211 protein-coding genes, 2 tRNA genes and 1 pseudogene (2 of these 214 only partly in view) are annotated in these 226,817 nt (G+C 64.3%); 109 read left to right on the top strand and 105 right to left on the bottom strand.

Features of this window, described 5'->3' with window-relative positions:
- Nucleotides 1-495, bottom strand: partial view of a GntR family transcriptional regulator gene (locus ABIB90_RS08405; protein WP_354200642.1) — the 5' portion only. 222 nt of this gene lie to the left of the window's left edge; 495 of the gene's 717 nt are visible here — the first part of the coding sequence; its start codon is at nt 493-495; the stop codon falls past the left edge of the window.
- A 95-nt stretch (nt 496-590) separates the two neighbouring features.
- Here ABIB90_RS08405 and ABIB90_RS08400 point away from each other — a divergent pair, with 95 nt between their 5' ends.
- Genes ABIB90_RS08400 through ABIB90_RS08380 form a run of 5 tightly spaced genes read left to right on the top strand, consistent with a single transcriptional unit; the run spans nt 591 to nt 5,707 of the window.
- A complete protein-coding gene (locus ABIB90_RS08400) occupies nt 591-1,610 on the top strand; it encodes an ABC transporter substrate-binding protein (RefSeq protein WP_354200641.1) in 1,020 nt (339 codons plus the stop codon).
- On the top strand, nt 1,610-2,371 hold the full coding sequence (locus ABIB90_RS08395) for an ABC transporter ATP-binding protein (protein WP_354200640.1): 762 nt from the start codon (nt 1,610-1,612) through the stop codon (nt 2,369-2,371). The genes ABIB90_RS08400 and ABIB90_RS08395 overlap by 1 nt, the downstream gene beginning before the upstream one ends.
- Nucleotides 2,372-2,382: 11 nt before the next feature.
- Complete coding sequence (locus tag ABIB90_RS08390; RefSeq protein WP_354200639.1) at nt 2,383-3,240, top strand: ABC transporter permease; 858 nt, start codon at nt 2,383-2,385, stop codon at nt 3,238-3,240.
- Nucleotides 3,237-4,976 (top strand): L-arabinonate dehydratase, encoded by a 1,740-nt coding sequence (gene araD / locus ABIB90_RS08385; protein ID WP_354200638.1) that lies wholly within the window; start codon nt 3,237-3,239, stop codon nt 4,974-4,976. The genes ABIB90_RS08390 and araD overlap by 4 nt, the downstream gene beginning before the upstream one ends.
- An 11-nt stretch (nt 4,977-4,987) precedes the next feature.
- Nucleotides 4,988-5,707: a ribonuclease activity regulator RraA gene (locus ABIB90_RS08380; RefSeq protein ID WP_219683384.1), complete on the top strand. Its 720-nt coding sequence runs from the start codon at nt 4,988-4,990 to the stop codon at nt 5,705-5,707.
- A gap of 193 nt (nt 5,708-5,900) precedes the next feature.
- On the opposite strand, the pseudogene ABIB90_RS08375 reads toward ABIB90_RS08380, so the two are convergent.
- Nucleotides 5,901-8,004, bottom strand: a pseudogene (locus ABIB90_RS08375) (S9 family peptidase).
- A 334-nt stretch (nt 8,005-8,338) separates the two neighbouring features.
- Between ABIB90_RS08375 and ABIB90_RS08370 the strand changes: the two are divergent.
- Complete coding sequence (locus tag ABIB90_RS08370) at nt 8,339-9,775, top strand: MBOAT family O-acyltransferase (protein WP_219683382.1); 1,437 nt, start codon at nt 8,339-8,341, stop codon at nt 9,773-9,775.
- Entirely contained in the window at nt 9,775-10,887 is a 1,113-nt protein-coding gene (locus ABIB90_RS08365) for a hypothetical protein (RefSeq protein ID WP_354200637.1), read from the top strand. Before ABIB90_RS08370 ends, ABIB90_RS08365 begins: the two co-directional genes overlap by 1 nt.
- A gap of 108 nt (nt 10,888-10,995) precedes the next feature.
- Here ABIB90_RS08365 and ABIB90_RS08360 read toward each other — a convergent pair whose 3' ends face one another.
- The 3 genes from ABIB90_RS08360 to ABIB90_RS08350 all read right to left on the bottom strand — a co-directional run bounded on the left by ABIB90_RS08360 (nt 10,996) and on the right by ABIB90_RS08350 (nt 14,971).
- Nucleotides 10,996-12,183 carry a pyridoxal-phosphate-dependent aminotransferase family protein gene (locus tag ABIB90_RS08360; protein WP_354200636.1) on the bottom strand — a complete coding sequence of 396 codons (1,188 nt, stop codon included), beginning with the start codon at nt 12,181-12,183 and terminating at the stop codon, nt 10,996-10,998.
- A gap of 107 nt (nt 12,184-12,290) precedes the next feature.
- The gene (locus ABIB90_RS08355) at nt 12,291-13,031 is read right to left on the bottom strand and encodes a thermonuclease family protein (protein WP_354200655.1); all 741 of its coding nucleotides are present in this window, start codon (nt 13,029-13,031) and stop codon (nt 12,291-12,293) included.
- Nucleotides 13,032-13,243: 212 nt separating this feature from the next.
- Nucleotides 13,244-14,971: a hypothetical protein gene (locus ABIB90_RS08350; protein ID WP_219683379.1), complete on the bottom strand. Its 1,728-nt coding sequence runs from the start codon at nt 14,969-14,971 to the stop codon at nt 13,244-13,246.
- 426 nt (nt 14,972-15,397) lie between these two features.
- Here ABIB90_RS08350 and ABIB90_RS08345 point away from each other — a divergent pair, with 426 nt between their 5' ends.
- Nucleotides 15,398-16,246, top strand: a complete 849-nt coding sequence (locus ABIB90_RS08345) for a caspase family protein (protein ID WP_007598997.1) — start codon at nt 15,398-15,400, stop codon at nt 16,244-16,246.
- 252 nt (nt 16,247-16,498) lie between these two features.
- Here ABIB90_RS08345 and ABIB90_RS08340 read toward each other — a convergent pair whose 3' ends face one another.
- From ABIB90_RS08340 to ABIB90_RS08330, 3 genes are all read right to left on the bottom strand, one after another.
- Entirely contained in the window at nt 16,499-17,386 is an 888-nt protein-coding gene (locus ABIB90_RS08340) for an efflux RND transporter periplasmic adaptor subunit (RefSeq protein ID WP_354200635.1), read from the bottom strand.
- A 323-nt stretch (nt 17,387-17,709) separates the two neighbouring features.
- Nucleotides 17,710-18,834, bottom strand: coding sequence for a lactonase family protein (locus ABIB90_RS08335; protein WP_219683376.1), 1,125 nt, complete (start codon nt 18,832-18,834; stop codon nt 17,710-17,712).
- Nucleotides 18,835-18,955: 121 nt separating this feature from the next.
- Nucleotides 18,956-19,087, bottom strand: coding sequence for a hypothetical protein (locus tag ABIB90_RS08330; protein WP_354127119.1), 132 nt, complete (start codon nt 19,085-19,087; stop codon nt 18,956-18,958).
- Nucleotides 19,088-19,225: 138 nt separating this feature from the next.
- Between ABIB90_RS08330 and ABIB90_RS08325 the strand changes: the two genes are divergently transcribed.
- Both ABIB90_RS08325 and ABIB90_RS08320 read left to right on the top strand, forming a co-directional pair.
- On the top strand, nt 19,226-19,402 hold the full coding sequence (locus ABIB90_RS08325; protein ID WP_354200634.1) for a hypothetical protein: 177 nt from the start codon (nt 19,226-19,228) through the stop codon (nt 19,400-19,402).
- A 96-nt stretch (nt 19,403-19,498) separates the two neighbouring features.
- Entirely contained in the window at nt 19,499-19,621 is a 123-nt protein-coding gene (locus tag ABIB90_RS08320) for a hypothetical protein (protein ID WP_007599008.1), read from the top strand.
- 69 nt (nt 19,622-19,690) lie between these two features.
- Here the strand turns inward: ABIB90_RS08320 and ABIB90_RS08315 are convergent, their stop codons facing one another.
- The 10 genes from ABIB90_RS08315 to ABIB90_RS08270 form a co-directional block, all read right to left on the bottom strand.
- On the bottom strand, nt 19,691-20,050 hold the full coding sequence (locus ABIB90_RS08315; protein WP_007599010.1) for a hypothetical protein: 360 nt from the start codon (nt 20,048-20,050) through the stop codon (nt 19,691-19,693).
- A 201-nt stretch (nt 20,051-20,251) separates the two neighbouring features.
- A complete protein-coding gene (locus ABIB90_RS08310) occupies nt 20,252-21,169 on the bottom strand; it encodes an MBL fold metallo-hydrolase (RefSeq protein ID WP_354200633.1) in 918 nt (305 codons plus the stop codon).
- A 129-nt stretch (nt 21,170-21,298) separates the two neighbouring features.
- Nucleotides 21,299-22,081 (bottom strand): 3-hydroxybutyrate dehydrogenase, encoded by a 783-nt coding sequence (locus ABIB90_RS08305; RefSeq protein ID WP_219683374.1) that lies wholly within the window; start codon nt 22,079-22,081, stop codon nt 21,299-21,301.
- A gap of 34 nt (nt 22,082-22,115) precedes the next feature.
- On the bottom strand, nt 22,116-23,288 hold the full coding sequence (locus ABIB90_RS08300) for a patatin-like phospholipase family protein (protein WP_354200632.1): 1,173 nt from the start codon (nt 23,286-23,288) through the stop codon (nt 22,116-22,118).
- Between the two features lie 32 nt (nt 23,289-23,320).
- Entirely contained in the window at nt 23,321-24,118 is a 798-nt protein-coding gene (locus ABIB90_RS08295; RefSeq protein WP_007599014.1) for an acetoacetate decarboxylase, read from the bottom strand.
- Nucleotides 24,119-24,195: 77 nt separating this feature from the next.
- A complete protein-coding gene (locus ABIB90_RS08290; protein WP_354200631.1) occupies nt 24,196-25,401 on the bottom strand; it encodes an NAD(P)/FAD-dependent oxidoreductase in 1,206 nt (401 codons plus the stop codon).
- Nucleotides 25,402-25,505: 104 nt separating this feature from the next.
- Nucleotides 25,506-25,796: a hypothetical protein gene (locus tag ABIB90_RS08285; RefSeq protein WP_007599017.1), complete on the bottom strand. Its 291-nt coding sequence runs from the start codon at nt 25,794-25,796 to the stop codon at nt 25,506-25,508.
- A 98-nt stretch (nt 25,797-25,894) separates the two neighbouring features.
- Entirely contained in the window at nt 25,895-26,854 is a 960-nt protein-coding gene (locus ABIB90_RS08280) for a helix-turn-helix domain-containing protein (protein WP_219683371.1), read from the bottom strand.
- A gap of 260 nt (nt 26,855-27,114) precedes the next feature.
- Entirely contained in the window at nt 27,115-29,778 is a 2,664-nt protein-coding gene (locus tag ABIB90_RS08275; RefSeq protein WP_354200630.1) for a bifunctional diguanylate cyclase/phosphodiesterase, read from the bottom strand.
- A 139-nt stretch (nt 29,779-29,917) separates the two neighbouring features.
- A complete protein-coding gene (locus ABIB90_RS08270) occupies nt 29,918-30,619 on the bottom strand; it encodes a hypothetical protein (protein ID WP_354200629.1) in 702 nt (233 codons plus the stop codon).
- A gap of 183 nt (nt 30,620-30,802) precedes the next feature.
- Here ABIB90_RS08270 and ABIB90_RS08265 point away from each other — a divergent pair, with 183 nt between their 5' ends.
- Together ABIB90_RS08265 and ABIB90_RS08260 are read left to right on the top strand one after the other, a co-directional pair.
- Complete coding sequence (locus ABIB90_RS08265; protein WP_354200628.1) at nt 30,803-31,798, top strand: LysM peptidoglycan-binding domain-containing protein; 996 nt, start codon at nt 30,803-30,805, stop codon at nt 31,796-31,798.
- A gap of 316 nt (nt 31,799-32,114) precedes the next feature.
- Entirely contained in the window at nt 32,115-33,398 is a 1,284-nt protein-coding gene (locus ABIB90_RS08260) for a Spy/CpxP family protein refolding chaperone (RefSeq protein ID WP_354200627.1), read from the top strand.
- A gap of 102 nt (nt 33,399-33,500) precedes the next feature.
- Here ABIB90_RS08260 and ABIB90_RS08255 read toward each other — a convergent pair whose 3' ends face one another.
- Together ABIB90_RS08255 and ABIB90_RS08250 are read right to left on the bottom strand one after the other, a co-directional pair.
- Entirely contained in the window at nt 33,501-35,948 is a 2,448-nt protein-coding gene (locus ABIB90_RS08255) for an adenylate/guanylate cyclase domain-containing protein (RefSeq protein WP_354200626.1), read from the bottom strand.
- 286 nt (nt 35,949-36,234) lie between these two features.
- Nucleotides 36,235-38,313, bottom strand: coding sequence for an AsmA family protein (locus ABIB90_RS08250; RefSeq protein WP_354200625.1), 2,079 nt, complete (start codon nt 38,311-38,313; stop codon nt 36,235-36,237).
- A gap of 235 nt (nt 38,314-38,548) precedes the next feature.
- Between ABIB90_RS08250 and ABIB90_RS08245 the strand changes: the two genes are divergently transcribed.
- Nucleotides 38,549-39,223, top strand: coding sequence for a Crp/Fnr family transcriptional regulator (locus ABIB90_RS08245; protein ID WP_007599026.1), 675 nt, complete (start codon nt 38,549-38,551; stop codon nt 39,221-39,223).
- A 5-nt stretch (nt 39,224-39,228) separates the two neighbouring features.
- On the opposite strand, the gene ABIB90_RS08240 is transcribed toward ABIB90_RS08245, so the two are convergent.
- The 6 genes from ABIB90_RS08240 to ABIB90_RS08220 form a co-directional block, all read right to left on the bottom strand.
- The gene (locus ABIB90_RS08240; RefSeq protein ID WP_354200624.1) at nt 39,229-39,573 is read right to left on the bottom strand and encodes a type II toxin-antitoxin system RelE/ParE family toxin; all 345 of its coding nucleotides are present in this window, start codon (nt 39,571-39,573) and stop codon (nt 39,229-39,231) included.
- Nucleotides 39,510-39,797, bottom strand: coding sequence for a hypothetical protein (locus tag ABIB90_RS41615; RefSeq protein WP_219683390.1), 288 nt, complete (start codon nt 39,795-39,797; stop codon nt 39,510-39,512). Before ABIB90_RS41615 ends, ABIB90_RS08240 begins: the two co-directional genes overlap by 64 nt.
- A 56-nt stretch (nt 39,798-39,853) precedes the next feature.
- Nucleotides 39,854-43,003 (bottom strand): efflux RND transporter permease subunit, encoded by a 3,150-nt coding sequence (locus ABIB90_RS08235; RefSeq protein ID WP_219683364.1) that lies wholly within the window; start codon nt 43,001-43,003, stop codon nt 39,854-39,856.
- Entirely contained in the window at nt 43,003-43,932 is a 930-nt protein-coding gene (locus ABIB90_RS08230) for an efflux RND transporter periplasmic adaptor subunit (protein ID WP_007599035.1), read from the bottom strand. The genes ABIB90_RS08235 and ABIB90_RS08230 overlap by 1 nt, the downstream gene beginning before the upstream one ends.
- Before the next feature lie 158 nt (nt 43,933-44,090).
- Nucleotides 44,091-44,762, bottom strand: coding sequence for an OmpA family protein (locus ABIB90_RS08225; RefSeq protein WP_354200623.1), 672 nt, complete (start codon nt 44,760-44,762; stop codon nt 44,091-44,093).
- 145 nt (nt 44,763-44,907) lie between these two features.
- Nucleotides 44,908-46,422, bottom strand: coding sequence for a caspase family protein (locus tag ABIB90_RS08220; protein WP_354200622.1), 1,515 nt, complete (start codon nt 46,420-46,422; stop codon nt 44,908-44,910).
- Between the two features lie 373 nt (nt 46,423-46,795).
- Between ABIB90_RS08220 and ABIB90_RS08215 the strand changes: the two genes are divergently transcribed.
- A complete protein-coding gene (locus ABIB90_RS08215) occupies nt 46,796-47,602 on the top strand; it encodes an N-acyl homoserine lactonase family protein (RefSeq protein ID WP_354200621.1) in 807 nt (268 codons plus the stop codon).
- Here the strand turns inward: ABIB90_RS08215 and ABIB90_RS08210 are convergent, their stop codons facing one another.
- On the bottom strand, nt 47,603-48,145 hold the full coding sequence (locus ABIB90_RS08210) for a MarR family winged helix-turn-helix transcriptional regulator (RefSeq protein WP_354200620.1): 543 nt from the start codon (nt 48,143-48,145) through the stop codon (nt 47,603-47,605).
- Nucleotides 48,146-48,255: 110 nt separating this feature from the next.
- On the opposite strand from ABIB90_RS08210, the gene ABIB90_RS08205 reads away from it, so the two are divergent.
- From ABIB90_RS08205 to fahA, 5 genes are all read left to right on the top strand, one after another.
- Nucleotides 48,256-49,884, top strand: coding sequence for an FAD-dependent oxidoreductase (locus tag ABIB90_RS08205; RefSeq protein WP_354200619.1), 1,629 nt, complete (start codon nt 48,256-48,258; stop codon nt 49,882-49,884).
- Nucleotides 49,885-49,892: 8 nt separating this feature from the next.
- Nucleotides 49,893-50,126, top strand: a complete 234-nt coding sequence (locus ABIB90_RS08200; protein WP_354200618.1) for a DUF2783 domain-containing protein — start codon at nt 49,893-49,895, stop codon at nt 50,124-50,126.
- Nucleotides 50,127-50,151: 25 nt separating this feature from the next.
- Nucleotides 50,152-51,114 (top strand): MBL fold metallo-hydrolase, encoded by a 963-nt coding sequence (locus ABIB90_RS08195; protein WP_007599044.1) that lies wholly within the window; start codon nt 50,152-50,154, stop codon nt 51,112-51,114.
- A complete protein-coding gene (hmgA, locus tag ABIB90_RS08190) occupies nt 51,111-52,457 on the top strand; it encodes a homogentisate 1,2-dioxygenase (protein WP_354200617.1) in 1,347 nt (448 codons plus the stop codon). The genes ABIB90_RS08195 and hmgA overlap by 4 nt, the downstream gene beginning before the upstream one ends.
- Before the next feature lie 231 nt (nt 52,458-52,688).
- Nucleotides 52,689-53,963: a fumarylacetoacetase gene (gene fahA, locus ABIB90_RS08185; protein WP_219683358.1), complete on the top strand. Its 1,275-nt coding sequence runs from the start codon at nt 52,689-52,691 to the stop codon at nt 53,961-53,963.
- Between the two features lie 123 nt (nt 53,964-54,086).
- On the opposite strand, the gene ABIB90_RS08180 is transcribed toward fahA, so the two are convergent.
- Together ABIB90_RS08180 and ABIB90_RS08175 are read right to left on the bottom strand one after the other, a co-directional pair.
- Nucleotides 54,087-54,398: a DUF1272 domain-containing protein gene (locus tag ABIB90_RS08180; RefSeq protein ID WP_219683357.1), complete on the bottom strand. Its 312-nt coding sequence runs from the start codon at nt 54,396-54,398 to the stop codon at nt 54,087-54,089.
- Nucleotides 54,399-54,472: 74 nt separating this feature from the next.
- Nucleotides 54,473-54,952, bottom strand: coding sequence for an Lrp/AsnC family transcriptional regulator (locus ABIB90_RS08175; RefSeq protein WP_007604464.1), 480 nt, complete (start codon nt 54,950-54,952; stop codon nt 54,473-54,475).
- A 121-nt stretch (nt 54,953-55,073) separates the two neighbouring features.
- Between ABIB90_RS08175 and hppD the strand changes: the two genes are divergently transcribed.
- Nucleotides 55,074-56,189, top strand: coding sequence for a 4-hydroxyphenylpyruvate dioxygenase (hppD, locus tag ABIB90_RS08170; protein WP_219683356.1), 1,116 nt, complete (start codon nt 55,074-55,076; stop codon nt 56,187-56,189).
- A gap of 188 nt (nt 56,190-56,377) precedes the next feature.
- Here hppD and ABIB90_RS08165 read toward each other — a convergent pair whose 3' ends face one another.
- The 4 genes from ABIB90_RS08165 to ABIB90_RS08150 all read right to left on the bottom strand — a co-directional run bounded on the left by ABIB90_RS08165 (nt 56,378) and on the right by ABIB90_RS08150 (nt 61,421).
- The gene (locus ABIB90_RS08165) at nt 56,378-57,487 is read right to left on the bottom strand and encodes a CaiB/BaiF CoA transferase family protein (protein WP_219683355.1); all 1,110 of its coding nucleotides are present in this window, start codon (nt 57,485-57,487) and stop codon (nt 56,378-56,380) included.
- A gap of 207 nt (nt 57,488-57,694) precedes the next feature.
- Nucleotides 57,695-58,495, bottom strand: coding sequence for an FAD binding domain-containing protein (locus ABIB90_RS08160; RefSeq protein ID WP_354200616.1), 801 nt, complete (start codon nt 58,493-58,495; stop codon nt 57,695-57,697).
- A gap of 13 nt (nt 58,496-58,508) precedes the next feature.
- Nucleotides 58,509-60,851, bottom strand: coding sequence for a xanthine dehydrogenase family protein molybdopterin-binding subunit (locus tag ABIB90_RS08155; protein ID WP_354200615.1), 2,343 nt, complete (start codon nt 60,849-60,851; stop codon nt 58,509-58,511).
- A gap of 84 nt (nt 60,852-60,935) precedes the next feature.
- A complete protein-coding gene (locus ABIB90_RS08150; RefSeq protein ID WP_027515099.1) occupies nt 60,936-61,421 on the bottom strand; it encodes a (2Fe-2S)-binding protein in 486 nt (161 codons plus the stop codon).
- Between the two features lie 973 nt (nt 61,422-62,394).
- Here ABIB90_RS08150 and ABIB90_RS08145 point away from each other — a divergent pair.
- The 4 genes from ABIB90_RS08145 (at nt 62,395) to ABIB90_RS08130 (ending at nt 67,082) form a co-directional block, all read left to right on the top strand.
- Complete coding sequence (locus tag ABIB90_RS08145) at nt 62,395-64,110, top strand: PQQ-dependent methanol/ethanol family dehydrogenase (RefSeq protein WP_354200614.1); 1,716 nt, start codon at nt 62,395-62,397, stop codon at nt 64,108-64,110.
- Between the two features lie 139 nt (nt 64,111-64,249).
- Nucleotides 64,250-65,419 carry a c-type cytochrome gene (locus ABIB90_RS08140; protein WP_354200613.1) on the top strand — a complete coding sequence of 390 codons (1,170 nt, stop codon included), beginning with the start codon at nt 64,250-64,252 and terminating at the stop codon, nt 65,417-65,419.
- Nucleotides 65,420-65,557: 138 nt separating this feature from the next.
- Complete coding sequence (locus tag ABIB90_RS08135; protein WP_035995389.1) at nt 65,558-66,241, top strand: response regulator; 684 nt, start codon at nt 65,558-65,560, stop codon at nt 66,239-66,241.
- A 136-nt stretch (nt 66,242-66,377) separates the two neighbouring features.
- Nucleotides 66,378-67,082 (top strand): response regulator, encoded by a 705-nt coding sequence (locus ABIB90_RS08130; protein WP_007599066.1) that lies wholly within the window; start codon nt 66,378-66,380, stop codon nt 67,080-67,082.
- Here ABIB90_RS08130 and ABIB90_RS08125 read toward each other — a convergent pair.
- Nucleotides 67,079-68,437, bottom strand: a complete 1,359-nt coding sequence (locus ABIB90_RS08125; protein ID WP_354200612.1) for a hybrid sensor histidine kinase/response regulator — start codon at nt 68,435-68,437, stop codon at nt 67,079-67,081. The genes ABIB90_RS08130 and ABIB90_RS08125 overlap by 4 nt on opposite strands.
- Entirely contained in the window at nt 68,434-69,600 is a 1,167-nt protein-coding gene (locus ABIB90_RS08120; protein WP_354170337.1) for an FIST N-terminal domain-containing protein, read from the bottom strand. The genes ABIB90_RS08125 and ABIB90_RS08120 overlap by 4 nt, the downstream gene beginning before the upstream one ends.
- A gap of 282 nt (nt 69,601-69,882) precedes the next feature.
- On the opposite strand from ABIB90_RS08120, the gene ABIB90_RS08115 reads away from it, so the two are divergent.
- Together ABIB90_RS08115 and ABIB90_RS08110 are read left to right on the top strand one after the other, a co-directional pair.
- On the top strand, nt 69,883-71,922 hold the full coding sequence (locus ABIB90_RS08115) for a methyl-accepting chemotaxis protein (RefSeq protein WP_354200611.1): 2,040 nt from the start codon (nt 69,883-69,885) through the stop codon (nt 71,920-71,922).
- A gap of 234 nt (nt 71,923-72,156) precedes the next feature.
- Nucleotides 72,157-74,190, top strand: a complete 2,034-nt coding sequence (locus tag ABIB90_RS08110; RefSeq protein ID WP_354200610.1) for a methyl-accepting chemotaxis protein — start codon at nt 72,157-72,159, stop codon at nt 74,188-74,190.
- Nucleotides 74,191-74,356: 166 nt separating this feature from the next.
- Here the strand turns inward: ABIB90_RS08110 and ABIB90_RS08105 are convergent, their stop codons facing one another.
- Nucleotides 74,357-74,695 (bottom strand): DUF3175 domain-containing protein, encoded by a 339-nt coding sequence (locus tag ABIB90_RS08105; RefSeq protein ID WP_354170343.1) that lies wholly within the window; start codon nt 74,693-74,695, stop codon nt 74,357-74,359.
- A gap of 182 nt (nt 74,696-74,877) precedes the next feature.
- Here ABIB90_RS08105 and ABIB90_RS08100 point away from each other — a divergent pair, with 182 nt between their 5' ends.
- The 3 genes from ABIB90_RS08100 to ABIB90_RS08090 all read left to right on the top strand — a co-directional run bounded on the left by ABIB90_RS08100 (nt 74,878) and on the right by ABIB90_RS08090 (nt 78,904).
- Entirely contained in the window at nt 74,878-76,377 is a 1,500-nt protein-coding gene (locus tag ABIB90_RS08100) for an MFS transporter (RefSeq protein WP_354200609.1), read from the top strand.
- Nucleotides 76,378-76,380: 3 nt separating this feature from the next.
- Complete coding sequence (gene otsB, locus ABIB90_RS08095) at nt 76,381-77,202, top strand: trehalose-phosphatase (RefSeq protein WP_354200608.1); 822 nt, start codon at nt 76,381-76,383, stop codon at nt 77,200-77,202.
- A gap of 238 nt (nt 77,203-77,440) precedes the next feature.
- On the top strand, nt 77,441-78,904 hold the full coding sequence (locus tag ABIB90_RS08090; protein ID WP_007599076.1) for a trehalose-6-phosphate synthase: 1,464 nt from the start codon (nt 77,441-77,443) through the stop codon (nt 78,902-78,904).
- A gap of 47 nt (nt 78,905-78,951) precedes the next feature.
- Here ABIB90_RS08090 and ABIB90_RS08085 read toward each other — a convergent pair whose 3' ends face one another.
- Nucleotides 78,952-79,293, bottom strand: a complete 342-nt coding sequence (locus ABIB90_RS08085; protein WP_219679407.1) for a hypothetical protein — start codon at nt 79,291-79,293, stop codon at nt 78,952-78,954.
- Nucleotides 79,294-79,489: 196 nt separating this feature from the next.
- Between ABIB90_RS08085 and ABIB90_RS08080 the strand changes: the two genes are divergently transcribed.
- Nucleotides 79,490-79,579: transfer RNA gene (locus tag ABIB90_RS08080), tRNA-Ser, on the top strand.
- Nucleotides 79,580-80,002: 423 nt separating this feature from the next.
- On the opposite strand, the gene ABIB90_RS08075 is transcribed toward ABIB90_RS08080, so the two are convergent.
- From ABIB90_RS08075 to ABIB90_RS08065, 3 genes are all read right to left on the bottom strand, one after another.
- The gene (locus tag ABIB90_RS08075) at nt 80,003-80,158 is read right to left on the bottom strand and encodes a CoA transferase (protein WP_354200654.1); all 156 of its coding nucleotides are present in this window, start codon (nt 80,156-80,158) and stop codon (nt 80,003-80,005) included.
- A 20-nt stretch (nt 80,159-80,178) separates the two neighbouring features.
- Nucleotides 80,179-80,550: a PaaI family thioesterase gene (locus ABIB90_RS08070; protein ID WP_354200653.1), complete on the bottom strand. Its 372-nt coding sequence runs from the start codon at nt 80,548-80,550 to the stop codon at nt 80,179-80,181.
- 196 nt (nt 80,551-80,746) lie between these two features.
- Entirely contained in the window at nt 80,747-81,751 is a 1,005-nt protein-coding gene (locus tag ABIB90_RS08065) for a quinone oxidoreductase family protein (protein WP_007599127.1), read from the bottom strand.
- 79 nt (nt 81,752-81,830) lie between these two features.
- Here ABIB90_RS08065 and ABIB90_RS08060 point away from each other — a divergent pair, with 79 nt between their 5' ends.
- From ABIB90_RS08060 to recQ, 6 genes are all read left to right on the top strand, one after another.
- Nucleotides 81,831-82,394: a TetR/AcrR family transcriptional regulator gene (locus ABIB90_RS08060; protein ID WP_007599128.1), complete on the top strand. Its 564-nt coding sequence runs from the start codon at nt 81,831-81,833 to the stop codon at nt 82,392-82,394.
- Nucleotides 82,395-82,941: 547 nt separating this feature from the next.
- On the top strand, nt 82,942-84,522 hold the full coding sequence (locus tag ABIB90_RS08055; protein ID WP_354200607.1) for an amidase family protein: 1,581 nt from the start codon (nt 82,942-82,944) through the stop codon (nt 84,520-84,522).
- 259 nt (nt 84,523-84,781) lie between these two features.
- Nucleotides 84,782-86,083, top strand: a complete 1,302-nt coding sequence (locus tag ABIB90_RS08050; RefSeq protein WP_007599130.1) for an O-acetylhomoserine aminocarboxypropyltransferase/cysteine synthase family protein — start codon at nt 84,782-84,784, stop codon at nt 86,081-86,083.
- Nucleotides 86,084-86,095: 12 nt separating this feature from the next.
- Nucleotides 86,096-87,097, top strand: a complete 1,002-nt coding sequence (gene metA / locus ABIB90_RS08045; RefSeq protein WP_007599131.1) for a homoserine O-succinyltransferase MetA — start codon at nt 86,096-86,098, stop codon at nt 87,095-87,097.
- 104 nt (nt 87,098-87,201) lie between these two features.
- The gene (locus ABIB90_RS08040; RefSeq protein WP_088941380.1) at nt 87,202-87,945 is read left to right on the top strand and encodes a polysaccharide deacetylase family protein; all 744 of its coding nucleotides are present in this window, start codon (nt 87,202-87,204) and stop codon (nt 87,943-87,945) included.
- Nucleotides 87,946-88,069: 124 nt separating this feature from the next.
- Complete coding sequence (recQ, locus tag ABIB90_RS08035) at nt 88,070-89,935, top strand: DNA helicase RecQ (protein ID WP_354200606.1); 1,866 nt, start codon at nt 88,070-88,072, stop codon at nt 89,933-89,935.
- 199 nt (nt 89,936-90,134) lie between these two features.
- On the opposite strand, the gene ABIB90_RS08030 is transcribed toward recQ, so the two are convergent.
- Nucleotides 90,135-91,148, bottom strand: coding sequence for a 1-aminocyclopropane-1-carboxylate deaminase (locus ABIB90_RS08030; protein WP_007599136.1), 1,014 nt, complete (start codon nt 91,146-91,148; stop codon nt 90,135-90,137).
- Between the two features lie 164 nt (nt 91,149-91,312).
- Here ABIB90_RS08030 and ABIB90_RS08025 point away from each other — a divergent pair, with 164 nt between their 5' ends.
- Nucleotides 91,313-91,777 carry an Lrp/AsnC family transcriptional regulator gene (locus ABIB90_RS08025; protein WP_007599137.1) on the top strand — a complete coding sequence of 155 codons (465 nt, stop codon included), beginning with the start codon at nt 91,313-91,315 and terminating at the stop codon, nt 91,775-91,777.
- Nucleotides 91,778-91,783: 6 nt separating this feature from the next.
- Here ABIB90_RS08025 and ABIB90_RS08020 read toward each other — a convergent pair whose 3' ends face one another.
- The 3 genes from ABIB90_RS08020 to ABIB90_RS08010 are packed head-to-tail and all read right to left on the bottom strand — an operon-like array spanning nt 91,784 to nt 95,551.
- Nucleotides 91,784-93,088 carry a citrate-proton symporter gene (locus tag ABIB90_RS08020; RefSeq protein WP_007599138.1) on the bottom strand — a complete coding sequence of 435 codons (1,305 nt, stop codon included), beginning with the start codon at nt 93,086-93,088 and terminating at the stop codon, nt 91,784-91,786.
- Nucleotides 93,089-93,113: 25 nt separating this feature from the next.
- Nucleotides 93,114-94,574: an NAD(P)-binding domain-containing protein gene (locus ABIB90_RS08015; RefSeq protein WP_354200605.1), complete on the bottom strand. Its 1,461-nt coding sequence runs from the start codon at nt 94,572-94,574 to the stop codon at nt 93,114-93,116.
- Complete coding sequence (locus ABIB90_RS08010) at nt 94,571-95,551, bottom strand: LysR family transcriptional regulator (RefSeq protein WP_354200604.1); 981 nt, start codon at nt 95,549-95,551, stop codon at nt 94,571-94,573. The genes ABIB90_RS08015 and ABIB90_RS08010 overlap by 4 nt, the downstream gene beginning before the upstream one ends.
- An 86-nt stretch (nt 95,552-95,637) precedes the next feature.
- Between ABIB90_RS08010 and ABIB90_RS08005 the strand changes: the two genes are divergently transcribed.
- The 5 genes from ABIB90_RS08005 (at nt 95,638) to ABIB90_RS07985 (ending at nt 98,890) form a co-directional block, all read left to right on the top strand.
- Complete coding sequence (locus ABIB90_RS08005) at nt 95,638-96,795, top strand: PLP-dependent cysteine synthase family protein (protein WP_354200652.1); 1,158 nt, start codon at nt 95,638-95,640, stop codon at nt 96,793-96,795.
- Entirely contained in the window at nt 96,792-97,280 is a 489-nt protein-coding gene (locus ABIB90_RS08000) for a CMD domain-containing protein (protein WP_354159958.1), read from the top strand. The genes ABIB90_RS08005 and ABIB90_RS08000 overlap by 4 nt, the downstream gene beginning before the upstream one ends.
- Nucleotides 97,280-97,867 carry a peroxidase-related enzyme gene (locus tag ABIB90_RS07995; protein WP_354159956.1) on the top strand — a complete coding sequence of 196 codons (588 nt, stop codon included), beginning with the start codon at nt 97,280-97,282 and terminating at the stop codon, nt 97,865-97,867. The genes ABIB90_RS08000 and ABIB90_RS07995 overlap by 1 nt, the downstream gene beginning before the upstream one ends.
- Before the next feature lie 106 nt (nt 97,868-97,973).
- Entirely contained in the window at nt 97,974-98,534 is a 561-nt protein-coding gene (locus ABIB90_RS07990; protein ID WP_007599144.1) for a carboxymuconolactone decarboxylase family protein, read from the top strand.
- A 110-nt stretch (nt 98,535-98,644) separates the two neighbouring features.
- On the top strand, nt 98,645-98,890 hold the full coding sequence (locus tag ABIB90_RS07985) for a hypothetical protein (protein WP_354200603.1): 246 nt from the start codon (nt 98,645-98,647) through the stop codon (nt 98,888-98,890).
- A 48-nt stretch (nt 98,891-98,938) separates the two neighbouring features.
- Here the strand turns inward: ABIB90_RS07985 and ABIB90_RS07980 are convergent, their stop codons facing one another.
- On the bottom strand, nt 98,939-99,874 hold the full coding sequence (locus ABIB90_RS07980) for an alpha/beta hydrolase (RefSeq protein ID WP_354200602.1): 936 nt from the start codon (nt 99,872-99,874) through the stop codon (nt 98,939-98,941).
- A gap of 117 nt (nt 99,875-99,991) precedes the next feature.
- Between ABIB90_RS07980 and ABIB90_RS07975 the strand changes: the two genes are divergently transcribed.
- Nucleotides 99,992-100,879: a branched-chain amino acid aminotransferase gene (locus tag ABIB90_RS07975; RefSeq protein ID WP_354200601.1), complete on the top strand. Its 888-nt coding sequence runs from the start codon at nt 99,992-99,994 to the stop codon at nt 100,877-100,879.
- 11 nt (nt 100,880-100,890) lie between these two features.
- On the opposite strand, the gene ABIB90_RS07970 is transcribed toward ABIB90_RS07975, so the two are convergent.
- Nucleotides 100,891-101,508: a class I SAM-dependent methyltransferase gene (locus ABIB90_RS07970; protein WP_354200600.1), complete on the bottom strand. Its 618-nt coding sequence runs from the start codon at nt 101,506-101,508 to the stop codon at nt 100,891-100,893.
- A gap of 42 nt (nt 101,509-101,550) precedes the next feature.
- Nucleotides 101,551-102,147: a polyhydroxyalkanoate synthesis repressor PhaR gene (gene phaR / locus ABIB90_RS07965; protein WP_007599149.1), complete on the bottom strand. Its 597-nt coding sequence runs from the start codon at nt 102,145-102,147 to the stop codon at nt 101,551-101,553.
- Nucleotides 102,148-102,450: 303 nt separating this feature from the next.
- Here phaR and ABIB90_RS07960 point away from each other — a divergent pair, with 303 nt between their 5' ends.
- The 3 genes from ABIB90_RS07960 to yddG all read left to right on the top strand — a co-directional run bounded on the left by ABIB90_RS07960 (nt 102,451) and on the right by yddG (nt 105,606).
- Nucleotides 102,451-103,629, top strand: a complete 1,179-nt coding sequence (locus ABIB90_RS07960; protein WP_007599150.1) for an acetyl-CoA C-acetyltransferase — start codon at nt 102,451-102,453, stop codon at nt 103,627-103,629.
- A gap of 240 nt (nt 103,630-103,869) precedes the next feature.
- Nucleotides 103,870-104,595, top strand: a complete 726-nt coding sequence (gene phbB, locus ABIB90_RS07955) for an acetoacetyl-CoA reductase (protein WP_007599151.1) — start codon at nt 103,870-103,872, stop codon at nt 104,593-104,595.
- A 141-nt stretch (nt 104,596-104,736) separates the two neighbouring features.
- Nucleotides 104,737-105,606 (top strand): aromatic amino acid exporter YddG, encoded by an 870-nt coding sequence (yddG, locus tag ABIB90_RS07950; protein WP_007599152.1) that lies wholly within the window; start codon nt 104,737-104,739, stop codon nt 105,604-105,606.
- Between the two features lie 8 nt (nt 105,607-105,614).
- Here yddG and ABIB90_RS07945 read toward each other — a convergent pair whose 3' ends face one another.
- From ABIB90_RS07945 to gloB, 3 genes are all read right to left on the bottom strand, one after another.
- Complete coding sequence (locus ABIB90_RS07945; RefSeq protein WP_354200599.1) at nt 105,615-106,298, bottom strand: flavin reductase family protein; 684 nt, start codon at nt 106,296-106,298, stop codon at nt 105,615-105,617.
- Nucleotides 106,299-106,373: 75 nt separating this feature from the next.
- Complete coding sequence (locus tag ABIB90_RS07940) at nt 106,374-106,796, bottom strand: cupin domain-containing protein (protein ID WP_007599155.1); 423 nt, start codon at nt 106,794-106,796, stop codon at nt 106,374-106,376.
- A gap of 37 nt (nt 106,797-106,833) precedes the next feature.
- Nucleotides 106,834-107,601, bottom strand: a complete 768-nt coding sequence (gene gloB, locus ABIB90_RS07935) for a hydroxyacylglutathione hydrolase (protein ID WP_027515123.1) — start codon at nt 107,599-107,601, stop codon at nt 106,834-106,836.
- Between the two features lie 109 nt (nt 107,602-107,710).
- Between gloB and ABIB90_RS07930 the strand changes: the two genes are divergently transcribed.
- A complete protein-coding gene (locus ABIB90_RS07930) occupies nt 107,711-108,457 on the top strand; it encodes a class I SAM-dependent methyltransferase (protein WP_007599158.1) in 747 nt (248 codons plus the stop codon).
- A 73-nt stretch (nt 108,458-108,530) separates the two neighbouring features.
- Here the strand turns inward: ABIB90_RS07930 and ABIB90_RS07925 are convergent, their stop codons facing one another.
- Together ABIB90_RS07925 and prmC are read right to left on the bottom strand one after the other, a co-directional pair.
- Nucleotides 108,531-109,328: a DUF4167 domain-containing protein gene (locus ABIB90_RS07925; protein ID WP_007599159.1), complete on the bottom strand. Its 798-nt coding sequence runs from the start codon at nt 109,326-109,328 to the stop codon at nt 108,531-108,533.
- A gap of 462 nt (nt 109,329-109,790) precedes the next feature.
- Nucleotides 109,791-110,684 carry a peptide chain release factor N(5)-glutamine methyltransferase gene (gene prmC, locus ABIB90_RS07920; RefSeq protein ID WP_354200598.1) on the bottom strand — a complete coding sequence of 298 codons (894 nt, stop codon included), beginning with the start codon at nt 110,682-110,684 and terminating at the stop codon, nt 109,791-109,793.
- A gap of 89 nt (nt 110,685-110,773) precedes the next feature.
- On the opposite strand from prmC, the gene ABIB90_RS07915 reads away from it, so the two are divergent.
- The gene (locus ABIB90_RS07915; RefSeq protein ID WP_354200597.1) at nt 110,774-111,193 is read left to right on the top strand and encodes an HIT family protein; all 420 of its coding nucleotides are present in this window, start codon (nt 110,774-110,776) and stop codon (nt 111,191-111,193) included.
- On the opposite strand, the gene ABIB90_RS07910 is transcribed toward ABIB90_RS07915, so the two are convergent.
- The 4 genes from ABIB90_RS07910 to ABIB90_RS07895 form a co-directional block, all read right to left on the bottom strand.
- Nucleotides 111,190-111,888 carry an ABC transporter ATP-binding protein gene (locus tag ABIB90_RS07910; protein WP_354200596.1) on the bottom strand — a complete coding sequence of 233 codons (699 nt, stop codon included), beginning with the start codon at nt 111,886-111,888 and terminating at the stop codon, nt 111,190-111,192. The two genes, ABIB90_RS07915 and ABIB90_RS07910, sit on opposite strands and share 4 nt — an antisense overlap.
- The gene (locus tag ABIB90_RS07905) at nt 111,885-113,732 is read right to left on the bottom strand and encodes a branched-chain amino acid ABC transporter ATP-binding protein/permease (protein WP_354200595.1); all 1,848 of its coding nucleotides are present in this window, start codon (nt 113,730-113,732) and stop codon (nt 111,885-111,887) included. The genes ABIB90_RS07910 and ABIB90_RS07905 overlap by 4 nt, the downstream gene beginning before the upstream one ends.
- A gap of 11 nt (nt 113,733-113,743) precedes the next feature.
- Nucleotides 113,744-114,619 carry a branched-chain amino acid ABC transporter permease gene (locus ABIB90_RS07900; protein WP_007599169.1) on the bottom strand — a complete coding sequence of 292 codons (876 nt, stop codon included), beginning with the start codon at nt 114,617-114,619 and terminating at the stop codon, nt 113,744-113,746.
- A 100-nt stretch (nt 114,620-114,719) separates the two neighbouring features.
- Nucleotides 114,720-116,054, bottom strand: coding sequence for a substrate-binding protein (locus tag ABIB90_RS07895; protein ID WP_354200594.1), 1,335 nt, complete (start codon nt 116,052-116,054; stop codon nt 114,720-114,722).
- A 251-nt stretch (nt 116,055-116,305) separates the two neighbouring features.
- Between ABIB90_RS07895 and ABIB90_RS07890 the strand changes: the two genes are divergently transcribed.
- Together ABIB90_RS07890 and ABIB90_RS07885 are read left to right on the top strand one after the other, a co-directional pair.
- Nucleotides 116,306-116,923 carry a hypothetical protein gene (locus ABIB90_RS07890; protein ID WP_245285964.1) on the top strand — a complete coding sequence of 206 codons (618 nt, stop codon included), beginning with the start codon at nt 116,306-116,308 and terminating at the stop codon, nt 116,921-116,923.
- A 113-nt stretch (nt 116,924-117,036) separates the two neighbouring features.
- Nucleotides 117,037-117,519, top strand: coding sequence for a MarR family winged helix-turn-helix transcriptional regulator (locus tag ABIB90_RS07885; protein WP_007599174.1), 483 nt, complete (start codon nt 117,037-117,039; stop codon nt 117,517-117,519).
- A gap of 15 nt (nt 117,520-117,534) precedes the next feature.
- On the opposite strand, the gene prfA is transcribed toward ABIB90_RS07885, so the two are convergent.
- From prfA to ABIB90_RS07870, 3 genes are all read right to left on the bottom strand, one after another.
- Complete coding sequence (gene prfA, locus ABIB90_RS07880; protein WP_007599175.1) at nt 117,535-118,620, bottom strand: peptide chain release factor 1; 1,086 nt, start codon at nt 118,618-118,620, stop codon at nt 117,535-117,537.
- Nucleotides 118,621-118,677: 57 nt separating this feature from the next.
- Complete coding sequence (gene ptsP / locus ABIB90_RS07875) at nt 118,678-120,945, bottom strand: phosphoenolpyruvate--protein phosphotransferase (protein ID WP_007599176.1); 2,268 nt, start codon at nt 120,943-120,945, stop codon at nt 118,678-118,680.
- Between the two features lie 269 nt (nt 120,946-121,214).
- Nucleotides 121,215-122,471, bottom strand: coding sequence for an aspartate kinase (locus ABIB90_RS07870; protein WP_354200593.1), 1,257 nt, complete (start codon nt 122,469-122,471; stop codon nt 121,215-121,217).
- A gap of 149 nt (nt 122,472-122,620) precedes the next feature.
- On the opposite strand from ABIB90_RS07870, the gene ABIB90_RS07865 reads away from it, so the two are divergent.
- The 3 genes from ABIB90_RS07865 to ABIB90_RS07855 all read left to right on the top strand — a co-directional run bounded on the left by ABIB90_RS07865 (nt 122,621) and on the right by ABIB90_RS07855 (nt 125,040).
- Nucleotides 122,621-123,088: a PH domain-containing protein gene (locus tag ABIB90_RS07865; protein WP_007599178.1), complete on the top strand. Its 468-nt coding sequence runs from the start codon at nt 122,621-122,623 to the stop codon at nt 123,086-123,088.
- 15 nt (nt 123,089-123,103) lie between these two features.
- A complete protein-coding gene (ubiG, locus tag ABIB90_RS07860) occupies nt 123,104-123,877 on the top strand; it encodes a bifunctional 2-polyprenyl-6-hydroxyphenol methylase/3-demethylubiquinol 3-O-methyltransferase UbiG (protein ID WP_354200592.1) in 774 nt (257 codons plus the stop codon).
- Nucleotides 123,878-124,140: 263 nt separating this feature from the next.
- Nucleotides 124,141-125,040: an EamA family transporter gene (locus ABIB90_RS07855; protein ID WP_007599180.1), complete on the top strand. Its 900-nt coding sequence runs from the start codon at nt 124,141-124,143 to the stop codon at nt 125,038-125,040.
- Here the strand turns inward: ABIB90_RS07855 and ABIB90_RS07850 are convergent.
- The 5 genes from ABIB90_RS07850 to ABIB90_RS07830 form a co-directional block, all read right to left on the bottom strand.
- Complete coding sequence (locus ABIB90_RS07850) at nt 125,037-125,522, bottom strand: DUF1178 family protein (RefSeq protein ID WP_007599181.1); 486 nt, start codon at nt 125,520-125,522, stop codon at nt 125,037-125,039. The two genes, ABIB90_RS07855 and ABIB90_RS07850, sit on opposite strands and share 4 nt — an antisense overlap.
- A complete protein-coding gene (locus ABIB90_RS07845) occupies nt 125,519-126,397 on the bottom strand; it encodes a carbon-nitrogen hydrolase family protein (RefSeq protein WP_007599182.1) in 879 nt (292 codons plus the stop codon). The genes ABIB90_RS07850 and ABIB90_RS07845 overlap by 4 nt, the downstream gene beginning before the upstream one ends.
- Nucleotides 126,394-126,669: a glutaredoxin 3 gene (grxC, locus tag ABIB90_RS07840; RefSeq protein WP_035995401.1), complete on the bottom strand. Its 276-nt coding sequence runs from the start codon at nt 126,667-126,669 to the stop codon at nt 126,394-126,396. The genes ABIB90_RS07845 and grxC overlap by 4 nt, the downstream gene beginning before the upstream one ends.
- A 47-nt stretch (nt 126,670-126,716) precedes the next feature.
- A complete protein-coding gene (locus ABIB90_RS07835; protein WP_007599185.1) occupies nt 126,717-127,514 on the bottom strand; it encodes a ComF family protein in 798 nt (265 codons plus the stop codon).
- Between the two features lie 65 nt (nt 127,515-127,579).
- A complete protein-coding gene (locus tag ABIB90_RS07830) occupies nt 127,580-127,894 on the bottom strand; it encodes an NIPSNAP family protein (RefSeq protein ID WP_007599187.1) in 315 nt (104 codons plus the stop codon).
- Between the two features lie 118 nt (nt 127,895-128,012).
- On the opposite strand from ABIB90_RS07830, the gene ABIB90_RS07825 reads away from it, so the two are divergent.
- A complete protein-coding gene (locus tag ABIB90_RS07825; RefSeq protein WP_354200591.1) occupies nt 128,013-128,882 on the top strand; it encodes a methyltransferase domain-containing protein in 870 nt (289 codons plus the stop codon).
- A gap of 115 nt (nt 128,883-128,997) precedes the next feature.
- On the opposite strand, the gene ABIB90_RS07820 is transcribed toward ABIB90_RS07825, so the two are convergent.
- Nucleotides 128,998-129,408 carry a (deoxy)nucleoside triphosphate pyrophosphohydrolase gene (locus ABIB90_RS07820; protein WP_007599192.1) on the bottom strand — a complete coding sequence of 137 codons (411 nt, stop codon included), beginning with the start codon at nt 129,406-129,408 and terminating at the stop codon, nt 128,998-129,000.
- A gap of 140 nt (nt 129,409-129,548) precedes the next feature.
- Between ABIB90_RS07820 and ABIB90_RS07815 the strand changes: the two genes are divergently transcribed.
- Complete coding sequence (locus tag ABIB90_RS07815) at nt 129,549-131,105, top strand: TadE/TadG family type IV pilus assembly protein (RefSeq protein ID WP_007599194.1); 1,557 nt, start codon at nt 129,549-129,551, stop codon at nt 131,103-131,105.
- 16 nt (nt 131,106-131,121) lie between these two features.
- Here the strand turns inward: ABIB90_RS07815 and argJ are convergent, their stop codons facing one another.
- Nucleotides 131,122-132,363: a bifunctional glutamate N-acetyltransferase/amino-acid acetyltransferase ArgJ gene (gene argJ / locus ABIB90_RS07810; protein WP_007599195.1), complete on the bottom strand. Its 1,242-nt coding sequence runs from the start codon at nt 132,361-132,363 to the stop codon at nt 131,122-131,124.
- A gap of 103 nt (nt 132,364-132,466) precedes the next feature.
- Entirely contained in the window at nt 132,467-133,396 is a 930-nt protein-coding gene (locus ABIB90_RS07805; protein WP_219679449.1) for a peptidylprolyl isomerase, read from the bottom strand.
- Nucleotides 133,397-133,757: 361 nt separating this feature from the next.
- Between ABIB90_RS07805 and secA the strand changes: the two genes are divergently transcribed.
- Nucleotides 133,758-136,598 (top strand): preprotein translocase subunit SecA, encoded by a 2,841-nt coding sequence (gene secA / locus ABIB90_RS07800; RefSeq protein WP_007599197.1) that lies wholly within the window; start codon nt 133,758-133,760, stop codon nt 136,596-136,598.
- 211 nt (nt 136,599-136,809) lie between these two features.
- Here secA and ABIB90_RS07795 read toward each other — a convergent pair whose 3' ends face one another.
- Nucleotides 136,810-137,244: a MarR family winged helix-turn-helix transcriptional regulator gene (locus ABIB90_RS07795; RefSeq protein WP_007599198.1), complete on the bottom strand. Its 435-nt coding sequence runs from the start codon at nt 137,242-137,244 to the stop codon at nt 136,810-136,812.
- A gap of 178 nt (nt 137,245-137,422) precedes the next feature.
- On the opposite strand from ABIB90_RS07795, the gene ABIB90_RS07790 reads away from it, so the two are divergent.
- The 8 genes from ABIB90_RS07790 (at nt 137,423) to ABIB90_RS07755 (ending at nt 145,406) form a co-directional block, all read left to right on the top strand.
- Nucleotides 137,423-138,610, top strand: coding sequence for a substrate-binding domain-containing protein (locus tag ABIB90_RS07790; protein WP_007599200.1), 1,188 nt, complete (start codon nt 137,423-137,425; stop codon nt 138,608-138,610).
- A gap of 174 nt (nt 138,611-138,784) precedes the next feature.
- On the top strand, nt 138,785-140,299 hold the full coding sequence (locus ABIB90_RS07785; RefSeq protein ID WP_035993944.1) for an amidase: 1,515 nt from the start codon (nt 138,785-138,787) through the stop codon (nt 140,297-140,299).
- A 108-nt stretch (nt 140,300-140,407) separates the two neighbouring features.
- On the top strand, nt 140,408-141,265 hold the full coding sequence (locus ABIB90_RS07780; RefSeq protein ID WP_354200590.1) for a branched-chain amino acid ABC transporter permease: 858 nt from the start codon (nt 140,408-140,410) through the stop codon (nt 141,263-141,265).
- 4 nt (nt 141,266-141,269) lie between these two features.
- The gene (locus tag ABIB90_RS07775; RefSeq protein ID WP_007599205.1) at nt 141,270-142,487 is read left to right on the top strand and encodes a substrate-binding protein; all 1,218 of its coding nucleotides are present in this window, start codon (nt 141,270-141,272) and stop codon (nt 142,485-142,487) included.
- A 6-nt stretch (nt 142,488-142,493) separates the two neighbouring features.
- Complete coding sequence (locus ABIB90_RS07770; RefSeq protein WP_007599212.1) at nt 142,494-143,591, top strand: branched-chain amino acid ABC transporter permease; 1,098 nt, start codon at nt 142,494-142,496, stop codon at nt 143,589-143,591.
- Complete coding sequence (locus ABIB90_RS07765) at nt 143,578-144,312, top strand: ABC transporter ATP-binding protein (protein WP_354159892.1); 735 nt, start codon at nt 143,578-143,580, stop codon at nt 144,310-144,312. The genes ABIB90_RS07770 and ABIB90_RS07765 overlap by 14 nt, the downstream gene beginning before the upstream one ends.
- On the top strand, nt 144,305-145,000 hold the full coding sequence (locus ABIB90_RS07760; protein WP_007599215.1) for a branched-chain amino acid ABC transporter ATP-binding protein: 696 nt from the start codon (nt 144,305-144,307) through the stop codon (nt 144,998-145,000). The genes ABIB90_RS07765 and ABIB90_RS07760 overlap by 8 nt, the downstream gene beginning before the upstream one ends.
- Nucleotides 145,001-145,208: 208 nt before the next feature.
- Nucleotides 145,209-145,406 carry a hypothetical protein gene (locus ABIB90_RS07755; RefSeq protein WP_246648572.1) on the top strand — a complete coding sequence of 66 codons (198 nt, stop codon included), beginning with the start codon at nt 145,209-145,211 and terminating at the stop codon, nt 145,404-145,406.
- A gap of 28 nt (nt 145,407-145,434) precedes the next feature.
- On the opposite strand, the gene ABIB90_RS07750 is transcribed toward ABIB90_RS07755, so the two are convergent.
- From ABIB90_RS07750 to ABIB90_RS07730, 5 genes are all read right to left on the bottom strand, one after another.
- The gene (locus ABIB90_RS07750) at nt 145,435-145,665 is read right to left on the bottom strand and encodes an AbrB/MazE/SpoVT family DNA-binding domain-containing protein (RefSeq protein ID WP_007599216.1); all 231 of its coding nucleotides are present in this window, start codon (nt 145,663-145,665) and stop codon (nt 145,435-145,437) included.
- Nucleotides 145,666-145,742: 77 nt separating this feature from the next.
- Nucleotides 145,743-147,287, bottom strand: coding sequence for a L,D-transpeptidase family protein (locus ABIB90_RS07745; protein WP_245285965.1), 1,545 nt, complete (start codon nt 147,285-147,287; stop codon nt 145,743-145,745).
- Nucleotides 147,288-147,741: 454 nt separating this feature from the next.
- Nucleotides 147,742-148,704 carry an acetyl-CoA carboxylase carboxyltransferase subunit alpha gene (locus ABIB90_RS07740; protein WP_007599220.1) on the bottom strand — a complete coding sequence of 321 codons (963 nt, stop codon included), beginning with the start codon at nt 148,702-148,704 and terminating at the stop codon, nt 147,742-147,744.
- A gap of 285 nt (nt 148,705-148,989) precedes the next feature.
- Nucleotides 148,990-149,970 (bottom strand): site-specific tyrosine recombinase XerD, encoded by a 981-nt coding sequence (xerD, locus tag ABIB90_RS07735; protein WP_007599222.1) that lies wholly within the window; start codon nt 149,968-149,970, stop codon nt 148,990-148,992.
- 17 nt (nt 149,971-149,987) lie between these two features.
- Entirely contained in the window at nt 149,988-150,134 is a 147-nt protein-coding gene (locus ABIB90_RS07730) for a hypothetical protein (protein WP_035669499.1), read from the bottom strand.
- Between the two features lie 184 nt (nt 150,135-150,318).
- On the opposite strand from ABIB90_RS07730, the gene ABIB90_RS07725 reads away from it, so the two are divergent.
- The 3 genes from ABIB90_RS07725 (at nt 150,319) to ABIB90_RS07715 (ending at nt 153,484) form a co-directional block, all read left to right on the top strand.
- Nucleotides 150,319-150,942: a shikimate kinase gene (locus tag ABIB90_RS07725; protein WP_354200589.1), complete on the top strand. Its 624-nt coding sequence runs from the start codon at nt 150,319-150,321 to the stop codon at nt 150,940-150,942.
- Nucleotides 150,939-152,087, top strand: coding sequence for a 3-dehydroquinate synthase (gene aroB, locus ABIB90_RS07720; RefSeq protein WP_354200588.1), 1,149 nt, complete (start codon nt 150,939-150,941; stop codon nt 152,085-152,087). The genes ABIB90_RS07725 and aroB overlap by 4 nt, the downstream gene beginning before the upstream one ends.
- 92 nt (nt 152,088-152,179) lie before the next feature.
- Entirely contained in the window at nt 152,180-153,484 is a 1,305-nt protein-coding gene (locus tag ABIB90_RS07715; RefSeq protein WP_007599226.1) for an HlyC/CorC family transporter, read from the top strand.
- Nucleotides 153,485-153,651: 167 nt separating this feature from the next.
- Here the strand turns inward: ABIB90_RS07715 and ABIB90_RS07710 are convergent, their stop codons facing one another.
- Complete coding sequence (locus ABIB90_RS07710) at nt 153,652-153,927, bottom strand: BolA family protein (protein WP_026232423.1); 276 nt, start codon at nt 153,925-153,927, stop codon at nt 153,652-153,654.
- 152 nt (nt 153,928-154,079) lie between these two features.
- On the opposite strand from ABIB90_RS07710, the gene ABIB90_RS07705 reads away from it, so the two are divergent.
- Nucleotides 154,080-154,715: a J domain-containing protein gene (locus ABIB90_RS07705; protein WP_007599228.1), complete on the top strand. Its 636-nt coding sequence runs from the start codon at nt 154,080-154,082 to the stop codon at nt 154,713-154,715.
- 147 nt (nt 154,716-154,862) lie between these two features.
- Here the strand turns inward: ABIB90_RS07705 and ABIB90_RS07700 are convergent, their stop codons facing one another.
- Complete coding sequence (locus tag ABIB90_RS07700) at nt 154,863-155,957, bottom strand: citrate synthase/methylcitrate synthase (protein ID WP_219679458.1); 1,095 nt, start codon at nt 155,955-155,957, stop codon at nt 154,863-154,865.
- A gap of 75 nt (nt 155,958-156,032) precedes the next feature.
- Between ABIB90_RS07700 and ABIB90_RS07695 the strand changes: the two genes are divergently transcribed.
- Entirely contained in the window at nt 156,033-157,262 is a 1,230-nt protein-coding gene (locus tag ABIB90_RS07695) for a citrate/2-methylcitrate synthase (RefSeq protein WP_354200587.1), read from the top strand.
- Between the two features lie 137 nt (nt 157,263-157,399).
- Here the strand turns inward: ABIB90_RS07695 and ABIB90_RS07690 are convergent, their stop codons facing one another.
- Complete coding sequence (locus ABIB90_RS07690) at nt 157,400-158,059, bottom strand: DedA family protein (protein ID WP_354200586.1); 660 nt, start codon at nt 158,057-158,059, stop codon at nt 157,400-157,402.
- Nucleotides 158,060-158,379: 320 nt separating this feature from the next.
- Here ABIB90_RS07690 and cobS point away from each other — a divergent pair, with 320 nt between their 5' ends.
- From cobS to ABIB90_RS07665, 5 genes are all read left to right on the top strand, one after another.
- On the top strand, nt 158,380-159,378 hold the full coding sequence (gene cobS / locus ABIB90_RS07685; protein WP_007599232.1) for a cobaltochelatase subunit CobS: 999 nt from the start codon (nt 158,380-158,382) through the stop codon (nt 159,376-159,378).
- 145 nt (nt 159,379-159,523) lie between these two features.
- Nucleotides 159,524-161,428 carry a cobaltochelatase subunit CobT gene (gene cobT, locus ABIB90_RS07680; protein WP_007599234.1) on the top strand — a complete coding sequence of 635 codons (1,905 nt, stop codon included), beginning with the start codon at nt 159,524-159,526 and terminating at the stop codon, nt 161,426-161,428.
- Nucleotides 161,425-162,498 (top strand): esterase-like activity of phytase family protein, encoded by a 1,074-nt coding sequence (locus tag ABIB90_RS07675; RefSeq protein ID WP_354200585.1) that lies wholly within the window; start codon nt 161,425-161,427, stop codon nt 162,496-162,498. The genes cobT and ABIB90_RS07675 overlap by 4 nt, the downstream gene beginning before the upstream one ends.
- 266 nt (nt 162,499-162,764) lie before the next feature.
- Nucleotides 162,765-163,877 (top strand): NADH:flavin oxidoreductase/NADH oxidase, encoded by a 1,113-nt coding sequence (locus ABIB90_RS07670; RefSeq protein WP_354200584.1) that lies wholly within the window; start codon nt 162,765-162,767, stop codon nt 163,875-163,877.
- A 277-nt stretch (nt 163,878-164,154) separates the two neighbouring features.
- The gene (locus ABIB90_RS07665; RefSeq protein WP_007599237.1) at nt 164,155-164,565 is read left to right on the top strand and encodes a hypothetical protein; all 411 of its coding nucleotides are present in this window, start codon (nt 164,155-164,157) and stop codon (nt 164,563-164,565) included.
- 244 nt (nt 164,566-164,809) lie between these two features.
- On the opposite strand, the gene ABIB90_RS07660 is transcribed toward ABIB90_RS07665, so the two are convergent.
- The 3 genes from ABIB90_RS07660 to ABIB90_RS07650 all read right to left on the bottom strand — a co-directional run bounded on the left by ABIB90_RS07660 (nt 164,810) and on the right by ABIB90_RS07650 (nt 167,062).
- A complete protein-coding gene (locus ABIB90_RS07660; protein WP_007599245.1) occupies nt 164,810-165,055 on the bottom strand; it encodes a PilZ domain-containing protein in 246 nt (81 codons plus the stop codon).
- 247 nt (nt 165,056-165,302) lie between these two features.
- On the bottom strand, nt 165,303-166,640 hold the full coding sequence (locus ABIB90_RS07655) for a T6SS phospholipase effector Tle1-like catalytic domain-containing protein (protein ID WP_354200583.1): 1,338 nt from the start codon (nt 166,638-166,640) through the stop codon (nt 165,303-165,305).
- Between the two features lie 287 nt (nt 166,641-166,927).
- A complete protein-coding gene (locus ABIB90_RS07650) occupies nt 166,928-167,062 on the bottom strand; it encodes a hypothetical protein (RefSeq protein ID WP_279664826.1) in 135 nt (44 codons plus the stop codon).
- Between the two features lie 360 nt (nt 167,063-167,422).
- Here ABIB90_RS07650 and ABIB90_RS07645 point away from each other — a divergent pair, with 360 nt between their 5' ends.
- The 3 genes from ABIB90_RS07645 to ABIB90_RS07635 all read left to right on the top strand — a co-directional run bounded on the left by ABIB90_RS07645 (nt 167,423) and on the right by ABIB90_RS07635 (nt 168,421).
- Nucleotides 167,423-167,680, top strand: coding sequence for a hypothetical protein (locus ABIB90_RS07645; protein WP_027515171.1), 258 nt, complete (start codon nt 167,423-167,425; stop codon nt 167,678-167,680).
- Nucleotide 167,681: 1 nt separating this feature from the next.
- Complete coding sequence (locus tag ABIB90_RS07640) at nt 167,682-167,978, top strand: hypothetical protein (RefSeq protein WP_354200582.1); 297 nt, start codon at nt 167,682-167,684, stop codon at nt 167,976-167,978.
- Nucleotides 167,979-168,142: 164 nt separating this feature from the next.
- A complete protein-coding gene (locus ABIB90_RS07635) occupies nt 168,143-168,421 on the top strand; it encodes a DUF1488 family protein (protein WP_018452941.1) in 279 nt (92 codons plus the stop codon).
- Nucleotides 168,422-168,543: 122 nt separating this feature from the next.
- Here the strand turns inward: ABIB90_RS07635 and ABIB90_RS07630 are convergent, their stop codons facing one another.
- The 4 genes from ABIB90_RS07630 to ABIB90_RS07615 all read right to left on the bottom strand — a co-directional run bounded on the left by ABIB90_RS07630 (nt 168,544) and on the right by ABIB90_RS07615 (nt 171,423).
- The gene (locus tag ABIB90_RS07630) at nt 168,544-169,062 is read right to left on the bottom strand and encodes a uracil-DNA glycosylase (protein ID WP_354200651.1); all 519 of its coding nucleotides are present in this window, start codon (nt 169,060-169,062) and stop codon (nt 168,544-168,546) included.
- Between the two features lie 149 nt (nt 169,063-169,211).
- On the bottom strand, nt 169,212-170,339 hold the full coding sequence (locus ABIB90_RS07625) for a nucleoside triphosphate pyrophosphohydrolase family protein (RefSeq protein WP_354200581.1): 1,128 nt from the start codon (nt 170,337-170,339) through the stop codon (nt 169,212-169,214).
- Nucleotides 170,336-170,944: an Nmad2 family putative nucleotide modification protein gene (locus ABIB90_RS07620; protein ID WP_354200580.1), complete on the bottom strand. Its 609-nt coding sequence runs from the start codon at nt 170,942-170,944 to the stop codon at nt 170,336-170,338. Before ABIB90_RS07620 ends, ABIB90_RS07625 begins: the two co-directional genes overlap by 4 nt.
- A 2-nt stretch (nt 170,945-170,946) precedes the next feature.
- Complete coding sequence (locus ABIB90_RS07615; protein ID WP_354200579.1) at nt 170,947-171,423, bottom strand: TIR domain-containing protein; 477 nt, start codon at nt 171,421-171,423, stop codon at nt 170,947-170,949.
- Nucleotides 171,424-171,507: 84 nt separating this feature from the next.
- Between ABIB90_RS07615 and ABIB90_RS07610 the strand changes: the two genes are divergently transcribed.
- Together ABIB90_RS07610 and ABIB90_RS07605 are read left to right on the top strand one after the other, a co-directional pair.
- A complete protein-coding gene (locus ABIB90_RS07610; protein ID WP_354200578.1) occupies nt 171,508-172,746 on the top strand; it encodes a toll/interleukin-1 receptor domain-containing protein in 1,239 nt (412 codons plus the stop codon).
- Nucleotides 172,747-173,670 carry a hypothetical protein gene (locus ABIB90_RS07605; protein ID WP_354200577.1) on the top strand — a complete coding sequence of 308 codons (924 nt, stop codon included), beginning with the start codon at nt 172,747-172,749 and terminating at the stop codon, nt 173,668-173,670.
- A gap of 149 nt (nt 173,671-173,819) precedes the next feature.
- On the opposite strand, the gene rpmB is transcribed toward ABIB90_RS07605, so the two are convergent.
- Nucleotides 173,820-174,131, bottom strand: a complete 312-nt coding sequence (rpmB, locus tag ABIB90_RS07600; RefSeq protein ID WP_354159848.1) for a 50S ribosomal protein L28 — start codon at nt 174,129-174,131, stop codon at nt 173,820-173,822.
- A gap of 620 nt (nt 174,132-174,751) precedes the next feature.
- On the opposite strand from rpmB, the gene ABIB90_RS07595 reads away from it, so the two are divergent.
- The 5 genes from ABIB90_RS07595 to ABIB90_RS07575 all read left to right on the top strand — a co-directional run bounded on the left by ABIB90_RS07595 (nt 174,752) and on the right by ABIB90_RS07575 (nt 181,606).
- The gene (locus tag ABIB90_RS07595; protein WP_354200576.1) at nt 174,752-175,561 is read left to right on the top strand and encodes a DUF3108 domain-containing protein; all 810 of its coding nucleotides are present in this window, start codon (nt 174,752-174,754) and stop codon (nt 175,559-175,561) included.
- A gap of 592 nt (nt 175,562-176,153) precedes the next feature.
- Nucleotides 176,154-179,600: a helicase-related protein gene (locus ABIB90_RS07590; RefSeq protein WP_354200575.1), complete on the top strand. Its 3,447-nt coding sequence runs from the start codon at nt 176,154-176,156 to the stop codon at nt 179,598-179,600.
- Nucleotides 179,601-179,684: 84 nt separating this feature from the next.
- Nucleotides 179,685-179,954, top strand: coding sequence for an RNA-binding S4 domain-containing protein (locus ABIB90_RS07585; RefSeq protein WP_083869901.1), 270 nt, complete (start codon nt 179,685-179,687; stop codon nt 179,952-179,954).
- A 132-nt stretch (nt 179,955-180,086) separates the two neighbouring features.
- Nucleotides 180,087-180,425, top strand: coding sequence for a ferredoxin FdxA (gene fdxA, locus ABIB90_RS07580; protein WP_007599264.1), 339 nt, complete (start codon nt 180,087-180,089; stop codon nt 180,423-180,425).
- Between the two features lie 344 nt (nt 180,426-180,769).
- The gene (locus ABIB90_RS07575) at nt 180,770-181,606 is read left to right on the top strand and encodes a CarD family transcriptional regulator (RefSeq protein ID WP_007599265.1); all 837 of its coding nucleotides are present in this window, start codon (nt 180,770-180,772) and stop codon (nt 181,604-181,606) included.
- Between the two features lie 182 nt (nt 181,607-181,788).
- On the opposite strand, the gene ABIB90_RS07570 is transcribed toward ABIB90_RS07575, so the two are convergent.
- Genes ABIB90_RS07570 through cyoA form a run of 7 tightly spaced genes read right to left on the bottom strand, consistent with a single transcriptional unit; the run spans nt 181,789 to nt 188,702 of the window.
- Complete coding sequence (locus ABIB90_RS07570) at nt 181,789-182,322, bottom strand: response regulator transcription factor (protein ID WP_007599266.1); 534 nt, start codon at nt 182,320-182,322, stop codon at nt 181,789-181,791.
- Entirely contained in the window at nt 182,312-183,691 is a 1,380-nt protein-coding gene (locus tag ABIB90_RS07565) for an ATP-binding protein (RefSeq protein ID WP_007599267.1), read from the bottom strand. The genes ABIB90_RS07570 and ABIB90_RS07565 overlap by 11 nt, the downstream gene beginning before the upstream one ends.
- Entirely contained in the window at nt 183,663-184,523 is an 861-nt protein-coding gene (locus ABIB90_RS07560) for an SURF1 family protein (RefSeq protein ID WP_007599268.1), read from the bottom strand. The genes ABIB90_RS07565 and ABIB90_RS07560 overlap by 29 nt, the downstream gene beginning before the upstream one ends.
- Nucleotides 184,520-184,906: a cytochrome o ubiquinol oxidase subunit IV gene (cyoD, locus tag ABIB90_RS07555; protein WP_219684844.1), complete on the bottom strand. Its 387-nt coding sequence runs from the start codon at nt 184,904-184,906 to the stop codon at nt 184,520-184,522. The genes ABIB90_RS07560 and cyoD overlap by 4 nt, the downstream gene beginning before the upstream one ends.
- Nucleotides 184,903-185,532 (bottom strand): cytochrome o ubiquinol oxidase subunit III, encoded by a 630-nt coding sequence (cyoC, locus tag ABIB90_RS07550; RefSeq protein WP_354200574.1) that lies wholly within the window; start codon nt 185,530-185,532, stop codon nt 184,903-184,905. The genes cyoD and cyoC overlap by 4 nt, the downstream gene beginning before the upstream one ends.
- Nucleotides 185,533-187,530, bottom strand: coding sequence for a cytochrome o ubiquinol oxidase subunit I (cyoB, locus tag ABIB90_RS07545; RefSeq protein WP_007599271.1), 1,998 nt, complete (start codon nt 187,528-187,530; stop codon nt 185,533-185,535).
- An 11-nt stretch (nt 187,531-187,541) separates the two neighbouring features.
- A complete protein-coding gene (gene cyoA / locus ABIB90_RS07540; protein WP_354200573.1) occupies nt 187,542-188,702 on the bottom strand; it encodes a ubiquinol oxidase subunit II in 1,161 nt (386 codons plus the stop codon).
- A gap of 182 nt (nt 188,703-188,884) precedes the next feature.
- Between cyoA and ABIB90_RS07535 the strand changes: the two genes are divergently transcribed.
- Nucleotides 188,885-190,210 carry an MFS transporter gene (locus tag ABIB90_RS07535; protein WP_354159832.1) on the top strand — a complete coding sequence of 442 codons (1,326 nt, stop codon included), beginning with the start codon at nt 188,885-188,887 and terminating at the stop codon, nt 190,208-190,210.
- A gap of 122 nt (nt 190,211-190,332) precedes the next feature.
- Here ABIB90_RS07535 and ABIB90_RS07530 read toward each other — a convergent pair whose 3' ends face one another.
- A complete protein-coding gene (locus tag ABIB90_RS07530; RefSeq protein ID WP_354200650.1) occupies nt 190,333-191,724 on the bottom strand; it encodes a M48 family metalloprotease in 1,392 nt (463 codons plus the stop codon).
- A 131-nt stretch (nt 191,725-191,855) separates the two neighbouring features.
- Complete coding sequence (locus tag ABIB90_RS07525) at nt 191,856-192,650, bottom strand: thermonuclease family protein (protein ID WP_354200572.1); 795 nt, start codon at nt 192,648-192,650, stop codon at nt 191,856-191,858.
- A gap of 297 nt (nt 192,651-192,947) precedes the next feature.
- Between ABIB90_RS07525 and ABIB90_RS07520 the strand changes: the two genes are divergently transcribed.
- The 4 genes from ABIB90_RS07520 to ABIB90_RS07505 all read left to right on the top strand — a co-directional run bounded on the left by ABIB90_RS07520 (nt 192,948) and on the right by ABIB90_RS07505 (nt 198,115).
- Nucleotides 192,948-194,153: an ABC transporter substrate-binding protein gene (locus ABIB90_RS07520; RefSeq protein WP_219684841.1), complete on the top strand. Its 1,206-nt coding sequence runs from the start codon at nt 192,948-192,950 to the stop codon at nt 194,151-194,153.
- Between the two features lie 120 nt (nt 194,154-194,273).
- Nucleotides 194,274-195,062, top strand: coding sequence for an enoyl-CoA hydratase (locus tag ABIB90_RS07515; protein WP_007599286.1), 789 nt, complete (start codon nt 194,274-194,276; stop codon nt 195,060-195,062).
- 2 nt (nt 195,063-195,064) lie between these two features.
- Complete coding sequence (locus ABIB90_RS07510; RefSeq protein WP_219684840.1) at nt 195,065-195,814, top strand: VOC family protein; 750 nt, start codon at nt 195,065-195,067, stop codon at nt 195,812-195,814.
- Between the two features lie 186 nt (nt 195,815-196,000).
- A complete protein-coding gene (locus ABIB90_RS07505; RefSeq protein ID WP_354200571.1) occupies nt 196,001-198,115 on the top strand; it encodes an acetate--CoA ligase family protein in 2,115 nt (704 codons plus the stop codon).
- A gap of 161 nt (nt 198,116-198,276) precedes the next feature.
- On the opposite strand, the gene ABIB90_RS07500 is transcribed toward ABIB90_RS07505, so the two are convergent.
- From ABIB90_RS07500 to ABIB90_RS07490, 3 genes are read right to left on the bottom strand one after another with little or no spacing between them, the layout of a single operon-like run.
- Nucleotides 198,277-199,095: an enoyl-CoA hydratase/isomerase family protein gene (locus tag ABIB90_RS07500; RefSeq protein ID WP_354200570.1), complete on the bottom strand. Its 819-nt coding sequence runs from the start codon at nt 199,093-199,095 to the stop codon at nt 198,277-198,279.
- Between the two features lie 15 nt (nt 199,096-199,110).
- Complete coding sequence (locus ABIB90_RS07495; protein ID WP_008133127.1) at nt 199,111-200,271, bottom strand: acyl-CoA dehydrogenase family protein; 1,161 nt, start codon at nt 200,269-200,271, stop codon at nt 199,111-199,113.
- A gap of 18 nt (nt 200,272-200,289) precedes the next feature.
- A complete protein-coding gene (locus tag ABIB90_RS07490) occupies nt 200,290-201,354 on the bottom strand; it encodes an acyl-CoA dehydrogenase family protein (RefSeq protein ID WP_007599297.1) in 1,065 nt (354 codons plus the stop codon).
- Nucleotides 201,355-201,604: 250 nt separating this feature from the next.
- Here ABIB90_RS07490 and ABIB90_RS07485 point away from each other — a divergent pair, with 250 nt between their 5' ends.
- Nucleotides 201,605-202,390, top strand: coding sequence for an SDR family NAD(P)-dependent oxidoreductase (locus tag ABIB90_RS07485; RefSeq protein WP_007599300.1), 786 nt, complete (start codon nt 201,605-201,607; stop codon nt 202,388-202,390).
- A gap of 213 nt (nt 202,391-202,603) precedes the next feature.
- Here the strand turns inward: ABIB90_RS07485 and ABIB90_RS07480 are convergent, their stop codons facing one another.
- Together ABIB90_RS07480 and ABIB90_RS07475 are read right to left on the bottom strand one after the other, a co-directional pair.
- The gene (locus ABIB90_RS07480; RefSeq protein WP_196236584.1) at nt 202,604-202,876 is read right to left on the bottom strand and encodes a GlsB/YeaQ/YmgE family stress response membrane protein; all 273 of its coding nucleotides are present in this window, start codon (nt 202,874-202,876) and stop codon (nt 202,604-202,606) included.
- 31 nt (nt 202,877-202,907) lie between these two features.
- Nucleotides 202,908-203,489, bottom strand: coding sequence for a YidB family protein (locus tag ABIB90_RS07475; protein ID WP_354200569.1), 582 nt, complete (start codon nt 203,487-203,489; stop codon nt 202,908-202,910).
- 158 nt (nt 203,490-203,647) lie between these two features.
- Between ABIB90_RS07475 and ABIB90_RS07470 the strand changes: the two genes are divergently transcribed.
- On the top strand, nt 203,648-204,649 hold the full coding sequence (locus ABIB90_RS07470; RefSeq protein WP_354200568.1) for a 2-dehydropantoate 2-reductase: 1,002 nt from the start codon (nt 203,648-203,650) through the stop codon (nt 204,647-204,649).
- 36 nt (nt 204,650-204,685) lie between these two features.
- Nucleotides 204,686-204,901 carry a hypothetical protein gene (locus ABIB90_RS07465; RefSeq protein ID WP_354200567.1) on the top strand — a complete coding sequence of 72 codons (216 nt, stop codon included), beginning with the start codon at nt 204,686-204,688 and terminating at the stop codon, nt 204,899-204,901.
- 115 nt (nt 204,902-205,016) lie between these two features.
- Here the strand turns inward: ABIB90_RS07465 and ABIB90_RS07460 are convergent, their stop codons facing one another.
- Nucleotides 205,017-205,649: a hypothetical protein gene (locus tag ABIB90_RS07460; RefSeq protein ID WP_007599309.1), complete on the bottom strand. Its 633-nt coding sequence runs from the start codon at nt 205,647-205,649 to the stop codon at nt 205,017-205,019.
- 208 nt (nt 205,650-205,857) lie between these two features.
- Between ABIB90_RS07460 and ABIB90_RS07455 the strand changes: the two genes are divergently transcribed.
- From ABIB90_RS07455 to ABIB90_RS07420, 8 genes are all read left to right on the top strand, one after another.
- Nucleotides 205,858-207,375, top strand: a complete 1,518-nt coding sequence (locus tag ABIB90_RS07455; protein ID WP_354200565.1) for an AMP-binding protein — start codon at nt 205,858-205,860, stop codon at nt 207,373-207,375.
- Nucleotides 207,376-207,401: 26 nt separating this feature from the next.
- Nucleotides 207,402-208,040 (top strand): RraA family protein, encoded by a 639-nt coding sequence (locus ABIB90_RS07450; protein ID WP_007604635.1) that lies wholly within the window; start codon nt 207,402-207,404, stop codon nt 208,038-208,040.
- 136 nt (nt 208,041-208,176) lie between these two features.
- A complete protein-coding gene (locus tag ABIB90_RS07445; protein WP_354200564.1) occupies nt 208,177-209,100 on the top strand; it encodes a hypothetical protein in 924 nt (307 codons plus the stop codon).
- Between the two features lie 20 nt (nt 209,101-209,120).
- Entirely contained in the window at nt 209,121-209,492 is a 372-nt protein-coding gene (locus ABIB90_RS07440; protein WP_007599315.1) for a dimethylsulfonioproprionate lyase family protein, read from the top strand.
- Between the two features lie 46 nt (nt 209,493-209,538).
- Entirely contained in the window at nt 209,539-210,495 is a 957-nt protein-coding gene (locus tag ABIB90_RS07435; protein ID WP_354200563.1) for a tripartite tricarboxylate transporter substrate-binding protein, read from the top strand.
- Between the two features lie 97 nt (nt 210,496-210,592).
- Nucleotides 210,593-210,669: transfer RNA gene (locus ABIB90_RS07430), tRNA-Arg, on the top strand.
- Between the two features lie 117 nt (nt 210,670-210,786).
- On the top strand, nt 210,787-211,509 hold the full coding sequence (locus ABIB90_RS07425; protein WP_354200562.1) for a DUF2569 family protein: 723 nt from the start codon (nt 210,787-210,789) through the stop codon (nt 211,507-211,509).
- Nucleotides 211,510-211,771: 262 nt separating this feature from the next.
- Complete coding sequence (locus tag ABIB90_RS07420) at nt 211,772-212,911, top strand: amidohydrolase/deacetylase family metallohydrolase (protein WP_007599321.1); 1,140 nt, start codon at nt 211,772-211,774, stop codon at nt 212,909-212,911.
- A gap of 7 nt (nt 212,912-212,918) precedes the next feature.
- Here ABIB90_RS07420 and ABIB90_RS07415 read toward each other — a convergent pair whose 3' ends face one another.
- From ABIB90_RS07415 to ABIB90_RS07405, 3 genes are read right to left on the bottom strand one after another with little or no spacing between them, the layout of a single operon-like run.
- Nucleotides 212,919-213,515 carry a TlpA family protein disulfide reductase gene (locus ABIB90_RS07415; protein WP_035993963.1) on the bottom strand — a complete coding sequence of 199 codons (597 nt, stop codon included), beginning with the start codon at nt 213,513-213,515 and terminating at the stop codon, nt 212,919-212,921.
- Nucleotides 213,508-213,969 carry a DsrE family protein gene (locus tag ABIB90_RS07410; RefSeq protein ID WP_219684545.1) on the bottom strand — a complete coding sequence of 154 codons (462 nt, stop codon included), beginning with the start codon at nt 213,967-213,969 and terminating at the stop codon, nt 213,508-213,510. Before ABIB90_RS07410 ends, ABIB90_RS07415 begins: the two co-directional genes overlap by 8 nt.
- A gap of 19 nt (nt 213,970-213,988) precedes the next feature.
- On the bottom strand, nt 213,989-214,453 hold the full coding sequence (locus ABIB90_RS07405) for a DoxX family protein (protein WP_246649374.1): 465 nt from the start codon (nt 214,451-214,453) through the stop codon (nt 213,989-213,991).
- Nucleotides 214,454-214,523: 70 nt separating this feature from the next.
- Here ABIB90_RS07405 and ABIB90_RS07400 point away from each other — a divergent pair, with 70 nt between their 5' ends.
- Nucleotides 214,524-215,408: a LysR family transcriptional regulator gene (locus ABIB90_RS07400; protein WP_007599330.1), complete on the top strand. Its 885-nt coding sequence runs from the start codon at nt 214,524-214,526 to the stop codon at nt 215,406-215,408.
- A gap of 17 nt (nt 215,409-215,425) precedes the next feature.
- On the opposite strand, the gene ABIB90_RS07395 is transcribed toward ABIB90_RS07400, so the two are convergent.
- Entirely contained in the window at nt 215,426-216,571 is a 1,146-nt protein-coding gene (locus ABIB90_RS07395; protein ID WP_354200561.1) for an acyl-CoA dehydrogenase family protein, read from the bottom strand.
- Nucleotides 216,572-216,697: 126 nt separating this feature from the next.
- Here ABIB90_RS07395 and ABIB90_RS07390 point away from each other — a divergent pair, with 126 nt between their 5' ends.
- Nucleotides 216,698-217,375: an alpha/beta hydrolase family protein gene (locus ABIB90_RS07390; RefSeq protein WP_219684547.1), complete on the top strand. Its 678-nt coding sequence runs from the start codon at nt 216,698-216,700 to the stop codon at nt 217,373-217,375.
- A 4-nt stretch (nt 217,376-217,379) separates the two neighbouring features.
- On the opposite strand, the gene ABIB90_RS07385 is transcribed toward ABIB90_RS07390, so the two are convergent.
- Nucleotides 217,380-218,354 (bottom strand): ketopantoate reductase family protein, encoded by a 975-nt coding sequence (locus tag ABIB90_RS07385; protein WP_219684548.1) that lies wholly within the window; start codon nt 218,352-218,354, stop codon nt 217,380-217,382.
- Nucleotides 218,355-218,508: 154 nt separating this feature from the next.
- On the opposite strand from ABIB90_RS07385, the gene ABIB90_RS07380 reads away from it, so the two are divergent.
- The 3 genes from ABIB90_RS07380 (at nt 218,509) to ABIB90_RS07370 (ending at nt 222,511) form a co-directional block, all read left to right on the top strand.
- Nucleotides 218,509-219,312 (top strand): enoyl-CoA hydratase-related protein, encoded by an 804-nt coding sequence (locus tag ABIB90_RS07380; protein WP_219684549.1) that lies wholly within the window; start codon nt 218,509-218,511, stop codon nt 219,310-219,312.
- Nucleotides 219,313-219,474: 162 nt separating this feature from the next.
- Nucleotides 219,475-220,458, top strand: coding sequence for a TRAP transporter substrate-binding protein (locus ABIB90_RS07375; RefSeq protein ID WP_354200560.1), 984 nt, complete (start codon nt 219,475-219,477; stop codon nt 220,456-220,458).
- Nucleotides 220,459-220,474: 16 nt separating this feature from the next.
- Entirely contained in the window at nt 220,475-222,511 is a 2,037-nt protein-coding gene (locus ABIB90_RS07370) for a methyl-accepting chemotaxis protein (RefSeq protein ID WP_354200559.1), read from the top strand.
- A 45-nt stretch (nt 222,512-222,556) separates the two neighbouring features.
- Here ABIB90_RS07370 and ABIB90_RS07365 read toward each other — a convergent pair whose 3' ends face one another.
- On the bottom strand, nt 222,557-223,441 hold the full coding sequence (locus tag ABIB90_RS07365) for a LysR family transcriptional regulator (RefSeq protein ID WP_354200558.1): 885 nt from the start codon (nt 223,439-223,441) through the stop codon (nt 222,557-222,559).
- A 114-nt stretch (nt 223,442-223,555) separates the two neighbouring features.
- Between ABIB90_RS07365 and ABIB90_RS07360 the strand changes: the two genes are divergently transcribed.
- The 4 genes in view from ABIB90_RS07360 to ABIB90_RS07345 are tightly spaced (at most 41 nt apart) and all read left to right on the top strand, a layout consistent with a single transcriptional unit that may run on beyond the window.
- Nucleotides 223,556-224,920 carry an FAD-dependent oxidoreductase gene (locus ABIB90_RS07360; RefSeq protein WP_354200557.1) on the top strand — a complete coding sequence of 455 codons (1,365 nt, stop codon included), beginning with the start codon at nt 223,556-223,558 and terminating at the stop codon, nt 224,918-224,920.
- Nucleotides 224,921-224,961: 41 nt separating this feature from the next.
- On the top strand, nt 224,962-225,966 hold the full coding sequence (locus tag ABIB90_RS07355; RefSeq protein WP_354200556.1) for an ABC transporter substrate-binding protein: 1,005 nt from the start codon (nt 224,962-224,964) through the stop codon (nt 225,964-225,966).
- A 16-nt stretch (nt 225,967-225,982) separates the two neighbouring features.
- Nucleotides 225,983-226,756: an ABC transporter ATP-binding protein gene (locus tag ABIB90_RS07350; protein WP_219684553.1), complete on the top strand. Its 774-nt coding sequence runs from the start codon at nt 225,983-225,985 to the stop codon at nt 226,754-226,756.
- On the top strand, nt 226,749-226,817 hold the 5' portion of the coding sequence (locus tag ABIB90_RS07345; protein ID WP_007599348.1) for an ABC transporter permease. 756 nt of this gene lie beyond the right edge of the window; only the first 69 of its 825 coding nucleotides appear in the window; its start codon is at nt 226,749-226,751; its stop codon lies off the right edge, out of view. The genes ABIB90_RS07350 and ABIB90_RS07345 overlap by 8 nt, the downstream gene beginning before the upstream one ends.

Genomic DNA, 226,817 nt, shown 5'->3' with positions numbered 1-226,817 from the left:
CGTCCAGAGCTCCTGCTTGCCGGCCGCGGCATAAAGCAGCGCATGAAAATCATTGTCGCCCGCAATGAAGCTCTGGAAGTCTCCGGCCTTGGCGAATTGCTGCTGCAGCGCGATCGTGTGGTCGAGGCGTATGACCAGGGCTTCGCCGTGCTGCTGCGCGAGCAGGCGGACGATTTCGAGCTCCAGCGCCTGGCGCAGGAAATGGGCCTGCTCGGCCCGACCGACGTCGACCCGGCTGACGACGGTGGCGTGCTGCGGAAACACGTCGACCAGCCCTTCTTCCTCCAGCCGCATCAAGGCGTCGCGGATCGGCGTCGAGCTGACGCCGAATTGTGCGGCGAGATCCGTGCGCGACAGCGGCGAGCCCGGCGGCAGTTCGAGCGCGAGAATGGCGTTGCGCAGCCGCTCGAACACTTGCGGTGCGGCCTGCCGGGCCCGGTCGAGCCGCGCGCCGGGGCGGGCGGCCGCGCGGGGCGCGGGGTGGGCTGTTTCCATGCGAAGGGCTCCGGCCGGCCTTGCCTTTGATACACTAATGCATTAGTGCATCAGTAAGATCGCTCGTCAATGGCGGCCAGAGGAAACGAACAACAATGATCAAGCAATTGCAGTGTGGCCTCACGGCCGTCGCCCTGATCGCCGCATCGGCGCTGACGGTTTCGCCCGCGAACGCGCAGCAAAAATCCGAGATCTCGCTGTCGCGCCAGCCCGGCATTTTCTACATGCCGAGCCACATCATGGAAAAGCAGAAGCTGATCGAGAAGCACGCAGCTCAGCTCGGGGTCGCGGGTGTCACCACCAAATGGGTCACCTTCTCCGGCGGCGGTGCGCAGACCGATGCGCTGCTTGCGGGCGGCGTCGACATCCTCAACACCGGCACCGGCAATCTGCTGCTGCTGTGGGACCGCACCCGTGGCGGCGTCAAGGGCATCGTCGCGACCTCGGCACAGCCGATGACGCTGATCAGCCGTGACGCCAACATCAAGTCGATTAGGGATTTCGGCCCCGGCGACAAGATCGCGGTGCCGACCGTCAAAGTCTCGACCCAGGCGATCGTGCTTCAGATCGCCGCGGCCGAGGCCTTTGGTGCCGACCAATGGTCGAAGCTGGACGTCAACACGGTGCAGCTCGGTCATCCCGACGCCTATGCGGCGCTGTCCAACGCCAAGCACGAGGTGCATACCCATTTCTCAATTCCGCCGTTCACCTTCCTCGAGCTGAAGAACGTGCCGGGCGCGCATGTCGTGCTGTCGTCGCCTGACGTGATGGGCGGCCCGCTCAGCCAGGCGCAGTTCTTCACCACCACGAAATTCGCCGATGCCAACCCGAAAATCATCCAGGCCGTGCGCGACGCGACCAAGGAAGCGCAGGATCTGATCCGCAGCGACACCAGGCAGGCGGTCGAGATCTACAAGGAGATCACCGGCGACAAGACCTCGGTGGACGAGCTGCTCGATCTCTTGAAGGAACCCGGCATGATGGAGTGGAATCTCGAGCCGCAGGGCACGATGAAATTCGCCGCCCATCTGTTCAAGACCGGTACGCTGAAGACTCAGCCCAAGGCCTGGACCGACTACTATCTCCCCGTCGCGCACGATCTGAAGGGCAATTGATGGCGCTGCTCGACGTCAGTTCCGTGACGCTGCGCTACAAGACCTCCAGCGCCGTCGTCACCGCGACCGAAAGGGTGAGCTTCACCGTCGACAGGTCCGATCGCTTCGTGCTGCTCGGGCCGTCCGGCTGCGGCAAGTCGACCCTGCTCAAGGCCGTCGGCGGTTACATGGCGCCGAGCAAAGGCCGCATGACCATCAACGACCGCGAGATCCATGGTCCCGGCGCCGACCGCATGATGATCTTCCAGGAGTTCGACCAGCTGCTGCCCTGGAAGAGCGTGCTGGCCAACGTGATGTTTCCACTGCTGACCGCGCGAAAATTGTCGCGGAAGGACGCCGAAGCGCGGGCGCGGGCCTATATCGAGAAGGTCGGCCTGACACGCGTGGTCGATGCTTATCCGCACACGCTGTCCGGCGGCATGAAGCAGCGCGTCGCGATCGCGCGCGGCATGGCGATGGAGCCGGACATCCTGCTCATGGACGAGCCGTTCGCCGCGCTCGACGCGCTGACGCGGCGAACCTGCCAGGACGAGCTGCTCCAGCTCTGGAGCGAGACCAAATTCACCGTGCTGTTCGTAACCCATTCGATCGCGGAGGCGATCCGCATCGGCAACCGCATCCTGCTGCTGTCGCCGCATCCTGGCCGCGTCAAGGCCGAGGTGGTCGACGTCGACAAGGTCTCCAACGGCGACGGCAGTGCCGGCCGGCTCGAGAAGGAGATTCACGATCTCCTGTTCGCCTCCGAAGCAACGGCGCATTGAGGGAGCCTTACATGGGCGAAGCCAGGATCCTGCTACGTGAGGCGCCGGTCGTCGCCAGCGCAGCCGAAGTCGAGCGCAAGCTGAGCGTGCTCGAGCTGTTGTGGAACGATGGTTTTGTCCGCAAGACCGTCATCATCCTGTTCCTCGCGGCAATCTGGGAGGCCTACGGCCTCGCCCTCGACAATCCCCTGTTGTTTCCGACGCTGCACGACACCGTCATCACGATGTTCGAGCGTGTGAAGGACGGCACCATCCCGATGCGCGCCTGGGCTTCGCTCAAAGTGCTGTTCATGGGCTATTCGGCCGGCATTGTGCTGGCCGCGATCTTCACCGTGCTCGCGATCTCGACCCGTATCGGCACCGATTTCCTCGAGACGGTCACGGCGATGTTCAATCCGTTGCCGGCGATCGCGCTGTTGCCGCTCGCTTTGATCTGGTTCGGTCTCGGCAACGGCAGTCTGGTGTTTGTGCTGATCCATTCGGTGCTGTGGCCGGTCGCGCTCAACACCCATTCCGGCTTCAAGAGCGTGTCCAACACGTTGCGCATGGTCGGCCGCAATTACGGCCTGCGCGGGCTGCCCTATGTGGCGAAGATACTGATTCCCGCGGCCTTCGGCTCGATCCTCACCGGCCTCAAGATCGGCTGGGCCTTCGCCTGGCGCACGCTGATCGCGGCCGAGCTGGTGTTCGGCGTGTCGTCGGGGCAGGGCGGGCTCGGCTGGTTCATCTTCGAAAACCGCAACCTGCTCGACATACCTGCGGTCTTCGCCGGCCTCTTGACGGTGATCATCATCGGGCTTTTTGTCGAGAACCTGATCTTCCGCGCCATCGAGCGGAACACCGTGCAGAAATGGGGCACCCAATCATGACCAAGAAGAAACTAACGCCCGACCAGCTCCGCAGCGCGCGCTGGTTCGCACCCGACGATCTCCGCTCGTTCGGCCATCGCTCCCGCACCATGCAGATGGGCTACGCGCCGGAGGAGTGGAAGGACCGCCCGATCATCGCGATCCTCAACACCTGGTCGGACGCGCAACCTTGCCACATGCATTTCAAGTCGCGCGTCGATGACGTCAAGCGCGGCATCCTGATGGCCGGCGGTCTGCCGCTGGAGCTGCCGGCGCTGTCGCTGTCGGAATCGCTGCTCAAGCCGACCACGATGCTCTATCGCAATCTGCTGGCGATGGACGCCGAGGAGCTGCTGCGCAGCCATCCCGTCGACGGCGTGGTGCTGATGGGCGGCTGCGACAAGACCACTCCGGCGCTGCTGCTGGGCGCGACCTCGATGAACATCCCGGCGATCTATCTGCCGGCCGGCCCGATGCTGCGCGGCAATTGGAAGGGCAAGACGCTCGGCTCGGGCTCGGACGGCTGGAAATACTGGGACGAGCGCCGCGCCGGAAAAATCTCCGACAAGGACTGGCTCGATATCGAAGCCGGCATCGCCCGCAGCTACGGCACCTGCATGACGATGGGCACCGCCTCGACCATGACCGCGATTGCCGAGGCGATCGGCATGACGCTGCCGGGCGCCTCCTCGATTCCCGCCGCTGATGCCAACCATATCCGGATGGCCTCCGAATGCGGCCGCCGCATCGTCGAGATGGTCTGGGAAGATCTGACGCCGAAGGCGATCCAGACCCGCAAGGCGTTCGAGAACGCGATCGCAGTGGCGATGGCGATGGGCTGTTCGACCAATGCGATCATCCATCTGATCGCGCAGGCTCGCCGCGCCGGTCTCGACATCGGTCTCGACGATTTCGAGATTGCGAGCCGCAAGGTGCCTGTCATCGCCAATGTGCGGCCGAGCGGTGATACCTATCTGATGGAAGACTTCTTCTATGCCGGCGGCCTGCCGGCGCTGATGGGACAGATCAAGCCGCATCTGCATCTCGATTGCATCACCGTCACCGGCAAGACTCTCGGCGAGAACATCGCGCAGGCCGAGGTCCACAATGACGACGTGATCCGCTCGATCGACAATCCCATCTACAAGGAAGGCGCGCTCGCCGTGCTCAAGGGCAATCTCGCGCCCGACGGCTGCGTCATCAAGCCGAGCGCCTGCGCGCCGCGCTTCCTCAAGCACACTGGGCCTGCGCTGGTGTTCGACGATTATCCGTCGATGAAGAAGGCGATCGACGATCCCGATCTCGACGTCACCGAAGACCACATTCTCATCTTGCGCAATGCGGGGCCGCAGGGCGGACCGGGCATGCCGGAATGGGGCATGCTGCCGATCCCGACCAAGCTCGTGAAGCAGGGCGTGCGCGACATGGTGCGCATCTCGGATGCGCGGATGAGCGGCACCAGCTACGGCGCCTGCATTCTGCACGTAGCCCCCGAATCCTATGTCGGCGGACCGCTGGCGCTGGTGCGGAACGGCGACCGCATCACGCTCGATGTCGCCGCCCGCACCATCAATCTCGATGTGTCGGAAGCCGAGCTCGACAAGCGCCGCGCCGCCTGGAAGCAGCCCGAGCGCCGCTTCGAGCGCGGCTATGGCTGGATGTTCACCAAGCACATCAAGCAGGCCAATGACGGCTGCGATTTCGACTTCCTCGAGACCGATTTCGGCGCGCCGATCGGCGAGCCCTCGATTTACTAGAGAGCGTGAAAATGACGAAACTTACCGAAGCCACCCGCAACAAGCTCAAATCCGTCTCCACCGCCACCGTCGCCACAGCGCTGTTCAAGCGCGGCCTGCGCATCCAGATGATCCAGGATGTGCACCCGCTCGGCGCCAACCAGCCGACCATGGTCGGTGAAGCCTTCACGCTGCGCTATATGCCGGCGCGCGAGGATCTCAACACCATCGACGTTTTCAAGGACCGCTCCCATCCGCAGCGCAAGGCGGTCGAGGATTGCCCGCCAGGCAGCGTGCTGGTGATGGACAGCCGCAAGGACGCGCGCGCCGCTTCGGCCGGTGCGATCCTGGTCACGCGCCTGATGAAGCGCGGTGTCGCCGGTGTCGTCACCGATGGCGGTTTTCGCGACTCAGCCGAGATCGCCAAACTGGGGATCCCCGCCTACCACCACCGCCCGAGCGCACCGACCAATCTGACGCTGCATCACGCCATCGAGATTAATGTTCCGATCGGCTGCGGTGACGCGCCGGTGTTTCCCGGCGACGTCATTCTTGGCGACAGCGACGGCGTGATCGTGATTCCCGCGCATCTTGCTGACGAGATCGCCAACGAGACCTTCGAGATGACCGCGTTCGAGGACTTCGTCACCGAAGAAGTCAACAAGGGCCGCGGCATTTTCGGTCTCTATCCGGCGACGGACCCGCAGACGCTGACCGACTTCGCCGCATGGCGGAAGGCGAACGGAAGGTAAAGGCCGACAACTCGTCCCACAATCTCCGTCGTCGTCCTGGCGAAAGCCAGGACCCATTACCCCAGGGAGTAATTTGGCGAAGACTCGGACTTGTCGTGTTTTCGCGCGGTACTGACACCGACCTTCTTCGGATAGATCACGCGGTATGGGTCCTGGCTTTCGCCAGGACGACGATGGGGAGGCATATGAACGCCTACACCCCGGCCTCCGCCATCCCAGCCGCCCACAGCGCGAACGCATAGACGATCGCGACTTCATCGAGCCGGTTGAAGCGTCCCGAGGCGCCGCCGTGGCCGGCGCCCATGTTGGTGCGCAGCAACACCGGGCCGCCACCGCTCATCGTCGCGCGCAGGCGCGCGATCCATTTGGCGGGCTCCCAGTACGTGACGCGCGGATCGGTCAATCCGCCCATTGCCAGGATCGCGGGATAATCTTTCGCCGCGACATTGTCGTAGGGCGAATACGACAGGATGGTGCGGAAATCCTTTTCGCTCTCGATCGGGTTGCCCCATTCCGGCCATTCCGGCGGCGTCAGCGGCAGCGTGTCGTCAAGCATGGTGTTGAGCACGTCGACGAACGGCACTTCGGCGACGATGCCGGCGAACAACTCGCCGGCGCGGTTCGCCACCGCGCCCATCAGCATGCCACCGGCCGAACCGCCGTGGCCGACGATGCGCTTTGCGCTGGTGTACTTCGCATCAATCAGTGCGCGGGCGCTGGCCGAGAAATCGTCGAACGAATTGGTCTTCTTCTCGCGCTTGCCGTCGAGATACCAGCCCCAGCCCTTGTCGGCGCCGCCGCGGATATGGGCGATGGCGTAGACGAAGCCGCGATCGACCAGCGACAGGCGGTTGGCGCTGAACGAAGCCGGCATGGCCATGCCGTAGGAGCCGTAGCCGTAGAGCAGAAGCGGCGCCGCGCCATCGAGCGTGAGCCCGCGGCGATGGAGGATCGAGACCGGCACCTCGGCGCCGTCATGCGCCTTCGCCATGATGCGCGTCGTAACGTAGTCGCTCGCATTGTGGCCGGACGGAATCTCCTGGCGCTTGCGCAGGGTACGCGTCCGCTTGACCATGTCGTAGTCATAGACTTCCGACGGCGTCGTCATCGACGAATAGGCGAAACGCAAATTCGTTGTCTCGAATTCGTAGGAGCCCATCGTATCCAGCGAATAGGCCGCCTCGTCGAACGCGATGGCGTGCTCTTCCTTGGTCGCGAGGTCGCGGATCACGATCGACGGCAACGCATTGGCGCGCTCCAGCCGCACCATGTGGCCGGCATAGAGATCGAGATCGATGATGTAGATGCCCGGGCGATACGGGATCAGATCACGCCAGTTCTTGCGCTCGGGTGAGGCGAGCGGTGCGATGACGATCTTGAAATCGATGGCGTCGTCGGCGTTGGTGAGGATGAACAGTTCGTCGCCACGGTCGGCCAGCGAATATTGCACGCCTTCCTCGCGTGCCGCGACCAGGCGCGGCGGTGCGTCGGGATGGTCGAGGTCGATCAGCCGCTGCTCGGAGGTCTCGTGGTCGCCGCCCGCGATGACGCAGAAGCGCCCGCTGGTGCTCTCGTGCAGATGGGTGAACCAGCCGGAATCCTGCTCTTCGTAAACCAGCGTGTCGTCTGCCTGCCCAGTGCCGAGCTTGTGCCGCCACACCTGCATCGGGCGGTGATTGTCGTCGAGCTTCACGTAGAAGAACGACGTTGCGTCCTTGCTCCAGACCACGCCGCCGTCGGTCTCCTCGACGACGGTCGAGGTCCTTTCCGGTCGCCCAGTCGCGCACGCGGATGGAGAAATATTCCGAGCCTTTGGTGTCGGCGCTCCAGGCCTGCCGCCTGTGGTCGTTCGAGTGCCGGCTGCCGCCGAATTTGAAATATGTGTGGTCCTTGGCGAGCGCATCGCCGTCGAGCACGATGTGGCCCTCGCCGCCATCGCGTGGCATGCGGCCGAACAGCTCGTGCTGGCCGCCTTCGCGGAATTTGCGGAAATAGGCGAAGGGACCATCCGGCGACGGCACGCTGGAATCGTCCTCCTTGATCCGCCCCCGCATCTCGCGCACCAGCGTCTTTTGAAGCGATGAGGTGTGGCCGAGCAGGCTCTCGGTGTAGACATTCTCTTCGTCCAGATATTTGCGGATGTCGGGATCGAGCACCGCGGGGTCGCGCAGCACCTCCTGCCATTTCTCGTCCTTCAGCCAGGCATAGTCGTCGGTCACGGTGATCCCATGCCGCGTGAAGGAATGCGGCCGGCGCGGGGCGACGGGGGGCTGGGAAGGTGGTTTGGCTTGTGTCACTCGATCCTCATCATGTCACGTTCGCGCGCGGCTTCTTCTTCACCTCGCCCCGCTTGCGGGGAGAGGTCGGATTGCATCGAAGATGCAATCCGAGTGAGGGGGGCTCTCCGCGAGTCTCGCTGTCACCGTCCTCGTGGAGACTCCCCCTCACCCCAACCCTCTCCCCGCAGGCGGGGAGAGGGAGAAGATGCGTCCTGCCTTATATCGTCCCGATTCCACGAATTGCCAGCGCCACTGCGCCAAGGACTGCGCCAGAATAGCGTCAAGTCGCCGGGTTGTTGATCGGTCCCTTCTATGCTTTAGGCTTCCTAATCCCCGCCGCCGGTCCAGCCTGATGCTGTTCAATTCCTACCCGTTCATCCTGCTGTTCCTGCCGGCCGCGCTGGCTGGCTATTTCTGGCTGGGGCGGCGCAGCAATCTGGCCCCGGTGATCTGGTTGGCGGCGGCCTCGCTCACTTTTTATGCCATCGGCAATTGGCAGTTCGTGGCCCTGTTGCTGATATCGATCGCCTTCAACTATGGCATAGGCCATCTTCTCATCGTGGCGAAGCTCACTTCGTCGCAACGCAAGGCGGCCCTTGCCCTCGGCGTCGCCGGCGACCTCCTGGTGCTTGGCATCTTTAAATACGCCGGCTTTGTCACCGAGAACATCAATGCGCTGGCCGGCACGCACTTCGCGGTCCATATCCTGCTGCCGGTCGGCATCTCCTTCTACACCTTTACCCAGATCGCGTTCCTGGTCGATGCCTGGCGCGGGCAGGTCGCGGCCTACGCGCTGCCGCACTACGCGCTGTTCGTGACATACTTCCCGCATCTGATCGCCGGACCGATCCTTCACCACAAGGACATGATCCCGCAATTCGAGCGGGAGGAAACCAAGCATCCGCATGCGCATCTGATCCTGTGCGGCCTCATCATCTTCGCGATCGGCCTGTTCAAGAAGACGTGCCTCGCCGACGGAATCCAGCCGCTGGTCGCGCTCGCCTTCGATGCGCGCGCGCCGAGTTTTGATCAGGCCTGGCTTGGCTCGCTCGCCTACACCTTCCAGCTCTATTTCGACTTCTCGGGCTATTCGGACATGGCGATCGGGATATCGCTGATGTTCGGCATCTTCCTGCCGGTCAATTTCAACTCGCCCTACAAGGCCACCAGCATCGTCGAGTTCTGGCGACGCTGGCACATGACGCTGTCGCACTTCCTGCGCGACTATCTCTACATTCCGCTCGGGGGCAACCGTCGCGGCCGCGTGCTGCGCTACGTCAATTTGATGCTCACGATGCTGCTCGGCGGGCTCTGGCATGGCGCGGCCTGGACGTTTGTCATTTGGGGCGCGCTGCACGGCGCCTATCTCTGTATCAATCACGCCTTCAACGCGCTGGTGCCGAATGTTCCGAAATTGCTCGCGCGCCCAGCTCGCGTCGCCGGGGCCGTGCTGACCTTTCTCGCCGTCGTTGTCGCCTGGGTCTTCTTCCGGGCCGAGCGGGTCGATTGGGCCATGCGGATTCTGAATGCGATGGCCGATCCGGCGAATATCGTGTTCGGCCGCGAGGAGATTGCGGCGTCGGTGATGGTCGCAATTTATGCCGCGCTGGTGTGGCTGGCGCCGAACACGCAAGGAATCATGGGGTACGACCACGCCAATCGCAGGCTCGGCGACGGCCTGATGGCCGGACGGATGCGGCCGCTGGTCCTCTATGGTGCGTCGCTGGTGCTTGCGTTCGGGATTTTGGGTATCCAGAGCCACAGCGAATTCATCTATTTCCGGTTCTGATGCAAGGCGCGTTCACACATCCAGGGCGTCTTCTCCTCGCGAGCATCGCGTGCGTGCTGGGCGCGGCTGCGCTCACCTATGTCATCGATCCCTTGCAGCTGTTTCGCCCCTCGCGCCTCGTCGCGCCGTTCTATTCAGATGACACGCGCGTGCAGAATGCCGGGCTGATCCGCAGCCAGTTGTTCGACGCCGCCTTCATGGGCACCTCGCTCGCGATCCATTTCCGCCAGAGCGACATCGACCATGCGCTCGGCGTGCACTCGCTCAAGCTGGCGATGACCGGGTCCAATTCGCGCCAGCAGGGTTTTGTGCTCGAGCAGGCCATCGACCGCGGCGCAAAACGCGTGATCTGGGCGATGGACGATTTCATCTTTGTTGATGCGGCCGACATCGAGACCGATCCTTATCTCTCCGCCGATCTCTATCGCGGGACGGCAAAAGGCATCGCGTCCTACCTGTTCAGCGCGGCGATGGCGAAGGAATCCCTGTTCGCATTGCTGCGGTCGGTTCCGCCGCTGCGGGAGCCGCTGACCCGGGCGGCGCCTTTTCTGCCCGTCAAGTTTGCGCTTGAAGACGTCGACGATATCTATGCGCTGCCGCGCGATATCGACGTCGCGCGCGCCTATAATGCGAAAAGGACGCTCGCGGCCTTCGCCTATATCACCGATCCCGTGCGCAGCCACTTTCTCGGCGAAGGCTATCGCTACGACGCCATGGTGCGGCATTTCGAGCATGACGCCGTCGGCCTGATCGCGCGCCATCCGGACGTGACCTTCGACATCTACTTCCCGCCCTATTCGATCCTGCAATTCGTCGCGATGCGCGACGCTTCGCCTGCGACGCTGAAGATCGTTACCGACCTCACCGCCGTCATCGCGCAGCGCCTGACGCAGCTTCCCAATGTGCGCCTGTACGATTTCCGGGCGATCAAGGACGTGACGCATAACCTCGACAATTACGGCGACGTCATCCACCATTCGCCGATCGTCGATGCGAAGGTGCTGTCGTGGCTGGCGCGTGGGGAATATCGGGTGGATCCGAAGGCGCCGCTTGCCTCGCTGGAGGAACTGAAGGCGCAGGTCGAGGCGTATCGGATCCCGCCGCTGCCGTAGCCCGCATGAGCGAAGCGACATGCGGGGACTCACGCAAGAATCCCGGGTGTCGCTCCGCTCACCCGGGCTACAAGATTGCTCCCCCAAGGGGAGAAGGAAAAAAGACGCTTACGCCGCCACCTCTTCGCCGAGATACGCAACCGCCGCTTCGAGCCCGCCCTTGCCGTGCGGGATCTTCAGCGCGTTCAGCCCGACCTCGATCACCCCCAACGTGCCGAGCAGCATCGGGGCGTTGACGTGGCCCATATGGGCGATGCGGAAGGCTTGTCCCGAGAGATCGCCGATGCCGGTGCCGAGCACGACGCCGCACTTCTCCTTGCAATAGCGTTGCAGGATTGCGGGATCATGGCCGTTGCTCATGGTCACTGTGGTCACGGTGTTGGAGCGTTCGCTGGCTTCCGCGATGTTGAAGCCGAGCACCTGGCCTTCCGACCATGCGCCGACCGCGCGGCGCGCGGCTTCGCCGAGCAGGCTGTGGCGGCGGAAGGCGTTCTCCAGCCCTTCCTCGTGCAAGAGGTCGATCGCCTGGCGCAGCGCGAACAGCAGATGCACCGGCGCGGTGCCGGCATATTTGCGATAATGCTCGCTGCCTTCGCGCTCGCTCCAGCTCCAATAGGGTGTCGCCATATTGGCCTTCTTGTGGACCTCGAGCGCACGCGCATTGGCCGTGACGAAGCCGAGGCCGGGCGGCGTCATCAGGCCCTTCTGCGAGCCCGACATCGCAACGTCGATGCCCCATTTGTCCATCTCGAACGGCATGCAGCCGAGTGAGGCGACAGTGTCGACCATGTACAGCGCCGGATGACCGCTCGCCTTGATCGCCTTGCCGATCGCCTCGATGTCGTTCTGCACGCCTGAGGCGGTGTCGACCTGGACGACGACGACGGCCTTGATGGTGTGCTCCTTGTCGCGGCGCAGGCGCTCCTCGACTTCGTGCGGCCGCACCGCGCGGCGCCAGTCACCCTTGAGCACCTCCACCTCGGCACCCATCAGCGCCGCGGCATGGCCCCAGCCGATCGCGAACCGCCCGCTTTCGAGCACCAGCACCTTGTCGCCGCGCGACAGCACGTTGCTCAATGCTGCTTCCCAGGCGCCGTGACCGTTGGCGATGTAGATGTAGGACTTGCCCTCGGTGGCAAACAGTTTCGAGATGTCGCTGAGCAGGCTCTCGGTCAGATCGGTCATCTGCTTGGAGTAGATGTCGATCGCCGGACGATGCATCGCCCGCAGCACCTCGTCGGGCATATTGGTGGGCCCGGGGATGGCCAGAAATTCCCGGCCCGCGCGAACGGTCATTGCTGTTGGTCCTTGTTGCCTGAGAACAGGATGGTGGGTCGCTGATTCACACTTTTACGCGGCGCTGCGGTGCAAGAAAAGGCCGGAAAACGCAGGTCTGACGTGGGTTATCTCTTAGTCTCGCGGCAGCCCGCATCTTCGGCTTCCTCCACCGAGCAGAACCAGCGCGTGCCCTTGCTGATCTTCATCTTGATCTGCGCATACCAGCGGCTGGTCGGCCGGTGATAGATGCACTCGCCGGCGGTGTTGACGTTGCCCTTGATGGTGCAGTCCGGCGAGGGCGCGACGGGCCCCGAGGCCGAAGCGAGCAGGATCGCATGCGCGCCGTCGGGCGGCTTGGTGGCGCCGAGGATGGTGGTCTTCTTGTTGCGCACGCGCCAGTCCCAGGGCGCGATGAAGGCGCCCTGCCACATGCCGGCCTTGGCCTCCCGCGCGGCCTTCTCGTCCGCCTCATAGTCGTGCGACATGCGGGTGTAGGCCAGCGCCCAGCCTGCGCGCACCAGCCATTTCTGGATATCCTCGCCGCCGACATCGCAACGCGCCACGGTGCGGCCGCGCCGGTCGATCGACCTCGCATGGCAGACCCAATTCTTGCCGTCGACATATTTGGCGAGCTCGTCGCGGGCCGCGATGCCGCAGGTCCAGCGCTCGCCCTTGTTGTTGAGGCAGAGCTGGTCGACCGCGGGCGCGTCGATGCCGCCGAGCCTGATCCGTGTGTTGCCGATCATCACTGCGTCGCCGGCGCGAACCTTTGCGGTGCCGGTGAGGTCGGCGGCCTCAGCCGGCGACGCCAGGCCGGGCAAGGACAAGGCGAGCAATGACAGCGCAATCAGGAATTTTCGCAACATGCCGGTCCGCGTGTGATGAAAATTGCGATAGACCTCGCAATTGTGGTCGGCTTTTGTCCGCGCGGCCAGCATATGCCTGGCACTTGGGCTTTCAACTTCCCGTCATCGAGCGAAGTTTTGTAGGGTGGGTTAGCCGAAGGCGTAACCCACCTCTTTCGTCTCCACGGCGGCAGAAGTGGTGGGTTACGCTTCGCTAATCCACCCTACGAAACCTATCCCCGCGTCATCGCCCGCTTGGCCACCGCCAGCGCCATCAGCACGAACGCCGACGTCACCTCCGGACCGCCGACCAAAATCCGCGTCGGCGTCTTCATCTTGTTCCATTCATAGGCACGGAACGGGCCGCGGCGGCCGCCTTCGCCGAGGCTCGCGACGATCACGTTCAGCGCCGGCGCAAAGGCGCGCGGGTCCGCACCGAGATGGCCGAGCGCGATCAGCGCGAGCGCTGCGTCGAACACGTTCATCTCGGCGGCCATCAGCTCGCCCTTGACGTAAGACAGCACGCGGTGGCGGATGAAATCGAAATCGCCGTCGGGATCGATGATCGCCTGCGCCGCCAGCGGCAGCGCCAGGAAGGCGGCATAACAGCGGCCGAAATAGGCGCTGTAGAGCTCCGGCAGATAATAGATGTGCGAGCGCGGATTGGCGAAGGCGCCGCTCGCCGCCAGCCGCTTCTGGAAGCCGAGGATGCGATGGACGGTGGCAAGCCGCGCCGGCGTCTCCAATACTTGCCAGCGCACGAGGTTGCGGAAGCTGACCTCGAGAATGTCGAGATTGAGCGTCGGATCGAGATCATTGCCATAGGGCCGCTCGCCCTTGAGGTTGTCGATCCAGGTCGCAACCCCGCCCTCATAGTCGATATTGTCGTTGATCGGCACGGTCACGCGCGGCTCGTTGACGCCGGCGCGCACCTGATAGCCGGCATAGAAATCCAGCAGCGGCTGGTCGAGGATCGGATCGGTGCAGCCGGCCTGCGTCGCCGCGGAGATCGAGCACGCCGTGGTGTCGCAATCCGGCACGTAGACGCCGAAACCGAGGTCCTGCTTGATCTGGGCGAAATAGCGTGAGAAGCGCGGATGCGGCGCCGGCGCGAGCGCGGTGATGACGTTGAACCGCGCCCCGTCGATGCCCTCGACCTCTTCGCGGCTGATGTTGACGCAGAAATCGACCATGTCGGCAACCGCGCGCTTCGCCGCCGTCATCTCGGTAGGCGAGGCGAGACCGCTCTCGACATAGCCGAGCAGCGCCTCGATGAAGAACGCGTCGTAATAGGCCGAGCGGTGGCGGATCTGCACCGGCTCCCACATCGGTTCGGCAACCCCTCGCCAGGGCGGATTGACGACAGCGCGCGCCGGCGATCGCGCGATGAAGACACGGGCGAGGTTGAACAGCAGCGAGGAGTTCTTGTAGCCGCGCGCGTTGAGACCCGAGAGCGCGATGGTCAGCTCGCGGCCGCGGAAATCGGGGTCGCCGATCAGGTTGAACGCAGCGTAGGTCGGCAGAAAGCCATTCTTGCGGTACGAGCCCAGCAGATGCTGCGCGCAGTCGCGGATCACGCCGTCGATCTGCGATTGTTGCGGCATGGCGCCGGTGAACATGGCCGGCGGCGGCTTGGGATGATCCAGCGCGATGCTGTCGACGAGGTCGGCAACGGGCTGGCCGACCGCCGCCCAATCGGGCTCGGCCTCGTCGCGGGCGCGCACCAGCGCGTGGCGCAGCCGGGCCAGTTTGCCTTCATCGCGCAGTTCGGGCAGACCGGCCCGGCGGAGCAGCACCCGCAATGCGGGATTGCCGAGGGCGGTCTTGTAGAACTTGGCCAGATGCGGATCGCCGCTGGCCGCAACGGACAATACGGGATCGCAGACGTCGTAAAGCGAGGGGCCGTCCTTCCGCGCCGTCAGCGCCCGGCAGGTGGCGCCGGCAAAATATTGAAAGCTCATGAAATACCTGGTCGCGGGAATTTGGCCGAGGGCGCCGGCCGGCACGCTCCCAGCCGCGTGCCACCCCCTGCAAGTCGTTGAAAAAGCTACCCGGATTCGCAGGAAATACAAATGTGATGACAGTCACAGAAAAAGCCGGCACGAAGCCTGCATAATCAGGCTCCGGAAGGCTACGGGGACGCAAAAAAATCACACTTTTGGCGGTGCAAATTAGCGCGTACTTCCAGTGACTTAGCTCAAATTTTCGGCGATCTATTGCGGGGGAGGCGATATCCGGTTAAGGCTTTGTTTGGTGCGGCGCCGCAAATTGCGCGCAATTCGGGGGCACACCCCCGGCCAATCCCTCAAACCCAAAGACGCTATCGCGCTACTCAAACAGTGTGCGCGTGCTTGGCTGGTCTTTGGCAGTGACAGGAATGACGCGAGATGAATGTAACGCAGCTCGACATTTCCCGACGCACGATCGCGCTGGCCGCAGCCCTCATCGGCACGGTCTCGCTCGTGATCGGCGCCCATGCTGCCCTGAACATGCGGGCGCTCGATGCCGCCAAGGCCGTCTCGACCGACCAGGTCACCGGCTCGATCGGCCAGGCCTCGCGTCTCGCCCTCGTCATCGGCAATGGGCACTACCCCGACGCCAATGCGCCGCTGACGCAGTCGATCAACGACGCCCGCGCGCTGTCTTCGTCGCTGCGCAAGAACGGGTTTGACGTCGACATGGTGGAAGACGCGACCAAGGACGACATGGTCCGCGCCGTCAATCGCCTGAAGTCCCGGATCAAGCGCGACACCGTCGTCATGCTGTTCTTCGGCGGCTACGGCGTGCAGGCCGGCCGCGAGAGCTACATGCTGCCGGTCGATGCCGTGATCTGGAAGGAAAACGATGTCCGTCGTCAGGGCGTCTCCATCGAAGGCGTGCTCGACATGATGAAGGAGCAGGGCGCCAAGGCCAAGCTCGTCGTGGTCGACGCCTCCCGCCGCAATCCCTATGAGCGCCGCTTCCGCTCCTACAGCCACGGCCTCGCGCCGATCAGCGCGACGGACAATGCGCTGATCCTCTCCTCGGCTTCGCCCGGCAAGGTCGTCGACGACGGCAAGGGCGAGCACAGCGTGCTTGTCAGCGAGTTCCTCAACAACCTCAATGCGCAGGGCAGCGCCGAGAGCGTCTTCAACAAGACCCGCCTCGCCATCTCCCGCGCCAGCGAAGGCGACCAGGTCCCGTCCGTCTCCTCCTCGCTGCTTGAGGACGTCCATTTCGGCGAAGCCGGCGGCTAGTTTTTCTTAGGTCTTGTAGGGTGGGCAAAGGCGCAACGCGCCGTGCCCACCATCTCTCCAACATTTCGATAGAAGACGCGCTCTATAGAAGACGTGGGCACGCTTCGCTTTGCACACCCTACGATGTGCGTGTTTAACGCACATCTGCCTCTCCATCGTCATTGCGAGCGGAGCGAAGCAATCCAGAATCTTCCCGCGGAAAGATTCTGGATTGCTTCGTCGCTTTGCTTCTCGCAATGACGATTGTGGCGATTACTTCGCCGCTTCCGCAGCCATCACCGTGCGCACCGGATCGCCTTCGCGCAGCAGCGCGCCGGCGCGGGCCACGACGATATCGCCTTCGTTGAGGCCGTCGCGGATCTCGATATTGCCGCCCGACATCAGTCCGACCTCGACGCGCTTGGTCTCGACGCGGTTGCGGCGGATCACCTGCACGACGGTGCCGGCGGAGGAATACTGCACCGATGTCAGCGGCACCGCGACGTTGCAGCTCTGGCCCGACTTGATCAGCGCGCGGCCGCTCGCATTCAGCAACAGCCGCTTCTGCGAGGAAATGCCGATATAGACCATGCCTTGCTGGATGTTCGGCTCGACCGTCGGGCCGATGCGGCGCACCTTGCCGTCGATATCGCCCGCGCCGGCGATGCGCACGGTCGCCACCTGGTTGACCGCGAGCTTGCGCATATCGCTGGTCGCGACGAGGGCGACGAGATCGTACTCGCTGCGCGCCACGATCGTGAACAGCGCCTCGCCCTTGGCGGAGGCGAGGTTGCCGATCTGCGCGGTCGACGTCGCGATCACGCCTGCCACGGGGGCGGTGACCTGAAGTGTGCCGCCCTCGGGCAGCGCCAGCCGCGCCAGCACCTGGCCTGCGGTGATGGTGTCGCCGGCTTCCGCCAGCACCTCCGTCACCTTCAGGCCGGGCCGCTCCGGCCGCACCGAGCTTGCCTCGCGCGCGAGGATGGTGCCGGTGCCCTCGACGATGTCGGAGAAACAGGATTTTGCGACCTTCAGCACCGTGACCGCCGGCCCCTTGGGCGCGTCGTCATCGGCGGCGGCAGCGGGCTGGGCCGACAGCAACAGCAGTCCGGTGAGCGCAACGAGATGTCTGGAAACAGAACGCGCAGGCAATGAACGCATGGGTCATTCCGGTTGGGGCCTTGACGGCCTTATCGTTAGCAGAAGCGATCGCTGCGAGCCAAGGGCACATCAGGGCCGGCCGAATGAGAATGCCGCAGCAGCACGGGCGGCGCGATGCCGCCCGTGATTTAGTCTTCGGGACCGGCGCCAAGGTTCGCTGTCTTCCACTGTCCCTGCGGCCATCCTTCGAGACGCCCGCCTGCGGCGGGCCCTCAGGATGAGGTCATGCTTCGCGGCGGGATGTCAGACCCTCATGGTGAGGAGCCCGCCAAAGCGGGCGTCTCGCACCATGCAGGCCGAACTCATCCCGCAGCGGAGCAATCTCACGGCAGGCTCAAGAACTCCACCCAGTTCGGCTTCTTGCCGGTGGCATAGGACTTCAGCTTGGCGAGCGCGCCGCTGCTCTGGTCGATGGCATAGACCGTCATGCTGTCGGAGAGCTCGCCGACTGCGGCGAGGTAGCGCCCGCTGGGATCGATGTGAAAGCCGCGCGGCTGCTTCTCGGTCGGCACGCTGCCGATGGTGGTCAGCTTGCCGGTGGTTGCATCGACCTTGTAGGCGGTGAGCGTGCTGGTGGTACGCTCGGAGGCGTACAGGAAACGGCCGTCGGGGGTGATGTGGATGTCGGCGGCCCAGGGCTTTCCGGTAAATCCTTCCGGCAGCGCGCTGGTGCGCTGGATCTCGTCCCATGCGCCGCCCTTGGCCTCATAGGCGAACGCCGCGACGTCGCCGTTCAGCTCGTGGAGGAGATAGACGAACTTGCCGTTGGGGTGGAACACGAAATGCCGCGGCCCCGATTTCTCTGGCACCTTGTGAGCCGGCGGATCGCTCGGCGTGAGCGTGCCGGTCGTGGCGTCGAACGCGAAGGCAAGAATCTGGTCGGAGCCGAGATTGGTCGCGAACGCGAAGCGGTTGTCGGGCGAGGGCAGGAAGGCGTGCGCGTTCAGTCCGGTCGGGATCACCTGCTTCGGCTCGCCCGCGACGCGGTTGGCGAGCAGCGGATTCAGTGCGACCTTGTTGCCGCCATAGGAGGCGCTGAACAGGAATTTGCCGCCGCGGTCGATGGCGATATTGGCCATGCTGTCGGCGAGCGGGCCGTTGCCGATATGGCTGAGCTGGCCCGTCTTGGGATCGATCGCAAAGCTCACCGCAACGAACGGCTGCGAGCGGACACCGGCGATCAGCACGCGATGATCGGGCGTGATCGCGAGCGGCGTCGAGGAGCCGGGCTTTTCGACGCCGGTGAAGGCGGCCTTCTGCACGGGCGTCATCTCGCCGCTCTCGGCCATTTTGAACACGCTGATGTCGTTACTGTCGGCATTGCCGACATAGGCGAAGGTCTCGGCCATGCCGGCGCGGACTCCAGAAATGAGAGTGAGGAAAGCAAGCGTGGTGGCGATCGCGGCGCGGGGTACGCCGGATCTGATGCGTCGGGTCGGTCTCAGCATGGGGTCCCTCCTGGATGCCGGTGCGGCATTTGTCGTTTTGCCGGGAGGATAGCGGCAGCCGCCCCGCCGCACCAAATTCCAATTGGGATCGATTGATGCCGAAATGGTATCGGTGGGAGGCTTACCGTATCGCCGCTGTGCGGGAGGGCAGATGGGGCCCGGGCGGGGTGTGGGGCGGCCCGAGCACGGTCCACACGGTGACCGCGAGCAGCGCGCAGGTCAGGATCGTCCAGGCGACAAGTCGTTTCCGCATCAGGCCGAATCCGTCAGTCATATGAATGAGAATGCTCCCGGGGGTGGGCCTGGCGATCGTGCGCTGCAAATCGCGGCGATCCTATGAACTCGTTCACAGGCGAACCGAACCAATGCCGCGCGAGCGCATTGAACCGGCATGTCCCGTGAAAACGATCTCGAAGGTAAGCCCGACATGGGCGGCAAGCATGGCGGTCAGGCCGGCCAGCCCAAGTCGCCGCCGCGCCCGCGTCAGGCCGAGCACGATGAGGACGTCGTGGCAAAGCGCCACACCGGCCAAACCGATACCAACGCCGCGCCGACCAAACCAAAATAGCACCTCGCCCGCGCCGCTCGCGGACTGGGAACGGCAGCCTCGCCTTGCCGTTACCCTGATCCCGCGGGCGGAGCAGATCGAAACGGAGGCTGGCACGTGTTTTGGATTTATTGGGACACCGCCTGGTCGCTCATCATCAGTGGCATCATGTTCGCCACCATCGTCGCCCATCCCGACGCCGAGTTCGTCGAGATCCACGCGGCCAAGCAAATCAAGTGAGCCCGCGCGTCCGGTTCAAGGCGCATCGTTGCATGCTGCGCCGCGCCCGGGACATTAGAATTCAAAATCTCAAATCATGCTGCCGGGCATGAAGCAGCGGATCTTGGCGCGGCCGTTGACGTAATACGGCCAGACCATGGTGCGGCCGGCGCGGTTCGGCTCGGTGATCACGGTGTCGTCGGGCACCTCGATCCAGTCGCCCAGGAGTCTCACGCGATAATGTCCGTTGCTCGTGTCCCAGTCGACATCGTCCAGCGCCGTGCTGTCGGCGTCGGCACAGCAGGGACCTCCGCCTTTGCTGTGCAGGCTCTCGAACCAGCCCTTGAGGGGAGAGTTCGCGTAGCGACCGTCGTCGCGGGCCTGCACGGATGGGCCGATCATGGCAGCAACCGCTACGAGAGTGATCATCCTGAATGCCGCGATCGCCATATCTCCTCGCTCGATCTCGCGCGCGCAAGAGCGCAGACGAGGAGCCGCCTGCGCTGCACGTGACGCAATGCCGGCTGGCGCCCGCTGATCGGGTTCCAGCCGTCTCAGCAGGGCAACCGCGAGGATCGATGTTTGATCCTATTTTCAAGGGCGCGGACTTATCGAGTCCGCGCCCTGCTTCAGCTCTAACCCGGCAAGCGGTCAGTAGTCCCAGAACACCGGCACCCAACGGAAGGCCTCGCCGTCGGCTGCAACCCGACCCACGGACGGGAACGGCAGGTGCGTCGCCACCAGCATTTCGCCGGTCTCGGCAAGCTGTCGCAACAGACGGATGCGAACGCGCGCGGCCTCCTCGGGGTCGTGCTCGAAGCCGTTAAACCAGTCGGGTTGCTCGAACCCGACGGCAAACACGGCATCGCCGGCGAATGTCAGCGCGTCATCGCCGGACGCCATGCGAACCACGCTGTGTCCGGGGGTGTGACCGCCGGTGCGACGGGCGATGACGCCGGGCGCAATCTCGTGCTCGTCATCGAACAGCCGCAGCTGAGGGCCGTACTCCTTCAGGAACTGCTTGGCGGTCGATCGAAGCGCGTCCGGAAACCCTTCCGGCATGGCAGTGCGGGAGAAATCAGGCTTTTCCCAGAATTTGACCTCGGCGGCCGCGACATGGATACGCAGGTCCTTGCGCAGCTGCTCCTTCACGCCGTCGACCAGCAGGCCGCCAATGTGGTCCATGTGCAGATGGGTCAACACCAGATCGGTCACCGCCGAAAGATCGATGCCGGCGGCCGCCAGTCGCCTGATCAACTGTCCGGCGCGCGGCAAGTTCAGGTTCGGGTCCGAGCCCAGTCCGGCGTCGATGAGGATGGTCTTGCCGCCGCTGCGGACCATGACGGCGTTCAGCGCCCAGTCGAAAGCGTCCTGCGGCAGGAACATGTCGTGCAGCCAGGTCGCCCGCACCGCCGGGTCAGCGTTGTGCGCGAGCATCTTGGTCGGCAACGGCAGCACGCCGTCGCTGACCACCAGCACGTCGATCTCGCCGATCTTCAGCGCGTAGCGCGACGGAACGAGCTCTTCGGGTCCCGATGACACGGGATATGAGGTGTTGTGCAGATTCATGTTGGTCTCCTGTTTTGAAGGGTTGGGCGCTCGGTTGGTGTTGACTCTGGCTGGTCATGGTTGAGCAGGCCGCGCCGCCAGGGAGAGCGCGGCCGTCATCGCTTGGTGGATTAGAGGCTCGTCACGCGTTCATCGCGCGGTCCAGCCGCCATCGACGGAGATCGTCGTCCCGGTGATCTGGTCGGCCGCGGCCGAGCACAAGAAGGCGACGGTGCCACCGATCTGCTTCGGGGAGGCGAAGTCCAGCGACGGCTGTTTTTCGGCGAGAAGCTCTTCGGCTGCTTGCTTCTGGCTGATGCCTTTCTCCGCCGCGATGTCGCTAATCTGTTTCTCCACGAGCGGCGTGCGCACCCAGCCGGGACAGACCGCGTTGCAAGTGACGCCACTGCCGGCGGTTTCAAGGCCTACCACCTTGGTAAGGCCGACGAGGCCATGCTTGGCCGCGACATAGGCTGCCTTGTGGGTGGATGCGACGAGGCCATGCGTGGAGGCGATGTTGACGATGCGGCCCCATCGCTGCTTTTTCATCTGGGGCACGGCCGCAGCGATGCCGTGAAATGCCGCCGACAGATTGATGTCGAGAATGGTCTTCCACTTGGCGGGCGGAAACTCCTCGACTGGTGCGGTGAACTGGATGCCGGCATTATTGACGAGGATGTCGAGCCGTCCGAATTTTTCGATGGTCGCCTCGATCATTCCGCGCACGGCGTCGCCATCCGACATGTCGGTGCCGTCATACGCGACGCGCACGCCGTCCTCGCGTTCGATGCCGGCCCTGATGTTCTCGATCGCTCCCGGTTCGCCAAAGCCGTTCAGGACGATATCGGCGCCGAGGCTGGCCAGCTCTCTTGCGATCCCGAGGCCAATGCCGCTGGTCGATCCGGTGACGATCGCTACTTTGCCTTTCAACATGAAAAACTCCTTTCGATGATGGTTGCCGGCGACGTCAATCGCGGCGGTGAATGTCGTGGGTGACGATGCCGAGTTCGGAAGGCGGCGGCTCGAGGCGCCGTCCGTCGGCAAGCGTGCGGCGGATGTCGTCCCGCCCGCTTTGCCAGTGCGCGCGCATCGCCTTGGGTCCGAACTCGTAGTCCTTGGAGTGACCCTCATGGAGCTTGGACTGGTAGATCAGGTGGATGATGTTGTGGGAGCGGTGACGGGCGAGCTCGGCGATGGCGTGCATCTCCGGATCGTTTCTTGCGGCCTCCGGCAATCTGTCGATCGTCCGCTGCAGCGCCTGACGCATCTCCTGCATCCGCAGCGCCTGGTCGGTGACGGCGCGGGTGCGACTGGAATACTGAATGTCCTTCTGTCGGCTCGAAACCTCCATCATGTCGTGCGGCACGCGGCCCCGCGCCGACCAGAGATCGATCTGGAACGTCAGCGTGTCTTTCGCATCGCCCGACAGCACGCGGGAGAGAGGCGTGTTGGAGACCACGCCACCATCCCAGTAGTGCTCGGAGTCGATTTCGACGGCGGGAAATCCGGGCGGCAGCGCGCCCGAGGCCATGAAGTGTTTCGGACCGAGCCGCCGCTCGGCTGTGTCGAAATAGGTGAGATTGCCGGTGCGGACGTTGACCGCGCCGACGCTGACGCGCACTTCGCCCGAGTTCAGCCGGTCGAAATCGACCAGCTGTTCCAGCGTCCGCTGCAACGGCGCCGTGTCATAGAAGCTGGTCGACGCGTCGCCCGAGAAGGGCGACCACAAGGGCGAGGGGAAGCGCGGCCTGAAGAAGCCGGGCTGGCCCTGGAACAGCGCGCGCATCGCGGCAAGCGTGTTGTGCAGGGAGTTGAAGTCGAACGCGAAGGGTAGCGCGCCGGCCAGTCCCTCGCCGGCAGGCCATTCCACCGGGGTTGCGCAGATCGTCTCCCAGAACTCGCGCAGCCGCGCCACGCGCTCGTCTTCCGGGGAGCCCGCGATGATGGCGGCGTTGAGCGCGCCGATCGAGATGCCCGCCAGCCAGTTCGGCCGGATCCCGGCCTCGTGCAAGCCTTCGTAGACGCCCGCCTGGTAGGCGCCGAGCGCGCCGCCACCCTGCAGCACCAGCGCAACGACGTCGTAGGGCAGCGGATTGACCGGTCGTGCGGAATCGATTTGTTCGCGCGTCACGTTGAACATGGCGACTACTCCTTGCAATGCGACCCGTTCGGTCAGCCGGCCTGTGTTTCGGTCAGGATTTCAGCTTCGGCTCCACGCGATCGCGCCACCGCGGACCGCTCCAGATAGTCGTGCACCACGGTTCCTAATCCGAGCGTCAGGTCGGCAACGATATGCTTGGCCGAGAGCACCTGAAGAACCGGCAGCTCGGCGACCGGCGCGAGCGCGTGGGAGAAGAGATCGAGCGCGGCGGGCCCCGTCCATGCGCCCTTCACCGTCACGTCTTCGAGATGGAAGCGGACCAGCTCGCAAATGCGTGCGGTGCCGTCGACATGCGGAATGATCTTCAGCAGGAAATTGGGCGCGATGAGCTTCCGTGCTTCGGCGGAAAGATCGAGGGCGCGATGCTTGTAGCCCATGGTGCCGGTGGCGATGCGCACCGAACCGTAGTCCAGCGTACCGACCAGGGTATCGGTCTCGACGGCCAGCTTCGGCTGGGCCAGCTTCTTGGGAAAGCCCCACAGCTCGCGGCCACCGGCGATCGGCGGATGGTCGTTGAGGAACATCTGGTGGACGAAGCTGCCGGTCTGGCCGCGGAAGGACACCGGGATGATCTGGCCGCTTTCCGTGTAGTCGCCGAAGCCGGTGGAATCGGGCATGCGAATGAATTCGTAATTCACCACAGGCTCGGTCAGCTCCAGCGGCTCCGGCACGATCCGGCGCAATGCCTCCGGGTCGGTCCGGTACTGGATGATGAAATATTCGCGATTGATGAAGCGATACGGGCCGGGCGGGAAAGCCGGGTTCGTCAGCGGCATCGCGAACGCGAGGTTGCGGATCTGCTGGTTCATGCTGTGGGCTCCTGAATGATCGGTCTGCAGTGGCGGCCGCGAGCCCCGCGGGAGCGCGGCCATCATCACGTGGGCGTCTAGACTTCGGTCACCCGTTCCGGATCGGCCGACGCGAGCGCCAGGGCGCGCTCCGCCTTCGGCGGATAGATCCAGACGGTGTTGATCTCACGCTTGGTCTTCTTGGCGACGTCGCCGACCAGCTCGACCTTGCGCTCCCAGCCGCGTGTGAACAGCGCGCCGGCTTCGCCGAGGTCCAGGCAGGTGACGTAGGCCTTCTGGTGGTAAGGCCTGGTCGGAACGCCGAGCAATTCGGCCGCGGCATTGTTGCCGGCAAAGGCGCCCATCCGTGTGGCGTGCTGGCACGACATCAGTGCGTAATTGCCCTCGTCGTCGCAGGCGGCGCGTGCCGCGTCGCCGGCCGCGAAGACACCCTGAACGCCTGGCACCTGCAAGCAGCGATCGACCAGCAACCGTCCGAAATTGTCGCGCTCGGCGGGAATCTGCCCGGTCAGCGGCGCTGCACGCATGCCCGCCGCCCAGATCACCGTCTCGGTTTCGATGTGCTCACCGCTGGACAAGGTGACGCCGCTCTCGTCGAGCGCGGCGACGCTGGCGCCGAGCCGTGTCTCTACGCCAACCTTGCACAGGGCTTCCTCGATGACGGGGCGGGCGCCTGCACCCATGTCGGGTGCGATCGCAGTGTTGCGATCGACGATGACGACGCGCGTCCTGGCATTGGGGCCCAGGATTTCGCGCAGCCGCGCCGGTATTTCGGTGGCCGCCTCGATCCCGGTGAAGCCGCCGCCGGCGACGACGACCGTGTCGCGTCCGTTCACGGCAGGCCGCTTCGCGAGACCATGCAGATGCTTGTCGAGCGCAACGGCATCGTCGAGCGAATCGACGCTGAAACCATGCTCGGCGAGGCCCGGAATGTTCGGACGGAACAGCCGGCTGCCGGTGGTCACGACGAGGCGGTCGTAGGACAGCGTCTTTCGCGCGCCCTTCGCGGGCGTGATCTGCACCGTTCGGGCCTCGGTGTTGATCGTCTCGGCGCTGCCCTGGATGTAGTCGACGTCGATCGCCTCGAGGACGTCGAGCAGCGGGGCCGTCAGGGTTTCCGGCTTCGGCTCGTAGAGCCGCGGACGGACCACCAGCGTCGGCTCCGGTGAGACGAGCGCGATCTGCAGATCTTGCGGCGAGACGCCTCGGATGTCGCGCAGCCGGGCTGCGGAAAGGGCGGCGTACATGCCGGCGAAGCCGGCGCCGATGATGATGAGTCGCATGGATTCTCTCCTTGGTTGCTGTTCGAAAGACCGCGCGCGACCGCGCTGCTGCGTTGGGGGCAGCGTCCGGCGTCGGCGCGTGGAGGTGGGTTGGGTCGCTGGCCTTAGGGCGCGATGCAGCGTGCCTGCAGCGAATTCGGTGGCCGGCCGTAGCCTAGGACAACGGGCTGAAGCTCACTTCGACTCCAGTCCTGATAGGGAAGGCCGGGGCCATTTCGGATCATGATGGAAACGGGCGGCTGTGCCGGGTGCATGGTGTAAGCTGGAATTTCCACTTCCTCGCCCGTCGCCGAGGTGAAGCGAACGGCCAGCGAGAGTCCGTACAAGGTCGCGGTCGCAAGGCTTCGGCGGCGTGAGGCAATCAGCCGTCGGTTGACGAAGTTTTTCCAGGTCATCTTTGGTCTCCCTCGATTGGTCTGGACATGGAGATGATGTAGCTGACCCGATTTGCCGGTGCCCCAGCGCGATTGCCGTCGTTGTCGAGAGATTGCTGCTAACGCATGCGCCTGCGCCAATCGCTCGGCGTCTCGCCCGTCAGCTTCTTGAATGCCGCGGCGAAGGCGGTCTGCGAGGAGTAACCAAGCGCCGCGGCGACCGAGACGATCGATTCGTCGCTCTCCCGCAGCATGTTCATGGCCTGCTCGAGCCGGTGCTGGCGCAGCCAGGCATGCGGCGACAGCCCGGTGCTCTCCTTGAAGGACCGGCAGAAATGGAAGCGCGATAGCCCGGCATCGGACGCCAGCGCATCGAGCGAGACGTCCGTTTCGCTATCGGAGCGCAATCGTTCGATTGCACGGAGCAGGACCTTCGGCGCCAGTCCGCCCATGGTCGGCTGGAACGTGGTTGGCGAGCCTGCATGCGCAGCCAAAAGGCGCGTGGCCAGAAGATCCGTGAGCTGATGCCGGAACAGCGTATCAAGCACGCCATGGCTCTCCAGCGAATCCGCCGCGCTCAGGAGCAGTCGGGACGTGATCGTGTCGGGATGCGCCGTTCGCTCAATCAATTCGGCGGGCCCGGCGGTTCCGGCCTCGCCGGCGATGCGCTGCAGCGTTGCGTCGGGAAGGTAAAGCTGCACGACGTCGACGGGCTTCGGAATGTCCCATCGGGAGCTCGACCCTTCCGGAACGATGTTCACGACCCCCGGACGAAACGTGCCGATCGAGATCGATTTTCCCGAGCGCCGCTCCATGCGCTGCATCACGCCTTTATGCGCCATGACCACGTGGTGGCGCATGGGCTCGACCACGTCGTGCAGCGGATCATGCTTCCAGTGCGCGATACCGGCACCCGAGGAGTCCAGCGCCACGCGAAACGGCTCGGTCCTGAGCACACGCGCCATCTCCGCGTCGGCGGCACGCCGTTCGGACGTCGAGCGGTCGTCAGGCTGTGCGTCGGGTGCGGGCGGCAAGCCCTTGTGCGAGGGATTGCGCATGAGTGCAATGTTCCCGGTCATGGTGTGGCTCCTCCTGATCAGCTCGGGCTCTCGATCAGTCGTCCGCATTTGTACGGAACGGCGCGTGTTCTATGCGCCGCGATTGCGGTGCGTATTTCCTGAACCCGGCATGCTTTGTCCGATCCTGCTCCAAGCCGGCCCGCGCTTTCGCGAACGCACGGCGGGCGGGCGGGGAGGGGAAGTGCTTGTAAGAAAAGGGGGGCAGGCCGCCACACGGCCGTCACATCCTCCAAGCGGCGGGACCGGATGACGGGGCGCCGCTACGCCGCGGCCGCCTGTGCCGACAACAGCTGCTTCAGTTTCGCCGCCGGCACGGCAGGGCTGAACAGCCAGCCTTGCATCTGGCTGCATCCGAGCTGGAGCAGCACCGCGCGCTGCGCTTCGGTCTCGACGCCTTCGGCGGTCGTCGCCATGTGGCGGGCGGCGGCCATGTGCACCACCGCCTGCACGATCGGCGAGGAATCCTCGGGTTCGCCGATGTCGCTGATGAAGCTGCGGTCGATCTTGATCTTGTCGAACGGAAAACGATGCAAATAGCTCAGCGACGAATAGCCGGTGCCGAAATCGTCGAGCGCGATGCGCACCCCGAGTTCGCGCAACTGCTGCAGGATCGTCAGCGCCTCCTGGTCATCGCGGATCAGGACGGTCTCGGTGATCTCGAGCTCGAGCCGTCCGGGCGCGAGCCCCGACTCGGCGAGCGCGGCTGCCACCTTCAGCGCCAATGTCCGCGAGCGGAACTGCACCGGCGAGACGTTGACCGCGATGTCGATGTCGCCGGGCCAGCTGGCGGCCTCGAGGCAGGCCTGCCTCAGCACCCATTCGCCGATCTCGCTGATCAATCCGGTCTCTTCTGCAACCGGGATGAAATCGGCGGGCGAGACCATGCCGCGCTCCGGATGATGCCAGCGCAGCAGCGCTTCGCAGCCGGTGACAACGTTGGCCGCGAGATCGACCAGCGGCTGGTAGTGCACCTCGAACTCGCCGCGGGCCAGCGCCTGCCGCAGATCGAACTCGAGCTGGCGGCGCAGCCGCGCCTTGGCGTCGTATTCGGGCGCGAAGACACGGAAGGTACGGCGGCCCTCGGATTTTGCCGCATACATCGCGAGATCGGCGCGCTTGAGCAGATCGTCGGGATTGTCGCCGTGGTCGGGTGCGATCGCGATGCCGATGCTGGCATCGGTCGGGATGTCCTGGCCGTTGCAGTCCACGGGCGCGCGCAGCGCCTTCAGGATCTGCTCGGCGAGGGCCGTCAGCTCGGCGTCGTCGCGGGTGCCGGCCTTGACGATGGCGAATTCGTCACCGCCCAGCCGCGCGACCATGTCGTTGCCGCTGACGCAGGCGCGCAGGCGGTTCGCGACCTGGCGCAGCAACTCGTCGCCGACCTCGTGTCCCAGCGAATCGTTGACGCCCTTGAACTCGTCGACGTCGATATAGAGGATCGCGAACGGCTTGCCTTGGGCAAGCTCGGCGACGCGCCGCTCCAGATGGCCGCGCATCAGCACGCGGTTGGGCAGGTCGGTCAGCGCGTCGTAATGCGCCATATGCGCGATGCGCTCGTCGGCGCGGATGCGCTCGGTGACGTCGTCATGGGTCGCGAGCCAGCCGCCGGCGGCGCCGGGCTGGTTCTTGATCTCGATCAGGCGGCCATCGGAGGTCTCGACGATCGTGCTCTGCGTCTGCCCGGCATCGCCCAAAATGCGGTCGCAATAGGAATCGACGTCGCCGTGGAACGAGCCGGTGTCGTGGCGATGCCGGATCACCTGGCGGAAATATGCGCCGGGCTTCACCACATCGGCCGATAGCCCATACATCTCGATGTAGCGCCGGTTGCAGACGATCAGCCGCTCGTCCTGGTCGAACATCAGGAGACCCTGCGTCATCGTGTTCATCGCGGTGTCGAGCTGCTGCTTCTCCACGGCGAGCCGGCGGGTCATCTGGCGGAAGATGAAATAGAGCGTGAGTACGAGCAGGCCGATCGACAGCACGGCCACGGCCACGAAGAATTTCGTTTGCGTGTGCCATGTCGCCAGCGCCGCATCCAGCGACTTGGTCGCGACCACGACCAGCGGCTCGCCGGTCAGCAGGCGTGCGGCGACGATGCGATCCTTGCCGTCGATCGGGCTTGCGAGCTGCATCGTGACGAAGGTTCGCTCGAACACCGCCATCTGCTCGCGCGTGCCGTTGCGGAAATTCTGCCCGATCATCGCCTCCACATGCGGAACGCGCGCGAGCAACTGGCCGTTCTGGTGATGCATCGCGATCGAGGAATCCTCGCCGAGCCCGCTCGAGGCGAAGAAGGATTCGAGTTGCTCCGGCGCGATCGCGCGCGAGACCAGCCCGAGGAATTCGCCGTGGGGGCCGGAGACGCGGCGCGCGAATACGATGACCGGTCCGCTGCCCAACCGTCCGGGTACGACCTCGACCGCCTCCTGCGAAGCCGGATCGTTCTTGAGGCGATCGAAATAGCCGCGGTCGGCGACCGAAACATCGGCGACCGGCCAGCGCCGCGACGAGTTGATCAGCACGCCCTTGGCGTCGAACACGTTGGCACCGGCGACGTCGGACCAGCCGCTGGCTTTGGCGCGCAGCACCTCGTGCATGGCGAGCGTGCCCATCTCGCTGCGGAAGACGTCTGCGGATTCGATGCCATGGCTTTCGAGTTCCGCGATGATGCTCTTCTGCAGCACCGCAAAATCCTCGAACTCGCGGTCGAAATGGCGGGCGAGCAACCGGACCGCGCTCTCCACGCTGTCACGGCCGCTTTCAATTGCATTCTGCCGGAAGCGGTCGACGGTGAGCGCGGTGCCGATCGCCATTGCGGCCATCAGCACGAAGCCGCCTGCGATCAGCCATGTCAGCGGCGCTCCGCGCCAACGGCGCAGCAACGCGCGCATGCGCGCGCTCCATCGGATCGATGTGCCCATGCAGCCCTCCCGTGGGATGCAAGATGCGGCAAAACCGACAAGAGCGCGTTACCAGTGAGGGTTAGGAAAACATGAATCGGAATGGAATCAGAGGGTTGGTTCCATCGCTTGTCTGAAGGCGCGGTGGACCATGGTTCCCTCAGCGTCGGATTTCCCATCTCAACGCTTCCGTATTGGTCTTGGCGAACATCGATGGCACGTCGAAGGCCCCGGTCTTGAGGTCATAGCGGCAGCGCCAGTCGGCCAATCCCTTCACGGCGACGTTCTTCGGATGCTTGTCCATTTCGCCCGACAAGGAGATCACGAGGTAACGGTTGTCCGGCCAGTGCACGCCAAGGCCGCGATAGGCCTCTTCGGTGCCTTTCACGAGATTGGCCGAGATATGGTAGTCGAGCTTCATCTTCCCGGTGTCGGGCCGGCTGTGGAAATAGGCCCAGGCCAAGTCGCTGAACGAGGTCTTCGTCGCGCTGACGAAGGCACCCTTCTCGGCATGGTAGAGATAGAGGTCCTGCTCGCCGGAACCGGTCTTCTGCATCCGCACCAGCCATTGCGAGTCGGGGGTGAAGCGGAAGCCGGCCCCGTAGCCCTGCTCGGGCTTGAGCTCCGTCATCTGTTCGCCACGCCTCGTCCAGGCCTGCCATTTGACGTCGAAATCGCCGCCGTCCTTCACGTACTGCTCGATCCCCGTGGCGCCGTCGGGTGAGGTGAAGGCGAGATCGGCATTGTCGGTGAGGATGTAATCCGGCGGCGGGCCGGACGCGGCGAGCCCTGGAGTTGCGGCCATTGTCAGGGCAAGCACCAGCCCAACAGGCCATTGTGCGGGACGGCAAAATGCGTTCACGGGACAATTCCTCGAGAAAAATGCCGCGATGCGGCCTTGAGCATTTGACACCGGCGGGGGTGCGTCGGTTCATCTCCGTGCCGGCTCATCATCCTATCGACCGTCTTGCTGCCGTGACCAAAACGGCGCACCTTGCTGGGCCGATTGATTTGCAAAATTCTTCCTGATCAGGGTTCGTTTCCGATGTTGACCGCATCCAAGGCCTTCATTGCATTCTGTCTGCTCGCGGTGGGCGGCACCGTGCTGGTGATCGGCCCCACCGAGCTGCGTCGCCTGTTGCCGATGGGGGCGAAGACCGACATCGCCGCCAAGCCGGAACCCAAGGTCGAGCCCAAGCCGGAAGAGCCCAAGCTCGCCGCGGTCGCGCCGCCGGCGCCAGCTGCGTCTCCGGCACCGGCCCCCGAGCCGAAGGCGGGTGCGCTGGCCGAGACGCAAAAGCAGGTCACGGCCGCGCTTGCCGATCTTGCACCGGTCAAGCCGCCGCCGGCGGTTGCCGATAGCGGCCCCCGCTTCGACGTCGCACGCGTCGACGATCACGGCGAGGCGGCGGTGATCGCGGGCCAGGCGACGCCGGGCGCCAAGGTCGAGCTGTTGCGCGACGGCAAGCCGATCGACACGGTGGTGGCGGATGCCTCGGGCCAATTCGTCATGACGCCGCCGCAGCTTCCCGCCGGTTCCTATGAGCTGACCCTGCGGGCAAAATCGCTTGACGGCACCGTCACGCAATCCGGCCGCAGCATGCCGGTGACGATCGCCGAAGCCGCGCCACCGCCCGCACGCCCTGCACCCGCCGCGAGGCAAGAGACGAAGCAGGAAGCGAAGGCCGAGAAGCCCGACGACAAGTCGGATGTCGTGGCATCGGTATCGGACAGGCCTGCGGCCCGCCCCCGACTGATGGGCGCACCGAAACCGAAGGGCGGGTCAGGGGTGATGGCGCGGGCGCCCGCGGCCACGGCGGTTGCATCGGCCTCGCCGGCGGATGTCGTCGGCGGTGCACCGGCGGAAACAGGCGGCAGCCGGGTGATCTCCCGCGGCGACAGCCTATGGGCGCTCAGCCGGCTCGCTTATGGCGACGGCGCCCGCTTTGCCGTGATCTACAACGCAAACCGCGCCAAGATCCACAATCCCAATTTGATCTATCCTGGCCAGACCTTCGTGCTGCCGCAGAAGGCGGAGTGAAGGCGGCGCTTCGCCGCGGCTCCTGCGGCCATCCTTCGAGACGCCCGCCTGCGGCGGGCCCTCAGGATGAGGAATGAGTCTGCGGCGGCATTCAACGCAGAAGGATGCGCTGCCAAGCCTCATCCTGAGGAGGCCGCCAAGCGGTCGTCTCGAAGGACGAGGCGCTCGCTCAGGCGCCGCCGAGACGTCCTAAGCAAATACCGCGACGCTTTGCTCTGTACGCTTCCGGAACATTTGGTTCCCTCGCGCGTCATTGTGATGCGACGCGATGCGCGCTTGGCGCCGGAGGAGGGCCAAGGTGGACAGGTCAGTGATCATGTCGAGATCACGCTTGGGACCCAAGCTGGGGCTGGCGCTAACGGGCGCAACGCTGGCGATTCTGGCGCTCCTGCTGCCAAGCCGCGCCGAGGCGCAGTTCGGCTTCCGCGGCGGCCCGCTCGGTGTCGCGCGCTTTGCCGTCGGCCACATGATCGGCATGTCGCGCTTGCGCCATGCCCGCATGGCGGTGCGGGGCAGCCGATACCGGTCCGCAGCGTTGCGGTCGCAAGATCCGCGCGGCTCAGAGCGCGGCCAGCCTGCGAATCCTTACGTCCTCCGTGCCGCAATGACGGCGCAAGCTGCGCTGGCGGGCTGGCGCGGCGGCCGCCGTCCGCAGGGCTGGTGGCGCCATCCCGACGGCAGCTACGGCTGGGTCGGCCCGGTGTTCTGGCCGTTCGCGCATGACGACCTCACCACCGCAATCATCCTCGGCGATGCGACCAGCCTCTCGCTCTATGGCTATGGCGACATCTATGCTGCGATCTTCGCGCCCTATGCGGCCACGGAGCTTGCCGCCTACACCGCGCCGCACGGCCGCCGCGGACGGCGAGTCCCGACCGCGGAGACGGTCTGCGATGCCAGCGACACCGGCGGCCGGCCGGTCGATCGCATCGCCGCTGCCGTGCAGCCGAATGAATTGCAGCGCACAGCGCTCGACGAGCTCGCCACCGCCTGGGCATCCGCGCGCGACACCATCCGCGCCGCCTGTCCGACGCAAGTGCCTGCGACGGCCATGGAGCGCCTCGGCCTGATGCGCGAGCGAATCGAGGCCATGATCAAGGCAACGGATGCCGTCGCGCCATCCCTCGCCAAGTTCGTCGATCTCCTCGACGACGACCAAAAGGCCAAGCTCGACAGCCTAGCCAACGAACGTCGCGCCGCGCTGGCAGCGATCCAGCAAAAGAATCCGCAGGCGGCATCGGCCTGCCAGGCGGACAGCGATCCCCGCTACGACGAGAAGCTGCAGCGCCAATACGAGCAGCTCATGCAGCAGCAATGGCCCGCGGCCGAGATCGCCTCCACGCTCAAGCTCGACGACACCGCCCGCGCCCGCCTCGACGTGCTCCAGGACACCACGCTGCGCACCATGGAAACGCTCAGCGCCTGTCCGTCACAGGCCGGACCGACACCACAGGCCCGCCTCACCGCCGCGAAGGCGCGGCTGGAGACGATGCTGCAGGCCGTGAACGGCGTCAGTGACGCGCTCGATGATTTCGAGGCGGACCTGAGCGACGAGCAGAAAGCCGGGTTCGAGGCGATGGGGCCGAAGCGCGGGGCGTGATCACCCGCACCGCTTCCAGCCAATTCCGTGCCCGCGTAAGCCATTGATCTTGCAGGCCCCGGCTACTGTGCATGGGGTTGTTTTCGCAGTTTTTTGTTTTGGCTACCCGCGCCGCCTTGCCGCGGCGGCGTCAATTACGTTCTCCACCTCCTCGCGCCACGACAGGATCTCCATCGCGAGCACGGGGTGGTTGAAACCCTTGAGCACGAGATCGTCGAGGGCGCGGGCTTCGACCCAGGGCTCGACCATGCCGTAGACGCGGCGGCTGACGACGACCTGGCCGGCCTTGGCTTCGTCGCAGAGGCGGGAGGAGAGATTGGTGACGCTCCCGATCGCGGCATATTCGAGCCGCTGCTCGAAGCCGATCTGGCCGAGCGTGGCATAGCCCATGGCGACGCCGACACCGAAGCCGAGCGAGTGGCCGCGGTTCTTCCATTTCTCGGTCAGGGCGCCGATCGTATCGCGCATCTCGACCGCCATCTTCACCGCGCGCTTGGTGTGGTCGGCGAACTGGATGGGCGCATTGAACAGGATCATCACGCCGTCGCCGGCAAAGCGGTCGAGCGTGCCTTCATAGCGGTGGATCAGCTCGCCAAGCGCGGCGTGATATTCGCGCAGCACGTTCATCGCCTCTTCGGGCTCGGTCGCCTCCGTGAACGAGGTGAAGCCGCGCAGATCGCAGAACACGACGGTGACCTCGCGGCGGTGGCTGTCGAGGAGCGCGTCGTGGCCGTCCGACGAGGCGATCAGCTGCGCCACTTGCGGCGCGAGGAAACGTTCGAGCCGCTTGATGCGGCCGATCTCGCCGAGTTGTTTCTCGACCCGCTCTTCCAGCGAGCGATTCCAGTTGCGCAGCTGCTCGGTCTGCTCCTGGAGCTTGGCGGCCTGCTGCTGCACGGTTTCGTGCGCAGCCGCGAGCTCGCGGCCCTTGTGGTCGACCTCGGTGAACAGCCGCGCATTGCGCATCGCCAGCACGGCCTGGTTGGCGAAGGTGCGCATCAGGCCGATGATGCTTGGGGCGAACTCGCCGCTGGCTCGGCGCAGCACCACCAGCGAGCCGAGCGTGCCCTGCTGGTCGACTAGCGGCACCACCAGCACCGAATGGAAGCCGGCTTCGATCGCGACGTCGCGCAGCGGTTGCTCGGAGGCCTGGTCGAGATCGGCAATCGCGATCGGTTCGCCGCTGCCGGCCGCATCGCTCAGGATATCCTGGCCCTCATCAATCGTGACATGGGCGCCGTCGGCGGATTTGTCGATGCCGTTGGCCTCGACCAGATTGAAGCGGCGCACCTGCGCGTCATAGCCGTAGATCAGCACGGCGTCGGCATGGGTGATCTCGATGGCGCGCGCGGCGATCGTCGGCAGCACGGCGTTGAGATCGAGCGAGGCGGCGACCGCGCGGCCGACCTCTTCCAGCACCTTGAGCTCGTTGATCGACTGCGCGAGATCGCGGGTGCGCTCCTCGACCTTGGTCTCCAGATCCGAATAGGTTTCCTGGATCTGGCTGGCCATGCGGTTGAACTGGCCAGCGAGATCTTCCAGCTCGTCCGCGGTGTGCACCTCGATGCGATGGCTGAAATCACCCTCGCCGAGCTTGTGCGCGCCGTCACGCAGCGCCGTGATCGGAATGATCATGCGGCGCGCCAGAAGCGTGCCGGCGAGGATCGCGACCAGCAGGCCCATGCCGATCAGCAGCGCAATGCGCACCAGCTGGTCGCGGATCGGCATCAAGGCTTGCGTGGTCGGCTGCTCGAACATCACGCTCCAGCCGAGCTTCGGCACGGTGCTCGCGGCGCTCATCACCGCATGGCCGTTGAAGTCGGTGCCCGAATTGTCGGGCGCGTGGCCGGGCGCAACCGCGGCCGCAACTTGCGGCAGCTTCGAGAGGTCCTTGCCGATTTCGGGCCCTTTCGAGGACGTCGCCAGCACGCGGCCGCGCGGATCGACCACATAGGCGAACGCCGCCTTGCCGACCTGAGCGTCGGAGAGGTACTCGGAGAGAAAGCTGAGATCGAGCTCGGCCACGGTGACGCCGGCGTTGAAACCGGAATGCGCCACCGAGATCGACATGAACGGTGTCCGGTCGGAGAACCAGGCCGGTGCGTAGCTGACGCCGCGGGCGACGGTGTCGGTGAAGCGCATGTCGCGGGAGAGGTCGGCATTGCTGCCGGTCGTGGTCGACTGGCGCGAGACGCGGAGCACCTCGCGGCCGTCGCCGTTGAGCTGGAACAGCTGAGTGACGACCGAGACCTGGTGCAGCAGCTGGGCATAGTCGGCGCGGCGCTTCTCGAGCGTGTCCTGGCTCGCCCGGGTCACCCAGCTGATCTGGCGCTCGAGCTCGGAGATCGACTGCTCGATCCGCCGGGCGGCTGCCTGCGCCTTGTCCTCGAGACCGTCGGTCAGCTGTGTCTTGGTGGCGCGGTAGGAGATCCAGCTCTCCATCGCGCCGTTGACGGCGAGCACGAACACGACGAGGCCGACAAGAGAGACGACGTATTTGGCGAACAGACCCTCGCGCAGAAACCGTGTCTTGTCGTTCGCTCCTGCCATCCCGATCCTCTCGCGCCGCCATCGGCGCCGGCGCTACGGGCCGCACGGACCCTGCGAGCCTTCTAGCACAATTTGGTCCAGGGGACTGTGAAGGGACTGGTCAAGGGCCGGCCGAGCAGCCGGCGTGGTTACCCGTCTTGGTTATCCGCCTTGGACGCTGGGCAGGCGCAAGCATGGTGAATTGTCGCAGTCTCGTCCGTTTGGAGGAAGCCGCCGCCGGGCAAGCCGATGTAAGGGGATGGGCTTGGCAAGGGAGGGCTGGGAGTCCAGCGCTTTGGTCCTGCAATCATCGATTAAAGAGCTGTCGCAGCACGTCGTTCATCGGCTGGCTGTCCTGCTGCACCGCCGGCGGGTCCTCCAGGGCGGGGGACGCCGGCGAGGCTTGCGGCGTCAATGGGGATGGCGCCGCAGGCAGGCTGCGGCTGCGGCCGGTGGCAGTGCCGGTGCCAGTCCCAGTCGCCGTGCCGTTTCCCGCGCCACCGGAAAGCCCCTGCTGGATCAGATTGCCGATCGCCTCGCCCAAGGGGCCGCCGAGCGGGTTGTTCTGTCCGGGCTGCTGGGTTTGCGGATTGGCATTGCCGGTCAAATTGCCGCCACCCGGCGCGGTGGCTCCCCCGAGGCCAAGGCTGCCCAAAATATTGCCGAGTCCGGCCCCATCAGCGCCGAACAGCCCCTTGCCCATCTCGCGCAGCTTGGCATAGGCGGCATCCGGATTGTCCAGCATGCCGGCCATGTCAGGATAGATCCGTGGCTGCGACCAGGTGCCCTGGATCATCACGGGAATGCCGAAGCCGACCGGCTCGGCGGCGCGACCCTGGCCTTCGGTCGTCATCACCAGCTTCGGCTCGACGCGGAAGCCCATCATCTTGGTGTCGAGTGCGATCGTGCCGGCGCCGGTCACGCGGACCAGCGGTCCGGTCAGATTAAGGTCGGTCGTCACGGCCTGGCCCTTGTCGATGCGGAACGACGCCGACAGCTGCGACAGATCCGTGCTCTGGTCCCGACTGTTGTCTCGGCTGTCCTGCCAGCCCGACAACGTGCCCGATGTCAGCGAGCGGATCATCTGTGCGACGTTGATGCCGCGAATGGCGCCGTCCTGGAAATTGACGAAGGCCGTGCCCTGCATGTTCGCCATCAGTGCGCGCTGGCTGGTGCCGGCGCTGCGCAGCGCGAGCTTGGCCTGCAGCTTGCCGTCGATCCGGTCGAATTCGGCGAGGCCCTGCAGCAGCGGGAGCGCCTGCACGCCGGCGAGGTCGGAATGCATGGCAAAGCTCGGCGCGCCGCTGGTCGCATCCAGGATCAATTCGCCCGAAACCTGGCCGCCATAGGCGCCGAGATTGGCGGTGCCGGCCTTCAGCACGCCGCCGGCGAGTTTTGCATCGACCGCCAGCGGCGCGAGGCGCGCATCGCCGATCACCGCTTCATGCGCGGAGATCCTGATTTGCGCATCGACATAGCTGAGCCCGGACACGTCGATCGGCGCATCGCTCCAGGGCTGCCCGGACGCGCCTTCCGGCGATTTCGCCAGCGGGATCGCGAGCCGCTGGAAGTCGAGATCGACCTTGACCAGAGGCTTGCTCGCGATATCGACCGAGGCCCAGCCGTTGAACGCGCCATCGCCGAGCGTGCCGCTCACCCCGTTGATCATCACGACATCGCCGCTCAGCCGCATCTCGGCATGACCCGCGAGCCGGGACTTCAGCACGTCCGGCATGTCGATGGCGAAATCCACCGGAATGGTCGGCCGGTCGGCCGGCGGCGCCGGCGTGGTCGCCTTGATGTCGAACTTGGCCGGATGCTCGCCGACCCGCGCGGTGCCGGTGATGTTGATCTTGCGGTCGCGGCCGACGATCGCATCGGCATTGATTGCGCTGATGCGGCTCTCGACGCGATCGCGCACGCGCGCGAATGCGATCTCGCCATCGGTGACCTTGATGCGGTCGATGGCGGCGCCGTCGGTATCGAGCGCGACCGGCTTCGACGTGCCGCCGGCATTCGGCAGGCGCTCACGCAGCAGCGGCTGGTAGAGCACGGGATGCGTGACGACGAGCTCGTTGATCTTCGGGCGGCCCGACCAGACGCTCGAGAGCGACATGTCGGCCTGCACGCTGTCGATGGTCAGGCGCGTGATGCCGCTGCGGTCCTTGGGGTCGGCAAGCGTGAGGTCGTTCAGCGTCACGTTCAGCGTCGGCCACAGGCTGATTCTGGTCGTGCCGTCGATCGACAGGCGATAGCCGGTCGCGCTCTCGACCCGCGCGGCAATCGTCGACGTCAGGAAGCCCGAGGGGATCCCGACCACCAGCAGGAGTGCGATCACGATGACGATTGCGGCCACCGCCGCACCGGCGAATTTCACTGCTCTCATGTCGACTTTCCAGCGGCGGACGATCGGAGTCGAATCCGGCAGATGACCGTCATTTGCAGCCGTCCTTTGCGCCTGAGTTTATCCCGGGACGGGAAGCGGCTCCAAGCACGGAAAAATAGTCTGGGGGTGCTGCAAAGTTATGTGACTTATGGCACACTTCCCCGGCGCGGTTTTACGCGATCCTGATGTTGATGGTTCCAAGCGATTTGCCAACGAAATTCACAAGGACATTGAAATGAGCAAGCAGGCCGAATTTGCGGTCATCCTCAAGATGAATGCGATGTTCGCCGATCTCGGCGCAGACGAGCTCCAGCGGCTGGCGAATCTCTGCCACACCCAGCATCTGGGGAACGGCGAGGTGCTGTTCCAGAAGGGCGACGCGGGCGATGCGCTGTTCGGCGTGCGCCGAGGCCAGGTCCGTATCGAGACCGGCGCCTCCGACGGCAGCCGCCTGACGCTGAACTTCATGGGGCCGGGCGACCTGTTCGGAGAGGTTGCGGTGCTGGACGGCCAGAGCCGCACTGCGGACGCCACCGCGGGCGAAGCCAGCGAGTTGTTCGTGCTGCGGCGCGAAGACTTTCTGGCTTTCCTCGAACGCGAGCCGAAAGTCGGGATCAAGATCATCGCGCTGCTGTGCCAGCGCATCCGCTGGCAGAGCGAGCGCATGGAAGAGTCCATGCTCCAGCCGCTGCCGGTTCGCCTCGCGCGGCGCCTCTGCGCGCTCGCCGCCGATTTCGGCTCGGAGGTGCACATCTCGCAGGAGCAACTCGGCGTCTTCGTCGGCGCCGCCCGCGAGAGCGTCAACCGCCAGCTTCAGGCATGGCGCAAGGAAGCGATCCTCGATCTCCAGCGCGGCCGCATCCTGCTGCGGAACATGACCAAGCTGACGGCGATCGCGCGGAACGAGTAGGGGCGTCAGGTCCGTGCCTCACGGCCATGCCAGATTCTCGTAATGAGAATATCGCCTGTCTCGGGAGCAATGACATATCGCACGATGTAAGCTGACGAGCCGAAGCGGACGATGATTTGGCGGATGACGGCATCCTCAGTCGGTTTGCCCAGCGGCGGCAATTCCGGCAGCCGATCGATTGCCTTCCAGATCGAGGCCAAGGCGCGTTTCGCGGCGCCAGGATTAACAGTATCGAGGAAAGTTCGCAGCCGCTCGATGTCTTCGACCGCGGCTGGCGAAAGGTGGATCATTTCACCTTGCGCGGCTGGGGACTGGGCAGCTCGTCTGCCGAATCCCAGCTTGCCACCCACGCTTTAACGTCGTCGAGTGGGACAGCCAGGCCGGTGCGCTTGAAGTCGTCGTAACGACTGCGGTCCTCTGCGAGATCTGGACTAGAAACGTCGATCACTGAATCGAGCAATGCGACGGCCTCTGCGAGAACCGTTGCGATGTCCTTTCCCCGCTCGGACGCGATCTCCCGGAGACGGGCATCAGTGTCGGCGTCGATCTCAAGCGTTCGGCTTATGAGGTTCATTCCCGAAAGATAGCACTTCACTTACCGATGTCGAGCCCGAGATCTGGGGCCAATAGCTACTCCGCCGCAGGGTGCACGATGTTCTTCGGCCCCGGCATGGCGTCGGCCGGCGCCGCTCCGTGATGACCGGCGCCCTCCGCATCTTCGCTGTGCACGACCAGCCGCTTGGCGAAGCGCCAGATCAGGGCGCCGAGATCGTCCATCACCATGAACATCGCGGGCACGAACACCAGTGACAGGATGGTCGAGAAGATCAGGCCGCCGATCACCGCGAGCGCCATCGGCGAGCGGAATTCGCCGCCCGCGCCGACCGCGAGCGCGCTTGGCATCATGCCCGCGGCCATCGCGATCGTGGTCATCACGATCGGGCGTGCGCGTTTCATGCCTGCGTCGATCATGGCTTCTTCGCGCGGTGTGCCGGCGTGAATGGACTCGATGGCGAATTCCACCAGCATGATCGCGTTCTTGGTGACGATGCCCATCAGCATCAGAATGCCGATCCACACCGGCGTCGTGAGCTGCTTGCCGGTGATCAGCAGGGCCGCGATCGCGCCGCCGATCGAGAGCGGCAGCGAGAACAGAATGGTGATCGGCTGCAGGAAGGTGCCGAACAGCAGCACCAGCACGGCGTAGACCATCATCAGGCCCGCCGTGATCGCGGTGGCAAAGCCTTCGGACAGTTCGTTCAGGCTTTCGGCGTCGCCTGAGGGGGAGACCTTCACGCCCTTCGGCCGGCTCTTCATGACCGGAAGGTCATAGATCTTCTTGGTGGCGTCGCCGAGCGCCGCGGAGCCGACGAGATCGGCCGCGACGGTCGCCTGTCGCTCGCGATCGTAACGGTTGATGCTGGTCGGGCCCTGGTCGAGCTTGACGTCAGCAATGACGGAGAGCGGCACGCCGCCCTTCTCGCCGTGCTCGCCGAGCGGGACGCGCAACTGTTCGAGCGTCTTCAGATTGCCGCGCGCGGCATCCTCGAGCTGCACGCGGATCGGCACCAGACGGTCGCCAACGTCGAACTTGGCGAGTGCGGGGCCGACGTCGCCGATGGTGGCGACGCGGATGGTCTGCGACAGGCTTTCGGTCGACACGCCGAGCCGTGCGGCGAGATCGGCGCGCGGTTCGACGCGCAGCTCGGGCCGCTCCAGCGTGGTTTCCGAGATCACGTTGGAGATGGTGGGAATCCGCTTCATCTGCGTCGCGAGTTCGCTGGCGACGTTGTTGACGATGTTGGCGTCTGCGCCGGTCACGACCAGCGAGATGGCGCGCAGGCCGTTCTCGTCGAGGAACCAGAAGCGGATGTCCGGAATGTTCTCCAGTTCCTGGCTGATCGAGAATTCGAGCTCGCGCTGCGTGATATCGCGGCTGTCCTTGGGCGTGTAGTTGATGATCAAGGCGGCGCGCCGGACTTCCTGGGTCCCTGGTGGAACGCGGCCGCCATCGACGAAGATGCTCTTCACCTCAGGGCGCTTGCGCAGGCGCGCCACGATGTCTTCGGTGACTTTTTCGGTGTAAGCGAGCTGCGTGCCCGGCGGCAGCTCGAGGGCAACCAGCGAGCGCGAGCTGTCCTGCGCCGGCAGGAAACCCTGCGGCAGCAGCGTGATGCTCCAGATCGAGGCGGCGAAGACGCCGAAGCCGGCCAGCACCGTGATGAAATAGTGCTTCACCGACCAGCCCACGATCCTGTGATAGGAGCGCAGCACGCGGCCGGGCGGCGGCTCTTCGTGATTGCCATGTTTGAGGAAGTAGGCGGCGAGCACCGGCGTGACGAAGCGCGCCGCGAGCAGCGAGAAAAACACCTGCACCGAGACGGTGATGCCGAACTGCTTGAAGAACTGTCCGGCGATGCCCGACATGAAGCTCGCGGGTGCGAAGATCGCGATGATCGTCAGCGAGATCGCGATCACCGCGAGGCCGATCTCGTCGGCGGCTTCCAGGGCGGCACGATAGGGCGACTTGCCCATGTTCATGTGCCTGACGATGTTCTCGATCTCGACAATGGCGTCGTCGACCAGAATACCCGTCGACAACGTGATGGCGAGGAAGCTGACGAGGTTGAGCGAGAAGCCGAGCAGGTCCATCGCCCAGAATGCCGGGAAGATCGACAACGGCAGCGAGATCGCGGCGATGATGGTGGCGCGCAGGTCGCGCAGGAACAACAGCACGATGACGACGGCGAGGATGGCGCCCTCGAACAGGGTCGAGATCGCCGCGTGGTAATTGCCGTTGGTATATTCGACCGAGGTGTCGATCACCTTCAGGTCGACGTCGGGATAGGTGGCCTTGAGCGTGTCGATGCGCTTCTGCACGGCCTCGGCGACCTTCACGTCGCTGGCACCCTTGGAGCGTTTGATGCCGAGCGCGACGATGGGCTCGCCGTTGAAGCGGGCGAAGGTACGGCGGTCGGCGATGGTGTCGGTGACGGTGCCGAGATCGTCGAGCCGGACCTCGCCGCCGCCGAACAGCGGAATCATGGTGCCGGCGAGGTCGCTCAGCGTCTTGGCGCCGGCGAGGGTGCGGATCGCCTGGTCGTTCTTGCCGATCTCGGCGCGACCGCCGGCGACGTCGACATTGGTACCGCGCAGGCTCTGGCTGACATTGACGGCCGTCAACCCCATCGACTGCAGGCGGTCGGGATCGAGCGAGACCAGGATCTCGCGCTCGACACCGCCGATGCGCTCGACCTGGGCGACGCCGCGCACGCCCTGCAGCGCGCGCTTGACCACGTCGTCGACGAAATAGGAGAGCTGCTCCGGCGTCTTGCCGGGCGAGATCGCGGCGTAGGTGACGATCGGCAGGCCGATGACGTCGACGCGCTGGATCAGCGGCTCGGTGACGTTCTGCGGCAGGTTGGAGCGCACGCGCGTCACCGCGTCCTTGACGTCGTTGAGCGCGCGGTCGGTGTTGGTCTCCAGCGCGAACTGGATCGTCGTCACCGACAGGCCGTCGGTGATCTGCGAGGTGATGTGCCTGACGCCTTCGACACCGGAGACGGCGTCTTCAACCGTCTTGGTGACCTGGGATTCGAGCTCGGCGGGTGCCGCGCCGAATTGCGATACCGCGACCGAAATCACGGGAATGTCGGCCGAGGGTAGCCGCGTCACTGCGAGCTTGGTGAAGGACACCCAGCCGAGGATCAGGAGGATGATGGAAAAAACCACCGACGGCAGCGGATTGCGGATCGACCATGCCGAGATATTGAGAGCCATCAGCGTACCCGCGTGCGATCGAGTTCATCGGCGAACATGGTCTTGATCTGGTCGCCGTCATGCAGCGAAGAGCCGGCGTCGGCGACGACGATCTCGCCGACGTTGAGGCCTTCCAGGATTTCCGTCGCGCTGTCCGATGACAGCCCGACCCGTACCTTGCGCGTCTCGACAATGTTGCTCTTGACGACCTGCACGGTGAGATGGTCGATCGCGGTCTTGGGAACCGCGACGCCGCAGCTTCGCTTGGCGTCGATCGAGGCGCGGGCGAACACGCCGACTTTCAGCGAGGGATTGTTGGTGACGCTGATGCGCACGCGGCCGAGCTGGGTGGCGCGATCGATTTCGGGCGCGACCAGCCTGACCCGCCCGATCAAATCGGGCGCGTCGTCGCGGCTGATGCGCACGGTCGCGCCGGAGCTGAGCTTGGCCATGTGCACCGCCGGGACCTGCGCGTCCAGCTCGATCTCGTTGTTGACGGCGATACGGAACATCGGGCCGGCCTGTGGCGAGGCCGGTGCGCCGACGATGGTGCGGACCTCGGTGACGAGGCCCGGCGCAGGGGCTTTCAGCGAGACCGGTCCTTGCGGGCCGGGCCGCTGCGGCTGGCCTGGGATCTGGGGCGGTGCGGTCAGGCGCGCCAGCTCCTGATTGTCGGTGACGAGGGTGCCCTCGGTGACGAAGAGGTCGGTGACCCTGGATCCCTCCTGGTCGGCGACGACCACGGCTTCGCGGCGCGGCACGAAGAAGCCGGTCACCCGGACCAGGTCGGAGAAGCAGGCATTGGTCGACTTGGTCACGATGACCAGCGCCTCGCTCGGCGTTTCCTTGGGCTCGGCGCGGTGCCGATGCTCGAACAGATAATAGCCGACGCCGAGCACGACGACGAAGACCACCGTTCCGGCCGGCTTGAGATATTCGGAGAGGTTCATTGCCGGATCGTCCTGGCCTGGCTCATGGCCGTCCGCGCGCGGCCCTTGGTGAGCGTTTCCCTGAAATAAAGCAGCGTCCCGCGAGCCTGCGGGACGCGTGCTGGAAGCGAGACTTTACACCACATCACGACTTGTCACTTCAAAGGATTACGTCGTGCTCACTTCGATGCGGTGGTCTTGTTTTCCATGTTGACGACCTGCACGCGACGGTTGACCTCCGCCATCGGCTGGGCCGGGTCCTTCAGCTTGCTCTTGCCGTAGCCGACGGTCACGAGGTCGGTCGCGGAGATGCTGTATTTCTCGACCAAATAGCGCTTGATCGAATCCGCGCGGCGCTCCGACAGATCCTGATTATAGCTCTCGCCGCCGGCGGCGTCAGTGTGGCCGGCGACCACGAAGGTCGAGCCTTTCAGATCGGGGCTGGTCAGCGCGCGGCCGAGCGCCTGGACCGAGGCAAGTGATTTTGCGCTGATATTGGCCGAGTTGTAGTCGAACGTGATTTCCAGATCGATGTTCGGCTTGTCCTTGGCCGCCGACGCGATTTCTTCGCGCTCGGTCGACGACAGCGAGCGAGTCGAGCGGCCGCGCACGGACTGGATCAGCTTGGTCTCCGTCGCACTCGGTGCGGGATCGGCCTGCGGAGCGATCGAGAGACCGCGGGTCAGCGGCTTCTTCGGCGGTGGCGCCAGCGCGCGGACGATCTCGTCCTCGGTGACGTTCTTGCTGTTGCCGTCGTCGCCCGCGAATGCCAGCGGGATCGTCAGCGACAGTGCGGCGCCGACGGTGATGATGGAGAGGATTGCGGTAAGTCCCTTTGCAGCCAATCTCATAGCCAGTCCCTCCTGCGCAGCCAGATCGCGTGTTCCAAAATCCCTGCAATAAGCCCCCCGAAAGGACGGCCTGCGGCATCCGTTCGATTAGTCTTCGCCGGGCCGCCGCGGGTTCGAGGCACATCGGCCCCGATTCAAAAAAATATCAACGCACTCCGTAGCTTGCGAATTCCTGAACAATGTTCGGGTCCATCGCCTTGGCATTGGCGATGTCGAGTGCACCCTCTTGAGCCGAGCCGTTGCGCTGCTTGGCGATCCCGCGTCCGAACAGCGAGGAGGTCAGGCGCGGATTGATCCTCAGGGCTGCCTCGAAATCGGCGATGGCGTTCTTGACCGCCCCCGATTTCAGATTGACGAGCCCCCGGCTGTCCAGCGCGTCGACGAAGTTCGGTCGCAGCCGCAGGGCCTCGTTGCAATCCTTCAGCGCGCCCTGGAGGTCGCCAACCACGGTGCGGGTCCAGCAGCGGTTGTTCAGAGCCTCGACGTCCTTCGGGTTGATCCGGAGCGTCTCGTCAAAATCCTTGATGGCCAGGCTGTAGGCGCCCTTGCTGGCATAGACCTGACCGCGCCGGTAAAGCGCGTTCACGTCATCCGGATTGGCCGCGATCTTGGCGGTCAGCCCCTTGATGGTGGGGTCCTCGGCCAGGACTGCCGCACTCGGCCCGCTCTCCATGCTCGGAGCGGTGACGGGATCGGCCGGAATCACGGGCGGAGGCGGCGGCGGTGCCGGCGGCAAGGCGGCCTCGACCTGCGGCTTCGGTGACGGAGCCGGTGCTGCCACTGTATCGGCCGGTTTCGGCGGCGGAGGCGGTGAAGGTGCGGGCGGGGCCGGCTGCGGGTTGTTGGCCACGACCGGCGGCGGCGCGGGAGGCGGGGGTGGCGGGGTCATTGTCGGGCGCGACCCGCCGGCCCCTGGAATGAACGAGAAATCCTCGGCCAGCGAAGAGGATATCCACGGCACCTGCTCGCCCCGGGAGGCGCGGGTGACGCCCATCTTGGTGCGGTTCAGCGTCTCCTCGGCCATCAGGTCGGGGACGCGGATTTCCTTGAGGAGTTCCTGGACGAACAGGCTGTGCTCGCCGCCGGCGTCCGAGACCACCGAGGCCAGCGCCGCCGAATACATCACCAGCGTGCCGTTCGGCGCGATGACGGGGGTGAGGCCGGCCGAGAAGCTGCGGAACCGGCGCTCGAACGGGTTGCGCCTGGAGGCGTCGACCAGCGCGATCTTGACGCCGGCGCCGCGGGTGTTGAGCTCGCCGAGCACGGTTTCGAGGCTGATGCCGTCGCGGCGCACATCGGATTCGGTCCAGATCTGCGCATCGATCGGCAGCAAATAGCTCTGCCGCGCGGACTGGATGCCGAAGCCGCTGAAGAACACCAGTGCCACAGACCCCGGCTTGATCTTGCCGTAGAGCTTGTCGAAGGCGCGGCGCATGCCGTCGCCGGTCAGGTTCTCACCGATCTCGACGGAAAAGCCGTCGCGCTTGAGCTCGTCTGCGACGTCGCGCGCGTCGTTGAGCGGTTCCTTCAGGGGAGCGTCCGCGTCCGGATATTTGGCATTGCCGATGACCAGCGCAAAGCGATCGCCGGCCGCAAGTGACGGAGCGGTCGGGACGAGCGACACGAGCAAGGACAGAACGAAAAGCAGGCGAATTTTCATAATTAGCGCGATCCAGCCAAAAAGGCGCCGTTTCCAGCTTGCGCCGCGGCGACCTTAACTTACGCAATGTGCATTATCAAACCGGGGAAGGGGGGCGTCAACCGCTTGCGGATTCGGCGTTATCGCGACAATTGACCGCGACGCATGGGCATGTTGCGGGGGGAATAAACGGGCGGTCACGATTGCACGCGATGCATTCTGGTTGTCATTGCGGCTGCACGTTAGGGCAGCCGTGGCTACAACAATGTGATTGGTCTCACATTGCGGACGGGCCTGCTTCGCAACCTCCGGTGTTTGACCTTTGCGGTGGACGATGGCTTGGTGCGGTCGATCGCCCCTGAAGGTGCATCCACAAAAGAGCAAGATCAAAATCATGGGAAACGCCTACGAAATCTACGCACTGCGCTATGCGACGATGTCGCCGCGCACGCCCAATATGAACTTCCTCGCGCCCGACCCGCACGACAGCGCGGCGCAGGACCTCGACTATTTCGTCTGGCTGATCCGCGGCAACGGCCGCGACATTCTGGTCGATACCGGCTTCAATGCCGAGGAAGCGTCCGCGCGGGCGCGCAAGCTGACGCTCAATCCGGTCGACGCGCTGGAGCGCTTTGGTGTCGCGGCGTCGAGCATTCGCGATATCATCGTGACGCATCTGCATTACGACCACGCCGGCAATCTGGACCGTTTCCCGCACGCGCGCTTCCATATCCAGGAGCGCGAGATGGCCTACGCGACGGGACGCTGCATGTGCAACGGACTGCTGCGACATCCGTTCTCGGTCGAGCACGTCACGCAGATGGTCCGCCATGTCTATGGCGAGCGCGTCAATTTCTATTCCGGCGACGGCGAGATCGCGCCCGGCCTCACCGTGCACCGCGTCGGCGGTCATTCGGACGGCCTGCAGGTGGTGAAGGTCGAGACTGCGCGCGGGCCGGTGGTGCTGGCGTCGGATGCGGCGCATTATTACGCCAATCTCCAGCGCCGAAGCCCATTCCCGATCGTCTACAATGTCGGCGACATGGCGGTTGGCTGGGAGACGATCGAGCGTCTCGCCGGCCATCCTGACCGGTTCATTCCCGGGCATGATCCGATCGTGACGGAGATCTATCCGCGCGCCAGCGACAAGGTCGATGTTTGGGCGCTGCATTTGCCGCCGTCGCGATCGTTTGCGAAGTGATCAATACGCCTGCTTGGCGTCGGCCTCTTCGCTGGTCTGGATCAGGTCGAGGCTCTGTTCGATCTTGCCGAGCAGCGTCGATAGCTGTTTGCGCTCCTGCGCCGAGAGGCAGGCGAGGATCTCGTCTTCCCGCCGCAGCAATTGCGGAAACAGCTCCTCGTAGAGCGTGCGGCCTTTCCTTGTCAATCGCAGGCGGAATTCGCGGCGATCGGCTTCGTTCTCGACGCGCTCGATCAAACCCTGGTGCAGCAACATGGTCACCGCGCGGCTGATGGTGGATTTGTGCGTGCGGGTGCATTGCGCGACGTACTGCGCGCTGCAGGCATCGTTGCGGAAGCCGAGCGTCGCGATCACGCGCCAGGCCGGGATGTCGAGGCCGTGACGTTCCTGATATTCGACCGCGAGCGCGGAACTCACCTCCGCGGCGAGCCGGTTGAGGCGGAACGGCACGAACCTGAACAGGTCCAGCCGCGTTTTTGGCCGCGCTGAAGCCTCATCGGCCTCGCCTGTCTTCAGCGCGATGTCGCTGGATGTCCTCGCCAAGGAGAGCGCTCCGAATTCCAGTTGACGGCCGGCCGGCTCCGGTCCAAAATAGTTGCACGTGAGACTATCTAGCAGATCAGGCCCCTCCTGACCAGAGCCGAGGTTAGCGCATGGCGAAGGCCGATACGCATCAGGCCAAAACCCAGTTCGGCTATCGCCGCCACCCCGATCAGGATCGTTCCGGTCAGAGCGCGGCCGAGCATCCCGTGGTGATCGTCGGCGCGGGCCCGGTCGGGCTGTCGCTGGCGATCGACCTTGCCCAGCGCGGCCAGCCCGTCGTCCTTCTGGATGATGCCGACCGCATCGGAGAGGGCTCCCGGGCGATCTGCTTCTCGAAACGTTCGCTGGAATATTGGGACCGGCTCGGCGTCGGCGACCGCATGGTCGACAAGGGCGTGGTCTGGAGCGTTGGCCGCATCTTCCACGGCGAGCAGCAGCTCTACCAGTTCAATCTGCTGCCGGACGACGGTCACAAGCGGCCCGCCTTCATCAATCTCCAGCAATATTACGCCGAAGCCTATCTGGTCGACCGCATCAGCGATCTGCCCGAGATCAACCTGCGCTGGCGCAACAAGGTGACGGCGCTGGAGCGCCGCAACGATTCCGTCGCGCTCACGATCGAGACCCCGGAGGGTGCCTACCGCCTGCACGCGCAATATGTCGTCGCCTGCGACGGCGCGCGCTCTTCGCTGCGGCAGATGGTGGGCGCCGACTTCGCGGGACAGGTGTTCGAGGACCAGTTCCTGATCGCCGACGTCAAGATGACCGCGGAATTCCCGACCGAGCGCTGGTTCTGGTTCGATCCGCCTTTTCATGCGGGACGTTCGGCGCTGTTGCACCGACAGCCCGACGATGTCTGGCGCATCGACCTCCAGCTCAACCGCTATGCCGACCCCATCGTCGAGAAGAAGCCCGAGAACGTGCGGCCGCGGATTGCGCGCATGCTCGGCCACGACAAGTTCGAGTTCGAGTGGATCTCGCTCTACAAATTCCAGTGCCGGCGGATGGATCGCTTCGTCCATGGCCGCGTGATCTTTGCAGGCGATTCCGCGCACCAGGTCTCGCCTTTCGGCGCGCGCGGCGCCAATTCGGGACTCGAGGACGCCGAGAATCTCTCCTGGAAGCTCGACCGCGTGCTGCGCGGCGCTTCACCCGCGAGCCTGCTCGAGAGCTATCATGTCGAGCGCAGCCTGGCTGCCGACGAGAACATTCGCGAATCCACCCGCTCGACCGACTTCATGGCACCGAACTCGCATCAGGAAGCGCGGCTGCGTAAGGCGGTGCTGTCGCTGGCCAAGGAAACGGAGTTCGGCAAGCGCATGGTCAATGGCGGGCGGCTCTCGGTGCCGTGCAGCTATGACTCGCCGCTGTCATCGCCGGATGCGGATGCGTGGCGCGGTGGTCCGCTCCCGGGTTGTTCGATGCTCGATGCTCCCGTTACGACGCCCAAGGGCGAGCAAGCCTATTTGACGGATGCGTTCCGCAAGGGTGGGACAGACTTCACCTTGCTTTCGTTCAGCAACGGCGCGGCGATTGAGGCGCCGGTTGGTGTGAAGGATATCCGCATCGGCGGGAAGGACGGGCTCGCAGATCCGGCAGCGCTCACCGCAAAGCGCTATGATGCGGAACCAGGCTCAGCCTACTTACTCAGGCCGGACGGCTACGTTGCGGCGCGCTTCCGGCGTCCAACGCGCGAAGCGATTGCGACCGCGCTGTCGCGGTCTCAAGGCTTGAATTGAGGATTCGCATGCCGCTCTCGACCAGTTCCAACTTCGCGCGGCCCGACGACGCCTTTCGCGCCATCGTGGAGGCGCATCGTGGCTTCACCGACGAGCAAAGCGCCGATTTCGACGCGGCGCTGGTGCTGATCCTCGCCAATCACATCGGCGATATCGACGTGCTGCGGGAGGCGATTCTCCTCGCCAGGCGGCGCATGATCGACGGCCAGCAGCAACAGCAACAACAACAGCAACAACAATAACCCCGAAGACTTGAAGGATGAATTGATGGCGAAGAACTTCGCATCCACCGGCGACCTCTCCGAAAAGAAGATTACCTTCTCGGAGATCGGCACCGATCTCTACGCCTTCACCGCGGAGGGCGATCCGAACACCGCGATCATCGTCGGCGACGACGGCTGCCTGGTGTTCGACGCGCAATCGACGCCGGCGATGGCGAACAAGGTGATCGAGCGCGTCCGTACCGTCACCGATAAGCCGATCAAATATGTCGTGCTGTCGCATTATCACGCCGTGCGCGTGCTCGGTGCCTCCGCCTACAAGGCGCAGGGCATCGTCGCCTCGCAGGAGACCTATCGCCTGATCGAGGAGCGCGGCCAGCAGGATTGGGATTCCGAGTATGGCCGCTTCCCGCGCCTGTTTCAGGACGCATCGAGCATTCCCGGCCTGACCTGGCCGACGCTGACCTTCGAAGGCGAGATGTCGATCTATCTCGGCAAGCGCGAGGTGCGCCTGATGCAGCTCGGCGCCGGCCACACCTCCGGCGACATCGTCGCCTGGGTGCCCGATGCCGAGGTGATGTTCTCCGGCGACCTGATCGAATACCATTCGGCCTGCTATTGCGGCGACGCGCATTTGCGCGAATGGCCGCTGACGCTGAACGAAATCCGCAACTTCAATCCCAAGGCGATCGCGCCGGGCCGCGGCGATGCGCTCAAAGGTGTTGCCACGGTGCGTGAAGCCATCGCGATGACGCGTGACTTCGTCACCTCGCTCTATGGCGCCGCCGAAATCTCGGTCGCCAAGGGCCGCACGCTGAAGGAATCGATGGCCGCGACGCGCGAGGTCATGGATCCGAAATTTTCGAGCTTCGCGATCTACGAGCACTGTCTGCCGTTCAACGTGTCGCGCGCCTTCGACGAGGCGTCGGGAATCGACGACCCCGTGATCTGGACCGACAAGCGCGACCAGGAGATGTGGGCCGCCCTGCAAGGAGGAGGATCATCATGAACATCAATACCTCGCCCGATCAGATCATTCGCAGCACGGCCCAGGTCACGCCGGGCTACATGTCCGGCTTTGGCAACAGTTTTGAGACCGAGGCGCTGCCGGGCGCGCTGCCGATCGGGCGCAACTCGCCGCAGCGCTGTGCCTACGGCCTCTATGCCGAGCAGCTCTCCGGCTCTCCCTTCACGGCGCCGCGCGGCAGCAACGAGCGCTCATGGCTTTATCGTATTCGCCCGTCGGTGAAACATTCGGGTCGCTTCGAGAAGGCCGACGGCGGCCTGTGGCGCTCGGCACCGTGCCATGAAAACGATCTGCCGATCGCGCAGTTGCGCTGGAATCCGGCGCCGATCCCGAAGGAGGACATGACTTTCCTTCAGGGCGTGCAGACCATGACCACCGCCGGTGACGTCAACACCCAGGCCGGCATGGCCGCCCATGTTTATCTGATCACCAAGTCGATGGTGGACCAGCACTTCTACAATGCCGACGGCGAGCTGATGTTCGTGCTGCAGCAGGGCAATCTTCGCATCGTCACCGAGTTCGGTCGGATCGATGCCGAGCCCGGCGAGATCGTGGTGATCCCGCGCGGCGTCAAGTTCCGGGTGGAGATTCCGAGCGGACCGGCGCGGGGCTATCTCTGCGAAAACTACGGCGGCGCCTTCACCCTGCCGGAGCGCGGGCCGATCGGCGCCAACTGCCTCGCCAATGCCCGCGACTTCCTGACGCCGGTCGCGCACTACGAGGACAAGGACACACCGACCGAGCTATTCGTGAAATGGGGCGGCGCACTGTTCAAGACGACGTTGCCGCACTCGCCGATCGACGTCGTCGCCTGGCACGGCAATTATGCGCCGTATAAATATGATCTGCGCAGCTTCTCGCCGGTCGGCGCGATCGGCTTCGATCATCCCGATCCCTCGATCTTCACCGTGCTGACCTCGCCGTCGGAGACCCCAGGCACGGCGAATATCGACTTCGTGATCTTCCCCGAGCGCTGGATGGTCGCCGACAACACCTTCCGCCCGCCGTGGTATCACATGAACATCATGAGCGAGTTCATGGGCCTGATCTACGGCGTCTACGACGCCAAGCCGCAAGGTTTCGTGCCGGGCGGCATGAGCCTGCACAATTGCATGCTGCCGCACGGCCCCGATCGCGACGCTTTCGAGCACGCCAGTAATGGCGAGCTGAAGCCGGTCAAGCTAACTGGCACCATGGCCTTCATGTTCGAGACCCGCTACGCGCAGCGCGTCACCGCGCACGCCGCGAATTCCGCGACGTTGCAGGACGACTACGCGGATTGCTGGAAGGGCCTGGAAAAGCGGTTCGATCCGAGCAAGCCGTAGCGATCTTCCCCTCTCCCCTTGTGGGAGAGGGTGGCTCGCCGCGTAGCGGCGAGACGGGTGAGGGGTCTGTCTCCGCGAACAAGCCTCTCTCATTCGGACACGCAGATACAACCCCTCATCCGGCGCCAAAGCCGAAGCTTGGCTTCGGCGTTCTCTTAAGTAACGGCGGCCAAAGGCCGCCTATGCCACCTTCTCCTGCAAGGGGAGAAGGAAAAAGGACCGAGTGAAAAAGTGACAACCCACCCCAACGATCCCAGCCTCCGCTCTTTCATCGACGTCGATCCCGCCTCCGACTTCCCGATCCAGAACCTGCCTTACGGCGTGTTCTCGACCGCGGCCAATCCGACTCAGCGCGTCGGCGTGGCGATCGGCGACTATGTGCTCGATCTCTGGGAACTCGAGCAGGATTCGCGGCTCGACGTCGGGCCGCTCGGCGTGTTCTCGACGCCGTCGCTCAATGCTTTCATGACGCTGGGACCAAAGGTCTGGGCGAAGACGCGGGCGCGGATCAGCGAGCTGTTGCGCCACGATCATCCCGAGCTGCGCGACAACGAGGAGCTGCGCAAGCAGGCTCTGGTGCCGATGCGCGATGCGAAACTGCATCTGCCATTCGCAGTCTCCGGCTACACCGATTTCTATTCGTCCAAGGAGCACGCCACCAACGTCGGCGTCATGTTCCGCGGCAAGGACAATGCGCTGCAGCCGAACTGGCTGCACATGCCGATCGCCTACAACGGCCGTGCCTCGACCGTCGTGGTCTCGGGCACCAAGGTGAAGCGTCCGCGCGGGCAGCTGAAGCCGCCCTCTGTCGAGGTGCCGAGCTTTGCGCCCTGCAAGCGGCTCGATTTCGAGCTGGAGATGGGCGTCGTGGTCGGGCAGCCTTCGCCCATGGGCGGGATGCTCACGGAGCAGCAGGCCGAGGAGATGATCTTCGGCTTCGTGCTGCTCAACGACTGGAGCGCGCGCGACATCCAGCAATGGGAGTATGTGCCGCTTGGCCCGTTCCTCGCCAAGGCGTTCGCGACCTCGATCAGCCCGTGGGTGGTGACGCGCGAGGCGCTGGAGCCGTTTCGTCTGAGCGGGCCGGAGCAGGAGCCGGTGCCGCTTGATTACCTCAAGCGGGGCAAGCCTCAGAACTACGATCTCGAGCTCGACGTCTCCTTGCGCGCCGCCGGCGCCAACGCGCCTTGCGGCATCAGCCGCACCAATTTCAAGTACATGTACTGGTCCTCGGTGCAGCAACTGATGCACCACGCCTCCTCCGGCTGCGCCATGAATGTCGGTGATCTCCTCGGCAGCGGCACCATCTCCGGCCCGGAGAAGAACCAGCGCGGCAGCCTGCTGGAGATCAGCTGGAACGGCACCGAGCCGGTCGAATTGCCCGGCGGCATCAAACGGACGTTCCTGGAAGACGGCGACAGCCTCGTCATGCGCGGCTGGTGCCAGGGCAAGGGCTATCGCGTCGGTTTTGGTGATGTCGAAGGGACGATTTTGCCGGCGGAGTAGGGCCGAGCTCTCCCCATATTCTCCGTCATTGCGAGGAGCCCTTGCGACGAAGCAATCCGGACTGCTTCCTCGGAGACAGTCTGGATTGCTTCGCTTCGCTCGCAATGACGGCGGGGAGGCAGCTCACCGCCTCTCCGGCGCCACGTCTTTGACCCGCGCGCAATGCGCCGCGACGTCCTCCAGGCTGTACTTCAGATGTACCCGCTTGTCCGACGGCGCCTGGTTGGTCGTGCACACGCCCGGTCGCCATTCCTGCGTTGGCCTGATCGGGCGCGGCGCAAAACCGCCGCCGCAGTTCGGGCAGACGTTGGAGAGTTTCGTCTCCACACAGTCCGCGCAGAACGTGCATTCATAGGAGCAGATCCGCGCATCGGTTGCGTTCGGGGGCAGGTCGCGGTCGCAATACTCGCAGTTCGGTCGAAGCTGGAGGGCCATAGTCGAATCTCCGCAGATTGACTGCGATCATCGCAGACGGCGCGTGGCGCGCGAATGCCGTAGTTCCCTCGATTTCAGCCAGCCTTCAATTCCTTCAGCGGCAGCCGCGTGCTCTCCTTCAGCCGGTCGAGCACGATCGAGGAGCGCACATGCGCCACGCTCTGGTGCGGCATCAGCACGTCGTTGACGAGATTGGAGAGACCCTTCAGATCGCGCAGCACGGCCTTGAGCACGTAGTCGGCGTCGCCGGTGAGCGAATACGCCTCCTGGATCTCGTCGATGCGGTTGACCAGAGCCCGAAACCGCTTGGAATTGTCCGGCGAGTGGGTCGCCAGCGTGACCTGGATGAAGGCGATCACGCCGAAGCCGAGCGCCTCGCTGGAGAGATCGGCATGATAGCCCGCGATCACCTTCTCCTCCTCCAGCCGCATCCGCCGCCGCGAGCATTGCGAGGCGGAGAGCCCGGCGAGGTCGGCGAGCTCCTGGTTGGTGAGGCGGCCGTCGTCCTGGAGCGCGGCAAGGATCTTGAGATCGAAGGCGTCCACCGGAATCATGCGTGTTTCATCCACTTCATGCACAGACTGTGCATATGTTAGTCAAAAGCCGTCTCATTTGCACGCCCCTTGCGCGTCCCATGAAGGATAGTTCCTTCCAGCAGCCATTTGGGAGAGCAGCATGGGTCCGTTTCCGCACGATGCACCGCCGGCCACGATCAGCGTCGACAATCCGATGGGCACCGACGGGTTCGAGTTCGTCGAATATGCGCATCCCGATCCGAAAGAGTTGCACGCGCTGTTCAAGCTGATGGGCTATGCGCCCGTCGCGCGTCACAGGACCAAGTCCATCACGGTCTATCGCCAGGGCGACATCAACTATCTCGTCAACGAGGAGCCCGGCACCCACGGCTTCGACTTCGTCGCCGCGCACGGCCCGTGCGCGCCGTCGATGGCGTTCCGCGTCGTCGATGCGAAGGCGGCCTATGGCCGCGCGATTTCGCTCGGCGCCGAACCTGCCGATGTGTCCTCCGCGCAGAAGACGCTCGATGTCCCCGCGATCAAGGGCATCGGCGGCAGCCTGCTCTACTTCGTCGATCGCTATGGCGCCAAGGGATCGGCCTATGACAGCGAGTTCGAATGGCTCGGCGTGCGCGATCCGCGTCCCGCCGGCGCCGGCCTGTTCTATCTCGATCACCTCACCCACAACGTCCATCGCGGCCGTATGGATGTCTGGACCGGATTCTACGAGAAGCTCTTCAACTTCCGCCAGATCCGCTTCTTCGACATCGAGGGTCGCGCCTCGGGCCTGTTCTCGCGGGCGCTGACGAGCCCCGACGGCAAGATCCGGATTCCGATCAACGAGGACGCCGGCGATTCCGGCCAGATCGAGGAATATCTGAATATCTATCGCGGCGAAGGCATCCAGCACATCGCCTGCGGCTGCCGCGACATCCACCGCACCATCGAGGACTTGCGCGAAGCGGGCCTGCCCTTCATGCCGGCGCCGCCCGCGACCTATTTCGAGCGGATCGACGCGCGGCTGCCGAAGCATGGCGAGGACGTCGCGCGGCTTCAGAAAAACGGCATCCTGATCGACGGGGAGGGCGTGGTCGACGGCGGCCAGACCAAGGTGCTGCTGCAGATCTTCTCGGCCAATGCGATCGGCCCCATCTTCTTCGAGTTCATCCAGCGCAAGGGCGACGACGGTTTTGGCGAGGGTAATTTCAAGGCGCTGTTCGAGTCGATCGAGGAGGATCAGATCCGGCGTGGGGTGTTGAAGGTGGATGCGGCGTAGGCGCGCTACCTATAGGCACGCCGCAGCGTCAAACACAGCCGTCGTCCTGGCGAAAGCCAGGACCCATTACCCCATGGAGCGCTCGGTGGGCGGACTGGTAACTCCGAGTCTTCGTCAAACCACGTTTGGTGGCTATGGGTCCTGGCTTTCGCCAGGACGACCCGGAGTGTGATGCGACAGCGGAGGCCTTAACGCTCCGCCCACGCCCTCGTCACCGCGCCGATCTCGGCCACTTCCGGCTCTCGCACCGCCGATGGGGTCCGCGAAAAGCGTGGCGCCGGCGCCGGCTGCTTCACGCCGTGGCGCTCGACGAAGACGTTGCGGGCGACCATGTGCGGATGCTCGGTCGCTTCCGACATGGTCAGCACCGGCGCAAAGCAGATGTCGGTGCCTTCCATGATCTTGCACCAGTCCTCGCGCGTCTTGCTCTTGAATACCGTCTTCAATTTTTCCTTCAGCGCGGGCCAGGCCTTGCGGTCCATCTGCGCGTCGAAGTCGGCGTCGGTCAGGCCGGCGTGTTCGCGCAGCAACGCGTAGAACTGCGGCTCGATCGAGCCGATCGAGACGAAATGGCCGCAGGCACATTCGTAGACGCCGTAGAAATGCGCGCCGCCGTCGAGGAAGTTCTCGTTGCGGCCTTCGGTCCAGCGGCCGAGCGTGGTCATGTCGAAGAAGAACGACATCAGCGATGCCGCGCCGTCGCACATCGCGGCATCGACGACCTGGCCCTTGCCTGACCGCGAGGCCTCCAGCAGCGCCGCGAGCACGCCGACCACGAGGTAGAGCGCGCCGCCGCCGAAATCGCCGACCAAATTGAGCGGCGGCACCGGCGCTTCCTTCGTGCCGATCGCGGCGAGCGCGCCGGTGATGGAGATGTAGTTGATGTCGTGGCCGGCGGCGTTGGCGAGCGGGCCTTGCTGGCCCCAGCCGGTCATGCGGCCGTAGACCAGCTTTGGATTGCGCGCGAGCACCACGTCAGGCCCGAGGCCGAGCCGCTCCATCACGCCGGGACGAAAACCCTCGACCAGTGCGTCGGCATTCGCAAGCAGATCGAGCACCTCCGCGATCGCCGCCTTGTCCTTGAGGTCGAGCTCGACCACCTTGCGGCCGCGGCCTGCGACCGACTTCATGTTCTTCCTGGCGCCGACCCGATCGAGCGTGACGATTTCGGCGCCCATGTCGGCCAGCATCATGCAGGCGAACGGGCCTGGTCCAATGCCGGCGAATTCAACGATGCGGAAACCTGCGAGCGGGCCGGAGGTGCGGACGGAGGAGTTTTGGGCTGATTGATCGAGCACGTGTTTGTTTCCTCGGATCCAAGGCGCATATTGCGATGGTCGGCAAGCGCCGAGGCGTTGCTCTGCGGGGCGAGTTAATTGGCCGATTAACTTTTCTCGCCTCCACGCCAGTGAGGCAAGCGCTTTTCACCCGCACGGCCAAATAAAACGGCGCGCACCGAAGTGCGCGCCGCGGAAAATTTGTGTTGAGGCGCTAAGGCGCGATGATCAGCGAGCGGCAGCCACCGCGCGCTGCGCCATCACCTTGATGAGGTTGGCGCGGTACTCCGCCGTTCCGTGGATGTCGGCCAGCAGATTGCTCGCCGAAATGCTCACGCTGTCGATCGCCGACGGCGACCAATTCGCCTTCAGCGCCGTTTCGATGGCCGGGACCCGCATCACGCCGCTTTGCGAGGCGCCGGTGGCGGCCACCCGAACCTCGCCCGACTTCGTCTGCGCGACGAACACGCCGGTCAGCGCGAAGCGAGACGCCGGGTGGCGCATCTTTTCGTAGCCTGCCTTCGCCGGAACCGGGAACGACACGGCGGTGATGAGCTCGCCGTCTTCCAGCGCCGTCGTGAACAGGCCCTGGAAGAAGTCATCCGCCGTAATCGACCGCTTGTTGGTCTTCACGGTGGCGCCGAGCGCGAGCAGCGCGGCCGGAAAATCCGCGGCAGGATCGTTGTTGGCGATCGAGCCGCCGATCGTGCCGCGATAGCGCACGGCGGGGTCCCCAAGCACCGAGGTGAGATAGGCGATTGCGGGGATCGCCTTCTTCACATCGGCATTCTGCATGATGTCGAAATAGGTCGTGCCGGCCTTGATGGTCAGCACGTCGCCCGAGAGTTCGACGCCTTGCAGCTCCTTGATCTTGCCGAGGTCGATCACGTCGGACGGACTGGCGAGGCGTTGCTTCATCACCGGCAGCAGCGTCTGGCCGCCGGCGAGGAACTTTGCTTCGCTGCTCTTGGAGAACAGGGCGACGGCCTCGTCGACCGAGGACGCGCGATGATAAACGGTCTGGTACATCTTCGTTCCTCCCTTAAGCCGCGTGGATCGTGCGCCACACCCGGTCCGGGGTTGCGGGCATTTCCAGATTGTTCTTGCCGATCGCATCCGTGATCGCGTTGATCACGGCCGCTGACGCGCCGATCGCGCCGGCCTCACCGCACCCTTTGATGCCGAGCGGATTGCCCGGGCACAGCGTCGTGGTGTGGGAGAGGTTGAACGAGGGAACGTCGTCGGCGCGCGGCATGGCGTAGTCCATGAACGAGGCCGTGACCGGCTGCCCGCTGGCGTCGTAGATCGCGTGCTCGAGCAACGCTTGTCCGATGCCTTGCACGAGACCGCCATGGACCTGGCCCTCGACGATCATCGGGTTGATCAGCCGGCCGAAATCGTCGGCCGCGACAAAGTTGACGAAAGACGTCTTGCCAGTGCCGGGATCGACTTCGAGCTCGCAGATATAGGTGCCGGCCGGGAAGGTGAAATTGGTCGGGTCGTAGAAGGCGCTTTCCTTCAGGCCCGGCTCCATCCCGTCAGGCAGATTGTGCGCGGTGTAGGCCGCGAGCGCGACCATCGGGAAGGCGATCGCCTTGTCGGTTCCGGCCACCTTGAACTCGCCGTTCTCGATGACGATGTCGCCTTCCGAAGCTTCCAGCGCATGCGCGGCGATCTTCTTGGCCTTGGATTCCATCTTCTCCATGGCTTTCAGGATCGCGGTGAGGCCAACGGCGGCCGAGCGCGAGCCGTAGGTGCCCATGCCGAACTGCACCTTGTCGGTGTCGCCATGGACGATCGAGACCTGGCTGATGGGAACGCCGAGCCGCTCCGCGACGAGCTGGCAGAACGTGGTCTCGTGACCCTGGCCGTGGCTGTGCGATCCCGTCAGCACCTCGATGGTGCCGACCGGGTTGACGCGGACTTCGGCGGACTCCCAAAGACCGACGCCGGCGCCCAGGCTGCCGACGGCCTTCGACGGCGCGATGCCGCAGGCCTCGATGTAGCAGGACACGCCGATGCCACGCAGCTTGCCGTCGGCCTTCGCCTTGGCCTTGCGCCCGGCAAAGCCGGCATAGTCGATCGCCTTCATCGCGGCATCGAGCGAGGCGTTAAAGTCGCCGGTGTCATAAGCCATGATCACCGGCGTCTGGTGCGGGAACTGGGTGATGAAGTTGGTCCGGCGCAACGCGGCCGGATCGACCTTCAACTGCCGCGCCGCCGTCTCCATCAGACGTTCGATCAGATAGCTCGCCTCGGGGCGGCCGGCGCCGCGATAGGCGTCGACCGGCGTGGTGTTGGTGTAGACCCCGACCACCTCGGCATGGATCGCCGGGATGTTGTACTGGCCCGACAGCAGCGTCGCGTAGAGATAGGTCGGCACCGAGGACGAGAACAGCGACATGTAGGCGCCGAAATTGGCGTAGGTCTTCACCTTCAATCCGGTGATCTTGTTGTTGGCGTCGAACGCCATCTCGGCATGGGTGACATGGTCGCGGCCATGCGCATCGGTGAGGAAGGCTTCGGTGCGGTCGCCGGTCCATTTGACGGGACGGCCGACCTTCTTCGAGGCCCACAGCGCCACCATCTCTTCGGGATAGATGAAGATCTTCGAGCCGAAGCCGCCGCCGACGTCGGGCGCGATCACGCGCAGCTTGTGCTCGGGTGCGATGTTGTAGAACGCCGACAGCACCAGGCGGGCGACGTGCGGATTCTGCGACGTCGTGTAGAGCGTGAAGTGCTCTTCCGCCGAATCGTAGTCGGCGATCGCGGCGCGCGGCTCCATCGCGTTCGGCGCGAGGCGGTTGTTGGTGACGTCGAGCTTCACCACGTTGGCGGCCTTGGCGAAGGCGGCATCGGTGGCGCCCTCGTCGCCGATCACCCAGTCATAGACCTGGTTGCCGGGAGCTTCGGGATGCAGCTGCGGCGCGCCGGACTTGATCGCGGCGTGGACGTCGGCGACCGCGGGCAGCTCTTCGTAGTTCACGACCACGGCTTCGGCCGCGTCGCGTGCGAGATTTTTGGTCTCGGCGATCACGACTGCGACGGCCTGACCGACGAAGCGCACCGTCTCCGGCGCCATCGCCGGCCATGCGCCCATCTTCATCGGGCTGCCGTCCTTGGAGGTGATGGCCCAGCCGCAGATCAGGTTGCCGACCTTGTCGTCGACGATCTCCTGTCCCGTCAGCACCGCGACCACGCCCGGCATCTTCAGTGCCGCGGAGGAATCGATTCCCTTCACCTTGGCATGCGCGTGCGGGCTGCGGACGAAATGGGCATGGGTCATGCCCTGCAATTTGATGTCGTCGACGTAGCGGCCCTTGCCGGTAATGAAACGCTTGTCTTCCTTGCGCACGACGCGCGCGCCAATGCCTTCAACACCCATGTCTGGTCCTCCCGACCGGAATTTGCCTTGACCGCGCTTTCCCTCGAAAGCGGCGGCGATGGTTTTTGTTTCGAGGCGCGCCGATTACTCGGCCGCCTGCGAGACCTTCATGCGGCCTGCCGCGTCCAGTACGGCTTTGACGATGTTGTGGTAGCCGGTGCAGCGGCAGATATTGCCTTCGAGCTCGTGGCGGACGGTGGCCTCGTCGAGCTGGCCGCCATGGCGGTGCACGATATCGATCGCCGACATGATCATGCCCGGCGTGCAATAGCCGCACTGCAGGCCGTGATTGTCGCGGAAGGCTGCCTGCATCGGGTGCAGCTCGTCGCCCTTGGCGATGCCTTCGATCGTGGTGATGCTGGCGCCGTCGGCCTGTCCCGCCAGCATGGTGCAGGATTTGACCGCCTTGCCGTCCATATGGACGACACAGGCGCCGCACTGGCTGGTGTCGCAGCCGACATGGGTTCCGGTGAGGTTGAGGTGGTCGCGCAGCAGCTGAACCAGCAGCGTGCGGTCCTCGACGTCGACGGCAACAGCCTTGCCGTTCACCGTCAGTTTGACTGTAGACACGTGAGTACCTCCCGAATGTTTATAGTTATTCCAATTAGAGACAGCGCGAACGGAAGTTTGCAACTGGGATTTTACAGGCGGCGCGTCATGGAAAGGTCATCGTGACGGTTGTCGCGGGTGGGCGATTCGGTCGCGATGCCCCGTGCCGCCGCCAGCGCGTGGCGCGACTTTGCAAGGAGCCTTCGAAAACGATGCACGCTTCGGTCAGCGGCGGGCTTAATTCAACCGCCGGTGCGAGGCGCTGGTCCTGGACGTGGGGTCCTCGCGCGTCATGTCTCCCTTTGATGTCTTGTTCGTTGACATGAATAGGAGCACGCGCTTGCGCCATTGTAATCGCGATCTTGGTAGTAGACGGCGGCAAGCTAAGTCATTGATTTTGTTCGTGACCGTGCAGCGCAGCTGTGCTGGCCCGATGCCGGCGGCGAGCCGTGCCGGCCGGGGCCTCCCAGGACTGCGGCCGTGGGGCTGAAGGTCGGTCCCGGTAAAGGCGACGCGCGGGCGGCGTCGTAGGCTTTGCGAAGGGCGGGCCACGGTCCGGCTCGGAAACGATCGCCTGGCGTCACCATCCTGCACGGCGAGACCGACGCGCAGACCGGCGGCAAGTTCGCTCGCGCCCGATCGACCCCACGTCGCGAAAACCTGCCGCGAACGTCTTCGAAAACTTCGCGGTGGTGGTAGCGCCATCGTCGTGACCGATGCACGCGAAGCCGGATGGGAGCGGCCCGATTGTGTCGCGGTGCGCCCAAATCCGACGGCTCGTTTCGAGCTGCAAGCAGGGACAAGACGCAAGTCTGAACAACGAGATGAGCGGCGCAACTCGCCAACCATCCGCACTACTACCTTCCGCCTATACTAACCGCGAAACGGCGATGCTGTAATTTCAAACGATGGCTCGCAGACAAACTGCGCATCACGAGCGCAGCGCGCTCAAGCGCCCAACATGGCGTGCACAACAACATCGCGGAGGGAATACATGACCTTTGGAACGAAGGGCTTCTTGGCTGGCATCTCGATGATTGCGATGCTCGCCGCCGCTACGCCGGGCGTTCGCGCCAACGACTCCCTGCTCAAGGCGCAATCCGATTCGAACCAGTGGGCCGTTGCCGGCCACGACTACGGCAACACGCGCTTCAGCCCGCTGAAGCAGATCAACACCGAGAACGCCGGCAAGCTGACGCTCGCCTATTCGTTCTCGCTGGCGTCGCTGCGTTCGAACGAATCCTCGCCGATCGTCGTCGGCAACACGCTCTTTGTTTCGAGCTCCTGGGGCCCGAAATATGTCTACGCGCTCGATGCCGCCACCGGCGCGCGCAAGTGGACCTACGAGCCCGATATTCCCGAGGACGTGCTGCAATACGCCTGCTGCGATGTGAACAATCGCGGCGTCTCCTATGCCGACGGCAAGATCTTCGTCGGTCGCCTCGACGGCAAGCTGACGGCGCTCGATGCCGCGACCGGCAAGTCGCTGTGGACGACGAAGGTGGTCGACTACAAGCAGGGTTCGGTCATCACCTCGCCGCCGCTCGTCGTGCGCGACAAGGTCATCACCGGGTTCGGCGGCGGCGAATACGGCGTACGCGGCTCGCTCCAGGCCTTCGACATCGGCACCGGCAAGCAGTTGTGGCAGACCTATACCGTTCCGTCGCCGGATGAGCCCGGCGGCGACACCTGGAAGGGCGACTCCGCCCAGCATGGCGGCGGCGCGCCCTGGCTGGTCGGCTCCTACGATCCGAAGACCGACACGGTTTATTGGGGCACCAGCAATCCTGGTCCCTGGAATACGGCGGTGCGCTCGACCGGCGACGGCAATTTCGGCAAGCTGACCAATCTCTACACCGCCTCGACGGTGGCGTTCGATCCCAACACCGGCAAGATCAAGTGGCACATCCAGACCACGCCGGCCGATGCCTGGGACTATGACGGCGTCAACGAAGCCGTGCTCGCGGATCTGAAGATCGGCGGCAGCACCGTTCCGGCGCTGATGAAGGCGGATCGCAACGGCTACTTCTTCGTCGCCAACCGCGAGACCGGCAAGGTGCTTTCGGCGGAGAAATACGTGTTCTCCAACTGGGCCAAGAAGTGGGACGTCGCCACGATGCGCGCGGTCGAGGATCCCGACAAGCGTCCCGGGCCGAATCATCCCGCCAAGGACATCTGCCCGAACCTGATCGGCGGCAAGAACTGGCAGCCGATGTCGTTCAATCCGCAGACCGGTCTCGTCTACATCCCGTCCAACAACGTCTGCATGGACTGGTCGGTCTCGGACGTCGCCTACAAGCGCGGTGTGTTCTATCTCGGCGCCGAATTCCCGACCAAGGAAGGTCCCGGCGGCTTCCTCGGCGAGCTCGTGGCCTGGGACCCGGTGGCGCAGAAGAAGGTCTGGTCGATCAAGGAAGACCTGCCCTTCAACGGCGGCACGCTGACCACCGGCGGTGGCCTCGTGTTTGCCGGCAACATCCATGGCGATTTCCGCGCCATCGATGCGAAATCCGGCAAGGTGTTGTGGAGCAAGAATCTCGGCTCCGGCATCGGCGCAGGTCCGGTGACCTATCAGGTCGACGGTAAGCAATATGTCGCCATCGTCGTCGGCCGCACCGCTGCGCTGCCGGCGTTCCTGGGCGAGATAGGAAAGAAGATGACGGCCGCAGCCCCCGAGGGCGGTTCGCTCTTCGTGTTCTCCGTCCAGTGAGCACTCGCGCGCGTATCTCGATATGACGGGATACGCGCGCGCCCTTTCCTGACACGAGCTGCGGCATCGGCCGATGCCTGGTGCCGCAGCGCCTGGCTCAACAGAGCTCCGGCCCAATCAAGAGCTACGGGAGACGAGGATGCGTCCGAATCGTTCTGGCATCGGTGCGAGCCGAAATCGCGCCATCGCAGGTCTGCTCGCATGTGCCGCCGCGCTGGTGGTTCCCGCCTTGCTGCATGCGGACGAGGCGCAGCCGCTGCGTCTCTGCGCCGACCCGACCAATCTTCCATTTTCAAGCGATAATCCGTCTCAGCCGGGCTTCTATGTCGAGATCGGGCAGGCCCTGGCGCAGGCGCTCGGCCGGCCGGTCGCCTACGACTGGTACAAATCCTATTTCGGCAAGCGTACCGTGCGTGTCACGCTGCTCGGCAAGCAATGCGACGCCATGATCGGGCTGCCGCGGTCCGAGGATTTCATGGGACCGGCCGTGATCTTCTCCGGCACGGTCGCGAAGGAGGGCTATGGCCTCGTGGCGGCCAAGGGGCAGGTGCTCAACGGCCTCGACAGCCTCCACGGCAAGCGTGTTGCCGTGCAGTTCGCCAGCACGCCGCAAAATTTGCTCGCGAGCCGCGCCGACATCCGGATGGTGACGGTGCTGTCGCCCGAGGAAGGCATGCAGGCGCTCGATCAGGGCAAGGCCGACGTCGCCTTCATCTGGGGCCCGGTCGCCGGCTGGCTGAACAAGACCAGCTACAATGATCGCTATCAGATTCAGCTCTCCGAGGGCGAGGGCCTGTCATGGGATGCGGCGATCGGCTTTGCGAAGACATCCACCGAGCTGCGTGATCGCGTCGATGCCGTCCTGCCGCAGCTTCAGGCCACGATCGGCGCGCTCGCGGTCAAATATGGCTTGCCGACCGGCCAGCCGGCTCGCTTCGGTGCGGCCCCAGCGATGCCGGCGGGAACGACCATCGGGGCCGGGCCCGGCGCGACGCAGACCGCCAGTGTGGTCGCCACCGAGACCAAGGGCGACGCGCCCGGCACCGAGGCCGTCGGTTCGGGCAAGGAGATCTTCAACGGAACCTGTGCGCACTGCCACGGTCCGGACGCGATCCAGAGCGAGCGGAAGATCGACCTGCGGCTGCTGCGTCATCGCTACGGTGACGATATGCGCGAGAAATTCTGGACCACCGTGCATGAGGGGCGGCCGACCAAGGGTATGCCGGCCTGGAAAGAGGTCTTCACCGACGATCAGTTCGACCACATCTTTTCCTTCCTGCTGACGGTCCAATCCGAATCGAACGACTGAGCGATCTTGACCGAGCGCGATCGGGAGGATGTGGTAGCGTCCGTCCGGCATCATCCCGGCGCCGGACGGCGATCGCATGGATGTGCCGCTTCCGCCGCCGCGGCAGGTGCGCGTGCGATGCAGTGTTGGGAAGGCGCCATGACCAGCTTCCTGATCATCGACGATCATCCGCTGTTTCGCGAGGCGCTCGGCAATGCGGTGCGGCTGGCCTTGCCGGAAGCGCGGATCTTCGAAGCGATGTCGATCGCGGATGCGCTGCATATCCTGTCGGCCGAGCAGGGTATCGACCTTGCGCTGCTCGATCTTTCGCTGCCGGACGCGACCGGCTTCTCCGGCTTTCTGCGCTTGCGCGAGGCCTTTCCGCGCCTGCCGGTCGCCATCGTGTCGAGCGAGGAGGACCAGCGCGTCGTCCGCGAGGCGCTGGCGCTGGGTGCCGCCGGATATCTGCCCAAGTCGACGTCGAAGCGTGAGCTGGCGCAATCGATCGAGGGCGTGCTGAGCGGGTCGGTGTCGGTGCCGAAGGATTTCGTGGCGACGCCGCAGCGGCGGGCCGAGGCCAGCAAGGCGCTCGAGGTCAAGCTGCACGAGCTCACGCCGCAGCAGCTTCGCGTGCTCGACCTCCTGCGTCGCGGCTATCCGAACCGCCAGATCGCCCAGGAGCTTCAGCTCGCGGAATCCACGGTGAAGGCGCATATCACCGAGATCCTGCGCAAGCTCGGCCTGTTCAGCCGCAACAAGGCGATCATCGAAATCGGCAAGATGGAGCTGCCCGATCCGCGCAGCCGGCCTTATGCGCGGCCCGATCGCGGCAGGTCGCAATGACGCGCAGTGTCGTTCTTGACCTGGATCAAGCCGGCTTGGCGGTGCCGAGCCATTCTCAACGCGTTCAATTCGACGCCGGCCCTGGCGGCCTCCTGGGCGAGGTCTTCAGCAAGGTCTTCACAATGGCTCTTACGTGATGCGATTTCTGATCGTCGAGGACCATCCGCTGTTTCGCGAGGCGCTCGAAGGCGCGCTCCGGATGGTGGCGCCCGCGGCCGATATTGTTCAGGCGACGTCGATCGACGGCGCGCTGGAGCAGATCGCGGCGAGCACCGAACTCGACCTGATCCTGCTCGATCTGTCGATGCCGGGCACCACGGGTCTTTCGGGCATCATCCGCATCCGCAAGGCGTTTCCAAAAATTCCCGTCGTCATCGTATCCGGACATCAGGATCGGCAGATCGTGTCCGGCGCGTTGTCGCTCGGCGTGTCCGGCTACATCCCCAAATCGTCGTCCAAGCAGGAGCTGGCACAGTCGATCGGCGAGGTGCTGCGCGGCTCGGTCTGTGTTCCCGCCGCCTATCGCGGACGGGCCCGGCCGCAACGGGCGTCCGGCCCCGCGCAGGATCTCCTGAAGCGCCTGCACGAGCTGACGCCGCAGCAATTGCGCGTGCTCGAAATGCTCCAGCGCGGCCTGCAAAACAAGCAGATCGCCTACGAGCTGACGATTTCGGAGACCACGGTGAAGGTCCACGTCTCCGAGATCCTGCGCAAGCTCAACGTGCTCAGCCGCACCAAGGCGATCGTCGAAATGTCCAGGATCGACTTCGCGACGCTGGCAGCCGAGAGCCCCACGGCCCATCGCGAGCGGGCACAGCCCGATCCACCCGCGCGGGACTAGCCCAGCAGGAACGACAGCAGCGCCCGCATCTCGGCGGGCTTGATCGGCTTCTTCAGCACCTCGAGGCCGTGGCGGCTCGCTTCCTTTGCAGCCTTGTCGGAGTAGTCGGCGGTGATGATCATGGCCGGCGTGTCGAGCTTCAGATGCTGGCGGACATCGGCGATGGCCGACAGGCCGCTCTCGCCGTGATCGAGGTGCAGATCGGCGATCACGGCATCCGGCGCACCGCCGAGCTCGCTGAGGCGCAGCAGCGCATCGGCAGCCGAGCGCGTGGTCGCGACGTCGCAGCCCCAACCTTCCAGCAGCGCGGCCATCGCCTCCGAGCCGTTCGGGTCGTTCTCGATCAGCAGGATCTTGGCGCCTTCGAGCCCGCTATAGTGCCGCTCGTCGAGCTTGATCTCGTGCACCTCGTCGCCGACCTCCGCGAGGTCGGTCGGCTCCAGCTCCAGGGTGAAGGTCGATCCTTTGCCGATCCGGGACGACAACTGCACCCCGTGACCGAGCACGGTTGCGAAACGGCGGACGATGGAGAGGCCGAGCCCGAAGCCGGCCTGGTCGGTCGCGGTTGCTTCGCCGCGCTGGAATTCGCGGAAGATTGCCTCCTGCTGCGCCGGCGCGATTCCGGGCCCGGTGTCGGAGACCTGGATGCAGATGCGGTCGCCCCTCAGCCGGCATCCCATGACGACGCCGCCGCTGCGGGTATAGCGGATTGCATTGGCAAGCAGGTTCTGAAGGATCCGTCGCAACATCATCGCATCCGACCTCACCGCGTGCGGTGAGGTGCGGATGCGCAGGGCAAGCCCCTGCCGCGCCGCGACCGGCTCGAATTCGTTGCGAAGCTGCTCGAACAGGGGCGCCAGCGCGATGGCGCGCACGTCGGGCTTGAGTGCGCCGGCGTCGAGCTTTGCGATCTCCAGCAGCGACCGCAGCAGGTCCTCCAGCATCAGCAGCGAGCGGTCGGCCTGGTCGATCAGCAGGCCCGCTTCCTGCGACTCCATCATTTCGGTCAGCGCCGACAGCGTCAGGCGCGCCGCGTTGAGCGGCTGCAACAGGTCGTGGGTGACCGAGATCAGCACCGATGATTTCAGCGAGCTTGCCGCTTCGGCCTGTTGCTTGGCGCGATAGAGCTCTTCATTGGCGCGCTCGACCGAATGCAGCGCCCCGCGCAACTGGTGAGTCCGGTCGCGGACCTTGTGGTCGAGCGCAATCGCGGTCTCGAACAGCGAGAAGGCGTTGAGCTGCTGGTCCATCGAGCGCTCGACGCGCGACATCAGGGCGGCGTTGATCTTCTTCAGCTTCGCCGCCTCGCGCCGCAACTGGTCGGTCGCATCAGGGCCCTGCCACATGTCCGTCATGACGGGCGCCTTCCGATCGCGACGCCGGTGAAGGTCTGGTTCACATGCATGGAGCCGAACTGCTCGCCATAGGTGTGAAAGCCGACGACTCGGTTCTGCCGGTACAGTTCGGACATGTCGCGGGTGAGCTGGTGCTGCTCGGCGTCGAGCCGCCGGAGCAGGCACTCGAAGCCGATATAGAGCGAGACCTCTCCGATCTGGTCGCGGATTTCGGTGAAGGTGTCGCGGGTCGAGCCGACCAGGCTGCGGGACGTCGCCGCCGTCAGCACCATGCCTTCGTCGATGGCGCAGAAGAAATGCAAGGAGCCGTCCGGTTCGACGCGCTGGATCGACCGCGCGTAATAGGCGCCGCCGACCCGCACCAGCACCGGGTGGGACGCGAAGGAGAACGGATCGAGCTTGGCGTCCAGGATCCCGACCATGCGCGAATATTCCTCGGCCGCTGGCTCCGCGTTCAGCTCCCTGACCGTTCGATTTTCGATGTCGGCTTCGGTGACCACCATCTTCTGCGGACTGGGCTCGAAATTGTCGCACTTGAAAACCCGGAACGGCAGCGAGGTGTTCAACAGGATCAGGAGGGCGGCATTGGTGTGTGCCGTGCCGTCGCAGAACACCCAGGTCTTCTCGAAGCGCATCCCGTCACCCGCGGAGCCGCCGACAACCGGAATGTCGTCGAGCGAGGCATAGATCGCGGACATAACTGCCTCTTCGCGGCGGCACAGGCCGTCGATCAACACCAGGCCGAAGGCATTGCCGCGATCGACTTGCGGGGTGATCCGCAACAGCTCGTGCCGGAGCTCGCCGCCGATTCTGCGGCCGTCCTCGACGCGGAAACTGTCGAGGTTGAAAATCGGCCGCACCGCGGCCGAGAAATCGGCACGGCTGAACGCGAGCGCCACGACGCTGTTCTCGTCCCAGCCGTCAGGGGCGAGCTCGCCCGCGGTCGTGCAACCGCAGATCCGGGTCTCATCGAACTGCCGGGTGATCTCGGCGATGAAGCGATGGGGGTCGTAGCGGGGCGAGAGGAAGACCAGGATCAGCGCCAGCTCGTCGGACGGTAGTTGGGCGACGAGCTCGGCCACGGCTTCATCGACGCTCGCAGCCTTCGATTTGGCAACGGCAACGCCAGACGCACCGCCAAACCGAAAATCGGTTTGCCCCACTCGTTTCTCCCCTCGAGGACCAGCCCGGTCTAACGCCAAGTGCCTGATAAGTGTCCGACAAGTTCCCCAAGAGTAAGGCGCTTTCCGGTTGGCCGCAACACGGCCCCCTCGGCCCGGCAAGGCTGAACGAGCGCCGGGAGGACGGATAGTCTCGCCACCCGGGGTGCAGGCCGGCTGGATTTACCGCCTCTTGACGTTTCTGCCTTAATTTTCCGCACAAGTTCGGGAAGGGCTGCTTCCGGGCCGGCTGAGCGTTGCAAGAACAGAGGGTTGGGGGTGGGAATGTCCGGACGTATCGCGTCTTCGTCGAAGCGCACCATAATGCCGACCCTCAGGTTCCGCGCCAAGATCATTCTGGGCTTTGCCGCCGTGCTGGTGATCTCCGCCGGCAGCATGGCTTTCTCCTATTTTGGCTTCGAGCGGGTCTCGTCCGGGGTCGGGTCCTACCGCAGCAGCGTCACCGAGGCCGATCTCGCCCGCAATATCGACCGGGAGCTGCTCGCCTATCGCTCGGCCGTCAAATATTTCGTCGTCACCGGCAAGGAGGACGACGCCAAGACGGCGCTGGACGCGGAGACCGGCCTGAAGAGCGCCATCGACCAGGCGGTCAAGAGCGCCAAGAAGCCGGCGCGCCAGGAGAGCCTGGGCAAGCTCGCCAAGGAGTTCTCCAACTTCTCCGCGACCTTCGCAAAAGTCCTCCAGGCCAAGCGTGACAGCGCGCTGCTGGTGCAGAACCAGCTCATGCGCAACGCCAACCTCCTGAAATACAAGCTCGACGACATCGGCAACAATGCCTCCGATTCCGAGGCGCAGGCGATCGAGTTCGGGACCAAGCAGGTCAATGCCCAATTCCAGACCGCGAACGCGGCGGCGACCAATTTCGTGCTGACATCCGATCAGGCGATTGCGACCAGCGCGCTGGCGCGGCTGAAATTCGTCGAGAACTCGCTCGGCGCGGTTTATTCCATGGACGACAAGATCGTCGCCGGCCTGAAGGATGCCAAGGGATTACTCGGTGCCTATCGGGAATCGCTGGAGAAACTGATCGCCAATGCCAAGATGATCGACGATCTCGTCACCGAGATGAGCGGTTCGGCCGGCGCGATCCTTCAGGGCGCTACCGCCATGAAGGCGGACCTCGTTGCCGAACAGCAGCGGCTGGAGTCCGAATCGGAAGCGACCATCGGGAAGACCGAGCAACTGGTGCTGATGCTGGCCGTCGGCGGCACGCTGCTCGGCGCGGTCCTCGCTTTCCTGCTCGGCACCGGCATTTCGCGTCCGATGATCGCGATGTGCAAGGCGATGCGCGAGCTTGCCGCGGGCAATTTCGATGTCGTGCTGCCGGGCCTGGGCCGCAAGGACGAGATCGGCGAGATGGCTGGCGCGGTCGAGGAATTCAAGGTGCAGGCCGTGGCCAAGGCCGAGCGCGACGCCGCCGCCAACGAGGCCCAGAACAAGGAAGCGAGCGCTGCTCGCCGTTCGGAGCTGATTCGTTTCGCCGACGATTTCGAGAGCGCGGTCGGTGCCATCGTCTCCAACGTCTCGGCCTCGGCCGTGCAGCTGGAATCGGCGGCCTCGACGCTGACCCGCACCGCCGAGACCACGCAGAGCCTGTCGAGCCAGGTCGCCGACGTCTCCGAGCAGGCCTCCAGCAACATGCAGTCGGTCGCGACCGCGACGGAAGAGCTCTCGGCCTCGGTCGAGGAGATCGGCCGCCAGGTACGCGATTCCAGCCGCATTGCCGAAAACGCCGTGGTGCAGGCAAAGGAGACCGACAATCGCATCGGCAAGCTCTCGCATGCCGCCCAGCAGATCGGCGAAGTGGTCAAGCTGATCACGGCGATCGCCGAGCAGACCAATCTTCTGGCGCTCAACGCGACCATCGAAGCGGCACGCGCCGGTGAAGCCGGCCGCGGCTTTGCCGTCGTGGCCAGCGAAGTGAAGTCGCTGGCGAGCCAGACCGCGAAGGCGACCGACGAGATCTCTTCGCACATCACAGGCATGCAGGGCGCCACCACCGAGTCGGTTGCGGCGATCAAGGAGATCGGCGCCACCATCGGCCAGATCTCGTCGATCTCGACGTCGATTGCGAGCGCAGTGGAGCAGCAGGGCGCGGCGACGCAGGAAATCGCGCGCAGCGTCCAGACGGTTGCACAGGGCACTCAGACCGCTGCCACCGACATCGGCCAGGTCAACCGCGGTGCCGCCGAAACCGGCTCGGCTTCGGAAGAGGTGCTGCATTCGGCCAAGACGCTGTCGTCCGAAAGCACCCGCCTGCGCGCCGAGCTCGACCGCTTCATGGGCAATATCCGGGCAGCGTAAGCTCGAAGGGGGACACGCACTCCGCCGTCGTCCCGGCGAAAGCCAGGTAATAGGTCTTGGATCGGCGCTCCGCTTCGCTTGTCCAGGACGACGAGACCCTGCGTCACCTAACCGCCAGTTGCGGCGCCACAAGTTTACCGCCGCTTATCCTTTGCCATTTACCGTGCTCACGCGTCAGGAAGCGGGCTGCTTCCGGGCTGCGCCTGTTTTTCCGCGAATGGAATGGGGTGGGGAATGCCCGTCAAGTCGAAGCCGACCACATCGAAGCTGCTCACCTTGCGTTTTCGCGCAAAAATCATCCTCGGCTTCGTGGCGGTGCTCGCCATCCTCGCCGTCAGCATGGCTTTCGCGTATTTCGGCTTCGAGCGGATCCAGGCCGCCGTGGCCTCCTACCGCTCCAGCGTCGCCGAAGCGGACCTTGCGCGGACGGTCGATCGCGAGCTGATCGCTTACCAGGGGCTGGCGCGGGCCTACACGTTGACTGGCGCGGTCGATGATGAGACCGCGGCCAAGGCAGCCGAAGAGAATCTGAGGGCCGCCATTACCAAGTCGGCGGCGGCCACCACGGGCGCGGCGCGCCGCGAGCAGGTCGGCAAGCTCGAGGCCGACTTCAAGAGCTTTACCAAGGTGTTCGGCGAGATCATCACGTTGACGCGCGAGAATGGCAAGATCGCGACCGATGAGCTCAACAGCGTCGGCAACAAGATCCGCTTCAAGTTCGACGATCTTGCCGATACCGCGGCATTGGCGGGCCTGAACTCGGTTCAGAGCACGGCCAAGGACATCACATCGCAATACCTTGCGGTCTCCACCTCGGTCAGCGCCTTCGTCGCCAAGCCGGAGCCGAAGACCGCCGACGGCGTGATCGCCCGTATCAAATTCCTGGAGACCTTGCTGGTCTCGATCTATGCCAACGACCAGAAGATCACCGACCGCGTCACCGAGATCAGCAATCTCCTCAAGCAGTACCGCACCTCCTTTTCAAAACTGACCGAGAACGTGAAGGTCATCGTCAAGCTGAACGGCGACATGACCAAGACGGCCGCGTCCATTCTCAAGCTCTCGGGTGAGCTGCGGTCGGAGCTGACGGCGGATCAGCAGCGCATCGAGGTCAACGCCAATGCCACCATCGGCGAGACCGAGCGGCTGATGCTGATGATGGCGCTGGGCGGCCTTGCCGTCGGCGCTGCGCTCGCCCTGATGCTAGGCAACGGCATTTCGCGTCCGATGATCGCGATGTGCAAGGCGATGCGCGAGCTTGCCGCGGGCAATTTCGATGTCGTGCTGCCGGGCCTGGGCCGCAAGGACGAGATCGGCGAGATGGCCGGCGCGGTCGAAGAATTCAAGGTGCAGGCCGTGGCCAAGGCCGAGCGCGATGCGGCCGCCAACGAGGCCCAGAACAAGGAAGCGAGCGCTGCTCGCCGTTCCGAGCTGATTCGTTTCGCCGACGATTTCGAGAGCGCGGTCGGTGCCATCGTCTCCAACGTCTCGGCTTCCGCCGTGCAGCTGGAATCGGCGGCCTCGACGCTGACCCGTACCGCCGAGACCACGCAGAGCCTGTCGAGCCAGGTCGCCGACGTCTCCGAGCAGGCCTCCAGCAACATGCAGTCGGTCGCGACCGCGACCGAAGAGCTCTCGGCCTCGGTCGAGGAGATCGGCCGCCAGGTGCGCGATTCCAGCCGTATTGCCGAAAACGCCGTGGTGCAGGCCAGGGAGACCGATAACCGCATCGGCAAGCTCTCGCACGCCGCCCAGCAGATCGGCGAAGTCGTCAAGCTGATCACGGCGATCGCCGAGCAGACCAATCTTCTCGCTTTGAACGCGACCATCGAAGCGGCACGCGCCGGCGAAGCCGGCCGCGGCTTTGCCGTCGTGGCCAGCGAAGTGAAGTCGCTGGCGAGCCAGACCGCGAAGGCGACCGACGAGATCTCTTCGCACATCACAGGCATGCAGGGCGCCACCGCCGAGTCGGTTGCGGCGATCAAGGAGATCGGCGCCACCATCGGCCAGATCTCGTCGATCTCGACGTCGATAGCGAGCGCAGTGGAGCAGCAGGGCGCGGCGACGCAGGAAATCGCGCGCAGCGTCCAGACCGTCGCGCAGGGCACTCAGACCGCTGCCACCGACATCGGCCAGGTCAACCGCGGTGCCGCCGAAACCGGCTCGGCTTCGGAAGAGGTGCTGCATTCGGCCAAGACGCTGTCGTCCGAAAGCACCCGCCTGCGCGCCGAGCTCGACCGCTTCATGGGGAATATCCGGGCGGCGTGAGGCCCGAAGCGCGCCACGCACTCCGCCGTCGTCCTGGCGAAAGCCAGGACCCATTACCCCAGCGCGAAGTTGCGGCGCGGGCCGCTAACCCCGAATCTTCGCCAAACTGCTCCCTGGGGTAATAGGTCCTGGATCGGCGCTGCGCTTGTCCAGGATGACCTGGCGCTCACTCCCTCCCGAACGCCCGCTTCAGCTCCACCTTTGCCCGCTCCAGCCGGGTGCGCTGCGTCTGCGGCAGCGTCTTGCCGGCGCGGTTGATGTAGAACGTCAGCATCGACAGCGCCGAGCGGTAGGCGCCCGTCTTGCGGCGCGCGCTGTGCTCGGCCGAGCGCTTCAACGAAGCCGCGATTTTCTTCGCGCTGGTCAGCTTGAACACGCCTTGTTTGAGGTCGAGCGCGTCGCTCTCCTTCGTCACGCGCTGTGACCAGCGCTTCGGTGCGGCGCGTCTGGTGCTCTTGCGCGCCGATGTTTTGCGAGAATGTGTCGTCTTTCTGGCATGAGCCATGCGTCAACTCCTTGCGGCTCCACCGAAAACCAGCGGCGCCAACGGTCGTTCCACCGGGAACCTGCCCTCGCCGCAGACGTTGTCGCAGGTGGCAGGCGGAATGCCGCACCCCCTTGATCGGATCGCCCCTGTCCACGCCATGTGAACCGGGGCCATGTCCATTGGTCAGATGCAACAACGCGATGGAATTGCAGCGAAGCCTAGCGCCGGACGATGGACCTGTGGTCTCCAAGGCGGTCGCGAAGGCGGCCGCGGCCGATCGCGTCATCGAAACCAGCATTCCCGCGCGACTTGACGCGCTGCCGTGGAGCGGGTTTCACACCCGCGTCGTGCTCGCGCTCGGCATCACCTGGATTCTGGATGGCCTCGAGGTGACGTTGGCCGGCGCGCTCTCCGGCGCGCTGAAGCAGAGTCCCTCGCTGCATTTCTCCAATCTCGATCTCGGCATTGCCAATTCCGCCTATCTCGCAGGCGCGGTGCTCGGCGCGCTCGGCTTCGGCTGGCTCACCGACCGCATCGGTCGCAAGAAGCTGTTCTTCATCACACTCGCGCTCTATCTCTCGGCGACGGCCGCGACGGCTCTGTCATGGAATGTCGCGAGCTACGCACTATTTCGCTTTCTCACCGGCGCCGGCATCGGCGGCGAATATACCGCGATCAATTCGACCATCCAGGAACTGGTGCCGGCGCGCTATCGCGGCTGGACTGATCTCGTCATCAACGGCAGCTTCTGGATCGGTGCCGCGATGGGCGCCGTAGCGGCCATTGTGCTGCTCGATCCCGCAGTGATCGGCCCTGATCTCGGCTGGCGCCTCGCTTATCTCATCGGCGCGGCCATCGGCCTCGTCGTGCTCTTGATGCGGATGTGGATTCCGGAGAGTCCGCGCTGGCTGATGATCCACGGCCGTCCCGACCAGGCCCACGCCATCGTCGACGAGATCGAACGCTCGGTGCTCGGACACGACCAGGATACGACCGATGGCCGCTTCGCCAAGATCCGCCTGAAAATGCGGAGCCACACGCCGATCCGCGAGGTCGTGCACACGCTGTTCTCGGTCTATCGCCAGCGGGCGATGGTCGGCCTCGTGCTGATGATCGCGCAGGCCTTCTTCTACAACGCCATCTTCTTCACCTTTGCGCTGGTGTTGACCGATTTTTACGGCATCAGCGCCGATCATGTCGGCTGGTATCTGCTCCCCTTCGCCGCCGGCAATTTCCTCGGCCCGCTGCTGCTCGGCCGCCTGTTCGATACGCTCGGCCGCCGGACCATGATCATGTTCACCTATGGGGTGTCGGGCCTGTTGCTGGCGCTGTCGGGCTATCTGTTCTCGATTGGCGCCTTGAGCGCGCAGGGGCAGACCATCGCCTGGATGGTGATCTTCTTCTTTGCCTCGCCCGCCGCGAGCGCCGCCTATCTCACCGTCAGCGAGACGTTTCCCTTGGAAGTCCGCGCGCTCGCGATCGCCGTGTTCTACGCGGTCGGCACCGGTATCGGCGGCGTGATCGGCCCCGCATTGTTCGGGGCGCTGATCGACACGGGATCACGCATGAGCGTATTCGCAGGCTACTTGCTGGGGGCGTTCCTGATGATCGCGGCCGCGATCGTGGCGTGGCGCTATGCCATCTCGGCGGAACGCAGATCGCTCGAAGAAATCGCGCGGCCGCTTGCGTCCATGGAGTAGACTATGAAATCGGAACTGGCTGAATTGGATCAAGAGCGCACCATGCTCGACGATGAAGCGCCCGATGCGGTGCCGGTGCCCCACGCGCTCGTGCCGCATCTCAATGAAACAGCGATCCTGCTCGACATCGACGGGACGCTGCTCGACCTGATGCCGACGCCGCGCGAGGTGTGGGTGCCGCCCGGCCTGTCGGAAACGCTGAACCGGTTGACGGAGCGCACCTCGGGCGCACTGGCGATGGTCAGCGGCCGTTCGCTCAACGACATCGACCTGATCTTCGCGCCCGATGTCTTTCGCGCCGTCGCCGGCCACGGCGCGGAGATGCGGCTTTCGGTGGACAACGAAGCCGATGCCGTCAGCGCGCCGCCGCTGGACAAGGAGCTGAAGCGGCGGCTCGCGGCGGTCGCCAAGCTCAGTCCAGGCATTCTGCTCGAAGACAAGGGCTATTCGCTGGCGCTGCACTACCGCCTTGCGCCGCATGCGGAGAAGGCGATCTACGAATCCGTTTCGCTGATCCGCGCCGACCTGCCCAATGCACCGATCGAGGTGCTGCCGGGCAAGTTCGTTTGCGAGATCAAGCATTCCGGTTTCACCAAGGCGACCGGCGTGCGCGAGTTGATGAAGCACGAACCTTTCAAGGGACGCCGTCCGATTTTCATCGGCGACGACGTCACCGACGAGACCGTGTTCGCGATCATGCCCGACATGAACGGGCTCGCTTTCTCGGTCGGCCGCCGCGCTATGGGTGTCAACGGGCACTTCGACGCGCCGAACGACGTGCGCGCGTTCCTTGCGCGGCTGCTCGACGACTCGAGGTTGGAATAAGGCACCGACATCTCGGAGCCACATATCGCGCGCGTAATTCCCCAGCGCGCCCGTTTCATGCTGTGCGCGCCACTGTAACCCAAACCGACTTTGTGTAGCGAAATCGTCGGGTTCCCTGGAGGTAAACCGGTTCCAACGCGCACGCCCGATTTTGGTTTCAATTGGTGCAAAGGATGATCAGGAACCATATTGATGAACGGCAGTTAAACGGGTGGAATGAAACAGGAGGGGACGACCTGTGAACTTAGTCGTCGTTTCGAATCGCGTCGCACGCGGCAAACCCAACGAGCCCATGACGGGCGGTCTCGCGGCGGCCTTGTTACCCGTCGTGGAACATTCGGGCGCGATCTGGGTGGGTTCCTCGGGCCGTGTGCGTGACGGTCATCAAAAGGAGCCGTTCGCCGAAATCGAAGCATTGGGTTCGGGCGCGATCGCGACGCTGGATCTGCCGGCGGCACACTATGGCGGGTATTACGAGGGTTTTGCCAATTCGGCGCTGTGGCCGGCGCTGCACTCGCGCAGCGATCTGATCCGCGTCTCGCGTGACGACTATGTCAGCTATCGCGAGGTCAACGCCTTCATGGCGCGCGCCTTGATGCGCTTTCGGAAAGCACAAACCGCGTTCTGGGTGCAGGATTATCATTTCCTCGCACTCGGCGCGGAGCTGCGGGATCTGGGCGTCGACGATCCGATCGGCTTCTTCCTCCATACGCCATGGCCTGTCGCCGCGGTGATGCAGGGCGTGCCCAATCATCGCGAGCTGATCACGGCGATGCTGGCCTACGATCTGATCGGCTTCCAGACCCATGACGACTGCCAGAATTTTCTCGGCTATGTCGCGGGCGAACTCGGCCTCGCCGTCGAAGACGGCGTTGCGATCTCGCAGCATGGCCGAACGCGCTGCGAGGTCTTTCCGATCGGCATCGACGCCGAGAAGTTCGCGCAATACGCGGCGAAATCGGCGTCGCATCCGGACGTCTCCCGGCTTCGCCGCAGCCTCAACGGTGAGCGGCTCGCGATCGGCGTCGACCGGCTCGACTATTCCAAGGGCCTCGTCAACCGCATCAGCGCGTTCGATCGGCTTTGGACCGAGCATCCGCAGTTTGCGCGCAGCATCTCGCTGTTGCAGATCGCAAATCCCTCGCGCGGTGCCATCGAAGCCTATGGCAATTTGCAGAACGAAGTCGCGCGGCTCGTGTCCGACGTCAACGGCCGCCACGGCGAGGCCGACTGGACACCTATCCGCTATCTCAACAAGGGCTTTAGCCAGGCCGTGCTCGCGGGACTCTACCGCACCGCGCAGATCGGCGTGGTGACGCCGCTGCACGACGGCATGAACCTGGTCGCCAAGGAATATGTCGCCGCACAAAACCCGGCCGATCCCGGCGTGCTGGTGCTGTCGAAATTCGCCGGCGCGGCCAACGAGCTCGACGCCGCGCTGCTGGTCAATCCGCACGACATCGACGGCATGGCGCGCGCGATCGCGGTCGCGGCCGCGATGCCGCTCACCGAGCGCAAGATGCGCTGGGATGCGATGATGAAGAAGCTGCGCGGCCACACCATCCAGCAATGGTCGGCGGATTTCGTCGCAGAACTGGAGAAGTGCCGGACGGAGAAGGCCGCGGTTGCGCCGCTCGCCAACCAGCCGCCGCAAGCGCTGCGCTGGCTCAAGTCGGCGATATCGGGCGTGCGGCTGATCTAGTCTCCTCCCCGTTCATTTCGGGGAGGGCAGGGGCGAAGACGAGAGCCTCAATAGCAATACGACACGCCTTCCAGAATCGCGCACTGCCGCTTGTTCGGCGCGTTCGGATCGTCGAGCGGCACCATGCCCTTGCCCTGGCCGACGAACACGCCGGGCCCGACATGCACCGAGCTCTTGTTACCGATGATGACGCTCTGATGCGGCGTCGCGCTCGAACGCGTGCCGTCCGGCCAGAGGATGGCATCGCCCGAAAGCATCCCGCGCCGTCCGTCGTCACAGCTGACGTCGCCCCCTTGCCGGGTGCAGACCTGTGCGGCGGCGGGCCCCGCGAAGGCGGCGGCAAGGGCCGAAACCAGGCTCAGCACGGCGATGGTGTTGCGGACGGTCATGGTGCCCCCGGACGTGTTTGACGGTCTTGAGTGAATCGTCGCACCAAACCCGCCGCCGGTTCAGCCGGCAGGCGGTTCCGAGCGTTAGCGTGGCGCCCGATATTATCTATGAAATACAACATCTTACGGAAAAATCACCCGATTTCCCCGCGATCCCTTGCAAAATCATCGGCGCCCCTTCAAGAGAGTGCGCTCCGGAGAGATGGCCGAGTGGCTTAAGGCGCACGCTTGGAAAGCGTGTGTGCGGGAAACCGTACCGTGGGTTCGAATCCCACTCTCTCCGCCATTGCACGATTTTGTACGCCAATCTTCGATATTGGACTTTTCTGCGCACCATCGTGCGCTGTTGCCCCGGTCAGGCGCCCCAGAGTAGCTGACAATTACATTAGCCGGCGCAGATTTGCGGTGATGACAACAACGGCTAAGTAATTTCTCGCCGTCTTTCCTAGACGACAAAACCGGAATCGCGCACGCCCTTGCGGTGGCCTGTCCGGTGCCGGACGAGGTTTCCGTGACGATCGCGGTCCTGCGAATGTCTCCCGTTTGCTGGCTTGTCACAGACACTCTCTGTTTCATGTCGGCCGACCCTCGTGCTTGTCGGCGCGTGGCGTCTGACATCCGTGTGGAGTCCCGTTGCTGCACCAAGCAACCCCGCCCAAGCCCGCAGGCCGCCTCCGCGAGCGGCATTACCGCTCGATGTCCTGATCGCTTAACGCGCATGACGTCCGTCCCTTTGATCCGCCAGTATCATCGCTGCCAGCGGTGCTGCGACGTAGTGGCCAATATCGATCACCTTGACACCCGCGAGTGGACGATCGGTCGTCCCGGTGATGCGAAACCTCGTAAGGTCCTTTGAAGGCAGCAATTTGGTAAATGCAGCGACTGCTAGTCTTGTTTTCGCGGAGCGAAAATCACGCAAGTCGTTGTGCCGTGCGCAAGAAGCTTGCCCGTGTCATCGACGATGCGACCCTCGGCAGTAGCGCCTTGTCTGCCGCGGTGAACTACGACGCCCGAGGCGATAACAGGGCCCGGTCCCGGCTTTAGCGGACGGGTGAGATTCACAGTAAAGTTCGTTGTCGTATAACCCTCGCCTTCATTAAGTGTCGTATGGACGGCACAGGACATCGCCGAGCTCAAAATCACGGCGAGGTAACCACCGTGCACAACCCCTCCTGGGTTTGCGAACTGTGGTCCGGGCCAACCAGTAAACTCTGTGCTACCGTGCTCTGCCGCGGACAACTGGAAATTCAGTGGCATGCAGATGGGAGCGGCTGGCGCGCCTGTGCGCAAAAGCTCGCGGAAGAGCGCTAGCCCTCCATTCTCTCGCGATGCGGGACGCTCGTCGCTCATCGTCATGGTTTCCTCCCTTTTCAAGACAGCCGGCCTGCCATCTTCGGTTCCGACATATCGGCGGCGTGCTGCGTGCCGCCGTTGATACGTGGCGCTGCTTAGCTCAAGGGGCGGTCAGCGACGGCTTGAGCACGTATTTTCCCGTCGCCTGCCGCGCTTCCATGATGCGGTGAGCTTCGGTGGCCCCTTCGAGTGGCAGCCGCCCGGCAACCTCCACATGAAGGCGCTGTTCGATCACGAATCCTGCAACGGTGTCGAAGGCCTTCTGCGCTTGATCCGGCCGAGCCTTGAACCAGTGGCTGACGTAGTAGCCAATCACGGCTTGGTTCATCGGCATCAGGCGTTGGGCGATGAAAGAAGAGGGCTTCCTGCTGGCGGTCCCATAGACGACGAGGCGCCCGAATGGTGCGAGCGCGGCCAGAGCCTGGTCGAAAAATGCGCCTCCGACCATATCGAGAACCACATCGGCCCCGCGTCCGCCGGTGAGCCGCTTCACCTCGCGCGGCCAATCATCGGCGGTAGAGTCGATGGCGTGGTCGGCGCCCCGCGCCAAGGCTTGCTGCCGGCGTTCGGGTGTGCTGGCGCCGGCAATGACGCAGCCGGCGCCCAAAATCTTGGCGAGCTGAATTGCGTAGTTGCCAACGCCTCCGGCGCCGCCGGGAATGAAGACAGATTCGCCGGGCTTGAGCCGTCCAGCGTCCTTGAGCATTTGAAAAGCAGTCACGCCGGCAACGACAAGCGTGGAAGCGACGTCAAAATCGAGCCTTGGGTCCAGTTTGATGACGTTGTCGACGCCGGCGAGGGCGTACTCAGCGTAGCCGCCAAGACCGTCTCCGCCGAAAAACGCGAACACCCGATCACCGGGATGCAGCGTTGTGACACCCTCGCCAACGGCGTCGACGACACCGGCGGCTTCGCTGCCGAGGATCGCCGGCAAAGGTGTCCGCAGTGGATAGGGATCACCGCGCCGACGCACGATGTCGGCGTAGTTGACGCTCGCCGCTTCGATCCGGATGAGCACTTCGTCAGCCCCGGGCTGCGGTTTCAAAACCTCTTCCACCCGAAGCGCCTCAGCGTCGCCGTAGGCATGCAACAATACCGCCTTCATAGATCCCCACCCTCCATTATGACATTTGTCCTAACGTCTCTACGTCTATAGATAAGACGATCGTCCTAGTCAAACGCCCATGACAGCCCATTCACCGCGCGAACAGATGATTTTGGCCGCCATGTCTCTCTTTCAGAGAGAGGGCTATGCCGCGGCCTCATGGCGGCGGCTGGTCCAGGAGTCGGGAGCGCCCTGGGGTTCCGCCTATCACTATTTTCCGGATGGTAAGGAGCAGGTTGGAGTCGCCGCTCTCGAATGGGCTGCACAAAATGTCGCTGGGGGCATCGCGCAGTGCTTCCCCGAAGGCGGCCGCGCTGCGGAGGGTGTCCGCAAGTTGTTTGCGGGGAGCGCGGCACAGTTGGCAAAGTCCGGGTTCACCGCTGGCTGCCCCGTGTGCACCGTTGCATTGGAAACTGCACCCCAATCTCAGGCGCTCACCAAGGCATGCAAGAACGCTTTCGGTCTCTGGCACCAAACGATTGCTGATGGCTTGATCCGATGCGGAATGGCTCCGAAGAATGCGGAGACGCTCGCGCCAGTAATCTTGGCGGCCTTTGAAGGTGCTCTCATTCAGGCGCGCGTGGCGCAATCGCAGGAGCCTATGCGCGCGTGTGGAGCTCAGATTGCCCGGCTTTGCAATTGAGAGCTTCGACTGAAGCTCTACGTCCGTCGAGGGTCACGGCCGGGGAGGGCTGCTTCTTGCGCGAAGGGGAGACGAGTGCTCTGATGGCAAAGTTTTCCGATGTATTTCCAGTGTTGACGCACGGGACCGTTTGACCTTCTGGTCTCGATTGGGGCTTTCTCCAACTCTTCTGCCCGTCTCCAGCCCTTGGTAAGGCAATTGGTCCGTGGTAGCGCTCCCGCTACCACCTCCCGTCCCTCGCGCACGCCCGCGACGCCCCCTTCCATCGGCGATCGCCACCGACATGGGATGCTGTGTGGCTGTAGGCAAACGTCCCAATTTGTCACTCTCCAAACGGCGGCGTCAAAAACCCGCTCGCGATGCCGCAATCTGGCGGCAGTTCATTCCATCATTCAACCGATACATGCGTCACGGGAGACGACCTCATGAGCGTCTCGCGCGCCTTCGGCCGCCACAACGCGCCCCGACGCCGCGCCATGCAGAAACGCGCCTGTACACGGTCGCGTGAGCTCCATAACTTCGGCAGCGCAATTTGAGGAGATGCGACGTGGCGAAGAAGACGGCGACCAGGAAGAAAAGTGCTGCAAAGAAAGCAGCGAAGACCTCCAGCAAGAAAAGCGCCGTTCGCAAGAGCAAGGTCGCGAAGGCTGCAACGAAGCCGGTGAAGCGGGCCCCCCAGCGCAAATCATCAGCACCACGCCGCCCAAAAGGCCCGGCCTGGCAATGGTCGGCGGTCGAGACCGCAGCCGCAATCCGCTCCGGCGCCATCTCCGCGGTCGAGACTGCCGAGGCGCATCTGGAGCGCATGCGTGCCGTCAACCCGAGGCTGAACGCCGTCGTCGTCGATCTCTCGGAGGAGGCGCTGGCTGCGGCCCATGCGGCCGACAAGCGGCGCGCCAAGGGCGGCGAGCTCGGCCTTCTGCACGGCGTACCGATCACGATCAAGGAGAATGTCGATTACGAAGGCCGTCCCAATTTCAACGGCGTGCCGGCCAACAAGGATCTCATCGCGCCGTCGGATTCGCCCGTGGTGCGCAACCTGAAGAAGGCCGGCGCGATCGTTATCGGCCTCACCAACACGCCGGAATTCTCCTTCCGCGGCTTCACCGACAATCCCTTGCACGGACTGACGCTCAATCCCTGGGATCCTGATATCACCTGCGGCGGCTCCTCGGGCGGTGCGGGTTCGGCCGTCGCGGCTGGCATCGGCACCATCGCGCACGGCAACGACATCGGCGGCTCGCTGCGCTGGCCGGCGCATTGCAACGGTGTTGCAACCATCAAGCCGACGCAGGGGCGTATTCCTGCGTTCAACGCGAGCGCAACCGCCGAGCGGCCGATGCTGGCGCATCTGATGTCGGCGCAGGGGCCGCTCGCCCGCCACGTCGCCGACGTCAGGCTCGCGCTGGAGGTGATGAGCCAGCGCGATCCGCGCGATCCCTGGTGGGTGCCGGCGCCGCTGGTCGGTCCGAAGCCGAAGGGGCCGATCAAGGTCGCGCTCGCCAGGATTCCTGAAGACATGGACGTCGATCCGCACGTCGCGGCGGCGTTGCGCCAGGCCGCCGATCATCTGGAGCGTTCCGGCTATCGTGTCAGCGAGGTCGACGTGCCCGTGCCCGACATCGACGGCGTCTGGCAGACCTGGTGCGACATCATCACCAACGAGACGATGGTGATGCAGGAAGCCGGCATGCTGAAGGTGACGTCCGAAGACTTCCACAAGGCGTGGGGCGGCATGAAAGCCAAGGCCAACGTGCTCGACCTCAAGGCCTGGATGCAGGCGACCGCCGCGCGCAACGGCCACATCCGCGCCTGGCAATTGTTCTTCGAGGAGTATCCGGTGGTGCTGGCACCGACCACGGTGAAGCCGACGCCTGGCCCGCGCGAGGACACTGTCAGCCCCGAGCGCGTGCGCGAGATTTTCTGGGGCGAGATCCGCTTCATCTCCGCGATCAACGTGCTGGGCCTGCCCGGCGCCGTGGTGCCGGTGACGCTGCACGATGGCAAGCCGATCGGCGTGCAGCTCATCGCCGGGCGCTATCGCGAGGACCTGGCGCTCGACGCGGCGGCCGCGATCGAGAAGCGGGCCGGCGTGCTCGCCCATCGGCTGTGGGAACAGATGGACTGAGAGGTAGCGAAGGGTGTTTCCCTCTCCCCCCTTGTGGGAGAGGGAGTGCAGCGTGGTCGCTGCCGCAAACCGCAAAATTTCATTCATCCAATTTGACTCGAATTTTAGCCAATTCCCCAATAACCGTTAGGGTTACTTCCTCGATCTCTAGACGAATTATTGTCCGCTTTACCACCCGCCTCTAACAGAGGGACGGCGGACAACGCACATGCCTCATACAGGCCAATAAGTGCGGCCCGCTCCACGCGGAGGTGGCACGATGCGCAATGAGACGATCGCTATTCACGCCGGCTACGAGCCCGAAGCCACCACGCACGCTGTTGCCGTGCCGATCTACCAGACCGCGGCCTACGCCTTCGACAGCGCCGATCACGGCGCGGCGCTCTTCAATCTCGAGACCGAAGGCTATCGCTACAGCCGCATCGCCAATCCGACCAGCGCGGTGCTGGAGAAACGTATCGCCGAGCTCGAGGGCGGCGTCGGCGCGCTTGCGGTCGCGACCGGGCAGGCCGCGCTGCATTTCGCCTTCGTCAACGTCGCCGATCACGGCGGCAACATCGTTTCCGTGCCGCAGCTCTACGGCACCACGCATACGCTGCTCTCGCACATCCTGCCGCGGCAGGGCATCACCGGCCGCTTCGCCGAGAGCGACAAGCCCGAGGCGATCGAAAAGCTGATCGACGAGAACACCCGCGCCGTGTTCGCCGAAACCATCGGCAATCCCGCCGGCAATGTCTGCGACATCGAGGCACTGGCGAAGATCGCCCATGCCCATGGCGTGCCGCTGATCGTCGACAATACCGTTGCAACCCCCATCCTGCTCAAGCCGTTCGATTACGGCGCCGACATCGCCGTGCATTCGCTGACGAAATTCCTGGGTGGCCATGGTACCACGCTCGGCGGCGCCATCGTCGATTCCGGAAATTTCCCCTGGGCCAAGCACGTCGATCGCTTCCCCGGCTACAACAAGCCGGACGCCTCCTATCACGGCCTCGTCTATGCCGAGCGCTTCGGCAAGACGGCGTACATTGAGCGCGCGCGCAGCATCTATCAGCGCACCATGGGTTCGGTGCTGTCGCCGTTCAACGCCTTCCTGCTGCTCCAGGGCATCGAGACCGTCGCGCTGCGCATGGAGCGCCACTGCGAGAATGCCCGCAAGGTCGCCGAATTCCTGCGCAAGGATCCGCGCGTGGCCTGGGTCAATTACACCGGTTTCCCGGACAGTCCTTATTATCCGCTGGTCCAGAAATATCTCGACGGCAACGCCTCGTCGCTGTTCACCTTCGGCATCAAGGGCGGCATGGAAGCCGGCAAGTCCTTCTACGATGCGTTGAACCTGATCACGCGCCTCGTCAATATCGGCGATGCCAAGTCGCTGGCCTGCCATCCGGCCTCGACGACGCACCGGCAGATGTCTGCCGAGCAGCAGCGGGTCGCCGGCGTTTTGCCGGAAACGATCCGCTTGTCGATCGGCATCGAGCATTGCCAGGACATCATCGAGGACCTCGACCAGGCCCTGGAAAAGGCCTGCCGGTCCGCGCGCCTCCAGGCCGCGGAGTAGGCGGCGGCGCCGATGACGATCCTGATCGACAGGGATCAAGGCATATCGAGCCCGGCGCTGGTGCCGGGGGCGGGCGATCTGGCGCGCGAGCACGGCGACACAGAGCTCACCATCGGATTGATCAACAACATGCCGGATCCGGCGCTGAAGGCGACCGAGCGGCAGTTCATGAAGCTGCTGCAAGCCGCAGCAGGTCCGCGCCGCATCCGCTTTCACTGCTTCTCGCTGCCCTCGGTCAAGCGCTCGCCGGAAGCGAAGTGGCATGTCGATAGCGAATATTCGGAACTCACCGAGCTCAGGCGCCACAGGTTCGACGGCCTGATCGTGACCGGCGCCGAGCCGATCGCGCCCGAGCTCGACCAGGAACCGTACTGGCGCGACCTCACCGAGCTGATCGACTGGGCCAAGGTCAACACGCGCTCGACGATCTGGTCGTGCCTCGCTGCGCACGCCGCGGTGCTGCATCTCGACCGCATCGAACGGCGGCCGCTCGCCGCCAAATGTCACGGCATTTTCGACTGCGAAGCCGTGACCGGCGATCCGCTGACGCGGGCCGCGCCTGCGCCGCTCAAGGTCTCGCATTCGCGCCTGAACGAGATCGCCGAGAGCGACCTCGCGCAGGCCGGCTACCAGGTGCTGACGCGTTCGGCAAAGGCCGGCGTCGACATCTTCGTCCGGCAATATGCCAGCCGCTTCGTGTTCTTCCAGGGCCATCCGGAATATGACGCGCTGTCGCTTCAGCGTGAATATCTGCGCGACATCGGCCGTTATCTCGCGCGTGAGCGCGACAATTATCCGCATTTGCCCGTGAGCTATTTTGACGCTGCGACGGAAGAGAAGCTGGTCCGCTTCGAGAAGCAGGCAAGGCACCAGCGCCACCCCGCGCTCAGCAACGAGCTGCCCGCGCTGAATTTGCGCACCGATATCGCCGCTGGCAGCGCCGCGGCGGCATTGTTCCGGAACTGGCTGCAATATCTCGGCGCGGGGACCGATGCGTCGGTGCTTGCGCGTTAGGTCGGGACGACGAGCTCGACGTTAGGACTAACGAAGTGTGAAGCTTGCCTCGAGCAGCGTACGAATGCTTCAGTGAGGGGCGGGACAGACAGGAAATGCGAGTCGTGTGGTCGGCACTCCAGGGACGCGTGAGCAATCGGCTGGCCCGGCATTTCCGCGCCGCGCCGCATCGGCTGCCCGCGAATGCGCCCATGGTGAGCTTCACCTTCGACGATGCCCCCGATAGCGCCGCAGGCGAGGGCGCCGGGCTTCTGGAGCAGCATGGCGGTCGCGGTACCTTCTATCTCGCCGGCAGCCTGGTCGATCGTCCCTCGGACCACTGGCACGGCCTGTCGAACGACGCCATCGTGCGGCTTCACCGGGCCGGACACGAGATTGCCTGCCACACCTTCTCGCACCAGAGCGCGGTCGGTCTCGACGAGACCGCCATGGCCCGGGAGATCGAGCGAAACCGCAGCCATTTTCGCGGCATTGATTCCTCGATCACGCTGGAAAATTTCGCTTACCCCTATGGCATCGCGTCGGTGTGGCGCAAGCCGCAGCTCGCCAAGACCTTCCGCTCGGCGCGCGGCATCCTTCCCGGAGTCAATCGCGACGTCATCGACCTCCAGTTCCTGCGCGCCTCGCCCCTGGTCGATCGCGAGATCAATACGACGGGTGTCGATCGCTATTTCGACGAGGCGGTCGAGAGCGGCGGATGGCTGATCTTCTACGGTCATGACGTCGCCGACGCGCCGAGCCCATATGGCTGCACGCCGCACCTGATGCGTCACGCGCTGCAGGCCGCCGGGAAGCGCGACATGCCGATCGTGACGGTCGCGGAAGCGCTGCGACGAATCGGCGCGTAAGAAAGTTTTCTTCCCACAAAGGGTGGGGGAAGGCGGCGTCCGGCGGAGCAAACGGTCTTGCCACGCCTGCGCGGTCATGCGACTGGCCTTGGGACGAATCTCACGGCCTCACCCCGACATGCCCATGTCCTCTCCTTCCACCGCTCCGCTGTCCGCGCCGGCTCAGGGCCGCGATGCGTTGTCGGTGCTGCGTTCGGTGTTCGGCCTGCCCGGGTTCCGCGGCGCGCAGGGTGAGATCATCCGGCACGTCACGGACGGCGGCAATTGCCTGGTGTTGATGCCGACCGGCGGCGGCAAGTCGCTGTGCTATCAATTGCCGGCACTGCTGCGCGAAGGCTGCGGTGTCGTGGTGTCGCCCTTGATTGCGCTGATGCGCGATCAGGTCGCCGCCATGCTCGAAGCAGGCGTCAACGCCGCCGCGCTGAACTCGTCGCTGACCCCGCAGGAAGCGTCCGACATCGAGCGGCGCCTGATCGCGGGTGATCTCGACCTGCTCTATGTCGCGCCGGAACGGCTGCTGACGCCGCGCTGCCTGGCGCTGCTGGCGCGGGCGAAGGTGGCGCTGTTCGCTATCGACGAGGCGCATTGCGTCTCGCAATGGGGCCATGATTTCCGCCCCGAATATGTCGGCCTGTCGGTCATCGCCGAGCGTTTTCCCGACGTTCCCCGCATCGCGCTGACCGCGACTGCCGACGAATTGACCCGCAAGGAAATCGTCGAGCGGCTTCACCTTGCAGACAGTCCGCACTTCGTCTCGAGCTTCGATCGTCCCAACATCCGTTACGAGATCGTCGACAAGCGCAACGCGGTGTCGCAGCTCAAGGATTTCATCCGGGAGCGTCACGCGGGAGATGCGGGCGTCGTCTATTGCCTGTCCCGCAAACGGGTCGAGGAGGTCGCCGCCGCGCTCGACGATGCCGGCATTGCCGCGTTGCCATACCACGCCGGGCTCGACAGCAGCGTGCGCTCGCGCAACCAGGACCGCTTCCTCAACGAGGACGGCATCGTCATCGTCGCGACCATCGCTTTCGGCATGGGCATCGACAAGCCGGACGTGCGTTTCGTCGCGCATCTCGATCTGCCCAAGAGCATCGAGGCCTATTACCAGGAGACGGGGCGCGCCGGCCGTGACGGCAAGCCGTCGGCGGCCTGGATGGCCTACGGTCTCTCGGACATCGTGCAGCAGCTCCGTATGATCGACGAGTCGAGCGGCTCCGACGAATTCAAGCGGGTCTCGATCGGCAAGCTCGATGCGCTTGTTGGCCTGGCCGAAACGCCGCACTGCCGGCGCCGGCGGCTGCTCGCCTATTTCGGCGAGATCGTGATGGGCGAGGGCTGCGGCAATTGCGACAATTGCCTGATGCCGCCGAAAATGCGCGACGGCAAGGTGCTGGCGCAAAAACTGCTATCCTGTGCCTATCGCACCGGGCAGCGCTTCGGCGCGATGCACCTCATCGACGTGCTGATCGGACGGCTCACCGAGAAGGTGACGCAGTTCGGTCACGACAAGCTCACCGTCTTCGGCATCGGACGCGAGCTCAACGAAAAGCAGTGGCGCACGGTGCTGCGGCAGCTCGTGGCGATGGGACATTTGCTGAGTGACAGCGAAGCGTTCGGCGCGCTTAAGCTGACGGATTCGTCGCGCGGCGTGCTGCGGGGCGAAACGGAAGTGTGGCTGCGCGAAGAAGCGCCCGGCGCCCGGATCCGTTCGAGCCGCGCCAAGTCCCGCCGCGGTGATCTTGCGCCTGCGGCCGGCGCGGCGCAGGGCGATGTCGATCCTGAATTGCGCGCGCGGCTACGAGCATGGCGCTCGGAGATTGCCCGCGCACGTGGCGTGCCGGCCTACGTCGTGCTGCACGACGCCACCATCGACGGCATCGTTCGCGCATGGCCGACCACGCTGGACGAGCTGCGCAATGTGCCCGGCATCGGCGACAAGAAGCTCGAGCATTACGGCGACGAGCTGCTGCAGATTGTCAGGACGCGGTAGGGCGCGCCACACCCCCGCCGTCATCCCGGACAAGCGCAGCGAAGCGGAGCGCCGATCCGGGATCCATAGCCAGGCCGTAGGAAAAGGCACGCTGACTGCCTCAGCGTGTTTCAACAATTGGCAGTCGGGGTAATGGGTCCTGGCTTTCGCCAGGACGACACTCGTGGGGAGGTGCGCGCCGCCTCACATCACCGACGCGCTAGCCGTTCCGGAACGCATACCCGTAGCCGTTCAGCGCCGGTGCACCGCCGAGATGGGCGTAGAGGATCTTCGCGCCCTTCTCGAAATAGCCCTTTTGCGTAAGGTCGATCAGGCCCTGCATCGACTTGCCCTCGTAGACGGGATCGGTGATCATGGCTTCGAGACGCGCGGTGAGGCGGATCGCCTCCTTGGTCTCTTCCGACGGCACGCCGTAGGCTGGATAAGCGTAGTCCTCGATCAGAACGACGTCGTCTGCGACGAGATCCTGGCCGAGTTCGACAAGCTTGGCCGTGTTCTGCGCGATCGAGAGCACCTGCGCCTTGGTCTGCGCCGGGGTGAACGACGCGTCGATGCCGATCACCTTTCGCGCGCGGCCATCGGCGGCGAAGCCGACCAGCATGCCGGCATGGGTGGAGCCGGTGACGGTGCAGACCACGATGTAGTCGAACTTGAAGCCGAGCTCGGCTTCCTGCTTGCGCACTTCTTCGGCGAAGCCGACATAGCCGAGCCCACCGAATTTGTGCACGGAGGCGCCGGCGGGAATCGCGTAGGGCTTGCCGCCCGCCGCCTTCACCTCCTCGATGGCCTCCTCCCAGCTCTTGCGAATGCCGATATCGAAGCCGTCGTCGACCAGGCGCACGTCGGCGCCCATGATGCGCGACAGCATGATGTTGCCGACGCGGTCATAGACGGCGTCCTCGTGCGGCACCCAGGCTTCCTGCACCAGGCGGCACTTCATGCCGATCTTGGCAGCGACCGCCGCGATCATGCGGGTGTGGTTGGACTGCACGCCGCCGATCGAGACCAGCGTGTCGGCGTTCGAGGCGATCGCGTCGGGGATGATGTATTCGAGCTTGCGCAGCTTGTTGCCGCCATAGGCGAGCCCGGAATTGCAGTCCTCGCGCTTGGCGTAGACCTCGACATTGCCGCCGAGATGCTTCGAGAGCCGCTCCAGCTTCTCGATGGGCGTCGGACCAAAGGTCAGCGGATAGCGCGCGAATTTTTCGAGCATCGTCAGGTCATCCCGATTGGCGTTAAATGTCTGCGAAAACACTAACATCGCGCCGCAAAAAGGTGCTTTCAAATATTGCGCGTTTATTGCGCTCGATCTTGCGATAAGGGCGCCAATATGTGCTATTCCTTCCGGAATAGACGCTCGCCACGGAAGCTTCTTCCATGTCCGCCCGCCTCGACCGTATCGACCTTAAGATGTTGCGATTGCTGCAAAATAACGGCCGGCTCAGCAACGCCGAGCTGGCCGAAACCGTCGCCATCAGTCCCGCCACCTGTCATCGCCGCACCCAACGCCTGTTCGAGCACGGCTTCATCGCCGCCGTCCGCGCCATGGTCGCGCCGAAGAAGGTGGCAAAGGGCACGCTGGTGATGGTCGGCGTCGTGCTCGACCGTTCGACGCCGGAGAGCTTTGCGATCTTCGAGCAGGCGATCACCAGGCTGAAATTCGTGCTCGACTGCCACCTCGTCGCCGGCGACTTCGACTATTTCCTCAAGATCCGCGTCGGCGACATGGAGGACTTCAACCGTATCCATGGCGAGCAGCTGATCGCGCTGCCCGGCGTGCGCCAGACCCGCACCTTCTTCGTGATGAAGGAAGTCGTCGACAACGCACCGCTGGAGTTTTGAACGGCCTCACAACGCCTGTTCGACGATGCCGTCCGCGACCTGCTCCCGTCCGGCGTCCTCCGGTCGCATCGCGATCACCGCGATCAGCCCGAGGCCGACGCCGATCATCACATAGAAGATCGGCGCCAGCGGGGAGCCGGTGAGCGCGATCAGCCATGTCACGAAGAACTGGGCAAAGCCGCCGAATACCAGCACCGCGACATTGTTGACGATGGCAAGCGCGGTCGAGCGGACGCGGATCGGGAACAGCTCGACCAGCGTGGTGCAGTAGACGCCGAGGAAGAAGGCGCTGAAGAAGCCGATGACGACCTGGGCGACCAGGAGCCTTGCGATCGACGGCTCGGAGATCACCCAGCTATAGAGCGGATACAGCGAGACGAAATAGCCAATGAGCGAGACCAGCAGCAGCGGCCTGCGCGGGTAGCGGTCGGAGACGGCGCCGGCAACGGGAACGACGATCACCATCACGATCGCCGCGATCATCTGAACCAGGAAGCTCTGCATCAGCGGCAGCTTCAGCACCTCCTTGGCGTAGGTCACGGTGTAGCCGAAGGTGACGTAGAACGACACGGCGCTTGCCACCACCATGCCCATGCCGATCAGGAAATTGCGGCCGGGATTCTTCAGCGCGGCGATGAAATCTTCCTTGTGCACCGTCGCCATGCTGCGCCGGGACGCTTCGGGCTCGATGACGCTGGCGCGCATATAAAGCAGGATCGGAACGATCACGAGGCCGACGAAGAAGGGGATACGCCAGGCGCCGGCGGCAAGCTGCTCCTGCGTGAAGGTCAGCGTCAGGGCGGCGCCCAGCACTGCGCCGAGCACGTTGGCCATGAGCTGGCCGGCGATTTGCCACGAGCCATAGAAGCCGGTGCGGCCGGGAGGCGCCGCTTCGATCAGATAGGCGGTCGAGGTACCGAACTCGCCGCCGACCGAAAAGCCCTGTAACAGCCGCGCCAGCAGCACGATCAGGGGTGCCCCAATGCCGGCTGTCGCGTAGGTCGGCGTCAATGCCAACAGCGCGACCGACAGCGCCATGATGCCCATGCCGAGCGTCATCGCCGCCTTCCGCCCCTTGCGATCGCCGAAATAGCCGAGCACGAGGCCGCCGATCGGCCGCATGAAGAAACCGGTGCCGAACAGCGCGGTCGTCAGCAGCAGCGCGTTGATCTCACTGCCCGGAATTTTGGGGTCGACCGGAAAGAACAGGTTCTTGATGACCGGTGTCATCAGCGCGAACACGGTGAAGTCGTACCACTCCATTGCGTTGCCGGCGACCGCGGCCACGATGGCCTTCCTGTTCGTCTGCATCTCTCGCTTGCCTGTCCGGTTGTGCCTATTCGGCGGGTTGATGGGTGGCGTCGGCATCCTGCCATTCGTCGCCGGCGAGTTCCGGCGTTGCGAAGGCCTTGAGGTTGGCGAAATGAATCTCGCGATCCTCGACGAAGAGGCGGCGGACGATGCCGCGCGCGAGCCGGTCGGCGCCCTCGCTGATCGCCGGAATATCGCCGGAAAGTTTCCCGTGGCTCAGCGTCGCCGGATAGTTGAAACAGTGCAGCCGTGCCAGCATCGGGCAGGCGCCTGACTGCTTCTCCAGGAACTGAAAGCTGTCGCCGAGGTCGGGCGAGTTTTCCAGCTCCGCATTGTTCATGCCGTCAGGCGTCGGGAAGCGATCGCTCCAGAAGCGGATATGCGGCGCGAACGCGGCAAGCTCGTCGCGCAACGCGAGGTCGACCTTGAAGCCGGTGCCGAAGATGATGAAGTCGGTCGCATAGCGGCCCTTCGGCGTCGTCACCATGAGATGATCCTCTTTGACGACGAGATCATCGATCGGGCTTGCGAGATGGAAATGCGCCTGCGGATAGGCGGAGACGCGCAGCACGCTCTGCCGCGGCGGCGGCGTCTGCGCTTTCAGCGTGTGATCGAGGAAGCGCCATTTCCAGTCGTCCGTCAGGCCGGCAAAGCCGTGCACGACCCCCTGGCTGCCGATGCCGGTGAATTTGTTGACGCGCGGGATGTCTGCGCGCCGGATGAAGAGATCGAGGCGCGCGGCGCCCGCCTCCAGCGCCATCGCCGCGTTGTCCATCGCGGATGCGCCCGCGCCGACGACGGCCAGGCGCCTGCCGCGAATCTTTTCGAAGTCGATCGGGTCGGAGGAATGGGCCCAGAAGCGGCGGTCGATGCCGTCGGCGAGCGGCGGCACGTAAGCGCCGCCGAGGCCGTCGCGCCCCGTCGCCAGCACGACATGCCGCGCGAGAATGTGTCGCGACGTGCCATCTTCGCTGATTTCAAGCGCGAACAATTCATCGGGGCGCGCGTGGATACGCTCAACGGAGACCCCGTTGCGGACTGGCAGGCCCAGCACTTTGCGGTACCATATCAAGTAATCCATCCATACCGTGCGCGGCGCGCGGTCGAGCGCCTGCCAGGCTGGCTCGCCATATTGCGCCTCGTAGAAGGCGCGGAAGGTCAGCGCCGGCATGCCCATCGCGGGGCCGGTCAATTCCTTGGGCGAGCGCAGCGTCCGCATCCGCGCGAACGTGACCCAGGGACCTTCCTCGCCTGCGCACGCGCGGTCGAGCACGAGCTGGTTGTCGACGCCGAAACGCTTGAGCATGGCGGAGGCGACGAGGCCGGCCATGCCGGCACCGACGATGACGACGTCGACGACGCCCTCGCCATCGACGACGCGGCGGGGCACCCATGACTTGGCCGGCAGTTCGAGCCAGGCCAGATCCTGCTTCAGGCGCGCTTCGAGTGCCCCGAGGCCCGCCGCACCAGGTGTCATCGTCGTCATGAGGGAGCTTTCTCGAATTTAGTGGTTTCGTCGCCGGCCTCGGCTAGCGCGGTGGCGCCGCTATGCAGCCTTGCGCCAGGCATCAGCGCGACCGCGGCGCGCAGAGCGCCGTTGAGTGCGGCAACCGTCGGCGTCAGCTCGCGCCCGGTCGGCGCAATCGCGGCGAACAGGAACGAAATGGACACATCCAACGGCCGGGTGACGACGCCTTCAACCGGCAGGCTGGAAGTCAGCACCGGCTCGACCACGGCGATGCCGAGCGACTGCTTGGCCATGGCAATCGCCGTCAGTGAAGCGTTGGTGTCGATGACCTCAGCGGGCACGACACCTTCACGCTCCAGCGCCTCCTCCACGCGGCGGCGAAGCCGGTAGGGGTTGGCCATCGTCAGCAGCCGGACGCCACCAAGATCCTTCAGGCGAATGACCTTCTTCTTCGCCAGCGGGTGATCCATCGCGAGGCACGCAACGCACGGCACCTCGCAGACCCACTGCACGTCGAGTCCGGGATGCTGGATCGGCAGGCTCGCAAGACCGAAATCGACCGACTGCGACAGCACCGATTGAACCACATTCTCGGCCGAGAGCGCCTGCACGTGGATCTGGCTTGGTAGCAACTCGCGTTCGAGCGCTGCGAGCGCAGCCGGGACGAAGCCGGCCGCCAGCGCCGGGATCGCCGCCAGGCTGAGCACGGGAAGCGCACCCGCGCCGATCGCGTTGGCGCGCTGGCGGATGTGCTTCAGGCCCATCAGAAGCCGCTCGACCTCAGCATGAAACAGGATGCCTTTCGGTGTCGGGCTGATGCGCGGGCCATTCCGGGTGAACAGGAGATAGCCGACGTCAGCCTCGAGATCCTGGATCTGACGCGTCGTGACCGGCTGCGAACGGCCGAGCAACCGCGCCGCACCGGTGATGCTGCCGGCCGACATCACGGCGGCGAAGGCCTCGAGAAGGCGAATGTCGATAACGTCCTGGTTCATGGTCTGGTTGTCCGAATTATGCGAATATAGAATGAACAATATTTCTTGATGTGCAATAGGTATTATGAGAAGTTGAGGTCATGTCGATGGAGCCAAACCCCTTTCGCCACCACAATCCGGCCGGACCGGCCTATCGGCGCGGCTGGGTCGATGAGGCTGTGGCGGCGATCGAAGCCGACCAGTGCCGCACGGCCGACACGCATCTGATCCGGCTGATCGTGCCGGCGCTATCAGGCATCGACATCTATCTGAAGGACGAGTCCACGCATCCGACCGGCAGCCTGAAGCACCGGCTCGCGCGCTCGCTCTTCCTTTACGCGCTCTGCAACGGCCACATCCGCGAAGGCACGCCCGTCGTCGAAGCCTCGTCGGGATCGACCGCGGTGTCGGAAGCCTATTTCGCGCAGATGATCGGCGTGCCCTTCTACGCCGTGATGCCGCGCACGACCTCGGCGGAGAAGATCGCTGCGATCGAGCATTACGGCGGCAACTGCCATCTGATCGATGACGGCCGTGCACTCTATGCGGAAGCGGCGGCGCTCGCCGCCCGGCTGAACGGCCACTATATGGACCAGTTCACTTTCGCCGAGCGCGCCACCGACTGGCGCGGCAACAACAACATCGCCGAATCGATCTTTACGCAATTGAAGGGCGAGACGCGTCCGTTGCCGGACTGGATCGTGATGGGGGCGGGCACCGGTGGCACCTCGGCCACGCTCGGACGCTATCTGCGCTATCGCCAGTACCCGACGCGGCTCTGCGTTGCCGATGTCGAGCATTCCGCCTTCTTCGACTGCTTCCGCTCGCAGGACCGCTCCCATGTCTGCGAGCGGCCTTCGCTGATCGAAGGCGTCGGTCGGCCGCGCTGCGAACCCTCCTTCGTGCCGGGCGTCGTCGATCGCATGATGAAGATCCCGGATGTCGCAACGATCGCAGCGATGAACGTGCTGTCGCGCCGGCTCCGCCGGCCAGTCGGCGGCTCGACCGGCACCAATTTCCTGGCGCTGTGCCGCATTGCCTCGGAGATGAGCAGCGCCGGCCAAACCGGATCGCTGGTCACGCTGATCTGCGATTCCGGCGAGCGCTACCGGCAGACCTATTATGATCCCGCGTGGCTAAAAGCTCGCGGCCTTGATCCGATGCCGATCGAGGCTGCCCTGTCGGGGTTTCTCGATACGGCGCAGCCGCCGGCGCTCGCCGTCGAGGACGTCGCCAATCCACAGACCTTGCGGAGCAGTGCTTGACCACGCTGATCGAAACCATTGTCGGGGTGCCCGCGGCGTCGCGGCTCGGCCACGCTCTGAACGCCCGCACCGAGATTTTGCGCCTCAGCGAAGCAGCCCATGACGCGGTGCTGCTGCCGCGCGAGCCCGGCGGTCTGAGCCACGGCTTGCGGGCGGCACTCGCGGCGCGGATGTGCCGGCATGTCGGCGACGAGGCGCTGACCGCGCACTACGACTCCTATCTGGCGCATTCGAGCGATCTTGACTTCGCCGTGCTCGCCCGGCCCGGCGGTGTGTGTGGCGATCCCCTGCACGATGCCATGGCCCGCCACGCCGATCTGCTGACGCTTTCGCCGCGCGAGTCGACGCGACAGGACATCGCGGCGCTGAAGGCGGCCGGCGTCAGCGAGGCCGATATCGTGCGGCTGTCCGAGCTTGGCGCCTTCGTGAACTACCAGCTGCGGGTCCTTGCCGGCCTCAGGCTCCTGAAAGAGGTCGAAGCCTGATGAGCGAGGTCGTCCACAACTTCACTACCACGATCCCGACCTGGTCGCCTTATGTCACGCCGGTCGAGCTCGCCTCGGCGACGCCCGAGCAGCTCGCGGCGATGAAGGTCACCCCCTCCAACAAGGGCGTCTCGCCTTACGTGCTGACGCTGGCGCATGACCCGGAGTCGCTCGCGGTGCGCTCGCCGCTGTTCAACCTCATTATGTATGGCAAGGACGGACTGTCCCCGGCGGAGCGCGAGCTCGGCGCGCTGAGTGCCTCGGTCGTCAACCGCTGCATCTATTGCGCCGCCGTGCACGCCTCACGCTTCATCAATTACTCCGGGCGCAAAGAGGTCGTCGAGGAGATCTTTACCGACGAGCGCGATGCCACGCTGGAGGCACGCGAGCAGGCCCTGTTCAATTTCGCTACAAAACTCTCGACGACTCCGATCGAAGCGAGCGCAGACGATGCGCGCGCACTTGGCGAGGCCGGGCTCAGCGAGCTTGAGCAGCTCGACCTGGTGCTGTCGGCCGCGATCTTCGGCTGGGCCAACCGGCTGATGCATACGCTGGGCGAGCCGCTGGTGCGGCCGGAGGCATCGTAACCGACGCCATCGGGTCGCTCGCCCCGAACCGAATGTCACGGCAACTTCACTTGCCTTGCGCGCGCGTGCGGGCGAGTTTCGCGGCTTCTCAACGAGGAGACCTGCCGTGCGCCTTCCCATTCTCGATCCGAAAGACCTGAGTGCCGAACAGAAGCCGCTCTACGACGACATGCGAGCCGGCATCAAGGATCACTTCAAGGGCTTTGTGAACATGCGCGACGATGGCGCGCTGCTCGGGCCCTGGAATCCATGGATCCGCGAGCCGCGCTTCGGCAAGCCAGTGTGGGAGCTGGTCAAGGCGATCGCGGCGAACCCGCTGCTGCCGGCGCCGGTGCGTGAGGTCGCGATCCTCGTCACCGGCTCGCATTTCCGCTCCGGCTACGAGCTCTATGCGCATGTGCTGGTCGCCGAGCAGCGCGGCCTCTCCGACGAGAAGCTCGCGACCATCGTCGCCGGACAGCGGCCGGTCGATCTCACCAAGCAGGAGGCGGTCGCCTACGATGTGGCGTCCGCATTGGTCAGCGGCGGCGTGCTGCCGGAACTGACTTATCGGGCCGCCGTCAAGGAATTCGGCGAGCACGGCGCGGCCGAACTGTCCTATCTCGTCGGCATTTACTGCATGGTGTCGGTGACGCTCAACACGTTCGACGTGCCGGTGCCAGACTGACCACGCTGGCTCAGCTGCTGGACTGGACGGAGGCGTCACGGTACCCTGCCGCCGCCATGGCGACGCATCGCCGGTCACGATCGAAGTGCAATGAAGAGGGAACGACAGCCATGGACACGTCACGCCGCATCCTGCTCGCCGGACTGGCGGGACTCGCCGTTGCGCCGACCGCCGCAGGAGCCGCGCCCTCGGCCGCGTCCGACGACGTGACGGTCGCCGAAGAGCGCTTTGCGCGCATAATCGCGGCTGCGCATGCGCCCGACGTCACCTGCGCGCGACAGGCCGAGCGTTATGCGGATGCGCATTGGCCAAACTACGTCGCGGCGGCGCGTTCCGTCATCGAGGCGAGAGCGTGAGGCATTCTCTTTCCTCTCCCGTTGCGGGAGACGGCAAGAGGAGGTGCTTCACGCCCCCACCGCCCGCCTGACCTGCTCACCGATCTGCGACAGCACGAGCTGCGCCTGCGGCAGGATTGCGCCCATGGCGTGGAAATTGTGGACCATGCCCTCGTGGCAGACGTGCTCGACCGTGACGCCCGCAGCGAGCAGCTTGCGGGCATAGGCATTGCCCTCGTCGCGCATCGGGTCGAACTCGGCGGTGTGGATGATGGCGGTCGGCAGGCCCGCAAGCCGTGTCGCGCGCAAGGGCGAGATGCGCGGATCGGCAGCATCAAGGTCCTCGGGCAGATAATCGGCGAGATCGGCTTCGATCGTGACGCGGTCGATCAGGTGCCCCTCGGCGAACGCCTGCCGCGACGGCGAGGCCTCCTCGAAATCCAGCACCGGGCAGATCAGGCATTGCGCGACGATGGAAAGGCGAGCTGTCTGCGCCGCCTCCTGACACACGATCGCGGCGAGCGTTGCACCGGCGGAATCGCCGCCGAGCACCAGACGTCCGGCGTCGATGCCGAGCGATGCGGCCTCGCGCGCCACCCATTCGGTGGCAGCAACCGCATCGTCCACGGCGGCGGGGAATTTGTGCTCGGGCGCCAGCCGGTAATCGACCGAGACGAGGCGGCAGCCGGTCGCATGTGCCAGCGCCGCCGCGATGCGGTCATGCGTGGCAATGCTGCCGGCAACGAGCCCGCCGCCGTGAAAGAACACGAAGCCGGGCGCGCGATCATCGGCGCCTGCCGGTGAATAGAGGCGATAGGGCAGCGCGCCGCCGGGACCAGGCAGCATGCCGTCGGACGTCGTCACGTCAGGCGCATCGGCGCGCGCAAACTGCATCAGCTTTGCCAATGATTGCCGCCGTGCCTCCACGCTGGGCCGGCTCCGTGCCTGCGGCGCAGCCGCAGCCATCATGGTCAACAAACGCTTTGCGAGCGGATCGAGCGGCATGGTGCTTCCTTTCCCCGTCCGGGAGGGTAACTCACCATTTTCCCGCAGGGAATCATTTAGAAATTGCGCCCAATAGTGGCGCTATAATGCGGCACCACGCCAAGGGAGAGGCCGGTCATGGCCGAGATCAAAAAGCCCATTGCATATTCGCCAAGCTGGACCTTCTTCGAGGGCAAATGGCATGACGGCAATGTGCCGATCATGGGTCCGCGCACGCATGCGGCCTGGCTCGGCTCGGTCGTGTTCGACGGCGCGCGGGTGTTCGAAGGCGTCGCGCCCGATCTCGACCGCCACGTTGCCCGCGCCAATCAGTCCGCCATCAACTTTGGGCTGAAGCCGGTGGTCGATACCGGAACCTGGATGACACTCGCAAATGAGGGCATCGCGCGCTTCGCGCCGAATGCCGAGCTCTACGTCCGTCCGATGTATTGGGCGCAGAACGGCTCGGGCGGCGGCGTGCTGTTCGATCCCGAGACCACTGATTGGTGCCTATGCATCTACGAGGCGCCAATGCCGAAACCCGTCGGCAATGCGATCACGCTGTCGCCGTTCCGCAGGCCCACCGCCGAGTGCGCGCCGGTCGAGGCCAAGGCCGCCTGTCTCTATCCGAATAATTCGCGCGCGCTTGCCGAGGCCGCCTCGCGCGGCTTCCAGAACGCGCTGATGCTCGACATGCTCGGCAACGTCGCGGAGTTCGGCAATTCCAACGTGTTCATGGCCAAGGACGGCGTGGTCTACACGCCGGTGCCGAACGGCACCTTCCTCAACGGCATCACCCGCCAGCGCGTCATCAGCCTGCTTTGCGCCGACGGCGCTACCGTGGTCGAGAAGACGCTGCGTTACGCCGACTTCCTCGCCGCCGACGAGATATTTTCCACCGGAAATTTCGCAAAAGTCGCGCCGGTGATCCGCATTGACGATCGCGAGCTGCAGCCGGGCCCGCTCTACATTCGCGCGCGCAAGCTCTATTGGGACTTTGCCCATGCCGTGAAGCTGGCGGCTTGAATAGCACTGTCCTAGCTGCGTCGCTTGAACCGGCTGAACTGAAACGCCTGCATCGAATTCCACGGCGTCTGGTGCGCCTCGTTGCGCGTTTCGACGAGCTCGAATCCCGGCCCGAGCTCCGCCGCAAGACTCGCGCTGTCATGACGCTGCACCGGCAAGCCGCTGCATTTCTCGGGGCCGTCGAGTGCAAACGTCGCAATGATGACGTGGCCGCCGGGCGCAACCGCCGACCGCAGCCGCTCGATGTATGCGGTCCTGTCGCGGGAGTCGGTCAGGAAGTGAAACGCCGCCCGATCGTGCCATAGATCGTAGGTCTTTGCCGGGTGCCATGTCGTGGCGTCGGCAACGATCCAGTCGACCGTCGAAGCGGCTGGGCCGATTCGTTTCTTTGCAGCGTCAAGCGCATTGGCTGAGAGATCCAGCACGGCGACGTCGCGATATCCGTCCAGCAGGAGAGCATCGACAAGTCGCGATGCGCCGCCGCCGATGTCGAGGATGGCGGCCGCGCGGTCCGGATTGGCCGCCCGGATCATTGCAAGCGAAGTCGCCGGACTGTTCTGAAACCAGCTGACCTCGGCTTCGCCCCTGGTGGCGTAAACATTGTCCCAATGGGTGCTTCGGTCGGACATGCGCGTCCTCCGGCTTGCCGGGAGCCGGCGCAGAGGGACGATCTACTCGTCCTTCTTCGACATCCGCTCGAGGCGTTCCTGCATGTCCTTCATCTGCTGGCGCAGATCGTCGATGTTGCTGTCCTTCGGCGCTTCGGCAGTCGCCTCGGGGGCCGGCTCCGCGGAGCCCGCGGGGCGGGCTGCGCCGGGCGCGAAAGGCTTGAACATCGAGAAGGTCTGCTGGAACAGCTCCATGTTGCGGCGGACCTGTTCCTCCAGCGGCGCAAACGGGGTTCCGGACAGGGAGGTGGCGATCTGTTTGCGGAACTTCTCCTGCTCCTGAGTGAGCGAGGCGATGGCCTGCTCCAGATATTTCGGCACCACCATCTGCATGCTGTCGCCGTAGAAGCGGATCAGCTGGCGCAGGAAGGTGGTCGGGAGCAGGTTCTGGCCGGCCTTGTTCTCCTGTTCGAAGATGATCTGGGCAAGCACGGAGCGGGTGATGTCGTCGCCGGTCTTGGCGTCGTAGACCAGGAAATCTTCGCCGTCCTTGACCATGGAGGCGAGGTCTTCCAGCGTCACGTAAGTGCTCGTTCCGGTGTTATAGAGCCGGCGGTTCGCGTATTTCTTGATGGTGGTGGGTTGGTCTGATTTCGCCATGGGCTCTCACTTGCAAGCGCGGAGAACGGGAACCTGTCGGGCTATGCCGCAGGGCGGGAAGAGTACGCAACGCAACAAAATAAGCATTTTCAAAGGGGTCACGCTACCGTTTTGTGCGCCACGGTTAATCGGGCAGCAAAAACGTGCTTGCGAAAGCGCCAAGAACGCTATTTTGAATGCGCTGCGGGATGAATTCGGCCGCCAGCCGATTGACATGCCTCAACGACGTTAACAGGATGCCGTCCGAGACTGGCGAGCCGTTTCCCCAGCCCCCTCTGCCCCCATTCAACCCAGGAGATGCCCATGTCAGACGATGTCGTCATCGTCAGCGCCGCCCGCACCCCGGTCGGAAGCTTCAACGGAGCGTTCGCAACCCTTCCCGCCCATGATCTCGGGGCCATCGCCATCAAGGCCGCGCTGGAGCGCGGCGGCATCGAGCCCGGCCGGGTCTCCGAAGTCATCATGGGCCAGATCCTGACCGCCGCCCAAGGCCAGAACCCGGCTCGCCAGGCTTCGATCAATGCCGGCATTCCGGTCGAGAGCCCGGCCTGGGGCGTCAACCAGCTCTGCGGTTCGGGCCTGCGCACTGTTGCGCTCGGCTATCAGGCGCTGCTCAACGGCGATTCCGAGATCGTGGTGGCCGGCGGCCAGGAATCCATGAGCATGGCTCCGCACGCCCAGTATCTGCGCGGCGGCGTCAAGATGGGCGCGGTCGAATTCATCGACACCATGATCAAGGACGGCCTGTGGGACGCCTTCAACGGCTATCACATGGGCAACACCGCCGAGAACGTCGCGCGGCAGTGGCAGATCACCCGCGCCCAGCAGGACGAGTTCGCGGTCGCCTCGCAGCAGAAGGCCGAGGCCGCGCAGAAGGCCGGTAGATTCAACGACGAAATCGTTCCCGTCACCATCAAGGGACGCAAGGGCGATGTCGTCGTCAGCGCCGACGAATATCCGCGCCATGGCGCAACGGTCGACGCGATGGCGAAGCTCCGTCCCGCCTTCGAGAAGGACGGCACGGTCACCGCGGGTTCGGCCTCCGGCATCAATGACGGCGCCGCCGTCGTGGTGCTGATGACCGCCAAACAGGCCGCCAAGGAAGGCAAGACGCCGCTCGCGCGCATCGTGTCCTGGGCGCAGGCGGGCGTCGATCCGAAGATCATGGGCTCGGGCCCGATCCCGGCCTCGCGCGCCGCGCTGAAGAAGGCCGGCTGGAACGTCGGCGATCTCGACCTGATCGAAGCCAATGAAGCCTTCGCGGCGCAGGCTTGTGCCGTCAACAAGGATCTCGGCTGGGATACCTCGAAGGTCAATGTCAACGGCGGCGCGATCGCGATCGGCCATCCGGTCGGTGCCTCCGGCGCCCGCGTGCTGGTGACGCTGCTCCACGAAATGCAGAAGCGGGATTCGAAGAAGGGTCTCGCCACGCTGTGCATCGGCGGCGGCATGGGTATCGCGATGTGTGTGGCGCGCGACTGAGATAGTTGGTGCGTCATTTGCGCGTGCGTTGCACACGTGACTGAGTGCGTTGCACGCGATTAAAAAAGCAGCGGTTGCAAATCAAATATTCTTCGCAACCGTACAAGCCTCGACTAAAGAGAAACGCCCGGCTCGATGCCGGGCGTTTTGTTCTTGATGTCCGTCAAACCAACCGCATAATCCACCGTTAAAAGCGATCACACAGAAACGTCCGAAGAGTCCAAGGGAAGGAAATACGATATGGCACGTGTTGCATTGGTGACGGGTGGTACGCGGGGCATCGGAGCTGCCATCGGCAAGGCGCTGAAGGCGGCCGGCTACAAGGTTGCGGCGAGCTATGCCGGCAACGACGCGGCGGCGGAGAAGTTCAAGGCCGAGACCGGCATCGCCGTCTACAAATGGGACGTCAGCAGTTTCGATGCCTGCGCCGAGGGCGTGAAGAAGGTCGAGGCCGAGGTTGGCCCTATCGACGTGCTCGTCAACAATGCCGGCATTACCAAGGACGGCGCCTTCCACAAGATGAGCCTCGAGCAATGGAACGCCGTGATCGGCACCAATCTCGGCTCGCTGTTCAACATGTCGCGCCAGGTCATCGAGGGCATGCGTGGACGCAAGTTCGGCCGCATCATCAACATCTCCTCGATCAACGGGCAGAAGGGTCAGTTCGGTCAGGTGAACTATTCGGCGGCGAAGGCGGGCGAGATCGGCTTCACCAAGGCGCTGGCGATCGAGAACGCCAAGGGCGGTATCACCGTGAATGCGATCTGCCCCGGCTACATCAACACCGAGATGGTGCAGGCGGTGCCGAAGGACGTGCTGGAAAAGGCCATCTTGCCGCTGATCCCGATCGGCCGTCTCGGTGAGCCCGAGGAAATCGCGCGCGCGGTCGTGTTTCTTGCCGCCGACGAGGCCGGCGCCATCACCGGCTCGACGCTGACCGTCAACGGCGGCCAATACATGGTGTGATGCGCAGGCATCACGTTCGATCATATCGGTAACTTCGGCATGCCCGGGCTTGTCCCGGGCATCCACGGCCTTACAACATCCGTCGCCACGAAAGAACGTGGATGGCCGGGACAAGCCCGCCATGACGAGAGTATGTGGCCGATGACTCCCCGCACTGCGACGCTGATCGGATTGACCGCGATCCTGATGTGGTCGTTACTGTCGGTGATGACGGTGGCGACCGGAAAGATCCCGGCGTTCCAGCTGGCCGCGATGACGTTCGCGATCGGCGGTCTCGTCGGCCTGCTCACCTGGATCGGCCGCGGCTCGGCGGCCAAAAGCCTGCGTCAGCCGCTGGCCGTGTGGATCGTCGGTGTCGGCGGACTGTTTGGCTATCACGCGCTTTATTTCCTCGCGCTGCGCTTCGCGCCGCCGGCTGAAGCCGGCTTGCTGAATTATCTGTGGCCGCTTCTGATCGTGCTGTTCTCGTCGTTTCTGCCGGGCGAGCGGCTGGCCGTGCATCACGTCGTCGGCGCCGTGCTCGGTCTCGTCGGCACCGTGCTGCTGTTCGCCGGGAACACCTCGGGCTTCACGCAGGGACAATTGCCGGGTCTGGCCGCGGCCTTCATCGCAGCCTTCGTGTGGGCGATCTATTCGGTGTTGTCGCGGCGATTGAAGGCGGTGCCGACCGATGCGGTCGCGGGATTCTGCCTCGCCACGGCGTTGCTTGCCGCGCTGATGCATGGCCTGCTTGAAGCCACGGTATGGCCGGACACGACGCTGCAATGGCTCTCCGTCATCGCGCTCGGCATCGGTCCGGTCGGTGCTGCGTTCTACGCCTGGGACATCGGCATGAAGCGCGGCGACATCCGCGTGCTCGGCGCCGCATCCTACGCGACGCCGCTACTCTCGACTGGCTTCCTCATCGCCGCTGGCTTTGCGAAGGCGAGCGCCAACATCGCCATCGCCGCGATCCTGATCGCCGGCGGCGGCTTGATCGCGGCCAAGGACATGGTGTCGAGGAAACGGTGAGGGCGCCGCTAAAGCGCCGGCTGCCAACCCGGCGGCCGATACATCGCCTCCGGAATCTGTCCGAGTTCGGAGCGCTGCAAGCGTTGCGGCGTCAGGCCGTAGAATTCCTGAAAACTGAGAATCAGCGGCCGCCATTTGTCCGGATCGATGCGGTTGCTTGCACCGTCCATCATGATGTTGGGATGCGCATGCACGCGGGTGATGCGGACCTCGATCGCAGCGAGATTGCCGCGCCAAACCGCGTCGTCTTGTGCCATCTCATGGACATGGGCGACCTTGGCTTCCATCTGCACGGGACACTCGGCCGCACGCGGTGCGGCGACTGTTTCGCCCGGCAGCACGGTTAGTCCGCCACGACCGAACTTGTCCTTCTCGTGCCGATAGCCGCGATAGAGTTTGCCGGGCGGCACCGGATCCGATCCTGTGGTCCGTGCGAGGCGATCGACCACGGCGACGAGATCGGCGGACGGCAGATTGAGCACGCATTCGCCGGTGCGAATCATGTTCTCGGTGGTCTTGGAATTCCGGGCCAGTCCCAGCATGCAGCGCCACCCGACCCACCATGCCGACGACATCGGCGCGAGATTGGAAGTGCCGTCTTCATTGGTTGAGCCGATGAGGACGACGGGCGTGCCGAAATACAAAATGGCCGGGTCGATCTGGACGGGGGTGGGGCCGAGTGTTCCGTGCATCGTGCGCTCCTGTTCGCTGGAAGCGCTGTCCTAAGGCGTGACGCGAACCGAACCCACCCGATTCCAGATTAAGATTTAGGGCTCCCATCCCTTCGGCGCGAGCTCGAATTTTGCGAACTCGAAGGCCGGCGCCACGGTGCAGCCGACCAGGGTCCACTCGCCGGTGGTCTCCGCCGTCTGCCACGCATCCGCCGGCACGATCGCCTGTGGCCGCTCGCCGTTCAACAGGTCCGTACCGAGCCGTACCTCGTGCTGGGAGCAGCCGTCATGGGCGATACGCAGCGTCAGCGGGCTGCCGGCGTAATAGTGCCAGCTCTCGACAGCATCGATGCGATGCCAGTGCGAGCGCTCGCCGCGCGCCAACAGAAAATAGATCAGGGTCGAGCGCGAGCGGCCGTTGGCGTCCGTGGTCTGGTCGCGAAACGTCTCGCGGTAATGTCCGCCCTCGGGATGCGGGCGGAGTTCGAGGCGCGCGATGATCTCGGCTGCGGTCGGCATCGATTCCCGTCAGGATTTGCTTTTCAAGATTTGATCTTCAGGACTTGTTCTTGCGCTCGCGCAGCTCGCCGAACACCGCGGTGGCATCCGCGCCCTTCATGTGCAGCCTGGCTGCGATCGAGGGTTCATCGGCGCGCAGGAACACGTTTGTCCGCTTCTCGTCGCCAAGCAGCGAGGGAATGGTCGGCTTGTTCTCGGCCCGCAGCCTGGCCACCTCCGCCGCGCGCGCCTGCAGCGCCGCATTGTCGGGGTCGACGGTCAGCGCGAACTTGACGTTGGAAGCCGTGTATTCATGGCCGCAATAGAGCTTGAAGTCGTCGGGCAGGGCGCGCAGCTTCAGAAGCGAATCCCACATCATGGGATATGTGCCCTCGAACACGCGGCCGCAGCCGATCGAGAACAGCGTGTCGGCGGCGAACAACGCTTTCTCGGTGTCGAACACATAGGAGATGTGGTCGAGCGTGTGGCCGGGCGTCTCCAGTACGCGCCCGAGCAAGCTGCCGACCTTGACGATTTCGGCATTGGCGACGCGCAGGTCGACGTCTGCGATTTTGGTCGTCTTGTCATGCGGCGCGACGACGCGGCAATTGTATTTCTGCTTGAGTTCGGCGACCCCGCCGACATGATCGCCATGATGATGGGTGATCAGGATGTCGGTGAGCTGCCAACCCTCGCGCTCGAGCGCCCTCACGATGGGGCCGGCCTCCGGCGCGTCGATCGACGCCGTCGCCTTGGTTTCCACATCGTGGATCAGATAACCGAAATTGTCGTTTAAACAGGTGAAAGTACGAATTTCGGCGGCCATGTCATCTCCGATCGCGCTCAGCTCCGTCAGACAAATATGGCGTTAACGTTGCGCAGGCAATGCAATATTCCGCGCGCGGGGGCCACCTCGTGCATGTTACATTGCGATCATGACCATTGATGTCGTCGACCTCCGCGAGTTCTACTCCCGTCGCCTCGGGATTGTGGCGCGGCAAATGATCAATCGCGGCATTCGGGAGCGCTGGCCGCGCGTCGACGGCCAGCGGGTGCTCGGCTTCGGCTATCCCACGCCCTATCTCGGGTTGTTCCGCGAGGATGCGGAGCGCTGCATCGCCTTCATGCCGTCGGCCCAGGGCGTCCTGAAATGGCCGACGGGACGGCCGGCGCTCGCCTCGCTGGTGGATGAGTTCTCGCTGCCGCTTCCTGACGCAGCGGTCGATCGCATCCTGCTGGTCCACGCACTGGAAATGTCGGACGATCCGGCCGCGCTGCTGCGCGAGGCATGGCGCGTGCTGTCGCCGTCCGGCCGCGTGATTGCGGTCATCCCGAACCGGCGTGGGGTGTGGACCCGCACCGACAGCACGCCGTTCGGTCACGGCCGGCCCTATTCGCGCTCGCAGATCACCGACCTGTTGCGCCAGACCTGGTTCACCCCGACCGCCTGGGGCGAGGCGCTGTTCATGCCGCCTTATGCCGGCGGCTGGGTGCTGAAATCCGCACAGATGTGGGAGCGGGCCGGCGCGGCGCTGTCGTTGCCCTTCGCCGGCGTGCACATCGTCGAGGCGACCAAGCAGGTCTACCGCGCGATCCCCGCCAAGCGCGAACGGGCGCGGCTGATTCCCTCACTGGCGAAGCCGGTGCTGGTGCCGTCCTCGACGACGGCGACGCGCGGCTAAAAACAAATCGTCCCGGACATGCCGGGACGATTCAGGTCAGGGTATCTGGCGCAAGATAACGTGTGAATGCGGCTTACTCGCCGGGAGCCACTTCGTCGCTCGAGGCGGCCGGAGCGGCTTCGCGCTCGGGGCGCGGGCCATTCGGGCGGCGGCGCCGCCGCGGAAAGCGCTCGCCACCACCACCACCCTCGAACCCGGCCTGACCGGGCGCGCCACCGCTCACCTGCGGCTGCGGGCCGGTGATGAAGGAGGGCAGACGATCGACGCTGACGGCGTCGGCGACGACGGGCTGGGGCTGGTTCAGCGGCAGCGGTTGCGGCTGGGGCTGATATTGCGGCTGCGGACGATGGTCGCGTTCGCGATGCTCGCGCGGCTGCTGGTTGTCGCGCTGATAGTGGTTGTCGCGGGGCTGATGATCACGCGGTTGATGATCGCGCTGGCCGTCGCGGTCGCGCGTGAAGGGCTGCGGTGGCGGCTGTGGGACAAAACCCGGCTCCTGGCCGAAGTTCGAGAAATTCTCGCCATCGTCCTCGCCGTCGTCGCCGCTGCTGTTGCTGATGGGCTCGTCGCCGCGCGGCTGCTGGTTCTGCCGGAACTGCTCCTGAGCCGTCGCGATCAGGCGAAAATAATGCTCGGCATGCTGGTAGTAGTTCTCGGCCGCAACGGGGTCTCCGGAGGAGCGCGCGTCGCGCGCAAGCTGGAGATACTTTTCAGCAATATGCGAAGCCGTGCCGCGGATCTTGATGTCGGGTCCGTTGGACTCGTAGACCCGGGTCATCGGGTTCTGGCCGCGCCGGTTATTATTGTTGTTATTGTTATTATTATTGTTGTTGCGGTTGCGCATCCGCTGCTTGTTCTGACCGTTTCTCATGTCCTGCCTTTAATTCCAGCCCTAAAGGTTGCACGCATTACTGATTGCCGAGAGTGACCTGATGACAGCGGCTCACATCGCTTGCGCGCAACCGCACGCAAGAGCGGATTGATCCCTGCCGATGTTCGTCGACCGTCGCGTTCAACAAAAGACGCGTTCCCCACCGCCAGCATCCATCGCCAGCGAACCCATTCATATCGCCTGCCGAAACAAGCCCTGCTTTGTTGCGTAAGTCTTCAAGCGCAATATCAGGCTTTCGTTCACGTTGCGGTCGGTAAGCAGCGCAGCTCAAATGGCCATCGCGCTCAACAGGACCTGCGGCTTGGAACCATTATCAGTAAGCTCTCGCCCGAGAGCCCGGCTTTCGCCCGTAGGTCTACGGGGCCGGCACCGATGTGTTGATCGGAAGGTAGTCGTTCCCAAGGGATATTCCAAGAGGTTTTTTGCAGCCCAATCCGGCTTTTATGGGGGCATTTTCCGGGCCGAAACCGCCCGGGGAATGCCCGCCAAATCGGCCTTGGGCGGCCTGTCCACGACTAACGCGGCAGCAATCATCAAGGTTTCAATATTTCGGGCCTGGCCCTGTCCGGCCTCGACGATCAGTGCCCCGCCGGGGGCGAGACGTTCGCTCGCCTGCGGGATCAGGGCGCGATAGGCGTCGTAACCGTCATTGCCGCCGTCGAGCGCCAGATGCGGATCGTGCTCGCGCACCTCGATGCTCAGTTTCGGAATTTCCGCCGACGGGATGTAGGGCGGGTTCGACACGACGAGGTCGAACGGGCCGCGGAGCGCCGCTGCATAGGAGCAGGCGACGAAGCTGGCGCGGTCGGCGAGGCCCAGAGCCGCGGCGTTGTCTCTGGCGGTCTTGAGCGCGGTCAGACTGAGATCGGTGCCGACGCCGAAGGCGCCGGGAATTTCGTGCAGCAACGCGAGCAGGATGGCGCCGGATCCGGTGCCGATATCGGCGATGCGCATCTGGTGGGAGGCTTGCCGCTCGCGAAAGATTTCGAGTGCCAGCTCGACGACGGTCTCGGTGTCCGGCCGCGGCACCAGGGTGGCCTCGGACAGCTGGAACGGCAGGCCCCAGAATTCCCGAGCGCCGAGAATGCGGGCGACCGGCTCATGCGCGAGCCGGCGTTGCGCATACGCTTCCAGCCGCGCAGCCTCTTCAGGTCTGAGTTGCCGGGCCGCCTGAGTGACCATGCCGGTCAGATCAAGCCTCAGCGCAGCCCCGACGAGCAGGCGCGCATCAAGGGCGGGCTGCTCGATGCCGGCCGATTGCAGCCGTGCCGTAAGCGCGCGCCGCGCACTCTCGATGCTATGTCCGGGATCGAAATCTGTCGCCAATGGAACCATCCTGCCTGGCATCGTGGATAGATCGGCTGGCTTGCTTGCGTCAACGGAAAGGAGCGCGTCAGATCCCGCCTCGCAATGAAGGAGGGTCCATGACGCCCTACGACGATCAGAACGTCTTCGCAAAGATCCTGCGCGGCGAGGTCCCTTGCTTCGAGGTTTTCAGGGACGACCACAGCCTCGCCTTCCTCGATATCATGCCGCGTTCGCCCGGGCACACGCTGGTCGTTCCCCGGGCGCCGGCCCGCGGCATCCTCGACATCGCGGATGACGACCTCGCCGCGGTCGCCCGAACCGCCAAGCGAATCGCGATTGCCGCGATGAAGGCGTTCGACGCCGAGGGCATCATCCTCCAGCAGTTCAGCGAGCCCGCCAGCGGCCAAGTGGTCTTTCACCTGCACATGCACGTCATGCCTGTCAGGGCCGGAATCGAGCTGCTGCCGGCGCAGACGCACAAGGAGGACATGACGGTGCTCGCCGCTCACGCCAGGCGAATGATCGCCGCACTCTAGACGCCGAGATAGCGCTGGAGCAGCTCCGGCTGGGCCTTAAGCTCCCACGCCGGCCCCTCGTGCACGATATGTCCGTTGTTGATGATGTAGATCCGCGTCGCCAGCGCCAGCGTCGCCGCCAAATTCTGCTCGACCAGTACGATGGTCTGGCCGGCGGCGGCGAGCTCGCGGCAGGCCTTGACGAGATCGTGGACGATGACGGGTGCAAGCCCCTCGAACGGCTCGTCCAGCAGCACGATCTTGGGATCGCGCACCAGCGCCCGCGCGATAGCGAGCATCTGCTGTTCGCCGCCGGACAGCTCGGTGCCGCGGTTGCTGCGCCGCTCCTTTAGCCGCGGAAACATCTCGTAAATGCGGTCGAGCGGCCAGCGTTTCGGCGCAGTGATGCCGGCGAGCAGGATATTCTCTTCCACCGACAGGCTGCCGAAGATGCGGCGTTCCTCGTGCACGAGCTGCATGCCGGCCTGGGCGATTCTGTGGCTCTTTCGCCCGGCGATATCAATGCCGTCGAACTTCACGCTGCCGCTACGCGGCGTCAGGACGCCCATCAGGCTCTTCAGCGTCGTGCTCTTGCCGGCGCCGTTGCGGCCGAGCAGCGCCACCACCTCATGACGCTCGACCCGCATGGCGACGTCGAACAGGATGTGGGAGTCCCCGTAATAGCTGTTCAGGCCGTTGACCTCGATCAGGCTCATGCGGCGATCTCTCCGTGAACTCCGCCGAGATAGGCTTCCTGCACGGCAGCGTTGGCCTTGATTTCCTCCGGCGTGCCGTCAAGTAGCACCTTGCCTTCCTGGAGCACTGTCACGCGCTCGACCAGCTCGAACAGCGAATCCATGTCGTGGTCGATGATGATCATGGTGCGCCCGCGCGCGATCGATTTGAGCAGCTTGACGGTCTCGACGCGCTCGCGTGGGCTCATGCCCGCAAGCGGTTCGTCGAGCAGCAGCAGGCGCGGCGAGGTGGCGAGCGCGAGTCCGATTTCCAGTCTGCGCTTCTCGCCATAGGCGAGCTCGGATACCGGCGTATCGGCACGGCGGCTCAAATTGACGAGGGCAAGCGTGTGCTCCACCTGCTCGGTCAGGCCCTTGACGCTGGAGAGCTTGCGGAACAGGTCGAGCCGGAATTTTCCACGCAGCTCGGCCAGCGCGGCGATCGTCAGGTTCTGCCGCACCGTCAACCCGGTGAAGAGCTGGTTGACCTGGTAGCTCTTGGTGAGGCCGAGCTGGCAGACCTCGGTGATCTTTAATCCCGTGATGTCGCGCCCCTCGAACACGATCTGGCCGGAGCTCGGCGCGATCTCGCAGGTCAGCATTTTGAAGAAGGTCGATTTGCCGGCGCCGTTGGGGCCGATAATCCCGCGCAGCTCGCCCTGATTGACGCTGAAATCGATGTCGCTGTTGGCGACGAGGCCGCCATAGCGTTTGGTCAGGCCGGTGGCCTTCAGGATCGGCCCGGAATAGGCGGGATGCTCGACTTCCTTGGCCTGCATCGGAGCCGGTGGGGGTTGCAGCGCGGCCGCGGCGTCAGCGGCCTCCTGGTCCATCTCCGCGTCCGTCTGCTTTCGCTTTCCCGAGACGAGGCGGTAGAGATCGGCAAGACCGCCGATGATGCCGCCGCGCAGGAAGCAGACCAGCAGCACGAACACGACGCCGAGCACCAGCTTCCAGGCCGCGCCGAGGCCCAGCGCCGACTGGAGGAAGTCCTGAAGGAAGAGCCAAACGGTTGCGCCGACCAGCGGTCCGAACAACGTTCCCCTGCCGCCGATGGCCGTCTGCATCACGAGCTGGCCCGAGGTGTCGAAGGTGAAGGCGTCGGGCGGCATGAAAGCCTGGAGCACGCCGAGCAGGCCGCCGGCGAAGCCCGCATAAGCGGCTGCGATCACGAAGGCGGTCAGCTTGTAGCCATGGATGTTGTGGCCGACGGCCGTGGCGCGCAGCGGATTGTCGCGGATCGCACTCAGAATCGCGCCGACCGGCGAGCGCACGATCCTGAGGGCGATGACGACGCCGACGAAGTAGCACAGCGCGATGAACTGATAGAGCGACCAGCCATTGGTGAAGTGGATGGAGGTGAAGCCGAGATCGAAGCTCGGCGTCGGCACGCCGGGCAGGCCGTTTTCGCCGCCGGTGAAATCGGAAAGCGGATTGAACTCGACGAAGAAGAACACTTCCGCGATCGCCACGGTGATCATCGCGAAGTAGATGCCGGTGCGGCGCAACGCGATCAGGCCGATCAGATAGCCGGTCGCGGCGGCCGCGATCATGCCGATGACCAGCGCACCCAGCACGTTGCCGAAGCCCGCGCGCGTCAGCAGGTAGGCGGCGACGAAGCCGCCGGTGCCGTAGAAGGCGGACTGGCCGAACGAGAGCAGGCCGGTGAAACCGAACAGGATGTCGAAGCCGAGCCCGAACAGGCCCGAGACCAGGATCCTGTTCACGGTGTTCGGCGCGAAGCCGAGATGAGGCAGCACGAAGGGGGCTGCGATCAGGCCGATCGCAGTCAGGGCTTCGATCAGAAACGGGCGTTGCTTGAGCATCAGGTGATCGCTTACTCGCGGCCCTGGACGCCGAGCAGGCCATGCGGTCGTACCACGAGTACGAGCGTCATCGCCGCAAACAGCATCACATAGGCGTAGCCGGGGTTGAACATGGAGGTGACGCTGATGATCTCGCCGGCGATCAGGCCGCCGAGAATCGCGCCGGGGAACGAGCCGACGCCGCCGATCACGACCACCACGAAGGTCTGGACCAGGATGTCGTCACCGATGCCCGGTGTCAGCGACACCACCGGCGCGTTGACGATGCCGGCAAAGCCGGCGGCCATCGCGCCGATGCCGAACACCACCATGAAGACGCGGTAGACGTTGATGCCGAGCGAATCGACCATCACCGAATCCTCGATGCCGGCGCGCACAATCATGCCCAGCCGGGTCCGGTAGAGGACGATGAACAGTGCGCCGAGCGCGACCGCGACGATGCCGACGACGGCCAGGCGGTAGGTCGGATAGAACATGAAGCCGAGATTGGTGATGCCCTGGAATAGCGCCGGCGGCGGCACCAGCTGCGACTGGCTCGAGAAGATCAGGCGCACGAGCTCGACGAAACAGATGCCGAGCCCGAAGGTCACGAGCAGCTGATCCTCGTGCGGACGATGATAGAAATGGCGGATGATGACGCGTTCCATGAGAACGCCGAGCAGCATCACGAACAGCGAGCCCGCGATCACCGCAAGGATGAACGATTCCGTGTACTGATAAGCGACGAAGCCGGCATAGCCGCCGATCATGAACATCGCGCCGTGCGCGAGGTTGAGCACGCCGAGCGTGCCGTAAATGATGGTCAGGCCGGAGCTGATCAGCGCGAGCAGGGCGCCGAGCGCGAGCCCGTTGAAAAGCTGTGAAACGAGGTTGGGCCAACTTATCATGCGACAATCGCCGTTGTGGCGCGCGAGGGTGCGCGTCCAAAAAAGGGTGACGCCGCAGGACCGGAGTGCAGTCCGCGGCGTCACAGGAATTAGCGAGGTCTCAGCTGTAGTCGCCGAGATGGCAGCCGAAGGCGTCGGGCTTCTGCATCAGGCCCTCACCCGGGACGATCTCGACGACGTCGTACCAGTCTTCCTTGTTCTTCATGTCCTTTTGCTGCTTGCCCTTGACGATGATCACCGGGCGAACGCACTGATGGTCCTCGGGACGGTAATGCACGTCGCCGACGAGAGAGGGGATCGTCTCGCCTTTCTCGTAGGCCTTGATCACGTCGGGCGGACTGAAGCTGCCGGCCTGCTCGCACATGTGCGCCCAATGCGCGAAGCTGACATAGGCGTTCTCCGCGCCCCATTCGGGCTTGTAGCCGTACTTCTTCTCGAAGGCTTCGTTGAACATCTTGGCCAGCGGGAATTTGTCTTCGATGGTCCACCAATAGTCGGTGGCGGCGTAGACGCCTTGCATCAGGCCGCCGGTCTCGCGCGCGATGAAAGGCACCTGGTACGGCACGACCAGCTTCATCTTGTCGAGCACGCCGAACTGCTTGGCTTGCTGGGTCGACAGCACGGCGTCGTGGCCCCAGTTGACGTTGATGAGCACGTCGGCGCCGGAATTCGCGACGTTCAGCAGGTACGAGGAGTAGTCGGGGGCGCCGAGCGGGGCGACCTGGTTGGTCACGGTGGTCCAGCCGGCCGTCGCGAGGAAGTCCTGCATCGACTTGGTAACGGTGTGGCCGTAGGTGTAGTCGGGCGTCACATACGCCGCCTTCTTGCCCTTGCCGAACTCACGTACCATCACCGGACCGATCGCTGCAGCCGCAGTCTGGCCGTAGAAGTTCTGCCGGAAGCCGTAGCGGACGCAATCCTTGCCAGTGGTATCGTTCGAGCCGGAAATGCCGCATACGAAAATCACATGTTCGCGCTGGGCGAGCTTGTTCAGCGCCACCGCAACGGCGCTCGACGTGCCGCCGGTGATCATGATCGCCTTGTTCTCGCTGATGAAGCGCTGCTGCGCCTGCACCGCCTCGTTCGGCTTGGCCGCGGAATCGGCGACGCCGAACTTCAGCTCCTTGCCGAGTACGCCCTTGCTGGTCTTGGGCGAGATCTTCTTGATCAGCTCATGGCCTTCATTGATGTGCTCGATCGCGAGCTGGTAGCCCTTGAGCTCGTCTTCACCCTGCACGGCATAGGTGCCGGTGCGCGGCACCGAGATGCCGATGAAGGCGGTGGAGCCCGAAACCCCCGCGGGGTAGGAGCCGATCGCCGGCTTGTCCTCGGCAAACGCCGGCATTCCCGGCAGTACCGCGCCGCCGATGAGGCCCGCGGTGGTCTGAAGCAGGCCACGGCGCGAGAGGCCGCGGCGGACGAGATTGTCAGTCATGATCGTTTCCTCCGAACATCGTTGTTGTTTGCAGGCAAAGCACGACCTGTCCGGCGGCGGCCGGCCTCGAGGGCCTGCCCGCGCCGGGCACGTCACATCCGCGTGTAGCTCCTGGGCGCAAGCATTGCTTGTGAACGCCTTCTGTCAATTTCGTCTTTGGTCGAACGCCGAAAATTATCTCGTGAAAACATATCGTATCACGATATATATTAGCCTTTGTGAGTACGAGGCTGGCGGGTTCGGCGAGAAAAATGGCGCGGCAGACGACAGTGGCGGGTACCCGGAAGCGACGGTCATGGCCGCAAGGTGCGGGGCGGCAGGAGGCGGCGTGGCCGGTGGAAGAGGCGAACGGGCAGCGGGCGACACCGCAATCCGGCGATGCGTCGCGCATGCCGGATCCGCGTAATTGGCCGGCCGGCCGGCGCGGGCCCGCCGTCGGCCCCGCTCAGGCGAAGCGCGCACCCGGTCCGATGCAGAAGCTGAGCGTGCGCGCCCAGAACGTCCTCAAGGAGCTCGCGGTCGAGCTCACTGCCGAGCAGCCGCCGAAGGGGAATTGGTCGCCCTCGCGCGAGTTGCTGCTTGCGCTGACGGCCGAACGCCTCGCGACCGCGCGCAATTGCGGTCCTCACACGATGAGGGAAATCATCGACTGGGCGCAGGGCTGTGGCGTGACGATCAAGCCGGTGATCCCGCCCGGAGGCTCGCTGTCGCAGATGTGGGCGGAGTTGATTGGCAATGCATCCGCGGGTGCCTTGACCAGCGCCGAGATTGCCGGCGCGCTGCAGCGCTCGATCCGGCGGAAAAGCGTCCGCATCCCGATCGCGTTCCAGGTCATCCTGGTGAAGATCCTGCTGTCCAGCTTCGAATAGATCGACGGATAGCTGTGTATCCGGAGTTCCCGCTGGTTGGTCCCGGCGCTGCTGCTTGCTACTTTTGGCTGGGCTGCCCGCGTTGCCGAGTGGCAAGAACGGAGGGGCACGGCATGGTTCAGGCGAAGAAGGCGCAACGGTCGACGGCGGCGATACCTGCGCGGGCTTCACGCCGCCGCACGATGCGCGACTCCGACTATGCTGGGCTGGCGCAGTTCCGCTACCAGATCCGAAGCTTTCTGGCGTTCAGCGAGGCAGCCGCAGCACAGCAGGGATTGACGCCGACGCAACATCAGGCGCTGCTTGGGATCAAGGGCTTCGTGCGTCCGGGTCCCGCGAGCATCGGTGATGTCGCGCGGTTTCTGCTGATCCGGCATCACTCCGCCGTGGAACTGATCAACCGCCTCGCGAAGCTTGGGCTGGTCAGCCGCATTGCCGACCCTGAAGACGCCAGACGCGTTCATCTCAAGCTGACGAAAAAGGGTGAGCAGAAGCTCCAGGCGCTCTCGCGCAAGAACCTCGAGGAGCTCCGCCGCGCCGCGAGCCCGGCATTGAGCCGGCTCCTGAAGTCGTTCCGCGCCTCCAGCGGGGCTTGACGCGACGTCAGATCCTCACGCCGCCGCGCCCTGGGCGGCGAGCTGTGCGGCCTGATGCTCGGTGGTGAGCGCGTCGGTCAGTTCGCCCAGCGCTTCGCCCGCCATCACCTGCGGCAGCTTGTAGAGCGTCAAATTGATGCGGTGATCGGTGACGCGTCCTTGCGGGAAATTATAGGTGCGGATGCGCTCGCTGCGATCGCCGGAGCCGACCTTCTCCTTGCGCTCGGCCGAGCGCGCCGCGTCGAGGCGTTGCTGCTCGGCGTCGTAAATGCGCGAACGCAGGATGTTCATGGCGGAAGCGCGATTCTTGTGCTGCGAGCGGCTGTCCTGCATCATCACCACGATGCCGGTCGGGATGTGGGTGATGCGGATCGCGGATTCGGTCTTGTTGACGTGCTGGCCGCCGGCGCCTCCGGCGCGCATGGTCTCGATACGCAAATCATCGTTCCGGATCTCGACATCGACCTCCTCGACCTCGGGCATTACGGCGACCGTGGCGGCGGATGTGTGGATGCGCCCCTGCGTCTCGGTGTCCGGCACGCGCTGCACCCGGTGCACGCCGGACTCGAACTTCAGCTTCGAGAACGCGCCGCGGCCCTGCACCTCGGCGATGATTTCCTTGTAGCCGCCGACGCTGCCTTCGCTGGCCGAGATCACCTCGACCTTCCAGCCCTGCAGGGCCGCGAAGCGCTCGTACATCCGGAACAAATCTCCGGCGAACAGCGAAGCCTCGTCGCCGCCGGTGCCGGCGCGGATTTCCAGCACCACGTTGCGGTCGTCCATGGCGTCCTTCGGCAGCAGCGCGACGCGGATTTTCTGGACCAGATCCTCGATCTTCGGCGTCAGCTCGTCGCGCTCGGCTTCCGCCATGGCGCGCATCTCGGCATCGGTCGCGGGATCGGCGATCAGCGCCTCGGTGTCGGCGAGCTCCTTGACGGCCGAACGATAGGTTTTGACCGCTTCGATCAATGGCGTGAGCTCGGCGAGCTCACGCGTGATCTGCACATAGCGTTCGGAGGCGAGCTGACCGAGCGATTCGGCTTCGAGCGAGGCGTGATGCGCGAGCAGGACGTCCAGTTTGGCTTCGGGGAGTGACGACATCGGTTCAGTCTCAAAATGCGGGAAAGGGCGAGGCGGCAGGAAGGGGCGACAGGCCCGCTACAACGCCAGGCCTTCAGCCTCGGCAAATTCCGTCAGCTTCTGCCGGATCGAGACGCTGCCGGCGGGCGCGTCCAGCAACGGGCCGAGCATCGCTTCGGCCTTCTTGGCGTCGAGATCGATCACCATCGCCTTGACCGGGCCGAGCGCGGTGGCCGAGAGCGACAGCGAGCGATAGCCCATCGCGATCAGGGCCAGTGCGCCGATCGGCTTCGAGGCCATCTCGCCGCAGAGTGACAGCGATTTCTTCGCCTCCTGCGACTTGCGCGCGATGTCGCGCAGCGCACGCAGGATCGGCGCCGACATGGTGTCGAAGCGTTCGGAGACCTTTGCATTGCCGCGGTCGACCGCGAACAGGAACTGGAACAGATCGTTGGAGCCGACCGAGATGAAGTCGACCTTCTTCAGGAGCTCGTCGAGCTGATAGAGCAGCGCCGGCACCTCGACCATGGTGCCGATGTCGATCCGCTCCGGCAGCGTGTGGCCGTGCTGGCGCAGATAGGTCAGCTCGCGTTCGACCAGCGCCTTCGCCGAATCGAATTCACCCACCTCCGAGATCATCGGGAACATGATGCGCAACGCGCGGCCGCCGCCGGCGCGCAGCAGGGCGCGGATCTGGCCGCGCAATAGGCCGGGACGGTCGAGCCCGAGCCGGATCGCGCGCCATCCGAGCGCGGGATTCTCCTCGATCACCGCCTCCATGTAAGGCAGCGCCTTGTCGCCGCCGATGTCGAGGGTGCGGAAGGTGACGGGCTTCGTGCCGGCGGCATCCAGCACGGTGCGATAGAGCGCGAGCTGGTCGCTGGTGCGCGGCAGGCTCTGGCCGACCATGAATTGCAGCTCGGTGCGGAACAGGCCGATGCCGGCGCTGCCGGTGTCCTCGATGTGCGGCAGGTCGATCGCGAGACCCGCATTGATCATCAGCTCGACCTTCTGGCCGTCTTTGGTGACGCAGGGCAGGTCGCGCAGCGCCAGATACTGCGCCTGGCGGCGGGCGCGGAAGCGCACGCGCTCCGCGAAGGCCGCTTCGACCTCCTGCGATGGGCGCACATAGATCATGCCGGAGGTGCCGTCGACGATGACGGCGTCGCCGGGATCGGCGATACCGGGCGCGTTCGGGACTTCGCCGACCGCGGGAATGCCGAGCGCGCGCGCCACGATCGAGACGTGGGAATTGGCGGTGCCTTCTTCCAATATGATGCCGCGCAGGCGCTTGCGGTCGTAGTCGAGCAGCGCCGCCGGGCCCATCGCGCGCGCGATGACGATGGCATTGTCGGGCAATTGTTCGCGTGACGGCGCGTGATCCTGGCCGACCAGTTGCCGCATCAGGCGATAGCCGAGATCCTCGAGATCATGCAGCCGGTCGCGCAAATAGGGATCGGTCGAGCGCAGCATGCGCGCGCGGGTGTCGGATTGCACACGCTCGACGGCGGCTTCCGCCGTCAGGCCGGTGGCGACCGCCTCGTGCAGCTTGTGCGACCAGCCCTGGTCGTTGGCGAACATGCGGTAGGCTTCCAGCACCTCGCGATGCTCGCCGCCTTCCGCGACGTCGCCGCGCTCCAGCATGCGATCGAGATCGGCGCGCAGCTTGGCGAGCGCGGTGTCGAGCCGCTTGATCTCCTTCGGCAGGTCCTCGGCGATGTAGTCCTTGATGACGACGCGCGGCTCGTGCAGCACGACGTGGCCGAGCGCGATGCCTTCCGACAGGATGGCGCCGACCTTCTGCGCCGAATGGCGCGCGGCGGGCTCATGGCCCGGCTGGGCCAGCGCGGACAGCTCGCCTGAGGCGATCAGCTCCGCCAGCACCATCGCCGTGGTCTGAAGCGCCTCGAGTTCCTCCTCGACATAGTTGCGCTTGGCGCGGTTCTGCACCACCAGCACGCCGAGCGTGTTGCCGGCGCGCAGGATCGGCACGCCGAGGAAGGAGTGGTAGATCTCTTCGCCGGTCTCCGGGCGGAACGAGAAGGCCGGATGGCTCTGCGCGTCGTTCAAGTTGAGAGGGGTTGCCTCGCTGGCGACCAAGCCGACAAGGCCCTCATGGGCGCTGAGCACGGTGTGGTGCACCGCCTCGCGGTTGAGGCCTTCGGTGGCATAGAGCTCGAGCGTGTTGTCGACGCGCAGCACATAGACCGAGCACACCTCGGCCACCATGTTGGCCGCGATCAGTACCACGATCTTGTCGAGCCGCTCCTGGGCCGAGACCTGCTCCGCCATGGTTTCGCGGAGCCGTCTCAACAAGACGCGGGGACCTCCCGACGCGCTCCGCATGAACCGTCAATCTCCTTCGTCTGCCGGGGCCGAAAGGGCCCGCGGCGGCTCGCCCAGAAATCCAGAAAAACAACAAATTTGCTCGTCCGGCGCCGGCCCCGGCGGTTGCCTGGGCCGAATCAGCACCGCCTCAACTGGGGCACAGTTTCTGGCAGCCCACCCTGTTCGCCGTATAGCGAATTGGGGCTTGTTTTGCCAAGCAAAACGCCTGCCAAACGCGAAAGTGTGGAGACCTCAGCGTTTGCTGCGACCGCTAAGAGAAAATTAGCCTAAGCCTGATCGAGACCGTAGAGCGTGTGCAGCGTGCGCACCGCAAGCTCGGTATAGGCGGTGTCGATCAGAACCGAGAATTTGATCTCGGAGGTTGTAATGGCCCGGATGTTGATATTCCGTCCTGCGAGGGCCGAGAACGCCTGGGCGGCGACGCCGGCATGGCTGCGCATTCCGCTGCCGATCACCGAGATCTTGGCAACGTCGGTCGCGGTGTCGAGCCGGGCATAATTGATCTGGCTTTTGGCCGCGGTGATCGTCTCCTTGGCCCTGGTATAGTCGGCGGCCGGGACCGTGAAGGTGAGATCGGTGGTCTTGCCGTCTTCGGAGACGTTCTGCACGATCATGTCGACGTTGATGTTGGCATCGGCGAGCGGGCCGAAGATCGACGCGGCCACGCCGGGCTTGTCCTCGATCTGGCGTACCGAGATCTGGGCCTCGTCCTTCGAAAAGGCGATGCCGGTGACGACGTGGCTTTCCATGATCTCCTCCTCGCTGCAGATCAGCGTGCCGGGCGGCTGGTTGGCATGCGGGTCGATATCCTCGGGCTTGTCGAAGCTGGAGCGGACGAAAATCGGCATGTTGTGGACCATGCCGAGTTCCACTGAGCGGACCTGGAGCACCTTGGCGCCCTGGGAGGCCAGCTCCAGCATGTCTTCGAACGCGATCTTATCGAGCCGGCGCGCCTTCGGCACGATTCGCGGATCGGTTGTGTAGACACCGTCGACGTCGGTGTAGATGTCGCAGCGGTCCGCCTTGACGGCGGCGGCGATTGCCACGGCCGAGGTGTCGGAGCCGCCGCGGCCGAGCGTGGTGATGCGGTTGGTCTCGGGGTTGACGCCCTGAAAGCCGGCGATCACGGCGACTTCCTTGCGCTCCCTGAAGCGCTTGATGATCTCGCTGCCGTCGATGCCCTCGATCCGGGCCGAAGCATGGGCGTCGCTGGTCGTGATCGGGATCTGCCAGCCCTGCCAGGAGCGGGCCTGGATACCCATGCCCTGAAGCACGATGGCAAGCAGGCCGGACGTCACCTGTTCGCCCGAGGCGACCACGGCGTCGTATTCGCGTGCGTCGTGCATCGGCGAGGCCTCGGTGCACCAGGCCACCAGCTCGTTGGTTTTACCGGACATCGCCGAGACGACCACGGCCACTTCATGGCCGGCGTCGACCTCACGCTTCACATGGCGTGCGACGTTGCGGATACGTTCGATGTTGGCGACGGATGTGCCGCCGAATTTCATCACGAGGCGGCTCATGACGACGCGTGCATTCCCTCATAAGGATAAGTATGGTGACCCGCGCTGGACGGGTGCCTGCGATACCGACCGCGCGTATACAGAGGGGCGGGGCCGGGGGCAAGCAGGTTCCTGCGCGGGCCAATCCGGGCAATGGGTTATTCGAGGTCATGGCGCGTTACATCGACGAGATCCTGCAACCGGGCGAGCGGGTGCTGTATTCGACCAATGCGCACTGGATCTTCTATTTTCCGGCGATCCTGGCCTGGATCGTGGCGCTGGTCCTGTTCGTCCTGTCCCGGCAAACCATCGTCGAGGGGCTCGTCCTGCTCTGTCTGGTCGCGGCCGGCCTAGTGGCTCTGGCGGCGCTGTACTGGACCGTGAAGGGCTGGTTCCATCGCTTTACCACCGAGACCGACGTGACCAATTTGCGGGTCGTGCACAAGACCGGCTTCATCAAGCGCCGCACCTTCGAGATGGCGCTGGATAAGGTCGAGAGCGTCGATGTGAATCAGACCATTCTCGGACGTATTCTCAACTATGGCGACGTCACCATCAATGGCGTGGGGGAAGGTCGCGAAACCATCCGGACCATCGCCTCGCCGCTCGCCTTCCGCAGTTCGATCACCACGCGGTAGGACCGCGCGCAACCCATGAGCATGCAGCAAAATACTTCCGCTACCGCAAGCCCGCAGCCGGGCTCGACCGTCGACGCCACCGAGATCGCGAAATTCTCAAAACTTTCGGCCGAGTGGTGGGACCCCAACGGCAAGATGGCGCCGCTGCACCGGATCAACCCGCTGCGGCTCGGCTACATCCGCGATGCCGCCTGCCGCAAGTTCGAGCGCAATTTGCGCAGCCTCAACTGCCTCGGCGGTCTGCGCGTGCTCGATATCGGCTGCGGCGCCGGCCTGCTCTGCGAGCCGCTGTCGCGCCTGGGTGCGCAGGTCATCGGCGTCGATCCGTCGGTCAGCAACATCGCGGCCGCGAAGCTGCATGCCGACAAGGCGCATCTCGCGATCGACTATCGCTGCACCACGGTTGAGGAGATCGACCCGCGCGAGCGCTTTGACATCGTGCTGGCGATGGAGGTGGTCGAGCACGTCGTCGACGTCGGCGTTTTCCTGAAGCGCTGCGCCGCGATGCTGAAGCCGAACGGGTTGATGGTGGTCTCGACGCTGAACCGGAACTGGAAGAGTTTTGCGCTCGCCATCGTCGGCGCCGAATATGTGCTGCGATGGCTGCCGCGCGGCACCCACGAGTGGAACAAATTCGTCACCCCCGACGAACTGACGAAATACCTGCTCGACAACCGCCTGGTCATCACCGAGCAGACCGGCGTCGTCTACTCACCCTTCGCCGACAAATGGACCCTCTCGTCAGACATGGACGTGAACTACATGGTGGTGGCGGAAGGCATGGTGTGAGGCGTTGCTGCTTCCAAACATTCGGCGTCGTCCTGGCGAAAGCCAGGACCCATTACCCCTGGGAGGAGTTGTGGCGCGAGACAGATAATCTCGAGTCTTCGCCAAACCACTCCCTGGGTAATGGGTCCTGGATCTGCGCTTCGCTTGTCCAGGACGACGATGAATTTGGCGATAGCATCGCTCCCATGACGTTCGTGTGGTTGACCCATTGAACAGCTAGCGGCAGGTTGGCCGCAATCATTGGCCCTCCCACCCATTTCCCCATGTTCACCATCGCCAGCCTCTGGATTCCCTTCACCGTCATTGCCGCGCTCGGCCAGGTCGCGCGCAATGCGATGCAGCGGTCACTGACAAAGCCGCTGGGGACTTGGGGCGCGACCAATATCCGCTTCCTATTCGGCTTTCCGTTCTCGCTCCTGTTCCTGGCAGTGGTGCTGGTTGCCACCGGCGATCATCTCGGCATGCCGCCCGGTGTGTTCTGGCCGTGGCTGCTGCTCGGCGCGCTCAGCCAGATCGTCGCGACCGGCCTGATGCTGCTCGCCATGAACGACCGCTCCTTCGTGGTGACGACGGCCTATCTGAAAACCGAGGCGATCCAGACCGCCATCTTCGGCTTCGTCTTCCTCGGCGATCATCTGACATGGCTCAAGGTGCTGGCGATCGTGATCGCGACAATCGGCGTCGTCATCACCGCGCTACGGCCCGGTGGCGAGAAGAGTTTTGCCGAATTGAAGCCGACCATCACCGGTCTCGTCGCGGCGGCGGCGTTCGCGTTGTCAGCGGTCGGCTTCCGCGGCGCCATCATCAACGTGCCTGATGTCTCGTTCGTGACGGCGGCATCGTTCACGCTGGTGCTCGGCCTGTTCGTGCAGACGTTGATCCTGACGATCTATCTGCTCTGGCGCGCGCCAAAGGTGCTTCAGGGCATCCTCTCAATGTGGCGGCCCTCAATGCTGGCCGGCTTCACCGGCGCCTTCGCCTCGCAGTTCTGGTTCCTGGCGTTCGCGCTGACCGCCGCCGCCAATGTCCGCACGCTGGCCTTGATCGAGGTGCTGTTCGCGCAAGGCGTGGCCTATTACTCGTTCAAGCAGCCGATCGCGCCGCGCGAAATTATCGGCATCGCGCTGATCGTGCTCGGCGTGGCGGTGCTGGTGGGAGTCTAATTCCGGTCTTCCGGCAGCGTCGGCAGCGGCGACACCTCGATGCCTTCGTCGATCAGCGACTTGGCCTCGTCGGGCGAGGCTTCGCCGTAGATCGGACGGTGCTCCTTGTCGCCGTAATGCATCGCGCGGGCTTCATTGGCGAATCGCTCACCGACATTGTCGGCGTTCTTCACGATGTGATCGCGCAGCTCTTTGAGCTTGGCGCGCAGCTCGCGCTCCTGCGCCATCAACAGCGAGGTCGGTGCGGATTGCGCAGCCTCGGGCGCGGTCGTCGTGGCGGTGGGCTCAGGCGGCGGCGTGGCGCGTCCGCGGCCCTTCTTGCCGACGATGCGCGGTGCCATGATCGCCTTGTCGACCTTGGCCGAGCCGCAGATCGGACAAGTCACGAGCTTGCGCTTCACCTGAGAATCGTACGCGGCCGAGCTCTGGAACCAACTCTCGAAGTCGTGGCTCCGGTCGCAGCGGAGCGCGTAGCGGATCATGCCGATCCCCGCACCAGATGCAGGTGGTCCGGCCCGGCCTTGGGGTCGGCGACGCCGAAGCGGCGGCCGTGCTGGAGCGAGGGGATCGCGCGGCGCGCGGTCTCGACCTTGGCCGGATCGATTTGTGCCATGATGATGCCGGGCTCGACATCGCCTTCGGCGAGGATCTCGCCCCAGGGATCGATGATCAACGAATGGCCATAGGTCTCCCGCTTGTTCTCGTGCAGGCCTGCCTGCGCCGCGGCGAAGATGAAGCAACCGGTCTCGATCGCGCGCGCACGCAACAGCACGTGCCAATGCGCTTCACCGGTCTTGCGGGTGAAGGCCGAGGGCACCGTGATGAAGTACGCGCCGCTTTCGGCCAGCGCGCGGTAGAGCGCGGGGAAGCGCACGTCATAACAGATCGTCAGGCCGACGCGGCCCCAGGGCAGGTCGGAGATCACGGCCGTCTCGCCCGGCTGGTAATTGGCGGATTCGCGATAGCTCTCGCCGTCAGGGAGCTCGATGTCGAACATGTGGATCTTGTCGTAGCTCGCGAGCACATTGCCCTCGGGCCCGATCAGGAACGAGCGGTTGACCGCTTTTTCGTCCGAAAAGCGCAGCGCCAGCGAGCCGACATGGATGTGGATCTTCAGTTCGGCCGCGAGCGCCCGGTACGCCCTCAGCGAGTTGTCGTCGTCTTGGCTCTGGAGGTGCTCGAACAGGGCCTTGCGGTTGAGCTGCATCATATTGCTGACTTCGGGCGTCTGCACGTAGTCGGCGCCATTGGCCGCAGCCTGGCGGATCAGCCTGGTGGCCTGCGCGAGGCTTGGCTCGGGCATCAGGCCGGTGCGCATCTGCACCATCGCTGCCGTGAAGGTCCTGTTGTCGCTCATGACTCCGCCTTGACGCTTTCGAGCATGGCGTCGAGCTTGCCTTCACGATCGAGCGCGTAGAGTTCGTCGCAGCCTCCGACATGGGTTCCGCCGATCCAGATCTGCGGGAAGGTCGAGCCCTCGCCGGAGCGATCGTACATCTCCTGGCGCCAGGACGGGTTCTTGGCGATATCCAACTCCGTGAACGTCGCCTTCTTGCGGGTCAGTAGCGACTTGGCGGCGGAACAATAGCCGCAGCCCGGCCTGGTGTAGATCTCGACAGCAGCGGTCATCTTGTCTGGCGCTTTCATGTCATGAATTCATTGAATTATATGGGACTTCACCGGCTCTCGACAACCCGGGCAAACACCAGCACGTCCACTTGCGCCGCCTTGGCCCGGAGCAGGGCTCGCGCGCAGGCATCCAGGGTCGCACCCGACGTCAGGACGTCGTCGATGAGGACAATGCGCCGACCCTGGACGTCCGCCTGACGGTCCGGGGATACCTGGAATGCGCCCTGCACATTGGTGGCGCGCTGGGCCCGCGACAGGCCGATCTGCTGCTCGGTGGCGCGTACCCGGCGCAGCACCTCAGCTTTCACTTTCACCCCGCTCTGCCGCTCGATGATGCGTGCCAGGGCGCCGGATTGGTTGTAGCGGCGGCGCCAGGCCCGCCGCCAATGCAGGGGCACCGGCACCAGCATGTCGGCGCCGGCGAGCAACTCGCCGCCCGCCCGCGCCATCCAGCGCCCCATGGCCGGCGCGAGATCAGTGCGGTCCTGGTATTTCAGCGCATGCACCAGGGTGCGCGCGACGTCGTCATAGCGCACCGCAGCGCGCGCCCGTTGGTAGGCCGGCGGGCTCGCAATGGCCTCCATCGATAGCATGTCGGGGCCGGGGTCATAGACGAAGGGAATGCCGAGCCGTGGGCAGTAGGGCCGTTCGATGAACGACAGCCGCGCCCAGCACGAAGCGCACACGCCCTCGCCATCGACCGGCTCGCGGCAGGACACGCACAGCGTCGGCAGCGCGATGTCGAGCGCGAGCCGTGGCAGATGGGCCAATACCCCGCGGCAGGCCTCGAGCGCGCCGCGCAGATGGCTGGAAATGGAGCGTGGTGGTGATGCCTCGGCGCCCATTGGGCAAGGCTAGCGCCGTCCTGCGCCACGCTCAAGCCAATGGGCTGTTCTCGTCCGCGCCCGGCCTACGGCTCTTTCGGCAGCACGGGCCGGAAGAACGATCGCTCATAACGGCGAAAGCAGCGCGTTTGCCTTGCGAATTCGATCGCTTTCTGGACGTCCGGATCTTCGGCGCTGTCCTTCCGATATTGTTCGTACGCCGCGAAGCTCGGGAAGCTGAACATTGCGAGGGCGACGTCGCTCGCGCCTTCCGATGGCAGGAAGTACCCGTGGTGGATGCCGCCGAATCTTGGCACCAGTTCCAGCCACATCCTGCCATAGGCTTCGAATTCGGCGAGCTTGTCCGGGGGGATCTCGTATCGCAGATAACAGGTGATCATCGTTTGACGCTCCGGCGCCGCGGACCTGGTGCGCATTGCTAGTTTGGAACACGGGGGGCCGGCGTCGGCCTCCACGAGGCAAGGCTAGCGCCGCGCGCAGTGGATTGCCAGAACCAGCATGATCGGCGTAACCAGCGCCATGGCCACAACCCCGCAAACCGCGCCCGCTCTGTTCGACCGTGCTTTGCTGCACGCGCGACAGCGCCGCGCGCAGGCGCAAGGTGCGGTGAGCTTCCTGCTGGATCGGGTCGCCGAGGACATGTCCGACCGGCTGGCCGCAGTGATGCGGGAGTTTCGTACAGCGGCCGATCTCTGGACGCCCGGCGAGGGTCTCGCCGTGTTGCGCGCGCGACTGCCCTCGATCGAGCGCATTGAGCTCGATACGTCGGGTGCGGAGAAGCTGCCCTTTGCGCCCGAGAGCCTCGACCTCGTGGTCTCGGCGCTGGCGCTGCAATTCGTCAACGATCTGCCGGGGGTGCTCGCGCAAATCCGTCGCGCGCTGAGGCCGGACGGCCTTCTGCTGGCGGCGATGATCGGCGGCGACAGCCTGACCGAGCTGCGCCAGGCTTTTGCCGCCGCCGAGGCCGAATGCGAGGGCGGTGTTTCGCCGCGTGTGGCGCCGTTTGCCGATTTACGCGACGTTGGCGCGCTGTTGCAGCGGGCAGGATTTGCGCTGCCGGTCACCGATGTCGACCGCGTCGTGGTGCGCTATGGCAATGCCTTCGCGCTGATGCAGGATATCAGGCGCATGGGCGCCGCCAATGTGCTGATCGAACGGCGACGCACGCCCAGCCGGCGATCGACGCTGCTGCGGATGGCTGAAATCTACGCGGAACGCTTTGCCGATGCCGACGGCCGCATCCGTGCGACATTCGACATCATCTGGCTCTCAGGCTGGGCCCCGCATGCGAGCCAGCAGCAGCCGCTCAAGCCCGGATCAGCGAAGGCGAGCCTGGCGGATGCGGTGAAGAAGGCGGGAGGGACGTAACTCCTCATGGTGAGGAGGCGCGTCGGCGCCATCTCGAACCATGCAGGCCCGGCTCTCATCCGCAGCCATCCTTCGAGACGACCGCTGCGCGGTCTCCTCAGGATGAGGTCCGAGCTCACATCAGTAAATCGATCAAATGCGGGATCAGCGGAATGTCCGCGGGCGGCATGGGATAGTCGCGCAGCTTGTTGGCGCGAACCCAGGCCAGGGTCTGGCCTTCGCGTGGCGTGACCTGTCCCTCCCAGCGCCGGCAGATGTAGAGCGGCATCAGGAGGTGAAAGGTCTCGTAGCCGTAGCTCGCGAATGTCAGCGGCGCCAGGCAGGGCTCCGCGACGCTGATGCCGAGCTCCTCGTGGAGTTCGCGGATCAGGCTCTGTTCCGGCCGCTCGCCGGGCTCACACTTGCCGCCGGGAAATTCCCAGAGGCCGGCCAGCGTCTTGCCCTCGGGGCGCTGCGCGATCAGGACGCGCTTGTCGGCGTCGACCAGCGCGCAAGCCACCACGAGCGTCAGTTTGAGATCAGCCATCCCTGGAATTCCGCTCGCTGAAGGATCATCCGCAACGGTTCGTTAACCCTGTGACGGCCCGTGTTTCCGAGGTCTCCATAAGTCATATTTAATCCACGGTTCCTAGAGTGGAAACGCTGAAACCATTCCGGGCCAGATCCATGCGCGTTGAGTTTCGTCCCATCTTCCGTCGGTTTCTCCGCGATCGCCGCGGCAATGTCGCGGTGATCTTCGCAATCTGCTGCGTCCCCCTGATCACGTTCATCGGTTGCGCCGTCGACTATTCGATGGCGACCAGGATGAAGGCAAAGCTGCAAGCTGCTGCCGATGGCGCCGCTGTCGCCGCCGTCTCACAGAAGGCCCCCGGCTTTATCGCTGCCGCAGCCATGACGGGCAATGGCTCCGTCACGGAGGGCGTGAACGACGCGAATAACGTGTTCGACGCCAACATGAGCAATGTCACGGCACCGCCCAACTTGTCTCGCAACAGCACGGTGACGAAGACTGGGATCGCCGTGGCCGCCAGCGTCCAGTTCAGTGCCGACGTCCCCGTCACCTTCCTGAAGATTCTCGGCTACCAAAAGCTCAGCGTCTCCGGCACCTCGAATGCCTCCGCGTCGCTGCCGCCCTATCTCGATTTCTATCTCACGCTCGACGTCTCCGGATCCATGGGCCTGCCGTCGACCTCGGCCGAGGCCGTCCGAATGCAATCGATCAACCCGGACAACTTCAGGCAATACCCCACAGGCTGCACCTTGGCCTGCCATTTCGCGCCCCAGAACAGTGCGTGCACCGATAGCGGAACGCAGGGATATCCTACCAACAATTACTGTCTGGGCTATGCGATCTCGCGCGTCAGTCAAAGCGGCTATGCCGGTCTGCTTTCGACGACGACTGTGAATTCAACGTATCCAAAGGGCAAGAAGCTGTCGTCTTCAGTCGTGTCCGGTCTACCGGGCTCACTGTATTCGACCCTTCCGACCGTTGCGAACTGCCCCACCGCCGGAACCGATAACTGCATTCAGCTCCGGCTGGATGCGGTCGGCTACGCCGTGAACCAGCTGTTTATCACCGCCAACAGCAGCATGAAGGTCGCTAATCAATTCCGGATTGGTATCTATCCGTTCATTCAGTACCTCGATAAGAACTATTTTCCGCTGACGTCCAGCATCAACGGTTCTTCGACGAATCCGTCGACAATCAACTACGCAGCCGCCAATCTCGCTTCGTTGCTCGACACCAACATGAATACGGCTCTCGGATCGGGCGGCACCCATATCGATAACGCGTTGAGTTCGCTCAACAGCTTGATCGTCAGCGCCGGCGACGGCAGCGCCTCGAGCAACGCGCGACCCTATGTATTCCTCGTCACCGACGGCGCACAAGATCCGCAAGTCAAAGGCGTTCCGAATGGAGGCTGGTCGGGCAGTAACCATGCCACGGTCATCAATCCGGCGACCGTCTGCAAACCCTTGAAGGACAAGGGTATCATCATCTCGGTGCTCTACATTCCTTACCAGGTGATCGATCCGGTGAACGCGTCTTTTGCCAATGACGAGGACGATTACGCCAATTGGAACATACCGCTTATTCCGGCGAGCCTGCAGGGCTGCGCGACGCCGGGCTACTTCTATACGGCGAATACCCCGGCGGACATCACGGCCGCCCTGAACGCCATGTTCAATCAGGCGCTGATCACCGCGCATATCACGAAATAGTCGTCCGTCGGGACGCTTACGACCTGTAATCGCCGTTGATCGCGACATACTCCTTGGTGAGGTCGCAGGTCAGCACGCGGTCGCGGCCCTTGCCGAGGCCAAGTGAGACCTTGATCGCGATCTCCGGCGCCTTCATCGCTTCCGACACTTGCGCCTCGTCATAGGACGGATCGCGCGCGCCGCTCTTGGCGACGCGGATGCCGTTGAAGGAGATCGAGAGCTTGTCGCGGTCGGCCGGCTCGCCGGCCTTGCCGACCGCCATCACCACGCGGCCCCAATTGGCGTCCTCGCCGGCGATTGCGGTCTTCACCAGCGGCGAGTTCGCGATCGACATCGCGATCTTGCGCGCCGAGGCCTTGGTCTTGGCGCCCTCGACGGTGATCTCGACCAGCTTACGGGCGCCTTCGCCGTCGCGGGCCACCTGCTCGGAAAGATTGGCGAGCACCTGGTTGAAGGCCTTGACGAAGGCTTTCAGGCGGGGGTCGCTGGCGCGGCTGATCTTCGGCGCGCCGTGTTCTGCGGCAGCACCGGTGGCGAACGCCAGCAGCGTATCCGAGGTCGAGGTGTCGCCGTCGATCGTCACCGCGTTGAACGTGTCTTCGACGCCGCTCTTGAGCAGCGCCTGCAGCGCGGCCGGCGCGATCGGTGCGTCGGTGAAGATGAAGGACAGCATCGTCGCCATATCGGGGGCGATCATGCCGGCACCTTTGGCCATGCCGTTGATGGTGACCTTGGCCTTGCCGAGCTTCACGGTTGCGGTCGCGACCTTCGGGAAGGTGTCGGTGGTCATGATCGCCTTGGCGGCGGCGAGATAATCGCCGGCCTCGGCGGTTTCCGCGAGCCGCCCGAGCACGCCGTCGAACTTGGTCGCATCCAGCGGCTCGCCGATCACGCCGGTCGAGGCCAGGAAGATCTCGCCCTCGGTGCATCCGACGGCCTTGGCCGCGATCTTCGCGGTCAGCGCGGTGGAGCTGCGACCGGTCTTGCCGGTAAAGGCATTGGCGTTGCCGGAATTGACCACCAGCGCGCGCGCCTTGCCGCCCTTCAGCTTGGCGCGGCACCATTCCACCGGTGCGGAGGGGCATTTCGACTTGGTGAAGACGCCGGCGACCGCGGTGCCCTTGTCCATCACCGCGAGCAGCACGTCGGTGCGGTTCTTGTAGCGGATGCCGGCCTCGGCCGTCGCGAGACGGACCCCCGCGATCACGGGCATGTCGGGAACGTGTTTCGGGGCGAGGGGAGAGACGGAGGAGGACATCGCGGGCGCCTTGATGGGATCTGGATATGCAGATGCCCGGCGCGGGGGCCGGGCATCACAAAGGCTTAGATACTCTTCACGTCACCGAAGTGACAGCGAATTCTTACTTCTTCGCAGGCGGCGCCATCTTGCTGTCGGACGGCTTCGCATCCGAAGGCTTGGCATCAGCCGGCTTGGCGTCCTTGGCCGCATCCGCCGGCTGGTCCAGCCGCTCGACCTTGGCTTCCGCGCGCAGCTTGGCGACGTAATCGGCCTGGGCCTTGCGGGTGACATACTGCTCGATCTGCGCCTTGACCTGCTCGAAATCAGGCGCCTTGCGGCTGCGCTTTTCCTCGACCTTGATGACGTGCCAGCCGAACTGCGATTTCACGGGGTCGGAGATCTTGCCCGGCTCGAGCGCGAAGGCGACCGCCGAGAATTCCGGCACCATCTGCTCCTTGGTGAAGAAGCCGAGGTCGCCGCCGTCGGCCGAGCCCGGATCCTTGGACTTCTTCTTGGCGAGCTCGGCGAAATCCGCGCCCTTGTCGAGCTCGGCCTTGACCGCCTTGGCCTCGTCCTCGGTCTCGACCAGGATGTGGCGGGCGTGCACTTCCTGCTCGCCGGTGATCTGCTTGGAGGCCTCCTCATAGACCTTCTTCATGGCATCCGGGGTGGTGGCGGCCTTGCCCTCGCCGGCGAGCAGGCTGTCCATCAGCAGGCGGTTGCGGGCGAACGCGAGCCGCTTCTTGAACTCCTCGCCGTCGGCGAGCTTCTTGTCTTCGGCGGCCTTGCCGACGATCTTCATGTCGATCAGGAAGGACAGGACGTTCTCGTCCTTGGTCGCCGGGTCCATCTGGGCAAGGCTCGGCCCGAGTTCCTCTTCGGCCATGGCGACGTCGCTCTTCTTGATTTCCGCGCCATTGACCTTCGCCAGCACCGGATCGTCGGCAGCCCGGCCGGGACCTGCGATCAGCGCCAGCGCAAGGCAGCCCACGAGGGCGGTGGCGAGGCCGAAGCGCAGGCCGGTTTTGGTTACCGGGAACGAGGTGGTCATGGAAAATCCTTTTGTTGAAGCAGGGGGCTGCTCGAGCGGGGCGGACACTCGCCCAATTCAGGGGGCCTTGGCAACGCGAAAAGTCTGTCAAAATGATGAATTAGCCGCAATGCACCCGCCGTTGACAAGGCCCTGACCGGGCCATATCTCTGCCCGGTCGCGTCCATGCGATGGCGTTTATTTTGCTGCGTTTTTGGCCGTTGAACCCAGACTTGCCCAACTCCCACCCATATGGCGGATGGACCCCCCGCAGTCCGGGCTCCGGCGCCCAGCAGGCGTCACGGTGAGTTGATAGGCAGGCGGGTGACAACCTCTTGGCTGCAACGCGAACGCGGTTGAATCGCGAACACAGGAACTAAGCATGATCGGCGCGCTCGCCCGCAAGTTTTTCGGCTCCGCCAACGACCGGCGGGTGAAGGGATATCAGTCCCGCGTCAACGCGATCAACGCGCTGGAGCCCGAGGTTTCGAAACTCTCCGACGAAGCCCTCAAGGCCCGCACCGTCGAATTCAGGCAGCAGCTCGCCGAGGGCAAGACCCTGGACGACCTTCTGGTCCCCGCTTTCGCCACGGTCCGTGAAGCCGCCAAGCGCACGCTCGGCCAGCGCCATTTCGATGTCCAGCTGATCGGCGGCATGGTGCTGCACGAGGGCGACATCGCCGAGATGAAGACCGGCGAAGGCAAGACCCTGGTCGCAACGCTCGCGGTCTACCTCAACGCGCTCGCCGGCAAGGGCGTCCATGTCGTCACCGTCAACGACTACCTTGCCCGCCGCGACTCCGCCTGGATGGGCCAGATCTACGGCTTCCTCGGCCTGACCACCGGCGTGATCGTGCACGGCCTCGACGATTCCGAGCGCAAGACGGCCTATGCCTGCGACATCACCTACGGCACCAACAACGAATACGGCTTCGACTATCTGCGCGACAACATGAAGTACCGGCTCGAGGACATGGTCCAGCGGCCGCACTTCTACGCCATCGTCGACGAAGTCGACTCCATCCTGATCGACGAAGCGCGCACGCCGCTGATCATTTCCGGTCCGCTCGACGACCGCTCCGACTTCTACAACACCATCGACGGCTTCCTGCCCAAGCTCGACAAGTCCGACTACGACGTCGACGAGAAGCAGCGCACGGTGACGTTGACCGAAGCCGGCATGGAGAAGATCGAGACGCTGCTGCGCGATGCCGGCCAGCTCAAGGGCGAGTCGCTCTACGACGTCGAGAACGTCTCCGTCGTGCACCACATCAACCAGGCGCTGCGCGCCCACACCCTGTTCACGCGCGACAAGGACTACATCGTCCGCGACGACGAGGTCGTCATCATCGACGAGTTCACCGGTCGCATGATGCAGGGCCGCCGCTATTCGGAAGGCCTGCATCAGGCGCTGGAAGCCAAGGAGCACGTGCAGGTTCAGCCCGAGAACCAGACGCTGGCCTCGATCACCTTCCAGAACTATTTCCGGATGTACGAAAAGCTCGCCGGCATGACCGGCACGGCGCTGACCGAAGCCGACGAATTGTTCGACATCTACAAGCTCGAGGTCGTGGAAATCCCGACCAATTTGCCGGTCGCCCGTCTCGACGAAGACGACGAGGTCTATCGCACCCAGAACGAGAAATACGCCGCGATCCTGGCCGAGATCGAGCGCGCCAATGCGCGGCTGCAGCCGGTGCTGGTCGGCACCGCCTCGATCGAAAAATCGGAAGTGATCGCCGAATATCTCAAGAAGCACGGCTATCGGCAGATCGATTTCGGCAGCGAAAATTCGATGCAGAAGCTGTACGCCGCGGCCCGCGCCGGCAAGCCGGCAAAGCTGTTCGCGGTGCTGAACGCGCGCTTCCACGAGCAGGAAGCCTACATCGTCGCAGAAGCCGGCGTCCCCGGCGCGATCACGATCGCGACCAACATGGCCGGCCGCGGCACCGACATCAAGCTCGGCGGCTCGCTGGAAATGCGCATCCAGCAGGAGGCCGCTTCGATCGAGGACGAGGCCGAGAAGGCCTTGAAGATCGAGCAGATCAAGGCCGACATCGAGCACTTCCGCGACATCGTGCTGAAGGCCGAGGAAGAGGTCGAGATCGAACCGGCGAAGGGTTCGAAGCCCGCCAAGACCGTGAAGAAGCCCGGCGGCCTCTACATCATGGGTTCTGAACGCCACGAATCCCGCCGCATCGACAACCAGCTCCGCGGCCGCTCCGGCCGCCAGGGCGACCCCGGCCGCTCGAAATTCTTCCTGTCGCTGGAAGACGATTTGATGCGCATCTTCGGCTCGGATCGCCTCGACAGCATGCTGCAGCGTCTCGGCCTGCAGGAGGGCGAGGCCATCATCCATCCCTGGATCAACAAGGCGCTCGAGAAGGCGCAGCAGAAGGTCGAGGCGCGCAACTTCGACATCCGCAAGAATTTGCTCAAGTTCGACAACGTCCAGAACGACCAGCGCAAGGTGATCTTCGACCAGCGCGTCGACCTGATGAAGGACGACAGCGTCGCCGAGACCGTCGCCGACATGCGCCACGCCTTCATCGACGACCTCGTCGCCAAGCACGTGCCCGAGCACGCCTATGCCGAGCAGTGGGACGTCGCGGGCCTGAAGGAAGAGCTCAAGCGCGTGCTCGATCTCGACCTGCCGGTCGAGGACTGGGCCAAGGAAGAGGGCATCGCCGACGAGGAGCTGCTCACGCGCATCGAGACCCGCGCCGACGAGCACATGGCCGCCAAGGTCGGGCAATGGGGTCCCGACGTGATGCGTTACGTCGAGAAGACCATTCTGCTGCAGACGCTCGACCATCTCTGGCGCGAGCACCTGATCATGCTCGACCATCTGCGCCAGGTCATCGGCCTGCGCGGCTACGGCCAGCGCGATCCGCTGCAGGAGTACAAGACCGAAGCGTTCAACCTCTTCCAGGAGATGAGCGCGCATCTGCGCGAGGCCGTCACGGCGCAGCTGATGCGGGTCGAGATCGTGCCGCCGGAGCAGGAAGCCCCGGTGCTGCCTCAGATGGAAGCGCACAAATTCGACCCGAACACCGGCGAGGACGAAATGGCGCTCGCCAGCGTCACGCTCGGAGCGCAGGCCACCGACGCCGCGTTGCGCGATCCCAAGAACCCGGCCAGCTGGGGCAAGATCGGACGCAACGAGGATTGTCCGTGCGGCTCAGGCAAGAAGTACAAGCACTGCCACGGGCGGTATGCTTAGCGATGAGGTGTGAGGTGCGACGTCGGCGCCTCACACCCCACTGTCGTCGCCCGCTTTAACCGGGCGACCCAGTACACCGCGGCTTCTCGGTTCAAATCACATCCGTCTCTGGAATACTGGATCGCCCGATTAAATCGGGCGATGACAGCGAGTATGTGGCGCGCAGCTCCATCTCCATCGTCGTCCTGGCGAAAGCCAGGACGACGAATTCTCAATTCGAACTATCGATCAAGCTCTCCAGCAGCCGCTTCAATTCGCTCGTCGATTTGTCGCCGTAGCTCTCCAGGATGTGCTCTTCCTGGTCGACCGCGAGCGAGTTGAGCTTCTTGCTCAGCACCTTGCCGCGATCGGAGATGAACATCAGGACCTTGCGGCGATCGTTCGGGTCCTGCACGCGGTAGACCAGCGTGTCCGAGACCATGCGATCGATCATCTTCGTCAGCGTCGGATGGTTGAGCAGCACGGCATCCGCGAGTTCGCCCATCGAATGGCCGTTGCCATCCGACAGCACTTTCAGGATGCGCCACTGCTCGACGGGCACGCCTTCCTTGCTCAACCGCAGTTCGAGCTGCCGGTTGATCTCCCGGTTGGCTTGCGCGAGCAGGTAGGCGAGGTGTTCGGTGATCGGGGTGTTTGGTTTTGCCACGGCTAAGACTTTGTCTTGACCCAAATGAGTGAATGTCTTGCAATCGATGCTGCATCTATATGCACTTCAATTCTTGAATATTCAATATTTTCAAAATAGGATATTGCCCAACAATAGGGCGGGTGCCGCGGCCGCCTGCTGAATGAGCTTTCAAGTCTGGTATCAGACAGGAGTTGGCGTGCGCGCGACGGTAAACTTCCCGGCTCACGGCGGTCCGGCGTTACCGCCGTCCTTGCTGTTCAGGAATCTGTCGCCCGCGGCAGCGGATTTCGACCTGTCGCCGGTTGACGCGCATTTCATGAAGCGCCGCGGCGCACACAACAAGCTCCGCGTCGGCGGCTTCATCTGTTGCACCGGCTCGCCCGGCGTTTGGGGTCCGTGCGCGACAAGCAGTGCGCAGCTCGCCGTCGCCGAGATCAACAAGCGCGGCGGCATTCTCGGGCGCGAAATCGAGCTTTCGATCTACGACGCCGGCGGCCCGCTCGACGAGATTCTGAGCCGCGCCGAGCAGGCGATCGCGTCCGATGAGATCGATCTCATCGTCGGCTTACATACCAGCGCGGTGCGCGTGGCGCTGCGCAAGGTCACCACTCGCCACCGCATCCCCTACATCTACACACCCGTTTACGAAGGCGGCGAGCAGACGCCGGGTGTCATGGCGATCGGCGAGACGCCGCGCTGGCAGAGCCGTCCGTCGATCCACTGGCTTGCCGACGTCAAAAAGGCGGCGCGCTGGTACCTGATCGGCAGCGACTATGTCTGGCCCTGGCAGTCGCACCGCGCGGTGAAGCGCTACATCAAGGAGGCCGGCGGCCATGTCGTCGGCGAAGAGTTCGTTCCCCTCGGCGAAGACAACCACGAGCCGCATCTGGAGCGCATCCGTGCCGCGAGGCCGGATGTCGTCCTGATCTCGTTGATCGGCACCGACAGCATCACGTTCAATCGCGCGTTCGGCGAATGCGGTCTCGGCGCCACGACGCTGCGGCTGGCCGGGGCGATGGACGAGACCGTGCTGCTCGGAATCGGCGCCGACAACAGCGAGAATCTGTTCTGCGCCTCCGGCTATTTCCCCGGCATCGGATCGCGGGTCAATGACGACTTCCAGAGCCGCTATCGCGCGATGTTCGGACCGAACGGCCCCCCGATCGGGTCGCTCGGTCAATCCAGCTATGAGGGACTGCGCTTCCTTGAGGCCGTAGCAAACAAGGCGGGCACGTTGGCGATGGCGCCCATGCTCGCGGCCGGCCGCAACATCGTCTATGGCGGCGCGCGCGGCCCCGTCACCGTCAGGAACGGTCATACCCGGATGCAAATGTATCTCGCCGGGGCGGACGGCCTCGATTTCAAGCTGATCAAACCGATCTGATGCCGGCGCGGCCATCCGCAAACGCCCGAATTCAAAATAATACTTGAAAAGGAAAATATTTCCGTCTGTAATATCGAGGTGGAGCCGATGGGCCCGCGCCGTGCACGCGCGCCCATGAGGCTCCAATGCCAGGGATTCCAATTCCAGGGATCAAGAAGCCTTGAGGAGAGCGCCGTGACAGTTGTCCTTCCCACGCCAGCCCAATTGCGCAGTGTCGCCGACCAGTGCGGCCTTTCGCTGACCGACGACGATGTCGCCTCGTTCCGCGGCCTGATGCAGGGCTCGATCGAGGCCTACAATCTCGTCGGCGCCATGCCGGACGAGGTGCCGGAGGTCAAATATCCGCGCACCCCGGGCTATCGGCCCTCGCCGGAAGAAAACCCGCGCAACGCCTGGTATCGCAAGTCGACGGTGAAGGGTGCGGCGAGCGGCAAGCTCAAGGGCAAGACGGTTGCTCTCAAGGACAACATCATGCTCGCCGGCGTTCCCATGATGAACGGCTCGGCGACGCTCGAAGGCTACGTCCCGGATTTCGACGCCACCATCGTCACCCGCATGCTCGATGCCGGCGCCGAGATTGCCGGAAAAGTCCATTGCGAATCCTTCTGCATGTCCGGCGGCAGCCACACCAATGCGGTCGGCGCCGTCCACAATCCGCACAAGATGGGCTATTCGGCCGGCGGCTCATCGTCAGGCTCAGGCGTCGTCGTCGCGCTCGGCGAGGTCGACATGGCGATCGGCGGCGACCAGGGTGGTTCGATCCGCATGCCGTCCTCCTTCTGCGGCACTTATGGCATGAAGCCGACCTGGGGCCTCGTGCCCTACACCGGCATCATGCCGATCGAGGTGTTCGTCGATCACACCGGCCCGATGACGGCGACCGTCGCCGACAACGCCCTGCTGCTCGAAGTGCTGGCCGGCGACGACGGCTACGATCCCCGCATCAAGGCGCCCAAAGTCGAGGAGTACACCAAGGCGCTCGGCCAGGGCGTCAAGGGCATGAAGATCGGGATCCTCAAGGAAGGCTTTGAGCAGGCGAATGCCGAAGCCGCCGTGAACGAGAGCGTGCGGGAGGCCGCAAAGCGTTTTAGGGATCTCGGCGCCACGGTCGAGACCGTTTCGATTCCGATGCATCTCATGGGCCCCGCGATCTGGACGCCGATCGGCACCGAGGGCATGACCCAGACCATGATGTATGGCGACGGCTATGGTCTGTCCCGCTCCGACCTCTATTCGACCACGTTGATGGACTTCCATCGCGGCTGGCGCCGGCAGGCGGATTCCCTGTCCGAGACCACAAAGCTGTTCCTGCTGCTCGGCACCTACATCAACAACACTTTCGGTCCGCGCTATTACGGCAAGGCGCTCAACATCTCCCGACGCCTGACCGCGGCCTACGACAAGGCCTTCAAAGACTACGATTTGCTGCTGCTGCCGACCACGCCCATGAAGGCGACGAAGCTGCCGGAAGCCACGGCCAGCCGCGAGGACTATGTCGCGCGTGCGCTGGAGATGATCTCCAACACCGCGCCGTTCGACATCACTCATCATCCGGCGATGTCGCTGCCCTGCGGCATGGTCGACGGCCTTCCCGTCGGCCTCATGCTGGTCGGCCGCATGTTCGAGGAATCCACCATCTACCGTGCCGCCCACGCCTTCGAGCAGATCGGCGACTGGAAGAAGATGTGAGCGAGGCATTGATGCGGGCCAACGGAACAGGGAAGCGTTTTCGGACGCGTCAAGACAACAAGCCGGAGCCCCGTTCCGATCCCGTCGGAACGGGAAAGGCTCTGGCGCATGGCTAACGCATTCGTCGCGGCTTTCGAGATCCTGAGCTTTGGCGCGATCATCGTCCTGATCGTGCTGGGGCTCGGGATCATCGCCAGCATGATGGGCATCTTCAACTTCGCGCAGGGCGAGTTCGTCCTGCTCGGGGCCTACATCACTTATCTCGCCTACGCCAAGGGCCTGCCGATCTGGGCCGGCATGGTCGCCGCGCCCTTCGTCGTCGGCGCGCTCGGCTTCGTGCTGGAGGCGCTGATCATCCGACGCTTCTACGCAGCGCCCATCGTCGCCATGCTCGGCACCTATGCGCTCGGCCTGATCATCCGCGAATCCGTGCGCGGCCTGATCGGCGGCTTCTATCTCACCGTGCCGGAGCCGATCGGCGGCTCGATCGATATCGGCGCCATGCACATCTCGGCCTGGCGCTTCACCATCATCGTCATCACAGCGCTGGTGATGGGCGGCTGCTATCTGTTGCTGGCGCGCACCAGCTTCGGCCTGCGCGTGCGCGCCACGCTGGAAAATCCCTCGCTGGCACGCGCCTCCGGAATCTCCACGCCGCTGATCTACGGCGCCACCTTCGCCTTCGGCGCGGCACTTGCCGGCCTTGCCGGCGCTCTGATCGTGCCGGTGTTCAGCCTGTTCGCCGATCTCGGCCTGCGCTTCCTGATCCAGGGCTTCGTCGCGGTGATGGTCGGCGGCGTCGGCTCCTTCATCGGGCCGGTCGCAGGCGCCGGCGTCATCGGCACGCTCAGTGCCGCGCTGCCCTGGGTGATGGCGCCGGTCGTCGCCGATGTCCTCGTCTTCGTTCTTGCCATCATCTTCATCAAATTCCGGCCGCAGGGCCTCATCGCTGGAAAAGGGGTTTAGTCACATGTCCGATCGCACTCAGCTCTCCCGCCGCCGCTTCCTCTCGAATTTCGCCTTTGCCTCCGGCGCGGTCGCAACCGGCGTCGGCAGTTGGGTGATCCCCGCGCCCTGGGCCAATGCGGCCGAAGCCCCGATCAAGGTCGGCATCGCCACCGACCTCACCGGGCCGATCGCCTACGCCGGCAATGCCGACGCCAACGTCGCCAAGATGGTGATCAAGGAGATCAACGCCGGCGGCGGCCTGCTCGGCCGCCCGCTCGAGCTCTATATCGAGGACACGGCCTCCAACGAGTCCGTCGCTGTCGGCAACGTCCGCAAGCTAATCCAGCGCGACAAGGTCGACATGGTGCTCGGCGGCATCACCTCGTCGATGCGCAACGCCATCAAGGACCCGATCGTCGCGCGCGGCAAGACGCTCTACATCTATCCGCAGCTGTACGAAGGCAAGGAGTGCACGCCCTATCTGTTCTGCACCGGGCCGACGCCCGCGCAGCAGTGCGACGAGTTCATTCCCTGGCTGATCAAGAACGGCGGCAAGAAGTTCGCGCTGCCGAGCGCCAACTACGTCTGGCCGCACACGCTCAACGTCTACGCCCGCAAGGTGATCGAGGCCAATGGCGGCGAGGTCGTGTTCGAGGAATATTATCCGCTCGACCAGGTCGACTTCTCCTCGACCGTCAACCGCATCATCTCCAACAAGGTCGACGTCGTCTTCAATACCGTCATCCCGCCCGGCGTCGGTCCGTTCTTCAAGCAGCTCTATGAGGCCGGCTTCCTCAAGAATGGCGGACGGCTGGCCTGCGTCTACTATGACGAGAACACGCTCAACATCAATCAGGCCGCCGAGATCGAGGGTCTCGCCAGCTGCCTCGATTATTTCAAGGTGCTGACCAAGGAGAACCCGTTCGACGCGAAAATCCAGGCGGCCTACGAGAAGGATTTCCCGGGCAACTTCCTGTTCGCCGCCGGCAGCGCCGCCACCGGCACCTATCGCGGCCTGAAGCTGTGGGAAGCCGCCGTCAAGGAAGCCGGCAAGATCGACCGCGAGTCGGTCGCCGCGACGCTCGACCACGCCAAGATCGCCGAAGGCCCCGGCGGACCGGCCGAGATGGTACCGGGCAAGCGGCATTGCAAGATGAAGATGTACACCGCGGTCGCCAAGGGCGGGAATTACGAGATCGTCGGACGCAGCGACGGGCTCGTCGATCCCAAGGAATGCTGAGGCGGAATGCCGAAGTCGATGAGTGTGGTAAGAGAGGCCATCGCCGGCGACGAAGCGGACGATGCGATGGCTGAGCGCGCGGTAGCGGAACAGGTCGCGGCAGGACGAAAAGTCCTGCCGATCGTGGAGGGCGTCGTGCTCGTTGCGGCGCTGGTCGCGCCGCTGGTGCTGCAGGACTACCTCACGGTGTTCGCGACGCGGGTGATCATCCTCGCGCTGTTCGCGCTCTCGTTCGACCTGGTGTGGGGCTATGCCGGCATCATGAGCTTTGGCCAGGCGCTGTTCTTCGGCTCGGCCGGCTATGGCGTGGCGTTGCTCGCGCGCGACCTCGACATCACCAACATCTTCCTGGTGCTGCCCGCGGGAACGCTGATCGGGCTCACGTTCGCGCTGTTGCTCGGCGGCTTCCTGCTGCTGGGACGACATCCCTCCAGCGTGATCTTCGTCTCGCTGGGCACGCTAACCGGCTCCTACGCCGCCGACCGGCTGGCGCGCGGCTGGTACTATCTCGGCGGCCAGAACGGTATCCCCTCGATCTCGTCGATGACGCTCGGCAGTTACGAATTCTCGGAAGGGCCGCCGTTCTACTATCTCGTGCTTGGCCTTCTTGTCGTGGTCTATCTCCTCTGCCGTTTTCTGGTGCGCTCGCAGTTCGGGTTGGCGCTCGCGGGCTTGCGCGAGAACGAGCAGCGCATCGCCTTCTTCGGCTACAAGACGCAGCACCTGAAGGCGATCATCTTTGCGATCGGCGGCGCGGTGGCGGGTCTTGCCGGCAGCCTTTACGCCTTCCACGAGGGTTTCGTCTGGCCCAACATGGTCGGCGTCGTGGTCTCGACGCAAGTCGTGCTCTACGTCCTGTTCGGCGGTTCCGGCACGCTGATCGGCGCCGTCATCGGCGCCGTCATCGTCGAGGGCGTCAGCTTCTGGCTCTCGGACAATTACCGCGAGGTCTGGCCGATCATCCTTGGCGTGCTGCTGTTGCTCGTGATCCTGTTCCGGCCGCTCGGTCTGATCAGTTTTGTGCTCGGCGAGCGCGAGCGGGTCGGCAGCTTTGGTGGCAAGTCCAGGAAAACCGGGAAGGAGAAGCGCGATGCCGCTCCTTGAAGCCACCGGCGTCAAGAAGATTTTCGGGAAGCTCACCGCGCTCGACGGCGCCGAGCTCACTGTCGGCGAGAACGAGTTTCACGGCCTGATCGGACCGAACGGCTCCGGCAAGAGCACGCTGATGAAGTGCATCGCCGGCGCCGAGGTGCCGACGCAGGGCAAGGTGAGTTTCATCAACACCGACATCACCGCGTTCACGCCGACCGAGCGTGCCCGCGCCGGCATGAGCCTGAAATTCCAGATCACATCCGTGCTGCCGACGCTGACGCTCTACGACAACATCCTGCTCGCGCTGCAGGCGCAATCCTCGCTGTTCGATCTCGTGTTCTCGCGCACGCGCGGGCTCCTGCACGATCAGGTCATGACCATGCTGACGCAGTTCCGCCTCGCCGACCGCGCTTTCGATGCGGCCGCAGCGCTGTCGCACGGTCAGCAGCAATGGCTGGAGATCGCGATGGCGCTGGCCGGCAAGCCGAAACTCCTGCTGCTGGACGAGCCGACCGGCGGGATGAGCCTGGAGGAGCGCCGCGTTACCGGCGAATTGCTGCAGCCGATCAAAAAGCATTGCTCGCTTGTCATCGTCGAGCACGACCTCGATTTCATCCGCGACATCTGCGATCGTCTCACCGTGCTCGACCAGGGCAAGGTGCTGGCGTCCGGCACGGTGTCGGAGATCCAGGCCAACAAGGCCGTCCAGGAGATCTATTTGCGCCGTGCCTGAATTTTTGGACATCAAGCATCTCGACGCCGGCTATGGCCGCAGCCAGGTCCTGTTCGACGTCAACCTCGGCATTCCCTGGCGCGGCGGTGTCGCCGTGCTCGGCCGCAACGGCGCCGGCAAGACCACGTTGATGAAGACCATCGTCGGCGAGTTGCCGGCGTGGAAGGGCGAGGTCGCCTTCGATGGCCGCGACATCAGCCGCCGCGCGACCCAGGAGCGCGTCCGCGCCGGCATCGGCTACGTGCCGCAGGAGCATTCGGTGTTCGCGCGTCTGTCGGTGCGCGACAATCTCGCGGTCGGCTCGCTCGCGAGCAGGAAGGCCGACGCGGTCGACCACGTGCTGACCATCTTCCCAAAACTCGGCCAGCGCCTCGACCAGCCCGCCGGCACGCTGTCCGGCGGCGAGCGCAAGATGCTCGCCATCGGCCGTGCCATGCTGGGCGATCCAAAACTGCTTCTGCTCGACGAGCCGACCGAGGGCGTCTGGATCGGCGTGATCGAGGAAATTACCGAGCGCCTGATCGAGCTCGCGAAAACCATCGCCGTGATCATCGTCGAGCAGCACCTCGACCTCGCGCTTCGCGTCGCGGACTACGCCTACGTGCTCGACCGCGGACGAGTCGCGCTGCAAGGCGAGGCAGGCGAGGTGAGGGGCAATCCGGAGCTGCTGCGGTATCTGGCGCCGTAGGGCGCCCTGCCAGTCCGGTCATCCCCGCGCAATGGCGAAGCCATTGTCGCTGGAGGCGCTCGCGCAGCGAGCCTCGAAGGATGCACGGCCGCGCGGCCAAGCGGGCCGTCGGCCTTCGAGGGTAGCTGAAGAAGCGGACACCTCAGGGTGACGGTGAAGTGCTTCCGAAAAATGGATTGACGATGGACAGCCCGCCGATGCTGCGTCCGTGCTGCATGTCCTCGCCATACAGGGTCTCGCAGCCAGCCTCGATTGCGGTCGCTACGATCAGAGCATCGTAAAAGGCAAGCGTATGGTCGCGCGCAAGCGCAAGCGCCGTAGCGTGCGTGTCGGCAGTGAGATGACGCCGCCGCCGGCAATTGTGGTCAGCGCGCGCTCGCGCCGGATGTCGGCCGAAAAGGCATAGACCAGGATGTTGCTGTCGAAGAACGGGCTTATCTCTCGTTCGCTTCGTCCCGGTCGAATTTGTAACCCTCGGGCAGGGGAATCCGGAACTGGTCGGCTTGCCTGAGAAATTCCGCTCGTCTGTCGACCTTCTCTACTGCGATCTGGCCTGTCGAAGTCTCTACGACATTGAGCTCGTCACCGGGGGAGAGGTTCAAAGCCTCAACGAGTGCCTTAGGCAGGCGGACTGCGAGGCTGTTACCCCATTTGGAGACCAGCATGGAATGATATGCCCTGATCATTCGGGACCGCCGTCAGCTCGGTAAAAATCGGGATAGGGCGAGAGGTTCCCGCCCGCTTACTTCACCGCCCCGAACCGGCTGTCGAACGAGTTCGACTGGACCACCGGCGCGGCGCCCATGATCTGGGTCGCTTCACCCGCGCCATCGGACACCGACGGCTTCAGCGTCGGGCGGGTCGCCGCGAGGCGGGTGTCGGGCTTCGCTGGTTCGGCGGGCTTGGCGACGGCAACGGCTGGCTTCGGCGCATCCTTCCCTGCATCCTTGGACTTGTCGTGTCCCGGCACGAACCGGGTTACCGCGGCCTTCAGCCGGGACGCCGCGGTAGGCGGCGTCGTGGAAGTCGCAGCCGGGGCGACGGATGCCGTGGCCTGCGGCGGCGGCGTGGTCGCCGTGGCGTCGGCGTTGCCGATGCCCATCTTGCGGCCGAGGTTGGAGAAGAAGCCGGATTTCTCCGCCGGAGCAGCGGTGGCGACACGCGTGTTGGCGGCGGGCGCGCTGACGGCGACGACCGGCTCTTCCTGCGGCGAGGGCGCGGCCGCATCGAGATTCGGCTTCGGCGGATTGACGTGTCCAGGAATCGTGCCCGGCGCCTTCGCCATCGCCAGCATCTGGAGCGTGGTGCCTTCGGCTCCTTCCGACAGGCCGGTCGAGCCCTCCGGAATCTTCGCGGCAAAGATCTTGTTCATGCCGCCGTCGATGCCGGTGTTCATGCGCGCAACGGGCGTGCCGCGCGAGACCAGCTTGTTGTACTCGGCCTGGTCGCGTGCATCCTTCTCGCGCACGGCGCTGGCGATCTCCTCGGGGATCACATAGGCCGGGCACTTTGCGGACGCGTCGAACACCGGATCACGCTTGGCGTCGGGCGGCTTCGCCGCGTCGAACACGTACTTCTTTTCGCAGAAATCGACCTTCGGCTCCTGCCGCGTCACCTCGAAATGATCATAGCCTTCCTTGATCATCTTCCAGAACGGCATGTTCGGATTGTTCCGGTGCTTGGCCATGTTCACCGGCGTCATCTTGAACGGATAGGCCTGCAGCTGGAACGCCTTCTGGCCGCCGAAGAAGGACTCGCGCCCGAGCGAATAGATCTCGGCGATCTGCTCGTCCGTCATCGCGTAGCAGCCGCGCGAGGAACAATCGCCATGCACCATCAGCTGCGAGCCGCTGCGGCCCAAAGCCTTGTCGAACGCGTTCGGATAGCCCGTGTTGAACGACAAATAGTACGCCGACTGCGGATTCATCTGGCCCGGATTGATCGAGTAGAATCCTTCCGGCGCCTGGCGGTCGCCTTCGCGCACCTTCGGCCCGAGGTCGCCGGACCAGCGACAGATCGGATAGGTCTTGAGCAGCGCGAACTGGCCGTTGCGGGTCTGCTTCCAGACCTCAAGCTCGGCCTCCTGCTTGAACAGGCGCACCAAAATCGGTGATTGCAGATCCATGTCCTTCTCGACCATCGCGGCGAGAAGTTTCGGCGGGACCGGCTGGTTGGCCTTGGCATTGGTCGCAAGCGAAACCTGGTCGGTGTCGCAACCGGCCAGCACGAAGCTGGCGGCAAGCGCCACCGAGACCAGAAACGCGCGAGCAAGCGAACGAGAAATCAAGATGGACCCCACGCCGTCCAGGGCATCGCGCGCAAACCCCAATCTTGAAGCATGATCCGACCGGAGACCCGGACCCGTCGCGACGGGCTTTTTCGCAATCACGCTCCAGCGCTTATGCCCTGAAGCCATTGATTAAAATTCTAACCTCTGGGTCATGTGGTCGCAACCCGAACGGGGATCACGAGCCCGTTGGCCCAAAGGCGTGGTCAACGAAGACTTAAACTGGGCCGTAACTTGGGCCTCGCGGCCAAACCGGTACAGAGATCGCTGATTTGGGCAAAAAAAGGGTTAACGCGGGGTTACCGGGGGCTCTTCACCTCCCCCGCTGGCAGGGGAGGCCGGGAGAGGGCTCGTGCCGCATCGGGAGTATCGCGAGAGGAAATACCCTCTCCCCGACCCTCCCCCGCAAGCGGGGGAGGGAGCGCACCGCCGCTGCGGTCCCAAACCGCCCGAATCAGCCCAGTTTCCGGCCGATATCGAGGAATTTCTGCCGCCGATGCTTGCGGATGGCGTCGCCGTCCAGGCCCCGCAGCTCGTCAAAAGCCTTGGCGATGGCGTCGCCCGTGGTGGCGATCATGGCGGCGGGGTCGCGATGGGCGCCGCCGACCGGCTCCTTCAGGATGCTGTCGATCACGCCGAAGCGGAGCATGTCCTGGGCGGTGATCTTCATGTTGTTAGCGGCTTCCTGCGCCTTGGAGCCGTCTCGCCAGAGGATCGAGGACGCCGCCTCGGGCGAGATCACGCTGTAGATCGCGTGCTCCAGCATCAGGACCTTGTTGGCGGTGGTGATGGCGATGGCGCCGCCCGACATACCCTCGCCGGTGATGATGGCGACGTTCGGCACGGTCAGCGCCATGCAGGCATCGGTCGAACGCGCGATCGCCTCGGCCTGACCGCGCTCTTCCGCGCCGATGCCGGGATAGGCGCCGGCGGAATCGGCGAGCGACAGCACCGGCAGGCCGAACCGCTCCGCCATCTCCATCAGCCGCACGCATTTGCGATAGCCCTCGGGCCGCGCCATGCCGAAATTATGCTTGATGCGGCTCTCGGTGGAATCGCCCTTTTCCTGGCCCATCACGCAGATGGCCTCGCCGCGGAAGCGGCCGAAGCCGGCCACCAGCGCCTCGTCCTCGCCGAACTTGCGGTCGCCGGCGAGCGGGGTGAACTCGGTGATCAGGCCCTTGATGAAGTCGTTGAAATGCGGCCGCTGCGGATGCCGCGCAACCAGCGTCTTCTGCCACGGCGTCAGGTTCAGATAGAGGTCGGCCATCGCCTGCGCCGCCTTGTCCTCGATCCGCCCGATCTCCTCGGCGATGTCGCTGCCGGAGGCCGCAAGCGTCCGCAATTCGTCGAGCTTGGAATCGAGCTCGGCGACGGGCTTTTCGAAATCGAGATAGCTGCGCATCTGGTCTGGCATCAACTCAATATAGGGAGAACGGGGCGAGGCGGCGAAGCGGATTCGATGTCGTGGAAAGAAATGTAGGTTCGTCAATGAGTTGGCTTGTGTGCTCGCAACGAGCGCAGGCCAAATCATCGTGAGGCCTCGGCTCTTTCTGCGGAGATGTGGCCGAAGTCAAGGCGGTTTCGGGCTCCGACCCGTACCGTAGCCCGGATGAGCGAAGCGATATCCGGGGCAGGTCGCCCCAATCGTCAATCCCGGATGTCGCTTCGCTCATCCGGGCTACTGCAGCTAGGGCAGCAACTACTTCTCCGCCAGCGGGTGCAGGTCGCGGACCAGGCTCTTCAGCCGCTCCTCGACCACGTGGGTGTAGATCTGGGTGGTCGAGATGTCGGTATGGCCGAGCAGCGTCTGCACGATGCGCAAATCGGCCCCGTTGTGCAGCAGGTGGCTGGCGAAGGCGTGGCGCAGCACGTGGGGGGAGACCAGCCGGGCCTGCAGCCCTGAAGCGACCGCGAGCTCCTTCAAGTCGCGGGCAAAATGCTGCCGCGTCAGATGTCCGCTCTCGCCGAACGAGGGGAACAACCATTTCGAGGCCGCCACGCTGTTCTTCTTGTCTGCCTTGTTGTCCTTGGCCGCCTCTGTCGCCGCGAGATAATCGGCCATCGCCTGGCGCGAGGCCTCGTTGAGCGGCACCAGCCGTTCCTTGTTGCCCTTGCCGCGCACCACGATCATGCGGGCGTCGCGCTTCGCCGCCGTGCGCGGCAGCGCCACCAGCTCGGAGACGCGCAGGCCGGTGGCGTAGAGGACCTCGAGTAGACAATAGAGTCTCAGGGCGCGCAGCCGTTTCGACGGCGAGGCATCCTCAGCCTCGCTCAATTCCTTGGCGCGGCGGAGCATGCGATCGACATCCGCGATCGACAGCACCTTCGGCAGCCCGCGGCCGCGCTTGGGGCCGGACAGGATCGCCGCGGGATCGTCGGTTCTGATGCGTTCGTTCAGGAGGAAGCGATAGAGATGCCGCAGCGCCGACAGCCGTCGCGCGACGCTGGTGGACTTGAAGCCGCGCGTGTCGAGATCGGCGAGATAGTCGCGCAGCGTCTGTGTTTCCGCGTCCGCGAATGCATGCCCGACGCGGCCGAGAAACTCGGAGAAGTCGGTGAGGTCGCGGCGGTAGGCATCGAGCGTATTGGGGCCGGCGCCCTGTTCCGCCGCGAGCATGTCGAGGAACAGGCCGGTGAGTTTTGTATCTGAGGGCTTGTTATCGGAAGATCTGGCACGCATGCCCGGCAGGCTAGCCCCTATTTCTTGAGAAACTTATCCGGCGGGATCGTCACCGTCATTTCCCGCGGCTTTGGATTGACGAAGTTCGCCAGCGCGAAGACCACGCCGTAGACGATGCCGGCGATCACGGCGACGACCGTCAGGAAGCGGAACAGGCTGGGCATCGGCAGGATCTCGGAGAGGGTCTCGGTCAGGGGCTTGGCGGGCAAATTAACCAATGAAATCATCCAACACGTTCGCCGTTTCGTGGCAAGAGTCCTCTGGCGAGGGCCCCTGCGGGGTCGTATAGGTGGCCAAAGGATGCCGCCTTTGGCGGCAGATCGAGCGAGACCCATTCGAGCGAGACAAATGCCCGACGCCGCGTTGCCGATCCAAGCCTCGCCCGAGGCCGACATCCTGTCGGCGCTGGGGACGCGCTCGATCGTGCTCGTCGGCATGATGGGGGTGGGCAAATCCACCATCGGCCGCCGCATGGCTCTCAGGCTCAAGCTGCCCTTCGTCGATGCGGACACCGAGATCGAGGCGGCGGCCGGCATGACCATACCGGAAATCTTCGAGCGCCACGGCGAGCCGCATTTCCGCGACGGCGAGGCCCGCGTGATCGCACGTCTGCTCGACGGCGGTCCCATCGTGCTGGCGACCGGCGGCGGCGCCTTCATGCGCGAGGAGACGCGGACCCGGATCGCGGCGAAGGCGATCTCGATCTGGCTCAAGGCCGATCATGATGTCATCATGCGCCGCGTGCGCCGGCGCGCCGACCGTCCGCTGCTCCAGACCGCCGATCCTGAAGGAACCGTGACGCGCCTGCTCACCGAGCGCGAGCCGGTCTACGGCCATGCCGACCTCACCATCGCCTCCCGCGACGTGCCGCACGACAGAATCGTCGATGAGACCATCGAGACGCTACGCGCGCATCTTTGCGGCGAACGGGCGTCCCCGCCATCAGCCGACATCGCGAGTGCCGCACGATGACCGCGCCTTTGAAACATTCCGATCCCGTCAACGTCGAGGTCGCGCTGGAGAATCGCGCCTATGACATCGTCATCGGCCGCGGCGTGCTGGCCTCGCTCGGCGAACGGGTCGCGCGCCTGCGCCCCGGCGTACGCACCGCGATCGTGACGGATCGCACCGTCGCGAAATACTGGCTCGAACCCGCCGAGGCATCGCTGGCCGCCGCGGGCATTCCGACATCGCACATCGTCGTCGAGGAAGGCGAGATCTCCAAGACCTATGCCGGTCTCGAAAAGGTCAGCGAAGCCCTGATCGCCGCGAAGATCGAGCGCAACGATCTCGTCATCGCGCTTGGCGGCGGCGTGGTCGGCGATCTCGCCGGTTTTGCGGCGGCGATCCTGCGCCGCGGCGTCGACTTCGTGCAGGTGCCGACCTCGCTGCTGGCGCAGGTCGATTCCTCCGTCGGTGGCAAGACCGGCATCAACTCGCCGCAGGGCAAGAACCTGCTCGGCGCCTTCCACCAGCCGGTGCTTGTGATCGCCGACACCGCCGTGCTCGACACGTTGTCGCCGCGGCAGTTCCGCGCCGGCTATGCCGAGGTCGCCAAATACGGCGTGCTCGGCGACAAGGCCTTCTTCGCCTGGCTCGAGAAGAACCATTCCGACATCGCCAAAGGCGGTTCGGCGCGCGAGCATGCGATCGCGACCTCCTGCCGCGCCAAGGCCGGCGTGGTCTCGCGCGACGAGCGCGAGACCGGCGAGCGTGCGCTGCTCAATCTCGGCCATACGTTCGGCCATGCGCTGGAAGCCGCGACCGGCTTCTCCGACCGCCTGTTTCACGGCGAGGGCGTTTCGATCGGCATGACGCTGGCGGCGCAGTTTTCCGCGAAGCTCGGCATGATCGGCGACGCGGACGCCGCGCGCATCGAGCGCCACCTGATCGAAGCCGGCTTGCCGACACGCTTGCAGGACATCGCGGGCTTCGCGCAGGAAGGGCTTGCCGATGCCGACGCGCTGATGGCGCTGATGGGGCAGGACAAGAAGGTCGAGCGCGGCAGGCTCACCTTCATCCTGCTGGAAGCCGTCGGGCGGGCCCTCGTCGTGAAGAACGTCGAGCCGGCTCCGGTGCGCGACTTCCTGAAGGACAAGCTCGCGCAAAAGGCATGACGCGCGGTTGAACGGCGCTAAAGCGTTTTCAAGCGAAATGGGTACCGGTTCGCGTCAAGAAAACGCGTCAAAACAAGAAACCAGAGTGGTTCATGGATTGGCTCGGCTTCACCATCGTCATTCTCTGCCTGCTCGTCTCCGGCTTCTTCGCCGCGAGCGAGACCGCACTGACCGGCGCTTCGCGCGCCAGCATGCTGCGGCTCTCCAAGCAGGGTAATCGCGACGCCGACGTGGTCTCGCAACTGCTCGACATGCGCGAGCGCCTGATCGGCGCGCTGCTGCTCGGCAACAACATCGCCAATATCAGTGCATCCGCACTGGCCACCAGCATCTTCACGGCCTGGTTCGGCGACGTCGGCGTGCTCTATGCCACCGGCTTGATGACCGCACTGGTCGTGATCTTCGCCGAGGTGCTGCCCAAGACCATCGCGATCAACGCGCCCGACCGCATGGCGCTCGCGGTCGCGCGCCCGATGCGGCTGACGATGTACGTGCTGGGGCCGCTGCTGCGGATCGTGGAAGTCATCGTGCGGCTGTTGATGCGCCTGTTTGGCCTTGCCGGCGAGCACCAGGCGATCCTGTCGCCGACCGAGCGCCTCCGCGGCGCGGTCGACCTGCTGCATCATGAAGGCAAGTTCGAGAAGCACGACCGCGACATGCTCGGAGGGCTGCTCGATCTGCGCGAGCTCCAGGTCTCCGACGTCATGATCCATCGCACCGAGATGACGATGATCAACGCCGACCTGCCGCCGGAGGATCTGGTGCGCGAGGTGCTGGCGGCCGAATACACCCGCATCCCGCTGTGGCGCGAGAAGCCGGAAAACATCATCGGCGTGCTCCACGCCAAGGATTTGCTGCGCGCGATCCGCGCGGCCGACGGCGAGACCTCGCGCATCGACGTCTCCACCATCGCGCTGCCGCCCTGGTTCGTGCCGGAGATGCGGCCCGTCTCCGAGCAGCTCAAGGCGTTCCGCCGCCGCAAGACCCATTTCGCCCTGGTCGTCGACGAGTACGGCGAAGTTGAAGGTCTCGTGACGCTGGAAGACATTCTGGAAGAGATCGTCGGCGACATCTCCGACGAGCATGACGTCGTGGTCGCGGGCGTGCGCGCCCAGCCGGACGGCTCGGTCGTCGTCGACGGCTCGGTGCCGATCCGCGACCTCAACCGCGCCATGGACTGGCACCTGCCCGACGAAGAGGCAACGACGGTCGCCGGCCTCGTCATTCACGAGGCGCGCTCGATCCCCGACCGCGGCCAGAGTTTCACCTTTCACGGCTTCCGCTTCCGCGTCCTCCGCCGCGAACGCAACCGCATCACCGCACTCCGTATTTCACCGGTGCCGCGCGAGACGGAAATGGAGGAAGCCAAGCGGCGGCGGGCGGGGACGTCGTTTTAGGATTCGCACGACCCTGTTGCCCCTCATGGTGAGGAGCGCCGCAAGGCGCGTCTCGAACCATGCAGGCCAGGATGCCGCAGCGGGGGCCTGCATCCTTCGAGACGCGCGCAACTGCGCGCTCCTCAGGATGAGGAGAAATGGCGCCGTCTGACGCTCGTATCGGCGAGCTAGCTCCCGCCTTCCCCCGGCGCTTGCGCGTGGATCGCCAGCGCGTGCACGCTGCCGGAGAGTTCCGCGGCCAGCGCCGAATTTATCATGCGGTGGCGATCGACCCGGCTCTTCCCTTTGAAGGCGGAAGACACAATATAAACGCGGAAGTGCGTCTCGCCGCTCGGCCGATGGCCGGCGTGGCCCTCATGCAAATGTGACTCGTCGACGACTTGCAGGCTTTCCGGCGTGAAAGCTTCCTGCAACTTGTTGCTGATAGTGTCTCTGATGGCCATCTGGGTCATTACGGTGCGAGATCGCTCTCCGTATTGCATAGGCCGCCTCTGGCGGCCGTTCAAGGACGCCTCAGCATAGCTTCGGCTATGCTTTTCAGCTAATTGCAATGTCAAGACTTGAAGGTTTTTGCATTGCGTAGTCAAAGTCAGCCATGCCGATCGATTCATCAAAGTTCTTCGACTCCATCCGGGTCAAGCCGAAAGGCAAGCAACCGGAAGTGAAGCCGCGCGACGCCGTGGTCAATTGCGAATGGACCGGGTGCCAGAACAAGGGCGCGCATCGTGCGCCCAAGGGTCGCGACAACCAGCGTGAGTACTGGCACTTTTGTCTGAACCATGTGCGCGAGTACAACCAGAACTACAATTTCTTCTCCGGCATGAATGCCGACGCTGTCGCGCGCTATCAGAAGGATGCGCTGACCGGCCATCGTCCGACCTGGAAGATGGGCGCCAATGGCGGCGTCAAGAAAGGCGCGGAGGCCGAGATCGACGGCGCCTTCGATCCGTTCAGCATGTTCCAGGAGCTCAACGGCCGCACCGGCTGGCGCGCCGGGCCGCAGGCCGCGCCCAAGGCCGAGACGCGCAAGATCATGAATGCCGAGCGCAAGGCGCTCCAGGTGATGGGCCTCGGCCCCGAGTCCACGCTCGCCGACGTCAAGTCCAAGTACAAGGCGCTCGTGAAGCAGCACCACCCCGACGCCAACGGCGGCGACCGCTCCACCGAGGACCGCCTGATCGAGATCATCAAGGCGTATAATTACCTGAAGACCGTGGTGCGCGAGGCGTAGGCCTCTCCCCGCGCCGTAGTATCGTAGGGTGGGCAAAGCGAAGCGTGCCCACCACTTCTGTTGCGGTGTTGGATCGATGGTGGGCACGGCGCAAGTGCGCCTTTGCCCACCCTACGATTCCCGGCTTGCGGAGATATCCGCGGTCCCTCACGCCTCCGGCATCGCCCCCACATATGACGAGCTCGGCCGGATCAACCGCCCGGTCCGCTGCTGCTCGCGCGCATGCGCCGTCCAACCGGCGGCGCGCGCCACCGCGAAGATGGGCGTGAAGGCCTGCCTCGGGATCGCCAGCGCATCGAGCAGGATCGCGGTGAAGAACTCCACATTGGTCTCCAGCGGCCGCTCCGGATTCTTCTTGCGCAGCGCGCTGCGGATATAGGCCTCGACCTCGCCGGCAAAGGGCAGGCCGGCGCCGTCCGATGCCAGCGCCTCGATCGCGGTCTTGAGCACATCTGCGCGGGGGTCGCGCACGCGATAGACGCGGTGGCCAAAACCCATCATCCGCTCGCCGCGGGCGAGTGCAGCGTCCACCCAGGGCTGGATGCGCTCGCGCGAACCGATCGCGTCGAGCATTTCCAGCACCGGCTCTGGCGCGCCGCCATGCAGCGGACCCGTCAGCGCGCAATAGCCGGCGGTGACGGCGGCAAACAGATCAGCCTGCGTTGAGGCAACCACGCGCGCGGTGAAGGTCGAGGCGTTCATGCCGTGGTCGCTGGCGGTGACGAGATAGGCGTCCAGCGCCGTGACCTCGCGTGGTTCAGGCGCGCGCCCGTGCAGCATGCGAAGCGTATCGGCAGCATGGCTCACGTTCGGATCGGGCGCCACGGGATCGAGACCCCTGGCGCGGCGGACGAGCGCGCCCGCAATCACCGGGAATGCGCCGACGATTGTCGCCTCATGGGCAAGGCCGTGCTCGGCGCGAAGTCCCGCGACCGCCGCGCGAAACCCGTCGATGATGCCCATGCCGCGCGTTGCTGGCAGCAACTCATCCAGCCGCGCGAAGGCGCGCTCGCGTGCGGCGCCCAGGCTCGCGCGCACATTAGCTTCGCTCAGCGTGGTCGTGCTGGCGCCGTTCCAGAGCCGGGCGGTGACGCCCTCAAAACTCGACTGGCTCGCCAGTCGGCCAACATGCTCCCCGGCGATGATCAACTCGCCGCGCTCGCCGTCGACATGGCTCAGCACGGTTTCGGCTGCAGGAACGCCGTCCAGCCCGATCTGGCTTTTGGTGAGGTGGATGTTCATGGCCCAAATCTCCTTTGCACCAGCCAAAGGTCGGGCCTCTCGACAGATTGATCAATCTTGATTACATAAATCAATATGAAAAATTCGGAAGGTCTCTACCTCTCCGCCCGGGAAGCCGCCGCCGAGCTCGCGATCTCGCCGGCCACGCTCTACGCCTATGTCAGCCGCGGCCTGATCCGCTCCGAGCCGACGCCGGACTCGCGCAAGAACCGCTATCGCGCCGAGGACGTCCGGGCGCTGAAGGAGCGCCGGGTGCCGTCGCCGGAGCCGCGCGGCCTGCGCAGCTTCGATGCCGATCTGCCGGTCATGGACACCGAGATCTCCACCATCACCGAGGAGGGCGCGATCTATCGCGGCGTCAACTGCGTCGATCTCGCCGAAAACGATACGCTGGAGCACACGGCGACGCTGCTGTGGGACGTCTCCGGCGTCGATCCGTTCGCCCCGGATAATCAGCCTGCGATGTCCGACGAGATGCGCCTGATCGCGCAGGCCGCGCGCCGGGCGGCACCGATCGATCGCGCCATTGCCGTGCTGGCGCTCGCATCGAGCGCCGATCCCCGCGCGTTCACGCGTGCGCCGGATGGCCGCGCCATGGTCGGTGCGCGCATCGTCCGGCTTCTGGTCGCGACCATGCTCAACACGGATCCGTCCGCCGAGCCGCTGCACCAGCAGATCGCGAGGGCCTGGGCGCCCGACAACAAGCACGCGGCCGATCTCATCCGCCGCGCGCTGGTTCTGCTCGCCGAGCATGAATTGAACGCGTCCACCTTCACCGCGCGCTGCGCGGCCTCGACCGGCCTCAATCTTTATGATTCCGTCATCGCCGGCCTCGCCGCGCTGAAGGGACCGAAGCACGGTGGCGCCGGCGTGCTCGCCTCGCAACTCGTCAAGGCGCTGGTGGATCGTGACGTCGAGCCGATGGTCCGCGAACGCGTCGCGCTCGGCGAACGCTTTGCGGGCTTCGGTCACGGTGTCTACAAGCGGGGCGATCGGCGCGCGCAGTCGCTGCTGAATGCCCTGGCCCGCGCCGGCGCACCGCGCAAATTCACCAAAGAGGTGCCGGAGCGCATCGCGGAGGCGACCGGCGAACTCGTCAATATCGACTACGCGCTCGCGGTGCTCGTGCACGCGCTGCGCCTGCCGGGAGGCAGCGAGCTCGCGTTGTTTGCGATGGCCCGCAGCGTCGGCTGGGTCGCCCATGCCAGCGAGCAATTGCAGTTCGGCAAGCTGATCAGGCCAAGGGCAAGGTATGTGGGACCGGCACCGGGACGAAGGGCGGGGGTTGCGGATTCCAAGGGATAATCAAAAACCCTCATGGTGAGGAGCGCGGAACGCGCGTCTCGAACCATGCAGGCCCGGCTTTCGCCCGCGGCCATCCTTCGAGACGCCCGCCGTTGGCGGGCCCTCAGGATGAGGGCGGTGCGCCTTGATACACTCTATCACCCCCGCGGCTTCGCCACCGCGACACCGCCGCCGTTCCGGCGGCGATAGATCCAAACCGCCGCGCCTACGACGATTGCCACGCCGACCACGGTCAAAATCCACATGTGCTTGTACGGATGCCCATGGTGCGGCAGCCCGGCATATTCGTGCAGGGCCGACACCGCCAAAACACCCGGCAGCACATGCGCCGGCGCCCAGACCAGGATTGCGGGGATGTTGATGGCATAGAAGCGGGCCGGGGGCATGCCCAGCGCGCCCGCGGTGACCGGGACGAAGGCCCGGATCGGCGGCACGAAGCGGGCGAAGAACACCGCCCAGGTGCCGAAGCGGTGGAAGAAAGTCTCGCTCTGCTCGACCACACGCGGATAATTGGTCAACGGCCAGGTGTTGAGGATCTCCCGCTGCTGCCGGTGCCCGATCCAGTAAGCCGAACCATCGCCGAGCACTGCGCCGAGCGCTGCCGCCAGCAACACCCATTGCAGCCTGAGCTCGCCGCCTGGGACCAGGGCGCTCAGCGCCAGGATGACGGTCGAGCCGGGGATGACCGAGCCCACCACCGGAACCGCCTCCAGCAGGGCCGCCAGGAAGAGGGTCAGATAGGCCAGCCACGGATGGGCCGAGACGAATGAAATGAGGGGATCGAGAAAGGAAGTCACATCGTCTCTGTGGTGGGATTGGGCCTTGGGATTGGCCTTGGGATTGGCCTTGGGGTTCGGACCCTACATAAGTAACGAGCGCCGGTAAAAGTGCCACCCGCGTGAGCAGGACCGTGCCCTCGGCACGAAATTCAGGCGTGATTCGCAGGGCAGCCTTCCAAAAATCGCGTTCCTTGCCTATCTAAATGAAAAGACAACGGAACTTTGATTGGGGGGCGGGCTTCTGCCCGCACGTTGTCTCTGATAGGTTCGCAACAGCACCCAGCCGCAGCCAACGTGCAATAACTGGTCTCGGGATCGCCCGGGACCTCGGAGGATTGATGACGACCGCCGCGATGTCCAAAGTTGAGGAAGTTTCCGGTTTGCCCGACATGAAGGTGTCGGTGCGCCAGGTGTTCGGGATCGACAGCGATCTCGAAGTCCCCGCTTATTCCGAAGTCGATCCTCACGTCCCCGAAGTCGATTCCGATTACCGCTTCGATCGCGCCACCACGCTCGCCATTCTCGCCGGCTTCGCCCACAACCGCCGCGTCATGGTCACGGGCTATCACGGCACCGGCAAATCAACCCATATCGAGCAGGTCGCCGCGCGGCTGAACTGGCCCTGCGTGCGCGTCAACCTCGACAGCCACATCAGCCGGATCGACCTCGTCGGCAAGGACTCGATCGTGGTCCGCGACGGCAAGCAGGTCACCGAATTCCGCGACGGCATCCTGCCCTGGGCGCTCCAGCACAACGTCGCGCTGGTGTTCGACGAATACGACGCCGGCCGCCCGGACGTGATGTTCGTGATCCAGCGCGTGCTGGAAGTCTCCGGCCGGCTGACGCTGCTCGACCAGAACAAGGTGATCAAGCCGCACCCGGCATTCCGCATGTTCTCGACCGCAAACACCGTCGGCCTCGGTGACACCTCGGGCCTCTATCACGGCACCCAGCAGATCAACCAGGGCCAGATGGACCGCTGGTCGATCGTCACCACGCTGAACTACCTCAGCCATGACGAGGAAGTGGAGATCGTGCTGGCCAAGGCCAAGCACTATCGCACCACGGAGGGCCGCGACATCGTCAACAAGATGGTTCGCCTCGCCGATCTCACCCGCAACGCTTTCGCCAATGGCGATCTGTCGACGGTGATGAGCCCGCGCACGGTGATCACCTGGGCGGAAAACGCCGACATCTTTAGCGACATCGGTTTTGCGTTCCGGGTCACCTTCCTCAACAAGTGCGACGAGCTCGAACGTCCCCTCGTAGCCGAGTTCTACCAGCGCTGCTTCAACGCGGAGCTGCCGGAATCGGCGGTGAACGTGGCGCTCAGCTGATTTCACGCGATATGTCGTCCCGGCGAACGCCGGGACCCATACCGCGTGATGTCTCGAGTGAAGCGCCGCCGATAATTTCTCCTGACGCAATGATCGCCGGTGGTTATGGGTCCCGGCCTTCGCCGGGACGACGGGTAAGGGCGAGATGAGCACCACCTCCAACTCCAAATTCCGCAACACCAAGGAAGCCCCGACCGAGCCGTTCAAGCGCTCGGTGGCCTCCTGTTTGAAGGCGATCGCCAAGGCGCCCGAGCTCGACGTCAGCTTCGCCGCCGAGCGTCCCGGGCTCGCACCGGGCAAGGCGCGGCTGCCCGAACCCGCGCGAAAAATGACCAGGCGCGATGCCGCGATCGTGCGCGGCCATGCCGACTCGATCGCGCTCAAGCTCGCCTGTCACGATCCGAAGCTGCATCGCAAGCTGATGCCCGGCAATCCGCAGGCGCGCGGCGTGTTCGAGGCGGTGGAGCAGGCCCGTGTCGAGGCGATCGGTGCGCGGCGCATGGCGGGCGTTGCGAAGAACCTCACCGCGATGCTCGACGACCATTTCCATCGCGGCAAGTTCGACGAGATCACCGATCGCGCCGACGCGCCGCTCGCCGACGCGCTGGCGATGCTGGTGCGCGAACGCCTGACCGGCATGGCGCCGCCGACGGCCGCCAAGAAGATGGTCGATCTCTGGCGTCCCATCCTCGAAGACAAGATCGGCAGGCGGCTCGATCGGCTCGATACCGTGGTCGAGGACCAGACCAGGTTCGGCGATGCCGTGCATGATCTCCTGACGGCGCTCGAGATCGGCGACGAGCGCAGCGCCGACAGCGAAGACAATGACGAGAACGACGAGAACCAGGACGGCGACAACGATCAGTCCGGCGCCGAGGGCTCGCCCGATTCCGACGCCGCGCAGGAGATGAGCGCTGATCAAGCCCAGGCGTCGAGCGAGGAGATGAGCGAGAGCGCGATGGAAAGCGCGCAGGCCTCGACCTCCGACACCTTCGACGACGGCGAACTCGGCGACGACGAGACGCCGGGCGAGGCGACGCGACCGAATTCGCACGGCAAGAACGAGCCGCGCGGGCCGGAATATCACGCCTTCGCGCCGAAGTTCGATGAGATCATCGCCGCCGAAGACCTCTGCGACCATGACGAGCTGGAGCGCCTGCGCGCCTATCTCGACAAGCAGCTCGCACATCTGCAGGGCATCGTCGCCCGTCTCGCCAACCGCCTCCAGCGGCGCTTGATGGCGCAGCAGAACCGCGCCTGGGAGTTCGATCTCGAAGAGGGCATTCTGGACCCCGCGCGGCTGTCGCGCGTGGTGACCGATCCCTATCACCCGCTGTCCTTCATGCACGAGAAGGAGGCGACGTTCCGCGACACCGTGGTGACGCTGCTCTTAGACAATTCCGGTTCGATGCGCGGCAGGCCGATCACGGTCGCGGCGACCTGCGCCGACATCCTCGCCCGCACGCTGGAGCGTTGCGGCGTCAAGGTCGAGATTCTCGGCTTCACCACGCGCGCCTGGAAGGGTGGCCAATCGCGCGAGGCGTGGCTTGCCGCCGGCAAGCCGGCCAGTCCGGGCCGTCTCAACGATCTCCGCCACATCATCTACAAATCGGCAGACGCCCCGTGGCGCCGTGCGCGGAAGAATCTCGGCCTGATGATGCGCGAGGGGCTGCTGAAGGAGAACATCGACGGCGAGGCGCTCGACTGGGCGCACAAGCGCCTGCTCGGCCGGCCCGAACAGCGCAAGATCCTGATGATGATCTCCGACGGTGCGCCGGTCGACGATTCAACGCTGTCGGTCAATCCCGGCAACTACCTCGAGCGGCACCTGCGCCACATCATCGAGGAGATCGAGACCCGCTCGCCGGTCGAGCTGATCGCGATCGGCATCGGCCATGACGTGACGCGCTATTACCGCCGCGCGGTGACGATCGTGGACGCCGAAGAGCTCGGCGGCGCCATCACCGAAAAACTCGCCGAACTCTTCAGCGAGACCAACACCGCGCCCACGCAGCCGGCCAACCGCCCGCGACGCAAATTGCATTCGTGAGCAAGCATCGATCCCGCCGCAGCTTTATCGGCCACGCGGCGGCGGGATTTTCCACTCTCGCACTGTCTCGTCTGGCGCAGGCACAGCCCGCGCCGAAGCCGGCGCTCATCGAGCACGCCGTCGCCGCGCCCGTTGGCATCGAGGTCAACGCGCGGCCGATTCCCAATTTCGAGCCGCGCGACCGCGCGCGCACGCGGTTCGGTTCGCTGGACTATCGCGGCGGCCTGGTGCTGACCTCGCCGCATCGCGGCTTCGGCGGCCTGTCCGGCTTCCGCTTCCTCGACACCAAAGGCGAGCGCTTTCTCGCGATCTCCGACCAGGGCACCTGGTTCACCGGTCGCATCCGCTATTCCGGGCGGAGCATGACCGGTCTCGACGACGTCGAGGCTGCGCCGGTGCTCAATGCGGAGGGGCGGCCGATCACGGAGAAGCGGCTGTGGTACGACACCGAGTCGCTCGCGCGCGACGGCGACCTCGTCTATGTCGGGCTCGAGCGTGTCAACCAGATCATGCGGTTCGATTTTTCGAAGGGCGGCACACGCGCCCGCGGCGAGGTGCTGCCGACGCCGCCGGGGGTGCGCAAGCTGCCCTATAACAAAGGGCTCGAGGCGCTGGTGTTCGTCCCCAAGGACATATCAAAGGGGCAGCCGCTCGCGGGCACCTTGATCGCGCTGTCGGAAGGCGGCTTCGATGCCGACGGCAATCTGATCGGATTTTTGATCGGCGGCCCGACGCCGGGCCAGTTCAGCATTCGCCGCACCGACCAGCAGCTCATCAGCGACGCCGTGCTGCTGCCCTCGGGCGATCTCCTGATCCTCGAACGCAAATTCTCCTGGTTCACCGGCGTCGATATCCGCATCCGCGCGATCCCCCTGAAATCGATCGCGCCGGGCGCATTGGTCGACGGCCCCGTGCTGTTCAAGGCCGATCTCGGCCACGAGATCGACAACATGGAAGGCATCGACGCCCACGTCACGCCTGACGGCGAGACCGTGCTGACGCTGGTGTCCGACGACAATTTCTCGATGCTCCAGCGCACCCTGCTGCTGCAGTTCGCGCTGGTGGAGTAGGGCCTATCTCTTGTCGTCCTGGACAAGCGAGCAGAGCGAGCGCTGATCCAGGACCCATTACCCCAGGGAGAAGTTTGGCGAAGGCTCGTGGTTATCAATCCGCGCAACACTGCTAACTGGGGTAATGGGTCCTGGCTTTCGCCAGGACGACGACCGCGGTGCAATGCGTGGCCGAACGAGCCGCCATTCCCCCCGCGCGGCTGGCAATCGGCGCATCGCTCACTACACTCTCCCCAACTCCCGCCCCCATCCCGGAACTCCCCCGCATGAGCGTCCTGTTTTCCCCGATCAAGCTGCGCGGCCTGACCTTGAAGAACCGCATCGTGGTGTCGCCGATGTGCCAATATTCGGCCGAGGACGGCGTTCCCACCGACTGGCACTTCACCCACATCAACAATCTCAGCCTGTCGGGCGCGGCGATGTTCTGCATCGAGGCGACCCATGTCGAGGCGATCGGCCGCATCACACCGGGCTGCCTCGGGCTCTACAGCGATGCCGCCGAGGCCGCGCTGAAGCAGATCCTCACCTCGGTGCGGAAACATTCCTCGACCGCGGTCGCAATGCAGCTCGCGCATGCGGGCCGCAAAGCCTCGAGCGCGCGGCCCTGGGACGGCGGCCAGCTGATCCCGCAGGACCAGGGCGGCTGGCAGACCGTGGCGCCGTCAGCGCTGCCGCACAAGGAGGGCGAAGCCGCGCCGCTGGCGCTCGACGCCGCCGGCCTCAAGCGCATTCGCGATGCCTTCGTCGATGCGGCGAAGCGCGCCGATCGCATCGGCATCGACGCGATCGAGCTGCACGGCGCGCACGGCTATCTCCTGCATCAGTTCCTGTCGCCGATCTCGAACAAACGCACCGACGAATATGGCGGCTCGCTCGAAAACCGCATGCGCTTCCCGCTGGAGGTCTACGACGCGGTGCGCGCGGTGTTCCCGCACGGCAAGCCGATCGGGATGCGGGTGTCGTCGACCGACTGGGTCGAGGGCGGCTGGGACCTGGCGCAGACGATTGAGTTCGCCAAGGCGCTGAAGGCGCGCGGCGTCGACTGGATCGATGCCTCCTCCGGCGGCGTCTCGCCGCTGCAGAAGATCGCGCTCGGCCCCGGCTATCAGGTGCAGTTTGCAGACAGCATCAAGCGCGAGACGGGTTTGCCCACCATCGCCGTCGGCCTGATCACCGAGCCGAACCAGGCCGAAGAGATCGTCGCATCCGGCAAGGCCGACATGGTCGCGCTCGCCCGCGGCATGCTCTACGACCCCCGCTGGGGCTGGCACGCCGCAGCGGATCTCGGCGGCGAGGTCGAAGCCCCCCCGCAATACTGGCGCTCGCAGCCCTCGACGCAGAAGGCGCTGTTCGGCAAGACCAATTTCGGGGCGCGGTGAGGGGGGCGAATGTGGCGCGACGACCGCGCCGCAAACTCGTCATTGCGAGGAGCCCTTGCGACGAAGCAATCCAGACTGCGTCCGCGGAAAGAGCCTGGATTGCTTCGCTGCGCTCGCAATGACGGTCGGGGAGGCATGCGCCCACGCAAAGGTCGCCGCGCTTGCGTCCTTTGGTCCTAAACCATCCCACCTCACGCATCCGTAAACCCTCTCACCTTCCACCTCCGCCAAATCTGGCCTAACCTCGCGTGCGTCCAACGCCTCGCGGAGGCCTGCCATGCGGTTTCGTATCCGGAAAGCTGCCCACGTCATCGAGCGCGTGGGGCTTGCGATGGCGGGCGCGGCGTGCGGGCTGTTCGTCGGCGCTTACGTGGGATCCGCTATACCCGCGCTCACCACGGAAGGCTTCCTGCTGCTGATGATGGTGCTGGGCTTCGTCGGCTTCTATCTCGGCATCGACACACCGCAACTGCCTTTCGACGAGGCCCACGGCGACATCGACGCCGCGGAACTGCTGAGCTCCGCCGGCACGCTCTGCGCCACATTCACCGCGCTCGCCTCCGTCGCCATCATCGTGCTCCGCCTCGAGCCGCATATCGCCTGGAGCTGGTTCGCCCTGTTCGGCTGGATCGCCGGCGTCGCGATGCAGATCGTCGCGGGGGCAAAGGCGCGGATGCGGAAGTCGTGAATTTGTTGTGTTGGGAGAGATCGCGCCGCAAGCACAGTGCGTTCCCTCCCCCCTTGTGGGGGAGGGCTAGGGAGAGGGGTAGCCACACGGCGTGCTCTGTCGAATGAAGCGAGACTCTGTTGCCGTCACTTCGCAGGTCGCCGACACCTTTTGCTGGGCCACCCCTCTCCCCAACCCTCCCCCACAAGGGGGGAGGGAGCCGAGCGGAGTGTGGAGCGCGGCCTTGTTCAGCAGCTGGAAGGACTCAAAACACCACGCCCACTTTCGTGCCGCGCTTCCACGCCACGCGGCAGCGCTTCTTGGTGTTGACATGCAGCAGCTCGAAGCGATCGGGAATCTTCACCTGGCCGCCGAGATCGACGCAGGCGCCGCCCGGCGAATAGTCGATCAGCGTGCAGGGGATCACCGGCGCGCGCGGGTCGGTGATGATCTTGGCCTGGCGGGACACGAGGCCTGCGGGTTTGACGCGGGCATGTCGTCGCGGATGCATTGGCACTCTCCTCCAATTTCCGCGGATGGCGCGGGTGGTTTGTCGATGATGCCAAGGAGTTGATTCGATCCGGCTAAGGCGGGGCGGAGAATTTTAATGAAAAGTATTGGCGAATGGAGAAAGCGGCGGTAGCGGGGTGCGGCTGCCATCAAAGCCCGTCCGTCATTGCGAGCGCAGCGAAGCAACCCAGACTTCCTCTGCGGAAAGATTCTGGATTGCTTCGCTGCGCTCGCAATGACGAGCGGAGTCACCCCACCACGATCTCCCCCGCCTCGCCTCCAGCGCCCACACCCGGCGGCACCGGCATCGGCACCGTCACATAATCCTTCGGCAGATTCACCGGCCGATAACCGGGCTCCACCGCCATCCGCTTCACCACGCTCTCGTGCACATGCGCGCCTTCGGGGATGAGGCGCGGTTCGCAATCCGGGATGTAGAGCCCCATAAACACCTTCCGCTCCGGCCATTCCTTGTAGGTCGCGCTCTTCGGCAGATACTCCAGCACGCGCCAGGGCGCCGTCATCGAATTGTGCAGCTCGCCCGTCTTGCCGGTGAAGGCGGGCGGCACGTATTGAAACGGTGAGTTCTTGCGCTGGATGCCCCAGGCGAGCTGGTTCACCGTGCGCGGGTTGAAGTTCAGCCCCGCCTTCGCCGCCTCCTCGATCATCCAGAGCAGAGGATATTTGGACTCGCCGCTCTCGGCTTCCGGATAGCCGCCGCCGACGTCGCAATGCACGCCGGCGAACCACACCTGCAGGATGTCCTGCGGCTCCTTCTTGTCGTCGGGCACGAAGCGGTTGCGCCAGTAATCCTGCGGCTCCTCATACTGCTTGAGGCGGAACATGCAGCGCCGCTCGTCGATGGCGATCGCCTGGCGGAAGATGTTGACGCTGGGATTGCGCAGCGTGAAGGCGAGCTCCTCGAAGCTCGGCAAATAGCCCCGGTCGGCGCGCGGCACGATCACGCTCGCCACCGTGTCCCAGACGCCGATGAAGTGGATGGTCGGCCAGCGCGACGAGGTGATGCGTGCGAACTGGGCGGCGAGATCGAACTTGTTTTTCGGCAGCGGCCCGCTGTCGTCAAAACCCTCATCGACGAGGTCGCTGACATCGTTGCCGCGCCCGGTGCCGGAATATTGCTTGTAGGCGACGAGGCCACTGCCTGCGAGGTTGGCCTGCTCCGGCGAGATCAGGCCGATCTTGTGGATCAGCCCCGCCAGCACGCGCACGGTATAGGCGCCGCGCGAGAAGCCGAACAGGTAGATCCTGTCGCCCGGCGCGTAGTGCTCGACCAGGAAGCAATAGGCCGACAGCGTGTTGTCATCGAGCCCGTAGCCGGTGGCGAGCCCCAGCACCAGATTGACATTGGCTTTCCAGCGATGCCACGTCGAGGGCTCCGTCACCGTGCCGACCCCGGGATCGTAGAATACCAGCTGCCGCGGCCGCGTCTTGGCGGTCTTGCGCAGGCAGCGATAGAGCTTCAGGACGTTGGAGATGTTTTCGGAAATCTCGTTGCCGGTGCCGTCACAGCAGATGACGAGATTCTTCGGCTCGGATGTGTGGTCGGCGTTGCGCTCGTGCTCCACAGGATACCCCTCCCGCTGATGCTACCCGGGCGAGTATAGCGGAAAAGCGCGGGGAGAAGGAGATGTATGGCCGGAAGCTCGACTGTGGCCATCCTTCGAGACGCCCGCCTGCGGCGGGCCCTCAGGATGAGGGATGAGTGTGCGGTGGCATTTCAACGCAGATGAGTGCAGGCAAGCCTCATCCTGAGGAGACCGCGAAGCGGTCGTCTCGAAGGACGAGGCGCTCGCTCAGGCGCCGCTGAGGCGTCCTATGCGAGAGCCCCGCCGTTGTGAAAGAGGCCTCGCCGCTACTTCTTCTTCCCCTGCCCGATCTCCGGCTGCCACGCCGCATCCTTGCGGCTGGGCGCTGCGGCGCTGGTCTTGATCTTGTCTTTTTTCGGCTTTTTGGTCTCGCGGTTGCTGCGTTGCTGTCCCTTGGCCATGACGTCGTCTCCTCCTGGGTTTCGAGTTCGCCCGCGTGCGAGATCGGTGCTGCAATGGTTGCTGGGCATGACGACGAGACGCCTCCGCCCGAGCCATTGAAGATCGCCGCTGCGCACACGAGGCGCGAAAGATGCAGCGCAACATCGACGCGCGGCAATTGCGTGAGCTGCGCTGACGTGGTCGAGCGTACGCCCGCGCCCTGCCGATGGCGAGGACTAAAACGCCGCGCGCGAGTGTCGCGCTTGCAGCTTAAGTCCCGGCCCGCGCTGACATAAAGCTGGCTATTGCCGGGTAACAAGCGCATGGTTCGCCACGGCTGGCGTCGGTTGGGGCCCCTTCTTTGCGAAAGGCAGGCGCGCATGACCATCCGCTCGCGGCGAGAAACCATCACCTTCAAGCATCCATTCCACATCCGCGGCCTTGAGCGCGAATTGCCGGCCGGCGCTTATGAGGTCGTCACCGACGAGGAGATGATCGAGGGCCTGTCCTTCGCGTCCTATCGCCGCGTCGCCACCATGATCACGGTGCCCTCCGAAGGCGTGCGCGGTGCGACGGAGATGCTGTCGATCGGCTCGGTCGACCTGGCGGATGCCCAACGTATCGACGCGAGTGCCTGAAATGACTGACATCCCGGTCGATCTCGACAGCCACCGCGGCATGGCCGCCCAGAAGGCAACCGATCTGCGCCGCGCGCTGGCCGACGTCGAGGCCCAGGTCAGGGAGCTGCGCGAGCGCGAGGCCGAGCTCGAAAACCGCATGATGTCGGTGCCCGCCACGTCCTGGCCCGAGGCCGCCGTGAAGGCCCGCCATCTGCTCAACCTCTATGCCGCGAGCCTGCCCAGCGAGGACACCCGCCACCGCGCGCTGGTCGCCGCCCTGTTCGACGATTTCGCAAGACTCAACGGCGACGGCTGAAGGCGAGCCACTCAGGCGTCGTCCTGGCGAAAGCCAGGACCCATAACCACCGAAGTCAGTTGTTGTGCACCCTCGTGCCACAGCCTGCTTCGATCACGCTGATCGGCGTCCCCGTGCGCAATTGCGCGCAAGGCCGGCGCGACGCGCGGACAAAGGAGTACCCCATGACACTCACCAGCAGCCGCTTCATCGCCCACGACCAGGACCGCGGCATCGTCCAGTTCTCGATGCAGGACGGCGCGAAGGAGATCGCCTGCGCGATCTCGACCTCCGCCATGGACGACCTCGAGCGCGGCCCACGCGCCCGGCCCAGCGAGCGCGAAGAGCAGTTCACGCGCCTGCGCGAGCGCATCGAAGCCTGCACCGGACGCAAATATCAGGCGACGGAGTTCGAAGGGACACCGCCGGGGATCGTGCTGCGGAGTATTGATTTTCGGGGGTAGGGGCGGCGTGATAGTGAAGTGGCCGCGCTCGTCGCCGTGCGGACGTCGCGGTTGTCATACACAAGCACTGCAGCCGCTTTGTCCGTTCTCACGGGCGACGCAGAGATTCACGAACGTGTAGACTATAGCAACAACGCGCGCTCACAGCGGTAGAGACCCTTGATCTGCGTCAAGAACTCGGTTTGACCACCGTAGCTAGGGTGCCGCACCTGAATGGTAAGTTGATTGCGGGAAATCCTTGCCGCACTTCTTGCCGCATCGTTTCCTATAGCGATGATGCGCTTAGGAGCAAGTAGTCTTACCAAGTCGGCTAGGATCTCCTCGCCCGCGGCTCGCTCTTTTGCGTTATGTGACCGGTTTGAGAAGGGCTCCTCCGGTTCATGGGGATGGAGCGGAAAGACGTTCCAAAGAAATACCGGACTGGCGATGGAGTCTAGAACCGACCATATGACTGCAGCGGTACGCTCCGAGACGGCTTGCCCTTTTGTCGGTCGAGTGATCGACAAATTCCAGCGGCGGGCGTGTAAATCCATGTGCACGTCATCTGTCAGGGCTAGACCTGTGCGACGTCCACCACGATAGCCAAGATCGCGACCAACCCACAGAGAGTCGACCTCAGACTTTGTGGCCGCTTCAAGCATCGCGAGCAACAATGACTCCCGCCGTTTCGATGCGTCAGCCCGGTCGTAGACGGAACAGACTTCCGAATATGGATTGAACGTATTCTCAAAGCGAACTGAGCAAAGCGCCGATACGAACTCGGGTGGTCGAGATGCCATAGCGCCTTCTCCTAGAGAGGCTTATAGGTGATTCGACGAGCCGTGCGACTTCCAATGATAACTCCACCTTTGTTTGATCGCACCTGCCTGAACACATCATAACCTTGCAAAATCGTGAGTTCCCAAAGCTTTAAGGGGCAGGCTTGCACCTCGTACCCACTCACGAATTGCTTGATGGTCTTAAGCAGATCAAAGGAGACGCCCGTTTGTCCTTCGAAGAAATTTAGATGCTTTGCTCGGGAGAATATAAACGCAGAAAGCCCCTCCTCAACAACAATCGCTCGCCCGCTGTCTTGGGCTTCATCGACGATCGGATCGCTCTTTCTCTTATGTTTTATGAGCGCGCGAAAAGTTGGGGACCAATGCAGAACCGCAGCATGGGCAAAGTGGAATACGTCGTGAAAGCGATATCCGTCCCGGTCTTCAATGTTGTCTGTCAACGGATCCCCAATGAAGACTCCATTCCACTGCAAGCAACTCTGCCCGCTCTTCCGTTCCCTGATGACAATCTCAAACTCTTGGGGAAGTTGTTCATCAAGCGAAAACTTCGAATCGAAAGTTGGGAGCCAGCACTCCGCAGGAGCGAGAAAGCGTCCTCGTGTTTTTGCCAGGTTAAAAGTTGCCACCTTTGCAAACGACACGTCGGACGCTTGCAATGTTTTGAGGAATGAATCCACAAACGCAATTAGCTTTTCGCGCGATTCGCTTCGACCCTGTTCTATAGTGAGCAAATCGGATGCAGCTTGGCCAAGTCCTAAAAGCACGTCATCTAGGCTAGGCATCGTCCCAATTGATGCGAGCTCGCAAACTGGCCATCCTGGAACGTTTGTTGCCGCGATCACTGTCGAGTACTGCGGACCCTTGGTTACAGTCGCAAAAATATCCTCGATATCAAATTGCAGCCGAAGACAAAGTGCTGTGAAGTACCACAGCGCATCTCCAAACTCTTCTTCGACCGATTCTTTGAATTCCGGAAATGCCTCGCCCTCGCGTTTGTGCTTCTTAACTGCTGCCATGACGCTTCCGACCTCTCCAAAGAGGCCGAGCACGATTGGCTGTATTTCATCTGAGCGAAAGCGATCAGTGGATCGGACTCCGCTAGCATATTCGCGAAGTAGAAAAGTTTGCTCTCCAGTCATTGGGTTTTATCCCAATCGAGAGGCTCGCTCACGTATCCGTGCTCACCCGTCGATCCAATCCATTCGATGAACTCACAGATCATGTCGTTTGGGAAATAACGCTTGTGTCCTCGTTTGGCGCAGATGTCGAACCCGTGAAAATTCCTGAAGCGGGCCGGAATTCGTGGGCCCACTCCTCCCCAATAAGTAAAATCGTGCGCCACTAAGATACGGTTGGCTTGCGTGTCGTTTTTGACATTTGCAGGATTGCACGTGCCGTCGGAAAAACTGTGATGCGAATTCACTTGCTGCCACGGTTTGCCGGGAAGTTTGTGGTATATATTGTCGCCGAAGGCCTGTTTCTTGCTGCCGCGCAGGTTAGGTTTTTTGCATTGAAACCTTGGATCATTCCAGTACTCGTTGAAAGTCATTGTCTCGCTTACCACCAGAGCAAACACGAGCCGTCCAGAACGCTTTCGCTTGGCGGTACCAGTGCCCACTATCCAGTCACCGACTTGCGCGTTGGCGCGGATTTTAGGTTTGCACGTTGCTAATGTGCAGACGTTCATGAAGGGGTTGGGCGCGAAGCCAAAGTCTCGTGCGACTACATACGAATAGAGCTCCATGGTTAGCAGCTATATCGTTTGATGGGTCGGGTTGCGCACTCGCTTCCGTCCGGATTCTCCCAATCGTTGGAAGTGCCGACGATGGCGTCGACGATGCTGTCTCCATGCCAACCGACCATGGCGTCTGCATAATTTTTTAGGGCGTCCGGAAGGTCACAATTGTTATCCCCGTGCCCCCACACCCCAACAATTCGCTTACCTTGCTTATGTGCGTACTCGATTTCCCAATCTACCCAAGTGCTGCTCTTCGTAGTTGGGGTGACGTAAACCACCAAGACCCCGGCCCAGTCGATTTGAGGCGCCAAGATCTGAGACTTGATGTAGTCAGGGTCAGACGCGTTATTTTCTTTGCCTGAATGGATTGAGGAGTCCTTGATGTGAAGGCCCTTGGGTTTGACCAAGTCCTTCAGCTTTCCAAGTCCCTCATCGTCCTCGTGAACATGGCTGATGAACACGTTTGAAATGATGTTTTCGGCCATCGCATTACCCGCAAAAGAATGTATGAAAAGAAATTAAGTTGTATGTATATCATACCTCAACCTGAATTGTAGGTTTTTTCAGTCATGCTTTCCCCAGTCCTAGAGATATATGTTGTTTGGCATCCGGACGATGGTGCCGGCCGAGCCATTGCAGATGAAATTATTGCGCATTTTCATGGTACGGCATTTTCGGGACTTATCGGCGGAGCCGTGGAGGTTTTCGTAAGGAGCGAGCCGTGGTCAGCTCCGGGCGATGCTCCTCGAAAGATATTCACCCCGATTTCTCCTCCACCAAATGATGTCGCTGCTGCCATGTTCACTGCTGTGGTGCCCATCTTGGGTAACGGGCTTGCTGGCGCGGTGGAGGATGGCGGGCCGTGGAGTGTCTACTTGAGCGGAATTGTTGCGGCGCAAAAGAGTCGGCCAAAGCATATCGGCCTGTTTCCCTATCGCCTTCACAACAATGCTTGCAGCAACACGCAGCTTGGCAAGATCATGGGGGCGTATCAAACGATCGCGGCGAGCGCACCTCACCAAGAGGACACGTCTGCAAATGCCCGATGTCGTGATTTGTCTCAGGCCTTGGCCCAGTTTGTTGCTGGGGATGTCGGGTTGCAGCTGATTGCATTCATCAGCCATACAAAGCGCGTCTCGGCAGCGGAAGCCGCAGATGTGCTTACCTTGATAGAATTGGTGAAGTCGGTAATCGCATCGACGCATCTGAAGGACTATTTTGACGCCCGCGATCTTCAGCCTGGGACTGATTGGGCGAACACCCTCACAAAGTATGCCGGCATCAGTGCGTTTCTTGCGCTGCGTACTGACCTCTATGCTAGCCGCGAATGGTGTCAACGCGAAATGCTAACGGCGAAGCGCGCGGGAATGCCGATCGTAATCTTGGACGCTCTGGGCTATTCAGAAGAGCGGGGCTCATTCCTGATGGATCACGTTCCAAGAACTCCAATTCGAACACTCGACCAGATTTGGAGCAGGCGAGACGTCTATAGAGCACTTAATATTTTAGTTGACGAATGTCTGAAGCGCGCTCTCTGGCAATGTCAGCAAGAACTGGCGAAATCCAGATCGGAAGTTGCTGTTTCTTGGTGGGCGCCCCATGCTCCTGAGCCGGTGACGTTCATCGATTGGATCGAAGCAAATGGTGCGGACATCCCTGCGGGCAGCGATGTTCTCAGAATATTGCATCCAGATCCGCCTCTTGGCCCGGACGAAAGGGAGGTGCTTGAACAAATATTGCGCTTCGGCAGATCTTCGGGGTCATTAGATGTCATGACACCCCGGCAGCTCGCTGCAAGAGGTGGGTGAATGGCAAGAAGGAGACGAGAAGCATTACTGAGGCCGGATGCGCTGCGAGGTGTGCAAATAGCGGTCTCTGTCTCTGAGAGCGAAGACCTAGCTCGACTCGGACTCGTGGAGACACATTTCCGATTGGCTCTCGGGGAGTTAGCCAGAAGCGTACTCGTGAGCGGAGGTAAGCTTGCTTATGGAGGGCGTATTCACCCTGAAGGCTACACTGCGATGCTTATGAAAGAGCTGCAACGATACAATCGGCGGGATAGGCCGCTGTCGATTTGCTTGGCTTGGCAGGAGCACCGAGAACTTTCGAAAGGTGAACTTCAGAAGCAGATTGATGAGTTGGGGCTTCTCGGCGAAATCATTTGTCTAGATGCTGAAGGGCGACCTGTGCCGTGGGATGATCGCGCGAATGCGCCTGTACCAGAAACAGATGCCAAGGTTCGCCGACAAGCACTATCCGGGTTGCGACGCTACATGGCTCAGCACGCAAACGGACGTGTGATAATCGGAGGTAAGCGGTCGAACTTTGAAGGCGAGATGCCGGGAGTGCTTGAAGAGGCGATCGCATCAGTCGAAATGCGGCAGCCTCTATATGTGGTTGGAGGGTTCGGCGGCATCTCGGCAGATGTCGCCGTGCGTATTGGGTTCCTCAACGCAGATTGGCTTCCACAAATGTATCGCGCAGTCGATATTGATAATCGCGCGCTCGGGGCGTTAGACCATCTTCTCGATTTGCGAAGGGAAGGATGGCCGGACAACGGCCTATCAGATGGCGAGAATGCGCAGCTTGCAACCACGTACCGTCCCAGCGAAATCGCGGCGCTAATTAGTCTTGGTTTGGGCCGGCGCTTCGGAGATCGATCGAGACCGACGTCTACGCAGCCCGCACAAGGCAAGCGCAGTCCCGTGAAACGGCCCCGCAAATCGAATTGACTGAATTTCGCGAGAGGGCGCTTGTGTAAGCAAATGGAAGTAAATTCCAAAAACAAAAACGGCCGGATCTTCCGATCTGGCCGCAATGCAAAACTCTTCCGGCTAAGCCTACGCCTTGCGACGCGACCCCTCGCCCAATTCGAAAATTCTTAGCTCGCCTTCTTCGCCGGCGCGGGGGCCGGGCCGACCTTCTTCTGGATGGCGCGCTTCAGCTCGAGGGCGCGGGGCGACAGCACGGCGGCCTTGGCCTTGAGCAGGAAGGGATCGAGGCCGCCATTGTGGTCGACGCTCTTGATCGCGTTGGTGGAGACGCGCAGGCGCACGTTGCGGCCCAGCGCTTCGCTGATGAAGGTCACGTTGACCAGGTTCGGCAGGAAGCGGCGCTTGGTCTTGATGTTGGAGTGGCTGACCGTGTGGCCGACCTGGGGGCCCTTGGCCGTCAATTCGCAGCGGCGAGACATGGCAAAATCCTCAATCTTTCCCAACGATGTGCGGCCGCCATTCGGGGCGCCACGGGCAAATTCTCTGTCCTTGCAGGGAGCGGGCGGACGTATAGGGGGGAAGCGGCGGGACGTCAAGGTTTTGGGGCGGGTTTCGTGCTCCAAGGTAGCTGTCATCGCCCGGCTCGACCGGGCGATCCAGTACTCCGGGCCGGTGCGGCTGACCAGAGGGGCCGCGGCGTACTGGATGCCCCGCCCCAGTGCGCAAGTGCGCACAAGGCGGGGCATGACAGGGGGGCATGACGGCGGTGGAGGTGGCGGGGTGAGGTGCGCGGTTCTGACCCGCCCCGATCACCAAAACGGCAATGATTATCGCGCCTTACCATCACATAAAGGGCGTATTCGCGCCCGAAGAGTCCAGTGGAGTTCCGGACGCGGAGTGGCCCGGACGCATTGCTTGGCGCGGTTTTTGGCTTAAGTAACAACCGTTCGCGCCCCGATTGGATTGTTTCGTGCTCACAACGCCTCATCTTGCGCCAAGTCTGCGTCCAAATGAGCTGCGCCCACATGAGCTGCGCTCAGCGGAGCGGCGCGCAAGGAATCCACGCGCAAGTCATCCGCGCTCTGCCGGCCGCTGGGTCATGGCAGCCCTTGGCGGGCTGGTCTTGGCGTGGGCGGCGGAGCCCGCGGCGGCGCAGGGCAAGCTCGAGGCGCAATACGAGGCGACGCTGGCGGGCATTCCCGTAGGCCGAGGCGCCTGGAACATCGACATCCAGGACGATGTGTTCGCGGCCGCCGCCTCCGGCGGCACCTCGGGGCTATTGAAATCCTTCGCGGGCGGGTCGGGCACCGGCGCCTCGCAGGGCCGCGTGGTCAATGGCGCGCTGGTCGCGACCGGCTACCAGGCCTCCACCACCACGTCGAAGAAGACCGAAGAGATCCGCATCACGCTCGACAAGGGCAATGTGAAGGATTTTGCCATCCTGCCGGAGCCGCCGGTCGATCCCGACCGCATCGTCGTCACCGACGCGCATCGCCGCGGCGTCTGGGACCCGATGACGGCCTCGCTGGTGCGCGTCTCAGGCACCGGCGAGGTGCTGTCGGCGGACGCCTGCCACGGCAGCGCCGCCGTGTTCGACGGCCGCATGCGCTACGAGCTCAAGCTCGATTTCAAGCGTATGGAGAACGTGAAGGCGGAGAAGGGCTATCACGGCCAGGTCGTGGTCTGCTCGCTGTATTTCGTGCCCATCGCCGGCTACATTCCCGACCGTCCCGTGATCAAATATCTCGCCGCCCAGCGCAACATCGAGGTCGCGTTCGCGCCGATCGCGGGAACGCGCATCCTGGTCCCGTTTTGGCTGAAAGTGCCGACCCCGCTCGGGCCGGCCATGCTGGAAGCCACCAGCTTCATCACCACGGCCCAGCCGCCCAGGATCGCGAAGACGCAGTAGAGGGGCGTCCCGTGCTGAATCTCCCTTTTTGGCGAAAATAAACGCAAGCGATTTCAATGGCATCCCTACTGTGCATGGGGTTGTTTTCGCACTTTTTGTTTGGGAGGGCTCCAGGGCCGGGAATCCATTTGACTCCTCCCCGATTCTGATTCGACTCCGCGCCGTCCCCAGCTTTAACGAATCCGCCACCGAAACGTCGCTTGTGCGGCGGGCCAAAACTCCATCTAGTGCGAACCCAATAAGCCTCCCGCGACATCTTGCGAGAACGGAACAGGACTCAAGGGGGAGTCAGCGATTCGGCCGCGATTCGTTCTCAACTCGTTCCGAAGCTTAAAGCCAACGGGAAAAGCGTCGCAAAGTGAGACAGTTGCGCGAGGTTCGGGGAAGGGCGCCGCATTCTCCGCCGTCATGCCCCGGCTTGACCGGGGCATCCAGTACGCCGCGCCCTCTCGGTTTGATCTGCGCCGCCTCTGGAATACTGGATCGCCCGGTCGAGCCGGGCGATGACACCAGCGTGTGAGGCCGGCCCTTCGCGCCCTCGCCCCAAAACAGCACTGACATTCGCCCCAATCGCCATTACCTAATCCTCCAGATGCCTTTTTCCTCCTCCCCCTTCGCTTCCGAGCGGCTTCCCGGCGCCGGCGTCACTGCGGTGCTTGGTCCCACCAACACCGGCAAGACCCATCTCGCCATCGAGCGGATGCTCGCGCATCCCTCCGGCATGATCGGGCTGCCGCTGCGCCTGCTGGCGCGCGAGGTCTACAACAAGATCGCAGCAAGGGTCGGCCCCGACGCCGTCGCGCTTGTGACCGGCGAGGAAAAGATCAAGCCGAAATCGCCGCGCTACTGGGTCTCGACTGTCGAGGCGATGCCGCGGGATCTCGACGTCTCGTTCCTCGCCGTCGACGAGGTGCAGATCGCGTCTGATCTGGAACGCGGCCACGTCTTCACTGACCGCATCCTCAACCGCCGCGGCCGCGACGAGACGCTGCTGCTGGGCGCTGCGACCATGCGGCCGATTATCGAGCGGCTGCTGCCGGGCGTCTCCATGATCACGCGGCCGCGGCTGTCGCAGCTGGAATTCGCCGGCGACCGCAAGATCACGCGGCAGCCGCGGCGCACCGCCATCGTCGCCTTCTCGGCCGACGAGGTCTACGCCATCGCCGAGCTGATCCGCCGCCAGCATGGCGGCGCCGCCGTGGTGCTGGGCTCGCTGTCGCCGCGCACCCGAAACGCGCAGGTTGCGATGTTCCAGAACGGCGAGGTCGATTACCTCGTCGCCACCGACGCCGTCGGCATGGGCCTCAATCTCGACGTCGACCACGTCGCCTTTGCCTCCGACCGCAAGTTCGACGGCTACCAGTTCCGCCGCCTGACGCCGTCCGAATTCGGCCAGATCGCCGGCCGCGCCGGCCGCGCCACCCGCAACGGCACCTTCGGCACCACCGGCCGCTGCGCACCGTTCGAGCCCGAGCTCGTCAATGCGCTGCAGAACCACACCTTCGATCCCGTGAAGGTTTTGCAATGGCGCAATTCGAAGCTGGATTTCGCTTCCCTCGGGGCGCTCCAGGTCTCGCTGAACCTGGCCCCCGGCCACGAGGCGCTGACGCGCGCGCCCATCGCCGAGGACATGCGCGTGCTCGACCACGCCGCCCGCGACGCCGAGGTGCGCGATGTCGCGCACGGCAAGGATGCGGTGGAACGGCTGTGGGAGGCCTGCCAAATCCCCGATTATCGAAAGCTGTCGCCGGCCGCCCATGCCGAGCTGGTCACCACGCTGTACGGCTTCCTGATGCGGAAGGGGTGCATCCCCGACGCCTGGTTCAGGACCCAGATCGACCAGGCCGACCGCGTCGACGGCGATATCGACACGCTGTCGGCCCGGATCGCGCAGATTCGCACCTGGACCTTCGTCGCCAACCGTCCCGACTGGCTGAAAGACCCCGAACGGTGGCAGGGGATCGCCCGCGAGGTCGAAAATAAATTATCGGATGCGCTCCATGAACGCTTGACTGAGCGTTTCGTTGATCGCCGGACCAGTGTATTGATGCGCCGCCTGCGGGAGAACACGAGCTTGAATACTGAAATCGGCAAGACCGGCGAAGTCATCGTCGAAGGCCATGTCATCGGCCGCCTCGATGGCTTCACCTTTGCACCGGATGCGGCGGAAGCCGGCTCCGATGCGAAAGCGTTGCAGGCTGCAGCGCAGGCCGTGCTCGCCGGCGAGATCAACGCGCGCGCCGAAAAACTGGGCAATGCGCCGGACGAGCAGTTCGTGCTGACCTCGGAAGGCGTCATCCGCTGGACCGGCGATGCCGTGGCGCGGCTGTCTGCCGCAGAGGACGCGCTGCATCCGCGCATCCGCATCATCTCCGACGAACGCCTCACGGGCGCCCCTCGAGACAAGGTGCAGGCCCGGCTCGAGCTCTGGCTCAAGACGCATATCGAAAAGCTGCTCGGGCCGCTGTTCGAGCTCAGCAAGGCCGAGGACGTCACCGGCATCGCCCGCGGCATCGCCTATCAGCTCGTCGAGGCGCTCGGCGTGCTGGAGCGCCCGAAGATCGCCAACGAGCTGAAGGACCTCGACCAGCCCTCGCGCGCGACCTTGCGCAAATATGGCGTCCGCTTCGGCGCCTATCACCTCTATTTCCCCGGCCTGCTCAAGCCGGCCGGGCGTGCTCTGGCCGCGCTGCTCTGGGCGCTGAAGCAGGACAATGTCGATCCCTCCGCGCTGTCGGGCGCGCAGCATCTGGCGAGCTCCGGCCGCACATCGTTCCCGGTCGACAAGCAGCTGCCGCGCGACGCCTATCGCGTGCTCGGCTACAAGCAGGCCGGCGAGCGCGCCGTCCGCGTCGACATCCTGGAGCGCCTGGCCGATCTGATCCGTCCGGCGCTGGCCTGGCGCGAGAACGCGTCCGGCGAAAAGCCCGCCGGTGCGTTCGACGGCCGCAGTTTTGTCGTGACGCAGGCGATGACCTCGCTCACCGGTTCGGCCGGCGAAGATTTTGCCTCCGTGCTGCGTGCGCTCGGCTATCGCATGGACAAGCGCCCGCCGCTGCCGGCGAAACCCGCCGCGGCTGTTGCCGAGATCCCTGTTGCTGACGCGGCTGCTGCTGAAGCCTCCAGCGAAGAGACGCCCGCAGCCGAAACGTCGGTCGAGGACGCCGCAGTGCCTGCGGAAACCGCGATCGAAGCCGCCGCCGAGCCTGTGACCGTCGAAGACGCGCCCGGCATGGAGCAGCACGACGAGCCCGTGCAAGACGAGCCGGCGCTCGAAGCCTCCGTCACGCCGGAAGACGCTCCCGGCATCGCGCCGCCTGCGGAAGAGGCTGCGGCACCCGTTGAAGCCGCCGAAACCGCACCTGCCGAGACCGCACCTGCCGAGACCGCGTCTGCAGAGACTGCTGCAACCGAAGCCGCTGCGTCGGCCGATGCGGCTGCGCCTGTGGAAGCCGCGGCAACGCCCGCCGAGCCCGAGCTCATCGAGGTCTGGCGTCCCGCCGGCCGTCACGATGATCGCAAGCCGCGCCACGAGCGCCATCGCAACCAGCGTCATCACCAGCCGCGTCCGCAGGCGGCCGCTGAAGCCGGCGCTGCGCCTGCCGAAGGCGAAGCCCAGCCTGCCGCCGACGGCGAGAAGCGCGGTGAGCGTCATCGCCATGGCGGCGGTCATCGCCGCGATTCTGGTCGCGACGGCGGCAGGGACTTCCGCAAGCCGCGCGAAGGTGGCGCCGAAGCTGCGCCGCGGCCCGAGGGACGCGACGACAAGAACCGCCGCTTCGAGGGCAAGAATGGCGGCAACAAGGACCGCGACAACAAGGATCGCAACAAGGGCAAGTTTGGTGGCGGCGATCGCGACAAGGGTCGCGACAACCGTGGCCGCGACCGCGACAAGGGCCGCGACCGCCAGGGCGGACCCTCGCTGCGTCCCTATGCATCGAGCGCCAATCCGCGCGAACGCGATCGTCCTGTCGATCCGAACTCGCCGTTTGCAAAACTCGCTGCGCTAAAGGAGCAGCTGTCCGGGCGTAAGGAGTAGCGTAGCGTTTTCAAGCGAAGTGCGGAGCGGTTCGCGTGAAGAAAACGCGTCAGAGGGAATAGGGTCACGACCGAGCGGCAGCGCATCGACAAATGGCTATGGCACGCGCGGGTGGTGAAGGCGCGCACCTCCGCTGCCGAGCTTGTCGAGTCCGGCCATGTTCGCGTCAACGGTGCACGCGAGAAATCGCCGGGGCATGCGATCAAGATCGGCGACGTGCTCACCATCGCGCTCGATCGCACTGTGCGCGTCTTGAAAGTCACCGCCTTCAACGAACGCCGCGGCGATGCCGCCTCGGCCCGTGTGCTCTACGAAGAGCTCGGTGAAGGCCATCCGAATTCTCAGCGCAATTAATTGCGCTTTGAATTCATTTCTTGGTCGATCAAGCGCATAAAGCCGTCATGATCGGCCGTTCCTGAGCTTGCGGCGCCGGGCCATCCGCGCTACGCAAGCCGCGACTTTTAAAAGAGCTTTTCGGAGCGTTGGATGACTTACGTCGTCACTGAAGCGTGCATCAAGTGCAAGTACACCGACTGCGTCGAGGTCTGCCCGGTCGATTGTTTCTACGAGGGCGAGAACATGCTCGTCATCCATCCTGACGAGTGCATCGATTGCGGCGTGTGCGAGCCGGAATGTCCCGCCGATGCCATCAAACCGGACACGGAACCGGGCCTGGAAAAGTGGCTCACGGTCAACGCCGACTACGCCAAGAGCTGGCCGAACATCACCCAGAAGAAAGAATCACCTGCCGACGCCAAGGATTTCGACGGCATGGAGGGCAAGTTCGACAAGTATTTCTCCGCGAACCCCGGCTCCGGCGACTAATTCGGGTCAAACTTAACCCTATTAGCGGCGTTACCGCCGAAAACCAGCCCTTAAGACCCCTAAATCATTGATTTTTGCGGGAAATGTGCTATATTGGGCACATTGAGCCGAACCCTGGTTAGCCCCGTCGGCCCCGTTGGGTTCCCGTGAAACCAAATGTCGAACAGGGGCGTGGCAGTTTCCGCGCGCAGGCTGTGTCACAGAAAACGCGTAAAAAGAGTACTTCAGCGAAGGCTTCCCATAAGGACGCCAAGAAAGTCGCCGCGGCCAGCCGTAGCGCATCCAAGGGTCGGACCGCGACTAAGGCGCCGGCTGCAAAGTCCTCGAAGAACAAAAGAAGCGCAATGCCTAACAAGACTGCCAAGCCGGCCGCGAAAGCGACCGTTGCCAAGCCTGTTGCCGCCAAGCCTGCCGCCAAGCCCGCTGTTGCCAAGACGCCCGCTGCCAAGGCTCCCGCTGCCAAGCCCGCCGCGCCAAAGGCTCCTGTTGCGGCTGCTCCTGCCAAGGCTCCCGTCGCTGCCGCCAAGCCGGCCGTGAAGCCCGCGGCTGTTGCGCCGAAGGTCGAGGAAAAGAAGGTCGTGACCCAGCGTCAGGGCTTCAAGGCCAACGAATTCGTCGTCTATCCCGCCCACGGCGTCGGCCAGATCCTGGCCATCGAGGAGCAGGAGATTGCCGGCGCGAAGCTCGAGCTGTTCGTCATCAACTTCATCAAGGACAAGATGACGCTGCGCGTGCCGACCGCCAAGGTCGCCAATGTCGGCATGCGCAAGCTGTCCGAGCCCGCGCTGGTGAAGCGTGCGCTCGAGACCCTCAAGGGCCGTGCCCGCGTCAAGCGCACCATGTGGTCGCGCCGCGCCCAGGAATACGAAGCGAAGATCAACTCGGGCGACATCGTCGCGATCGCGGAAGTCGTGCGCGACCTCTATCGCTCCGAATCGCAGCCCGAGCAGTCCTACAGCGAACGCCAGCTCTATGAAGCCGCGCTCGACCGTCTCTCCCGCGAGATCGCGGTGGTGCAGCACTCGACCGAGACCGAAGCGGTCAAGGAGATCGAGGCCCAGCTCGCCAAGAGCCCGCGTCGCACCGGCGCCAAGTCCGAAGCCGCCGAAGGCGAAGCCGACGCCGAGGGCGATAGCGACGAGACCGAGGGCGGAGCCACGGTCGCCGACGAGGCCGCGTAAGCGGCTCGCGCGTCGATCGCAACAGATCAAAAGCCCGGCCGTTTGGCCGGGCTTTTTGTTTGGGGCGCCGGATGATCTTGCTCGGTCCGTAGGGTGGGTTAGCCGAAGGCGTAACCCACGATGCTGCCGCAAAGAAGTGGTGGGTTACGCTTCGCTAACCCACCCTACAAAGTTAACCAACCTCACTTCACCGGCCGCTTCTCGAGCTTCCGCGCCAGCGTCCGCCGGTGCATCCCGAGCCGTCTTGCCGCTTCCGAGATGTTGAAATCGGTCTCGATCAGGGTCTGGTGGATGCGTTCCCATTCCAGCGTCTTGATCGATGTCGGCCGGGCGTCGAGCGCAACCTCGGCATTGCCTGCGGCCTTGTTGAAGGCGGCCTCGATGTCGTCGGTGTTCGACGGCTTGGCGAGATAGTGGCATGCGCCGAGCTTGATGGCCTCGACCGCGGTGGAAATGCTGGCGAAGCCCGTCAGCACCACGATCAACATCTCCGGATCGTGCGTGTGCAAGAGTTCGACACAGGCGAGCCCCGAGGCGCCGCCGAGCTTGAGGTCGACGACGGCATAGCCGAACGATCGCTCCTCCAGAACTTTCCGCACGTCCTCGATCGAGGCGGCGAGCACGACCTCGTAGTCGCGGCGCTCGAACGAACGTTTGAGGGTGCGGGCGAAGCCGGCATCGTCCTCGACGACGATGAGCGAACGGTCAGGCGTCAAAGCTGCCTCCGATCGCGAGCGTGGCGAGCGGCAGCGTGAGGCGGACCGTGGCGCCGCGCTTCCTGTGGTTCTCGGCGGTCACGCTGCCCCCTAACTTACGCACCACGTTCACCACCAGGAACAGGCCGAGCCCGCCGCCGGCGCGGCCCTTGCTCGACTGATAGGGCTTTCCGAGCTGTGCCAGCATCTCCGGCGCAAAGCCGGGGCCGCGATCGCTGATCGACAGCACGAGATTATCGCCCTCGCGCTCGGCAACGAGCTCGACCCAGTCGCGCGAGACCTCGTAGGCGTTGTCGAGCACGTTGAAGATCACCTGTTTCAGCGCGACGTCTGAGGCGATCGCGACGTCTTCGCCGAAGGTGTTGACGAAATACAGCGTGCGCGCCGAGCGCGCGTCGCGCCACTCTTCCACCAGCGCCGTGACGAAAGCCGCCACCGTCGTCGGCGACGATCCTTCGCCGCGGGCTTCGCCCGCCGACACCAGAATGCCTGTCACGATCGACTTGCAGCGTTGCAGCGAGGTCTCCATCTCCGCGAGGTCCTCGGCCAGCTCCTGATCGGCGGCAAGGTCGGGCATGCGGCGCCAATCGCCGAGGATGACCGAGAGCGAGGCGAGCGGCGTCCCGAGCTCGTGAGCCGCGCCGGAGGCGAGCAGGCCCATGCGCACGATATGATCCTGCTCGGCGGCATGCTGGCGCAGCGCCGCCAGATGCGCGTCGCGCTCGCGCAAATTCCTGTTGATGCGGGTGACGAACACCACCAGCAGCACGGCGTTGAGCACGAAGCCCAGCAGCATGCCGGCAACCGTGAGCGTATAGGTCTCGCTCAGCGGGTTCGGCGGCAGATCGAGCGGCCGATAGGCGACGGTCAGCCAGACGAAGCTCGCGCAGGTCAGCGCGACCAGCGACCAGGTCGAGCGGCCATCGAGCAGCACCGCGCCCAGCGTCACCTGGAGCAGGAACAGCGAGGTGAAGGGATTGGTGGCGCCGCCGCTGAGATAGAGCTGCGCGGTCAGCGCAGCGACGTCCAGCATCAGGGCGACCAGCAGCTCGTTGTTGGTGATCGCGGCGCGATGGCGCACCCACACCAGGCTGGAGACGTTGAGAAATATCAGTGCGCCGATCACCGCGCCCATGCGGGTGAGAGGCAGGGGAATGCCGAGCCAGACATGCACGCCGCCGATGGTCACGATCTGGCCGACCACTGCGGTCCAGCGCAGCTGGATCAGCAGCGCCATGTTCTTGCGGTTGGTCTCGTCGTCGGTCGGCGCAGCGCCGATCAGCTCGCTGCGCGCGTCCGCCTGCGATTGCAGCGTGACGGCGACATGCGTTCTTCCGTCGTCAGGTGGGCTCGACGATCGTTCCAGCATCTGATCCCGTCCTGCGGGCGTCGGCATCGGAGCCGTCGGCCGCTTCGTGGACGAAGCCGCTCCAGGGCTTCCTGCGGCGGAACAGCCCGCCGCCGAATGTGACGATAAGTCTGCCGGCTAGCATGAAAGCCAGGGCAAACCACGTCAGCGCGTAGATCAGGTGGTTATTGGGAAAGCTGATCACGGTCAATCCGCCGATTGGGCCGCCGCCGGATTGTGATCCAGCGTCGGCATCGACGAAGAAGGGCGCGACATGGTCGAGGCCGCGTGCCGCCGCAATCGCGGCAACATCCCGCGAGTACCAGCGGTTATGCTCAGGCACGTTGGTCCTGAGGAATCCGCCTTTTGGCTCCGTGATGCGCAAGAGGCCGGTGATCTCGACCTGGCCGTCCGGATTGCCGTCCCGGCGCGTCGACGCGTCGCGCCGGTCGGACGGCACGAAGCCACGGTTGACCAGGACCAGCGTGCCGTCGCTACGCCGAAGCGGTGTCAGCACCCAATAGCCCGGGCCTTCCTCGGTGACGGCCTGAACCAGCGTCTCGCGGTCATGCATGAAACGGCCGCTGACGCTGACATGCCTGTATTCGTCGTTTGCGGCGGAGACGGTCGGCCATGCCGCCGGCGAGGGGATCGGCTGGGCCGGGGCATGAACGCGCTGCTCGACGCGGTCGATCAGCGCCAGCTTCCAGGCGCGGCGTTCGATCTGCCAGACGCCGAGCGCGATCAGAAGTGCAATGGCCGCGAGCGAGAGGACCGTGAGCCACAAGGACGGGTGCGCAGCGTCGCGGCGCGCCCCGTTTGCCTTGCTCGTCTCGGTCCGGATTTCGTTCATTTCATCCCGTTCATCTGGTGGATCGGCATCATGTTGCTGTTGAGATGGTTCATCACCCACAGCGAACCGGACAGGGCGATCACCACCATGACGATGGTGAAGATCAGCGCCATCATACTCCAGCCGTTCTCGGACGTCGTGTTCATGTGCAGGAAGTAGATCATGTGCACGACGATCTGCACGACCGCGAAGGCCATGATCACGAGCGCGGTGATCTGCTTGCTCGGAAGCGCGCCGCTCATCACCAGCCAGAACGGAATCGCGGTGAGCACGACCGAGAGCACGAAGCCGAGCATGTAGGTCGAGAACGAGCCGTGGGCGTTGGCGTGGCTGTCGCCGTGGTGATGATCGCCCGCATGGGCGGCGTGAGTATCGGTGTTCATCGCAGAACTCCCAGGAGGTAGACGAAGGTGAAGACACCGATCCAGACCACGTCCAGGAAGTGCCAGAACATCGACAGGCACATCAGGCGGCGGCGGTTGGCCTCGATCAGGCCGAACTTCCAGACCTGCACCATCAGGGTCACCAGCCAGATCAGGCCGCAGCTGACGTGCAGGCCGTGGGTGCCGACCAGGGTGAAGAAGGCGGACAGGAAGGCGCTGCGCTGCGGCGTCGCGCCTTCATGGATCATGTGGGCGAACTCCGACAGCTCGATGCCGATGAACGCGGCGCCGAACAGGCCGGTGATCGCCAGCCAGATCTGGGTCTGGGCGATCTTGTTCTGCTGCATCGTCAGCATCGCAAAACCATACGTGATCGACGATAGCAACAGCATCGAGGTGTTCACCGCGACCAGCGGCAGCTCGAACAAATCCTTCGGCGCCGGACCGGCGGCGTAGTTGCCGCCGAGCACGCCGAAGGTGGCGAACAGGATCGCGAAGATGAGACAGTCGCTCATCAGGTAGATCCAGAAGCCGAGCGAGGTGCTGTAGCCTTCCGGATGCGGGTGTTCGTTGGCGAGGTAGAACACCGGCTCGCCGGTTTGCGTGGGATTGACAGCGACAGTCATTTACTTGGCTCCGGCGAGCAGTTTGGTGCGCGCGTCCTCGGCCCGGATGACGTCCTCGGCCGGAATGTCGAAATCGCGGTGATAGTTGAAGGTATGACCGATGCCGACGGCCAGCATTGCGATGAAGCTCGCGGCCGCCAGCCACCAGATGTACCAGATCAAACCGAATCCCATCGCGGTGGCAAGGCCGGCGAGGATGATGCCGGTGCCGGTGCTGCTGGGCATGTGGATCGGCTTGAACCCGGTGAGCGGGCGCTGATAACCGCGCCTCTTCATGTCCCACCACGCGTCATTGTCGTGAACGACAGGAGTGAAGGCGAAGTTGTAGGCCGGCGGCGGCGAGGAGGTCGCCCATTCCAGCGTACGCGCATCCCAGGGATCGCCGGTGACGTCCTTGAGCTGCTCGCGCCTGAGGAAGCTGACTGCGAACTGCATCAGCATCGAGAGGATGCCAAGGAAGACCAGGAAGGCGCCAATGCCGGCGACGATGAACCAGATCTGCAGGCTCGGATCGTCGAACACGCGGAGGCGGCGGGTCACACCCATCAGGCCGAGCACATAGAGCGGCATGAAGGCGAGATAGAAACCCGTGACCCAGAACCAGAACGACAGCTTGCCCCAGAACGGGTCGAGCTTGAAGCCGAACGCCTTCGGGAACCAGTAGCCGATACCGGCGAACGCGCCGAATACGACGCCGCCGATGATCACGTTGTGGAAGTGAGCGATCAGGAACAGGCTGTTGTGCAGGACGAAGTCGGCCGGCGGCACCGCGAGCAGCACGCCGGTCATGCCGCCGAGCACGAAGGTCAGCATGAACGCGATCGTCCACATCATCGGCAGCTCGAAGCGGATGCGGCCGCGATACATCGTGAACAGCCAGTTGAACATCTTCGCGCCCGTCGGGATCGAGATGATCATCGTGGTGATGCCGAAGAAGGAGTTGACGCTGGCGCCCGACCCCATCGTGAAGAAGTGGTGCAGCCAGACCAGGTACGACAGGATGGTGATGACCACCGTGGCGTAGACCATCGAGGTGTAGCCGAACAGCCGCTTGCCCGAGAAGGTCGAGGTCACTTCCGAGAAGATGCCGAAGGCGGGGAGAACCAGGATGTAGACCTCGGGATGACCCCAGATCCAGATCAGGTTCACGTACATCATCGGGCTGCCGCCGAAATCGTTCGTGAAGAAGTTGGTGCCGACGTAACGGTCGAGCGAGAGCAGCGCGAGCACGACGGTCAAAACCGGAAAGGAAGCGACGATCAGCACGTTGGTGCAGAGCGCGGTCCAGGTGAACACCGGCATCCGCATCATGGTCATGCCGGGGCACCGCAGCTTGACGATGGTGCAGATCAGGTTGATGCCGGACAGTGTCGTTCCGACGCCCGCGACCTGTAGTCCCCATATGTAATAGTCGACGCCGACATCCGGACTGTAGCCGATGTTCGACAGCGGCGGATAAGCGAGCCACCCGGTGCGGGCGAATTCGCCGATGAACAGCGAGGCCATCACCAGCACCGCGCCGCCGACCGTCATCCAGAAGCTGAAATTATTCAGGAACGGGAACGACACGTCGCGCGCACCGATCTGGAGCGGCACGACGAAGTTCATCAGGCCGGTGACCAGCGGCATCGCCACGAAAAAGATCATGATCACGCCGTGGGCGGTGAAGACCTGGTCGTAGTGATGGGAGTTGAGATAGCCCTCCGAGCCGCCGAAGGCGAGGGCCTGCTGCAACCGCATCATCAGCGCGTCGGCGAAGCCGCGCAGCAGCATCACGATGCCGAGGATCATGTACATGATGCCGATGCGCTTGTGGTCGACGCTGGTGAACCACTCGCTCCAGAGATAACCCCAGACGCGGAAATAGGTCAGGCCGGCAAACATGATGAGGCCGCCGGTCGCCACCACGGCAAAGGTGCCGACGACGATCGGCTCGTGCAGCGGCAGCGATTCGACGGTGAGCCGGCCGAAGATGAGCTTGAGAAGATCAGGAGACATGCGGGATCTCTTTACGAATCTGACTTCGGACGTTGTCCGAGGAAGAAGGACGAGGACTTCAGCGGCGTGAAACTCGGCCGCTTCAGGCCGGCGCCGAGCAGCGGCGCGGTGTCGAGAGGCGCCGTGATGGAGGCGGTGGTCCTGCCCTGCGGCGCATCGGGCGTGCAGGTGCCGGCGACGAAGGTCGGCTCCGGCCCAAGCGCCGTGCCGCGGCGGGCGTACTTGTCGTAGGCCAGCGGCAGCGTGTTGTTCAGGCCCTCATGGCCGAGGCCGCCCTTGGCGTCGATTGCCATCATCTCGCTCTGGCACATCTTGCCGGTCTCGACGCACATGTTGAGGATCAGGCGGTAGAGATCGGAATCGACGGTGCCGTAGCGCCGCACCGGCTCGTTCTGGCTGGGTTTTTCGAGCTGGAGATATTCGGCGCGGCCGAGCGAGCCGCCGCCGGACTTGGCGCTTGCGATCCAGGCGTCAAAGCCCTTGTCGTCGAGGCCCTGGAAGTTGAAGTGCATGCCGGAGAAGCCGGCGCCGCTGTAGTTCGCCGAAAAGCCCCGATAGGTGCCGGCGTGGTTCACGACGGCGTGGAGCTTGGTCTCCATGCCCGGCATCGCGTAGATCTGGCCGGCCAGCGCGGGGATGTAGAACGAGTTCATCACCGAGGACGCGGTGATGCGGAAGTTGATGGGACGATCGACCGGAGCTGCCAGATCGTTGACAGTGGCGACGCCGTAGTCCGGATAGATAAAGAGCCACTTCCAGTCGAGCGCGACGACGTCGACCTCGAGCGGGGCCTTGGATTGGTCCACGGCGCGGTCGGCATGGATGCGGCCGAGCGTGCGATAGGGGTCGAGCAGATGCGTGCCCATCCAGGTCAGCGCGCCCAGGCAAACGATGATCAAGAGTGGCGCCGACCAGATCACCAGCTCGAGGCTGGTCGAGTGGTCCCATTCGGGCTCGTAGCGGGCCTCGATGTTGGACTGGCGGTAGCGCCAGGCGAACAGCACCGTCAGCGCCATCACGGGCACGACAATCAGGAGCATCAGGACGGTGGAGATGATGACGAGGTCGCGCTGCTGCGCTGCGATATCGCCGGCCGGCGCCAGCACGACGTAGTTGCAGCCGCTGAGCGCAACCGCCAGGGGTAGCAGCGCTAGAATCTTGAAACGGGACAAGGGCCGAGCCTTATGAGAATGAGTTTCTTTTGCGGGGCCAAGGGGTAGCTGCGGCGCAGCAATCCGGACATTGGACAATTTGTCCAATGTTGCACTGCGGGATGTTGCGCCAGACAGGGCTGGATCGCTTGGCGCCTCGCCGGGCGGTCGGCTTTGGTTTTCAGGACGTTAAGGGCGCGCGAATGGCGATGGCACAGACCCCCGCAATGGCAGACCACTCGGGCGAGCACGGCCACGACCAGGCCAGTCCCGGCGAGATCGCTATCGGCGTCATCATCGGCCGCACCTCGGAATTCTTCGACTTCTTCGTCTTCGCGATCGCCTCGGTGATCGTGTTCCCGCGCCTGGTCTTCCCGTTCACGAGCGAACTGACCGGCACCCTCTATTCCTTCATGATCTTCGCGCTGGCCTTCATGGCCCGGCCGATCGGCACCGTCATTTTCATGACGGTCGACCGCGGGTACGGCAAGACGGCCAAGCTGATCTCGGCGCTGTTCCTGCTCGGCACCGCCACCGTCGCGATCGCGTTCCTGCCCGGCTATCACGAGATCGGCGTTGCGGCGATCTGGCTGCTGGCGCTGGCGCGCATCGCACAGGGTCTGGCCTGGGGCGGCGCCTGGGACGGGATGGCCTCGCTGCTGGCGCTGAACGCGCCGCCTTCGAAGCGCGGCTGGTACGCGATGGTGCCGCAGCTTGGCGCGCCGCTCGGTCTGATCGTGGCGAGCGGGCTGTTCGCCTATTTCGCCGGAAATCTCTCGGCCGACGACTTCTTCGATTGGGGCTGGCGCTATCCGTTCTTCGTCGCCTTTGCCATCAACGTCGTGGCGCTGTTCGCGCGCCTGCGCATGGTGACGACGGAAGAATATGCCTCGCTGTTCGAGACCCGCGAATTGCAGCCCTCGCGCATCTCCGAGACGGTGGCGCGCGAAGGCCAGAACATCATGCTCGGTGCGTTTGCGCCGCTGGCAAGCTTCGCTCTGTTCCATATGGTCACGGTGTTTCCGCTGTCCTGGGTGTTCCTGTTCACCCGCGAAAGTCCGGTGCGCTTCCTGATCATCGAGATCGTCGCCGCCGTGTTCGGCGTCGGCGCGATCGTGCTCTCCGGCGTCATCGCCGACCGCGTCGGCCGCAAATCGCTGCTGATGGGATCGGCGATCGCGATCGCGATCTACAGCGGCTTCGCCCCGCAGCTGCTCGATGCCGGCGCGTTCGGCGAGACCATCTACATGGTGATCGGCTTCATCCTGCTCGGTCTGTCGTTCGGCCAGTCGTCGGGTGCGATCGCCTCGAACTTCAAGCAGGCGTATCGCTACACGGCTTCGGCGCTGACCTCCGACATGGCCTGGCTGTTCGGCGCCGGCTTTGCACCGCTGGTCGCGCTGTTGCTGGCGACCAACCTTGGCGTCATCGCCTCGGGTGCGTACCTGCTGTCAGGCGCGTTCTGGACCTTGCTCGCGCTCTGGCTCAGCGGCCAGCGCGAGGCCGGCGATATGGACGCGGGGCGCTGATCGGGCGGAGCTTGTAGGGTGGGCAAAGGCGCGTAAGCGCCGTGCCCACCATCTTTCAATAATCCTGATCGGGAATGGTGGGCACGCTTCGCTTTGCCCACCCTACGGCAGTTTAGCGTACGTCAATCCGCAACAACCTTCACACGATCGCGCACTTTCACCTGCGCGTTGCGATCGAGCCCGTTGAGGACGCGAAAACGCTCGGCCGGGTGATCGACTCCGGCCATGCGGTGGGAGAGCGATTCCACGGTGTCGCCGGGCTGCACGGTGATGACCTTGATGCGCAGCGGGCGCGCGGCCTGGATCTCGTCGAGCGTCAGGCGGCGGAATGAACCGACGGTCTCGCGCGCATTGCGCTCGCTCTCGGTCGACTTCTGCCGTGCCGCGAAGATGAAGCGGTAGACGTCGCTGCCGAACCGCAGCGCATAGACCTTGAACTGCCACTGGTCGCCCTTGGCGGTGGCGGACGCAGCCGGAAAACCGTTGATGGTGATGTCCTCGGTGGAGGCCTTCTCGACGCCTTCCATCCAGCCGGAATTCAGGTAATCGCCGAGCGACTGTTCAGCCGGCACCCGCACGACGTCGAACCGCATCGCCTGCGAGCCGCCGTCGCGCACGCCGATCACGGCCTGCGCAGTGTTGTCGAGCGTAAAATTGTCCGGCGCCTGGAAGGTGAAGCCGAGCTTCGGATGCAGGAAGCGCCGGCCGCGGACAAAACCTTCGCTGGGGTCTTCGCCGTAGACGAGGTTGTCGATCGCGGCGAGATAGGTCTCGCGGTCGCGCTCGCCGCCCTCTGGCGCTGCGTATTGCCGCGCGATGGTCTGCGCGTTCTGCACGCGCTCGGGCGTCGCCGGATGCGACGAGGTGAAATCCTGCGCGCGCGGATCGAGCGAGGTCTTGCCGACCTTCAGTTCGGCATTGCGCTCCATCGCCGAGAGAAAGCGTGCGGCACCATAAGGGTCGAAATGGGCCTTGGCGGAAATCCCGACGCCGACGCCGTCGGCCTCGAACTCCTGATTGCGCGAAAAGCTCGCCATGGTCAGCTTGGTCTTGGCGAGCGCGAGCGCGGTGAGATCGGGATCGTTGCTCATGTCGGTGACGACGCGGGTGACGATCGCGGCCTGGCGGGCCTGGTCCTCGCGCATCGCGGCGTGCTTGGACAGCACATGCGCCATCTCGTGGCTGAGCACGGAGGACAATTCCGACGTATCGCTCGCCAGCGCAAGCAGGCCCCGCGTGACATAGAGCTGGCCGTTCGGCAGCGCGAAGGCGTTCACCGCGCCGGAATTGAGGATCGTGACCCGGTAACCCTGGTCGGGCCGATCGGACGCAGCGACCAGCCGGTCGACGGTCTTGGTGACGAGCGATTCGAGCCTGGCGTCGTCATAGGTGCCGCCATAGCTCGCCAGGATGCGCTCATGCTCCTTCTCGGTGGCGGGGGTCTGGGCGACGGCCGGCTTCGGCTTGGGCATCGCGACGATCGGCGGGGCCGCCGCGGTCTGGAAGCGGCCCATATCGCCGCAGCCGGCAAGGGCTGAACCCAGCACGAGGCATAGCACAGCAGGCGCTGCCCGCAGGCGGCGTTCATTTTGTCCGTGCCGTCCTAGCACCCCATTCACGTCGCTTAACCCGTGCCTGGCCCTTTTTAGGGCCTTACCCCTGTCGGCTCGTTTGCGCCCAGCAACTCGATTTGTCCTACGAGGCGTATATCGATACGCGGCCCCGTATTCCCCTCAGCCCAGCCCCGGACACGAATACGCTTATTTTCCAGAGACTTAAGAGCGATCCCGGCGCTTTCGAACGCGGGTACCATGCGCTTTGAAATAGTCACGGCGAAGCCGCGTGTCCAGTTTCGTCCGAAGTTGAGGTAGGTCATTGCCCCAGCTTGCCGGACCGACAGGACTTTGCCCTCGACCACCACAAAACGCCCGATCCCCGCCAAAATATCGTCCGGACTTTCCGCGTTTTTTATGGCCAACGGGTCAGCCCAGCTGCCCTTTTTTTGGCGTCTCGCCTCGGCCTCCGACGCCATCAGGGCGGCCGCGCAGTCCTTATCGGCGATCTCGGCGGAGACGATGGCGTCGCCCTGGGCGAGGAGCGTCGCCTGCACGGAGATGTCGCTCTCGCCGACAAAGACCAGCGCGCCCTGGCGGCCATAGCGGTCAGGCGTGTCGTCGGCGCTGCGCAGGATCACGTCGTGCCCGACCAGCAGCGAGGTCAGCGCCTGCTTCGTGGTCGCGGTCGGCTCGATGCCGGTCAAGCGGATTTCCCGGCCGTCATCGAGCCGCAGACTGCGCGCATCGATCGCGGTGACGCGGCCTTCGCCCTGGGACTCGAACTGGCACGGGCTCGCGAATGCGCTCTGCCCCGCGACGAGAAGGATTGCGATCAGCTGAAGCCGTTGCGTCACGTTGCCCGGTGAGGTTGCGTTGCGCTCCAATTATAACTCAAGCGCGGTGGGGCGCGAAGACTGTTTGTTCATACTCCGTCATTGCGAGCGCAGCGAAGCAATCCAGAGTCCCTCAGAGGAAAGATCCTGGATTGCTTCGCTGCGCTCGCAATGACGGCGGAGGCACTCTTCCGCATCTCGTCATTCCGCTTTGCGGAAAGCGCGTGTTGATCGCTCATCTGCATCGTCCCGCGCGCTTGCTGCGCTGTCGCGCATGCGGCATGATTGCGGCAACACCAATAACCAAGCCGCCATCAGAGTACGGCGCGATAAGGGAGGCCTTTTTCGATGAAGCATGTTGTGTCGGGTATTTTTGCTGCTGCGTTGGCGCTGAGTGCAAGCGCCGCACAGGCCCAGGACAAGCCGCCACTGAAGATCGGCGGCATCCTCGACATGTCGAGCCTGTATGCCGACATCACCGGCCCCGGCAGCGAGACCGCGGCCAAGATGGCCGTGGAGGACTTTGGCGGTGAGGTGCTCGGCCGCAAGATCCAGGTGCTGGCTGCCGACCATCAGAACAAGGCCGATCTCTCCGCCAATATCGCCCGCGACATGCTCGACAATCAGGGCGTCGAAATGATCTATGACGTCGCGGCGTCCGCGACCGCGCTTGCCGCCGGCGAGATCGCGAAAGCGCGCAACAAGATCATCATGTTCAACGGCCCGGGCTCGATCCGCCTCACCAACGAGGCCTGCGGTCCCTACACCATTCACTATGTGTTCGACACCTACGGCCAGGCCAATGTGACCGGCCTTGCGGCCGTGAAGTCGGGCCTCGACACCTGGTACTTCCTCACCGCCGACTACGCCTTCGGCCAGGATCTGGAGAAGGACACCAGCGCCGTCGTGACCAAGACCGGCGGCAAGGTGCTCGGCAGCGTGCGCCATCCGCTCAACACGTCGGATTTCTCGTCGTTCCTGCTGCAGGCCCAGGCCTCGAAAGCAAAGGTGATCGGGCTCGCGAACGCCGGCGGCGACACCGTCAACGCCATCAAGCAGGCGGCCGAGTTCGGCATCACCAAGGGCGGCCAGAAGGTCTCGCCGCTGCTCGCCTTCGTGACCGACATCGACTCGATCGGGCTCGAGACCGCGCAGGGCCTGTTGCTTGCGGAAGCCTTCTACTGGGATCTCAACGACGACACCCGCGCGTTCTCGAAGCGCTTCCAGGAGCGCATGAAGCGGCCGCCGACCTCGGCGCAAGCCGGTGTCTATTCTTCCGTGACGCACTATCTGAAAGCAGTGAAGGCGGCCGGCACGACCGACGCCGCGACGGTGATGAAAATGATGAAGGAGACACCGATCAACGACTTCTTCGCCAAGAATGGCAAGATCCGCGAGGACGGCCGCATGTTGCACGACATGTACCTGTTCGAGGTCAAGAAGCCGTCGGAATCCAAGGGCCGCTGGGACGACTACAAGCTGCTCGCCACGGTGCCCGGCAGCGAGGCGTTCCAGTCGCTGGAGCAGTCGCGCTGTCCGCTGGTGAAGAAATAAACACCGTCATTGCGAGGAGCGAAGCGACGAAGCAATCCAGGCTGTCTCCGCGGAAACGCTTCGCTCGCAATGACGAGTGTGGTGATAGATCAAGCAAAACAACGACAAGGGAGAAGCCCCATGAACGACATGGTTCTGCAGAAGCTCGAGGGTGGGCTGCTCACCATCACCATGAACCGGCCCGAGCGGAAGAACGCGCTCAACCCGGACATGGTCGCCGGGCTGGTCGTGGCGGCGCGTCGCGCGGCTGATGATCCGGAGGTGCGCGCGGTCTTGTTGAAGGGCGCGGGCGGCTCGTTCTGCGTCGGCGGCGACGTCAAGTCGATGGCGGAGGGCCGGGCGCCGCTGCCGTTCGAAGTGAAGATGGCGAACCTGCGCCGCGGCATGGAGGTGTCGCGCATCCTGCACCAGATGCCGAAACCCGTGGTGGCGCAGCTCGATGGCGCGGCGGCCGGCGCGGGTCTGTCGATGGCGCTGTCGTGCGACCTCCGCGTCGCCTCCGAATCCTGCAAGATCACGACCGCGTTCGCAAAAGTCGGCTTCTCCGGCGATTACGGCGGCACCTATTTCCTCACCCAGCTGCTCGGCAGTGCGCGGGCGCGCGAGCTCTATCTGACCTCGCCGGTGCTGACCGCGAAGGAGGCTCATGCGATCGGCATGGTGACCAAGGTCGTCCCCGACGCCGAGATCGACGCGGCCGCGCACGAGCTCGCGCTGTCGCTGGCGCAAGGCCCGTCGATCGCGCTCGGCTTCATCAAGCGCAACATCAACAATGCCGAGCATCTCGCGCTGGAGGATTGCTTCGACGGCGAGGCGATCCACCACACCCGCTGCAGCGACACCGAGGATCACAAGGAGGCCGCAAAGGCGTTCGTCGAGAAGCGCAAGCCGACCTTCAAGGGCGCATGACGATGGCGCCCTATATGCGGTTGCGGCAGATCTGCCTGGTCGCGCCGCAGCTCGCGCCCGTGATCTCCGACATCGCTGATATCATGGGCCTCGCTGTCTGCTACCGCGACGGCAATGTTGCGAAATACGGCCTGGAGAACGCGCTGCTGCCGGTCGACACGATCCTGCTGGAGGTGGTCGCGCCGTTCAAGGACGGCACCACGGCCGGCCGCTTCATCGAGAAGAGCGGCGGGCGCGGCGGCTACATGGCGATCTTCTGCTGCAACGATCCGGACGAGCGCGGCCGGAACGCCAACGCGCTGGGCGTGCGCACCGCCAACGTCATCGACCACGCGCCCTATCACGGCGTGCAGCTCCACCCCCGCGACTGCCGCGCCGCCTTCATCGAGTTCAACCACACCGAAGGCAGCGACGACATTTTGGGGCCGTATCCACCTGCCGGCCCTGACTGGCAAAAATTCATCCGCAAGGACGTGACGCAGGCGCTGACTTGCGTAGAAATGCAGAGCCCAGACCCGCAACGGCTGGCCGAGCATTGGGGCAAGATCATCGGCGTTGCGCCGACTGGCGATGCCGAACTGAAGCTGCCCAACGCAACATTCCGCTTCGTGAAGGGCGCCAGCGAAATCATGAGCGCGCTGGAGTTTCGGGTCACTGATGTTGCCGGCGTGCTGCATGCTGCGAGGGCGAAGGGACATGCCGTGGCGGGCAACGAGTTCTTGCTCGGTGGGGTGACGTTCCGCGTCAGTTGAGTGCTTGGCAGTGATCCGTCACCCTGAGGTGCTCACCTCTTCGGCGAGCCTCGAAGGGCGACGGCCACCGGCGGGGCCGCTCATCCTTCGAGGCTCCCCGCACGGTGCTATGCAGCGCGCGGCTCGCACCTCAGGATGACGGTCTGGATACGGCGGGTGCACGAAGAATAAGAAGGGGATCACTCCATGCCGCATCCGCTCGATAGCTTCTTTGCACCCGCCAGCATCGCGCTGATCGGTGCCTCGCGCGATCATGAGAAGATTCCGGGGCGGCTCTTGTCGATGTTGCGCAAGAACGAGTATCCCGGAAAAATCTATCCGGTGAACCCGAATTACGCCGAGATCGACGGCCTCATTTGCTACAAATCGATCACCGACATCGGCACGCCGATCGATCTCGCAATCATCCTCATTCCCGCCCGCGCGGTGCTTGCCGCGCTCGAGCAATGTGCCGCCGCCGGCGTGAAGAACGCCGTGATCATCTCCTCCGGCTTTGCCGAGGAGGGCGGGGAGAGCGCGGCGATGCAGGACGCGATCGCGGCGCTGGCGAGACGCACCGACATGCGGATTTCCGGCCCGAACGCCGAGGGTTTTTTCAGCCAGGTGCAGCGCGTGGCGGCGACGTTCAGTCCCGCCGTGGACGTCAAGCCGGGCGTGGTGCCGCTGGTCGCCGTGACGAAGCGGATCGGCATCGTCGCGCAGAGCGGCGGCATCGGCTTTGCCTATTATCACCGCGCCAGCGCGCTCGGCATTGCCGTGAGCTATGTCGTCAGTGCCGGCAACGAATCCGATCTCGGGGCCGGCGAGTTCCTGGACTACATGGTGCAGGACGCTTCCACGGACGTGATCCTGCTGTTCATCGAAGGCATTCGCGACGTCGACAAGTTTCTCGCGGCAGCGCGGCGCGCGGCCGAGTTGAAAAAGCCTGTCATCATGACGAAAGTCGGCCGCTCCGGCGCCGGAATGCGCGCTGCCGCCTCGCACACCGCGAGCATGGCCGGATGGTCGGCGGCCTACGACGCGGTGTTTGCCAAATATGGCTTCATCGTCTCCAACGATCTCGACGAAGCCCTGACGATCGCAGCGGTGCTTGCGAGCAATCCGTTGCCGAAAGGCGATCGCGTCGCCGTCGTCACCGTCTCCGGCGGTGCCGGCATCTGGGGCGCCGATGCCGTGGCGCTGCAAGGTTTGCAGATGCCGGAGCTCTCCGAAAAAGTCCAGGCGCAGATCAGGACGCTGATGCCGTCCTACGGAACCGCGCGCAACCCGATCGACGTCACCGCGCAGGGCGTGACCTCGGGCGGCTTGCAAAAGAGCGTCGATGTGCTCACCGCATCCGACGAGATCGACGCGATCCTGGTCGTGCTGTCGCTGTCGAGCGAGATCCGCAAGCCCTTTAGGGAAGCCGAGCTGACGTCGGTGCTGGCAGCGCAGCACAAGCCTGTGGTGTTCTATTCCTACACGGTGCCGTCCGATTTCGCCCGGCGCGAGCTTGCCAAATCCGGCGTCGTGGTGCTCTCGGGCCTCACCCATGTCGGCGTCGCGATGCGGCAACTCGTGGACTACGCCAAGTTCAAGCTCCAGAAGCCCTTGGACGTTGCGCAAGTCCCTGTGCGGGACATCTCTGCGCACCTGCAATCGCCGGCGCTCTCGGAAGCCGACAGCAAGGCATTGCTCCGCACCGCGGGCATCGCGCTGCCGGACGAAGTGCTGGTGAAGGACAAGGGCGGGCTCGACGACGCCGTCGCCCGCATCGGCTTTCCGCTGGTGCTGAAGATCCAGTCGCCGGACATCGCGCACAAGAGCGAGGTCGGCGGCGTGCGCGTCAATATCACCACAAAGGGCGAAGTGTTTCTGGCGTTCGAGGCGCTGCTCAACAACGCGCGCAAGCACAGGCCTGAGGCGGCCATTCAGGGCGTGCTGGTCTGCCCGATGGCGAAGCAGGGTGTCGAGATCATCATCGGCACGATGACGGACAAGACGTTCGGGCCGATGGTGATGGTGGGCCTTGGCGGCATCACGACAGAGCTATTCCGCGACGTCGTCTATCGTCCGGCGCCGGTCAGCGCAGAAGAAGCCGGCGCGATGCTGGCGCGCTTGAAAGCCGCACCGCTGCTGACAGGATTTCGCGGGGCCGCGATGGCGGATGTTGCGGCACTGTCGCAGTTGATCGCGGATATCTCTCTGCTTGCCGCGCAGCATGCAGAGGAGATCGCGGAGATCGAGCTCAACCCGGTGCTGGTGCACGCCGAAGGCCAGGGCGTGACGATCGTGGATGCGCTGGTGGTGGGGCGGAAGTAATCCCTCTCCCCTTGTGGGAGAAGGTGGCTCGCCGCGAAGCGGCGAGACGGGTGAGGGGTTTCTCTCCGCACGCACAAGCGCAAGAGAATGGCTTGCGGAGGCAACCCCTCATCCGGCGCTTCGCGCCACCTTCTCCCACAAGGGGAGAAGGAAGAAAGGACCTACCGCCCCCTGAAATTCGCCACGCGCCGCTCTTCGGTGGCCTTCACGCCTTCCTTGAAGTCTTCCGTCGCGCGCAGGCTCGTCTGCTCCTCGAGCTCGTGATTGGTCGCCGCCATGACGCGGTCGGCCAGCCCGGCGCGCATCGTGGCGCGGGTGGAGACGAGCCCGAGCGGGGAGCATTCGGCGATTTCCCCGGCGAGCTTCAGTGCCGCCGCCTTGACCTGGTCCTGCGGCACCAGCTCGTTGGCGAGGCCCCATTTGAAGGCCTCTTCGCCAGTGACGCGGCGGCTGGTGTAGAACATCAGCTCGGCGTTGTTCTTGCCGATCAGCTCGGGCAACGTCACGGTCAGGCCGAAGCCGGGATGAAAGCCGAGCTTGGTAAAGTTCGCGGAGAAGCGCGCTTCGGGGCAGGTGACCCGGAAGTCCGCCGAGACCGCGAGGCCCAGTCCGCCGCCGATCGCGGCGCCCTGCACGGCCGCGACGATCGGCTTCTTGGCGCGGAAGATGCGCACGGCCTGGATGTAAAGATGGTTGATCGCCCCGAGGCTGTCGGCCGGATCGCCCTTGGCCGTCTTATCGGCTTCGCGCGCCTCTTGCGCCTGTCGTGCCGGGTCCTGGAAATTGGCGCCGGCGCAAAACGCCTTGCCCTGCGCCGACAGCACCGAGGCGCGAATCTCGATGTCGCGATCGAACTCGTCGAGCGCGTCCGCGATCTGGTTGATCAGCGAAATGTCGAAGAAGTTGAGCGGCGGGCGGCGTATCTCGATGGTGCCGACGTGACCAACTTTTTCGACGCCGATATCTTTATAGGTGCTCATGATGTCCTCGAAGAGTTAGCGCAAACCAAGCCCGCGGGCGATGATGCCGCGCAGCACCTCGGTAGTGCCGCCCTGGATGGTGAGTTTCGGCGCGGTCTTGATGGCGAAGTCGAGCTGCCGCTCCAGCGTCTCGCGGTTGGTCGCGGTCTCCTCGACGAAGGCGGCGAGATCGCGCACGCGGTGCGGCAGCTGCTGCTCCCACACCGTGCCGATGTCCTTGACGATGGAGGCTTCGACGACCGGCTCCTTGCCGGCCTGCAGCATGCCCGCGACCGAGACCGACATGCGCCGCATGGTGTGGAGCTGCGCCACCAGCCGGCCGATGCCTTCGGCACTGCGGGTATCAGGATTGGGGCCGACCGCGCGAACCAGCTCGGTCAGCACGTAATAGGTCTCCAGGAAACGCTCGGGGCCCGAACGCTCATAAGCGAGCTCGCTCGTCGCCTGCTTCCAGGCGCCGTCGACTTCGCCGAGCACGTGATCGTCGGGTACGAAGAAATCGGTGAACACGACCTCGTTGAACTCGTACTGGCCGGTGATCTGGCCGATCGGGTTCACCTGGATGCCGGGCTGCTTCATCTTGACCAGGAACTGGGTCAGGCCGTGACGGCGGTTTTCCTTGGTCGGCTGCGACGTCCGGAAGATCGCGATCATGTAATCGGCGATGTGCGCCGACGAGGTCCAGATCTTGGTGCCGTTGATGAGATAGCCGCCGTCGGTCTTGGTCGCGCGCGTCTTCGCGGCGAACAGGTCCGAGCCGGAGTTCGGTTCGCTCATGCCGATCGCGAAGCAGATCTCGCCGCGGCAAATGCGCGGCAGGATGTCCATCTTGATGTGCTCAGGCGCGTATTTGATCAGCACCGGCCCGCTCTGGCGGTCGGCGACGAAGAACCGCCGCGTCGGCGCGTTGGCGACGCGCATCTCCTCCGTCACCACGTAACGTTCGAGGAACGAGCGCTCCTGGCCGCCATATTTCTTCGGCCAGGTCATGCCGAGCCAACCTTTGGCGCCGACCCGGCGGGAAAATTCCGGCGCGTCGGTGTCTTCGCGGTTGGGCTTGTGCGGATCGAACGTGCCGGCGGCGATTTCCTCCGCAAGGAAGGCGCGCACTTCCTTGCGCAATTGCTCGCATTTCTCGGGCAGGCGGATCGGATCGAAACGGAGGGCAGCGGTCATTGTTGTCTCCGTTCCTGATCAGCGCGAAGCCACGAGCGGCCACAATTCGTCGGCGCCGCGGTTTGCAATGAGCTTGCCGAGCTCGACGGCCCAGTGGCTTTCCGAACCGAAATCGTCGCGCCAGGCCAGCGCCCGCAGCGAATAGCGGTGCAGGATGTGCTCCAGTGTGAAGCCGATCGCGCCATGGACCTGATGCGCAATGGCGCCGCCCTTTTCCGCGGCTTCCGCGCAGCGGATTTTCGCCGAGGCGGCTTCGAGGTAGACCGCGTCGTCGAACGATCTTGCGTTCGCGATGGCATCGGCGGCCGAGGTCGCCGCGGCAAGAGCGGCAGCCGACTCGCCGGCGAGGCGGGCGAGATTGTGCTGCACCGCCTGGAATTTGGAGATCTTCTTCTCGAAGGCGACGCGCTCATTGGAATAGCGCACGGAGATGTCGAGCATCGATTCCAGCGCGCCCGCGATCTGAAGGCTGCGCGCGACGCCGCCCATCAGCATCATTGTGGTCTGGTCAAAGCCCTTCGGGGCGGGTTTGATGGCGACGGGCTGGACCTTGTCGAGCGTAACGGTGTCGCTGTGGTCGTAGCCGACATTGAGTCCGGTCTCGATCCGACCCTTGCTTGCGTCGACCAGTGCGATCGAGGCGCCGTCCTTGCCGTGGGCCAGCACTGCGAAGTGCTTTGCCGCCTTTGCGAAGGGCACGCCGCGAGCTCGGCCGGAGAGCGCACCATCGGCATCCAAGGTGATGCGATCCTTGGGCGAGGCCGGCAGCACCGTCATCTCGCCCTCGGGGGATGCGATCTTCGCCTGCGCCAGCAGCCAGCCGGCCAGCATGGTTTCGGCCAGGGGAACCGCGACTGCGAAACGGCCGGCGGCGTTCAGCAGCGCAAAACCGTCGGCAAGACTCGCGCCGGAGCCGCCGAGATCGTCCGGCACCCAGGCCAACGGCAGGCCGGCTTCGCTCAGCGCCTGCCACAGCGGCGCCTGCCACGAATCCTTCTTGTCGTTGTTGACGGTCTGCGGATCGGCGAGATCGGCGAAGATTTTCTCCGCGGTCTCGACGACGATATTGTCACTCTCCGCCACAGCGTTCCCCGTGTCTTGCCATTGGCGCATCCGGCCCAGTAGGGGCGGACGCGCAGGTTCTTCTTGCGCCCGATGATCCGAAAAAGCCATGGCCCTGACAAGCGTTGATCGCAGATCAACCTGCGGCGCGGGCATGGGCGCAAGGGACTATAGAAGGCTAATTCCGCTTAGCGGAGTTTGCTCGATTTGCAGGGCGCGGCAAACTCGCTAAACAGAACGTCGATATTCAATCAAGGGGAAGGACATCCGGATGGCCAAGGACAGTTTGTACGCAATCGTGACGGGGTCCGCCTCCGGCCTGGGTGCTGCGACCGCGGAAATTCTCGCACGGAGCGGGGCGCGGCTCGTCATCAACTATTCCTCGAGCCAGAAGGAAGCGGAGGCGACCGCGGAGCTTTGCCGCAAGGCGGGCTCACCGGAAGTTCTGGTCGCGCAGGGCGATGTCTCGAAGGATGACGATTGCCGCAAGATCGTTGCGGCAGCTGGCGGCTGGGGCCGGCTCGACGTGCTCGTCAACAATGCCGGCACCACCAAGCATGTCGCCCATGCCGATCTCGACGGATTGTCTGCGGAAGATTTCCAGCGCCTGTACGGCGTCAACACCATCGGCCCGTTTCAGATGGTGCGCGCGGCGCGCAGCCTGCTCGAGGCCGGCGCCAAGGCCTCTGGGCGGCCGTCCGCCGTGGTCAACATCTCCTCGGTCGCCGGCATTAGCGGTGTCGGATCGTCGATCGCCTATGCCGCGAGCAAAGGCGCGCTCAACACCATGACGCTGTCGCTGTCGCGTGCGCTGGCGCCGCTGATCCGCGTCAACACGGTATGTCCCGGCTATATCGATACGCCCTGGTTCACCAAGGGCCGTGGCGAGGCGGGCGCCAAGCAGGTGCGCGACAGCGTCGTGGCCAAGGTGCCGCTGAAGGTCGCATCTTCGGCGGAAGACATCGCCCAGCTCGTCTGCTTTCTGGCGATGCCGGCCTCCAGCAACATGACCGGCGAGGTCGTGCGCATGGATGCGGGGATGCATTTGGTGACGTGAGGGCGCGCGGCTAGCGCGGCAAATACGGGCGTCGTCCCGGCCTAGTGCGCAATTGCGCACGGGGGGCCGGGACCCATAACCACAGGCCGTGGTTGTTGCGCGAAGTCGGCAATTCCCAATCTTCGCCAAACCAAATTCGGTGGCTATGGGTCCCGGCCTTCGCCGGGACGACACCGAACTTGTTGATCGACCACACCGCAAAGCGACTGTGGTCTACCCCTTGATCACGCCGCTCGCCACCAGCCGGTGCCAGATGAACAGCACCACCACGGCGCCGATGGTGGCCATGATGAATCCCGCGCCCTGGTCGGGACTGTAGTGCCCGATGGCTTGGCCGATGAACGTCGCGAGAAATGCGCCGGCGATGCCGAGGATGGTGGTGAGGATGAAGCCGCTCGGATTGTTCGGTCCCGGCGCCAGCCAACGCGCGATGAGGCCGGCGACGAAGCCGACGACGATGATCCACAACAAGCCACCCATGCTCATGTCCGTGCTCCCCTCGTTTGACTAAACTAAATCAGACTCTGCCCGCGATCTCTTGCTCGGTCGGCAGCCGTCCGTCCGGCGTCAGATGATCGACCACCTGCGGCAGATATTGGCTGAGGCCGGAGAGCAGCTCGTCACGCGACAAGCCGCTCTGGGCCGACAGGCTCTCGATCTGGTCGGCGCCGAGCGCATTGGCGAGATCGCCTGGTGCGATCGCCTTGTTCTCGCCCTTGCCGACCCAGGTATTGGCGGCGTCGCCATGACCGCTCCGCTGGAGCTGGTTGAGGAGATCGCCGAGACCGCCGCTGAGCACGCTGCCGGCCGCGCCGCCCGCGAGCAGGCCGCCAAGGCCACCCTTCAACAGGTCACCGAGGCCGCCGCCAGCGCCTGCATTCACCGACGGGGGGAGATGCGTCGGCGTCGGTGCCGGGGACGGCTGCGGCGCGCTGCCGGTTTGGTTGCCGCTCAAATGCTTGAATGCCTTCCAGGCGAGCAGGCCAAGGAGCGCCATGGTCATTGGCGACATGCCGCCGCTGGATGAGGATTGTGAACTCGGCGTGCTTGGGCCGCGCGGGCCGTTCTGCATGCCGTTGAGGACGTCGAGCAAACCCATGGCGTTCTCCCTTGGCGCTTTCTTGCTGGTAACAAGCCCCGATCGAAAACATATGAGGCCGTCATGACGGTTACAAGGCGATTGCGCCGCAACTGCGGGAATGGGCAGCAGGCAGCGCCTCTGCTATCGAGGGCAGACCGTTAAGGAGACAAGCCAAGGTGGTTACGGATCGACCGATCGTGGTGGCCGGCGCAGGCGCCATCGGATGTTTCGTCGGCGGCACCCTGGCGGCTGCCGGCCGCCGCGTCGCGTTCCTGGTGCGGCCGCGGGTGAAGGCCGAGATCGAGCGGTTCGGCCTGCTTCTGACCGATTTCGACGGCTCCGAGAAGAAGATCGGCGCGGGCCAACTCGCGCTGTCGGAAGATCCCGCGATCTTCCACAGCGCCGGCATCGTGCTGGTCACGGTGAAGAGCGCCGACACAGCCGGTATCGCGGACCAGATCGCGCAGCATGCGCCGCAGGAGGCCGTCATCGTCTCGCTGCAAAACGGCGTCGGCAATGTCGCGGTGCTGCGCGAGCGCCTCGGCGACCGCCGCGTGCTCGCCGGCATGGTGCCTTTCAACGTGGTCGCGATGGACGAGGGCCGCTTCCACCGCTCGACCTCCGGCGACATTCATGTTGGTCAAGATGATACGAACACGGCCGCAGCGCTGTCGGTGCCGGGGCTCACCATGCGCGCGAGCCGTGACATCATCGGCGTGCAATGGGGCAAGTTGATCATCAATTTGAACAACGCGCTCAGCGCCTTGTCCGACATGCCGCTCGCCGCGCAATTGGCGAACCGCGACTGGCGACGGCTGTTCGCCGATCAGATGGCGGAGGGGCTGGCTGCAATGAGGGCCGCCGGCATCACACCGGTCTCGGCGACGCCGATCCCGTCGTCCTTGACGCCGACCTTGCTGAGACTGCCCGACCCGATTTTCAACCTGATCCTGGGAAGGACCATGAAGATCGATCCCGAGGCGCGTTCCTCGATGTGGCAGGATTTGAAGCAGGGCCGCAAGACCGAGATCGACTATCTCCAGGGCGCGATCATCGCGCTCGCCGAGCAGAACAATGTCAACGTGCCGCTGTCGCGCCGCATTGTTGCGCTGATCAAACAGGCTGAGGCCGCGGGCAAGGGTCCGCCGCGGCTGACGCCGCAGCAGATTCGCGGGTAACGCATGAGTGCAGGCTGCGCGACCGGAGGAGCAACGATGAAGCGTCATCTGATGATCGGATTCGCGTTGGCCGCGCTCTGCGCCGCGTCCTCGATCGCGGAGGCCCGGCCGCCGACGGTCATGAACTCTCCCGGCTATGACAGGCGATTGCAGGAGAGCCGCTCGCAACTGGGCAGTTCTCCGACGACAACGGCGCCTGCGAATTCCCCGGTAGCTCAACCGAAGCGCAGCAAGAAGAAGCCTCTGAACTGAGGATGTAAGCGCGGTCTCCATCACACCCGTCATTGCGAGCGCAGCGAAGCAATCCAGAATCCCCACGCGGAAAGACTCTGGATTGCTTCGCTGCGCTCGCAATGACGGCGGTGACTCAGCCCTTCTTCGCGGGCTTGCTCGGCGTCGGGCTGAACAGCTTTTTGATGTCGTTCAATCCATCCGACAGCCGCGGCCATTCGCAGGAGAACGAGCCCTTGGTGCACGGGGCGCCTTTCGGCCGCGGTCGCGCGTCGCCGATGGCGGCCTGCTGGACCTTGGGCCGCTCGACCGGCACCGGCACGCGCTCGACCTCGGTTCGCAACGCGACCCGCTGGAGCTGCTGCACCTGTTGTTCCTGCTGTTCGCGCTGCTGGCGCGCGGTGGCCTGCGCGGCTTCATTGCTGCGGCGCTGATTTGCGAGATAGGCGGTGTAGGCTTCGTCGATCTTCTTCTGCTCCTCCGGTGTCGGATTGGGGCCGGCGATGTCGAAGGTGCGGTCCTGGAGGAAGTCGTAATAGGAATAGCCGCCGCCTGCCTTGCGCCGGCCGGCGAATTTGGCGTTGCAGTCTGCAAGCGCAGCCGTCTTCTCGGATTTGGTCGTGGCTTTCTCGGCGGCGTCGGCGCAGGCCTCGAAGTCAACAGGCGCGCGCTTCCACCATTGTGCCTGGGCATGCGACGGCGCCAGCAGGAAAAATCCTGCTGCGGCAACGACAAGCGCCGCACGACGCGATGCAACTACGTCCGACATTCTACGAGAGCATTCCTTGCAAAACTCAACCCGAACTGAGTCGGGCTGATTTTTGCCCCTTTATGGCCGGCTTGTCACCCATGGAACCCGGGATTTTCATGGCTGTGATGCTGACATTTTTTGCTTGACGTGGCGCAGGAGTCACAGCGTCACTTCATCCTGCGCTCGCCTCATTGGCGAGGCCAAGAAAACGAAGTGGAAACGCCTGATGCTGCTGCCCCTGTCCGATGTGCCGCGCTGGTACGCCGAGCGCAAACCGCAAGGCACGATCGCCGTCCGTCACGGGCAGGATACGCTGACATGGGACGCGCTCGAACGCGGCGCCAACCGGCGCGCACGGGCGTTCATGGCCAAGGGCGTCAGGCCCGGCGACTTCGTCGCAATCGGGTTGCCCAATGGCAATGCGTTCTTCGAGACCTCGTTTGCGGTGTGGAAATGCGGAGCGACGCCGACCTCGCTGTCATGGCGGCTGCCGCGCGGCGAAGCCGCCGCGGTGCTCGATATCCTGAAGCCGGCGCTGGTGGTCGGCGGCGAAGCCGATTGGAATGCGCCGAACCGTCTGCCCGCGGATTTCATGCCGGAAGGGTTTTCGGACGAGCCGCTCACCGCACCGGTGGCGCGCTATTGGAAAGCGATGACCAGCGGCGGATCGACCGGGCGGCCGAAGGTGATCCTCGATCACCAGCCGGCCGTGATCGACACCGTCGCCGCGCCGCCGCTCAACGTCCCCTTCGGGGTCTCGCTGCTCAATCCCGGTCCGCTCTATCACAACGCGCCGTTCATCGTGTCGCACTACGCGCTGTTCACCGGCGGCCAGCTCACCGGTCTCGTCAAGTTCGACGCCGAGGAGGCGCTGCGACAAATTGCGCGCGAGCGCGTGCAATGGGTCAATTTCGTGCCGACCATGATGCACCGGATCTGGGCGCTGCCGGAGCACGTGCGCAACGCCTATGACGTGTCGAGCCTGCAGACCGTCTTCCACATGGCCGCTCCGATGCCGCCCTGGCTGAAAGAGAACTGGATCGCCTGGCTCGGGCCTGAGCGGATCTGGGAGCTCTATGGCGGTACCGAGCGACAAGGCTCCTGCATCATCTCCGGCACGGAATGGCTGACGCACAAGGGCTCGGTCGGCAAGATCGGCGAGATGGCGCGCTTGCGCATCATCGGCGAGGACGGCAACGACGTCGCGCCGGGCGAGAGCGGCGAAATCTATTTCCTCAACAATGACGGCAAGGATGCCACCTATCACTATCTCGGCGCCGAGCCGAAGCGCCGCGCGGACGGCTGGGAATCGCTCGGCGACATCGGCAGACTGGACGCGGAAGGCTATCTGTATCTCGGCGACCGCCTCGCCGACATGGTGCTGCGCGGCGGCGCCAACATCTATCCGGCCGAGGTCGAAGCTGCCGTCTCCGCCTGTCCGGGCGTGCGCTCCTGCGTGGTGGTGGGATTGCCCGATCCGGAATTGGGCCAGCGCGTGCACGCCATCATCGAGCCGGATTGCGATGCGGACGGTCAGGCCATCGCCGACGGCATGGCGGATTTCCTCAAGGACAGGCTGAGCCGCTACAAGCATCCGGAGAGTTTCGAGATTGTCAGCGCCCCGCCGCGCGACGATTCCGGAAAAGTTCGCCGCACGCTGTTGCGCGACGAGCGCGCAACATGGATGAAGGAGGGGCGCGCCTTCCGGATTTTGCCGGCAAGGGCGCGGGCGCACGCCGATTAAGAGAATTCACGGGAAGGACCGAGATTATGACCATCACCATCGCCGCGAACGCCGTGCCGAAGCCGCCGGCCGAGATCATCGAGGGTTTTCGCGGTGCGCCGACCTCGGTCATTTCGGACAATCTCGGCCGGCTGCCGGGCGCGGTGGGGCTCAAGCCCTATCATCGCGGCGCCAAGCTGGTGGGCACGGCCTTCACGGTTCGCACCCGTCCCGGCGACAATCTCGCCATCCACCGCGCGCTCGAGCTGGTGGGCCCCGGCGACGTCATCGTGGTCGATGGCGGCGGCGATGAGACCCGCGCGCTGGTCGGCGAGATCATGAAGAATATCGCGCAATGGCGCAAAGCCGAAGGCTATGTCATCGACGGCGCGATCCGCGATGTCGCGGCGTTCGCGGCCGATGACTTTCCCTGCTACGCTCGCGCGGTGATCCACCGCGGCCCCTACAAGAACGGCCCCGGCGAGATCAACGTGCCTGTTTCGATCGGCGGCAGCGTGATCTCCCCCGGCGACATCGTCGTCGGCGACGAGGACGGCGTGGTGTCGTTTGCCGCAGCAGGTGCCGCGGCGCTGCTCGACGCCGTGCGCGCCCAGGTCGCGCGCGAGGAGGAGACGCTGAAGGCGATCCGCGAGGGCCGTTATCAGGGCTCGTATGGGAAATCCTGATCCACGCGCGGCTTAAGTCAAGAAATGGCCGGCTCGATCGCACGTCGACGTTGGCCATTGCCTCTTTCGAAAGTGATTTCACAACTTTGTTTCGATCAGACTTGCTTCATGCTTTTTGCTGCTGGGGATACTTCACGTGACGAGGAATTACGCGATCGTTCTGCCTAGCTTCTTCGTTCTGCTGGTCTCTGGCAGCAACGAGGTTGGTTCGTGGAAGATGCCGCCTATTGGCTCCGGCCGCGGGGCAGCGCCCATTTTCAATCGCGATCGCGTCACTGATAGTCATCTGGCAGTCGAGGCCGCTTCGACCGAGACAGAGCGACGACTAACTGAAGGGGTTTACGCAAAGGCCAACGGTCTCCCCCCAGGTGAGGTGGAAAAGCGCTTTGCGGCAAGTGGAGTCCTGCGATGTCCTGGTGGAGATAGCAGCGCTCAAGTGACTGGAGCGCGGGACGTGATTACCACGGCGGCTCACGCGTTTCGGGACCTTTGCAAACCGCATACGTCACCTGACAAGTGTATCTTCGAGTACTATCTCGGAGCCGAGAGGCGTACCATTCCTCTGTCAGCGACCCTATGGATGGGCACATGCGTTGAGAGTGCGCCCAAGGCGATTGTCAACGATTGGGCAGTCGCAAAGCTCGAGTCTGCCGCGGAAGTGACGCCTTACGAGATCAATGAACGGACTGAAATTGTGGTCGAGCTGGAGCGTGTCCTGGCGGTCGTCGGTTACGACATCGAAGCCTCGGGAAAGAGGGACAGGTACGGCCCCTTCAACAAGACGATTCAGGAGTGCCAGATACGCGACGTAAGGGACTGGTCGATATTCGAAACGAGCTGCGAATTCACAGTAGGGGCATCAGGTAGCGCTTTGTTTCGTCTGTTGGACGGTCGAATGACTCTGTTCGGCGTCCTTAATGGAGACTATCACGACAAAGAATATTGCCCACGAGGCAGCTGCGAGTTCAAGAGCCGCCATTGGTCGAGCGTGTATGTTACCGTCAAGGGTGAGTTCAAGGACCGCCTTCTGGCTGCCGTGAGCCAGTCTGCTGCAAAATAAAGCGTAAAAGGGAGGATGGCGTGAGCCAGAAGGACGAATTCCACAATCTCGACGATACCGGCGACGGATTGTTTCGCGAGCTCGCGGCAGGGGTGACCACGCGCATCTTCTCCGGCGAACAGGCGATGCTGTCGGTGGTGACGCTGGCGCCGCATGCGCAAGGCACGCTGCATCATCATCCAGAGGAGCAATGGGGCGTGCTGCTCGACGGCTCCGCCATCCGCGTCCAGGGCAGTGAGGAGATTGCCGTGAAGAAGGGCGATTTCTGGCGCACGCCCGGCAACGTGCCGCACACCATGCGCGCCGGCCCCGACGGCGCCCGCGTGCTGGACATTTTCAGCCCGCCGCGGCCAGAATACAGAAAAGCGGGATCCGGTTTCGGAACGACCTAAAGCGCCAAGAGCAAAAGCCGGGCGCGAGAAAACAGGGGAGGGGACCATGACGATCACACGACGCGCGCTGCTCGCAGCGCCGGCTATTCTCGCGATGACGCCGGCGTTGGCCCAGGCCGGGAAGATCACGCTGGTGGTGCCGTTTCCGCCGGGGGGATCGACCGACGCGATGGCTCGGCTGCTCCAGAGCCATCTGCAAACCAAGCTCAACCGCATCGTCATTGTCGAGAACAAGTCGGGCGCCGCCGGCGCGCTCGGCGCGGCGCAGGTCGCCAAGAGCCCGCCTGATGGCTCGACGTTCCTGGTCACCTTCGATTCACACGCGGTGATCCCCTCCATCCTCGACAAGCCGCCCGTCGATGTCGAGCGCGAGCTGATGCCGGTGTTGCTGGTCGGCACTGCGCCTTACGTGATCGCCGCCGGTGCGGGCCGTCCCTACAAGACCTTCGCCGACGTGGTGGCGGCCTGCAAGGCGACGCCCGGCGCTGTGAAATATGCCTCCGTCGGCATCGGGACGCTCGGCCATCTCGCCATGACCGTGCTCGGCAACAAGGCGGGCGTCGAGATCACGCACGTGCCCTATCGCGGCGGCGGCCCCGCGATGAACGACGTGCTCGGCGGCCATGTCGATCTGATCGCGGGATCGGCGGCGCTGGTCGCAGCCCAGCTCGGCACCAACATGCTGCGTCCGATCCTGCAGCTCGGCCGCGAGCGGCTGCCCGGCCTGCCGGATACGCCGACCGCGATCGAGGCAGGCTTCCCGGATTTCGAGACGCTGGCCTGGTGGGGCATCTTCGCGCCCACCGGCACGCCGCCGGACATCGTCGCAGCCCTCGCGACGGCGTCCAAGGAGATCCTGAGCGAGCCCGCGACCGCCGCCCAGCTCAAGGAGACGCAGCAGATGACGCTGCTGCTCGAGGACGGTCCCGCCTTCAAGACCTTCTTCGACAAGCAGGTTGCCACTTGGGGCAAGGTGGTCCGGGACAACAATATCCGGGCGTAAGATGACCGGCAGCCCTCCGCATTGAGCAACGCGGAGGGCTTCCGATCTCCCCTCCGCTTTGATATGAAGCCCCGGTAGCCCGCTCTGCGGGTTCCGCGGTCCCGTAGCTCAGCCGGATAGAGCGACGGTTTCCTAAACCGTAGGTCGGAAGTTCGAGTCTTCCCGGGATCGCCATTTTCTCGAGAGCTAAGCGCCGCGACGGCCGCGGTACTGGTCGCCCCTCCAATTACTTTCTATCGTGACGTGTGTCGATCGCCGGCTAGGATATGGCGGGTGCAGGGGGGCGTTCGCATGGCGGATTCGTGGTTCTACGCGGAAGGTGGGCAGAAACGCGGTCCGATGCCGATATCGGAGCTCCTTCCGCTACTGGCTCGCATCGCAGATTCACCGCGCGTGCTGGTCTGGCGGGAGGGCTGGGAGAGCTGGAAGCCGGTCGCGGAGGTGCGTGAGATCACGGAGCACCTCTTTCGAACGCAGTCGCCGATGCCGGCACCGCAACCGGTCAACGCCACGCGGGAGCCGTCCGTTCCCGCAGAAGACGCTGCTGCCTTCAAGAACGTCCAACCCGAGATGACCGGTATCAGCGGTTGGCTCGCGCTACTCGCGTTCGGCCAAGTGATGGGCATTCTGCGCCTGATCTTCAACGTCGGACAATACGTGCAGTCGATCACCGACGAAACCTGGACTTACTTTCCGACGGTGATCTGGAGCGAAATGCTGATAAATGCCGCCATGATAGGCTTCTCGGTCTGGACAACGGTGCTCCTGTTCAGACACTCCCACAGATTTCCCGCCTTTTTCATCGTGCAAATGATCTGCGCTGTGCTGATGCCGCTCGTCGATCTCCTCTGCGTCGCATCGTTTTTTTCCGCCGCGCTGAACCGACCTTTCAGCGATTTTTTCATCATTGAAACGCGACAGGTCGGACAAACGGTTGTCGGTGTGATGAGTGCCGCGGTTTGGATAACGTACGTGCTTCGCTCCCGCAGAGTCGCGAATACGTTCACGAAATAAGCCGCGTTTGTGGTCCGCGTTGCGTCGGGCCTGATCCCGACCGCGATGCTGAGCTCGATGTCCGGCCGAATGATGCCGGATGCACTGGAGCGGCTGAAGGACGAGGCGCCGCGCGGATCGCAAGCCCAACGGGCACCGACTGCGGCCGATTTGCTTCGGCGGCGCGAAAATTGCTAACAGAGGTGACCAGGCTGGAAGTCTGCCTTCCAGCCTGGTCTGTTTCCCGCCTCTCACGATGCCTCAGCGATATCCGGAGACCAAGATGCCTTTCGACTTGATCCTGCGCGGCGGCCGTGTGGTCGACCCGTCCCAGAAGCTCGATGCCGTGGCCGATGTCGCCTTTGCGGGTGGCAAGGTCGCTGCGATCGGCAGCGGGCTCAAGGCGGATCCGGGCACTGACGTGCGCGACGTCTCGAAGTTCATGGTGACCCCGGGGCTGATCGATCTCCACACCCATGTCTATTGGGGCGGTACGTCGCTCGGCATCGATGCCGAGGAATTCTGCCGTCTCTCCGGCGTCACCACCGCGGTCGATACCGGCAGCGCGGGGCCCGGCAATTTCGCCGGATTCCGCAAGCACGTGATCGAGCCGAGCCAGGTCCGCATTCTCGCTTATCTGCACGTCTCGCATGCCGGCATTTTCGGCTTCTCGCACCGGATCATGGTCGGCGAGAGCGAGGAGCTGCGGCTGATGAATCCGATCGAGGCGGCCAAGGTGGCCGATGCCAACCGCGACCTCATCGTCGGCATCAAGGTGCGCGTGGGGCTGCACTCCTCGGGCACGTCGGGCGTCGTGCCGCTCGACATCGCGCTCGAGGTCGCGAACGAAGTTGGCATGCCCCTGATGGCGCATATCGATCATCCGCCGCCGAGCTACGAGGAGGTGCTGGGCCGCCTGCGCCCCGGCGACGTGCTCACCCATGCGTTCCGGCCCTTCCCCAACACGCCCGCGACCGCGCAGGGCACGGTGAAGCGGGCGGTGCTGGACGCCCGCGAGCGCGGCGTGCTGTTCGATATCGGCCACGGCAAGGGCTCGTTCGCGTTCAAGACCGCGCGCGCCATGCTCGCCAACGGCTTCTATCCGGACACCATCTCGTCCGACATTCATCAACTGTGCATCGACGGCCCGGCCTTCGACCAGGTCACGACCCTGTCGAAATTCCTGTGCATGGGCATGCCGCTGTCCGACGTCATCGCAACCTCGACGGTCAACGCGGCGATGGCGCTGCGGCGGCCCGAACTCGGCAGCCTCAAGCCAGGCAGCGTCGGCGACGCCACGCTGATCTCGGTGAGGGAAGGCCAGTTCGACTATGAGGACGTGGTCGGCGAGCACCTGATCGGCGACCGCAAGATCGTCTCCGAGGGTGTCGTGATCGGCGGCCGCTGGTGGCATCCGAATTGATGCGGCGCTAGCCCCGCTCGCGATAGAATTGCAGCAGCTGCGCGCCTGCCGGAGAAAGCCAGTCGGGCGCACCGGCGATGTAGCCCTCGACGTGACCGCTCGTTCCGACGAGATAGGTGATGGGCATGCCGACGAGGGAGAATATCGCGGTCGATGCTTCTGCCGCTGCGCCATAGGCGTCGACATAGCAAGCGAGGTTCTGCACGGCGAGGCCGCTGAGAAACGTGCGGATCTTGCGCAGGTCTTTGGTATCCGTGCAGATCGCGACAACATCGAGCCGGTCCGACCGTGATCCCGCGAGACTTGCGAGCACAGGCAGATCGAGCCGGCAGGCCGCGCACCAGGTGGCCCAGAAATTGACGAGGGTGATGCGGCCCGGCTTCGCGCTCAACGCGACCTCCTTCCCGCCAATGTCTTGAAGCCTGAGCATTGGCATCGACGCGCGCGGCCGCACCAGCGTGAACTGACTGCGGCCGGCCTCGAACACCGGCGGCCAGTCTTCCTGCGCATGGGCCGCGCGGAAGGAGGCAACAAGCGCCGGCGCGGCCATCATGATCGATCGCCGCGACGGCAATGGACCGCTTTCGCGCGCGGTCTCACGCATGAATGTAGGCCCAGCCTTTGAGTTGCAGATCGACCACGCGGCCGATGCCGAACGGCACGAGGCTGGCACCTGCTATCAGCGGAATCGGGACCTGCTCCTTGGCTTCGGCGATCGCTTTTGACGATGCGCACATGCTGTAGGCGAGGTTGGGCAGCGACTGCCGCAGCGCCGCGAGCGGCTCGACCAGCGGACTCCTGTCCGCCCGAAAGACGTCGATGCCCTTACCATTGGCGACGACCTCGATCAGCAATCGCGCGCCCCTGTCCGCAAAGTGCTTCGAGAGGTTGGCCGAGTAGCTGATCGCGTGTCCCATGACATAGGGCTCGTTGCTGTCGATCAGGATCACAACGCCGTCGGCGAGACGATCCTCCTTGGCCGCGGCGGTGCCGCCGGCCGTGAGGATCGCGGTGCCGGCGAGCAGGCCCCTGCGGGACCATCCGTTGGCAGAAATCATGGCTGCGGCGTTCAGCTGTTCAGAACTGACGCGGCGCGATCGGCGCCTTGCGGTCGCGCCCCCACAGCACGAACAGGCTGAGCGCGAGCAGAACGACGTTGAGCGGCGTGACCGGCGCCTCGCCGCGCGAGATGTGGAAGACGAGCGCCAACACCTGCAACATGGAGCAGCCCAGTGCAGCCAACACCGTCAGCCGGGGCAGGACCCGCGTCAGCGCCGGCAGCAGGATGCCGATTCCGCCGGCGAGATCGACCAGCCCGATGAACCGGACGAACGTTGCGGAATACTGGCCGGCCCAGGGCATCATCGCGGCAAGCTCTGGAATCGGCGTCAGCAGCTTGACCAGCCCGGCCGCGGTGAAAACGAAAAAGAGCAGGGCCTGTGCGACCCAAAGGCCGATACGAATGGCGCGGCCGGGGGAGGCAGTCTCGAAGGCGGTGGTGGACACGGGTGGTTCTCCAAAAAAGGTGACGGTCGCCACCATTTGATAGTTTCCTCATATTTGATCATTATGCGTCCCGGGATTAGTTCATTTCCTGGGTGTTGATGATTTCATGGATTCCTTAGTCAGCATGAGGGTGTTCTGCCTGGTCGCCGAGCTGAAGAGCTTCGCGACCGCGGCGCAACGCCTGCGCATCTCGCCCGCGATGGCAAGCAAGCATGTGATGCAGCTCGAGAAGCGGCTAGGCACGCGACTGCTCAACCGCACCAGTCGGCGCGTCAGCCTGAGCGAAAGCGGAGCGCTCTATTTCGAGCAGGCGCGGCAGATGCTCGACTCCCTCGATGAGGTCGAAGCCGCCGTCAGCAAAGCGACGGTCGTTCCGCGCGGCACGCTGCGGCTGACCGCGCCGGTGTGGATGGCGAACGCCCTGTTCGCGGGAATTTTGGCCGGCTATCAAAGCCGCTATCCCGAAGTGCGCCTCGACGTCGATCTCAGCGGGCGGATGGTCAATCTGGTCGAGGAGGGATTCGATCTCGCACTTCGCGCGACCGCCGCGCCCGACGAGGCGCTGATCGCGCGGCCCATCACCAAGGTTGCGTTCCTTATGGTCGGCGCGCCCGCTTATCTCGATCGCGCAGGGCGCCCGACCAAACTTGCCGATCTCGCCGGCCAGGCGATGCTGCACTACGCGCTGTACCCGGGTGAAAGCTTCTCCTTCGAGGGCGAGCACGGCACCGAGACCGTCAAGCTCAATCCGGTGCTGCGCAGTGGCAATGAAACGCTGCTGCACATGGCGGCGCTCGAAGGCATGGGCCTCGCCTTCCTGCCGAAATGGCTGGTCGCGGAGGATATCACCGCCGGCCGCCTCGAGCACGTCATGCCCGGGCAGGTCCTTTTTGAGGGGAAGCTGTTCGCGGTCTATCCCAGCCGCAAATACCTCTCCGCCAAGGTCCGGACGTTCATCGATTTCGTCGCGGCCGACAAGCGGATGAGATAGCCGGCTAAGCGAGCTGATTAGAGCGACCTCGCGATCAACAGCTTCATGATCTCGTTCGTGCCGCCATAGATCTTCTGGATGCGGGAATCGATGAAGATGCGCGAGATCGGATATTCCTGCATGTAGCCGTAGCCGCCGAACAGCTGGAGGCATTCGTCGGCGGTCTCGACCTGCTTCTCCGAGCACCAGTATTTCGCCATCGACGCCGTGACGGTGTCGAGGTCCTTGGCGACCAGCCGCTCGACGCACCAGTCAACGAAGACGCGGGCGATCATCGCTTCGGTCTTGCGCTCGGCGAGCTTGAAGGCGGTGTTCTGGAAATCCATCAGCGGCTTGCCGAACGCTTTCCGCTCCTTGGTGTAGTCGACGGTGAGTTTTATGGCGCGCTCCATCGCGGCGACCGCGCCGACCGCGAGCGCGAGGCGCTCCTGCGGCAATTGCTGCATCAGCTGCACGAAGCCCTGGCCTTCCTCGCCGCCGAGCAAATTGTCCGGCGGAACCGCGACGTTGTCGAAAAACAGCTCGGACGTGTCGGAGGCATGCAGGCCGATCTTGTCGAGGTTGCGCCCGCGCTTGTATCCATCCGCGCCTGAGGTTTCGACCACGATCAGCGAAATGCCCTTGGCGCCGACATCGCCGGTGCGCGCGACCACGATGACGAGATCGGCGGCCTGGCCGTTGGTGATGAAAGTCTTCTGTCCGTTGATGACGTAGGAATTGCCCTGCTTCCTGGCCGTGGTCTTGACGGCCTGCAAATCCGAGCCGGTGCCGGGCTCGGTCATGGCGATCGCACCGACCATCTCGCCCGAGGCCATCTTCGGCAGCCAGCGCTTCTTCTGCTCCTCCGAGCCGTAATTGAGGATGTAGTGCGCGACGATGGCGCTGTGCACGGAGACGCCGGTCGTCAGCTCCGGCACCGTGCTTTCGAGGTCGTCGAGCACGGCGGCATCATAGGCGAAGGTCGCGCCGAGGCCGCCATATTCCTCCGGCACGCTCGCCAGCAGCGCGCCCATCTCGCCGAGCCCGCGCCAGGCAAAGCGGTCGACTATCTTCTGCTCGCGCCATTTTTCGGCATGCGGGGCCAGATCCTTGGCAAGATACTTCCGGAACTGATCGCGGAAGATTTCGAGCTCTTCGGTCATCCAGGAGGAGCGGTAGGACATGGTCACCTCGGTCAATGCGGCTTGCCGGCTTGGTAGGCCAGCCTTCGGCGGCAATTATTGTGTTTTCAGGCTGCGCCGGTGACGCTACCAAGGCGACCGGAAACGCGTCTTTCGGGATGGTTGATTGTGGCTGTCAAAACTCAAGAGCTCAAGCTCGACATCGCGCGCATCGGCACGGTGTCAGCGATCCTGACGCAGCCGGACAAGGCGCGCTCCTGCTACGTTCTGGCGCATGGTGCCGGTGCAGGGATGCGGCACGCATCGATGGACAAGATTGCGGAGGGGCTCGCGAACCGCGGCATCGCGACGTTCCGCTTCAATTTTCCCTACATGGAAAACAAACAGGGCCGTCCCGACCAGCCGGTGGTCGCCCATGCCACGATCCGCGCGGCAGTCGAGGAAGCCGCGCGGCTCTGCCCCGGTGTGATGCTCGTTGCGGGCGGAAAATCCTTCGGCGGGCGCATGACGTCGCAGGCGCAGTCGAAGACGCCGCTGCCTGATGTCAAAGGGCTCGCCTTCCTCGGCTTTCCCCTGCACGCCGACAAGAAGCCATCGACCGAGCGTGCCGAGCACCTCGCCCGTGTCGAGATCCCGATGCTGTTCCTGCAAGGCACCCGCGATGGGCTCGCCGATCTCGGCCTCCTCAAGCCCGTCATCGCCGCTCTTGCCCCGAAGGCGACGCTGCACGAGATCGAGGGCGGCGATCACTCCTTCGCGGTGCTGAAAAAGTCCGGTCGCAGCAACGAAGAGGCGCTTGCGGAGGTGCTCGACACGCTCGCGGACTGGATCGACAAGCTCGCCTGAAATCTCACGCCGAATATAGCCCCTTGTCGCGCGCCTTCTGGATCGCGAGCGCGGCAATGAGATCGAGGGTCGGCGTCGACAGGCCGGCGGTGCGCGCGAAGGCTTGGGGCGCCTTCACCAGGACGTCGATCTCCATGGCGCGGCCGAGCTCGTAGTCCTGCAGCAGCGACGGCTTGTGATTGGGCGCGGGACCACTGCGGCTCACGCGCTTGACCTCGGGGATGAAGTGCTGGGCGATCTCGTTGGCCTCGTTCAGCATCCGCGGGATGACCTCGGCGAACGCAGGATCGTCGCGCACGCCGCGCGCGGTCTGGCCGGTGAGCAGGCACAGCACCGACAACGACATGTTGGTCAGCAGCTTTGACCAGATCGCCTCGCGGATCTCGGCAACCGGCGGCGATTCCAGCCGCGCGTCGGTGAAGACACCGCGCAGCGTCGTGATGCGCTCGCAATTGCGGTCGTCGCATTCGCCGATCAGCAGGCGGTTGCGGTCCGGCGTCAGGTTCTGCACCACGCCAGGCGCGATCACCTCGTTGGAGGAGAAGACCACGCCGCCGACGATCCGCTCCTTCGGGATGCAGGCGCGCAAGCGCCCGCCCGGGTCGAGAAAGGAAATGTCCGGCGGGGTCGGGTGTCGCGGCGGCAGGCCGATCCCGTACCACCAGGGAATGCCGTTCTGCGCGAACACGATCGCGGTGTCGTCCTGCAGCAGCGGCTTGAGGCTGGAGACCAGCCCGGTCAACGCGGTTGCCTTCAAGGTGCTGATCACGACGTCCTGGGGGCCGAGTTGGGCCGGATCGCCGGAGGCGTTCACCTTGGCGGAGACCTCGGAATCGCCGACGCGCAGCTTGAGGCCGTTGGCCCGGACCGCCTCCAGGTGCGCGCCGCGCATTACGCACGAGACCTCGTGGCCGGCGCGGGCCAGCCTGACCGCGAGATGGCTGCCGACGGCGCCCGCGCCGAAAATGCAGATGCGCATGTGATGTCCGTCCCTGATCCCTCGATGCCGCCCCGCGACAGCATGACACAAGCCGCCATGCGATGGACGCGGCTGCCCTACGCTCGAAAGATATGGATCAAGGTGCGGAGCCTCGGCCATAGTACGCGCCAAACAAACGAGCGGAGGAACACCGATGACCGACAGCCCCGTCCTGTGGACCCTGGATGCGCGTGGGGTTGCGACCGTCACGTTGAATCGGCCCGAAGTGAACAATGCCTATGACGGTGCATTGATCGCGGGCGTGCTCGCGGCCATGGACGATCTCGGTAGCAAGCCCAACCTTCGCTTGGTCGTGCTCAAGGGCACCGGCAAGCATTTCCAGGCCGGCGCCGACCTCAAATGGATCAACGGCGTGCGGCCGCAATCGAGCGAGGCGAACGAGGCCGCGTCGCGTGCGACGTTCGAGGCCGTGCAGCGGCTCAACACGCTGCCCATTCCGACGGTCGCGCTGGTGCAGGGCGGCTGCTTTGGCGGCGGCACCGGCGTGATCGCGGCCTGCGATGTCGTGATCGCGGCCGACAACGCCCTGTTCTCGATCACCGAAGTGCGCTGGGGCCTGACCGCGGCCATCATCATCCCGCAGCTCTGCGATGCCATCGGTGTACGGCAAGTCCGCCGCTACGCGCTGACAGGGGAACGTTTCGGCGCCGAGGATGCTCGCCGCATCGGCCTCGTCCACGAGGTGGTGCCGCTCGCCGATCTCGACGCCGCCGGCGCCAAGGTGGTCGAGCAGTTGCTCGCCAACGGACCGGAGGCGATGGCCGAGACCAAGCGGCTGGCACTGGAGAGCTCGTTCGGCGGAATGGCGGTGGACGATGCCGCCTACAAGCGGCTCGTGCACCTGCATTCGGTCAAGCGCCAGAGTGCGGAAGCTGCGGAGGGGCTGGCGTCGTTCGCGGAGAAGCGCGCTGCGAATTGGAGTGGCGGCAAGGCCTGAGCGCGCCGCCCAGCAGCAACCCGATACGATCTGCGTCGTGCACCATCCCCAAACCCTGGCCGCGGGACCGATTCGAATCCCCGTAATTCCGCGGGCCCGTCCTTAAGAGTTCAATCATTCCCGGCCATTATGGTTACGACAATTGTCACGCCATGGTGTCGAATGCACAGAGTTCTGGGGTTTTGGAAGGCTGGATCGATCGTCGCGGCGGCAACGCTGCTGGTCCTGCATCCGGTTGCCGCTTCACCTCGACTGGTCTCTCTGGCGTTCAATTCCCAGCTGGGGAGCCCGCAGCAGATCGGGGCGGATGAGTTTCGCCAGAAGCTGGTGGCATTGCCCGGCAAGCCCATCGTGATCGACCAGCGCGCCACCAATGCAGTCGGTAGCGAGAACGCCATTCTCGCCGCGACGCAGGCCGGCGCCGTCGATATGGCGGTGCTGTCGGGTTCGGTGGTCAGTGCGGTCGTCCCCGAACTCGGCGTGTTCGACATTCCCTTCCTGTTTCGCGATACGGCTCACGCCAAAGCCGTGGCGCAAGGTCCGGCAGGCGCCGCAATCGCCGCCAAATTCGGCGATAAGGGGCTGACCTTGCTGGCGATTGGCCGACAGGGCTTCCGCAACGTCACGAATTCCAAGCGGCCCGTTCGCAGCCCCGACGATATCAAGGGTCTGAAGATTCGTGTGATCCCGAACCCGATCTATCAGATGACGTTCAAGGCGCTCGGTGCCGAAGTGGTCCCGATGGAATTTCCGCTGGTCTATACCGCGCTCAAGGACGGCCGGCTCGATGGGCAGGAAAATCCCGTGCCGACCATTGCCGGCTCCCGCCTCTATGAAGTCCAGAAATACCTCACATTGACCGGCCACTTCTTCGCGCCGATCGTGTTCATCGCCAACCGTGCCATGTTCGAGCAGCTCACTCCGGCCGACCAGGCAACACTGATCGCGCAGGCAAAAGCGGGGGCGGAGGCGACATGGCAGGCGAAGCTCGATGCCGCGGCGCTCGAGCAGGTGCGCAGCGGCGGCATGGACGTGATCGAGAAATTCGATCGCCAACCCTTCGTCGACGCGGTCAAGCCGCTCGATCAGGAATTCGAGAAGCGGTTCGGCAAGGATCTGCTCGCCACCATCCGGTCCACCCAGTAAGAATTTCGGGATTCCCATGAAATTATCGCACATGATGTCCCGGGTCGGTGTCCGTCCGCGCGTGTTCGGCGGTTTCGCGCTGGTTCTCAGCTTTCTGGTCCTGCTCGCGGGCTTCGCCGTGGTTCAGGTCGAGCGGATCGGCGGAACGGTCAATGACCTCGTGACCAGCGCGGCTGGCGACGCCGGCATGTCGCAGGCGCGTGCCGCGCTCTTGGAAGCGAACTCGGCGGTCGAGAAATTCATCCGGACCTGGAATGTCGGCGACAAGGATGCCGCAGCCAAGGCGATCGACGGCGTGGGCAAACTGGCCGATCAGGCCGATCGGCAATTCGGCAAACTGCAAGCGATCGCGGAAGGCATCGGCCCGGTCAAGACGGCGCTGGAAACCTATCGTGCGTCGTTCACCGCGGCGGCGGATGCCGCGGATCGGCTGCGCGCCGCCACCACGAAGACCGACGCCCAGGGCGCGGCCGCCGGCCTCAATGTCGGCGGCATTCAGGTTGCGCTTGCCAATCGCCCGGAAGATGCGGAACGACTTGTCAACCCGATGCGCCTGGCCGGCGTCGTCGACGCGCTGCGCGTCACCGTGATGCGCTATGGATCCACTTTGTCGACGGGCGATGCCGACGACGCCAGGCAGGCGTTGTCCTACGCCCAATTGGCGATCGCAGACACCGAGGCTGAGCTGGCGACGGTGGACGCCCCCAAATTGAAGACGCTGGTCGCAGCACTCAAGACCGCGATCGCCGCCGACACGACGGCGCTCGAAGAGGTCATCAAGGTCGCCGCCGATCTGCGCGCCAGGCAGGCCGAATTGAAGAAGGCGAGTGCGGCGATCGACGATCAAGTCAACAAGATCAATGCGAAGCTCGGCACCGTGCGCGCCGAGCAGGGCGACAAGACCTCGGCAGCGGTCGATCAAACCAAACGGACCGTCATCGCGACCGCGGCCGGCGCGCTGCTGCTGGGAGCGGTGCTCGCATGGCTTATCGGAACCAGCGTATCCGGCCCGATTCGCGGCATGACGGACCGGATGCAATCGCTGGCGGCGGGCGAGCTCGATGAGCCCATTCCCGGCGGCGAATCGCGCGACGAAATCGGCCGCATGGCGCGTGCCGTCGAGGTGTTCCGCGAAAATGCGCTGGCGGTTCGTCGCATGGAAGGCGAGGCCACGGCACAGCGCGAAGCCACCGAGGCCGACCGTGCCCGCATGATGTCTGATCTTGCCGGCCGCTTCGAGCAGGGCATGCAGGGGGTGATTGCCGGTGTCGGTGGCCGGGCCGACGACATGGGGCGTAGCGCCGAGGAGTTGGCGAAGGTCGCCGAGCGTGGCCGCGGGCTCGCCGAAGCGGTCGCGACCCGCGCCGAGCAGGCATCGATGAACGTGCAGACCGTCGCCTCCGCCACCCAGCAGCTCGCGGCCTCGATCCGCGAAATCTCAAGCCAGGTGCACCGCTCCGTCGCGGTCTCGAACCGGGCGACCGACGAGACCAACCGCACCTCCGATTTGATCCATGGGTTGTCGGATGCGGCTGAAAAGATCGGTACCATCATTCAATTGATTCAGGCCATCGCCAGCCAGACCAATCTGCTGGCGCTGAACGCGACCATCGAAGCGGCGCGCGCCGGCGACGCCGGCCGGGGCTTCGCGATCGTCGCCAGCGAGGTCAAGAGTCTCGCGACCCAGACAGCGCAGGCGACCGAGCAGATCGCCAGCCAGATTGCGACGATCCAGAGTGCGACCGGCCAATCGGTCGAGGCGATCAAGCAGTTCGGCACCACCGTCAAGGAAATGGCCGACATCGCCACCGCGATCGCCGCGGCGGTCGAAGAGCAGGGCGCGGCAACGGGCGAAATCGCGCGCAACGTCGAAGAGGCGGCCAACGGCACCACGGCGGTGACGCAGGAAATCGGTCAGGTGCGCGCGGTGGCGGGCGAGACCGACGCCGGTGCCGAAGCCGCTCTTACGGTCGCAGCGGCCCTGAAGCAGCAGGCGGATTCAATGAAGTCGAACGTCGACGATTTCCTCCACACCATCCGCTCGGCGGCCTGAATTCCCGAGAAACCGGCGATGCCGCGGGTGCCAACGAAACGGGCCTCACAGCACCGGCAACAGCGAGCTCTTCAATTCGCGCAATAACGCCTGAACCGCAGCAGCCTGGACCCGTCGCTCGGGAATGCTTGCCTTGACCCATAAATCGGGAATTGGAAAATCCGGCAACACGACCTGCAACGTGCCTTGACGTAGGGCCTCTTCCGCAAGGTAGTGCGAGATGAAGGCGATGCCGTTGCCGGCGATCGCGCTTTTCACGAGCACGTGGCCCTCGTTCGAACTCAACAGCGGCCGGACCTGAACCGTGATACGGTCGCGCGGCCCGTCGAACACCCAGTCCGGACCGGTGGGAAGAAAACTCAGGCAACGATGATCGACCAGATCGCGCGGATGTCGCGGCACGCCGTGCGCCCTGAGATAGGCCGGCGACGCGCACAACAAGCGCTTCAATCGGCATAGGGGCTCGTCGACCACACCGCCGAACGAATGCGGAAACGCGCCGATGGCGATATCGAAGCCTTCGGTCACCGGATCGACGGGACGGTCGATCAAGACGATTTCGAGTTTCAGCTTCGGGTTTTGGGTCTGGAAGGTGCTGAACACATCGGCAAGCCGGGCGATGGTCAGCGATGTCGGTGCCTTGATACGCAAATGATCGATAAGATCATGGCCTTTCTCGCCCATGCGCGACAGGAGATCGCCGACATCGGCGACCACGCTCCGCGCCCTCTGGACATATTCCTGGCCGGCCGCGGTCAGCCGCAATTGCCGCGTCGAGCGATGAAATAGCGGCGTGCCGATCCGCGTCTCCAATTGGGTGACCCGCTTTGCGACCACCGAAGTTGCGACATTGAGTTTTCTCGCCGCGGCGGAAAATCCGGCGGCGTCTGCGGTGGCGAGGAACGCCTGAAGGTTTACCAGGATGTCCATTTTCGGCCTTTCGCGATTCGAGAAAGGTGATCGCTTATTTTGGTAGATTGTAGCCCCACTTGCGTTAATTCATAGTCCGGCCCAAGCAAGAGATTTTCAGGGACGGGACGCGCCATGCAGGCCACCACGATCGAAGAACCGGCGCGCCATGTGCCGCTTTACGGCGAATATGAAGTCGTCGTCCTCGGCGGCGGTCCGGCCGGCATCGTCGCGGCGGCCTCAAGCGCGCGCGCGGGGCGGAAGACGCTCTTGATCGAGCGCTACGGCTTTCTTGGCGGCATGGGCACTGCCGCAGGCGTCACCAATTTCTGCGGCCTGCACGGCAATGTTTACGGCGAGGCCCACCGGCTGGTGCAGGGCATGGCGTCGGAGTTGCTGGCGCGGATCGATCATTTGAACGGCCTCAACGCGCCGCATCTCATTCTCGGCAAGGTCTTCGCCCAGGCCTACGACACCGCCGCCTACAAGATCGCGGCCGACCAGCTGCTCGCCAGTCACAAGGTGCACATCCTCTTCCACGCGCTCGGTGCCGGCGTCGTGATGGGCGATAACAGGTGCATCGATGCGCTGATGGTCGAGACCAAGGCCGGCCGGCAGGCGGTGCGATCGGAGATATTCATCGATTGCTCCGGCGACGGCGATCTCGCGGTCTGGGCCGGCGCGCCGTTTGAATTCGGCGACGAGCACGGCCATCCGATGTATCCCTCGATGATGCTCCGTCTCAACGGCATCGATCCGGCGAAGGCAGGCGATGCCTGGCGCACCATCCCGCAATTGATGGAGCAGGCCACAGCCGCCGGCACTCACACATTCCCGCGCAAGAGCGCGATCGTACGGCCGCAAAAGTCCGGCACCGAATGGCGGGTGAACTTTACGCAAGTGGCGCGCGAGGACGGCCATGCCATCAACGGCATCGTGCCCGACGATCTCACCCGCGGCGAGATCGAGGGCCGCAAGCAGGCGCTCGCCGCGTTCGAATTCCTGCGCACCGTGCCGGGCTTTGAAAAATCCTACATCGTCGACCTGCCGCCGCAGCTCGGCATCCGCGAAACCCGCCGCATCACGGGCGGCTATCAGCTCAGCGGTGAGGACGTGCTCGGCTGCGCTTCGTTCGAGGATTCCATCGGGGTCAATGGCTGGCCGATCGAGGCCCATGTCCCCGGCGACGTCGTCTTCACCTTCCCGCCGATCCCGGAATCGCGCGGCTATAACGAGCTGCCTTACCGCATGCTGGTGCCCGAAGGCGTCGACAATCTGCTGGTCGCCGGCCGCTGCGCCTCGATGACCCATGAGGGCCAATCGGCGGCCCGGGTCTCCGGTGCCTGTTTCGTGATGGGGGAGGCGGCCGGTTCCGCCGCCGCGCTGGCGCTCTCCGGAAACCGGATCCCGCGTGACATCCCGGTTGAAAAGCTGCAGGAAACGTTGAAACAACAGGGCGCCTTCATCGGACGGGACCAGCCCGTGCCCGAAGGGCTCTGACGGACTGCAAAACGACCAAGAGAACCACGAGAGGAAACGGGATGATCGGGATTGCGCGGCTCGCGCTAGCTAGCCTGATGGCGATCACGGCAATGGGAGCGGCCCGGGCCGAGGACGCACTGAAGGCCAAAGTCGGCGTGCTCCGCCTGTCGTCCTCCGCGCCCGTCTTCATCGCGCAGGACAAGGGCTATTTCCGCGAGACCGGCCTCGAGGTCGAGCTGAAATTCTTCGACGCGGCGCAGCCGATCGCGGTGGCAACGACCTCGGGCGACATCGATTTCGGCGTCACCGCCTTCACCGCCGGCCTTTACAATCTCGCCGGCAAGGGCGTGCTGAAGGTGATCGGCGGCATGAGCCGCGAGAAGGCAGGCTATCCCCTGATCGGCTATTTCGCCAGCAACAACGCCTATGCGAGCGGTCTGAAGACGCCGAAGGACCTCGCGGGCAAGCGCGTGGCGATGACGCAGGTTGGCTCGTCCTTTCACTATTCGCTCGGCCTGCTTGCCGACAAATACGGCTTCAAGCTTGCCGACGTGAAGATCGTGCCGCTGCAATCGCTGTCGAATGCCGCGGCCGCGCTGAAGGGCGAGACCGTGGATGCAGCGCTGCTGCCGATCTCCACCGCGCGAAAGCTGATGGACGACGGCGGTGCGAAGTTCCTCGGCTGGGTCGGCGACGAGACACCCTGGCAATTAGGCGCGGTGTTCGCCTCGCCGAAGACGCTGACCAACAAGGTGCTGGTGACGAAGCTGCTCAGCGCTTTGGCAAAAGCCGACCGCGAATATCACGACGTCATCCTTGCCGCGATGAAGGACGGTGTCGCCCCGATCAACGACAAGACAAAGCCACTGCTGGAGATCATCGCAAAATATACCAATTTGCCGGTGGAGCAGGTGGTCGGCAATTGCGCCTATATCGATCCCGACGGCAAGCTGGATGTGAAAAACGTCGACAACCAGATCAAATGGCTCCAGGAGCAGGGCTTTGCCGGCAAGGGTTTTGACGCGAACGCGATCATCGCAAGCGAATTTGTGAAGGCGGATTGAGAGTAGAACGCAACGCATGGACCTGATCGCCAACCACATCACCCATCGCTTCGGCGAGCTCGCCGTGCTCGACGACGTCTCGTTCACCGTCAGCGCGGGCGAGGTGGTGGCGATCGTGGGGCCCTCGGGCTGCGGCAAGAGCACGCTGCTGTCGATCCTCGGAGGCCTGTTGCTGCCGACCTCCGGCGCGCCCGAGCTGCGTGGATCGCCGCCGGCGGACAGTCTCAATCCGCTCACCTTCGTGTTCCAGGACTTTGCGCTGCTGCCCTGGGCCAATGTGGAGGAGAACGTCGAATTCCCGCTGCTGCACACCCAGCTCTCGCCCGTGCAGCGCCGCGCGCTGGTCGACGACGCCTTGCGCCGCACCGGCCTGACCGATTTTCGCAAAACCTATCCAAAGCAGCTTTCCGGCGGCATGCGCCAGCGCGTCGGCATTTCGCGCGCGCTCGCGGTCAGGCCGGCCATTCTCCTGATGGACGAGCCGTTGTCGGCGCTGGATTCGCAGACCCGCGAACTGCTGATGGAGGATTTCGTCCGGCTGCTCGCCGATGGCGGCATGGGCGCGGTCTATGTCACCCACAATCTCGAAGAGGCGGCGCGGCTTGCCGACCGCATCGTGGTGCTGTCGCGGCGTCCTGGCCGCATTCGCGAGGTCGTCAGCGTGCCGATGACGCGCACTGAGCGCGGTGACATTGCAGCCCGTGAAAAGCTGCTCGCGCTTCAGAACCAGATCTGGTCGCTGATCCGCAACGAGGCGATCGATGCCGAGCGCGAGGTTCAGCATGCTTGATCGCGCTCCGGCGGGACCATCTGCGAAGGATGAAGCGGTCCGACGCGTCCGCTTTCGCGGC

It is taken from the genome of Bradyrhizobium sp. JR4.1, from assembly GCF_040548605.1.
GTDB classification, from domain to species: domain Bacteria; phylum Pseudomonadota; class Alphaproteobacteria; order Rhizobiales; family Xanthobacteraceae; genus Bradyrhizobium; species Bradyrhizobium canariense.
The sequence above is the reverse complement of the archived record's forward strand: the minus strand, read 5'-3'. Positions and strand labels throughout refer to the sequence as shown.

Bases quoted from the DNA above. Each gene is read 5' to 3' on its own strand.
- ABIB90_RS08400 (WP_354200641.1), top strand. From the start codon at position 591: ATGATCAAGCAATTGCAGTGTGGCCTCACGGCCGTCGCCCTGATCGCC.
- ABIB90_RS08395 (WP_354200640.1), top strand. From the start codon at position 1,610: ATGGCGCTGCTCGACGTCAGTTCCGTGACGCTGCGCTACAAGACCTCC.
- ABIB90_RS08390 (WP_354200639.1), top strand. From the start codon at position 2,383: ATGGGCGAAGCCAGGATCCTGCTACGTGAGGCGCCGGTCGTCGCCAGC.
- araD (WP_354200638.1), top strand. From the start codon at position 3,237: ATGACCAAGAAGAAACTAACGCCCGACCAGCTCCGCAGCGCGCGCTGG.
- ABIB90_RS08380 (WP_219683384.1), top strand. From the start codon at position 4,988: ATGACGAAACTTACCGAAGCCACCCGCAACAAGCTCAAATCCGTCTCC.
- ABIB90_RS08370 (WP_219683382.1), top strand. From the start codon at position 8,339: ATGCTGTTCAATTCCTACCCGTTCATCCTGCTGTTCCTGCCGGCCGCG.
- ABIB90_RS08365 (WP_354200637.1), top strand. From the start codon at position 9,775: ATGCAAGGCGCGTTCACACATCCAGGGCGTCTTCTCCTCGCGAGCATC.
- ABIB90_RS08360 (WP_354200636.1), bottom strand. From the start codon at position 12,183: ATGACCGTTCGCGCGGGCCGGGAATTTCTGGCCATCCCCGGGCCCACC.
- ABIB90_RS08355 (WP_354200655.1), bottom strand. From the start codon at position 13,031: ATGTTGCGAAAATTCCTGATTGCGCTGTCATTGCTCGCCTTGTCCTTG.
- ABIB90_RS08350 (WP_219683379.1), bottom strand. From the start codon at position 14,971: ATGAGCTTTCAATATTTTGCCGGCGCCACCTGCCGGGCGCTGACGGCG.
- ABIB90_RS08345 (WP_007598997.1), top strand. From the start codon at position 15,398: ATGAATGTAACGCAGCTCGACATTTCCCGACGCACGATCGCGCTGGCC.
- ABIB90_RS08340 (WP_354200635.1), bottom strand. From the start codon at position 17,386: ATGCGTTCATTGCCTGCGCGTTCTGTTTCCAGACATCTCGTTGCGCTC.
- ABIB90_RS08335 (WP_219683376.1), bottom strand. From the start codon at position 18,834: ATGCTGAGACCGACCCGACGCATCAGATCCGGCGTACCCCGCGCCGCG.
- ABIB90_RS08330 (WP_354127119.1), bottom strand. From the start codon at position 19,087: ATGCGGAAACGACTTGTCGCCTGGACGATCCTGACCTGCGCGCTGCTC.
- ABIB90_RS08325 (WP_354200634.1), top strand. From the start codon at position 19,226: ATGTCCCGTGAAAACGATCTCGAAGGTAAGCCCGACATGGGCGGCAAG.
- ABIB90_RS08315 (WP_007599010.1), bottom strand. From the start codon at position 20,050: ATGGCGATCGCGGCATTCAGGATGATCACTCTCGTAGCGGTTGCTGCC.
- ABIB90_RS08310 (WP_354200633.1), bottom strand. From the start codon at position 21,169: ATGAATCTGCACAACACCTCATATCCCGTGTCATCGGGACCCGAAGAG.
- ABIB90_RS08305 (WP_219683374.1), bottom strand. From the start codon at position 22,081: ATGTTGAAAGGCAAAGTAGCGATCGTCACCGGATCGACCAGCGGCATT.
- ABIB90_RS08300 (WP_354200632.1), bottom strand. From the start codon at position 23,288: ATGTTCAACGTGACGCGCGAACAAATCGATTCCGCACGACCGGTCAAT.
- ABIB90_RS08295 (WP_007599014.1), bottom strand. From the start codon at position 24,118: ATGAACCAGCAGATCCGCAACCTCGCGTTCGCGATGCCGCTGACGAAC.
- ABIB90_RS08290 (WP_354200631.1), bottom strand. From the start codon at position 25,401: ATGCGACTCATCATCATCGGCGCCGGCTTCGCCGGCATGTACGCCGCC.
- ABIB90_RS08285 (WP_007599017.1), bottom strand. From the start codon at position 25,796: ATGACCTGGAAAAACTTCGTCAACCGACGGCTGATTGCCTCACGCCGC.
- ABIB90_RS08280 (WP_219683371.1), bottom strand. From the start codon at position 26,854: ATGACCGGGAACATTGCACTCATGCGCAATCCCTCGCACAAGGGCTTG.
- ABIB90_RS08275 (WP_354200630.1), bottom strand. From the start codon at position 29,778: ATGGGCACATCGATCCGATGGAGCGCGCGCATGCGCGCGTTGCTGCGC.
- ABIB90_RS08265 (WP_354200628.1), top strand. From the start codon at position 30,803: ATGTTGACCGCATCCAAGGCCTTCATTGCATTCTGTCTGCTCGCGGTG.
- ABIB90_RS08260 (WP_354200627.1), top strand. From the start codon at position 32,115: ATGTCGAGATCACGCTTGGGACCCAAGCTGGGGCTGGCGCTAACGGGC.
- ABIB90_RS08255 (WP_354200626.1), bottom strand. From the start codon at position 35,948: ATGGCAGGAGCGAACGACAAGACACGGTTTCTGCGCGAGGGTCTGTTC.
- ABIB90_RS08250 (WP_354200625.1), bottom strand. From the start codon at position 38,313: ATGAGAGCAGTGAAATTCGCCGGTGCGGCGGTGGCCGCAATCGTCATC.
- ABIB90_RS08245 (WP_007599026.1), top strand. From the start codon at position 38,549: ATGAGCAAGCAGGCCGAATTTGCGGTCATCCTCAAGATGAATGCGATG.
- ABIB90_RS41615 (WP_219683390.1), bottom strand. From the start codon at position 39,797: ATGAACCTCATAAGCCGAACGCTTGAGATCGACGCCGACACTGATGCC.
- ABIB90_RS08235 (WP_219683364.1), bottom strand. From the start codon at position 43,003: ATGGCTCTCAATATCTCGGCATGGTCGATCCGCAATCCGCTGCCGTCG.
- ABIB90_RS08230 (WP_007599035.1), bottom strand. From the start codon at position 43,932: ATGAACCTCTCCGAATATCTCAAGCCGGCCGGAACGGTGGTCTTCGTC.
- ABIB90_RS08225 (WP_354200623.1), bottom strand. From the start codon at position 44,762: ATGAGATTGGCTGCAAAGGGACTTACCGCAATCCTCTCCATCATCACC.
- ABIB90_RS08220 (WP_354200622.1), bottom strand. From the start codon at position 46,422: ATGAAAATTCGCCTGCTTTTCGTTCTGTCCTTGCTCGTGTCGCTCGTC.
- ABIB90_RS08215 (WP_354200621.1), top strand. From the start codon at position 46,796: ATGGGAAACGCCTACGAAATCTACGCACTGCGCTATGCGACGATGTCG.
- ABIB90_RS08205 (WP_354200619.1), top strand. From the start codon at position 48,256: ATGGCGAAGGCCGATACGCATCAGGCCAAAACCCAGTTCGGCTATCGC.
- ABIB90_RS08200 (WP_354200618.1), top strand. From the start codon at position 49,893: ATGCCGCTCTCGACCAGTTCCAACTTCGCGCGGCCCGACGACGCCTTT.
- ABIB90_RS08195 (WP_007599044.1), top strand. From the start codon at position 50,152: ATGGCGAAGAACTTCGCATCCACCGGCGACCTCTCCGAAAAGAAGATT.
- hmgA (WP_354200617.1), top strand. From the start codon at position 51,111: ATGAACATCAATACCTCGCCCGATCAGATCATTCGCAGCACGGCCCAG.
- ABIB90_RS08180 (WP_219683357.1), bottom strand. From the start codon at position 54,398: ATGGCCCTCCAGCTTCGACCGAACTGCGAGTATTGCGACCGCGACCTG.
- ABIB90_RS08175 (WP_007604464.1), bottom strand. From the start codon at position 54,952: ATGATTCCGGTGGACGCCTTCGATCTCAAGATCCTTGCCGCGCTCCAG.
- hppD (WP_219683356.1), top strand. From the start codon at position 55,074: ATGGGTCCGTTTCCGCACGATGCACCGCCGGCCACGATCAGCGTCGAC.
- ABIB90_RS08160 (WP_354200616.1), bottom strand. From the start codon at position 58,495: ATGTACCAGACCGTTTATCATCGCGCGTCCTCGGTCGACGAGGCCGTC.
- ABIB90_RS08155 (WP_354200615.1), bottom strand. From the start codon at position 60,851: ATGGGTGTTGAAGGCATTGGCGCGCGCGTCGTGCGCAAGGAAGACAAG.
- ABIB90_RS08145 (WP_354200614.1), top strand. From the start codon at position 62,395: ATGACCTTTGGAACGAAGGGCTTCTTGGCTGGCATCTCGATGATTGCG.
- ABIB90_RS08140 (WP_354200613.1), top strand. From the start codon at position 64,250: ATGCGTCCGAATCGTTCTGGCATCGGTGCGAGCCGAAATCGCGCCATC.
- ABIB90_RS08135 (WP_035995389.1), top strand. From the start codon at position 65,558: ATGACCAGCTTCCTGATCATCGACGATCATCCGCTGTTTCGCGAGGCG.
- ABIB90_RS08130 (WP_007599066.1), top strand. From the start codon at position 66,378: ATGCGATTTCTGATCGTCGAGGACCATCCGCTGTTTCGCGAGGCGCTC.
- ABIB90_RS08125 (WP_354200612.1), bottom strand. From the start codon at position 68,437: ATGACGGACATGTGGCAGGGCCCTGATGCGACCGACCAGTTGCGGCGC.
- ABIB90_RS08115 (WP_354200611.1), top strand. From the start codon at position 69,883: ATGTCCGGACGTATCGCGTCTTCGTCGAAGCGCACCATAATGCCGACC.
- ABIB90_RS08110 (WP_354200610.1), top strand. From the start codon at position 72,157: ATGCCCGTCAAGTCGAAGCCGACCACATCGAAGCTGCTCACCTTGCGT.
- ABIB90_RS08105 (WP_354170343.1), bottom strand. From the start codon at position 74,695: ATGGCTCATGCCAGAAAGACGACACATTCTCGCAAAACATCGGCGCGC.
- ABIB90_RS08100 (WP_354200609.1), top strand. From the start codon at position 74,878: ATGGAATTGCAGCGAAGCCTAGCGCCGGACGATGGACCTGTGGTCTCC.
- otsB (WP_354200608.1), top strand. From the start codon at position 76,381: ATGAAATCGGAACTGGCTGAATTGGATCAAGAGCGCACCATGCTCGAC.
- ABIB90_RS08085 (WP_219679407.1), bottom strand. From the start codon at position 79,293: ATGACCGTCCGCAACACCATCGCCGTGCTGAGCCTGGTTTCGGCCCTT.
- ABIB90_RS08070 (WP_354200653.1), bottom strand. From the start codon at position 80,550: ATGCCACTGAATTTCCAGTTGTCCGCGGCAGAGCACGGTAGCACAGAG.
- ABIB90_RS08065 (WP_007599127.1), bottom strand. From the start codon at position 81,751: ATGAAGGCGGTATTGTTGCATGCCTACGGCGACGCTGAGGCGCTTCGG.
- ABIB90_RS08060 (WP_007599128.1), top strand. From the start codon at position 81,831: ATGACAGCCCATTCACCGCGCGAACAGATGATTTTGGCCGCCATGTCT.
- ABIB90_RS08050 (WP_007599130.1), top strand. From the start codon at position 84,782: ATGCGCAATGAGACGATCGCTATTCACGCCGGCTACGAGCCCGAAGCC.
- metA (WP_007599131.1), top strand. From the start codon at position 86,096: ATGACGATCCTGATCGACAGGGATCAAGGCATATCGAGCCCGGCGCTG.
- recQ (WP_354200606.1), top strand. From the start codon at position 88,070: ATGTCCTCTCCTTCCACCGCTCCGCTGTCCGCGCCGGCTCAGGGCCGC.
- ABIB90_RS08030 (WP_007599136.1), bottom strand. From the start codon at position 91,148: ATGCTCGAAAAATTCGCGCGCTATCCGCTGACCTTTGGTCCGACGCCC.
- ABIB90_RS08025 (WP_007599137.1), top strand. From the start codon at position 91,313: ATGTCCGCCCGCCTCGACCGTATCGACCTTAAGATGTTGCGATTGCTG.
- ABIB90_RS08020 (WP_007599138.1), bottom strand. From the start codon at position 93,088: ATGCAGACGAACAGGAAGGCCATCGTGGCCGCGGTCGCCGGCAACGCA.
- ABIB90_RS08015 (WP_354200605.1), bottom strand. From the start codon at position 94,574: ATGACGACGATGACACCTGGTGCGGCGGGCCTCGGGGCACTCGAAGCG.
- ABIB90_RS08010 (WP_354200604.1), bottom strand. From the start codon at position 95,551: ATGAACCAGGACGTTATCGACATTCGCCTTCTCGAGGCCTTCGCCGCC.
- ABIB90_RS08005 (WP_354200652.1), top strand. From the start codon at position 95,638: ATGGAGCCAAACCCCTTTCGCCACCACAATCCGGCCGGACCGGCCTAT.
- ABIB90_RS07995 (WP_354159956.1), top strand. From the start codon at position 97,280: ATGAGCGAGGTCGTCCACAACTTCACTACCACGATCCCGACCTGGTCG.
- ABIB90_RS07985 (WP_354200603.1), top strand. From the start codon at position 98,645: ATGGACACGTCACGCCGCATCCTGCTCGCCGGACTGGCGGGACTCGCC.
- ABIB90_RS07980 (WP_354200602.1), bottom strand. From the start codon at position 99,874: ATGCCGCTCGATCCGCTCGCAAAGCGTTTGTTGACCATGATGGCTGCG.
- ABIB90_RS07975 (WP_354200601.1), top strand. From the start codon at position 99,992: ATGGCCGAGATCAAAAAGCCCATTGCATATTCGCCAAGCTGGACCTTC.
- ABIB90_RS07970 (WP_354200600.1), bottom strand. From the start codon at position 101,508: ATGTCCGACCGAAGCACCCATTGGGACAATGTTTACGCCACCAGGGGC.
- phaR (WP_007599149.1), bottom strand. From the start codon at position 102,147: ATGGCGAAATCAGACCAACCCACCACCATCAAGAAATACGCGAACCGC.
- ABIB90_RS07960 (WP_007599150.1), top strand. From the start codon at position 102,451: ATGTCAGACGATGTCGTCATCGTCAGCGCCGCCCGCACCCCGGTCGGA.
- phbB (WP_007599151.1), top strand. From the start codon at position 103,870: ATGGCACGTGTTGCATTGGTGACGGGTGGTACGCGGGGCATCGGAGCT.
- yddG (WP_007599152.1), top strand. From the start codon at position 104,737: ATGACTCCCCGCACTGCGACGCTGATCGGATTGACCGCGATCCTGATG.
- ABIB90_RS07945 (WP_354200599.1), bottom strand. From the start codon at position 106,298: ATGCACGGAACACTCGGCCCCACCCCCGTCCAGATCGACCCGGCCATT.
- ABIB90_RS07940 (WP_007599155.1), bottom strand. From the start codon at position 106,796: ATGCCGACCGCAGCCGAGATCATCGCGCGCCTCGAACTCCGCCCGCAT.
- gloB (WP_027515123.1), bottom strand. From the start codon at position 107,601: ATGGCCGCCGAAATTCGTACTTTCACCTGTTTAAACGACAATTTCGGT.
- ABIB90_RS07930 (WP_007599158.1), top strand. From the start codon at position 107,711: ATGACCATTGATGTCGTCGACCTCCGCGAGTTCTACTCCCGTCGCCTC.
- ABIB90_RS07925 (WP_007599159.1), bottom strand. From the start codon at position 109,328: ATGAGAAACGGTCAGAACAAGCAGCGGATGCGCAACCGCAACAACAAT.
- prmC (WP_354200598.1), bottom strand. From the start codon at position 110,684: ATGGTTCCATTGGCGACAGATTTCGATCCCGGACATAGCATCGAGAGT.
- ABIB90_RS07915 (WP_354200597.1), top strand. From the start codon at position 110,774: ATGACGCCCTACGACGATCAGAACGTCTTCGCAAAGATCCTGCGCGGC.
- ABIB90_RS07910 (WP_354200596.1), bottom strand. From the start codon at position 111,888: ATGAGCCTGATCGAGGTCAACGGCCTGAACAGCTATTACGGGGACTCC.
- ABIB90_RS07905 (WP_354200595.1), bottom strand. From the start codon at position 113,732: ATGCTCAAGCAACGCCCGTTTCTGATCGAAGCCCTGACTGCGATCGGC.
- ABIB90_RS07900 (WP_007599169.1), bottom strand. From the start codon at position 114,619: ATGATAAGTTGGCCCAACCTCGTTTCACAGCTTTTCAACGGGCTCGCG.
- ABIB90_RS07895 (WP_354200594.1), bottom strand. From the start codon at position 116,054: ATGACTGACAATCTCGTCCGCCGCGGCCTCTCGCGCCGTGGCCTGCTT.
- ABIB90_RS07890 (WP_245285964.1), top strand. From the start codon at position 116,306: ATGGCGCGGCAGACGACAGTGGCGGGTACCCGGAAGCGACGGTCATGG.
- ABIB90_RS07885 (WP_007599174.1), top strand. From the start codon at position 117,037: ATGGTTCAGGCGAAGAAGGCGCAACGGTCGACGGCGGCGATACCTGCG.
- prfA (WP_007599175.1), bottom strand. From the start codon at position 118,620: ATGTCGTCACTCCCCGAAGCCAAACTGGACGTCCTGCTCGCGCATCAC.
- ptsP (WP_007599176.1), bottom strand. From the start codon at position 120,945: ATGCGGAGCGCGTCGGGAGGTCCCCGCGTCTTGTTGAGACGGCTCCGC.
- ABIB90_RS07870 (WP_354200593.1), bottom strand. From the start codon at position 122,471: ATGAGCCGCCTCGTGATGAAATTCGGCGGCACATCCGTCGCCAACATC.
- ABIB90_RS07865 (WP_007599178.1), top strand. From the start codon at position 122,621: ATGGCGCGTTACATCGACGAGATCCTGCAACCGGGCGAGCGGGTGCTG.
- ubiG (WP_354200592.1), top strand. From the start codon at position 123,104: ATGAGCATGCAGCAAAATACTTCCGCTACCGCAAGCCCGCAGCCGGGC.
- ABIB90_RS07855 (WP_007599180.1), top strand. From the start codon at position 124,141: ATGTTCACCATCGCCAGCCTCTGGATTCCCTTCACCGTCATTGCCGCG.
- ABIB90_RS07850 (WP_007599181.1), bottom strand. From the start codon at position 125,522: ATGATCCGCTACGCGCTCCGCTGCGACCGGAGCCACGACTTCGAGAGT.
- ABIB90_RS07845 (WP_007599182.1), bottom strand. From the start codon at position 126,397: ATGAGCGACAACAGGACCTTCACGGCAGCGATGGTGCAGATGCGCACC.
- grxC (WP_035995401.1), bottom strand. From the start codon at position 126,669: ATGACCGCTGCTGTCGAGATCTACACCAGGCCGGGCTGCGGCTATTGT.
- ABIB90_RS07835 (WP_007599185.1), bottom strand. From the start codon at position 127,514: ATGGGCGCCGAGGCATCACCACCACGCTCCATTTCCAGCCATCTGCGC.
- ABIB90_RS07830 (WP_007599187.1), bottom strand. From the start codon at position 127,894: ATGATCACCTGTTATCTGCGATACGAGATCCCCCCGGACAAGCTCGCC.
- ABIB90_RS07825 (WP_354200591.1), top strand. From the start codon at position 128,013: ATGATCGGCGTAACCAGCGCCATGGCCACAACCCCGCAAACCGCGCCC.
- ABIB90_RS07820 (WP_007599192.1), bottom strand. From the start codon at position 129,408: ATGGCTGATCTCAAACTGACGCTCGTGGTGGCTTGCGCGCTGGTCGAC.
- ABIB90_RS07815 (WP_007599194.1), top strand. From the start codon at position 129,549: ATGCGCGTTGAGTTTCGTCCCATCTTCCGTCGGTTTCTCCGCGATCGC.
- argJ (WP_007599195.1), bottom strand. From the start codon at position 132,363: ATGTCCTCCTCCGTCTCTCCCCTCGCCCCGAAACACGTTCCCGACATG.
- ABIB90_RS07805 (WP_219679449.1), bottom strand. From the start codon at position 133,396: ATGACCACCTCGTTCCCGGTAACCAAAACCGGCCTGCGCTTCGGCCTC.
- secA (WP_007599197.1), top strand. From the start codon at position 133,758: ATGATCGGCGCGCTCGCCCGCAAGTTTTTCGGCTCCGCCAACGACCGG.
- ABIB90_RS07780 (WP_354200590.1), top strand. From the start codon at position 140,408: ATGGCTAACGCATTCGTCGCGGCTTTCGAGATCCTGAGCTTTGGCGCG.
- ABIB90_RS07775 (WP_007599205.1), top strand. From the start codon at position 141,270: ATGTCCGATCGCACTCAGCTCTCCCGCCGCCGCTTCCTCTCGAATTTC.
- ABIB90_RS07770 (WP_007599212.1), top strand. From the start codon at position 142,494: ATGCCGAAGTCGATGAGTGTGGTAAGAGAGGCCATCGCCGGCGACGAA.
- ABIB90_RS07765 (WP_354159892.1), top strand. From the start codon at position 143,578: ATGCCGCTCCTTGAAGCCACCGGCGTCAAGAAGATTTTCGGGAAGCTC.
- ABIB90_RS07750 (WP_007599216.1), bottom strand. From the start codon at position 145,665: ATGCTGGTCTCCAAATGGGGTAACAGCCTCGCAGTCCGCCTGCCTAAG.
- ABIB90_RS07740 (WP_007599220.1), bottom strand. From the start codon at position 148,704: ATGCCAGACCAGATGCGCAGCTATCTCGATTTCGAAAAGCCCGTCGCC.
- xerD (WP_007599222.1), bottom strand. From the start codon at position 149,970: ATGCGTGCCAGATCTTCCGATAACAAGCCCTCAGATACAAAACTCACC.
- ABIB90_RS07730 (WP_035669499.1), bottom strand. From the start codon at position 150,134: ATGCCCAGCCTGTTCCGCTTCCTGACGGTCGTCGCCGTGATCGCCGGC.
- ABIB90_RS07725 (WP_354200589.1), top strand. From the start codon at position 150,319: ATGCCCGACGCCGCGTTGCCGATCCAAGCCTCGCCCGAGGCCGACATC.
- aroB (WP_354200588.1), top strand. From the start codon at position 150,939: ATGACCGCGCCTTTGAAACATTCCGATCCCGTCAACGTCGAGGTCGCG.
- ABIB90_RS07715 (WP_007599226.1), top strand. From the start codon at position 152,180: ATGGATTGGCTCGGCTTCACCATCGTCATTCTCTGCCTGCTCGTCTCC.
- ABIB90_RS07710 (WP_026232423.1), bottom strand. From the start codon at position 153,927: ATGGCCATCAGAGACACTATCAGCAACAAGTTGCAGGAAGCTTTCACG.
- ABIB90_RS07705 (WP_007599228.1), top strand. From the start codon at position 154,080: ATGCCGATCGATTCATCAAAGTTCTTCGACTCCATCCGGGTCAAGCCG.
- ABIB90_RS07700 (WP_219679458.1), bottom strand. From the start codon at position 155,957: ATGAACATCCACCTCACCAAAAGCCAGATCGGGCTGGACGGCGTTCCT.
- ABIB90_RS07695 (WP_354200587.1), top strand. From the start codon at position 156,033: ATGAAAAATTCGGAAGGTCTCTACCTCTCCGCCCGGGAAGCCGCCGCC.
- cobS (WP_007599232.1), top strand. From the start codon at position 158,380: ATGACGACCGCCGCGATGTCCAAAGTTGAGGAAGTTTCCGGTTTGCCC.
- cobT (WP_007599234.1), top strand. From the start codon at position 159,524: ATGAGCACCACCTCCAACTCCAAATTCCGCAACACCAAGGAAGCCCCG.
- ABIB90_RS07670 (WP_354200584.1), top strand. From the start codon at position 162,765: ATGAGCGTCCTGTTTTCCCCGATCAAGCTGCGCGGCCTGACCTTGAAG.
- ABIB90_RS07665 (WP_007599237.1), top strand. From the start codon at position 164,155: ATGCGGTTTCGTATCCGGAAAGCTGCCCACGTCATCGAGCGCGTGGGG.
- ABIB90_RS07660 (WP_007599245.1), bottom strand. From the start codon at position 165,055: ATGCATCCGCGACGACATGCCCGCGTCAAACCCGCAGGCCTCGTGTCC.
- ABIB90_RS07650 (WP_279664826.1), bottom strand. From the start codon at position 167,062: ATGGCCAAGGGACAGCAACGCAGCAACCGCGAGACCAAAAAGCCGAAA.
- ABIB90_RS07645 (WP_027515171.1), top strand. From the start codon at position 167,423: ATGACCATCCGCTCGCGGCGAGAAACCATCACCTTCAAGCATCCATTC.
- ABIB90_RS07640 (WP_354200582.1), top strand. From the start codon at position 167,682: ATGACTGACATCCCGGTCGATCTCGACAGCCACCGCGGCATGGCCGCC.
- ABIB90_RS07635 (WP_018452941.1), top strand. From the start codon at position 168,143: ATGACACTCACCAGCAGCCGCTTCATCGCCCACGACCAGGACCGCGGC.
- ABIB90_RS07630 (WP_354200651.1), bottom strand. From the start codon at position 169,062: ATGCTTGAAGCGGCCACAAAGTCTGAGGTCGACTCTCTGTGGGTTGGT.
- ABIB90_RS07625 (WP_354200581.1), bottom strand. From the start codon at position 170,339: ATGACTGGAGAGCAAACTTTTCTACTTCGCGAATATGCTAGCGGAGTC.
- ABIB90_RS07620 (WP_354200580.1), bottom strand. From the start codon at position 170,944: ATGGAGCTCTATTCGTATGTAGTCGCACGAGACTTTGGCTTCGCGCCC.
- ABIB90_RS07615 (WP_354200579.1), bottom strand. From the start codon at position 171,423: ATGGCCGAAAACATCATTTCAAACGTGTTCATCAGCCATGTTCACGAG.
- ABIB90_RS07610 (WP_354200578.1), top strand. From the start codon at position 171,508: ATGCTTTCCCCAGTCCTAGAGATATATGTTGTTTGGCATCCGGACGAT.
- ABIB90_RS07605 (WP_354200577.1), top strand. From the start codon at position 172,747: ATGGCAAGAAGGAGACGAGAAGCATTACTGAGGCCGGATGCGCTGCGA.
- rpmB (WP_354159848.1), bottom strand. From the start codon at position 174,131: ATGTCTCGCCGCTGCGAATTGACGGCCAAGGGCCCCCAGGTCGGCCAC.
- ABIB90_RS07595 (WP_354200576.1), top strand. From the start codon at position 174,752: ATGGCAGCCCTTGGCGGGCTGGTCTTGGCGTGGGCGGCGGAGCCCGCG.
- ABIB90_RS07590 (WP_354200575.1), top strand. From the start codon at position 176,154: ATGCCTTTTTCCTCCTCCCCCTTCGCTTCCGAGCGGCTTCCCGGCGCC.
- fdxA (WP_007599264.1), top strand. From the start codon at position 180,087: ATGACTTACGTCGTCACTGAAGCGTGCATCAAGTGCAAGTACACCGAC.
- ABIB90_RS07575 (WP_007599265.1), top strand. From the start codon at position 180,770: ATGCCTAACAAGACTGCCAAGCCGGCCGCGAAAGCGACCGTTGCCAAG.
- ABIB90_RS07565 (WP_007599267.1), bottom strand. From the start codon at position 183,691: ATGCTGGAACGATCGTCGAGCCCACCTGACGACGGAAGAACGCATGTC.
- ABIB90_RS07560 (WP_007599268.1), bottom strand. From the start codon at position 184,523: ATGAACGAAATCCGGACCGAGACGAGCAAGGCAAACGGGGCGCGCCGC.
- cyoD (WP_219684844.1), bottom strand. From the start codon at position 184,906: ATGAACACCGATACTCACGCCGCCCATGCGGGCGATCATCACCACGGC.
- cyoC (WP_354200574.1), bottom strand. From the start codon at position 185,532: ATGACTGTCGCTGTCAATCCCACGCAAACCGGCGAGCCGGTGTTCTAC.
- cyoB (WP_007599271.1), bottom strand. From the start codon at position 187,530: ATGTCTCCTGATCTTCTCAAGCTCATCTTCGGCCGGCTCACCGTCGAA.
- ABIB90_RS07535 (WP_354159832.1), top strand. From the start codon at position 188,885: ATGGCGATGGCACAGACCCCCGCAATGGCAGACCACTCGGGCGAGCAC.
- ABIB90_RS07530 (WP_354200650.1), bottom strand. From the start codon at position 191,724: ATGGGCCGCTTCCAGACCGCGGCGGCCCCGCCGATCGTCGCGATGCCC.
- ABIB90_RS07520 (WP_219684841.1), top strand. From the start codon at position 192,948: ATGAAGCATGTTGTGTCGGGTATTTTTGCTGCTGCGTTGGCGCTGAGT.
- ABIB90_RS07515 (WP_007599286.1), top strand. From the start codon at position 194,274: ATGAACGACATGGTTCTGCAGAAGCTCGAGGGTGGGCTGCTCACCATC.
- ABIB90_RS07510 (WP_219684840.1), top strand. From the start codon at position 195,065: ATGGCGCCCTATATGCGGTTGCGGCAGATCTGCCTGGTCGCGCCGCAG.
- ABIB90_RS07505 (WP_354200571.1), top strand. From the start codon at position 196,001: ATGCCGCATCCGCTCGATAGCTTCTTTGCACCCGCCAGCATCGCGCTG.
- ABIB90_RS07500 (WP_354200570.1), bottom strand. From the start codon at position 199,095: ATGAGCACCTATAAAGATATCGGCGTCGAAAAAGTTGGTCACGTCGGC.
- ABIB90_RS07495 (WP_008133127.1), bottom strand. From the start codon at position 200,271: ATGACCGCTGCCCTCCGTTTCGATCCGATCCGCCTGCCCGAGAAATGC.
- ABIB90_RS07485 (WP_007599300.1), top strand. From the start codon at position 201,605: ATGGCCAAGGACAGTTTGTACGCAATCGTGACGGGGTCCGCCTCCGGC.
- ABIB90_RS07480 (WP_196236584.1), bottom strand. From the start codon at position 202,876: ATGAGCATGGGTGGCTTGTTGTGGATCATCGTCGTCGGCTTCGTCGCC.
- ABIB90_RS07475 (WP_354200569.1), bottom strand. From the start codon at position 203,489: ATGGGTTTGCTCGACGTCCTCAACGGCATGCAGAACGGCCCGCGCGGC.
- ABIB90_RS07465 (WP_354200567.1), top strand. From the start codon at position 204,686: ATGAAGCGTCATCTGATGATCGGATTCGCGTTGGCCGCGCTCTGCGCC.
- ABIB90_RS07460 (WP_007599309.1), bottom strand. From the start codon at position 205,649: ATGTCGGACGTAGTTGCATCGCGTCGTGCGGCGCTTGTCGTTGCCGCA.
- ABIB90_RS07455 (WP_354200565.1), top strand. From the start codon at position 205,858: ATGCTGCTGCCCCTGTCCGATGTGCCGCGCTGGTACGCCGAGCGCAAA.
- ABIB90_RS07450 (WP_007604635.1), top strand. From the start codon at position 207,402: ATGACCATCACCATCGCCGCGAACGCCGTGCCGAAGCCGCCGGCCGAG.
- ABIB90_RS07435 (WP_354200563.1), top strand. From the start codon at position 209,539: ATGACGATCACACGACGCGCGCTGCTCGCAGCGCCGGCTATTCTCGCG.
- ABIB90_RS07425 (WP_354200562.1), top strand. From the start codon at position 210,787: ATGGCGGATTCGTGGTTCTACGCGGAAGGTGGGCAGAAACGCGGTCCG.
- ABIB90_RS07420 (WP_007599321.1), top strand. From the start codon at position 211,772: ATGCCTTTCGACTTGATCCTGCGCGGCGGCCGTGTGGTCGACCCGTCC.
- ABIB90_RS07415 (WP_035993963.1), bottom strand. From the start codon at position 213,515: ATGCGTGAGACCGCGCGCGAAAGCGGTCCATTGCCGTCGCGGCGATCG.
- ABIB90_RS07410 (WP_219684545.1), bottom strand. From the start codon at position 213,969: ATGATTTCTGCCAACGGATGGTCCCGCAGGGGCCTGCTCGCCGGCACC.
- ABIB90_RS07405 (WP_246649374.1), bottom strand. From the start codon at position 214,453: ATGGTGGCGACCGTCACCTTTTTTGGAGAACCACCCGTGTCCACCACC.
- ABIB90_RS07400 (WP_007599330.1), top strand. From the start codon at position 214,524: ATGGATTCCTTAGTCAGCATGAGGGTGTTCTGCCTGGTCGCCGAGCTG.
- ABIB90_RS07395 (WP_354200561.1), bottom strand. From the start codon at position 216,571: ATGTCCTACCGCTCCTCCTGGATGACCGAAGAGCTCGAAATCTTCCGC.
- ABIB90_RS07385 (WP_219684548.1), bottom strand. From the start codon at position 218,354: ATGCGCATCTGCATTTTCGGCGCGGGCGCCGTCGGCAGCCATCTCGCG.
- ABIB90_RS07380 (WP_219684549.1), top strand. From the start codon at position 218,509: ATGACCGACAGCCCCGTCCTGTGGACCCTGGATGCGCGTGGGGTTGCG.
- ABIB90_RS07375 (WP_354200560.1), top strand. From the start codon at position 219,475: ATGCACAGAGTTCTGGGGTTTTGGAAGGCTGGATCGATCGTCGCGGCG.
- ABIB90_RS07370 (WP_354200559.1), top strand. From the start codon at position 220,475: ATGAAATTATCGCACATGATGTCCCGGGTCGGTGTCCGTCCGCGCGTG.
- ABIB90_RS07365 (WP_354200558.1), bottom strand. From the start codon at position 223,441: ATGGACATCCTGGTAAACCTTCAGGCGTTCCTCGCCACCGCAGACGCC.
- ABIB90_RS07360 (WP_354200557.1), top strand. From the start codon at position 223,556: ATGCAGGCCACCACGATCGAAGAACCGGCGCGCCATGTGCCGCTTTAC.
- ABIB90_RS07355 (WP_354200556.1), top strand. From the start codon at position 224,962: ATGATCGGGATTGCGCGGCTCGCGCTAGCTAGCCTGATGGCGATCACG.
- ABIB90_RS07350 (WP_219684553.1), top strand. From the start codon at position 225,983: ATGGACCTGATCGCCAACCACATCACCCATCGCTTCGGCGAGCTCGCC.